We start from the raw sequence: 227,438 nt of genomic DNA, 5'->3' as shown, positions 1-227,438 counted from the left end.
CAGCAATATCGACCCATTCAGCCTGCTGCTGGCTCGCGAAGCCAACGTCGTCGCATGGGATGCGACCGTAGCCAACGAACTGCGCGCGGCCCTCGAAGACGCCATCGCCCATCACGCACGCCGCGTTCTGGCCGATGCGCACGCCGCGCGCCGCTGGTGGTGGCGCCTGGCAGATTGGTGCGCCTACCGGCTGGTGCGCCTTGGCGTCGTCATCAGCGGGCGCGCAGCACAGTATTAGCGGTACAAGACATCTGCAAAAACATAACAAGAGGGAGGAGACATGCAAGTCATCACAGCCGATGAGGCCGCCCGGTTGGTACAGCCGGAGTGGACGGTCGCATGCGCGGGGTTTGTCGGCGCGGGCCATGCAGAGGCCGTCACGCATGCGCTGGAGCGCCGCTTTCTGGCCACCGGCGAGCCGCATGATCTGACGCTGGTCTATTCCGCCGGCCAGGGCGATCGCGCCACGCGCGGCGTCAACCACTTCGGCAATCCCGGGATGACGCGCTGTGTGGTCGGCGGGCATTGGCGCTCCGCCACGCGGCTGGCGGACCTGGCGCTTGCCGAGCAATGCGATGCGTTCAACCTGCCCCAAGGCGTGCTCACGCATCTGTACCGCGCCATCGCGGGTGGCAAGCCGGGCGTGCTGACCAAGATGGGGCTGCACACGTTCGTCGACCCGCGCACGGAGCTTGACGCGCGTTACCACGGCGGCGCCATCAATGCCCGCGCCAAGGCGGCGCGCGCTGCAGGCACGGCCTCGTGGGTCGAGTACGAACGCTTTCGCGGCGAAGACTATCTCTTCTACCCCAGTTTTCCGCTGCACTGCGTCTTTCTGCGCGGCACGGCTGCCGACCCGCGCGGCAACATCAGCACGCACGAAGAAGCCTTTCATCACGAACTGCTGGCCATGGCACAGGCCGCCCGCAACTCGGGTGGCATCGTCATCGCGCAGGTGCGTCGGCTCGTCGATCGGCATGACAACCTGCAGGCAATCCACGTGCCGGGCATCCTCGTCGATTACGTAGTCATGGCTGACGATGAAACCGAACACCAGATGACCTTCGGCGAGGCGTTCAACCCGACCTATATCCGCCCATGGCAAGGCGAGGCGATCCAGCTCAAGCAAGACGTCATCGAATCGAGCGAGGCGCTGGAGGCGAATCAGCACGGAGCGCTCGACGCCCGCACGCTGGTGCAGCGCCGCGCCGTGCTGGAACTGATCGCGCAGCAGCCGCGGGTCGTGAACCTCGGCGTGGGCATGCCCGCGGCCGTCGGCGCCCTGGCTGAGCAAGAAGGCGCGCGCGGCTTCACTCTTACCGTGGAGGCAGGCCCGATTGGCGGCACGCCGGCAGATGGCCTGAGCTTTGGCGCGTCCGCCTATCCCGAAGCGGTCGTCGATCAACCCGCGCAGTTTGACTTCTACGAAGGTGGCGGCATCGATCTCGCCATCCTCGGCTTGGCAGAACTGGACGGCGCCGGCAACGTCAACGTCAGCCTGTTTGGCGAGGGTGGCGACACCGTCGTCGCGGGCGTCGGCGGCTTCATCAACATCACGCAGAGCGCACGCTCGGTCGTGTTCATGGGCACGCTCACCGCTGGCGGCCTGCAGGTCGAAGCCGAAGACGGCAAGCTGCGCATCGTGCGCGAAGGGCGGCTCAAGAAGATCGTGCCGGCCGTGTCCCATCTGACCTTCAACGGTGAGTATGCGGCGCAATCGGGCATTCCCGTGCGCTACGTGACCGAGCGCGCTGTCTTCGAAATGCGTGACGATGGCCACGGCGCACGGCGCCTCACGCTGACTGAAATCGCTCCTGGTATCGACCTGCAGCGCGATGTACTGGACCAGTGTGCCGCAGAGGTTGCCGTGGCAGCCGACCTGCGTGAAATGGACGCCCGCATCTTCCGCCGTGGTGCCATGTGCTCAGGCATCACGCCGGTCTGATTTACGGGCTGTTTATTTACTGATGGGTAGCACTAGAAAATCCATCCGCTATGCTGTGGCGCACCCGTTTTATAGGTGCGGCGCACACCCTGAAAAGCCTTTCATATAAAGGGTTTGTGGGATTCGCGCTGCACCGCGGAAGGTTGCAAATCGGGGCCGCCATTTAGACGCCGCTTTCTAATAAAACACTTGCCGCTCCAAGTGCCCCTGTAAATAATTGAACGACCGTTCGATTTTGGGCTAGAGTGTTCGCGCAGGCTGGTTTACAGTCCTGCCCGGCACGCGAAAGGCGCCCTGCAAGAAGCCAATTTTCTCGCGTGTCACGCCCCAGAAAAGAACGGAGAGAAATCATCATGCGTCACCCGACCGCTCGTCTCGAATCAAATCACGCAGCAGCCACGCCGATGCGCAAGGGCGAACTGACGCGTGCAGCGATTCTCGATGCCGCGCTGGAATTGGCTTCGCGCGACGGACTGGAAGGATTGACGATCGGTGTGCTCGCGGAGCGCATGCAGATGAGCAAGAGCGGGGTGTTCGCGCACTTCGGCTCGCGTGAGGATCTGCAGGTGGAAGTGGTTCGCGAGTATCACAAAAGGTTCGAGCAGGAAGTCTTCTACCCGAGCTTGACGGAACCGCGCGGTCTGCCGCGCCTGTGGAGCATGGTGCGACGCTGGATGGAGCGTCGCATTCAGGAAGTGACCACGGGCTGCATCTACATCAGCGGCGCGGTGGAGTACGACGATCGTGCCGAAAGCCCGGTGCGCGACGAACTCGTCAAGAGCGTGACGATCTGGCGTGCAGCCTTGGCTCGCGCGATCGCACAGGCAAAGGAAGAAGGCCACCTGCGTGCAGAAGCGGACCCGCAATTGATGCTCTTCGAGATGTACAGCCTGGAGCTGGGTCTGCATCACGATGCGCGTTTCCTGCGGTTGCCGAACAGTGCCGAACTGGCCATGGTGGCGCTTAACAAACTCATTCAGTCTTACCGAACCTGACGCGGCATCGCACACCTAGCGGTCGCGCAGTACACACCAAGGAGTTGCAAGATGGGTCAATACACCGCACCGCTGCGTGACATGCAGTTTGTTCTCCACGAGCTTCTCGGCGTGGAGGACCACCTGAAGCAAATGCCGCAGCACGCGGAGATCGATGCAGACACCATCAATCAGGTGATCGAGGAAGCCGGCAAGTTCTGCTCCGAAGTCATCTTCCCGCTTAATCAGTCCGGCGATCGCGAAGGCTGCACCTACCACGGCGACGGCGTGGTGACGGCTCCCAAGGGTTTCAAGGAAGCGTATCAGCAGTACGTTGAGGCTGGCTGGCCCTCACTCGGCTGCGATCCCGAGTACGGTGGCCAGGGTCTGCCCATCCTGATCAACAACGCGCTGTACGAGATGCTGAACTCGGCCAACCAGGCCTGGACGATGTATCCGGGCCTGTCGCACGGCGCGTACGAAGCCCTGCACGCACACGGCACCGACGAGCTCAAGCAGCGTTATCTACCGAAGCTGGTGTCGGGCGTGTGGACCGGCACGATGTGTCTGACCGAGCCGCATTGCGGCACCGACCTCGGCATCCTGCGCACCAAGGCTGAGCCGCTGGCCGATGGCTCGTACGCCATCACCGGCACGAAGATTTTCATCTCGGCGGGCGAGCACGACTTGGCCGAAAACATCATCCACCTTGTGCTGGCACGCCTGCCGGACGCGCCGGGCGGCACGAAGGGCATCTCGCTGTTCGTGGTGCCGAAGTTCATTCCCGATGCCAACGGCAACCCGGGCGAGCGCAACGGCGTGAAGTGCGGCTCCATCGAACACAAGATGGGCATCCACGGCAACGCCACCTGTGTGATCAATCTGGACGGCGCACGCGGTTGGATGGTCGGCGAGCCGAACAAGGGCCTGAACGCCATGTTCGTGATGATGAACGCCGCCCGCCTGGGTGTCGGCATGCAGAGCCTGGGCCTGACCGAAGTCGCTTACCAGAACTCCGCGGCCTACGCCAAGGAACGCCTGCAGATGCGCAGTCTGTCGGGCCCGAAGGCGCCGGACAAGCCGGCTGATCCGATCATCGTGCACCCGGATGTGCGCCGCATGTTGCTGACGCAGCGTGCCTTTGCCGAAGGCGGCCGCGCATTCAGCTACTGGATCGCACTGCAGATCGACCGCGAGCTGTCGCACGAAGACGAGTCCGTGCGCGAGGACGCGGCTGATCTGGTCGCGCTGCTGACGCCGATCGCCAAGGCCTTCCTGAGCGACAACGCATTCATCTCCACCAACGAAGGCATGCAGGTGTTCGGTGGCCATGGCTACATCGCCGAGTGGGGCATGGAGCAGTACGTGCGCGATGCCCGCATCAACATGATCTACGAAGGCACGAACACCGTGCAGTCGCTGGACCTGCTGGGCCGCAAGATCCTCGGCGACATGGGCGCCAAGATGAAGAAGTTCGGCAAGCTGGTCCAGGACTTTGTGGAAGCCGAAGGCACCAACGAAGCCATGCAGGAGTTCATCAATCCGCTGGCCGACATTGGTGACAAGGTTCAGAAGCTGACCATGGAAATCGGCATGAAGGCCATGGCCAACCCGGACGAAGTGGGCGCCGCCGCTGTGCCGTACCTGCGCGTGGTCGGTCACCTGGTGTTCTCGTACTTCTGGGCCCGCATGGCCAAGATCGCTCTGGAAAAGCAAGACAGCGGCGACACCTTCTACAAGGTCAAGCTGGCAACGGCGCGCTTCTACTTCGCCAAGCTGCTGCCCGAAACGGCTTCGCAGATCCGCATGGCACGTGCCGGCGGCGCGACGCTGATGGCACTCGAAGCGGATCTGTTCTAAACAGCCGCATTCTCTTGGGGCGACGTGTGCAAGCGTCGCCCCCTCGTCTCTTCCTCTCTCCCCGCGAGGACACCATGACCCGCACTGAACTCTCCACCAGCGCGCAGCCGCAGGCCGGCCAGCGCTCCAACTTCCTCGTCCGGCGTGTTGCTGTGCTGGGCGCCGGCGTGATGGGCGCGCAGATTGCCGCGCACCTGGTCAACGCCAAGGTTCCCGTCACGCTGTTCGATCTTCCGGCGAAGGAAGGCCCGAAGAACGGCATCGTGCTCAAGGCCATTGAAAACCTGAAGAAGCTGTCGCCGGCGCCGCTAGGCATCAAGGACGACGCGAACCTGATCCAGGCTGCCAACTACGAAGACGACATCGAGCGCCTGCGCGACTGCGACCTCGTCATCGAGGCCATTGCCGAACGCATGGACTGGAAGCATGACCTGTACAAGAAGGTCGCGCCGCACATTGCTCCGCACGCGATCTTCGCATCGAACACCTCGGGCCTGTCGATTACCGAACTGTCAGACGGCTTTGATGCCGAGCTGAAGTCGCGCTTCTGCGGCGTGCACTTCTTCAACCCGCCGCGGTACATGCATCTGGTCGAGCTGATCCCGACCGCGCACACGCGCGGCGACATCCTCGACAAGCTGGAAACGTTCCTGACCTCCGCGCTCGGCAAAGGCGTGGTGCGCGCGAAGGACACGCCCAACTTCATCGCCAACCGCGTCGGCATCTTCTCGATCCTGGCCGTGTTTGCGGAATCGGCCAAGTACGGCATTCCGTTTGACGTGGTGGACGACCTGACGGGCTCGAAGCTGGGCCGCGCCAAGTCGGCGACGTTCCGCACGGCCGACGTGGTGGGTCTGGACACCATGGCGCACGTCATCAAGACGATGCAGGACAACCTGAAGGACGATCCGTTCGCCCCGGTCTACGCCACGCCGCCCGTGCTGGCCAAGCTGGTGGAAGCGGGTGCCCTGGGCCAGAAGGCAGGCGCCGGTTTCTACAAGAAAGAAGGCAAGGAAATCAAGGTGCTGGACCCGCAAAGCGGCCAGTACGGCCCGAGTGGCAAGAAGGCGGATGACATCGTCGTGCGCATCCTGAAGAAGGAGCCCGCCGAGCGCCTGAAGCTGCTGCGCGAATCGACCAACCCGCAGGCGCAATTTCTGTGGGCCGTCTTCCGCGACGTGTTCCATTACATCGCTGTGTATCTGGAGCAGATTGCGGATTCCGCTGCGGAAGTTGATCTGGCGATCCGCTGGGGCTTCGGCTGGAACAGCGGCCCGTTTGAAGACTGGCAAGAGGCCGGCTGGAAGCAAGTCGCCGAGTGGGTGAAGGAAGATATCGAAGCCGGCAAGGCGTTGTCGAACGCGGTGCTGCCGCAGTGGGTGTTCTCCGGCCCGGTGGCGGACAACGGCGGTGTGCATTCGGCAGAGGGGTCGTGGTCGGCCAACCAGAGCACGTTCCTCTCGCGTAGCACGCTGCCGGTGTACGGCCGCCAGGTATTCCGTGCGCCGATCAAGGGTGCGACGACGGTCAACCCGCTCACGTATGGCAAGACCATCGAAGAGACGGACGCCGTGCGCATCTGGGTGGACGACGCAGCAGGGCAGGACGACGTGCTGATCGTCTCGTTCAAGAGCAAGATGAACACGATCGGACCGAGCGTCATCGATGGTCTGACGCGTGCAGTTGATCTGGCGGAAGCTGGCTACAAGGGCCTGGTGGTGTGGCAGCCGACGTCGCTCAAGCTGGGTGCGCCGGGTGGTCCGTTCTCCGCCGGCGCCAACCTGGAAGAAGCCATGCCGGCCTTCATGATGGGCGGCGCCAAGGGTATCGAGCCGTTCGTCAAGAAATTCCAGGACGGCATGATGCGCGTGAAGTACGCCGGCGTGCCGGTTGTGTCCGCTGCGTCGGGCATCGCACTGGGTGGCGGCTGCGAGCTGCTGCTGCACTCGGCCAAGCGTGTGGCTGCGCTGGAAACGTACATCGGTCTGGTGGAAGTGGGCGTGGGCCTCGTGCCGGCAGGTGGTGGCCTGAAGGAGGCGGCTCTGGCGGCAGCCAAGGCTGCACAGGCAGCAGGCAGCACCAACATCCTGCAGTTCCTGACCAACCGCTTCCAGGCGGCGGCCATGGCCAAGGTGTCGTCGTCTGCGCTGGACGCGCAGAAGATCGGCTACCTGCAGCCGACCGACACCATCGTCTTCAATGTGCATGAATTGCTGCACGTTGCACGCAACGAAGTGCGTGCGCTGTCCGATTCTGGCTACCGCGCACCGCTGCGTCCGGTGGGCATTCCGGTGGCGGGCCGTTCGGGCATCGCCACGATCAAGGCTTCGCTGGTGAACATGCGTGATGGCGGCTTTATCTCGCAGCACGACTTCACGATCGCCTCGCGCATCGCTGAAGCCGTGTGCGGCGGTGATGTCGAAGCCGGCGCGCTGGTGGACGAAGAATGGCTGCTGGCGCTGGAGCGCAAGGCCTTCGTGGATCTGCTGGGCAGCTCCAAGACCCAGGAACGCATCATGGGCATGCTGCAGACCGGCAAGCCGGTGCGTAACTAATTGCCGCGACGACAGAGAGACAGGAGTTTCATCATGACCAAGCAACTGCAAGACGCCTACATCGTCGCCGCGACGCGTTCCCCGATCGGCAAGGCGCCGAAGGGCACGCTCAAGAACCTGCGCCCGGACGACCTGCTGGCGACCATCCTCAAGAGCGCGGTCGCCCAGGTGCCGAACCTGGACCCCGCGCTGATCGAAGACGCCATCGTCGGCTGCGCGATCCCCGAAGCACAGCAGGGCCTGAACGTGGCGCGTATCGGCGCGCTGCTGGCCGGCCTGCCCAACACCGTGGGCGGCGTGACCGTCAACCGTTTCTGCGCCTCGGGACTGACCGCCGTGGCGATGGCTGCCGACCGCATCCGCGTGGGCGAATCCGACGTGATGATCGCCGCCGGTGTGGAATCGATGAGCATGGTGCCGATGATGGGCAACTCGCCGTCGATGTCGCCCGAGATCTTCACGCGTGACGAGAACGTCGGCATCGCCTATGGCATGGGCTTGACGGCCGAGAAGGTCGCCCAGCAGTGGAAGATTTCGCGCGAGGCGCAGGATGCCTTCTCACTGGCTTCGCACCAGAAGGCACTGGCCGCACAGCAAGCCGGCGAGTTCAAGGACGAGATCACCCCGATCGAGATCATCGAGAAGTTCCCGAACCTGGGCACGGGCGCGATCGACATCAAGACGCGCACGATGTCGCTGGATGAAGGCCCGCGTGCCGATACGTCGGTTGAAGGCCTGGGCAAGCTGCGCGCCGTGTTCGCCAACAAGGGCAGCGTGACCGCCGGCAACAGCTCGCAGACCTCGGACGGGTCGGGCGCGCTGATCCTCGTGTCGGAAAAGATCCTGAAGCAGTTCAACCTGGTGCCGCTGGCGCGCTTCGTATCGTTTGCAGTGCGCGGCGTCCCGCCGGAAATCATGGGTATCGGCCCGAAGGAAGCGATTCCTGCCGCGCTGAAGGCTGGCGGCCTGACGCAAGATCAGATCGACTGGATCGAACTGAACGAAGCGTTTGCTGCGCAGTCGCTGGCCGTGATCCAGGACCTGGGCCTGGATACCAGCAAAATCAACCCGCTGGGCGGCGCGATTGCGCTGGGCCACCCGCTTGGTGCGACCGGTGCCATTCGTGCGGCTACGGTGGTGCACGGCCTGCGCCGTCGCAACCAGAAGTACGGCATGGTGACGATGTGCGTCGGCACCGGCATGGGTGCTGCAGGCATTTTCGAACGCATGTGACCCCACGCAAGGGGGAAGGCTCAGGTAGCTTTTTAGGGCCTTCCCCTGCTTGCTAATCGCCCGTCTCACCACGCATAGTTGCGCAGGCGCGCAGTCGTTCCAGACAAACGCGCCGAAGAATGCGGCCGGCACCAAGCCGGTATCGCAATAGAAGCGGAGCCACGATTCCGCAACAGAGGAGACACACCACCGGGCCACCGGCGGTGCACCAAGAGGAGGGCGCGCGATGGGCAACGCTATCGGCGACACAATCGTATTGACCGACGCGGCATGCGACATGCCACGCTCGATGATCGATCAGCTGGGGTTGGGCGTGGTGCCGTTCCGCATTCGTGCGGGCGAATTGTTTGTGGAAGACCGCCGCGATGAGGCGGCCCTGCCGCAGCTCTATCGCAAGTACCTCGTCGACAAACAGGATCACTATGCCGAATCGATTCCGCTGCTTGAACGCGAGATCGAAGACTACCTGCTCAAGCACGTGGTCACGCAGCACGACCGCGCCTTGCTGCTGACGGTTGCCAGCTCGCGCAGCCATTTCTACAGCCACGCAACCGGCGCGGTGGTGGGCACAACTGCCAAGAGCTTCAAGCCACGCAAGGATGCCGGCCGCTCGGGCCTGTTCGAGTTGACGGTGGTGGACACCGGCGCCATTGGCCCCGGCCAGGCGCTGATGGTGCACGAAGCCGCGCGCATGCTGCGTGAAGGCGCGGAGGTGCGTGACGTCGTGCATGTGATCGAGAGCCGCCTGCGCGACGCTTCGCACGTCTACCTCGTCCCCGACGAGTTGCTGTACATGTACACGCGCGCCAAGCAGAAAGGCGAGAAGAGCATCACCTGGAGCCGCTACATGATGGGCACGGCGTTCAACGTGCGTCCGCTCATCCATATGCACCGGGGCGAGACAGAAGCCATCGCCAAGGTGCGCGGTTCCGATGAAGGCATCCGCCGTCTGATGGCGCATACCGAAACCATGATCGCCGAGGAGCGTCTGGCCACGCCCGTGGTGGCGATCACGTATTCCGGTTCGCTCGACACCGTGCGCCGCATGGAGCCGGTACAAGCGTTGATGCGAACCGCACAGGATCACGGCGTGGAAGTGCTGCTCGCGCCGATGAGCCTGACCGTGGCGTTGAACGTGGGGGCCAACGCGTTCTCCGTCGGTTATCTATCTGACTCTCCTGTGCCGATCTAGCAGCGCAGGTTTCACCTGGAGTTTTCATGTCGATTCGTACCGAGACCGCAGACGGCGTCCTGACGCTCACGTTTGACCGCCTAGACCGCAAGAACGCCATCACGGCCGCGATGTATCAAACGCTGGCCGATGCGCTGGTGGCCGCCGAAACCGATCCTGCCATACGCGTGATCGTGCTGGCCGGCCACGAGAGCGTGTTCACCGCGGGCAACGATCTCGAAGACTTCATGAAGAATCCGCCCAAGGACGAGAGCGCCCCCGTGCACCAGTTCCTGAAGGCGATCAGCACCGAGACCAAGCCGCTGATCGCCTCGGTGAGCGGCGCGGCTGTCGGCGTGGGCACGACGATGCTGCTGCACTGCGACTTGGTCTATGCATCCGAGACGGCCAAATTGTCGATGCCGTTCGCGCAACTGGGGCTCTGTCCGGAAGCCGCATCAAGCTTGCTGTTGCCGCAACTGGCCGGCTATCACCGCGCGGCGGACAAGCTGCTCTTCGGTGAGCCATTTGACGCGCACGAAGCGCGCGAACTGGGCCTGGTTAACCGCGTGCTGCCGGCCGGGGAGCTGGATGCCTTCGTGCGTACGCAGGCGCGTAAGCTGACGCTGCTGCCGCCCGCATCGCTGCGCGCCACCAAGCGTTTGATGAAGGAAGGTGCCACGCCGCAGATCGCCGAGCGCATGTCGATGGAGGGCAAGCAGTTTGGCGAGATGCTGCGTGCGCCGGAAGCGCGCGAGGCGTTCACGGCGTTCTTCGAAAAGCGCCGCCCAGACTTTTCTAAGTTCAACTGAGCGAGGCGTTCATACGCAAAAGAAAACCCGGCGCGAGGCCGGGTTTTTTGTTGAGCGTTGCCGGTTCAGAGCGGCGGCAGCACGCGCGGCTTGCGCGTCTCGTCGGTGGCCACGTAGGTGAGGGTGGCTTCCGTCACCTTGACGGTGGCGTGGCTGCCATTGGCGTGCATGCGCTGCGCGTAGACCTCCACGTCCACGGTAATCGACGTGCGCCCCGTCTTGACCACGTTGGCGTAGAAGCTCACCAGATCGCCCACGTACACGGGCTGCTTGAAGACGAAGGAGTTGACCGCGATTGTGGCCACGCGGCCGTTGGCGCGCACCACGGCGGGAATCGACCCGGCGATGTCCACCTGCGACATGATCCAGCCGCCAAACACATCGCCGTGGACGTTAGCGTCGGAGGGCATGGGCATCACGCGCACGGCGGGCTGCTTGTCGGCGGGCAGCGTGACGGTTTCAGTGGTGGCTTGGGTATTGGACATGATGATGCAGGGCAGCATTGAAGCGAAGGGAGGGCCCACCAGCGAGCCCAGGGCGCGCGCAGGTGATCGGTGGGAGAATACACAATCCGCCATTTTATTGCACCGCACATGCGCCGCTTTCCCGCCTCTTCCGAACCGCCTCCGCCGGGGGCTGCCCGCGGCGACTGGCGCACCATCAAGAGCCTGCTGCCGTATCTGATGGCCTACAGGTGGCGTGTGGCACTGGCGCTGTCGTTCCTGATCGCGGCCAAGGTGGCAAACCTTGGTGTGCCGATGGTCATGAAACGGCTGATCGATTCGATGAACGTGTCGCCGTCCGATCCACGCGCTCTGCTGGTGGTGCCGGTGGGCATCATCCTCGGCTACGGGCTGCTGCGGCTGTCGACGTCGCTGTTTTCGGAGCTGCGCGAAATCCTGTTTGCGAAGGTCACAGAGAGTTCGGTGCGCACGCTCGCCCTGCAGGTGTTCCGGCATCTGCATGCGCTGTCACTGCGCTTTCACCTTGAGCGCCAAACTGGCGGCATGAGCCGCGACATCGAGCGCGGCACGCGCGGCATCCAGTCGCTCATTTCGTATTCGCTGTACAGCATCCTGCCGACGCTGGTGGAAGTCGGCCTTGTCATCACGTATTTCTTCGTGAAGTACGACGTGTGGTTCGCGCTCATCACGTTCTGCGCGCTGGTCAGCTACATCGTCTTTACGGTGACGGTGACGAACTGGCGCACGCACTTCCGCCGCAAGATGAACGAGCTGGATTCGCGCGCTAACCAGAAGGCGATCGATTCGCTGCTCAACTTCGAGACGGTCAAGTACTTTGGCAACGAAGACTACGAAGCACGTCGCTACGACGAGAACCTGAAGCACTACCGCGCCGCGGCCATCCGCTCACAGAACTCGTTGTCGGTGCTGAACTTTGGTCAGCAGGTCATTGTTGCCACCGCGCTCATTCTGATTCTGTATCGCGCCACGCAAGGGGTGGCGGCGGGGCACATGACGCTTGGGGACCTTGTGCTCGTCAACACGCTGATGCTGCAGATCTACATTCCGCTCAACTTCCTGGGCGTGATCTATCGTGAGCTGAAGCAAGCCGTGACCGACATGGACCGCATGTTCCACCTGCTGCAGACCAATCGCGAGGTTGCCGACAAGCCCGACGCCAAACCGCTGGCGGTGCGCGCGGGCGAAGTCCGCTTCGCGCATGTCGACTTCAGCTACGAGGCCAAGCGCCAGATCCTGTTCGATGTGGACTTCACGATTCCCGCCGGCACGACCACGGCGGTCGTCGGGCAAAGCGGCTCGGGTAAATCGACGCTGGCGCGCTTGCTGTTCCGTTTCTATGACGTGAAGTCGGGCGCTATCCAGATCGACGGCCAGGACCTGCGTGATGTCACGCAATCCAGCGTGCGTGCCGCCATCGGCATCGTTCCGCAAGACACGGTGCTCTTCAACGACAGCATCTACTACAACATCGCCTACGGCCGCCCGGATGCCAGTCGTGAAGAGGTGATCGAAGCCGCGCGCGCGGCGCAGATCCACCACTTTGTCGAATCGCTGCCTGATGGCTACGAGACGCAAGTCGGCGAGCGCGGCCTGAAGCTCTCCGGCGGCGAGAAGCAGCGTGTGGCGATCGCACGTACCTTGCTCAAGCGCCCGCCAATCCTTGTGTTTGATGAAGCGACGTCGGCACTCGACTCGCGCACCGAGCACGCCATCCAAGAAGAGCTGATGCGGCTTGCGCAGAACCACACCACGCTGGTCGTTGCACATCGGTTGTCGACCATCGTGCGTGCGCACCAGATTCTGGTGATGGAACACGGCCGCATCATCGAGCGCGGCACGCATGAATCGTTGTTGCGTGCGGAAGGCCGTTACGCGCAGATGTGGCGCATGCAGGCACGCGAGCCCGAACGCGTCGCCGAAGAAACAGAAGACACCCGAGCAGGTTGAGGGAGAGACAACGCGATGGAACTCAAATGGCTGGAAGACTTCATCAGCCTGGCCGAGACGCGCAGCTTTTCGCGCTCGGCCGAATTAAGGCACGTGACGCAGCCGGCGTTTTCGCGACGCATTCAATCGCTTGAGGCGTGGCTCGGCAACGAGCTGATCGACCGATCAAGCTACCCCACACGCCTCACGCCCGCCGGCGAAGTGTTCTACGAACAGGCGTTGGCGATGCTCGCCCAAGTGAGCGAGACGCGCGCGCTGATGCGCGGCCAGCGCCCGGCCAGCGCGTCGACGATCGACTTTGCTGTGCCGCATACGCTCTCGCTGACGTTCTTCCCTGGCTGGCTCGCGCAGGTGGAAGAGAAGATCGGCAAGCTGCAATGTCGGCTGCGCGCGCTCAACGTGCACGATGCGGTGATGACGCTGGTGGAGGGCGGCTGCGATCTCGTGATGGTTTATCACCACGCGCGGCAGATGATCCAGCTTGACCCCACGCGCTACGACATGCTGGTGCTGGGCACCGAGCGGCTTTCGCCGTTTTCCAAGCCTGATGCAAGCGGGCGGCCGATTTATCGGCTCGTTCCCACGGCGCGCAAGCCGATCGCCTACCTTAGCTACACGCCCAATGCCTTTCTGGGCCGCATGGTGGATGTGCTGCTGGAAAACTCGCCCGTGGCACCGTTGCTCGACAAGTGCTACGAAACCGACATGGCCGAGGCGCTCAAGGTGATGGCGCTGGCTGGCCATGGCGTGGCCTTTCTGCCGGAGAGCGCGGTGCGGGAGGACGTGGCCGCCGGACGCCTCGTGCGCGCGGAAGGCAAGGGCGGCGGTACGTTGTCGATCGAGATGGAAATCCGGCTCTATCGTGAGCACCCACAAAGCGGCGCACACGACCGCCGGCACCCCCAGTCCAAGCGGAAACGCGAGCTGATCGACACGTTATGGAGCGCGTTGGCCGGCTGAACGGCGCCTCGGATTCTGGTAGGGGGTTATGCGTTCAATGCATAACCCGATGTAAAAACGGCATTGGATTTCGTTCTGGGCGGTCCCTAAGCTGGCGGGCATTTTGTGGGACTTGAAGGGCCTTACCAAGGCCCAAAAAAGGAAGACAGCCATGTCCAATGTCGCATCTCCGTCGACACTCCAGCACGCCATCCCGTCCTATCTGCCGGCCGACAATCTCGGCCCGTGGGGCATCTATCTGCAGCAGGTCGATCGGGTCACCCCCTATCTCGGCTCGCTCGCACGTTGGGTTGAAACGCTCAAGCGCCCCAAGCGCGCGCTGATCGTCGATGTGCCGATCCAGATGGACGACGGCCGCATCGCCCACTTCGAGGGCTACCGCGTGCAGCACAACACGTCGCGCGGCCCGGGCAAGGGCGGCGTGCGCTTCCACCAGGACGTGACGCTGTCGGAAGTGATGGCGCTGTCTGCATGGATGTCGGTGAAGAACGCGGCCGTGAACGTGCCGTACGGCGGTGCCAAGGGCGGTATCCGCGTCGACCCACGCAAGCTGTCTTCCGGTGAACTCGAACGCCTGACCCGCCGCTACACCAGCGAGATCGGCATCATCATCGGCCCGAACAAGGACATTCCGGCCCCGGACGTGAACACCAACGCGCAGATCATGGCGTGGATGATGGACACGTACTCCATGAATGAAGGCTCCACGGCCACCGGCGTGGTGACCGGCAAGCCGATCGCCCTGGGCGGCAGCCTGGGCCGTCGCGAAGCCACTGGCCGCGGCGTGTTCGTGGTCGGCAGCGAAGCCGCGCGCAACCTCGGTATCGACGTCAAGGGCGCGCGCGTGGTGGTGCAGGGCTTCGGCAATGTGGGCAGCGTGGCCGCCAAGCTGTTCCACGACGCCGGCGCCAAGGTCATTGCCGTGCAAGATCACAAGGGAATCGTGTTCAATGGCAACGGCCTGGACGTCGACGCGCTCATCAAGCACGTTGACCACAATGGCAGCGTGGCCGGCTTTGCTGCAGAGACCGTCTCGCAAGACGATTTCTGGGCTCTGGACTGCGAATTCCTGATTCCGGCTGCACTGGAAGGCCAGATCACTGCGAAGAACGCGCCCCATATCAAGGCAAAGATTGTCGTGGAAGGTGCAAATGGCCCCACGACGCCTGAGGCGGACGACATCCTGCGCGACCGCGGCATCCTGGTCTGCCCGGACGTGATTGCCAACGCCGGCGGCGTGACGGTCAGCTATTTCGAATGGGTGCAGGATTTCTCGAGCTTCTTCTGGACCGAAGACGAGATCAATCAGCGCCTGGTACGGATCATGCAAGACGCCTTCCGTGGCGTCTGGCAAGTGGCGCAGGACAACAAGGTTACTCTGCGTACGGCGGCGTTCATCATCGCCTGTACGCGGATTCTGCAGGCCCGCCAAGAGCGCGGTCTGTACCCCTGATCGGCAACGCGCTGGTCAATACCGGCGCGGTGCTCCAACAGGGCGCCGCTCTGGTCTATCGCGTTGCTGCCGATCAGGCGGCCATGCGCGACGGTTGAAGAAAGCCGGTGCTCATGGGACGAACCATAACGTTCCGCAGCGCCGCACCATGAGAAGGGCGATAGCATCATCGTCGTCCTTCCCATCCTCAAGTCGGGTTCGTTAAGCGACAGAGAGCGCACATCGGGCGGGCTTTATTTCCCCTTGTTTTCCTTAGCAATTGGCGGTCGTCCGCTCAAGCAATCTGGCATGCGTGCCGATGTTGCAAAGCGTTGCCGTATCTGGTGCTGCGTGTCTTTTCCGGATTTTCGGAAAAGCACAACGTAAGGTATCCGGTTGCTTGGAAAGCGCGGTTGCGGCAGGGTCCGCGCCAGAGGAAAAACTCCGTTGGATTCAACGATTTAGTGGCAACACCAATACTGTCGCCAAACGTTTTTTGGTACAGTCCCGTCTTTCTCTTTCATGGTCAAAAGGAGACTTTCATGAACCTCGCCAAGCTGGCAACCGTGGTTGCAGCCGTTGGTGTCGCCGTTGGTGCCTTCGGCAGCGTTGCCCACGCAGAAGAGCTGACTGGTACGCTCAAGAAGATCAAAGACACCGGCACCATCACGCTGGGCGTGCGCGATTCGTCGATTCCGTTCAGCTACAACGTCGGCGGTGTCCGCACGATCGGCTATTCGTATGACGTCGCCACCAAGATTGCTGAGGACGTGAAGAAGCAGCTCGGCCTGAAGGATCTGAAGATCAACGAGATTCCGGTCACTTCGCAAAACCGCATCACGCTGCTGCAGAACGGCACCATCGATCTGGAGTGCGGTTCGACCACGAACAACCTCGAGCGCCAGAAGCAAGCATCGTTCACGAACACCATCTTCATCATCGGCACGCGCATCATGGTGAAGAAGGATTCGGGCATTAGCGATTGGGCACAGCTCAAAGGCAAGAACGTTGTGACCACCGCTGGCACGACGTCGGAACGCCTGCTGCGCAAGATGAATGATGACAAGCAGATGGGCATGAACATCATCAGCACGAAGGACCACGGCCAGTCGTTCCTGACGCTGGAATCGGGCCGCGCTGTCGCGTTCATGATGGACGACGCCCTGCTGTACGGCGAGCGCGCCAAGGCCAAGAACCCGGCTGACTGGGTGGTCGTGGCCAAGCCGCAATCGCGCGAAGCCTACGGCTGTATGGTTCGCAAGGACGACAAGCCGTTCAAGACCCTGGCCGACAAGACCATCGCCGGCATGATGAAGGATGGCTCGATCGCAGCCGAGTACAAGAAGTGGTTCGAGCAGCCGGTTCCGCCCAAGGGCGTGAACATGGAGTTCCCGCTGTCGGACGACATGAAGGCGCTGATCAAGAACCCGAACGACAAGGCCCTTGACTGATCGGCTCCCTCAACGGGCCTGATACAAGCGTCACGAAACGGAAGGCAAAGGCCGGTTAACAGGTCTTCTCCCTTCCGTTTCTTTTTGAGGGAACCATCATGAATTACCACTGGAACTGGGGCGTCTTCTTTTCGGAAGCCGCCCAGAATCAGACCTATCTGGACTGGCTGCTGGCGGGGTTGAAGACCACCGTCGTGCTCGGCCTGTCTTCCTGGATCATCGCGCTCGTCATCGGCTCCGTGCTGGGCGTGCTCCGTACGGTGCCGAACAAGTGGCTGTCGGGCCTTGCCGCAGCGTACGTGGAGCTGTTCCGCAACATTCCGCTGATCGTGCAGCTCTTCATCTGGTACTTCGTCATGCCCGAGCTCGTGCCGGGCGGCGACTACATCAAGCAGATGAACCCCAATACGGCGATGTTCCTGTGCGCGATGCTGTGTCTCGGTACCTTTACCGCGGCGCGTGTCTGCGAGCAGGTGCGCTCGGGTATCAATTCGCTGCCGCGCGGGCAGCGCAACGCCGGACTGGCCATGGGCTTCACGCTGGCGCAGACGTACCGCTACGTGATGCTGCCGATGTCGTTCCGCATCATCGTTCCGCCGCTCACGTCGGAGTTCCTGAACATCTTCAAGAACTCGGCCGTGGCATCGACCATCGGTTTGCTGGAGCTTGCCGCACAGGGCCGCCAGCTGGTTGACTACACCGCGCAGCCGTACGAATCGTTCATCGCCGTGACGCTGATGTACATGCTGATCAACCTGACCGTAATGGGCTTGATGCGCTGGGTGGAAGCACGTTCCCGGTTGCCTGGCTTCATCGGTGGCAAGTAATCGGACGAGGACTCTTCATGGCTTATCAATTCGATTTCTCGTCCATCAATGTCGACAACATGCGCGTGCTCGGCGAGGGGATGGTTCTCTCGCTCGAGATCACGGGTACGGCCATCCTGGTCGGCATCGTCTGGGGCACGCTGCTCGCGATGATGCGCCTCTCTGGCATCAAGCCGCTGCAGTGGTTCGGGCAGGCGTACGTGAACCTCTTCCGGTCCATCCCGCTGGTGATGGTGCTGCTGTGGTTCTTCCTGATCGTGCCGCAGGTGCTGCAGCGGATCTTCGATCTGTCGCCGGCAACCGACATGCGCATGACGTCTGCGCTGGTCGCTTTCGCGCTGTTTGAAGCGGCGTATTACTCGGAAATCATCCGCGCCGGTATCCAGAGCGTGTCGCGCGGACAGATGTTCGCGGCCTACGCGATGGGCATGACGTATGGCCAGGCCATGCGTCTGGTGATCCTGCCGCAGGCATTCCGCAACATGATTCCGCTGCTGCTCACCCAGGCCATCGTCCTGTTCCAGGATACGTCGCTGGTGTATGTGAGCGCGCTGTCGGACTTCTTTACCCAGGCATACAACATCGGTGAGCGCGACGGCCGTATCGTCGAGCTGCTGCTGTTTGCCGGCTTGTGCTATTTCGTGATCTGCTTCGGCGCCTCCGTGCTGGTGAAGCGACTTCAGAAGAAGGTGACCCAATGATCGAGATCAAGAACGTTTCCAAGTGGTACGGCCAGTTCCAGGTGCTGACCGACTGCACCACCAGCGTGAAGAAGAGCGAGGTGGTGGTGGTGTGCGGCCCGTCGGGTTCGGGCAAGTCCACGCTCATCAAGACTGTCAATGCGCTGGAGCCGTTCCAGAAGGGCGACATCCTCGTCGACGGCACCTCGGTGGGCGCCAAGAGCACTAACCTGCCGAAGCTGCGTTCGCGCGTGGGCATGGTGTTCCAGAACTTCGAGTTGTTCCCGCACCTGTCGATTACCGAAAACCTGACGATCGCACAGCAAAAGGTGCTGGGCCGCTCGAAAGAAGAAGCCATGGCCAAGGGCCTGAAGTATCTGGACCGCGTGGGCCTGAAGGCGCACGCGGCCAAGTACCCGGGCCAACTGTCGGGCGGTCAGCAGCAGCGCGTGGCAATCGCACGCGCGCTGTCGATGGACCCGATCTGCATGCTGTTCGACGAGCCGACCTCCGCGCTGGACCCGGAAATGGTCAACGAAGTGCTCGACGTGATGGTGGAACTGGCCAAGGAAGGCATGACGATGATGTGCGTGACCCACGAAATGGGCTTCGCGCGGAAGGTTGCCAACCGCGTGATCTTCATGGACCAAGGCCGCATCGTTGAAGACTGCGAGAAGGAAGAGTTTTTCGGCAACATCGATGCTCGTTCCGACCGCGCCAAGCAGTTCCTGTCGAAGATCCTGTCGCATTGATCGACGGTTCCCGGCAACAAAAGCCGCTCTTTCGAGAGCGGCTTTTTTTTGGGTAATTCCTACCCAAACCGGACCAAAATGGGTTGGATTTCGAGGGTAGGAGTTGCCTGCAGAAGCTTGCGCAACAAGGGTTTCAGGTCCTCGTCGGGGTGGTTGAACCGATAGCAGGTTTCAGCCAAGTAAAGATGGAAGAATTTGCTGGGCACGCCACGGTACGGATAGAGCCAGTTTTTGGCGTAGCTCCAGAAGCCCTCGATACCGTTGATGTGGTCCCGGCCAACCGGTTTGCCCTTCTCCTTGCGCACCACCACGTGGCCACCCCGTAAGCGCAAGGTGGCATAGGCCTGCCAGGCATCGGTGTAGTACAGCGAGCCCTCGCGGGTATGGGCCTGGATCTGCTCCATGATGGCCGCCTGGTCGTGCCGAGCAATCGGTGCAGCCTTCACTTCGCCATTGCGTTTGACGATGCCGAAGACCACCACCTTGCCAGACGCACCCCAACCCCGCTTGCCGTGCCGAGCCCCGCCGAATGTGGTTTCGTCGCATTCCAGCGTGCCGGTGAACGGCTCACGCAACTGCTCTTGTTGCGCCATGCAGGCGCGGATCAACCGATAAAAACGTTCTCGCGATTTGGAGCTGACCGACGTATCGAAACGCTGCCGATACACCGGCACACCCAGCACGAACAACTCCAGCAAACGCGTCTTCTCGCGGCTGCTCAGACGCACAGAGTCCCACACCGAGGTCCAGCTAAATCGCTTGCCGCAGGCGCGACACTTGAGTCGTCCATCGGACAGTCTGTAGGGCCGGCTTGCGGAACATTCAGGACAGCATTTCATCGTCGGACCAGGGTAACTCTGGTCCGGTTTGGGTGGGAATTACCTTTTTTTGTGGGCGACGCGGCGTCAGGTGCAGGCGGTGTTGGCAGCGTTGGCGATTTGCACGGCTTCCGGAATCGGCACCTTGGTTGCCATCGTGGCCTGACCCGATTCGAACATCAGCAGTTCGCCCGGCACGAATTGCGTCCAGACTTCGTTGTCGGTGAGCGGCGCGGTGGCGATAACGGCGACGCGGTCGGCAGGCGTGGTGTACTTGGCAAAGTCGATCGTCATGTCGGCGTCGATCAAATGCGCCGTCGAGAACGGCCACTGCCGCACGATGTAATACAGCCGCGTCGAGCAATGCGCGAACTGCGCCTGCCCGTTACACAGCAGGAAATTGAACACGCCGTAGCGGGTAATTTCCTTGGTGATGTCAGACAGCGCGTAGAACAGCTCGTTGAGCGGCGGCTGCGAACCCGGAAAGCGCTTGCGCAGCGCCTGCATGATGAAACAGAAGGCGAGTTCGCTGTCGGTATCGCCCACGGGCTGGTAGACGCCGGAGAGGAACGGCGAGAAGTTCTTCAGGTCGCCGTTGTGGGCAAAGATCCAGTGCCTGCCCCACAGCTCGCGCATAAAGGGGTGGCAGTTTTCCAGCCGCACCGTGCCCTGCGTCGCCTTGCGAATGTGCGAGATGACGTTCTTGGACTTGATCGGGTAGCGCTTGACCAGTTCCGCTACCGGCGAGGTACCGGCAGACTGGTTGTCGATGAACAGGCGGCATGCCTTGTCTTCGAAGAAGGCGACGCCGAAGCCGTCGGCATGGTGGTCGGTCACGCCACCGCGCGCGGCGAACCCCGTGAACGAGAACGTCACATCGGTCGGTTCAGCGCAGTTCATGCCCAGCAGCTGGCACATGGTGGGGAAAAAGTCGGATGCAATAAAATAATCATTATCCTGCCGGCCGCCGGGGGTGCCAAGCGCCTTCGTCTTCACCGCGCCGCACCTGGGGGCGGGCGTTGCGCACATGCTGCACGCAACCGCCTTCAGACTGCCTTAACCGGAAGCCATTCCCATGAAGCTTGACCGCACCGCCGCCCGCGCCCTCCTGCTGGAGAGCTATGCCGCCGCCGTGGACGCGGCCGATCCGCTAAAAATCGTCGCAAACTTCCTCCCGCCGCCGCATGCCGGCGGCAAAACCCTGGTGGTTGGCGCCGGAAAGGCGGCCGCGTCGATGGCGCTGGCTGTCGAGCAGGCCTATGCTGGCCGCGCACAGATCGAGGGCGTGGTCGTCACGCGCTATGCGCATGGGCTGCCGACCGAGCATATCCGCGTCATCGAGGCTGGGCACCCGGTGCCGGACGAGGCGGGCGAACAAGCCGCGCGGGAGATCCTGGATCGCGTTTGCGCGCTTACTGAAAACGACCGCCTCATCGTGCTGGTCTCGGGCGGCGGCTCCAGTCTGCTGTCCCTGCCCGCCGAGGGCATCCCGATGGTCGACCTGAAAGCCGTGACGCGCGAGCTGCTGCGCTGCGGTGCGCCCATCACCGACATGAACATCGTGCGCAAGCACCTGTCGCGCATTCAAGGCGGGAGGCTTGCCGCCGCATCACGCGCGCAGGTCACAACGCTGATTGTTTCCGACGTGGCCGGCGACGACCCGAGCGCCATCGCGAGCGGCCCGACCGTGCCAGATGCGAGCACTTATGCCGATGCGCTTGCCATTTTGAAACGCTGGGGCGCCCAGATGCCAGATACCGTGCGCGCACACCTGGAATGTGGAGCACGTGGCGAGATTGCCGAAACGCCCAAGCCGGGCGACGCCTGCTTTGCACGCGTGACCAATCACGTCATCGCCACTGCGCAACAGAGCCTCCAGGCCGGTGCGCGGGTATTTGCGGCGCGCGGTATCCACACGGCCATCCTTGGCGACACGGTGACTGGCGAGGCGCGCGAAGTCGCCCAGGTATACGGTGCGCTGGCGCGGCAGGTTCGCCAGCATGGCGCCCCGTTTGTGGCGCCGGTAGCACTCATCTCCGGCGGCGAATGCACGGTGACGATTCCGCCGGGCCTGACCGGCGGCCGCGGCGGGCGCTGCGCGGAGTTCCTGCTCTCGCTCGGCATCTCGCTCGAAGACATGGGCGATGTGTATGCGCTCGCTGCCGATACAGACGGCATCGACGGATCGGAGGACAATGCGGGTGCGCTGCTTGACCCTGACTCCATCGCCCGCGCCGCCGCTAAGGGCATCGCCGCCCGCGCCGCGCTCGACGCCCACGACGCCTACGGTTTCTTTGCCGCTGCCGATGACCTGATCGTCACCGGCCCGACGCGCACCAACGTCAACGACTACCGCGTCATCCTCATTCTCTGATTCACGTTTTTGCTGACCGTTTCTGCACGCACCATGACCGATACTCTTACGATCGTCCGCCCCGATGACTGGCACCTGCACCTGCGCGACGGCGATGCTCTCGCCGATGTGGTGTGCGACACCGCGCGCCAGTTCGGCCGGGCGATCATCATGCCCAACCTCAAGCCGCCGGTGACCACCACTGCACAGGCGCGCGCCTACCGCGAGCGTATTCTCGCCGCGTTGCCAGCCGGCACGCAGTTCGAGCCGCTGATGACGCTGTACCTGACTGATAACACCTCGCCCGACGTCATTCGCGAGGCCAAAGCCAGCGGCTTCGTGCACGGTGTCAAGCTGTACCCCGCCGGCGCCACCACCAACAGCGATGCCGGCGTCACCGACCTGCGCCGCTGCGCCAAGACGCTGGAAGCCATGCAGGAAGTCGGTATGCCGCTGCTCGTGCACGGCGAAGTGACCGACCCGACCGTCGACATCTTCGACCGCGAGGCCGTCTTCATCGACACGGTGATGCTGCCGCTGCGCCGCGACTTCCCCGCGCTGAAGGTCGTGTTCGAGCACATCACCACCAAGCATGCCGCCGAATACGTGCGCGATGCGGAAGGCCCGGTCGGCGCGACCATCACCGCGCATCATCTGTTGTACAACCGCAATGCGCTGTTTGTCGGCGGCATCCGCCCGCATTACTACTGCCTGCCGGTGCTCAAGCGCGAAACGCACCGCCTGGCGCTGGTGGCCGCGGCTACCTCGGGCCACCCTCGCTTCTTCCTCGGTACCGACAGCGCGCCGCATGCCAAGGGTGTGAAGGAACACGCCTGCGGTTGCGCCGGCTGCTACACCGCGTTGCACGCCATGGAGCTGTACGCCGAGGCCTTTGAAGACGCCAACGCGCTCGACAAGCTCGAAGGCTTCGCGAGCCTGCACGGGCCGGACTTCTACGGCCTGCCACGCAACGCCGGCACGCTCACGCTCACGCGCTCGCAATGGCAGCTTCCCGCCGAAGTCCCGTTCGGCGAGCAGACGCTGGTGCCGTTGCGCGGCGGCGAGATGCTGCGCTGGAAGTCCGTCTGATTTGGCGGTGGAATGTTTGGGTGCGGTCGACTGGAGCCATCCAGCGTTCGCACCGCTGGCAGCGGTCGGCGCCCCAATTGCACGCGCGATTGAGGGCGGCGCCGATCTTCGAGACGCCCTGAACGCGCATCCGGCTGCGCAGGCAATTCGCACCTCCGGCGGCCATACGCTGCGCTTCATCCCGCAAGATGCGCTACCGGCCGGCACGGCCTATGAAGCACACGTCGCCGCCACCGGCCGGGTGCCGACGCGGGACAATCTCCACGATTTCTTCAACGCACTGATCTGGCTGCATTGGCCGCTTGCCAAGGCAGCGCTCAATGCGCGCCAGGCGCGGGCGATTACGCGGGACGGAATTGGCGCGGCACGCGGCACCGTTCGCGATGCCGCCACGCTGTTCGACGAGAACGCCCTCATCTTCCTGCACACCAAAGACGCACCCGAGCGAAGCCTGTCCGGGTTCGATTGGCGTGGCTTGTTCGTCGAGGGCAGGGCAGCGTGGGGCACAACCTGCGCCGTTCTGCCGTTCGGCCATGCGCTGCTGGAAAAGTTGGTTGCGCCGTACAAGGCGATCACTGCACATGCGTGGCCGCTGCACGTGGCTGCGTTACCAGCGGATCGTGCTTCGCTCGATGGTGCGCTGGCAGAGATGCTCTTGCACGTCGATCTGGCGCCCGGCAACTTCCGTCCGTTGCCTGTCATGGGCATTCCGGGGTGGTGCGATGCCAATGAGGACGCCGGCTTCTATCTGGATACGACCGTCTTTCGCCCCGGCCGGCGGCGATTTTTGCCGGAACAGTGCTAGACTCGCGCCTCGCGAAGCGGACCAGACAACCGCTGCTTCCGCCGCCTCGTGCGAGTGGAAGGGGAGGAAAGTCCGGACTCCATAGAGCAGGGTGATGGCTAACGACCATCCACGGTGACGTGCGGAATAGGGCCACAGAGACGAGTCTTCGCCCCGGCTTCGGTCAGGGCGAAGGGTGAAACGCGGTAACCTCCACCCGGAGCAATCCCAAGTAAGCAGGCGATGAAGCGGCTCGCTGAGCCTGCGGGTAGGGAGCTTGAGCCGGCTGGCAACAGCCGGTCTAGAGGAATGGTTGTCACGCCGCTGGTTTCGGCCACGCGGCGCACAGAATCCGGCTTATCGGTCCGCTTCGCTTCTTATTCCGATGCCGTCGGCTGCGTGGCCAAGTCCACCAGTTCCAACGAGTGCGTGATCTCGGCCGTCTTGGCCAGCATGATCGACGCTGAGCAGTACTTCTCGTGCGAAAGCTGCACGGCGCGTTCGACCGTTTCCCGCTTCAGCTTGCGCCCCGTCACCGTGAAGGTGAAGTGGATGCGCGTGAAGACCTTCGGATCGGTCTCGGCGCGGTCGGCATGCAGCTTGACGCTGCAACCTTGCACGTCCTGGCGGCCTCGCTTGAGAATCAGCACCACGTCATAGGCGGTGCAGCCACCGGTGCCTAGCAAGACCATTTCCATCGGGCGCGGTGCAAGGTTGCGGCCGCCGCCGTCGGGTGCGCCATCCATCGTGACGAGATGGCCGCTGCCGGTTTCCGCCAAAAAGGCCATCCCATCCGGGCCAGTCCAGCTCACTGTGCAATCCATGTCCAATCCTTGTGCAGAGGGTCGACGATCGCCGACGAAAAGCCACATTGTAGTCATCGGTCCTCGCGCGCGTTGACACCTTAGGGTCAACGCGGCTTGACAGTGACACCCGTCCGAAAAGGTGCAACCCGACTTTCTTGCACCGAAATCGCGCGGAAATTCGAGGAATATCTCTAGCGGAAAGCAAGCGGTTGAGTACGGGAGGTGCGTAAGTAATTGATTTGAAAATGGATATCGTGATTTTTCGGTCCTTGACTTTCTTTCCGCATTACGAAATGAGATTTCGTAGTGCAAATTTCCTTGCGTGTGCCCCAGAAATGGGTATAATTTGCACCATTGGATCGGCTGATGCGGTGCAACCCACCAAGTCAACGATCAGCAGGTGTCTCCTCCACCCTCCTCCTTTGGTGGATTCAAACCCAAGCTTGATGGCTTGGGTTTTTTTTCGCTTGTAAAGCCCGCTCGCGCCTTTTCCCTTGTGTCAAGGAGTCTGTGCGGGGTACAATCGAAATCTTTTCCGGATTGCCCGCGGAAAAGAAATCCAGAGAGCCCGCACCAACAAGCGGGAAGGCGGGCCGGCGATGACCTCGCATGGGGTTGCGCAGGCGTCCGCAAGACGATCCGTTCGTGATCAGTTTGAACGCAAGTTCTCAGCGCGATACGGGTCCACTCGGGCACTGACTCAATATTTGGAAAAATCATGAAGACCTTTTCCGCAAAGCCCCATGAGGTGAAGCGCGATTGGTACGTGATTGACGCGACGGACAAGGTCCTCGGGCGTGTCGCCAGCGAAGTGGCACACCGACTGCGCGGCAAGCACAAGCCCGAATTCACTCCGCACGTCGATACCGGCGATTTCATCATCGTTATCAACGCAGCCAAGCTGCGTGTGACGGGCGCCAAGACGACCGACAAGAAGTACTATCGCCACTCGGGTTACCCGGGCGGTATCTACGAAACGACGTTTGGCAAGATGCAGCAGCGTTTCCCGGGCCGCGCCCTGGAGAAGGCTGTGAAGGGCATGCTGCCGAAGGGTCCGCTGGGCTACGCGATGATCAAGAAGCTGAAGGTTTACGCCGAAGGCTCGCATCCGCACGAAGCTCAGCAGCCGAAAGCGCTGGAAATCTAAGGGGCCTAATCCATGATCGGAAACTGGAACTATGGCACCGGCCGCCGCAAGAGCGCTGTGGCACGTGTCTTCATCAAGTCCGGCAAGGGCGACATCATCGTCAACGGCAAGGCCATCAACGAGTACTTCGCTCGTGAAACCTCGCTGATGATCGTGCGTCAGCCGCTGGAACTGACCAACCACGCAGCTACGTTCGACATCAAGGTGAACGTGGTCGGCGGCGGTGAAACCGGCCAAGCCGGTGCGGTGCGTCACGGCATCACCCGTGCCCTGATCGATTACGATGCAACGCTCAAGCCCGCCCTGTCGAAGGCCGGTCTGGTGACGCGCGATGCACGTGAAGTCGAGCGTAAGAAGGTTGGTCTGCGCAAGGCCCGCCGCGCCAAGCAGTTCTCGAAGCGTTAATTCGTTTCCTGCTGCTTCAGCAAAAAGCCACACCCTTGGGTGTGGTTTTTTGTTTTGAGGGTTCGAACCAAACGATGTGATGTCTTCAGCGCCTCGCTTACCCTTTGCAACAGCTCCGACATGTCTGCGAGACTACAATTCACATTTCGTTAGCGTTCGGTCCGTATGATGCAATCCACTGTTTCTCCTAATCCGATTCTGATTCGCCACGCGGATCAGGAGGCGGGCGCATGAAGGCGCGTCGCTTGTTGCGTCGTGCTTCCCTGCTTGCCCCGAACGTCACCGTACGTTCGCGCCTGCCTTGGCCGGTCACGGTGTTGTTGATTGCGGTGGTATTTGGGCTTGCGGCAGCTGCCGCGCTGTGGGCGTTTGAAGAAGGGCGCCGTCTGACGGGCCCGCACGACGCCGATTTGCGTGCTATGAATCGTGAGTTGACTGCCAAGTTGGCCGCCGTACAGGCCGAGCGAGACAAGCTTTCCGCATCGGCCGGCACGGTGGATGCCCGTCTCGGGATTGCCGAAGGTGCACAGGCGCAGATGGCCGAGCAACTCAAGGCGCTGGAAACCGAGAACGCACAGCTGAAAGAGGACTTGGCCTTCTTTGACAGTTTGTTGCCCGCACCTACCAATTCCGCCGGTATCTACGTGCGCAGCTTCCGCATCGCACCGGACGAGGCACAGCCGACACGCATGCGGTTCCGTGTTCTGCTGATGCAAGGCGGCGGCAAAGCCTTTGCACCGGTCTCCGAATTCGAGGGGCAACTGGCGCTCACGCTGAACGTGGTGCAGGGTGGCAAAGCTGCTACGATCGATTTCCCGGGCACGGCGGCCAGCGGATCACCCGTTACCAGCGCCCGCGTCAAGCTCACGCACTACCAGCGCCTCGAGGGCTGGGTGGACGTGCCCCCCGGCACCACGGTGCAATCGGTGATGGTGAAAGTGATGCAGAACGGCAAGATCAAAGCGAGCCAGAGTTTTTCCATCTGACGGGCGTTGTCCTGTCGAGGATCCGTACACAGAGGAGTCGACGATGCTGTTTGGCAAGAAGAAAGGGCTGGCGATCGAAACGCTACTGGGCGCCCGCACCAAGCTGGAGGGGGATCTGCGCTTCTCAGGCGGTCTGCGGATCGACGGCGAGATTAAGGGCAACATTTACGGCGATCCCGACAAGCCCAGCATGCTGGTGATTACCGATAGCGCACGCGTCGAGGGCGAGGTGCATGTCGGGCATCTGATCCTGAACGGCACCGTGGTTGGCCCGGTGCATGTGGCGGAGCTGCTGGAGTTGCAGCCGAAGGCACGCATTGAGGGCAATGTGCAATATGCGGCGTTGGAAATGCACCAGGGCGCGGTCGTCATGGGCACGCTGACGCACGCGGCACCTGGCGATGTGAAGTTGCTGCCCAATCTGAAGCTGGCGTCCAATCAGGATTGATCACATCGCGCGCTGGCCGTTGCTGCCGCACCGCACAATGCCCACTTGAAACGCAAGGCTTCGGCACGATTTGCACCTTGCGCTTAAAATACAAGCAAGTTTCAGACGTTCCCACAGGAGATTTTCATGAACGCAGTCGCGCAGGCAGCCACGCCCGATGTGAACGAGGTTCCGGCTCCGCTGGTCTTTACCGACAGCGCTGCGGACAAGGTCAAGCAACTGATTGAAGAAGAAGGCAACCCGGAGTTGAAGCTGCGCGTGTTCGTGCAAGGCGGCGGGTGCTCGGGCTTCCAGTACGGCTTCACCTTTGACGAAGAGACCAACGAAGACGATACGACCATGACCAAGAATGGCGTGTCGCTCTTGATCGACTCGATGAGCTACCAATACCTGGTGGGCGCCGAGATCGACTATAAGGAAGACATCAACGGCGCGCAGTTCGTCATCAAGAACCCGAATGCTTCGACCACGTGTGGTTGCGGCTCGTCGTTCTCGGTCTGACGCCGCATCGATGTCAAAGAAAAAGCGCACTTCGGTGCGCTTTTTTGTTGCCTGCAAATTGTGCGCTCAAGCGGGGTAGATCGCGCCGAGGATGCGACCGCCCGATGCGCCGGTCGCGGTGTGCAGATTGCCGTGGGCACGGAGCACGCACTGGCGCGCGAGCCATGCGAAAGCGAGGGCCTCCACCTGATGCGCGGGCACGCCGAAGTCATCTGTCGGGGCGACTCGCACGGCCGGCAATTGCTGCGCGATACGTGCCATGAGTGCGCCATTGCGGGCACCGCCGCCGCAGACCAGCACTGACGCGGCCTGCGGCGCATGGGCACGTACGGCATCAGTGATGGTGTCAGCGGTGAGGGCGAGCAGCGTGGCTTGAACATCTTCGGGGCGAGCCGTGTTCAGCGCATCGCCGAGGGTTTGTTGCAGCCACGCAGGGTTGAACAGGTCGCGGCCGGTGCTCTTGGGCGGCGGCGCGGCAAAGAACGGCTCGGCCTTCAAACGAGCGAGTCGGGCTTCGTCGACGCGTCCAGTGCGAGCCCAGACGCCGTCGGCGTCGTAGCGGGTATCGCGGTGCGTGTGGACCCAGTAGTCCATCAACGCGTTGCCGGGGCCACAGTCGAAGCCGAGTACAGCGTCGCGCGCGTCGGAGGCCTGCGGCGGCAAGACGGTGAGGTTGGCGATGCCCCCGATGTTGCAGACCACACGCCATGCATCAGGCAGGCCGAACAGCGCGCGATGCAGCGCCGGGACGAGCGGCGCCCCTTGGCCTCCGGCGGCGATGTCGCGGCTGCGGAAATCGGCAATGACGTCGATGCCAGTGCGTTCAGCCAACACCGCCGGGTGCTGGGTTTGGCGCGTGTAACCGATGCCATCGTGCGTGCCGGGCTGATGGCGAATCGTCTGCCCATGGGCGCCGATGGCCTGCACGTCGCGCGCTGCCAGACCGGCGGCAGCAAGCAGCTGGGCAACGCAGTCGGCGTAGGCCATGGCCAGGGCATTGGCGGCCAGCGCCTCGCGATGGATCTCGTCGTGGCCGGCGTGTTGCAGGTCTAGAAAGCGCTGGCGCAGTTCGGGCGAGAAGGGCATGTAGGCGTCGGCGAGGACGGCCGGGTGTTCGCCGGAAAAGTCCGCCAGCACGCCATCGACGCCGTCCAGGCTGGTGCCCGACATCAAGCCGATGTAGCGGTCGCTGGGGAGTGCGGTGTGGTTGGGATAGCTCATGCGCGACAGCTTACCAGCGCAATGGCGGGCCAAATGGACACATCACGGTAAAATCCCCGGATTGCGCGGCCGGCACGGTTCAATCGATGTCGGTCATCGCGCACGCACCGTTTCCCTGATTGTTGATCCGTTCGCGCCGTTTTCCAATGTGCGGCGCGGTGACCTTTCTTTTTGCCATGACTGCACCTGACACTTCCGCCGCTTCCGATAACGCCACGCCGGCCAAACCCAAGTACCCGGTGACCCCGGAGGTGGCGCACGCGATGGAAGTGTCGCTGCGCGGCTGCGACGAACTGTTGATTGCTGCCGAGTGGGAGCAGAAGCTGGCCAAGAGCGCTGCGACCGGCGTGCCGCTGCGCATCAAGCTGGGCCTGGATCCGACGGCGCCTGATATCCACATCGGCCACACCGTGGTGCTCAATAAGATGCGTCAGTTGCAGGACCTGGGGCACCAAGTGATCTTCCTGATCGGCGATTTCACCTCGACGATCGGTGACCCGTCCGGCCGCAATGCCACGCGCCCGCCGCTCACGCGCGAGCAGATCGAGACCAACGCGCAGACTTATTACCGTCAGGCCAGCATGGTGCTGGATCCGAGCAAGACTGAAATTCGCTACAACAGCGAATGGTGCGACCCGCTGGGCGCGCGCGGCATCATCCAGCTTGCCGCCAAGTACACCGTCGCCCGCATGATGGAACGCGACGATTTCACCAAGCGCTACAAGGCCGGCGTGCCGATTTCGGTGCACGAATTCCTCTACCCGCTGATGCAGGGCTACGACTCGGTCGCGCTCAAATCCGACCTGGAGCTGGGCGGCACCGATCAGAAATTCAACCTGCTGGTCGGCCGCGAATTGCAGAAGGAATACGGCCAGGAGCCGCAGTGCATTTTGACGATGCCGTTGCTGGTTGGCCTGGACGGCGTGGAGAAGATGTCCAAGTCCAAGGGCAACTACGTTGGTATCAGCGAGGCGCCGAACGAGATGTTCGGCAAGCTGATGAGCATTTCCGACGACCTGATGTGGACGTACTACACGCTGCTGTCGTTCCGCCCGCTGGCCGAGATCGATTTGATGAAGCAAGAGATTGCGCTGGGCCGCAACCCGCGCGATTGCAAGGTGCTGCTGGCGCAGGAGATCGTTGCCCGCTTCCACAGTCAGGCCGATGCCGAACGCGCGCTCGAAGATTTCAACCACCGCGCGCGCGGTGGTGTGCCGGACGATATTCCGCAGATCGAGCTGGCAGGCGCGCCGCTGGGCATTGCGCAGCTGCTCAAGCAGGCTGGCCTTTGCCCGTCCACCTCAGATGCCAACCGCAATATCGAGCAGGGCGGTGTGAAGATCGACGGCACCGTCGTCAGCGACAAGGGCCTGAAGGTGGAAGCCGGCACCTTCGTGATGCAGGTCGGCAAGCGTCGCTTTGCGCGCGTGGTGTTGAAGTGATTGGACTGATCCAGCGTGTGTCTGAAGCGGCTGTCCGTGTGGACGGCCGCGTCGTCGGCGAGATTGGCCCCGGGCTGCTGGCGCTTGTCTGTGCCGAACGCGGTGACACCGCCGCCGAGGCCGATCGTCTGCTGGAGAAGCTGCTCAACTACCGCGTGTTCTCCGACGCGCAGGGCAAGATGAACCTGCCCGTGCGCAACATCGACGGCAACGGGCAGGCAGGTGGCTTGCTGGTGGTATCGCAGTTCACGCTGGCGGCTGACACCAAGTCTGGCACGCGGCCGAGCTTCACGCCCGCTGCTGCGCCGGAAGATGGCCGCCGCCTGTACGAACACTTCGTGGCGCGCGCCCGTGCACAGCACCCCATCGTGGCGACCGGCGAGTTTGGCGCCGACATGAAGGTGTCGCTAGTCAACGATGGCCCGGTCACATTCTGGCTTCAGGTGGCGCCGCAAGCCGCTGCGTCTGTTGCCAAGACTGCCACGCCGGAAGCGGCCAAATCTGTCTGATTCGATCGGGAACCCTGTGATGCCACGCGCCGCCGCCATCCCCCTGCCGATGCCGCAGATCACGCACATCGTGCTGATCCGCCACGGCGAGACCGACTGGAACCGTGAACGCCGCCTGCAAGGCCAGCTCGACGTACCGCTGAACATGCAAGGGCTCGAGCAAGCGGCGCAGTTGGGCAAGGCACTCGCGCGCGAGCAGTTCGATGCGGTCTATGCGAGCGATCTGTCGCGGGCCAAGCAGACGGCGCAGGCCCTGGCAGATGAAGTGGGTGTGACCGTGCGCGACGACGCCGGTTTGCGCGAGCGCTGCTACGGCGAGTTTGAAGGCCTGACCTACGCTGAAGTCGCCGCACAGCATCCAGCAGACTTTGATGCCTGGCAAAATCGTGTGCCCGAATTTGCCCCGCCCGGCGGCGAGACCCTCACTGAATTCCACGAACGTGCGGTCGAGACTGCGCTTCGCCTGATCCGTCGCCACCCCGGCGAGCGCATCGCGCTGGTCAGCCATGGCGGCGTACTCGATTGCCTGTATCGCCAGGCCAACGCCATGACGCTCACCGAGCCGCGCCAGCATGAGCTGCGCAACGCGAGCATCAACCGGCTCTCATCCGACGGCCATCAACTGACCGTACTGCAATGGGGGGATGTCGCGCACCTGGATTTGCTGGTGCTCGACGAGGTGGACCGCCGCGTCCCTTAAACCTTCAGCCGGAACGGCGTGAAGTTCGTATCGCGGTCGTAGTAATCCTCATTTTCGGTGCGCTTGAGGAAGGCGACGACGCGGTAGGTGAGCGGCGTTGCGACAATCTCCCAGCCGGTCTTGAGGATGTATTGCGCGATGGCCACGCGCAGCACCTGTTCGTGCGGCCAGATGCCGTAGAAGGCGATCACGTAGAACAGCGAAGAGTCGACCGCCTCGCCCACCACCGTGGACCCGACAATGCGCGTCCACAGCCATTTTCCTTCCGTAGCGATCTTCATCTTCGCCAACGTGTAGCTGTTGGCAAAGCTGCCACACCAGAACGCAATCAGTGACCCGGCGACGATGCGGGGTGTGTTGCCGAACACGTCGTTCAGGCTCTTCTGGTAGTCCGCCATGAATGGCGCTACCGGTAGCGCCAGCACGACCAGCGACATGAACGACGCGAAGATCAGTGCGGCAAAGCCCGCCCACACCACGCGCCGGTCGCGCCCGTAGCCGTACACCTCGGTAAGGATGTCGCCAAAGATGTACGAGATCGGGAAGAACAGCACACCAGCGCCAAACGTGACCGGCCCGATGATCGGCAGTGTGACCTGCGCCGCCTTGGCCGCGCCGATCAGGTTCGAGCACAGCAGCACCGTGACAAAGGCTGCCATGACGAAGTCGTAGTAGCGGAACGTGCGGTTCGGGTGGTGCGGGGCGGCGGACATGTCGGGGCGGGCGGCGCTGGTGGAAGCTTATTGATTGTCGTCCCAGAGCTCTCGCACCGGCCCGCTCTTGGGGGCACCCAGCCCGAAGTGCTGGTATGCCGAGGCTGTTGCCACGCGTCCGCGTGGCGTGCGCTGCAGGTAGCCTTGCTGGATCAGATAGGGCTCGAGCACGTCTTCAATCGTGTCGCGCTCCTCGCCGATGGCGGCCGCCAGGTTGTCGATACCGACCGGGCCGCCGTTGAACTTGTGCAGGATCGCTTCGAGCAGCTTGCGATCCATCAGGTCGAAGCCGACTGCATCCACATCGAGCATCGCCAGCGCGGCATCGGCGACTTCTCGTGTGATGATGCCGTCGGCCTTGACCTCGGCATAATCGCGCACGCGGCGCAGCAGGCGGTTGGCGATACGCGGGGTGCCGCGTGAGCGTTTGGCGATTTCCAGCGCGCCCTCGTCGACGATGTGGGCGTTTAGCAGGCCCGACGAGCGCATGACGATCTTCGCCAGCTCGGCGGGCGTATAAAACTCCAGCCGGGCAACGATACCGAAACGGTCGCGCAGCGGATTGGTCAGCATGCCGGCGCGGGTGGTGGCGCCCACCAGCGTGAACGGCTGCAGATCGAGCTTGACCGAGCGCGCCGCCGGGCCCTCGCCGATCATGATGTCGATCTGGTAGTCCTCCAGCGCCGGGTACAGGATTTCTTCCACCACGGGCGAGAGCCGGTGAATCTCGTCGATGAAGAGGACGTCGTTGGCTTCGAGGTTTGTGAGCAGCGCGGCCAGGTCGCCCGGGCGCTCCAGGACGGGGCCCGAGGTCTGGCGCAGGTTGACGCCCATCTCGCGCGCGATGATGTGCGCCAGCGTCGTCTTGCCGAGACCCGGCGGGCCGAACAGCAGCACGTGGTCCAGCGCTTCGCTGCGGTTCTTGGCCGCGGTCATGAAGATGTCGAGCTGGCCGCGCACCTTTTCCTGGCCGACGTATTCGTCGAGCAGCTTGGGGCGCAGTGCGCGCTCGAACGCCTCCTCGTTGGGGGAGGCGGGGGAGGCTGAGATGATGCGCTCAGCAGAGACAGCCTTGGCGGCGAGCTTGTCGGTTTCGATCATGACGGGCAGACGGCGCCGGGAAGGCGCGAGCAGGCCATTCTACCGTCTCGCCGCGCCCGGAGCGTCAGCCTTTGGACAGCGCCTTGAGCGCCAGCTTGATGCCTTCGGAGACACCCGTGCCGGCCGGCACTTGCTTGATGGCCAGTGCCGCTTCCTTGTCGGAATAGCCCAGGGCGAGCAGGGCATTGAGCACGTCGACCGCGTCGTCCGACACAGCTGGGCCGCCCGGCACTGCGCCCAGGTCGGCGCCAAGTTTGCCCTTGAGTTCAAGCAGCAGCCGCTCGGCCGTCTTCTTGCCAATGCCCGGAATGCGCGTCAGCCGCCCGGCTTCCTGCAGCGTCACGGCTTGCGCGAGTTCGGCCACCGACATGCCCGACAACACCGCCAGCGCGATGCGGGCGCCGATGCCCGAAATCTTGATGAGCTGGCGGAAGGTTTCGCGCTCGGCGGCGGTGCCGAAACCGTAGAGCAGGTGCGCATCCTCGCGCACGATCTGCTGCGTGAGCAGGACGACCTTTTCGCCGGTGGCGGGCAGGTTATAGAACGTGCTCATCGGCACGTCGATCTCATAGCCGACGCCGTGGCAATCGACCAGCAGGTGCGGCGGGTTCTTTTCGATCAGCGTCCCGGCGATGCGTCCGATCATGGGTGGGGTTCCTCCTCCAAAACGGGACGCAGTGTAGCCCAAACCTACTGCGCGGCCCGATCCAGGCTCGGCCGCTCGCTACGGTTGTGATGCGCGAAGACTAGCGTTTGAAGGTCGACACGGCTTGCCGCCCAACGGCAGGATCGTCGGTGAAGAAGCCGTCAACGCCCGCGCGCAAGAATGCCTGAATCTCCGTAATCGAGCCGTTGACGTTGCGTGTGTTGTCCGCACCGCTGCGCAGCGACGGCGGCAAAAAGGTGTTCTCTGGTCGGAACGTGTACGGATGGACGAGCAGCCCGGCGTTGTGCGCGTTGCGGATCAGGTCCGTCGGGTCGGTCAGCTTGCCGTTCGCGTCGAGGCCCATGATGCTGCCCTTGTCCGGGCCGACGCCATTGGCGTATGCGGCAATGTCGCGCATGCCCTGGCTCGTCATCATGTCGCCGAAGGTGCGGCTGTCTTTGGCGACCACAAAGTCGTAGGGCTGTCGTCCGGATGTGCCCATCAGCTGCACGAGCTTCCAGTTTGGCTGGCTGCTGCCGATCTTGTTGCGGATGGCCTTGAGGTTGGCGACTTCGAACGACTGGATGTAGACCGTCGTGCGGCTGGCCGTGAAGGCGTCGCGGCGCAGGCCGTCGATCAGCCTGTCTTCGAGCGGCAGACCGATCGACTGGAAGTACGTCGGATGTTTCGTCTCCGGATAGATGCCGATGTTGCGGCCGAGCCTGGCGGATTGGTCACGCGCCAGCGCGATGATCTCGTCGAGTGTGGGGATGTCGAACTGATCGTTGTAAGCGACGTTGTCGGGGCGGATGTTCGGGATGCGTTCGCGTGCGCGCAGCGTTTTCAATTCACCCAGCGTGAAGTCTTCGGTAAACCAGCCCGTGACGCTCTGGCCATCGATCGTCTTGGTGGTCTTGCGGCCGGCAAACGTGGCGACGTCGGCCACATTGGTCGTGCCAGAGATTTCGTTCTCGTGGCGCGCAACCAGCACGCCGTCTTTGGTGGAGACGAGATCCGGCTCGATGATGTCCGCGCCGTCGTCGATGGCCTTCTGGTACGAGGCCAGCGTGTGCTCAGGCCGCAACGCAGGCGCACCGCGGTGGCCGATCACCTGGACGGTGGCGATGGGTGTGGTGTTGCCACCGCCGTTGCCGCCACCGTGGTTGTATTCCAGCCGGCAGGCGGACAAGGCCAGCGAGGCAATCAAGACGAACGGGCTCAGCAGGACGAGACGGCGCAGCATCGGGGGCTCCTGAAGACGGGTACCCCGCATGGTAGTCGCCGCGTGTGGGTGCAGCTACCCGCCGTCTTTAAGAATCCTGTCAGCCGACGAGGCGCCCGCGCCGCACGCGCAAGCCCTTTTGCGCAAGCTGCGGCGCCAGCCCGGCCATGGCAGCCAGCGTCTCGCCGCCGTGCGCATGGCAGATCGCCACGCCCAGCGCGTCAGATGCATCCGCCCCGGGTTTGCCCTCGAGGTTGAGCAAGCGCACGACCATTTCCTGCACCTGATCCTTGTTGGCGCGGCCGTAGCCAACCACGGCCTGCTTCAATTGCAGCGCCGTGTATTCGAATACGGGCAGGTCGCCGCTCATCAGGCCGCAGATCACCGCGCCGCGGGCCTGGCCCAGCAGCAGGGTCGATTGAGGGTTGACGTTGACGAACACCTTTTCGATGGAAGCGCAGTCCGGCCGGTATGTGCTCACCAGTTCAGAGACGCCGTCGTACAGCGTCTTCAGGCGACTGGGCAGGTCGGCATTGCCGTTGCTCTTGATCGTGCCCGAGGCCACGTAGACGAGCTTGTGGCCGTGCCGTTCGAGCACGCCGAAACCCGTGGTGCGAAGGCCGGGGTCGATGCCGAGGATGCGCATGAAATGGAGCTGAGCAGAAAAGAAAAACGGGGCAGGCGCCAGTCTACGCCTTGCCCCGCTGATCGGTCGATCGACCGTGCCGTTTAGTGGCGGAAGTGGCGAGTGCCAGTGAAGATCATCGCCACGTTGCGCTCGTCCGCAGCGGCGATCACTTCATCGTCGCGCACCGAGCCGCCCGGCTGGATCACGCACGAGGCGCCCGCATCGACCACCACATCCAGACCGTCGCGGAACGGGAAGAACGCATCGGACGCCACGGCCGAACCGGCCAGCGTCAGGCCCGCGTTCTGCGCCTTGATGCTGGCGATGCGTGCGGAGTCCACACGACTCATCTGGCCGGCGCCCACGCCCAGCGTCATGCCGCCGCCGCAGAACACGATGGCGTTCGACTTGACGAACTTGGCCACGCGCCAGGCAAACATCAGGTCGTCCATTTCCTTCGGCGTCGGGTGGCGCTTGGTGACAACGCGCAGCTCGCTCGGCTGCACGTTCTTGGCATCCGGGCTCTGCACCAGAAGGCCGCCGCCAACGCGCTTGAAGTCGTACGCGTTCACGCCCTTTCCCAGCGGAATCTCCAGCACACGCACGTTCTGCTTGCCTGCGAACACGGCACGTGCGCCTTCCGAGAAGCCCGGGGCGATCAGCACTTCGACGAACTGCTTGGCGACGATGTGCGCCGCGGCTTCATCCAGCGGCACGTTGAAGGCGATGATGCCGCCGAAGGCCGAGGTCGAGTCGGTCTTGAAGGCCTTCTCATACGCCTCTTGCGCGGTGCCGCCGATGGCCACGCCGCACGGGTTGGCGTGCTTGATGATCACGCATGCCGCGCCCTTGGCCGGGTCGAACGACTTCACGCATTCCCACGCGGCGTCGGCGTCGGCGATGTTGTTGTACGACAGCTCCTTGCCCTGCAGCTGCTTGTAGGCTGCCAGCGCGCCGTCCGTGGCCTTGAGGTCGCGGTAGAAAGCGGCGGATTGGTGCGGGTTCTCGCCGTAGCGCATTTCCTGCACCTTCTCGAAGGCCAGGTTCAGCGTTTGCGGATAGGCGCTGCGCGTGCTGTGCGACTTGTCGGCGCCGAGGCTCGTCAGGTAGTTCGTGATGGCGCCGTCGTACTGCGCGGTGTGCGCGAACACCTTCTTCGCCAGCATGAAGTTGGTTTCGTAGCCGACCGTGTTGTTGTTGGCCTGCATTTCGGCCAGCACGGTGGCGTAGTCGGCCGGGTCAACGATGACCGTCACGTCGCGATGGTTCTTGGCCGCCGAGCGCAGCATGGTCGGGCCGCCGATGTCGATGTTCTCGATGGCGTCGGCCAGAGTGCATTCGTCCTTGGCGACCGTCTGCTGGAACGGGTACAGGTTCACCACCAGCAGGTCGATGGTGGGGATGCCGTGCTCGGACAGCGCGGCCATGTGCTCGGGCAGGTCGCGGCGGGCCAGGATGCCGCCGTGCACCTTCGGGTGCAGCGTCTTGACGCGGCCGTCGAGCATTTCCGGAAAGCCGGTGTAGTCCGCCACTTCCGTCACGGGCAGGCCGGACTCGGCGAGCAGCTTGGCGGTGCCGCCGGTGGAGAGGAGCTTGACGCCGCGCTCGTGCAGGGCACGGGCAAAGTCGACGATGCCGGTCTTGTCGGAAACGGAAAGCAGGGCTTGCTGGATCATGGTGGAAACGCCGGTGGGCGGGTGTGGCGCTGGGTTTGCCGAACTGGCAGGAGGCGCCGTCAGAAAGGAAATCGGTTCAAAGGCCGGCCTGCGACCTCAGATGAGGCCGTGCTGCTGCAACTTCTTGCGCAGCGTGTTTCGGTTGATGCCGAGGTAGTCGGCCGCCTGCGACTGGTTGTTGGAAGCCCATCCCATCACGGTTTCCAGGAGCGGCCGTTCAATGGCCTGCAGCACCATGTCGTAGACATTGGACGGGTTCTCGCCGTCCAGGTCACGGTAATACGCATCCAGGCTGTCGCGGATGCAACGTTCGATCGGGTTGCGGCTCATGCGGCAAGCAGTTCCTTGTTGTTGTCGTTGTTGCCCGTCGTGGGGTGGTCGCCACCGGTGGCCTGGTCTTCGTAGACCAGACGGTCGGACAGCGCACGCTGCTCGTCGAAGAACGCGTTGACGGCGGCCAGCTGGGCCGCGGTGTCCTCGATGGTGTTCATGCGGTGGCGGAACAGGTTGGCCCCCGCCAACCCGCGCGTGTACCAGGCGATGTGCTTGCGTGCGGTGCGCACGCCGGTGTATTCGCCATAGAACGCGTAGTGCTCTTCCAGATGCGCATTCATGATGCCGCGAATCTCTTCCACTTCCGGCGCCGGCAGCAGCGTGCCGGTCTGCAGGAAATGCTCGATCTCGCGGAACAGCCACGGGCGCCCCTGCGCCGCGCGGCCGATCATGATGGCGTCCGCTCCGGTCACGGCCAGCACGTGCTTGGCCTTGGCCGGCGTGGTGATATCGCCGTTGGCGACCACCGGAATGCGCACCGACGTCTTGACCGCGGCGATGGTGTCGTATTCAGCATCACCGTGATACAGATCGGCGCGCGTGCGGCCGTGCACGGTCAGCATGCTGATACCGGCATCCTCCGCAATGCGCGCCACGCTCAATGCGTTGCGGTGTTCGCGGTCCCACCCGGTGCGGATCTTCAGCGTCACAGGCACGCGATCGCCGACTGCGCCGACCACGGCCTCGACAATGCGCTGGACCAGCGGCTCGTTCTGCAGCAGGGCAGAACCGGCGGCCACGTTGCACACCTTCTTGGCCGGGCAGCCCATGTTGATATCGATGATCTGCGCGCCGCGATCGACGTTGTAGCGCGCGGCTTCGGCCATCATCATCGGCTCGGCGCCGGCAATCTGCACGGCGATCGGCTCGACCTCGCCCGTGTGGTTGGCGCGCCGCATCGTCTTCTCGCTTTTCCACAGCTGCGCGTTGGACGCGACCATTTCCGACACCGCATAGCCCGCGCCCAGCCGTTTGCACAGCTGACGGAACGGGCGGTCCGTCACGCCCGCCATGGGGGCGACGAACAGGTTGTTGCGGAGGATATGCGGTCCGATCTGCAAGGCTGGCGAGGAGAAGCGGCTGAAAGAAACGAAAAATCACCCCTTCCGCCCAGCGTCGGATGACGATCGGGCGGAGCGACGGGAGTGAAAAATGCGAGGACGAGATTTTACCGCCAAACCGCCGGATTGCCTAAATGTTGTGCACAAACTATGCGGCAGTGCGGTCGGCGGCCGGGTTCTTGCCGTGGCTGGCGCTAGCGGAACCGTTGCAGCCCGTAGGCGCGTGCGTCGATGAAGGGCCGGCGCTCGCTGACCAGATCGGCGATGAGTCGGGCGGTGCCCGGCGCGCCCGTCATGCCCAAATGGCCGTGCCCGAACGCGAAAAACACGTTGCGGTGGCGCTCCGAGCGGTCGATCACGGGCAGGCTGTCGGGTAGAGAGGGCCGATGGCCCATCCACTGGCTGTCATCCGAGAATCTGAGGCCCGGAAAGAGCTGCTGGCCCTGTTGCATAAGGATGCGCGCGCGGCGGTAATCGGGTGACGCGTCCAGTCCGCCGATTTCCACGGTGCCGGCAATGCGCAAGCCGCCTTCCATGGGTGTGGCGATGAACTTGCGCTCGCAATCCATGATCGGCCGCGAGGGCTGCACGCTGGGCGCGCGCAGCGTGGCGTGATAGCCGCGTTCGGTGTCGAGCGGAATGCGGATGCTGGTGAGCTTCGCGCCCAGCCGTATCGACCACGCGCCCGCGCACAGCACCAGTTTCGACACGGGCAGCGTGCCGCAATCGGTGTGCAGCCTCGTTGGGCCGCCGTAGCCACTTCTGCCGAACTCCACGTCCAGCACCTTGCGGCGCAGGAAGGTGCCGCCCGCCGCCATGAAGTTGGCTGCAAGCGTCTTGACCAGCCGTTCCGGGTTCACCGTGAAGCCGTTGTCGGGCAGCAGCAGACCGGATTGGATGTCGGCGGCCAGCACCGGCTCCAGTTCGCGCGCTTCACCAGCGCTCAGGGCTTGCGAGCGTACGCCGGTGGCATCGCGAATGGCTTGCGCCAGCACATCGCCCGACGAGCGCGCCAGTGTGCGCCACACATACAGATGGCCGCTCTGACGGATCAGGCCGTCATATTGCGCGGCGTCGAGCAGGTCGCGATAACCGGGGAAGGTCGCGCTGAAAAGACTCGCCAGCGGCTGCGCCGTCGCACGGGCCTGCGCCTCATTGCCTGCGAGCACCCATTGCAGCAGCCAGGGCAACGCGCGCGGCAGATAGGGCCAACGCACCGTCAGCGGACCCATCGGATCGGCCAGCCACTTGGGCACCTGCTTGAGCATGCCGGGCAGCGCCATCGGCACGACCGATGCCACGCTCAGGCAGCCGGCGTTGCCGAATGAGCAGCCTTCGCCAATGCCGGTCTGATCGAGCAGCGTGACCTGATGGCCTTCCCGTTGCAGTTGTAGCGCGCACGCCGTGCCGACAATGCCGGCGCCTACCACCGTGATCTGCTGGCGATTGCCAGCAGCGCTGACCTCGGGAGTTGCCACGCGTTAGCCCCGCTGCCCGAACATCATCTGCCTGGCCAGCCCGTGCTTGAGCGGCGGCAGACATTCCAGCAGCGTCAGCGCCGCGCCGCGCAGGTGGCCAAAGGGCCGGCCCGGCACGGCAAACGCGCGCGGCAGCAAATCGGTCAGGCCGATGGTGACGGCGCGGTCAAACGCGCGTTCGCGGGCGAAACGGGCGAGGGCGGCTGCCGTTGCCCCATCCCGAAGCGCGCGTGCCATTTCGAATGCATCGCGCAGGCCGAGGTTGAAGCCCTGGCCCGCCACGGGGTGGATCGTCTGCGCGGCGTTGCCGATCGCGGCGACACGGCGGTCGACCGGAATGCGGTGGGCATGCAGCCCGAGCGCGAACGTATGTCGCGGGCTGGCGTGCGTGAACCGGCCCATGCGCTCGCCAAAGGCAGCGCCCAGTTCAGCCAGGAAGGCGTCGTCGGGCAACGTTGCGCGTCGGCGTGCTTCGTCGGGCGCGCAGCACCAGACGAGCGCATAGCCGGGACCTTGCGCGTCATCCTGCGGTAGCAATGCGAGTGGGCCTTCGGGTGTGAAGCGCTCCCACGCCCAGCCTTCCAGCGGCGCGCTGCAGCCCACGTGCGCGACGATGGCGGTCTGGCCGTAATCGCGGCGCCGCGCGTGGCCGATACCGCCTTGCTGCTTGCGTGCGTCGTCGAACAAGCCGCCTTCGGCCTGGATGACAACTTCCGTTTCGATGGCCAGCGGATGACGCCCTTCGCGCAGCGCGCGCACGCGGGCCGGCGCGACGGTGCCGTCAGCACGTGGCAGTTGCTCGACGCGCTCCACGGGCGTGTGGTCGTAGCGGGTGAGGCGATTCGGGTAGCGCGCCATCTGCGTGGCAAGTGCGGCGTTGAGCGCGGCGCTCAGGTCGCCGTATTGCACGACGTGGCCGAGCGCGGGGACATCGTAGTCTTCACGGCAGATATGCGCCTGCCCGAAGTGACCGCGCTGCGAGACATGGATGTGCGTGATCGGCGTGGCGCGCGTGGGCCAGCCGCCAATCTCCTGCAGCAGCACGCGCGAGCCATGCGAGAGCGCCAGCGAGCGCGGGTCTCGCGCGGCGGCTTCAGCATCGCGCGCATCGAACAGGGCGATGCGCCAGTCGGTGTCGCGCAGCAGCCAGTTCGCCAGCGCCAGCCCGACAGGCCCCGCGCCGACGATGGCGACGTCGCAGTCCGGCGCCGCGCTGTTCGCTGTGATGCTGTCGGTCATGCCTGGCTCCGCATCACCAGTTCGATTTCGTCCGGGGCCACGGGCACGTCGCGCGTGATGATTTCGCAGCCTTCGGGCGTGACGATGGCGTCGTCTTCAATGCGGATACCGATGTGCCAATATTTTTCCGGCACGCCGGGCGCGGGGCGCACGTAGATGCCGGGTTCGACGGTCAGCACCATGCCGGCTTCCAGCGGGCGCCACGGGCGTTCGCCTTCGGCCGGTGCGGCGGTGCCGGGCGTGCGGTATTCGCCCACGTCGTGCACGTCCATGCCGAGCCAGTGGCCTGTGCGGTGCATATAGAACTGGCGGTATTGGCCGCCGGCGATCACGTCATCGAGGGTGCCGACCTTGTTGGCGTCGAGCAGGCCGGTGTCGAGCATGCCTTGCGCCAGCACACGTGTGGCAGCGTCGTGGGGCACGTTATACGGCACGCCAGGGCGCGTTTCGGCAAGGGCGGCTTCCTGCGCGGCCACCACAAGCGCATACAGTTCGCGTTGCGGGCCGGTAAAGCGGCCATTGACGGGAAACGTGCGGGTGATGTCCGACGCGTAGCCGTCCAGCTCGCAACCGGCATCGATCAGGCACAGATCGCCGTCGCGCAGTTCGGCGTTGCCGGCGCGGTAGTGCAACACGCACGCGTTGGGGCCAGTGGCAACGATGGAGTTGTAGGCGACGCTTTGCGCACCATGGCGGCGGAATTCGTACAGCAGCTCGGCTTCGAGATGGTATTCACGCAGGCCTGCACGTGACGCCTGCATGGCGCGCACATGCGCTTCCGCAGAGATTCGCCCGGCGCGGCGCATGATGTCGAGTTCGCTTGCGTCCTTGAACAGCCGCATCTCATCGAGGATTGCGCGCACGTCCAGCGCCTGGTGCGGCGCCGACACCCCGGCGCGGCCCTGCATGCGCACCGCGTCGAGCCAGCGGCGCATGCGGCGGTCGAACGTGCCGCTTTCAGCCAGCGGATATGCCACGGCGGCAGCGTTGGCGAGCAGCTTGGGCAGCGTCGCGTCGATTTCTTCCACCGAATGCGCCTCATCCAGGCCGAAAGCTTCCTTCGCGGCTTCGGGGCCGAAGCGGAAGCCGTCCCAGATTTCGTGCTCTTCATGCTTCGGGCGACAGAACAGCACGCTGCGCGCGGGCGCGCTGGCTGCGGGGACCACGATGGCGAGCACCGCTTCGGGCTCGGTAAAGCCGGTCAGGTAATAGAAGTAGCTGTCGTGCCGGTAGGGATAGTCGCTGTCGCGGTTGCGCATCGCTTCGGGCGCGGTCGGCACGATGGCGACCCCGCCCCCCGCCGCGCGCAGCCACTGCACGACGCGCTCGCGGCGCTGGCGATAGGTCTGGAGGAAAGCGAGTTCGGTGGCGGACATGGCGTGTTTTCCAGCGGCAGAAAGGATGCGTCGATTGTAACGCTGCGCCTGACGGGGATTCCGGGAGGGGCATGGCCACACCCAAAAGGAGACTTGTGCGGTGCGGACGGCCTCTCCTAAAGTCTCGGGCGGCCGCCGCCGTTAATACTGACCTGTTTTGTATCCCGGTTGCGACCTCCGCCTGCAGTGGATTGGCCGCATTGGATCGGCCTGCCCAGGAGAACCGATGCTCGCCAGCAGTTACAACCCTCTTCTCGTCCTGCTTTCCCTCTTCGTGGCCATCCTAGCGTCGTATACGGCGCTGGATATGGCGGGACGTGTCGTCACCGCACACGGCCGCGCGGCGTTGTCGTGGCTCATCGGCGGCGCCTCGGCCATGGGGCTGGGCATCTGGTCGATGCACTTTGTCGGCATGCTGGCGCTGAACCTGCCGATTCCGGTTGGATATGACGTCGGAATCACGCTCACCTCGCTCGCCATCGGTATTGGGGCGTCGATGTTTGCGTTGTGGCTGGTCAGCCGACGTGATTTGCCGTGGCAGCGCCTGGCGGGCGGCGCGCTGCTCATGGGCGCGGGCGTCGCGGGCATGCACTACACCGGCATGGCCGCGCTGCGCATGAACCCCGGCATCCAATATGACCCCGCGAGGTTTGCGCTGTCGATCGTGATTGCGGTGCTGGCCTCTGGCGTGGCGCTGTGGATCGCCTTTCGCCTGAGGCGGCAGTCGCGACGCGTTCGTGCACTGCGTGCCGGTTCGGCGGTGGTGATGGGCGTGGCCATCGTCGGCATGCATTACATGGGCATGTCGGCGGCATCGTTTCCATTCGGCAGTGTGTGCGGGGCTGCGCATACCGGTGCGAGTGCCGAATGGCTGGCGCTGGTCATCATCATCGTGACGCTGGCGGTGCTGGCCATCGCGCTGATCATCTCGGTGCTGGACTTGCGCATGGAAGCGCACACCGCCTTACTGGCGAACTCACTGGCCGCGGCCAACAAGGAGCTGGCCTACCTTGCGCTGCACGACAACCTGACCAAGCTTTCCAACCGCGTGCTGCTGGAAGACCGCCTGACCCAGGCGATCCGCACGGCTGAACGCGAGAAGCGCCGCTTCGCTCTCATGTTCATGGACCTGGATGGCTTCAAGGCCGTCAACGATGTCTATGGCCACCATGTGGGCGATCTGCTGCTGATCGACGTCGCACAGCGCATCGGTGCACGGGTGCGCCAGCAGGACACCGTGGCGCGTGTCGGCGGCGATGAATTTGTTGTGCTCGCCTACGTGGACGATCCGGAAGACGCTGGCACCCTGGCCGACGCGCTGCTGGAAGTGGTGCGCGAGCCCTTCATGGCTGGCGGTCACGAGTTGCGTGTTTCTACCAGCATCGGCATCGCGATCTACCCCGGCAACGGCGACAACCAACACGATCTGCTCACCAATGCCGATGCAGCGATGTATCACGCGAAGGGTTTGGGCCGGAACGCCTACAGTTTCTTCGAGCCCTCGATGAACGCCGACGTGCATCACCAGTTGCAGCTCGCGCAGGACTTGCGCCGCGCGGTCGAGCGCAACGAACTCGTGCTGCACTACCAGCCCAAGTTCAACGCGCCCAATGGGCCGATCATGGGCGTGGAGGCGCTGGTGCGCTGGCAGCATCCCCAGCGCGGTTTGGTGCCCGCCGACGAGTTCATCCCGCTGGCCGAAAAGACGGGTCTGATCGTGCCGCTGGGCGCGTGGGTGCTGGACGAAGCCTGTCGCCAGATGGCGCAATGGCACCGCGAGGGGCGCACTGGCTGGACCGTCGCCGTGAATCTCTCCGCGCTGCAGTTTGGTCATGCTGCACTCATCGACACCGTGCGCGACACGCTCGCGCGCCATGCGCTGGCCCCGCGCAGTCTGACGCTGGAGATTACGGAGTCGACCGCCATGCGCGATGTCGATGCGAGCCTGCAGATCCTGCAGCAGCTCGACGCGATGGGCGTGCGGATTTCAATCGACGATTTCGGCACCGGTTATTCGAGTCTGCTGTATCTCAAGCGTCTGCCTGCCAGCGAGCTGAAGATCGACCGCGGTTTCGTGCGCGACCTGGCGCACGACACGGAAGACGCAGCCATCGTCTCGGCCATCGTGGCGCTGGGCCAGACGCTGAACCTGCGCATCGTCGCAGAAGGTGTGGAGACGGCCGAGCAGCAGGCGTTCCTGACGCGGCTCGGTTGTCACTCGCTGCAGGGTTACCTGCTTGGCCGCCCGATGACGGCGGAATCATTGAGCGCGGCGATGGCGTAAGCGCTTAGCGCGCCGCGAGTTCTGCGTCGAGTGCGGCCAGCTGGGCGGCCGTGCCGACGTTTTCCCAGCGGCCGTCGAAGCGTTCACCGGTGGCGCGACCTTCGGCGATGGCTTGGTGGTAGAGCGGCGTCATCGCCAGTCGCGTGCCGGGCGTGATGCCGGCAAATAGGCGCGTGTCGTACAAGCCGATGTTGCCGAACGTGAGGCGCTCGGGGCCGTCCGCGTGGAGCACGCCTTCGTTATCCAGGGCGAAATCGCCGCGAAGGTGGTAGGGCGGGTTCGGCACCATCACCAGGTGCATGCTGGGCGCGGCCTGCGCAGCCATTGCGGGCGCTCGGTCGCGCAGTGCGGCGTAATCGTAATCGCAGAACACGTCGCCGCTGACGGCAATGAATACGCTGTGCCCATCGCCGGCATGCAGCAGCGGCATGGCCTGGGCGACACCGCCTGCCGTTTCCAACGCTTGCCCTTCCGGTGAATACGCGAGGCGCACGCCCCACGTGCTGCCATCCCCGAGCGTGGCTTCGATCTGCGTGCCGAGCCACGCGTGGTTGATGACAATGTCGCGCACGCCTGCCGCAGCCAGGCGCTCGATCTGCCAGACGATCAGCGGTTTGCCGCCCACGTTGAGCAGGGGCTTGGGCGTGTGGTCGGTCAGCGGGCGCATGCGGTCGCCGCGGCCCGCCGCAAAAATCATGGCACGCGTCGTGGAATTCAAGTCATTACCTTCATGAGAATCAACAGCACAGCCATGCCACCGACGATGGTCCACATCGCACTCTTCGTCACCCGTGCGATGACGATGGCGACGATGCCCGCAAGCAGGCGCGGGTTGTCGACCGACACCGCGAGCGCGCCGTCGCGCATCAGCAGGTCGGGCGCGATCAGCGCGGTCAGCATCGCGGCCGGCACGTAGGGCAGGGCGTTGCGGAACCACATCGGCAGGTTCATGCGCCCTTCCAGCGCGATGAACGATAGACGGATCAGGTAGGTCGCCGCGCCGGCAATCAGCAGCACGCCGAAGAGGATCAGGGCTTTCATGCAGCAGCCCCCTTGTTGGACGGCCGAGCCAGCAAGCGCTCAATCAGCGCGCCGACGGCAATGCCGACACACGCCGCGCTCATCAGCCCCAGCTTGTGCGGCCAGCCTGTCCACGCCACGGCCAGCGCGGCGCCGGCCAACGCTGCAGCCAGTTGTGCGCGCGTGCGCAGCGCCGGCACCACGATGGCGATGAACGTGAGCGGCAGGAAGAAATCGAGCGGCCACGAGGTCGGCACTTGGGCCCCCAGCACCACGCCAACGATCGTCGACGCCTGCCAGCTTGACCATAGCGCCACGCCAGCGCCAAGGAAATACCAATGGCGGTAGGCGGCTTCCTCGCTGCCGGGCTGCGCGGTGACGACCCGACGGTTCATGGCGGCGAAGGCTTCGTCGGTCAGCAGATAGGCGATCAGCCATTTCCAGCGGCGCGGCAGGTGCGCCAGCGCCGGCGCAATGCTGGCCGAATACAGCGCGTGCCGCAGATTCACCATCGAGACCGTCGCCGCAATCACCAGAGCCGGCGCGCCACCGGCCCACAACTGCACAAGAATCATCTGCGAGGCGCCACCGAAAACGATGGCGCTCATCGCGACGGCAAGCCACGCAGGCATGCCCGCGGATGTGGCCAGCACGCCGTAGATCATGCCGAACGGCACCACGCCCAGCAGCATGGGCGCAAGTGCCAGCATGCCGGCGCGAAACTCGACGGCGCGGGGGGAAGCCATCAGAACGTGTAGCCGATCTTCTGCGCGCGATCTTCGAGTTGATCGAGCAGGCGGGCCAATGGCGCCAGCGCGTTGTAGCGGCTGCACACCCGGCGCAAATAAGCGATGAAGCGCGGGGTGTCTTCCACGTAGCCGGTCTTGCCGTCGCGGTAGCACAGGCGCGCGAAGATGCCCGCCACCTTCAGATGGCGTTGCGCGCCCATCCATTCGAGGGCGCGGTAGAACTCGCCGAAGTCTTCATCGACGGGCAGCTTGGCGGCGCGGGCAGCTTCCCAGTAGCGCACGGCCCAATCCAGCTCCTGCTCTTCATCCCACGACAGGAAGGCGTCGCGCAGCAGCGAGGCGGCGTCGTAGGTGATCGGGCCGTAGACGGCGTCCTGGAAATCCAGCACGCCCGGCTGCGACGGGTCGGCCGCGTTGATCATCAGGTTGCGCGGCATGTAGTCACGATGGACGTACACGCGCGGCTGGGCCAGGGCGCTGTCGACCAGCAGCTTGAACACCTTGTCGAGCGATTCGCGCTGCGTGGCGTCCAACGGGCGTTGCAGGTGGCGGTCGACATACCAGTCCGGAAACAGCGACAGCTCGCGGCGCAGCAGCGCTTCGTCGTACGAAGGCAGCTCTCCCTCGCGCGACGCCAACTGCCAGCGCACCAGGGTATGGATGGCCGGGCGGAACAGCGTGTTGGCGTAGGCGAGGTCGAAATCGCGTTCGCGCAGCGATTGCAGATACGTTTGCGGGCCCAGATCGGTCAGCAGGAGGAAGCCCTGCGCGAGATCCTGCTCCAGCACCTGAGGTGCATGCACGCCGGCGCCATTCAGCAGGCCCGCCACATGGACGAACGGGCGGCAGTCTTCCTGCGGCGGCGGGGCGTCCATGACGACCAGCGTGCCGTGGGCGCTGTCCAGGCGGAAATAACGGCGGAAGCTGGCATCGGCCGAAGCGGGCTGCAGCGTGTCGATGCGCAGGCCGCGGGCGGCGGGCAATGTGCCGAGCCAGTCGCGCAGTTGACTGAGGCGTGCGTCGGTTGCGCCTGCTGCGGCGCCAGGGGTCGAAGCCATGCTGAGAGAATGCTGGAATGAGGCTGGAAGGAAGCCCCGTATAATACCCGACCGAGTTTCGCTGCGAGCGAGCGCCGGCCCTGTCCAGGCCGCGTCCGGCGGCGGGATTGACCGCAGTACTGACTGATTTTGTGCCTGTGCGTGCCGTTGCGCGCGCGGCCCTGTTCCCGATCTGCATGACCGAACCGAACCGAGCCAGGAAAAACCGGCAGCGCGCTGCTGTTGCCGCGCCCGATCAGCGGCCCGCCGACTTGGCCACCATCAGGCGTGGCACGCTGGCATTGCGCCCGCTGGTGTTCGCGGTGGCCGGTGTCTGGACGGCGACGTCCGCGGCGCAGAGCGCGGACACCACGCAAGCGACTGCGCCTGCTGTTACCCCGGCCTCGTCGGTGACAGCGCTGGCCACGTCCGGCCCGACCACGCCTGGCGGCAGTCCGCTGGTGCCCAAGATGGCCGAGCCCGTCCAGCGACCGGACAACACTGTCCCCACATTTACCGCGGCCGACAAGATGGACGGCCGCACCAACGAAGACATCCACCTGCGCGGCAATGGCGAATTGCGCCGCAACGGTTCGGTGCTCAAGGGCGACACCCTCGACTACAACCAGGACACCGACGTGGCCACGGCCACCGGCAACGTGCGCTTGTTCAAGGGCGGCACGCTCGTCACCGGCCCGGATGCCAAGCTCAAAGTCACCGCCAACGAAGGCACCATCAGCACGCCGACCTACGAGTTCCACTCGACCGGTGGCCGCGGCACCGCAGACCGCATCGACTTCATCGACAAGGACAACAGCCGCATCACGCGCGGTACGTACACCACGTGCTCGCCCGACAACGTCGACTGGTACTTCAGCGCGAGCCGCATCGACATCGACAGCGATCGCCAGGTCGGCACTGGCCGCAACGGCGTACTGCACTTCTTCGGCGTGCCGGTGTTTGCCGCGCCGATCATGGACTTCCCGCTCAATGACGATCGCCGCAGCGGTTTCCTGGCACCGGTCTTCGGCTACAACAGCCGCAGCGGGGCCGACGTCACACTGCCGTACTACTTCAACATCGCGCCGAATCGCGATCTGACGTTGTATCCGCGTCTGCTCAGTACGCGTGGCCTGCAGCTGGGCGCTGAATACCGCTATCTCGATACGTCGTACAGCGGCGTCCTGCGCGGCGAATTCCTGCCCGATGATCGTGAAGCAGGTCGCAACCGTTGGTCGATTTCGGCGGTGCACACGCAGCGCCTGGCGCCTGGGCTGACCGGCTACATCAACTACAACAAAGTTTCGGATAACACCTATCCGGATGACCTTGGCCGCAGCATCGTCACGGCAACGCAGCGCCAGTACATCCAGGAAGGCGGCGTCACGTACTCAATCGGCGACTGGGTTGCGCTGGCGCGTGTGCAGAAGTTCCAGACGCTGTCGACCGCCACTACGCCCCTGGCAGCGCCCTACGAGCGTTTGCCGCAGTTGAGCCTGACGTATAACCGGTACGATGTTGGTGGCTTTGACATCAATTTCCTGACCGACTACACGCGGTTCTCGATCCCCACGGCCAACACCGTCCAGGGCGAGCGTTTGTTCATGCAGCCGACGATCAGCTACCCGATCATCCGCCCCGGCTGGTACGTCACGCCGAAGTTCATCCTGAATACCACCGCATATCGCCTGGACCGCCCGGCGGGTGATACGCAGGATACGCAGATCAATCGCACGCTGCCCACGTTCTCGCTCGATTCGGGCATGACCTTTGAGCGCGATGCGCCACTGGTCACCAAACTGTTTGGCGTGAGTTACATCCAGACACTTGAGCCGCGCCTGTTCTACGTATACACGCCGTACCGCGATCAGTCGCAGATTCCGCTGTTCGATACGGCGCAGTCGGACTACAACCTCGGCCAGATCTTTACCGAAAATCCGTACACGGGTTATGACCGCATTGCCGACAACAATAAGCTGACAGCGGGCGTGACCACGCGCTTTATTGAAGCGGAATCGGGCATTGAACGCCTGCGTGCCACGATCGCCCAGCGTATCGATTTCGAAGGCCAGCGCGTGACGCTAGCGGGTGCGGCACCGACGTCGGTGCGCCGCTATTCCGACCTTCTGGGCGCGACCACGATCCAGATGTTCCGTGGCATCTTTTTCGATACGAACCTTCAGTACAATCAGGACATCGATCGCATCATGCGCTCGACCGTCGCATTCAGCTGGAAGCCGGAAGCCAACAAAGTGATCAACCTCGGCTACCGCTATTACCGGCAAGACGCGAATACCGGTCAGCTTCCGCTGGAACAGGCCGATATCTCAACGCAGTGGCCGATCACACGGCGCCTGTACGGCCTGGGCCGCATCGGTTATGACCTGGATGCGCGTAAGCCGTCGGATATGCTGCTTGGCCTGGAATATGTGGCGGACTGCTGGGTCGGCCGACTGGCGGTACAGCGCTACAGCAATGCGGTTTCGGGCTATACGACGCATATCTTTGCCCAGATCGAATTCAAGGGTTTGTCGAAGGTGGGGAACAATCCGATCGACGTGATTCGTCTGAACGTGCCCGGCTACCAGCCGGTGACCGCGCAGCCGATCACGCCGTCCGTGCTGGATCAATATGAATAACGACATCATGGCTTTCCAATCGACCGCTTTCGCCACGCGTGTGGCTCCTCTGGGCCGCTTGCGTGTCGCCACCAGCGTGCTGGTCGCGCTGATGGCGGGGACCACGCTGGCACCAGCCGTCCACGCGCAGCAGGCGCAATCGGCAAAAAAGAGCGCTCCTGTGCGTGGCATCTTCGCCAACCCGGGTTCGTCGCCGAGCCAGCCGTTGCTGCAAGGCACGTTGCCGGAGCCGACGGCACCGGGCGCACCGCGTAGCCAGCTCGTCGACGAGGTGGTGGCCGTGGTCAACACCGACGTCATCACACGCCGCGAACTGCTCAACCGCGCCGACTTGGTCGAACGCACGTTCCGTGCGCAGAACCGTCCGCTGCCACCGCGTGCGGATTTGCTCGGTGAAGTGCTTGAGCAGCTGATCCTGGAGCGCGTGCAGGCGCAGACCGCCAAGGAAAGCGGCATCCGCGTGTCCGACGCCGATGTGGATCGTGCGGTGGAAAGCGTGGCCCAGCGCAACAACCTGTCCGTCCCGCAGCTCAAGAGCAAGCTGAAGGACGCCGGCATGACGTACGACAAGTACCGCGACGACCTGCGTCAGGAAATCCTGCTGGCGCGCCTGCGCGAGCGCGAGGTCGACTCCAAGGTGCAGGTCTACGACGGCGAGATCGATAACTATCTGGCGCAGCAGGGTGGCGGCACGGCTCCGGCTGGCGAGCAGCAATACAACGTCGCGCAGATTCTCGTGCCGGTCGCCGAAAGCGCCACGGATGCCGAGAAGGCCGCAGCACGCAGCAAGGCCGAAGCCCTGCTCAAACAAGCACAGGGCGGTGCGGATTTCGCCAAGCTGGCGCGTGACAATTCGGGCGCCCAGGATGCCTCGCAAGGCGGCGAACTTGGGCTGCGTCCGATCGGTCGCTTGCCGGCTGTGTTTGCCAACGCCGTGGTCGACATGAAGGCCGGCCAGGTGGCGAGCCAAGTGGTCGAAAGCCCGGCTGGTTATCACGTGATCAAGCTGTTGGAGAAGCGCGCGCCGAGTACGGCGATTGCCGCCAAGGTGCAGCAGACGCAAGTGCGCCACATTCTGATCAAGACCGGTCCGACGATGTCGGCAGAAGACGCGCGCCGCCAGTTGGCGGGCCTGCGCGATCGGATCGTGCACGGCTATGACTTTGGCGACGCGGCTCGCCGGTATTCGCAGGACGGTTCGGCCGGTGCGGGCGGCGAGCTGGGCTGGGTGTCGCCGGGCCAGTTGGTGCCGGAATTCGAGCAGGCGATGAACCAGCTCAAGCCCGGTGATGTGTCGCAGCCGGTGCAGAGCCAGTTCGGCGTGCATCTGATCCAGGTGGAAGGTCGTCGTGAGGCAGAGGTGTCGGGAGACCGCCAGCGCGACTACGCACGTTCGGTGATCCGCGAGCAGAAGGTGCAGGCCGCCTATGAAGATTGGCTGCGTGAGCTGCGCGACTCGGCCCACGTGGAATACCGGGTGAACCGTCAGCAGTAAGCTACGGACATCCGCATCGCTCACGGCCGCCTGCGGGCGGCCGTGGCGTTTCTAGACCAACGGGAAACCATCGCAGGAAAGCGCTGCATGCTGAACATTGCCATCACCACTGGAGAACCTGCCGGTATCGGCCCCGATATCACCGTGGCTGCGTTGCTGCACCTGGCGCGTCAGGCGTCGCCGCATTACGCCGATGTGCAGTGGCACGTGATTGGCGATACGGCATTGCTGCAGGCGCGCGCTGACGCGATCGGGCAGGGCGATTTCTGGCGTGTTGCCTCCACGGCGCTGACTATTGTGGAGCGCCCCCTGGGTACGCCGGTGCGCGCTGGCGTGCTCGATGCCGCCAACGGCCGCTATGTGCTTGGCCTGCTCGACGCAGCCATCGATGGCTGCCAGATTGGCACGGCGGACGGCGTCCGTTACGACGCGATGGTCACAGCGCCGGTGCAGAAGAGCACGATCAACGACGCAGGCGTGCCGTTTACCGGCCATACCGAATACTTGGCAGAGCGCAGCCGCACGCCGCGCGTGGTGATGATGCTCGCTGGCTCGCAGCCGGCACACGACAACACCATGCTGCGCGTGGCGTTGGCCACGACGCATTTGCCGTTGCGCGAGGTGCCGGACGCTATCACACCCGCAGTGCTCGACGAAACGCTCGACATCGTGCAACGTGATTTGCGCACGCGCTTCGGCTTGACCGCACCGCGCATTCTCGTGACGGGGCTGAATCCACATGCGGGTGAATCAGGTCATCTCGGCCGCGAAGAGATCGAGGTGATCGAGCCGGCCATCGCGCGTGCGCGTGCGCGCGGAATCGATGCGCGCGGTCCGTATCCGGCCGACACGCTGTTCCAGCCGCGGCTTCTTGCCGAGGCCGATTGCGTGCTGGCGATGTACCACGACCAAGGTCTGGCGCCGCTCAAGTACGGCACCTTCGGGCATGGCGTGAACATCACGCTGGGCCTGCCGTTCGTGCGCACGTCGGTGGACCACGGTACGGCGCTGGACTTGGCGGGCACGGGTCGCGCCGAGTTCGGCAGCATGATCGAGGCGATCGATACCGCCATCGCCATGGCGCGGCACACGGCACGTTCCTGAGTTTCTTCACCTTTTCGATTTCGAGTTCGCAATGGCACGATCCACGACCGGCGTTCACCAGGGGCACCAAGCCCGCAAGCGCTTCGGCCAGAACTTTCTGGTCGATGACGGCGTGATCCACGCCATCGTTGCCGCCATTGATCCAAAGCCCGACGACGTGCTCGTCGAAATCGGCCCAGGCCTCGGCGCGCTCACCGTGCCGCTCATGGAGCGCGTGCGCACGCTGCAGGTGGTCGAGTTGGACCGTGACCTCGTCGCGCGCTTGCAGAAGCGTTTCGGCGATCGGCTGATCGTGCATGCAGGCGATGCGCTGGCGTTCGATTTCGGTTCGCTGGTGGAGGTTGGGCGGCCGCTGCGCATTGTTGGCAACCTGCCGTACAACATCTCCAGCCCGCTGCTGTTTCACCTCGCCACGTTCGCCGACCGCGTGCGCGATCAGCACTTCATGCTGCAGAAAGAGGTGGTCGACCGCATGGTGGCCGCGCCGGGCAGCAAGGCGTTCAGCCGGCTGTCGGTGATGCTGCAGGTGCGGTACTACATGGAGCTGGTGCTGGATGTGCCGCCGGGCTCGTTCAACCCGCCGCCCAAGGTGGATTCGGCGGTGGTGCGGATGATTCCTTGGCCGGCCGACAAGTCGCCGTATGCGCCGGTCGACATGCGCGCGCTCGGCACGGTGGTGACGATGGCGTTTTCGCAGCGGCGCAAGGTGCTGCGCAACACGCTGGGGGCGCTGCGCGACGTGATCGATTTCGAAGCGCTTGGCTTTGATCTGGGCCGCCGCGCAGAAGAAGTGCCGGTAGAAGATTTCGTGGCGGTGGCGAATGCGCTGCCGGCCAACCGCATCGCCGGCAGCGTTTCCGCCCTTAGCGAAGATTGACGAGCAGGATGCCCGACAGCACGAGCGTTGCCGCCAGCGCAAACCGCAGGCCCACCGGCTCGTGCAACAGCAGCACGCCAAACGCCACGCCAAACAGCGGCGTCAGGAACGAGAACACAGACAACCGCGACGCCAGGTAACGGCGCAGCAGCCAGAACCATGTCAGGTAACTGGCGAACGCAATCAGCACGGACTGGTAGGCGAGGCTGGCCAGCGCGGTCGGTGTGAGGTTCGCGGTAAAGGCCTGGCCAGTGCCCGCGGCCATCAACAGCAGTAGCACGGCCGAGACGGCCAGCTGATACAGCAGCGTCTTCGCCGCCGGTGCTTCGGAAAGCTTGCTTGCCCGCACGACGATGGTCGTCGCGCCCCACAGCGCGCCCGCCACCACGCCCAGCGCGTCACCCAACGAGGTCGACGGCCCGGCCGCCGGGTGCAGGACACCATCGGCGAACGCCAGCACGATCCCCGCAAATGCAATGCCGATTCCGGCCCACTGGCGCGGGCGCAGGTGCTCGCCCGGCACAAAGAAGTGCAGGCCGAGCGCCGTGAAGATCGGCGCGGTGTAGAGAAACACCGCCATGCGCGAGGCGGTCGTGTAGCCCAGCCCGATGAAGATGCACAGGAACTCGACGCCGAACAGCACGCCGGCCATCAGGCCACCAGTCAGCGTGCCGTCGCGCAACGACAGGCACGTGCCGCGCCAGAGCGCAAACGCGAACACCAGGACCGACGCGATGGCCGAGCGCACACCGGCCTGCATGACGGGGCCCACGTCGTGCGCGGCCACCTTGATGGCGACCTGCTGAAAGCCCCAGCACATGCACAGCACCACCATCAGGCCGATGGCGGTGCCGTCCAGCGGCCGGCGGATCGCGTCAGTGGCGGTTGCCATCGGGCATCGAGCGCGCCTGAATCAGCTCGATCTTGTAGCCGTCCGGATCTTCCACAAACGCGATGATGGTGCTGCCGCCCTTGACCGGGCCCGCCTCACGCGTGACCTTGCCGCCTGCGTTGCGGATCTGGTCGCAGGCCTGCGCGGCATTGTCGACCTCGATGGCCAGGTGCCCAAATGCCGTGCCGAGTTCGTACTCGCTCACGCCGTAGTTGTAGGTCAGTTCGATGACCGTGTTGCCGGCTTCCGGGCCGTAACCGACGAACGCCAGCGAGTACTTGTATTCAGGGTTGTCGCTGGTGCGCAGCAGCTGCATGCCGAGCACGTTGGTGTAGAAGTCGATCGAGCGCTGCAAGTCGCCGACGCGCAGCATGGTGTGGAGCATTCGCATGGGGGTTTCCTTCCTGGAGAACTGCGGGAAGGCAATATTGTAGGGGGGTGTGGCGGAGCCTGCAGGGCAAGCATGTTTTGCTGCCGACGCATCCGTGGCAGCGGCGTCGGCGGGCGAGTCAGAACGCCGGCAAGTATTCCGGCGGATGCGAGCGCAGCTGCTCCCGCGCCTCGCGAAACTCAGGAAAGATCGACTCCACGGTGTCCCAGAAGCGCGGGCTGTGGTTCATCTCCTTGAGATGCGCCAGCTCGTGCGCAACCACGTAGTCGATCAAGCTCAGCGGGAAATGCACGAGGCGCCAGTTCAGGCGGATCTTGCCGTCGGCCGTGCAGCTTCCCCAGCGCGTGGCGGCGGAGGACAGCGCATACGCGCTATGCCGCACGCCCAGGCGCTCGGCATACACCTCAAGGCGCTCGCCGAAGAGGCGTCGAGCCTGCGTCTGCAGCCAGCCTTGCACGCGGTCCTTGATCTGCTGCTCCGTGGTGGTGGGCGGCAGGCCCAGGTGGAGCACGCTGGTGTCGGCATCAAACATCAATGCGCCGATGGGCGATTCCAGCTTGAGCGTGATCGTCTTGCCGAGGAAGGGCAGCGCGGCGCCGTCCTGCCACTCCATGGGCGGCAGCATGCGGCGTGCGGCGCTCGTGCGCCACTCGGCCAGCTTGGCGAAGATCCACTTCTGCTTTTCGGCGATGGCGTGTTCGATCTCGGCGAGCGTCACCCAGCGCGGAGCCGTGATCGACAAGCCGCGGTCATCGATGACAAAGCCGATGGTGCGCCGCGACGAACGCTTGAGGTTATAGATCAGCGCGCGCTCGCCGAGCGTCAGCCGGCGCTGGTTGGGGCCGAGCGGTGCGGTGGAAAAATCGAGTGCGGGTGGGGCGAGGAGGGACGCGTCAGGCGGCTGCGAAGGCGACGGGCCCTCAGGCGCGAGCAGCGGCAACTCAAGCTGGACGCTGTCGGCGGGGGTGGGCGAAGTCGGTGGGCGCAGCAGTTTCATGCGTGCTCGCGGTAGCTATCGGCGTCGATTCTACGCATTTCTGTTTCGATCCACGCTTCGACTTCGCGGTTGAGCTCGTCGCTGGTCTTGCCAGCGCTCGGAATGGCCGGCCCGACCGACAGGGTGATCAAGCCCGGATGCTTCAGGAACGAATTGCGCGGCCACACGCGGCCGGAGTTGTGTGCGATGGGGATGACCCATGCGCCGGTATCCACGGCAAAGCGCGCGCCGCCGCTCTTGTAGCGCGGTTTCGGGTCGCCCGAGCGCGTGCGCGTGCCCTCCGGAAACATGATCACCCATGCGCCGTCTGCAAGGCGCTCTTTGCCCTGGCGCGCGACCGAGGTGAACGCATTGGCGCCGTCCTTGCGGTTGATGTGCACCATTTTGAGCATGCCGAGCGCCCATCCAAAGAACGGCACATACAGCAGTTCGCGCTTGAAGACGTAGCACAGCGGGCGCGGCATGGTCGCGACAAAGGCCATGGTTTCCCACGCTGACTGATGCTTGGAAAGCAGTACCACCTGCTTGTTGGTGGCGACGGCTTCCTCGATGTGCTCCCAGCCCTGGTATTGCCAGCGGATGCCGAGCAGCCAGCGCGCCATCCAGATTGCAGACTTCGTCCAGCCGGACACCATCCAGAAACGGCGGTGCGGGTTCATGAACGGAAAGACGATGAAGCAGGCCACCGCGTAAATCGGTGTCCAGACGATCAGGAAAACCAGGTACAGCAGCGAACGGATAAAAGTCATTGGGGGCGAATTCAAGGGGCGCGCGTGGGCGTGCCCTGGGGCGCAGGGGATAGCAGCGCACGCGCAAACGCACGCAAGTCCTGATGAATCTGGGTGCCTGGGGGCAGGTCACCGGCATCGCGGGTCTTGGCGCCCTTGCCGGTCAGTACGAGGTGAGGTACGGCACCAACTTCGACACCGGCTTGCAGGTCACGCAGTGAGTCACCCACGACCGGCACGCCCGTCAGGTCGATGTCGAAGCGGCGTGCTATCTCGCGGAGCATGCCGGACTTGGGCTTGCGGCACTCGCACGCATCGGCGGCGGTGTGCGGGCAGAAGAAGACGGCGTCGACGCGCCCACCATAGGTGGCCAGCGCCTTGTACATCTTCTCGTGCATGGCGTTGAGCGCGGCGGCCTCGAACAGGCCGCGTCCGATGCCCGACTGGTTAGTTGCCACCACCACCTGGTAGCCGGCCTGATTCAGCTCGGCAATGGCTTCCAGGCTGCCGTCGAGGGCGATCCACTCGTCAGGCGACTTGATGAACTGGTCGCTGTCGTGGTTGATGACGCCATCGCGGTCGAGAATCACCAGTTTGGGAACGTGGGGCATGGTGGGCTCCGAACGGTGCTTGGGGTGCCGATCAGGCGGCCAGCTTGGAGATGTCCGCCACGCGGTTCATCAGTCCGTGCAGTTCAGCCAGCAGCGCGAGGCGGTTGTCGCGCAGCGCGGTGTCGTCGGCCATCACCATCACGCCGTCGAAGAACGTGTCGACCGCTTCGCGCAGGCCGGCCAACGTCTTGAGCGCGGTGGTGAAATCGCCGCGTGCGAAGGCATCGTGCACCTGCGGCTCCGACAAGGCCACGGCCTGGTGCAGGGCACGCTCGGCGTCTTCCTTGAGCAGTTGCGGCTGCACGGCACCAATGGCCACGTCGGTTTTCTTCAGGATGTTGGTGATGCGCTTGTTGGCGGCGGCCAGCGCTTCTGCCTGCGGCAGGGCAGCAAAGGCGCGCACGGCTTCGAGGCGCGCGACGATGTCGTCCAGGCGCTGCGGCCGCTGGCTCACCACGGCTTCCACCTCGTTGGTGCTGTAGCCCTTGTCCTTCAGGTAGCCGCGCAGGCGGTCGTAGAGGAAGTCGGAGATGGCGCCCAGGTCCGGCTTGACTGCGGCGATGCCGTCGAAGCTGGTAGCGGCAATCTTCAGCGCATCGTCGATCGTGAGCGCGAGCGGCTTCTCGATCAGCATGCGCAGGATGCCCAGGGCGTGGCGGCGCAGCGCGAACGGGTCTTTCTCCCCCGTGGGTTGCAGGCCGATGCCCCAGATACCAACCAGCGTTTCCAGCTTGTCGGCCAATGCCACCGCCGTACCGGTGGCGGTGCTGGGCAGCGCGTCGCCGGCAAAGCGCGGTTGGTAGTGTTCGGAGCAGGCCAGCGCCACGTCGTCGGGTTCGCCGTCGTGGCGGGCGTAGTAGGTGCCCATCGTGCCCTGCAGCTCGGGGAACTCGCCCACCATGTCGGTCAGCAGATCGGCCTTGGCCAGCAACGCGCCGCGCGAGGCGTGTGTTACATCCGCACCGAGCTTCTCCGCGAGTTGGCCCGCGATGGCTTGCAGGCGCGACACGCGCTCAAGCTGCGTGCCGATCTTGTTGTGATAGACCACGCGCGAGAGCAGCGGCACGCGGTCTGCCAGCGGCTTTTTCTTGTCCTGTTCGAAGAAGAAGCGCGCGTCGGCCAGGCGTGGGCGGACCACACGTTCGTTGCCTTGAATGATGGCCTCGGGCGTACCCGTGGCGATGTTCGAGACGATCAGGAAGCGGTTGCGCAGGTGGCCTTGTGCATCGGTCAGCGCAAAGTACTTCTGGTTGGTCTGCATGGTCAGGATCAGGCACTCCTGCGGCACGGCGAGGAACGCTTCCTCGAAATGGCAGGGGTAGACCACGGGCCATTCGACCAGCGCGTTCACCTCGTCGAGCAGCGCTTCGGGCATGACCACCGTATCGGCGCCGGCGGTCTTGAGCAGCTCGGCGCGGATGGCTTCCTTGCGCTTGCCATAGCTGGCGATGACTTTGCCCTGCGACTCCAGCGTGCTCGCATACGACGTGGCATTTTGGATGACGATTTCGCCGGCCGACAGGAAACGGTGGCCCAGTGTCACGTTGCCCGATTGCAGGCCAAATGCGCTGACAGGGATGACTTCGCTGTCGAGCAGGGCGATCAGCTTGTGCGCCGGGCGCACGAACTGAACGTTCTCGCCGTTCGGGCGCTGATACGTCATCACCTTCGGGATCGGAAGGTTGGCGATGGTCTGCGACAGTGCCGTCTGCAGGCCGTCGGCCAGCACGGCGCCGCGCGCGGTATAGCGATAGAACAGCGCTTCGGTCTTGCCGTCAGGCGCGCGTTCGAGCGATTCAGGGGCGATGGCGTCCACGCCCACGGTCTTGGCCAGCGCGGCCAGCTTCTTGACGAGCGGCGCGGCGGGTTTGCCCTCGGCATCGAAGGCGATGGTCACGGGCAGCACCTTCTCGCGCAGTTCGCGATCGGGCGCGGTGCGGCGCACGCCGGTGATCGATGCGGCCAGGCGGCGCGGCGTGGCAAAACCTTCCACGGCGGCGCCCTCTTCGAGCAGGCCTTGTGCCGACAGACCGTCAAACAGGCCGCGCGCAAACGCCTCGCCCAGGCGGGCCAGTGCCTTGGGCGGCAGTTCTTCGGTCAGCAGTTCGATCAGGAGGGTGGACATAGCGTTTGAATCGGTGACGTCGTTGTTCTGCGCCGCTTGGTGTTCAGATCAGTTGCGGCGGTACGTTGTGTTGTTCGGTTCAGTGATCAGCAGGGCGAGCCGGGCACGGGCTCCACACCCGACAGCAGCCACACGCCGTTCTGCTGCTGGAACTGCAATTGCGTGCCGGCGCACTGGCCCGGCGGCGGAGGCGGTGCAATCGGCGCAGGGGTGGTGCCGGGCGCAGCCGCATCGCGGCGCAGGAAGCGGGCCGACAGCAAGCCGCGGCGCGCGTCGTAACGCACCTCTTGCAGCGTGCCGGATACGTTGAATTCCAGACGGCTCGGCAGTTGCCCCGCCGAGCGGAACACCCGCGCACGGCGCTGTGCCTTTGCGCCGGTGCCTTGCCACTCCACCCACGTGAGTGGGAAGCGCAGGGCCGTCGCATACGTGCGCAACGGCACGCGATGCCAGCCGAGGTCACGCGCGCCCGACAGGTCGCAGGCCATCGTGCGCACCAGGCTCGTCCATTGATCGATCGACGGCGGCGGTGGCGTCCACGCTGTGCTCAGCGCTTGCTGAAGCGGCTTGGAATCGGCCACGCAAAGCTGCGTCAGGGTGCTGGGCACGACAAAAACCTTCTCCGTCGATGCCGCCTTGGACGTGCGATGCCGCGCCGCTTGCGCGACGCTCGCCGGTAGCGCCAGCGCGGCGATGGACGCTGCCGTCAGCAGCGCCAGGCCACGCCGTGCTCGGTTGGCCGTCATGCGGCCTCCGTGGTCTTGGCGGCGGCAGCGGCCGTGCCGCACATCGGGAAGCCGAGGCGCTCGCGCGAGTCGTAGTAAGCCTGCGCGACCAGACGCGACAGGTTGCGGATGCGGCCGATGTAGGCGGCGCGCTCCGTTACTGAAATGGCGCCGCGCGCGTCCAGCAGATTGAAGGTGTGGCCGGCCTTGAGCACCTGCTCGTAGGCGGGCAGGGCCAGTTGCACGACAGGTGCGTCGCCCTCGGCAGCGGCATCACCTTCTGCGCGCACGCCCATCAGGCGCTTGGCTTCGGCTTCGTGCTCGGCAAAGCGGCGGAACAGCACGGTCGTGTCGGCCTGCTCGAAGTTGTACGTCGATTGCTCGACTTCGTTCTGGTGATAGACGTCGCCGTAGGTCAGGCGGCGCTTCACGGGACCATTCGGGCCCGGCTCTTCCCACTCCGTCCAGACCAGGTCGTAGATGTTCTCGACCTGCTGCAGGTACATCGCCAGACGTTCGATGCCGTAGGTGATCTCACCGGTCACAGGCTTGCAGTCGAGGCCGCCGACTTGCTGGAAGTACGTGAATTGCGTGACTTCCATGCCGTTGAGCCACACCTCCCAGCCCAGGCCCCAGGCGCCGAGCGTGGGGTTCTCCCAGTCGTCTTCCACAAAGCGGACGTCGTTCTGCTTCAGGTCCAGGCCCAGCGCTTCCAGCGAACCGAGGTACAGATCGAGGATGTTTTCCGGCGCCGGCTTGAGCACCACTTGGTACTGGTAGTAATGCTGCAGGCGGTTTGGGTTCTCGCCGTAGCGGCCGTCCTTGGGGCGGCGCGACGGTTGTACGTAGGCGGCACGCCACGGCTCCGGGCCGATCGCGCGCAGGAAGGTGTGCACGTGCGACGTGCCGGCGCCGACTTCGAGGTCGATCGGTTGCAGCAGGGCGCAGCCCTGGGCGTCCCAGTACGACTGCAGCTTGAGAATGAGTTGCTGGAAGGTAAGCATGGTGGTACCCGTTGGTCCGCGGCGGCACGGAACGTGCGTTGCGCCGCGCGACGGTGGAATGCAGCGGCGGGCACGAGAAGCGCCTGGCTCCGTGCCCGCCGTAAAACGTTGAATTTTAGCGTTTTTTGTCAGCGACTCCGGAAAGTGGCTCGAAAGCCCTCCGGACGCTGAACGATCAATCTGCCGAAGCCCGGCGGCGGCGCACGAATGCCACCAGCAGAACCAGCGCGCCCAGGCCCAGCGCGGGCGCGTTGCCGGTCCGCACGAATGGCGTCAGGCCTTGCGTGCCTTGCACGTCGGTCTGCAATGTGCCAAGCGTGAAGACGGGCAGACGGGCCTGTACGCTGCCGTCGGGCTGCACCACGGCGGTCGCCCCCGTGTTGGTGGCGCGCAGCATCGGACGGCCCGTTTCCAGTGCGCGCATGCGCGAGATCTGCAGGTGCTGGTCCAACGCGATCGTGTCGCCAAACCACGCAAGATTCGTCACGTTCGCGAGCATCGTGGCGGGCTGATCCGCATGCCGCAGCGAGGCGGCAATTTCCTCGCCAAACAAATCCTCGTAGCAGATGTTGGGCGCGACACGCTGGTCGGCCACCGCCATGGGCGGCTGCACGGGCAGGCCGCGCCGGAAGTCGCCCAGCGGCATGTTCATCATGTTGACGAACCAGTGGAAACCGAAGGGGATGAACTCGCCGAAGGGCACGAGGTGGTGCTTGTTGTAGCGGTAGACGCCTTGGAATTGCGGACCGACGCCGAACACGCTGTTGGTGTAGTCGACACGCGAGTCCTCGCTGGCGGCTCCAAAGAGCACGCTGGAGCCGGTGGTATCGACGTAGGTACGGATGGCCAGCGCGATCTCCTGCGGCATCTCCTGAATCATGATCGGGAAGGCCGTCTCGGGCGTGACCACGAGTTGCGCGGGCTTCGCGGTGACCATCTTGGTGTACAGCTCCAGCGAGCGCTCGATGCCGGTCTGCTGGAACTTCACGTCCTGCGGCACATTGCCCTGCAAGAGGCGTACGGAAATGGGTTTGCCCACGGGTTCTGTCCACGCAATGCCGTGCAGCGGCAAGCCCGCTACCAGCACAAGCGCACCCGCGATGCCTGCCAGCCAGTGCAGGCGGCGCTCGGCCGCGACACACAGCAGACCCGCCAGCACTGCGGCGATCAGCACGATGCCGTAGACGCCCACCAGCGGTGCATAACCGGCCAGTGGGCCATCGGTGTGCGCGTAGCCGCCGTTGATCCAGGGAAAGCCTGTCCAGACCGTGCCGCGCAGCCACTCCGTGACGGCCCATGCCGCGCCAAATACCAGCGCGGATGCGGTGCCGGACCACCGTCCGCGTCGTGTTAGCCACTGCCATGCCCACACCGCCAGCGCCGGATGCAGCGCCAGATAGCCAGCGAACAGCAGCACGGCCAGCGCGGCCATCCATGCCGGCATGTCGCCGTAGACGTGCATGCTGATATAGAGCCACCAGACGCCCGACAGGAACCAGCCGAGCCCGAACGCATAGCCAACCCATGCTGCATCACGCAAACGCGGGGCGCGCTGCACGAGCGCGGCCAGCCCCGTCAGCGAGAGGATCTGCAGCCACCACCAGTGGTTCGGCGCGAACGACAGCGTATGCATGACGCCAAGCAGCGCTGCCAGCGGCATCGCAAAACGCAGCCGCGCGAGCGGCACAGCTTGGGCGTCCTGCCGACGGGACGGTGCGGCAGGGGAAGAGAACTGAGCGGGCACGGAAGGATCAGGCGGGGTGAGAACCAGAGGTGTCGGCCGTGGCATTGCCGCCGGCTGGCGTGGTGAGGCGGCGCACGAGCAGCACCTGCACCTGGCGCGCATCGGCGCGCAGCACGTCGAACTGCAGCGTGCCCATGACGATCTTCTCGCCCCGGTGTGGCACGCGGCCCAGGTGGTTGGACAGCAGTCCGCCCACGGTATCGACGTCTTCGTCGGAGAAATGTGTGCCGAAGGCTTCGTTGAACTGGCTGATTTCGGTCAGTCCGCGCACGCGCATGTGGCCATCGGCGGTCGGCAGGATGTTGTCTTCTTCCTGGTCGAAGTCGTATTCGTCCTCGATGTCGCCGACGATCTGCTCGAGCACATCTTCGATGGTGATGAGGCCGGCCACGCCGCCATATTCGTCAACGACGATGGCGATGTGGTTGCGATTGACGCGGAAGTCGCGCAGCAGCACGTTCAGTCGCTTGGATTCGGGGATGAACACGGCCGGGCGCAGCATGTCGCGCACATCGAAGCCTTCGTCGGTGTAGAAGCGCAGCAGGTCCTTGGCGAGCAGGATGCCGATGATGTTGTCGCGGCTGCCCTCGTAGACGGGGAAGCGCGAATGCGCGGCTTCCTGCACGAACGGGATGAATTCTGACGGCGCGTCGGCGATGTTGAGCGCATCCATCTGCGCGCGCGGGATCATGATGTCGCGCGCGCACAGGTCTGAGACCTGGAAGACGCCTTCGATCATCGACAAGGAGTCGGCGTCGATCAGGTTGCGCGCATGGGCGTCTTGGAGGATTTCGAGCAGCTCGGCCCGCGATTCGGGCTCGGGCGAGATGAGGTCGGTCAGGCGTTCCAGCAGCGTACGGGGTTTGTCGGCTGGCTTCGGACTGGGATACGGATCATTCATGGCGCGGTCGCGCGTCGTTAAACATCGGCCCAGCATACACCAAAAGCCCTGCCGCCCCGATGACGCGGGGTGGCCGCCCAGCCTCCGGAAGTGCTTCTTGTTTCACATATGGAGGCCGGGTTCGGGCGCGTCAACGATGGGCGATCTGCCGAAGGGGTAGCGGTCAGTCGTGCCCGCCATCACCGCCGCGTTGCTGGCCGTTGTCGTGCGTATTGCTGCCTTCGCTGCCTTGATGATTGTCGTTCTGGCCGCGGTCTCCATCGTCCTGACCGTGATGCTGACCGTGCCCGCCTGAGTCGTCACCCTCGCCGCCGTGGTTGCCATCGCCGCCATGGTCGTGATGACCGCCGTGGTTGCCATCGCCGCCATGGTCGTGATCGCCACCGTGGCTGCCGTCGCCGCCATGATCGTGATCGCCACCGTGGTTGCCATCGCCGCCATGGCCGTGATCGCCGCCGTGATTGCCATCGCCGCCATGGTCGTGATCGCCGCCGTGATTGCCGTCGCCGCCATGGTCGTGGTCACCGCCGTGATTGCCATTTCCACCATGGTCGTGATCGCCACCGTGATGTCCGCCGTGGTCATGATCGTGGTCGTGATCATGGTGGTGCCCGTGATGGTGGCCGCCTCCGTGGCAGCTTCCGCACGGCGATGGGACCGGCGATGGGCTCGGCGTCGGCGTCGGGGCTGGTGTCGGTGTCGGTGTTGGGCTGGGAGTCGGACTCGGCGATGGCGTCGGCGACGGGCTTGGCCCGGGGCTCGGTGTTGGGGCCGGCGTGGGGCCGGGGCTGGGCGACGCGCCCGGTGCCGGGGCCGGTGTGGGGCTGGGCTTGGAGGGCGGCGGCGTGTTGTTGCCGTTGGGTGGCGGCGCCTCGTTGTTGCTCGTCGGCGTGGTTGCGGCAGGTGCCGGGTCTGCAGGACGCGAATTGCTGTGATACCGGCCCAGCGTGCTCGCGCCACCGTAGGCCGTCCAGCGTCCGGCGATTTCCATGTCAACGCCCGCGAGCCAATGGTCGCCCGTGGCGCCGACGCCCACCAGCGCCTTGCTGCTCGCAAAGTCGTAGCCGCCGCCAATGAGCGCCTGCACGCTCGTGCTGCCCACCACCGCCTGCACACGCGGCCGGATGGTGCCTTGCGCGACCATCAGGTTCACCTCGGCGCCGACCACGTTGTTGCTGTCGGAGATGTTGACCGTGCGGCAACCGACCACCGCGCCTGGATGCCACGCGCCGTCGAACACGACCACGATGCCCGCATAGCACGATTGCTTGTGATCAGCGTGTGCGATGCGCGGCGTGACCGCCAGCGCCGTGCCGACACCCACGCCAACCAACAGCGTGGCCCACGGAATGCTGTCCATGAAGCGTTGACGCATGATGACCTCCCCGCGGTGGCCTCGCCCGTCTGTGCCCGGGCTGGCCGATGGCGCTCGTTTGCGCCGAATTCGTGAAGCGCGCTCGAGCGGCGGCTTATGCGTGGAGGATAGAAATCGCTACGGCAAAACCCATGCGCCATACGGAGAGCGGCGAGGGTTCCGGATGGCCGACGGCCTGTGCGACGTGTATGCGCGATTCGAACGGCGCGAGCATGCGCCGAATGGCGGAGGAAAACCCGTAAACCGTTGTCGGAACTGGGTTTGCGTCAATGCGGGTTGATTCAGTGTTGAAACAGCACGCTACAAGAATGGAACATGCAAAAGCAAAACGCCGGCGCGAGGCCGGCGTTTGAACATCAAGCGCGTTGCGCTTTAACGAGCTGCGTACGGATCGGCAAAACCGAGGTCGCGAAGGATCTCCGTTTCGATGCCTTCCATTTCCTTTGCATCGGCCGCATCTTCGTGGTCGTAGCCCTGGGCGTGCAGCGCGCCGTGCACGATCAGATGCGCGTAGTGCGCGAGCAGCGGCTTCTTCTGTTCCTTCGCTTCCTTTTCGACCACCGCGCAGCAGAGCACGATGTCGGCGGAGACCGGGTCTTCCTCGCTCTCTGCGTACGAGAAGGTCAGCACGTTGGTCGCGTAGTCCTTGCCGCGGTAGGTGCGGTTGAGCGTGCGACCTTCTTCTTCGCCGACAAAGCGCACGTTGAGTTGCGCATCGGCAAACAGCGCGGGGGCGATCCACGCTTCGATGTCTTGCTCCTTGGGCAGCGCCTTGCGTGCGGCGGCCTTGAGTTCGTCGCCGTACTGCACCGTCAGGTCGAGCGTGAGCATCTCGGCGCCGGCAGTGTCGTCATCGAAGGCTTCTTCCTTGGAGTCGGCCAACTCAGCGGCCTGGGTTTCGATGCGCAACGTGATGCTGTCGTGGTGCTCGGGGCGCAGCGAGAGCATGGCGTGCATGTCGGCGTCGGCGTGCTCGGCAACCAGGGTGATTGGCCCGTCCACGGTATTCGGCAGACCGAGGATCAGGCTGCGACCATCGGCAAATGCGATGCGCAGCGCGCTGGCGTCGACCGTCTTGGGTTTGCCTTGGGCGTCGAATACGTCGACGCGTGGGCCGAATGACTCGGCCGCCGTGGGTTGGGTCTTCTTGGGTTTTGCTTTGGTATCGGTCTTTGCTTTAGCCACGTTCAGGTGTCCTTATGCATCTTTATGCTGGGCATGGAATTCGTCATAGGCCTCGACGATGCGGGCCACCAGCGGGTGCCGCACCACGTCAACGCTGGTAAAGCGCGTCATCGCTACGCCGCGCACGTCACGCAGCACATGCTGCGCTTCGATCAGGCCGCTCTTCTGGCCGCGCGGCAGATCGATCTGCGTTGTATCGCCGGTGATCACCGCCTTGGAGCCGAAGCCGATCCGCGTGAGGAACATCTTCATCTGTTCAGGCGTGGTGTTCTGGGCTTCGTCCAGGATGATGAAGGCGTGATTGAGCGTGCGCCCGCGCATGTACGCCAGCGGCGCGATCTCGATCATCTGGCGCTCGAACATCTTCTGCGTCTTGTCGAAGCCGAGCAGATCGTACAGCGCGTCGTACAGCGGGCGCAGGTACGGGTCCACCTTTTGTGCAAGATCGCCGGGCAGGAAGCCCAGGCGTTCGCCGGCTTCCACGGCGGGGCGTGTCAGCACGATGCGCTTGATGGCGTCGCGCTCCAGCGCGTCCACCGCACAGGCCACTGCCAGATACGTCTTGCCCGTACCCGCGGGGCCGATGCCGAACGACAGGTCGTGCGAGAGGATGCTACGCAGGTACTCGCGCTGCATCGGTGTGCGGCCATGCAGATCGGTGCGCCGCGTGTGCAGCACCGGCGACAGATCATTGCCATCCGGCACGTCGGCGCTCGATTCCGGCAGGTACGCCCCGTGTGCGGCCACCTGGCGGGTTTCCACCAGGCCGAGCTGGATGTCGTCCACCGACAGCGGCTCACGCGCGGCGTTGTAGAACGTCTCCAGCGCGTTGGCCGCACCTTGTGCATTGGCGCCACGCACGGTGAACTTGCTGCCGCGCCGGTTGATGGTCACGTCCAGCGCTTGCTCGATCTGGCGCAGGTTCTCGTCCAGCGGCCCGCACAGGTTCTGCAGGCGCGTGTTGTCGTTCTTCGGCGCTGTGAATTCTGCGGTGGTGGGTTTCATCAAGTCAGGTCGTGTTGACGATCAGTGAGTCGCGCTGGCCGTACGTTGTTCCGCCACTTCGCCACGCAGCGAATGCGGGAACGCATGCACGATGCGCACGTCGAGCATCTGGCCGATCAGCTGTTCGCGGCGCGCCTGCGGCAGATCGGGCAGCGCAAAGTTGACGACTCGGTTGTTCTCGGTGCGGCCGTGCAATTCCGTCGGATCCTTGCGCGACGGGCCTTCCACCAGAATGCGCTGCACGCTGCCGACCATGCCTTGGCTAATGCGTGCTACGTTTTCTTCGATGGTCGCCTGCAAATGTTTCAGGCGTTCGAGCTTGACGGCCTGCGGCGTGTCGTCGTGCAGGTTGGCGGCCGGCGTGCCGGGGCGCGGGCTGTAGATGAAGCTGAACGACGTGTCGTAGCCGATCTCGTGGATCAGGTCCATCGTCTTGGCGAAATCCACATCGGTCTCGCCCGGGAAACCGACGATGAAGTCGGTGGCGATCGAGATGTTCGGCCGGATCGCGCGCAGCTTGCGGATGCTGCTCTTGTATTCGAGCACCGTGTAGCCACGCTTCATCGCCATCAGGATGCGGTCGGAGCCATGCTGCACGGGCAGGTGCAGGTGGTCGACCAGCTTCGGGTTGGTGGCGTACGCCTCGATCAGGCGGGTGGAGAATTCCTTCGGGTGACTGGTCGTGTAGCGGATGCGCTCGATGCCCGGAATCTCGGCGACGTATTCCAGCAGCAGCGCGAAGTCCGCCCGCTCGCTGGTATCACCCATCTTGCCGATGTAGGCGTTGACGTTCTGGCCCAGCAGCGTGACTTCACGCACACCCTGCTCGGCCAAGCCAGCCACTTCGGCCAGCACGTCGTCGAACGGGCGCGAGACTTCTTCGCCGCGCGTGTACGGCACCACGCAGTAGCTGCAGTACTTCGAGCAGCCTTCCATGATCGACACGAAGGCGGTGGCGCCATCCACGCGCGCGGGCGGAAGGTGGTCGAACTTTTCGATTTCGGGGAAGGACACGTCGACCTGCGAGCGGCCCGTACGGCGGCGCGCCGCGATCAGGTCGGGCAGGCGGTGCAGCGTCTGCGGGCCGAACACCACGTCCACGTAAGGTGCGCGCGCCACGATGGACGCGCCTTCCTGACTGGCCACGCAGCCACCTACGCCGACCACGAGATCCGGCTTGAGCGCCTTGAGTGCCTTGACGCGGCCGAGCTCGGAAAACACCTTTTCCTGCGCCTTCTCGCGCACGGAGCATGTGTTGAAGAGGATCACGTCCGCATCTTCGGGCGTGTCGGTGGGGACGAGGCCTTCAGCCGCGTTGAGCACGTCGGACATCTTGTCCGAGTCGTACTCGTTCATCTGGCAGCCGTAGGTTTTGATGAAGACTTTTTTCATGTGCCGTTCACAGTGGTTGACCTGGGGGCACGTGCTTCGTGGAGGGCTCTGACTACTGGGACTGCGCTTGCGCCTGACTTTGTGCCGCCACCGCAGCCTTGTAATCGTCATCGCTGACAACCCAGGCTGTCAGCAACTGCTGATACAGATCGAGCTGATAGCGCACCTTGAACGTCTGGCCGACCACCGAACCCGGTGGAAGCAGCCGCCCATCCAGCGACAGGATCCGCACGCCCGGGGCGAAGCGGATATCGGCGCTGGTGCTCCCAAAGCCCAACAGCAGGATGCGGACGATCCCGGTGCTGCCGGTACTCAGCGTGCCGGAGTTGGCCGAATTGATGGTCAACTGGGCTGCCGGAGCCGCCGCCGGAATGTTACGCAGCACTTGCGCATGGGACAGCAGCGGCGCTGATGCCGCAGCAACGGCAGCAAAGGCGAGGGCGAGGACTTGGCGTCGGGTGCGCATGGCGTCGTCAGGAGAAAGCCACCGCCGGGTGAGCGACCCGGCACACGAAACACGAGACAACCCGATATTGTAGCGTTCCGGGGCGAAGTCTTATAGCGCTTCGGCAATCTTGGCGGCCAAGGCCACGCCGCTCAGGAACGCGGCTTCCACGCGCGGGCCTTCGCACCAATCACCGCAGGCACCCAGGCGGGCGGCGGCGTCCCAGTGGCAGGGCATGCCGGCGGACTGCTCCACCAGTGCGTGCGGCCACAGGTGCGCGGCCATCACATCAGGCTGGGGCATGCCCGGGAAGGCTTCGGCAAAGCGGGTGTGCATGGCGTGGAGCGCCTGTTCGGGCGTGTCCTGAGCATGTGCGGCCGACCAGCCCGGCGATGCATGCACCACCCAGGATTCATCGACCATGACGCGGCCCGGCTTGGTGTTGTCACGGGCGGCCCAGGCGAGCATGTCGTCGTCGATCCGGATGCCGTCATACGGCAGGTCCAGCGGTTGCACAAAACCCATCATCAGCGCCCAGCACGGGGCGTAGTGCACCGGGGCGATGGCTTCCTGCAGCGACGCCGGCGTGGCGCCATGAAACAACGCCGGTAGTTCGGGCGCAGGCAGGGCCAGCGCGATGATGTCGGCGTGCGCGGTCTCTGTGCCGTCGCGCTCGATCGTCCAGCGCCGGCCATCGTGCGCCACACGTGTAACGGCGTGGCCGAAACGCACATCCAGTGGCGTCGCCAGGCTGCGCACCAGCGCGCCCATGCCGGGCAGGCCGACGTAGCGGGCTTCGTCGCGTGAATCGGCTTCCAGCCCATCGGCCGTGCGATGGCCCCAGCGCGCAGGCCACGGCAGCACCGAGCCTTGACGGCCGGCGGCATCTACCGCGCGGCGGAACGCCTCGCTGCGCACGTTGAACGACTGCGCGCCGTGGTCGAACGCATACGCCGGTGCGGCTTCGGGCAGCACCGTGGTGGCTAACCGGCCCCCCACACCGCCCGCGCGCTCATAGACCGTGGTGGCAATGCCTTCTGCGGCAAGCGCGTTGGCACAGGCAACACCGGCAATGCCGGCTCCGACGATGGCGATGGAAGGCTGGCTCATGGATGAGAGATGGGTGTGGGGCGGGGGAATCCGGAAATCGGCGCGTCAATCAGCGCGTAATAGTCCGCCATGATATCGGGTCGCGCCCCAATGAAAAACGCCACCCGGAGGTGGCGTTTGCCATGGCGCAATTCTGCGGCTTAGAACTTGTAACCCACGGCCAGCCCGAACACGACCGGGTCGACCTTGATGTCGGTCTTATTGACCGCCAGCACCTGGCCTTGCTGGCTGCGGATCGTGATGGTGGAGGTCGTCTTCAGCGGCAGATACGACACCGTGCCGATGGCGGTCCAGTTCTTGGCGAACTCATACGACACGCCCACGTTGGCGACGGGCGTCCACGAGCTGGACGTTTCCGCCGTCACCTTGGCCGGGCCCGTCGGAACCTGGCCCATGCCGAGCTGCAGCACCTGCCCCAGATTTTGCAGGCCGTTGACGAAGTTTTGATTCAGCTTCAGGTTGGTAAAGAAGTTGTAGCTGACGCCTGCGCCGACAAACGGGCGCAGCTTGCTTTCCTTGGTGCCGAAGTAGTACTGCGCGACGATCGCCGGGCTCCATTCACGCACGGTGGCGACCGGGTTGTTTTGCGGCAGGCCCAGGTTGATCAGCGTCAGCGGTCCGACAACCGGCACCGGCGCGATCACATTGCCGCTGCCATACAGGTTGAACTTGGGAGGCACGCCACCCACGAACGTACCGGCGATGTTGTCGGTAAAGAAGTGCGTGAACGTGAGCGACAGCGTATTCGCGTTACTGACTTTCACGTCAGTTCCTGGCGACTGGTAGGTGCCCAGGCCCAGCGCGCTGGTGGTGGTGGTCAGCGGCGTGGCCGAATCCATCGGGCGAATGTAGAACCAGCCCAGTGCCATGACGTTACGGCCCCAGACGTAGTTGTCCATGAAACCGCTGAAGCCGCCACCGCTGCTAGTGCCACTGCCGCTACCGCTGCTGGCGCTTGCGGCCACATTGGCCTCTGCGGTGGATTGGGCGTGAGCCAGGGGGGCAGCAAGTGTGCTGGCGGCAGCGCAGGCAAGGGCTGCAGCAAGGCGGCGGGCGGTGCGGTTCATGTGGTTGTCTCTCTGGATTGGATTGTTATCACGCCTTGGTGTGGCGATTTGTGTTTCCGCAGCATAACGCAGCGCTTTTGTTCGGTTGCGCCGCGATGATCGAAGTTTTCCTCTAGCGTGTACGCACGCAACAAGGGGTTTCCCCTAGTCTCGTTTCATACTCTCCACCGGTCGGCGGAGCCTTGACCCACAACGGTCTCCGGGCGGCAGTCTAAAATTTGTACTCCGGATTTTTAGGGTTGAAAGTCTGGTCGTTCCAGGTCTTGCGCGTCACGCTCTCAATAACGATTTTCTCGAGCTGATTTCCTGATTCGTCCCACGCTTCTTCAATGCGCACCCACGGGTTTTTGAGGTCGAAATACAGGCGTACGCGCTTGGCGTAGAACGTGGGTGGTCCACTTGGCGCATCCCACGTCAGCCGCAGCATGCGCTCACCGTCTTCGGTCACCATCTTGGCTTCACTGAACTTGCCGCTGCCGCCGGCTGCCAAGTGGGCACGTCCGTCGCGTTCGAGCGTATCGACGATGAACTGCAGCCCCAGCTCGCGCGCCGTGTGGTTCGACTGCGATCTGGCCAGCGAGCCATCCAGCGCACTCCAGATCGCCACGAAACCGACGAGCCCGCCAAGGTGGCCGTACATCTCATCCTTGCGCACGGTTTCGTCGTAGATGATTTCCTGACCGGCGTGCGAACCGCCTTTGAGCCAACGCGCGTAGACCTGGCGCGGCGCATTGCGATAGCGGATCAGCATGAGCGCCGGTTGGCTTTGCCACTGGTCTTTGACGCGTTCCTGGCGGCGCATGCGGTATTCATATTCCGGCAGCTTGGCCACCTCAGCCTTGAGCCAGCGCACCAGCGTTTCGGGTTTCATGGCTTGCGCCATGGCGATGACGTCTTCGTCAGACCAGCCCGCAAACGCGTTAGCGTGGACCTGGCTGCCGAGCCAAGCCGTCTGTCTGGCGATGTCCATGGCGGCAAAGCTGGCGATGGCCGCCGATTGCGATGCGGCGGTCGGTGCGGCCGCGGCAGGCGCGGAAGCCTCCGGCGCTGCAGGCTGGGCCCAGGCGTGTGCGGCGCCGGCCAGCACCGTGGCCAGGGCGAGGGTACGCAACTGCATACAGGTCTCCGATGTTGGCGTTATTGCTGCACCTGCGCACGGGCGCGCTTGATGTCCGGATCGGCATCGCGCAACTCGCGGCGCAGGATCTTGCCCACAGTCGACTTGGGCAATTCCTCATGGCGGAACTCGACGATGCGCGGCATCTTGTAGCCGGTCAAATGGGCGCGGCAGTGTTCGAGCAGCGCGGGCTCGGTCAGGGCGCCCGTGCGCGGCACCACGATGATCTTCACGCGCTCGCCCGCTACCGGATCGGGCACGCCAATGGCCGCCACCTCCAGCACCTCAGGATGCAGTGCCACCACGTCTTCGATCTCGTTCGGGTACACGTTGAAACCCGAGACCAAGATCATGTCTTTCTTGCGGTCGATCAGGCGGATGTAGCCGTTGGCGTCCATCACACCAATGTCGCCGGTGGAGAACCAGCCCTCGGCATCGATGGATTTGGCAGTTTCATCGGGGCGCTGCCAGTAGCCGCGCATGACTTGCGGCCCACGCACCTGCAGTTCGCCCGGTTCGCCCAGCGGGGCGATCGTGCCGTCGTCGCGCTTGAAGCGTACTTCGGTGGACGGCGCGGGCAGCCCGATCGTGCCGCTGAATTCGGTTACGTGCGGCGGGTTCATCGACACGACTGGCGAGCATTCCGTCAGCCCGTAGCCTTCAACGATGGTATGGCCCGTCACCTCTTTCCAGCGCTGCGCGATCGCCCGCTGCACCGCCATGCCACCACCGATGGTGATCTTCATGGCCGAGAAATCGCGCTTGGCAAAGTCGGGATCTTCCAGCAGTGCATTGAACAACGTGTTCACGCCCGCAATGCCCGAGAAGCGCTCGTTGCGCAGGATGAAAATCACGCGCTTGGTGTCACGCGGATTGGCGATCAGGATATTGCGCCCACCCAGCGTCATGAACATCAGCAGGTTCACCGTGAGCGAGAAGATGTGATACAGCGGCAACAGCGTGACATTGGTTTCCACGCCGCCGTTGAGCATGCTCTTGGACCACTCTTCGGCCTGCAGCAGGTTGGCGATGATGTTGCGGTGAGTAAGCATCGCGCCCTTGGCCACACCCGTGGTGCCGCCGGTGTATTGCAGGAAGGCGATGTCTTCCGGCGCCAGTTGTACTGGTTGCATTGCGCGTGAGCTGCCCCCGGCCAACGCATCGCGCAGCCAGACCGGCGAAGGCAGTTTGTAGGGCGGCACTTGCTTCTGCACGTGGCGCATCACGAAGTTCAGCGCGCGGCCCTTGAGGTTGAGTGCACCGCCCATCAGGTCGCCAATGCCGGTAATGACGATGTTGCGGATCTCGCTGCCGGGCAGCGCCTGCTCCAGCGTGCGTGCGAAGTTCTCCAGCACGACGATCGTCTGCGCGCCGGAATCGCGCAGCTGGTGCGTCAGTTCCGGCACCGTGTACAGCGGGTTGACGTTGACGACGATGGCGCCGGCCAGCAGCGTGCCGAACAGGCACACGGGGTACTGCAGGCTGTTGGGCAACATGATCGCTACGCGGTCGCCCTTCTTCACGCCGCGCGATTGCAGCCACGCCGCAAACTGCTTGGCCTGGCGTTCGCATTCGTCGTAGGTCATCTCGGTGCCGACGCTCACGTAGGCGACGCGGGTGCGGTACTTCTCCACCGATTCGCGAAACACCTCGACCAGCGAGTGATAGCGATCGGGATTGATTTCGGCGGGTACGCCCTCGGGGTACGACTTCAGCCAGATGCGGTCGGTAAGGCTGTTGCGGTCGGCAACGGTGTTCATGGTGTCTCCGTCCATGAAAAACGCGGCGTGGTTTTGTTATGTGCCGCGCGGGTTCTCGGGTCGGGCCGTTCCCGTATTGGCCCGAAGGTTCAATGCGACATCGTTTCGGGGCGCTCCAGAATGGCGACGACACCTTGTCCGCCAGCGGCACAGATCGACACCAGCCCGCGCCCGCTGCCGCGCTGTGCCAGCATCTTGGCCAGCGTGGCGACAATGCGGCCGCCCGTGGCGGCAAACGGATGACCCGTGCCCAGCGAGCTGCCGTTCACGTTGAGCTTGCTGCGGTCGATGCTGCCCATGGGGCCGCTGCGGCCGAGCTTCTCGCGGCAGTATTCCGGCGACTCCCATGCCGCCAGTGTGCACAGCACTTGTGCGGCAAAGGCTTCGTGGATCTCGTAGTAGTCGAAATCCTGCAGCGTGAGCCCCGCGCGTTGCAGCATGCGCGACACGGCGTAGGCCGGCGCCATCAGCAGCCCCTCGTTTTGCTCGGGCGTGCCGCTGAAGAAATCGACGGCGGCCGTATCCGCGCAGGTCATGTAGGCGAGCACGGGCAGGTTGTGCGCGCGGGCCCAGTCCTCGCTCGCGAGCAGCACGCACGATGCGCCGTCGGTGAGCGGCGTGGAGTTGCCGGCGGTCATGGTGCCGGCCGCGCTGCGGTCGAATACCGGCTGCAGCTTCGCCAGTTGCTCGATGGTCAGGTTGCTGCGCAGGTTGTTGTCGCGATCGAGCCCGAGGTGGGCGGTCATCAAGTCGGTGAAGAAGCCGCGCTTGTAGGCGGCCGTGAGGTTGTGGTGGCTGCGCAGGGCCAGCGCGTCCTGATCTTCGCGGCGGATGCCCCAGCGCTTGGCCATCAACTCGCAGTGTTCGCCCATTGACAGGCCGGTGCGCGGTTCGCTGTTGCGCGGCAGCAAGGGGCGCACAAACATCGACGGCCGCAGCCCGGCCAGCGCCTTGACGCGCGCGCTGGTGGATTTGGCGCGGTTGGCCTCCAGCAGGATCTTGCGCATCTTCTCGTTGAGCCCAACGGGCGCATCGGACGTGGTATCCGTGCCGCCGGCAATGCCCACATCGATCTGCCCCAGCGCGATCTTGTTGGCGACGAGGATGGCGGCTTCCAGACCCGTGCCGCATGCCTGCTGGATGTCGTACGCGGGTGTCTGCTTGGCAAGCGTGGTTGAGAGCACCGTTTCGCGCGTGAGGTTGAAATCGCGCGCGTGCTTGATGACGGCGCCAGCCACGACTTCATCCAGGCGCTGGCCGTGCAGGTTGAAGCGGTCGATCAGGCCCTGCAGCGCGGCGGTCAGCATCTGCTGGTTCGACGCCGTGGCGTAGGCCGTGTTCGAGCGGGCAAACGGAATGCGGTTACCCCCGAGGATGGCGACGCGGCGTACCTGCGCGTTGACGAGCATGAATTCAGTCTCCCGTGTTTTCTTGTTGTGCCTGCGGCAACGTCAGCATGCCGCGCAGATAGGGTTTGTCGCCCGCGGCGTTGCGCACTTCAAATGCGCGGCCGGGCGCGGCCTCGTGGGCCTGCCACAGCGTCGCCGCCCCCGGCAGCGACAGCGGCGTCTTGAATTCGGCCACCACTTCGCCTTGCGTGAGCGGTGCGGCGGGCAGCAGCGCGGCCAGCGCACGGGCCTTCGTCCACATGCCGTGGGCGATGGGGTGCGCAAAGCCAAACAGCTTCGCGCCGATGCTGGATACGTGGATGGGGTTCCAGTCGCCCGACACGCCGGCGTAGCGTCGGCCGGTATCGGCGGGCACGTCCCAATGGCCGATGGGCGACAACTCCTGCGCATTTGGCAGCCCGATCAACGGTGCGCCCTGCGGAGAAGACACCCCCACGCGCAGGTAGGTGGAAAGCGATTCCCATATCACCGTACGGCCCCTGATGACGGCCGTCTCAATAGCGAACGCCTGCCCGCGTGCATGGTGGAACAACCGGCGCGGGCGTACTTCCACGCGCACCCGCTCACCTGCCTGCAGAGGCTGGTGCTGGCGGATCGTGTTGCACAGGTGCACCAGGCCGATCACCGGATAGGGAAACGCCGATTCCGTCATCAGCATGAGCTGCAGCGGAAAGCCCAGAAGATGCGGATACGTCATCGGCACGCCATGCGCGGAGGAGAAGCCGCACACCGCTGCGTACTGCGCGATGTGCTCCGCTTCGAGCGGCACTTCCTGCCGCACCAGGGTGTGGCGCGGCAACGGGCCACCGCGCCTGCCCTTGCGTTGCGACAGCAACGCGCGCCAGGCCAGTGCACCCGGCGACGGCGGCTCGGTCACCAGCGTCTGGGTTGCGATCATCGGGGAGTGCAGGGCTAGCGAGCGCATGGTTGCGTCAGGCTCCCAGCAGACTTTGTCCGCACACGCGCACGATGTTGCCTGTCACACCGTTCGACGCGGGGTTGGCGAACCACGCAATTGTCTCGGCCACGTCGACCGGCTGGCCGCCCTGGCTCATCGCGTTCATGCGGCGGCCGGCTTCGCGGATGGCAAACGGCACGGCCGCTGTCATCTGCGTTTCGATAAAGCCGGGCGCAACGGCGTTGATGGTGATGCCGCGTTCGGCCAGCAACGGTGCGCCGGCCTGCACGAGGCCAATTACGCCAGCCTTGGACGTTGCATAGTTGGTCTGCCCCAGGTTGCCCGCAATGCCGCTGATGGACGACACGCACACGATGGCCCCGCCCGCATGCAGCGCATTGGCCGCAAGCAGCGCGTCGTTGATGCGCAACTGCGCGGTGAGGTTGATATCCAGCACGCTGCGCCACGCGGGTTCGGTCATGCGGGCGATGGTCTTGTCGCGCGTGATGCCCGCGTTGTGCACCAGGATGTCGATGCCGCCCAATGCGGCAAGTTGCTGCGCGAGTAGCGCGGGCGTTTCGGGCGCAGCAATGTCGTACGCCATGGCTTCACCGCCGATTTCCTGCGCGACCGCGTTCAGCGCTTCCTGCGCGGCGGGCACATCCAGACAAAGTACGCGCGCACCGTCACGCGCCAGCACGTGCGCAATGGCCGCACCGATGCCGCGCGAGGCGCCTGTCACCAGCGCGGTGCGCCCGGCCAACGGCTTCTGCCAATCCACCGAGACCGCTGCGGCGCGATGCACGCGCACCACTTGCCCCGACACATACGCCGAGCGCGCCGACAGCAGAAAGCGCAGCGTCGATGCGGCTACGTTTTCCGCACCCTCCGCTACGTAGACGAGCTGCGCCGTGCAGCCGCGCCGGACTTCCTTGCCGAGCGATCGCGTCAGTCCTTCCAGCGCGCGCTGCGCGATCGCCGCCTCGGGCGTCTTGCAGCCCTCCGGTGGACGCCCGATCACCACTACGCGCCCACAACGGCCGATGGCCCGGACGCCATCGTGGAACACTTGATACAGCGCATCGAGGCCTTCGACCGTCGCAATGCCCGTGGCGTCGAAGACGATGCCGCCAATGCGATCGAACGCGTCGCCGTCCTTGCCCGTGGGCGCGACAAAGCGGCCCGTGATCTGCCCGTGCCGGTTGGCAGCGCCAAGCCATTCCGGATCGCTTTCATGAAAGCGCGTGGGTACGCCGGCCTCGGCAAACAGCGCGGCGAGCGTCTCGCGCATGGAGCCGCCCGGCGCTGCGCCCACCAGGAACGGCCCGACAAATTCCGGTTCGCCGGGCACATAACGGCGCAACGGCACCGGCTGCGGCAGGCCGAGGTTGGCCGACAGCCACTTGCCGAAACCGGAACCGACGAAATCGAGGTACTTGTCTTGCATCGTTGTTGTTGTCGTTGGTCAGGCCCGGACCCTCAGGCTGCGCGGCGCTCAGCGGCCTGCAGGGCATCGAGCGCATCCTTGCGGCGCTGCAGGTCGGCCATCAGGTTGAAGTCGGGCGGGAAGTCGTCCACGGCGACTGCGTGCTCACCGTAGCGCGCGTAGTCGCACAGCTGCTTGCGTTCGCTCTCGTCGATGAGGTTTTGTGCCACGGCTTGTGCGGTCCAGGCTTCGAAGTCGGGCAGGCTCTGCGGCACGGGCGGCAGCTTGCCTGCGCGGATGGCCGGTTTCAAGCGTTGCTCGATTGCGTCCACGGCCGGTTGGAGGCGGAAGGCCGCTTCGCCGTAGGCAATCGGGTCGACCTCGGGCGACGGGCAGTACGAGTCGGCCAGCAGGCGATCGCGCACGGCGCCCGGCGTTTGCATCAGCTCGGCAACCTGCGCAGCCAGCGCATCCGACGGCTTGCGATACGGCGTGCCGAACGGGAAGATCAGCGCACGCAGCAGCGCCGCGATGCCCGCGTTCGGGAAGTTGGCCAGCACGCCGTTGAGCGCATCGTGTGCCTTCACCAGCGCGTCCTGCACGGACCAATGCACGAGCGGCGCGTCTTCTGCAGGGCGGCCCTCATCTTCAAAGCGCTTGAGCGTGGAAGAGATCAGATACATCTGCGAGAGGATGTCGCCCAGCCGCCCGGTGATGCTTTCGCGGCGCTTGAGTGTGCCGCCCAGCGTGAACATCGACACATCGGACAGCAGCGCCAGCGCGGTCGAGAAGCGGTTCACGGCTTGGTAGTAGCGCTGCATTTCCGGTGCGGCATTGCCCGGTGCCGGCGCCACGCGGCCGCCGGAGAGCGCGTGCAGGAACGCACGCACCAGGTTGCCTGCGATGAACGCGCCGTGGCCGAACAGCGCCGTATCGAACGCCTGCAGCGTCTCGGGTGAATCGGCACCTTGCGCGGCCGTCATCTCACGCAGCACATACGGATGGCAGCGGATCACGCCCTGTCCGAAGATGATCAGGCAGCGCGTCATGATGTTCGCGCCTTCCACCGTGATGGCAATCGGCACTTGCTGATATGCACGCGCAAGGAAGTTGTTCGGCCCCATGCAGATGCCCTTGCCGCCGACGATGTCCATCGCATCGGTCACCACATCGCGCGCACGTTCGGTGACGTGGTATTTGGCAATGGCGGAGATGACCGAAGGTTTCTCGCCCAGGTCCACGGCCAGCGCAGACAAACGCCGCGCCGCATCCATCATGTACAGGTTGCCGCCCATGCGGCCGAGCGCTTCCTGGATCCCTTCGAACTTGCCGATGGGCGTACGGAACTGGCGTCGCACGGCGGCATAGGCGCCGGTGCTGCGCACGGCCAGCTTGGCCATGCCCACGTTGGACGAGGGCAGCGAAATCGCCCGCCCCGCTGCCAGGCATTCCATCAGCATGCGCCAGCCGCGGCCGACCTGCGCCTCGCCGCCGATGACCCAGTCGATGGGAATGAATACGTCTTTGCCCCAGTTGGGGCCGTTCTGGAACACCGCGTTGAGCGGCCAATGGCGGCGCCCGATGTTCACACCTGGATGCTTCGTCGGGATGAGCGCGCAGGTGATGCCGGGCTCCTTGTCGCTACCGAGCAAGCCATCCGGATCGACCGCGCGAAACGCCAGCCCCAGCACCGTTGCGATGGGGCCGAGGGTGATGTAGCGCTTGCTCCACGTCACGCGAAAGCCCAGCGTCTCACGGCCTTCATGCATGCCGTGGCAGACCACGCCCACGTCGGGAATGGCTGCTGCGTCAGAGCCGGCATACGCGTTGGTCAGCGCAAAACACGGGATTTCTTCGCCGCGTGCGAGGCGCGGCAGGTAGTGGTTCTTTTGCGCTTCGGTGCCGTAGTGCAAAAGCAGCTCGGCGGGCCCCAGCGAGTTCGGCACCATGACCGACACGGCTGCGGCGGAGCAGCGCGTCGACAGTTTCATGATGACCTGCGAATGCGCGTACGCCGAGAAGCCTTTGCCGCCGTATTCCTTCGGGATGATCATGCCCAGGAAGCCGGCGCGCTTCGCATAGGCCCACGCCTCGGGCGACAGGTCCTGCCAGATCTGTGTGCTTTCCCAATCGTTGGCCAGGTCGCAGAGCTTTTCGGTTTCCACATCGAGGAAAGATTGCTCTTCCGCCGACAGGCGCGGCGGCGGCGAGGAGAGCAGTCGCGACCAGTTGGGTCGGCCGGAGAACAGTTCCGCATCCCACCAGACGGTGCCCGCTTCAATGGCGTCGCGCTCCGTTTGCGACATCTCCGGCATGATCTTGCGGAACATCGCCAACACAGGGCGCGTGATGAGTGCCCGGCGCAACGGCTTGAGCGCGAGCACCAGCGCCGGCAGCACAAAGACGATGGCGAGTACCGTGGTCAGTACCGGGCCCACCAGGCCCAGCCAGACGCCGGCCACCAGCCACACGGCGGTCGCGACCAGCCAGGCGAATGCCGAGGCTTCCATGCTGGCGAGCCCGAGCACGCCGATGCAAAGCAGGACGATCCAGATCGTCGTCATGAGGGTCTCCATTCGATGCGTCTATGTGCCGGATGTCTCGAACAGGCGGCGGCACCTGTCGAATGCCCGAGCGACTCCCGTGCCAGCACACGGGAGATCGGCGCCGGGCCTGGGTTGTCAGGCGTTAGGGCTGCGCCAAGGGCGCATCGGGTTGGCCGGGAAGATCGCGCGAGCTGCATTGCTGCGGCGAATGGCCAATGCCCGGGTGCGCGCAGAGGGCGTGGGGCCGTCGCCATCGCTGTTGTCACCGTGATGATCATCGTGCTCATCGGCGCCGAGATCATCGTGATCGTCTGCGGCATCGTCAGCGCGGGCGCGTGCGGCGGGTGTGCGGCCGAACAGGTCGCCGGCGAAGGGCGAGGCGGCGGTGGGTGTCGAGCTGCGTTCGCTGCTGCGGCCATTGCCGTGCCCTGCGTGTCGACCGGAGCCGCTATTGCCGCTGTCGTTGCCGTTGGGGGCATCGTCTGCTTGCGCGACGGGCGTGGGCACCTGTGCTTCGGCCAGTTCGACCACCTGATCGAGCGCGCCGGCCTCACCTGGCAACGGGGCGTTGAGCGTAGCCACCACCAGCGCCGTGAGGCGTGCCAGCAGCGAGGCGTCGTTCATCGTCTTGCCCTGCGTGAAGAGCGGGAGCAGGTTGTTAAGGTCGTCGCCGGCCAGCACGCCGGCGAGTGCCTTGAGCGCAAAGTGCAGGCGCCAGCCCAGTTCTGCGCGCGGCAGGTGCGGCAGCGCACGCGAAAAGGCTTCAAAGAAGCGATCGAACACCAGCGCGTAGTGGCCGAGCAGATAGTTCTGCACGAACGGCGAGGTATCGGAATACACGCGTCCCATCAGCCGCAGGAACGCAGGGCCGCCGGTGTCGGGGTTGCGCGCCATCTGGAGCGCCGGCACAAACAGCGCGCCCAGCACGTGGTCGCAGGTCAACTGCTCCTTCGTCCAGCGTTCTTCGCACGCATCCAGCAGCGCCAGCCGGCGCGTGTTGAGCGGGTCGAGCCGGCGCCCAAGCACCGACTGCATCAACGCTTCCTTGCTGCCGAAGTGATAGTTGACCGCGGCCAGATTGACCTTGGCGCGCGCCGTGATCTGCCGCAACGACATCGCCTCGTAACCGAACTCGATGAACAGCAGTTCGGTGGCTTCCAGAATGCGGCCCTTGGTGTCTCCTGCTCCAGGACGTCCCATGTCTCCTACCTCGTTTTTTTAGGCCTGATATCGGGCTCGATTGCTGCAGTGCAGCGCTCGAACGTACGATTCAAACATGTGTATGGGGTTGCCCGGGCATGTTAGGAACAGACGTTTGAAAACGCCAAGCGTCCAATTCGAGCGGGCACTCTAGAGGAGGGAAGGTTGCCAAGCCAACGTATGAAACACGTGGCTTGGAAAGTAAGTGGGCGCAAACGTCAAAAAAGCTAAAGGGAGGTCAGCGCCCCGATTGGCGGGTCAGCCGGCCGGCTGATAGAGCGAGGTCAGGGCGCCCAAGAATGCGGCAGCGTTTTGTGCAAGGGCGGGGAGGTGATAGCCGCCTTCCTGGACGACCAGCGTCGGCAACCCGATCACGCCGCCGGCCTGGCCAAGCCGGTCGAAACCCTGCGTCGAGACATCCACCTGCGATTGCGGGTCTTCGCCATAGACGGAGCGGCGTCTGTCAGCAGCCGAAGGCGCATTCCTCGCGCATTTCCGGCGGTATTCGTTGGCGGAGCGGTTGGGGATGTGGTGAATGCGCCGTTGGCGGCATTGCGGGCGCCGGTGGGGTAAACACCATCACCTGTTAAACTAGCGCTCTTCTTGCAGTCCCCGGGGTCCAGTCGCCCCGTCACCTACCCAGGCTTTGTCCACGATTGGCGCACGAACGAATGCGCGGGACACGCCGGTCCAATCGCTTTTCCATGTCGTTTTCCGAACTCGGCTTGTCAGACAAGCTGGTACGTGCCGTGGCCGAACTCGGCTACGCAGAACCCACTCCGATTCAACGCCAGGCCATCCCCGCCATCCTCAAGGGCGGTGACCTGCTCGCCGGTGCACAGACCGGCACCGGCAAGACCGCCGGTTTCACGCTGCCGCTGCTGCATCGCCTGTCTGCATCGCAGCCCAACAAGGTGCAAACGCCGCAGGGCATGCGCTTTCCGATCCGTGCGCTGGTGCTGACGCCCACGCGCGAACTCGCCGCGCAGGTGGAAGAAAGCGTGCGCGCCTATGGCAAATACCTGCCGCTAAAGTCGATGGTGATGTTCGGCGGCGTCGGCATCAACCCGCAGATCGATGCGCTCAAGCGCGGTGTCGATATCGTCGTGGCAACGCCGGGCCGTCTGCTGGACCACGTCGGTCAGCGCACCATCGATCTGTCGCACATTGAACTGCTGGTGCTGGACGAAGCCGATCGCATGCTCGACATGGGCTTCATCCACGACATCCGCAAGATCCTCAACATCCTGCCGCCGAAGCGTCAGAACCTGCTGTTCTCGGCAACGTTCTCAGATGACATTCGCGAACTGGCCGACCGTCTGCTCGACAAGCCGGCGCTGATCGAAGTCGCGCGCCGCAACACGACGGCCGAGACGGTCGAACAACGCATCTATCCGGTCGATCGCGAGCGCAAGCGCGAACTGCTGGCCAAGCTCGTGCGCGACAACGACTGGCATCAGGTGCTGGTCTTCACGCGCACCAAGCACGGCGCGAACCGCCTGGCCGAGCAGCTCACGCGCGACGGCATTCCCGCGCTGGCCATCCACGGCAACAAGAGCCAATCGGCACGCACGCGCGCGCTGACGGAGTTCAAGGCCGGGACGCTGCGCGTGCTGGTTGCCACCGACATCGCCGCGCGCGGTATCGACATCGACCAACTGCCGCACGTGGTCAACTTCGATCTGCCGAACGTGCCGGAGGACTACGTGCACCGTATCGGCCGCACGGGCCGTGCGGGTGCGCAAGGCGAGGCGATCTCGCTGGTCTGCGTGGACGAGCACGGTTTGCTGCGTGACATTGAGCGCCTCATCAAGCGCGAACTGCCGCGTACCGTGCTGGAAGGTTTCGAGCCGGACCCGACCATCGTGGCAGAGCCGATTCCGAACGGGCGCAACTCGGCGGGCCGTGGCGGCAACGCGCGCGGCGGCCGCCCTGGCGGTGGCCGCAGCCAGCAGCCTCGTCAGGCCAGCGCCAACGCTGCGCCACGCGAGCCGCGGGCGCCGCGTGAACCTCGCGAACCGCGCCGTGAGTCGAGCGCTAACGGTAATAGTCAAGGTCAGGGTCAGAATCAGGGCCAAGGCCAGGGTCGCAATGGCGCCGGCAGCCGCCAACGTCAGGCGCAAGGTCAGCAGGGTCAACGTGACGGCCAAGCTGCGCCGAAACCGCGCAATGGCCAATCGCAAGCACGCGGCCAACGCCAAGGCAATGGCCAAAGTCAGGGTCAGGGCAATGGGCAAGGCGCGCAGGGCGGCCAACAACGTCGCGCATCCAACACGCAGGCCGCGCAGCCAGCCCACAAGGGGCAGCCGGCCAAGCAGCCGTTCAACGGCCTGTTCGCCAAGGCTGCAGCGCTGCTCGGCGGCCGTAAAGCCTGACGTTCATGCACGACGACGGTCAGCCCGCATCAGCTGAAGCGCCCTACGACGGCCTGACGCCCGACAGCATCCTCGATGCGCTGGCGCAGGTCGGGCTGATGCCGGACGGCCGCATGTTCGCGCTCAACAGTTACGAAAACCGCGTCTACCAGGCCGGCGTGGAAGACAGCGCGCCAGTGGTGGTCAAGTTCTACCGCCCGGACCGCTGGTCCGACACGCAGATCGTCGAAGAGCACAGCTTTACGGCCGAACTGGCAGCGGCGGAAATCCCCGTGATCGCGCCGCTGGAAATCGATGGCCGTACGCTGCACGCGTTCGAACGCTGGCACTTCGCGGTCTTCCCGCGTTGCGCCGGCCGCGTGCCAGCCATCGACCAGGACGACACGCTCGAATGGATGGGCCGCTTCCTTGGCCGCATCCACGCTGTCGGGGCGCAGCGACCGTTCATGGCCCGTCCGGCGCTCGACATCGACACCTTCGGCGTGCAATCGCGCGATTGGCTGCTTGAACACGATTTCATCCCGACCGATTTGTTGCCGGCGTGGCGCAGCGTGGCCGATGCCGCACTCGACGGCGTGCGCCGCTGCTACGACCGCGCGGGCGACGTCTCGCTGCTGCGCCTGCACGGCGATTGCCACGCCTCGAACGTGCTCTGGATCGAAGAGGCCGACGCCAAGCAAGACGATCCGCTGCGCAGCGCCGGCCCACATTTCGTCGACTTCGACGACAGCCGCACCGGCCCCGCCGTGCAGGATTTGTGGATGCTGCTCTCGGGCGATCGCGCATCGATGCAATCGCAGCTCGCCAGCCTGCTCGCCGGCTATGAAGACTTTTGCGAGTTCGACACGCGCGAGCTGTATCTGGTGGAAGCGTTACGCACGCTGCGCTTGCTGCATTACAGCGCATGGTTGGCGCGTCGCTGGAACGATCCGGCGTTTCCTGCAGCGTTTCCGTGGTTCAACACGCAACGCTACTGGCAGGACCGGGTGTTGGAATTGCGCGAGCAGATCGCGCTGTTGGACGAACCGCCGCTCTGGTGAAATCGAGCGGCGGTTTTTCTTTGCGACTGCTCAGACGCTTTACGCGAACTTGCCGGCTTGGAAGTCACGCACGGCCTGGAAGATTTCTTCCTGCGTGTTCATCACGAACGGGCCGTATTGCGCGATCGACTCGTTCAGCGGCTTGCCCGCCACCAGCAGCACGCGTGCCTCAGCGTTGCCTGCACGGATGACCACACCGTCGCTGCCTTCCGTGTTGGCGAGGATGGCCATCTGCTTGTCTTCCACGCGCTGCAGCCCAGCGTTGCCAGATGCGTCGGCGTCGCCCACCAGCGCGTTGCCACGGAACACGTAGACGAACGCGTTGTGCCCTGCCGGCAGCGGCTGCGCAAACGACGCACCCGCCGGCAGCGTGATGTCCAGATACAACGGCTGCGTCGCTTCACGCGTCATCGCACCTTGCACGCCTTGCGATTCTCCGGCGATCACGCGCACGGCCACGCCGTCTTCCGTCGTGAACTCGGGAATCTCGTTCGACGGGATGTCGCGGTACCACGGCGTCGTCATCTTGTCCCTGGCGGGCAGGTTCAGCCACAGCTGGAAGCCTTCCATCACGCCGTCTTCTTGTTCCGGCATTTCAGAGTGCACCACGCCGCTGCCGGCTGTCATCCACTGCACGCCGCCGTGTTGCAGCAGGCCTTCGTGGCCGGCGCTGTCGCGGTGGCGCATGCGGCCAGCGATCATGTACGTCACCGTTTCAAAGCCGCGGTGCGGGTGGTCGGGAAAGCCGGCCAGATAGTCGTTCGGGTCGTCACTACGAAAGGCGTCCAGCATCAGGAACGGGTCCAGCCGACGTTGCAGGTTGTTTGTCAGGACGCGCGTGAGCTTCACGCCCGCGCCGTCCGAAGTGGGGCGGCCCGTGATGATGCGCTCCACGCGGCGGCCACGCTGCACTTGCGGTTGCACGAGGGTTTCCATGTTGTTCTCCTGAAATCGGGCGTTTGTCATATGCCAAATGTAGGGTGGTTGCCCGGTTTGCACTAGTCGGTTATTGTGGGAAAAAATGTTGCTACCGGCGAGACAATCACAATCCCAGGCCGGCACGCATCACGATAAAAGGAGGAAAACCATGGATCTGAACCAATTGGCGCTGTTCGTGCGCGTGGTCGAGGCGGGGAGCTTCACGGCAGCGGCAACGCGGCTCGATCTGCCCAAATCGTCAGTCAGCCGGGGCATTGCGGCGCTTGAACAGGATTTGAACGTACGACTGTTACAGCGCACCACACGCACGCTGCATCTGACCGACGCGGGCCAGAGTCTCTATCAGGTGGCGTCGCATGCACTGGAAGACATCGAGCGCGCCACGACGTGCGCCGGCGAGCTGCAGGACCTGCCACGCGGCAAGGTGCGGATCACATCTTCCGAAGACGTCGGGCGCCTGCTGGTGGCACCGGTGGCCGCACGCTTCATGCAGCAGTATCCGGAGATCGACCTGGACGTGGTGCTGACGCCGCGCAATGTCGATCTGGTGCAGGAAGGATTTGACCTTGCTGTCCGCGTCGGACGCTTGGCCGACAGTTCTCTCGTGGCGCGATCGCTTGGCGTGTTGCGCATCGGCTTGTTCGCCTCACCCGATTACCTTCAGCGCCGCGGTGCTCCAGACACCGTGCAAGGGCTGGCCGACCATTGCTGCCTCGATTTTCGCGGCACCGGCCGCGGCGAAACGCAATGGCGCCTCGTTGGCCCCGATGGCCTGAAAACGGTGGCCGTGCGCGCCCGCCTGAACTCCGACAGCCTTATTTATCTGGAAACGTTGATCGCGTCGGGCGCTGGCATCGGCCCGCTGCCGCTGTACGCGAGTGCCGTAGCGCGCGCCAACGCTCCGCTGCCTCGCCTCGTGCGCGTGCTGCCCGATTATGCGACCAGCGGAGAGCCGATCAACCTCGTCACGCCATCCGCCCGGTTCGTTCCCAAACGCGTTCGATTGCTGATCGACATGCTGACCGAGTCGATTCGGCAAGAGCTGGAAAACGCGGATCCCACCTGAGGCGTGGCGGCCCAGAAGCGGGCGCGTCAAATGTTGTCACGACTGCTCCGACAGCGCGTATCGCACGGCATCATGCGCTTCGCGTGTGCCGACCAGTACGTCTGACCCTTCTTGACGTTATCCCCCGTAAGCGTTGCAGTGTGTCCCCCGGTGCACAGCGACGCAGTCTGGCACATGCGACCCTTGGGTGTTTCCGATCCCGTCACATTGTGGGAAATACCGCCGCCCGGACCTCGTTGTCCGGGCTTTTTTTTGTCCAGATTTCGTGGAATGGATGCGGCACCGGATGATTCAAGGCGCTTCACAAATTAGGACTCTTCTCATGGTTCGTAGCAAACCTCGCCACGAAAATTGCAAACACGTAACACATGCAACGGATCGCGCTGAACGCGACGGTTCGGGCGCGATCAACGCTCGCTCCATCCGGCACGCATGTGCGCAATTTTCATGGAGTCGAACATGCGTATCGCCTTGCTTGAAGACGATCCCTTCCAAAGCGAAGTCATCGTCCAGATCCTGTCCCAGTCTGGCCACGACGTGACGCCCTACAGCGATGGAGCGACGTTGCTGCGCATGCTGGGCCGCTCGTCGTACGACATGCTGATCCTCGACTGGCACACGCCGGGCATGCTCGGTATCGATGTGCTGAGCGTGGTGCGCAGCCGTCACAGGGACGTGCTTCCCATCCTGTTCGTCACAGCCGAAGAAGGTGAAAAGAGCATCGTGCGCGCACTGACCCAAGGCGCCGATGACTACATCGCGAAGCCGTTCCGCATTGCCGAGCTTCGTGCCCGCGTCGATGCGTTGCTGCGCCGTGCGTATCCGATCCCGTATGGCCGCCTGCCGTTCTCGGTAGGTCCGTACCACTTCAACCCACAACGCCAGCAGATCACACTGCACGGCGAGCCCGTTACGCTGACGGGCATCGAATTTCAGCTGGCGCTGCTGCTGTTCTCGAACGTGGGCCGCACGCTGTCGCGCGACCATATTTTCGGACAGGTGTGGGGCCGCAACTCATCGGAGTACACGCGCACAATCGATAGCCACGTGTCGCGCATCCGCATGAAGCTGAACATCGAACCGGTGAACGAAGTGCGCTTGGTGGCGGTGTACAAACACGGTTACCGCGTGGACCACCTGAGGCCTGCGGATGACATGAATGCGCTGTCCGAGATGGACCTCGCATCCTACGACGCTTAAGCGCGCGCCGACTGCCACGTAGTAAGGGCGCCCAGCAGCAATGCGGGCGCCCTTTCTTGTTATCCATCGGCTGGTATGCTCGGCGCTTCCTTTTCCTTGGGCGAGGTCGGCGTGCCGTTTTTCAATCTCAATGCAGAGGCCGATGCGTTGCCGCGCGCATGGTCGTCTCGCGTGCTGGAGCGCTTTGGCGGCGGCAACTTCAAGGTGCTGCGCATGGACCGCACGCCGTATCCCGACGAAGTGCACGACTATGCCGAAGGCCTGCTGGTGATCGATGGCGAGTTGCGCCTGCGCATCGACGGCGAGGCGGTCACGGTGTCGCGCGGCGAGTTGTATGTCGTGCCCGCCGGCGTGCCGCACAGCGTGGATGCCGGCAGCACGGGCACGTTGGTTATTCTGGACGTGGAAGCGGGGCGTCGTGTGCCTCCGCCGCTTGCTTGATCCGGTGCAGCATCATCCGCCGGATCAGCCCGCTTGGTATGCGGATCAGCACCCAGTAAGGCGTGAAGTGGCGGCGCGCCGCTGTGCCCGAGCAATGCACGCACGTGCGAGTAGTCAGCAGCGTACCGGTGCCGTCGGATTCGGCAACGAACGTCATGACCAGCTTGGCGATATAGGGTTCGGAGAACGTGCGAAACGCGCTGGCTTCAACGTGGACGAGGCCGCCGTCGGATTCCCAGAAGCGGCCGACGAGGCCGAGCGCGAATTCGCGATCTCCATCGCGGCCGAGTACCGTGAAATCGTGCACGCCGAATCCGGCATCGATACGTCGCGCACTGGGCTTGCCCATCGCGGCGGCGATGCGCGCCGGGATGGCGCGCAAGTGCAGGAACAGCCTGGCCAGCGGGAAATCACTGACGTCCAGTTGCGAAACCACGTCGAGCACGCGCCCGGGTGCGGCATTGACGCGTATGTGGTGCTGCTCGCTGAACTGATGCTCGGGAAGGAAGGTGTGCAACAGGCTCATGCTGATGGATGGCGTGGTGTCATGCTTGGGGCTTTTCGCTCGTAGACGTGGAAGCCGCAGCTGGAGCGAATGCGGCATCGCGCGCGGGCGGCTCTGCCAGGCTGCGTTTCATCAGCCATGCGACACCGGGTACGCGCAAGCCGGTGGCAAACACTACGTCTCGCATCCAACCGCCGTATTGCGCCTGGAAGCATGGCGTGAGCGCACGGCTCAGCGTCTGGTAGGCCTGCACGGTGCGCAGACGACGGGCGTGGTAGGCGAGCGCGCCATGGGTGGGGCCATGCACTTGCACGCACGCGGCAAGTGCCAAGGCATCTTGCGCGGCCAGCGTGGTCCCCAAACCGAGCTGTGGGCTCATGGCATGCGCGGCATCGCCGATGACGCAGTAAGGTGGTTTGGCCAGCGCGCGCGGCCATGTGTGCCGATAGACGGCAAAAGGCATATCGTCGTGCGAGCCGATCTGCTCGACCATGGGCGCGGCTTGCGGCCACAGGCTGAGCACATGCGCCTTCCACTGTGTGATGTCGGTCTGGCGCCAGGCGTCGACGGCATCGCCGGGCAGGCTCCAGAACATCGACAGGCGAGTGCGGATGCCATCCACTTCGGTGGGCAGCAAGCCCATCATCTCGCGCGTGCCGCGAAAGCGCTGCTGCAGCACGCGCGGGTTCCAGCCATCCACCCACCCTTGGAACCAAAGCGTGCCCCATCGGTAGGTGCTCGACGGGCCGGCCAGGCCTGCGGGCTCACGCAGCGCAGAGGCCGCGCCATCGGCAATCACAAACAGATCGAAGATTGATTCGCCCTGCGTGTGCGCGACCTGCGCGCGCGGTCCATCAACAAGCAATTGCTGGATCGCGCAGCCAAAGTGGAATGCTGCGCCCGCGTGCAAGGCGGCGTCGTACAGCATGGACGACAGCGCATGCCGCGTGACGGCGCGGCCGGGCGTCTCGGCGTAGTCGATGTCGAGCAGACGCCAGCCGCGATGGCTCAGGCCGATCAGCCGATCGATCGCCGCGCCGATGCCTTCCAGCTCGCGGCCCACGCCGAGTGCCTCCAGTGCGCGGATACCCTGCGGCTGGATCAGCAGGCCCGCGCCCATGGCGGTCAGCTGCGGATGCTTTTCGAAGACGTGCACGTTGTGCCCCTGGCGGGCAAACGCGATGGCAGCGGCAAGTCCGGCGTTACCGGCGCCGGCAATGCCGATGGACAGCGGGCGGGGTGCGGTCATGAAACGTAGCGGGTCGTTTGCTCAAGATGATAACGATACGGCACGCACGTTAAGCCCGTTCGTGCAGGCTGCGGAGATAATGCGCAGACCACACGCTCACCATCGCACCCGGACGCGCCATGCAGATCAAATGGCTGGAAGACTTCAAGGAACTCGCCAAGACGCGCAGCTTCAGCCGCGCCGCCGAGAACCGCAACGTCACGCACCCCGCATTCGGCCGGCGGATCAAGGCGCTCGAAGAGTGGGTGGGCACCGCACTGGTCGAACGCAGCGAGCATCCCGTCACGCTCACGGCGGCGGGGCGCTTGTTTCTGGATGCCGCGGCCAATGCCGTCGACGGCCTGAACGATGCGCGCTTGCTGCTGCGCGAGGCGCAACTGCCGGTGGCGCTCAAGATCGGCACAGGGCGCACGCTGGCGCGCACCTTTGTCCCGGGCTGGTATGAAACGCTGGCGCGCCGGCGCGGCGTGTTTCCGCTCAGCGTGACGACGGGCGGCACGCAGGAAGGCGTCCTGGCACTTGCCGATGGCACCGTCGATCTGCTGATCGCCTACGCCAGCCCGCAGGCCGATGCTCTACTCGATCCGCGTAAGTACGACCATTGCCTGCTGTGCAGCGAGACGCTGGTGCCGGTGAGTGTGCCTGACAAGCGCGGCCGCGCACGCTTCACGCTGCCGGGCTCGGCCGCCGCACCGCTACCGTGGCTGGCCTTTGCGCGCGGCCTGACGTTGCGGCAGATGCTCGACAGCCACCTTGCCGCCGCCGATCGCAAGGCGCATCTGCAGCCCGTGTTCCAGGCGGATTTCTACGAGGCGGTAGAAGAGATGGCCCTACGGGGATTCGGCATGGCGTGGTTGCCATATCGCCTGGCCAAGCCGCACCTGAACGCGGGCGAACTGCGCCCGGCCGGCGATGACGCCTGGCACATCCACGTCAATATCCGCATGATGCGGGTGCGCAGCAACCAGAGCGCACTGCTTGACGAGGTATGGCAACTGGCCGTTGATAGCGCCAGCGGCAACTCTCGCCCCGATCTCGCCTGAGGTGCATCGCAAAAAGCCCAACCTTGTGCCGAAACGGCACAAGCCGCGTGGGCACGGCACCTAGACTCCTCCGCAACCTTCGCCCGCCAGCGCTATTCAGCAAAACCGGCGGATCGGCACAGACCACGGGGAGACAACCATGCCAGCCCACACCCTCAATGCGAGCGGCCCATCCGCACGCGCCACCGACACCCATCGACATCCCTCGCCCTGGCGTGCCGTACTGGCGGCCAGCGTCGGCAACGCGCTCGAATACTACGATCTGCTGATCTACGGCTATTTCGCCATCACCATCGGCAAGCTGTTCTTCCCCACGGGCGATGCGTGGAGTTCGCTGATGCTCTCTGTCGGCACGTTTGGCGTGTCGTTCATCATGCGGCCGCTGGGCTCGATGGTGCTGGGCAGCTATGCAGACCGCGTCGGGCGCAAGGCTGCGCTGACGTGGTCGATCCTGCTGATGATGCTGGGCACCGCGATGATCGCGTTTGCACCGACGTATGCGTCGATCGGGCTGTGGTCGCCGGCCATCGTGATCGTGGCGCGCCTGTTGCAGGGCTTTTCGGCCGGCGGAGAATTCGGTTCAGCCACGGCGTTCATGATCGAGCACGCCAACGGCAAGCGCATGGGATACAACGCGAGCTGGCAGGCCGCCACGCAGGGTCTTGCCACATTGTTGGCCGCGGGCTTGAGCGCATGGCTGACTTACGCGCTGACCACCGAGCAAGTGGAGTCATGGGGCTGGCGCGTGGCGTTCCTGTTCGGCTTGCTGATCGGCCCCATTGGTGTCTACATCCGCCGCCACACGCCTGAAACGCCGGAGTTTGTGGCCATGCAGGCGGAAGCGCCGGCCGCGCTGCAAGCGCGCTCGCCGCTGCGCGATACGCTCACGCAGGGTTTGCCCGGATTACTGCTGGGGGCGGGCGTGGTCGTGGCCGTCACCGCATTCAACTATGTGCAGAAGGTCTACATGCCGACCTATGCCATCAACCAACTCCACATCGCAACCAGCGCCTCGCTGGTCTGCACGATGATCACCGGCGCGATGCTGATGGTGATGGCGCCCGCGTTCGGCTTGCTGGCAGATCGCTTCGGCAGCATCCGCGTGGTGTCGATTGCAATGGTGGTGATTGCGCTGTCGACGTATCCGATGTTTGCCACGCTGGTCGCGCAACCGACGTTCTGGACGCTGCTGGTGATGCAGGCGATTGTGGGCGTGCTTTTGGCCGCCATCCTCGCGCCACTGCCCGCGCTCCTGGCCGACATCTTCCCAACGCGTACGCGCGGCACGGGCCTGGCGCTGAGCTACAACCTGTCGGTAACGATCTTCGGTGGGTTCTCGCCGCTGATCGTCACGTGGCTGATTGGCGTGACGCACATCAAGACGTCGCCGAGCTTCTATGTGTTTGCGACCACACTGATCAGCCTGGCCTCGCTGTGGATGCTGCGCGGACGTGCGCGTGCGCACTGAACCTGAACAGAACTTCTCGTAACACCGAAGGATTTCGCATGATGACCTTGGAGGCGCTGCGCGCCACGCTGCCGGTGTACCCAATTGAGTTGCAGAAGCCCGATATCCGCCGCTGGAAGACGGGCACGCACGGCATTGATTACGTCCATACGTTCGATAGCGGCATGCCTGGGCCGCATGTCATGATCAACGCGCTCACGCATGGCAATGAGCTGTGCGGCGCGATTGCGGTGGATGCGCTGCTGGCTGCCGGCGTGCGCCCCACACATGGTCGGCTCACGTTGTCATTTGCAAACATCGAGGCGTACGAGCGCTTTGACATCAACGACCCGGATGCCACGCGCTTTATCGACGAAGACTTGAACCGCGTGTGGTCTGCCGACAAGCTTGACGGCCCGGGGAACACGCTGGAACTGCGCCGCGCGCGTGAGCTGCGCCCGGTGATCGATACGGTTGATTACCTGCTCGATATTCACTCGATGCATGAAAAGGCCGAACCGTTGATGCTGACGGGTCCGCATGCGAAAGGCGTCGAGCTGGGCCGGCAGGTCGGCGCGCCTTCGCATCTGATGATTGATGCCGGCCACGCTGCTGGCCGCCGCTTGCGCGACTACGGCGGCTTTGGCGATGCCGCGAGCCCGAAGAATGCGCTGCTCATCGAATGCGGTCAGCACTTCGAGCGCGTGAGCCGCGACGTGGCGCTGGATGCGTGCGCGCGTTTCCTGGTGGCGCTTGGCACCGTGGACGCATCGGCGGTATCGGAATGGCTGGGGATTGCGCCCGCGCTGGAGGTGCGTTGCATTCGGGTGACCGATCCGGTCGTCGCTAAATCCACCACGTTCCGCTTCGTGGACGACTATCGCGGTATGGAGACCATCGCACGAGCTGGCACCATCATCGCCACCGATGGAGACCTGCAGATCGTCACGCCGTACGACAACTGCGTGCTGCTGCAGCCGTCGTTACGGCATCTGGCGCAGGGTGTGACCGTGGTCCGGCTGGGCAAGCCGGAAGGCACGGCCTAAGTGCTCAGCATGGTGCGCAATGTGCCGAGCACGACCTGCCGACAGTTGCGCACCATCTTTTCTTCGGGATCTCGATAGCCGGTCAGCAGCCACGCTGCACCGACGTTTGTCAGGGCACCGACGAGCGCAAGACCGATGATGCGTTGATCGGCGCGCAGCTCGGCATCGTCGTCATTGTGGGCGCCTGGCAGTTGGGCATTCGCCATGACCTGCTTGCCGAACTCCAGTAGGTTGCGCTGGTAGGTCGCGTCCGTTTCCGGGCTCACGCCCATCACTTCGAGTAGCAGCACGCGCGCCGCGCATGGGTCTCGCAAGAACGCGAAAAACGCGTGGAGACCGGCATCGACACGTGCCTCCAGCGTGTTGCCGACGGCGGCGGTGGCGTCCGACACCCGTGTGCGCAAGTCTTCGGCATGTTGCTGGTAGGTCGCACGCAGCAAGGCTTCGGTGCTGTCGAACGCGGCGTAAAAGTACCGATCATTGAGCTTCGCTTCCTGGCAGATCGCCCGCACGGTGGCCTTCCGAAAGCCCACCGTGCCGAAGACGCGCGTGCCGGCGCGGATCAGCGCATCGCGGCGTTCTGCTGCGCGTGCCTCCGGCGCCACGCCGCCATACGGGCGGCCTTTCTTGGCGGGCGCGTTGGCTGTTTCAAATGTTTTCTCCATTTCGTTATTTGACGTCAGGACGTCCAAAAATTAAAGTGGTGACGAATCACACCACATTTAGTGCGAAATTTGCCACGCCTACCCCCAAGGCTGCAAACAGGAGACCGCATGGATACGATGATGGAGCGAAGCGCCAGCCCGGGTGCGCCCCGCAATCGGGCAACCGCACCGGATACAGACCTCGACGTACTCATCGTCGGCGCGGGGCTTTCGGGTATTGGCGCGGCGTATCACCTGCGCGAGCGTTGCCCGTCGGCGCGCTTTGCCATCCTGGAAGGGCGCGAAACCATCGGCGGCACGTGGGACCTGTTCCGCTATCCCGGCATCCGTTCCGACTCCGACATGTTCACGCTCGGCTACAGCTTCCGGCCGTGGCATAGCAGCAAAGCCATTTCGGACGGCCAGACGATCCTCGATTACATCCGCGACACCGCACGCGTGTTCGGCATCGACAAGTCGATCCGCTTCCGTCACAAGGTGACGGGCGCGAGCTGGGATTCCGCCACGGCACGCTGGACCGTGCAAGCGTTGCGCAGCGATGGCGCGCGCGAGGAACCGGTGCAATTCACCTGCAAGTTCCTCTACATGTGCAGCGGCTACTACGACTATGAAGAAGGCCATGCGCCAACGTGGCCCGACATGGATCAGTTCCGGGGGCGCATCGTCCATCCGCAGCATTGGCCGAACGATCTCTCATACGCTGGCAAGCGCGTGGTGGTGATCGGCAGCGGAGCTACGGCCGTCACGCTGGTGCCTGCGATGGCCGGCACCGCGCAGCACGTGACGATGCTGCAGCGCTCGCCCACGTACATCGTCTCGCGGCCGGAGCAGGATGCCGTGGCCAACACGTTGCGTCGCTGGTTGCCGTCGGGCCTTGCTCACCGGCTGGTGCGCACGAAGAACGTGTTGCTGACGATGTACTTCTACAGCCTCGCGCGTCGCAAGCCCAAGGCATTCAAAGATTTCATCATCCGCATGGCGGGCAAGCAGATCGGCCCAGGGTTCGACGTGCGCAAACACCTCACGCCGCGCTACAACCCGTGGGACCAGCGCCTGTGCCTCGTGCCGGACGGCGATCTGTTCAAGACGATCCGCGCGGGCAAGGCCTCGATTGCGACCGACGAGATTGCACGCTTCACGCCAACCGGCCTGCAGCTCAAGAGCGGCGAGCATCTAGATGCCGACGTGATCGTCACAGCCACAGGGCTCAAGTTGAAGGTGCTGGGCGGGGCGGCCATCGCCGTCGACGGGCGTGCCGTGAATCTGGCCGAGACGGTGTCGTACAAGGGCATGATGTACAGCGGCGTGCCGAACCTCGCGTCGTCGTTCGGCTATACGAATGCGTCGTGGACGCTGAAGGCCGAGTTGATCGCGCAGTACGTCTGCCGGCTACTCAACCACATGCAGTCCAACGGCTTCGATACCTGCGTGCCGCGTCTCGATGACGAAGCCATGAGCCGCGAGCCCGCCGTTGATCTGACATCCGGCTACATCCAACGCGCGGCGGCCATCCTGCCCAAACAGGGCGACAAGCAGCCGTGGAAGTCGTATCAGAACTACGCGCGTGATCTGATGATGCTGAAGTTCGGCACATTGGCCGACAGCGCCATGCAGTTCGAACGTCGCGCGCAGCCGATCGGCGCGGCACAGCCCGCTTAACTGCCTCCCGTATCGTGGACACTATGACCAGCACCATTCTTGGCGTCATCGCGCTTGCCATCCTCGCGCCCGTTGCGTTCACCTTCTTCATCGCACGCCGCGTCACAAAAGGATTCCCGCCCGAAGGCAAGTTCCTCGATGTCGGGGCCGACCGCGTGCATTACACCGATCGCGGCACGGGTCCCGCCATCGTGTTCGTGCATGGCCTGTGCGGCAACCTGCGCAACTTCGCGTATCTGGATATGAATCGGCTTGCGCGCTCGCATCGCGTGATCGTGATCGACCGGCCGGGCGCAGGCAGGTCCGTGCGGGGCGCGGATTCGCCGGCCAACATCTATGCGCAGGCGCGCATGGTCGCGCAGTGCATCGAGAAGCTCGGGCTCGACAAGCCCGTGCTGGTGGGGCATTCGCTTGGCGGAGCGATTTCACTGGCGGTGGGGCTGAATCATCCGCAAGTCATTCGCCGGCTCGCGTTGATCGCGCCGCTCACGCATGCAGAGAGCGCGCCGCCCGGTGCGTTCGGGGGCTTGGTGTTGCCGTCGCCGCTGGTGCGCAGGCTGGTGTCATGGACGCTCGCGATTCCCCTGTCGATCATCAATTCTCGGAAGGCCATCGCGGCGGTGTTCGCGCCCGAGACCATGCCGAAGGATTTCCCGTTCAAGGGCGGCGGTCTGCTGGGGCTGCGTCCGCACGTGTTCTATGCGGCATCGTCGGATCTGGTCGCTGCGCCGGAAGATCTGCCTGACATGGAACGCCGCTATGCCTCGATGACGGTGCCGGTCGACGTGCTGTACGGCCGCGGTGACCGCATCTTGAACGTCAAGCGCCAGGGCGAAGCGCTCAAGCAGAAGCTCGACCGTGTGAATCTGCGCATCATCGACGGCGGCCATATGCTGCCCGTGACGCAATCGGCGTTGACGACGGATTGGGTGTTGGCGGTTGCCGCCGGGGTGCCTGTGCAAGCCGAGGCGCTTGCGTAATGTGATTGCCCTGGCGGTCGCCAGGGATGTAGCAGAAAAGCAAAAAGCCCTGCCGAAGCAGGGCTTTTTGGTATTTGGTGGCGAATCAGGGACTCGAACCCCGGACCTGCGGATTATGATTCCGTCGCTCTAACCGACTGAGCTAATTCGCCGAAGAAGCGGGATTCTACCGTCTTCGGCGAATATGTCAACCCCCTGCCTCAATCATTGCGATAGATATCCACATCCTTGGTTTCGCGTACGAACAGCACACCAATCACGAAGGTGATGGCCGCGATCCAGATCGGGTACCACAAACCGTGATAGATATTGCCGTTCTGGGCCACCAGGGCGAACGAGATGGTCGGCAGCAGGCCCCCAAACCAGCCGTTGCCGATGTGATACGGCAGCGACATCGACGAGTAGCGGATGCGTGTCGGGAACATCTCGACCAGCATCGCCGCGATCGGGCCGTAGACCATGGTGACGTAGATCACCAGAATCACCAGGATCACCAGCACCATGATCGTGTTCATCTGGGCCGGATCGGCCTTGGCCGGGTAGTTGGCCGCCTTGAGCGACTCGCTCACCTGCTTCTTGAAGTCGGCGATTTTGGCCTTGCTGTCCGCGTCGAAGTTCTGGCCGTCCGCCGTGCGGGTGGCGTTGAGCGAGGTGATCTGCTTGCCCGCAATCGACACCGTCGCGACCGTGCCGGCCGGGCCGTCAACCGTCTCGTAGCTGGCCGACGATTGCGCCAGCGTGCGCTTGGCGATGTCACACGAAGAGCGGAAGTCCACTTCGCGGGCGATCGGGCTGCCCTGGAACGAGCACTCCTTCGGATCGACCGTGATCGTGATCTGCGCGGTCTGCTGGGCGCGCTCCAGCGCCGGGTTGGCGTAGTGCGTGAGCGCCTTGAACAGCGGGAAGTACGTCAGCACCGCCAGCAGGCAGCCGGCCATGATGATCTTCTTGCGACCGATGCGGTCAGACAGCGACCCGAAGAACACGAAGAACGGCGTGCCGATGGCAAGCGCCACCGCAATCAGCACGTTGGCCGTGAAGGCGTCGACCTTCAGCACCTGCGTGAGGAAGAACAGCGCGTAGAACTGGCCCGTGTACCACACCACAGCCTGGCCGGCGGTCAGGCCGAGCAGCGCCAGGATCACGATCTTCAGGTTGCGCCATTGGCCGAAAGCTTCCGTCAGCGGGGCCTTGGAGGTCTTCCCCTCAGCCTTCATCTTCTGGAATGCCGGCGATTCGCTCATCGACAGACGGATGTACACCGACGTTGCCAGCAGCAGGATCGACACCAGGAACGGGATGCGCCAGCCCCAGTCGTCGAATGCCTTGCCGGTCAGTTCGCGCACGGCCAGGATGACGACCAGCGAGAGGAACAGGCCCAGCGTGGCCGTCGTCTGGATCCACGACGTGTAGGCACCGCGGCGGCCGTGCGGGGCATGCTCGGCGACATACGTGGCGGCGCCACCATATTCACCGCCCAGCGCCAGACCTTGCAGCATGCGCAGCGCGATCAGAATGATCGGCGCGGCTACGCCAATCGTGCCGTACGACGGAAGCAGACCGACGATGAACGTTGACGTACCCATGATGACGATGGTCACCAGGAACGTGTATTTGCGGCCAATCATGTCGCCCAGACGGCCGAAGACCAGCGCGCCGAACGGGCGCACCAGGAAGCCGGCAGCAAACGCCAGCAGTGCAAAGATGAAGCCCGCCGTGGGGTCCAGGCCCGAGAAGAACTGCTTGGCGATGATGGCCGCCAACGAGCCGTAGAGATAAAAGTCGTACCACTCGAACACCGTTCCCAGCGACGAGGCGAAGATGACTTTCTTCTCCTCCTTCGTCATGGGCGCGGGCTGCACGCGCCCGACGGGCGCGTTCGGTGCACTTTGCACGGTTGCCATGTTGTCTCCTGTTTTTTTTCGTAGGTCGTCCCGCTGGGCATGGACATGACAACGCAAACGCTTTTCGCCCGCGGAAGTGTCAACGATTGTGGGAGCCGAAACTTACGGCGTTCTGACAAGCATGTGCCTTTCAATGCATGCGATCGATGGCCGGGATTTCAAGAAAATCAAGCACTTGGGCGCGCTCGGGTCGAGTGGCGGTGCATCGGTCGAGCCCTTGCGGCGATGCGTGCGCTGCATCATCCAACCCCTGCTTTGAGCCGGCAGTGCCAGACGGTATATGCACCTCTTGCGAATGTGCATGCGCACAATATGCCCGCGCTTGCCAGCGTCAATTTGGGCGAGGGAAGCCGTTCAGCGGCTCATTTGCGGCCGGATGTCTTGCAGTGTTTCTTATGTTGTTCTGCAGCGCTAGGGAAAACCACTATCGCAGTAAACCGCCACAGACGGCGTGAGTAAGAGTTCAGTCAGTTTCGCTATCCAGAATCGCCGCACACATTCCAAGAGCAAACCAGGAGACAGGCGATGCAGGATGGATTGGTAGGAAAAATCGAGGCGCATCCGAAATATGCGCAGCTCAAACAGCGACGCAACAAGCTCGGACTCGTTCTGACAGTGCTGATGCTGGCCGTGTACTACGGCTACATCGCGCTGATCGCGTTCGATAAGGCGTTTCTCGCCAAGCCGGTGGGTACAGGCGTGATGAGCGTGGGCGTGCCCGTCGGTATGGCGGTCATCATCTTCACCGTCGTCATTACCGGCATCTACGTGCGCCGGGCCAACAGCGAATACGACCAACTGACGCAGGACATCCTGAAGGACGTCGCCAAATGAAGAAGATGCTTTCGATCCTGCTGGTGGCGCTATTGGCCGCTGGCGCCTGCGGAGCAGCTCTGGCTGCCGGCGGCGATGTCGGACAGACCGCCAAGCAGGAAACCAACACCACGGCCATCGTGCTGTTTGCGCTGTTTGTGGCCGGCACGCTGTGGATTACGAAGTGGGCAGCCAAGCGTACGCGCTCCGCGGCAGATTTTTATACGGCGGGCGGCGGCATCACCGGTTTCCAGAATGGCCTGGCCATCTCGGGCGACTACATGTCGGCAGCGTCCTTCCTGGGCATTTCGGCGGCCGTGATGACCTCCGGCTACGACGGTCTGATCTACTCCATCGGCTTTCTGGTCGGCTGGCCGATCATCACGTTCCTGATGGCCGAGCGGTTGCGCAACCTCGGCAAGTTCACCTTTGCGGACGTGGCGGGCTACCGGTTTGAGCAAGGGCCCATCCGCAGCTTTGCCGCCGTTGGCACGCTGGTGGTGGTGGCGTTCTATCTGATCGCTCAGATGGTCGGCGCAGGGCAGCTCATCAAGCTCCTGTTCGGGCTGGATTACTGGATCGCGGTGGTCATCGTCGGCGCGTTGATGATGGTCTACGTGCTCTTTGGCGGCATGACCGCAACCACCTGGGTGCAGATCATCAAGGCGTGCCTGCTGCTGGCCGGCGTGACGTTCATGGCCATCATGGTGCTGGCGCAATACGGTTTCAGCCTGGAGGCGCTGTTCGCCAAGGCAGTGCAAGTCAAGACGGCCATTGCGGTCAATGCTGGCAAATCGCCCGATGAGGCCGCCAAGATCGGTCTGTCTGTGATGGCGCCGGGCGGCTTCATCAAGGATCCGATCTCGGCCATCTCGTTCGGCATGGCGCTGATGTTCGGTACCGCTGGTCTGCCGCACATCCTGATGCGTTTCTTCACGGTGCCCGACGCCAAGGAGGCACGCAAATCGGTCTTCTGGGCAACCACCTGGATCGGCTACTTCTACATCCTGATCTTCATCATCGGCTTTGGTGCGATCACGCTGGTCTTGACGAACCCCGAACTGTCCGACGTGGCCAAGGGTGTCATCAAGGGCGGCGCGGGCACGGCCAACATGGCAGCCGTGCTGGTGGCCAAGACGGTCGGCGGCGATGTGTTTTACGGTTTCATTTCGGCCGTGGCATTCGCAACGATCCTTGCGGTGGTGGCCGGTCTCACGCTGTCGGGCGCGTCGGCGGTGTCGCATGATCTCTACGCCACGGTCTTCAAGAACGGCAAGGCCAACAGCGCAGATGAGCTGCGGGTGTCGCGCATCACCACGCTGGTGCTCGGTGTGATCGCCGTGTTGCTCGGCATCGCTTTCGAGAAGCAGAACATCGCGTTCATGGTGTCGCTGGCGTTTGCGGTGGCGGCGTCTGCCAACTTCCCGGTGTTGTTCCTCTCGATGCTGTGGAAGGGCTGCACCACGCGCGGCGCGGTCATTGGCGGGTTCCTGGGGCTGATCTCGTCGGTGGGTCTGACGATCGTTTCGCCGTCGGTGTGGGAAGCCACGCTCGGTTATCCGAAGGGCTCGGCGTGGTTCCCATACACGTCGCCCGCACTGTTCTCGATGACGATCGGCTTCGTGGGCGTGTGGCTGTTCTCGGTGCTGGACAGCAGTGTTCGCGCCAAAAACGAGAAGGCGTCGTTTGCCGCGCAGCAGGTTCGTTCGGAAACGGGCCTCGGTGCGGCTGGCGCATCGGGCCACTGATCGGCTATTCGCCACGCTGATGGGAGGCGGGTGACGCGATTGCATCGCTCGCCTTCAAGGCAACCATGCCCAGCGCTTTCAACTTCGCGGTCTGGCCGTTCGATTGCCTCAATCAGGACGAGCAGCGCCTGGTGCGCGATGCCGTCGACATCGGCTACTACCCGGAAGGGCAGACCATCCTCGATACGGGTGCTGCACCGCTGCACCTGTTCCTGATCATCAAAGGGCACGTCGCCCAGTACGACGGCGACGAGCTGATTGCCACCTATGGCCCCGACGATTGCTTTGACGGCCGAGCGCTGGTGGCCGGCAAGGCAAGCAGCCGCTTCGTCGCGGCTGAAGAAGTGGTGGTCTATCAGGTGGCACGTCAGGCGGTGCGTGACCTCATTGCCGCCAACGCCACCTTCGGTGCGCTGCTTTTTTCCGACCTCGGCAGCAAGCTCAGCGCTATTGCACAGCGGCAGAGCATGGAGACGATGCAGTCGCTGGCCGTCTCTCGCGTGAGCGATGCCTTCATCCGGCCCGCCCATTTTGTGGATGCCGACACGGACGTGGTGTCCGTGGTCAAGCTGTTCCAGACACATAACACTTCGAACGTGCTCGTGCGTGATGGCACCAGCAGCCCGCCGCGCGTGGGCATCTTCACACGCAGTTCCTTGCAGCGCGCCGTCCTGCAGGGCACATCGCTGGATCGTCTGGCGGTAGGGCAGATGAGCCAGTTCTCGCTCATCACCGTGCCGGCCTCCGCGCAGATCGGCGACGCCCTGACGCTGATGTTGCGCCATCGCGTGCACCGATTGGTCGTCACGCACGGAGATGAGATTCTCGGTTTGCTGGAATCACTGGATGTGTTCAGCTTCCTGGCCAACCATTCGTATCTGCTGACGGTGCAGATCACCCTGGCTCAGGACTTGGACGCCCTCGCGCAGGTGGCCGCGCAGATCACGCGGATGGTCGCGTTGCTTACACGTGGCGGTTCGCGCATTGATCACGTCGCCAGCCTCGTGCGCGAAATCAACGCACGCCTGTTTGAACGGGCCTGGCAGATGATCGCGCCGCCCGAGCTCGTGGAGAACAGTTGCCTGTTTGTCATGGGCAGTGAGGGGCGTGGCGAGCAGTTGCTCAAGACCGATCAGGACAATGCGCTGGTGCTGCGCGATGGTTACGTGCCACCTGCGGACCTGCAGCGCATCGTCACGCGCTTCTCCGATGCATTGGCCGCGTTCGGCTACCCGCCGTGCCCCGGCGGCATCATGCTCAGCCGGCCCGAGTGGTGCATGACCGCGAGCGACTTTGCGCGGCGCATCCGCGAATGGCTCATCCTGCCCAGCCCCGAGGGCTTGATGCATCTGGCAATCTTTTTTGATGCGCATGCGGTGTGCGGCGATGCCGCCTTACTCAAACAACTGCGGCGGACGTTGCTGGAGCTGACCATCGACAATGACGCCGTACTTGGCCGCTTTGCCGCTGCTATTGAGGCTTTCAGTGCCGCGCCGGGTTGGCGCGATCGCATCCTCGGGTTTGGCGATCCCGATCCCGTGCTCGACGTGAAGAAGGAGGGCATCTTCCCAATCGTCCACGGGGTGCGTAGCCTTGCGCTGTCCTACCGCATACTCGACGAGACTGGCACTGTGCCGCGCCTGGATGCACTGGTGCGCGCCGAGGCCCTCGACGCGCACATGGCCGCCGAGTTGAGCGAGAGCCTGCACTTCCTGATGACCCTGCGGCTCAAGGCCGGGCTGGCGGAGATCGATGCGCATCAGCTGGTATCGTGCGACGTGCATCTGGCGCGCCTGTCATCGTTGGAGCGTGATCTGCTCAAGGATGCGTTGAGCGCCGTCAAACGATTCAAGGCGCTCCTGCGGCAGCGCTGGCGGACCGAGTGGATGTGAATATGAGCGAGCAGTCATGAACGGACGGCTCTCCGACTGGCTGCAGGCACTGCAAAGGCGGCGCCAGTTGCGCAAGTTGCGCGATCCGGCGTTTCGCTTCCTGTTCGAGGCCCCGCCCCCAGATGAGTGGGTCGCGCTCGATTGCGAGACCACCGGCTTGAACGTGCGCACCGACGAGATCGTCTCCATCGGTGCTGTCCGCATCGTCGGCAATCGCATTTTGACCAGCCAGCGCCTGGACTTGCTCATCAGGCCGCGAGGGGAAATGCGCGCAGAAAGCATTTGCGTGCATCGTCTGCGCAATCGTGATCTGGACAGCGGTATATCGATCGAGCAAGCCGTCCATGCACTGCTGCACTTTATCGGCAGCAGGCCATTGGTGGGTTACTACCTTGAGTTCGACGTGGCGATGCTCAATCGGGTGGCGGTGCCCCTGCTCGGCATCGGCTTGCCGCAGCCCAAGATTGAAGTCTCCGCCCTGTACTACGACTACCAGTTCCGACAACTGCCGCCGTATCGGCAGCAGGGCGACCCCGATCTGGATCTGCGCTTCGCCACTGTCATGAAGGGATTGGACTTGCCGACCTGGGACGCGCACGACGCGCTTAACGACGCGGTGATGGCGGCGTTGGCCTTCGTGAAGCTGCGTCATCTGGGTGCCGCGTAACGTGCCAGTGTCAGATGGAGGGCGGAGGAGATGACTCCGGCGCATCGTGCTGCGCCGTTTCGTCGTGTTGCGCGGCCGCATCCGCAGCGCGGTTGGTGCGCCACGCATAGAGCACGGTAATCAGCACATAAACGATGGGCGCACCCTGGGCACCGACCCAATAGGCGAACGTCCAGTCCGAGTTGAAAAAGTGCGTCGACAGGTCACGCGCAAAGAACGCGATCACGAATGTCACCACAAACCACACCGCGAGCAGCGCCGCGATCCAACGCATGTTGGCGATCCAGCGGCGGCGTGCAGGGGTTCCGGGCGTGATGCTCATGCGTTGGCTTCCTCGCCGAGGGAGGCGCGATGCAGCGTGATGCGAAAGCGCGCCCCCGCCAGCCGCGGAGATGCCTGATACACGTTGTCGAGCACCTCGATGTCGCCGCCGTGCTGCTGCACGATTTCGCGCACGATGGCCAGGCCCAACCCGCTGCCCTCGGCCTGTGTGCCAAGAATGCGGTAGAAGCGCTGCATCACGCGTTCGCGCTCGGCCACGGGGATACCGGGACCGGTGTCATCCACGTCGATGAAGACGAACGGTTCAAACGGTGCGGTGGTCACGCGCACGGTGACATGTCCGCCGTCGGGCGTGTAGCGGATCGCGTTGTCCAGCAGATTGTTGAGCATCTCGGCGAGCATCGTCGCATTGCCCGAAATCGTGACCGGCGGCCCAGGCTCCTCAAAACCGAGGTCGATCTGCTTGGCCCAAGCCTTTGGCAGCCACTCTGCCACCACCTGGCGTGACAGCGCGCAGATATCCAGCGGCACCAGACCGTCAGTGGCGCCCATGTTTTCCATGCGCGCCAGAGAAAGCAACTGCTTGACGAGGTGCGCGGTGCGATCCGAGCTGTCGGCGATATGCGCGAGCGTGCGACGCAGCTCGTCGGGCGATTGTTCGCGCTGTGCCAACTCCGCTTGCATGCGCAGACCCGCCAGCGGCGTCTTCATCTGATGCGCGGCATCTGCGATGAAGCGCTTCTGCGTATGCACCGATTGCTCCAGCCGCCCCAGCAGATCATTGAACGACGCCACGAGCGGCGTCAGCTCCTGCGGCGCGGCGCCTTCGTCGATGGGGCTGGTGTCGCCGGGGTTGCGCGCGCGGATGCGCTCCTGAATCGCATTGAGCGGCGCCAGCCCACGCGTCAGCCCGAACCACACCAGGATTACCGCCAACGGCAGGATCACGAACTGCGGCAGGATCACGCCCTTGATGATTTCGTTCGCGAGTTGCGCCCGCTTGTCGAGCGTCTCCGCCACTTGCACCAGTGCGGGCTTGTCGCCAGAGCCCGGCCGCTGCACGAACGTGTACGCAACACGAATCTCAGCGCCGTGGATGTGGTCGTCGCGCAGTTGTACAAGGCCACCGGCGTTGGCGTCTTCTTCGGGCGGCAGCGGGAGGTCGCGGTCCCCGGAGACAAACTCGCCGTTGGTCCCGAGCACCTGGTAGTAAATGTTGTCGGTTTCGTCGGCACGCAAAATCTCGCGCGCCGAGATCGGCAGCTGCAGCGTCACGCGGCCATTCACCTCGCGCAGTTGCTGGCTGAGCACGATCGCGCTCGATTCCAGCGCGCGGTCATATGGCGCGTTCGCAATCGACTTGGCCACCAGATACGTCACCGCAATGCTCATCGGCCACAGCAAGAGCAGCGGCGCGAGCATCCAGTCGAGAATTTCGCCGAAGAGGGATCGGGCGACGGGCCGCGTGGCGTCGTCTTCGAGGTGGGGGAGGGTGTCGGTGAGGTCGCCGCCGTCATCGCGGCCATCAGTCCCGGGAGTCGTGTCGTCACGGTCGCGCAGCGACGCGCGATGCCGACGCCATGGCCAGGCCAACCGATCACCCATGGGCAGCCGTCGCGGTTGTCGTCGGGGTGGCCATGCGTTCCAGGCAATAGCCCAGCCCGCGCACGGTGGCGATGCGGATGCCTTCCACCTCGATCTTCTTGCGCAGCCGGTGGATATACACTTCGATGGCGTTGTTGCTGACTTCTTCGCCCCAGCCGCACAGGTGGTCAACCAGCTGCTCTTTCGACACCAGGCGGCCGACGCGCGCCAGCAGAATCTCCAGCAGCCCGATCTCGCGTGCCGACAGTTCCACCACCTGATCATGGATATAGGCGATGCGCCCGACCTGATCGAACGCCAGCGGCCCATGGCGGACAAGCGTGGCGCCACCGCCCGTACCGCGCCGCACCAGCGCGCGCACGCGCGCTTCCAGCTCGGACAGCGCGAAGGGTTTGGCCATGTAGTCGTCCGCGCCAAGATCCAGGCCCTTGACGCGTTCTTCCACACTGTCTGCGGCGGTCAGGATCAACACCGGCAGCATGGCCCCGCGCGAGCGCAGGCGCTTTAGGACCTCCAGCCCAGACATGCGCGGCAGGCCCACGTCGAGAATCAGCAGGTCATAGGTTTGGGCCGTTTGCGCGGACAGCGCCGCGTCGGCAGTCGCCCCATCGGAGGCTTGGTCGACGGCATAACCTGCTTGGCGTAGCGAGCGTGTGAGCCCGTCAGCCAGCGTGGCGTCGTCTTCGGCAATCAGAATGCGCATGCGTGTCTCCCCGCGATGCCGGGCAAGATGTCTTGCCCATCCCGCCCGCTACATTGTTTTCGCGCGATATGTGTTCTGGAGACTTGTCAAAACCACTGGTTTTTTATACAGTACTCCGAATTCGCGGTGCTGTAGTCTTGGCGGCGCTAAAGTCATGAAATGGGTCGTGTCGGGGGCAATCACGCTGCGGCCCGTTATTGCAGGCAACCGCTGGAATCGCAAGCCCTTGCGGCCCATTTATACACCAATTTGCACGAAGGACGACCATGGAAGACGGTAAGAAGGCAGCCGCAATGAGCGCAGAAAAGCAGAAGGCGCTGGCTGCCGCGCTCGCGCAGATCGAAAAGCAGTTCGGCAAAGGCTCCATCATGAAGATGGGCGACGCCGAGGTCGAGCCGGTCCAAGTCGTGTCGACAGGTTCGTTGGGGTTGGACGTGGCGCTGGGCGTTGGCGGCTTGCCGCGTGGCCGCGTGGTGGAAATTTACGGTCCGGAATCGTCGGGTAAAACCACCCTGACACTGCAGGTGGTTGCCGAGATGCAGAAGCTGGGCGGCACTTGCGCCTTCATCGATGCGGAACATGCGCTTGACGTCACTTATGCCGACAAGATTGGCGTTAGCGTGCCGGACCTGCTGATTTCCCAGCCGGACACGGGTGAACAAGCTCTAGAAATTGCTGATGCGTTGGTGCGCTCGGGCTCGGTTGACCTGATCGTCATCGATTCGGTGGCTGCCCTGGTGCCAAAGGCTGAAATTGAAGGCGAAATGGGCGACGCGTTGCCCGGCCTGCAGGCCCGTCTGATGAGCCAGGCACTGCGCAAACTGACCGGCACCATCAAGAAGACCAATTGCATGGTCATCTTCATCAACCAGATCCGCATGAAGATCGGCGTGATGTTTGGCTCGCCGGAAACGACCACGGGTGGTAACGCACTCAAGTTCTACGCTTCGGTGCGTCTGGACATCCGCCGCATTGGCTCGATCAAGAAGGGCGACGACGTGGTCGGCAACGAGACCAAGGTCAAGGTCGTCAAGAACAAGGTGGCGCCGCCGTTCCGCGAAGCCATCTTCGACATCCTTTACGGCCAGGGCGTGTCGCGCGAAGGCGAAATCATCGACCTCGGTGTGGAAGCCAAGATCGTCGAAAAGTCGGGCGCCTGGTACAGCTACGGCGGCGAGCGCATCGGCCAAGGCCGCGACAACTGCCGTGAATACCTGCGCGAGAACCCCGACCTCGCCCGCGACATCGAGAACAAGGTCCGCGAAGCACTGGGCGTGACGCCGATGGGCGCCATCGCCGTGGCCGAGGAAGTCGGAGAAGAGTAATTGGGTTGGCCGTCGGCGCAGATCGACGGCTCTATCGAGCTTCATACGCCTGCCGTCCCCCAACGGTGGGCGTTTTCTTTTTGAGCCTGAAACCGTATGCCGTTGCCGCGCCCACCGTTATCGCTGAAGGCACGTGCGCTGGGCTATCTGTCTCGACGCGAGCACAGCCGGGTCGAATTGCGCCGTAAGTTGGTGCCGCACGCCGAATCCGTCGAAGAGGTCGATACGCTGCTGGATTGGCTGGAAGGCGAAAACTGGCTCTCCAATACGCGCTTTGCCGAGAGCATGGTGCACCGCCGCGCGGGCCGTTACGGTACGGCTCGCCTGATGCAGGAGTTGAAAACACATCAGCTTGGCGCAGAGACGCTGGGCGAGGTCAAGGCGCAACTGCAAAGCACGGAAGCAGCGCGCGCCAAGGCTCTGTGGGAAAAGCGCTTCGGCCGCCCACCAGCCGATCTAGCCGAACGGGCCAAGCAGGTGCGATACATGATGGCGCGCGGATTCTCCCGGTCGGTGGTGTCGCGCGTCATCGCGGGGGCCGATGAACTGCTCGAAGATGGCGACGAGTCGGACTGAACGCCGTCGATCTAGCAACAATTCGGCCGGACAATCCTCTTGTGTGCGGATCGCGGCCGTTGCGCCTCACCCGGGTGTTGCAACCGCTTTCACACTGCGTTGCAGCACGCGACCTGTCTGGTCGTGACGACGTGTTAAAATTCAAGTCTTTGGTACCGTCCTTCATCTCAATTGCCGGACGGTAGTGTTCGTGTGTGGCGGCTGATGCGCTGCTGCATATGTCCCGTGGGCGATGCGCGAGATCCGCGTGCGCCGCCTCCATCGGTCCTATCAGTCTGTCTGGTCCATGCCTCTGTCTGCTCCCGTCCCGCGCGTCATGCGCCACCGCCGTGCCATCACGGTGGAGGCCTATTTGCGGGAAGACGGCCTGTGGGACATCGAAGCTCGCCTGACCGACACCAAACCACGTGACATCCCCCTGGCCAGCGGCGGCGTGCGCCCCGAAGGCCAGCCGCTGCATGACCTGTGGCTGCGCGTGACAATCGATACCCGCATGAATGTTGTGGATGCCGAAGCGTGTTCCGACTGGGTGCCGTACCCCACACATTGCGACACGATCGGCCCGGCCTACCGCAAGCTCATCGGCCTGAATCTGATGAAGGGTTTTCGAAAGGCCTCCCGTGAGAGACTCGGCGGCGTGGCGGGCTGTACGCATCTGACCGAGCTGTGTGGCGTGCTGCCGACCGCCGCCATCCAGGCCTTCGCCGGCGACGTCTTTCCGGTGCGCGATAACTCCAACGATCTGCGTCCGATCGAGCCCGGCGAGAAGCCGCCGTACCAACTCCATGGCTGCCATGCCCTGCATCTTGAGGGCGAGGTGGTTCGCAAGCATTACCCACGCTGGTTTGCATATCAGCCCGAAGCCAAGATCCAACCGCCACCCACCGAACTGTCGCCTGAGCCCTCGTCCTGAAGGGCACCGCGCTGTTCGCGTTTTCAATACTCATCACACTCACTCTGCCTAGCAAAGGAAACACGCATGAATATCCATGAGTACCAAGGCAAGGAAATCCTGCGCAAATACAATGTGCCGGTTCCGCGCGGCATTCCGGCCTTCTCGGTCGACGAGGCTATCAAGGCCGCAGAAACCCTGGGCGGCCCGGTGTGGGTCGTGAAGGCACAGATTCATGCGGGTGGCCGTGGCAAGGGCGGCGGCGTGAAGGTTGCCAAGAGCATGGAGCAGGTCAAGGAATACGCCAGCAGCATCCTGGGCATGACGCTGGTGACGCACCAGACCGGTCCGGAAGGCAAGCTGGTCAAGCGCCTGCTGATCGAAGAAGGCGCGGACATCAAGAAGGAACTGTACGTGTCGCTGGTGGTGGACCGTGTCTCGCAGCAGGTCGCGCTGATGGCCTCGAGCGAAGGCGGCATGGACATCGAAGAAGTCGCCGAATCGCATCCGGAAAAGATCCACACGCTGCTGATCGATCCGCAAGCCGGTCTGCAAGACGCCCAGGCTGACGACATCGCCCGCAAGATCGGCGTGCCCGACGCGAGCGTGCCGCAAGCCCGCCAAGCCCTGCAGGGCCTGTACAAGGCATTCTGGGAAACCGACGCTTCGCAAGCTGAAATCAACCCGCTGATCCTGACCGGCGACGGCAAGGTCATCGCGCTGGACGCCAAGTTCAACTTCGACTCGAACGCGCTGTTCCGTCACCCGGAAATCGTGGCGTACCGCGATCTGGATGAAGAAGACCCGGCCGAAATCGAAGCCTCGAAGTTCGACCTGGCCTACATCTCGCTCGACGGCAACATCGGCTGCCTGGTGAACGGCGCCGGTCTGGCCATGGCCACGATGGACACCATCAAGCTGTTCGGCGGCGAGCCGGCCAACTTCCTCGACGTGGGCGGCGGTGCCACCACCGAGAAGGTGACCGAAGCCTTCAAGCTGATGCTGAAGAACCCGGACGTGAAGGCCATCCTGGTCAACATCTTCGGCGGCATCATGCGTTGCGACGTGATCGCCGAAGGCGTGATCGCGGCGGCGAAGGCTGTGTCGCTGTCGGTGCCGCTGGTCGTGCGCATGAAGGGCACCAACGAAGACCTCGGCAAGAAGATGCTGGCCGACTCGGGCCTGCCCATCATCGCCGCAGACACGATGGCAGAGGCCGCCGAGAAGGTCGTGGCCGCAGCCGCCGGCAAGTAAGCCGCCCGCTGACCCAACCATACGCGAACGCGAGTTGCGCCCGCTGCTGAGTACGTCGGCGCGGCTCGCTGCATAAAAGGATTACAGCATGTCGATTCTGATCAACAAAGATACCAAGGTCATCACCCAGGGGATCACCGGTAAGACCGGCCAGTTCCACACCCGCGGCTGCCGCGACTACGCTAACGGCAAGAACTGCTTCGTCGCCGGCGTGAACCCGAAGAAGGCCGGCGAAGACTTCGAAGGCATTCCCATCTACGCAACCGTCAAGGACGCCAAGGCCCAGACCGGCGCGACCGTGTCGGTGATCTACGTGCCGCCCGCAGGCGCAGCTGATGCCATCTGGGAAGCGGTCGAAGCCGAACTGGACCTGGTGGTTTGCATCACCGAAGGCATCCCCGTGCGCGACATGATGATGGTCAAGGACAAGATGCGTAAGGCCGGCAGCAAGACGCTGCTGCTGGGCCCGAACTGCCCGGGCCTGATCACGCCGGACGAAATCAAGATCGGCATCATGCCGGGCCACATCCACCGCAAGGGCCGCATCGGCGTGGTGTCGCGCTCGGGCACGCTGACGTACGAAGCCGTGGGCCAATTGACTGCGCTGGGCCTGGGCCAATCGTCGGCTGTCGGTATCGGCGGCGACCCGATCAACGGTCTGAAGCACATCGACGTGATGAAGATGTTCAACGACGATCCGGAAACGGACGCCGTGGTCATGATCGGTGAGATCGGCGGTCCGGACGAAGCCAACGCGGCTTACTGGATCAAGGACAACATGAAGAAGCCGGTGGTTGGCTTCATCGCTGGCGTGACCGCGCCTCCGGGCAAGCGCATGGGCCACGCCGGCGCGCTGATCTCGGGCGGTGCCGACACCGCGCAAGCCAAGCTCGACATCATGGAAGAGTGCGGCATCAAGACCACCAAGAACCCGTCGGAAATGGCACGTCTGCTGAAGGCGATGCTGTAATCGGCAAGGTTTGAGGTTGTGCGAGAACGGGAGGCCAGGCCTCCCGTTTTTGTTTGGTCGCGTTGCAGCATGCGATCCAGGCACGACATGTGTATAAGCAGACAAGATGCTGCAAACCGGCTCACTGCAAGCCAACCCCAGGGACATCTTCGAGAACACTATGGCGCTCACCTCAAGCGCATTCTGGTTCGCACTTGGCTCCATCATCCTGACCAACATCGTGCTGTCGGGCGACAACGCGGTGGTCATCGCGCTGGCCGCGCGCAATCTGCCCAAGCACCAGCAGAAGCAGGCCATTTTCTGGGGCAGCGCCTGCGCCATTGTGCTGCGCGTGGTGTTGACCGTGCTGGCCGTCAAGCTGCTTGCGCTGCCGTATCTGAAAACGATTGGCGCGCTGCTGTTGCTCTATATCGGCGTGAAGCTGCTGACTGAAGCTGAAAACGAAGCTTCCGGAGACCACCGCCAGCGAGTTGGCCTATGGCCTGCCATCCAGACCATCCTCATCGCCGACTTTGTGATGTCGCTTGATAACGTCGTCGCCGTGGCCGCCGCGGCGGAGAAGGGCCCGCCAGGCACGACGTTTCTGCTGCTGGTGCTGGGGCTTGGTTTGTCGGTGCCGTTGATCGTGTTCGGCAGCACGCTGCTGGTGGGGGTCATGGCGCGCTTTCCGGTGATCATCACGCTGGGGGCGGCGCTGCTTGGATACCTTGCCGGCGATATGCTCGTCACTGATCCGATTGACGCGGCGTGGTTTGAGCGTGCCGTGCCGTATGCGGATGTGATGGTGGGGTGCGTGGGGGCGCTGCTGGTTGTGGGCGTAGGCCGGTGGCTCAGCCGGCGAACGTTGCGCCAGGCCTAGTTCGAACGATTCCCCACGAAAGTAGGTGATGACGGGTTCTGTCCGAAATTCTGTCAAGAACGGTCAGATTTGCGCCTGAATTCCCACCAAAGTGCGCCAGTTTTTGCCCAGATACACAATGTGTGCCTTGGCATAGTCCCTGCACGGTGGCCTCCCAACAACAAAATGCTTTTTGGGGAGAGGTCATGGTTTTCAAGCACAGCAAGGGAACAAGGCGTCGGGCGGGTGGCTTTACGCTGATCGAACTGATGATCGTAGTGGCGATCGTTGGGATTCTGGCGGCGTTGGCGATTCCGGCGTATCAGGACTATACGATTCGGTCGCGGGTGACGGAGGGGTTGGCGCTGGCGGCGCAGGCTAAGGCGCTGGTGGTGGAGAATGCCGCAAATGCGCAGAGTAGTTTGGCGCTCGGTGCGGCGTCGCTACCTGCCAGCAAGAACGTCAGCGCATTGAACATCAATGCGGCAACAGGCGAAATAACGGTACTGTTTGCCCCAGCTGTTGCAGCTTCCGGCGCCAACGCGCTAGTGCTAACCCCGTACTCTGGCACGTCATCCGCCGCAATTGCGAACCTTCAAGCCGGCTCTGCACCGCCCGCTATGGTGGGATGGGTCTGCGCGGCGGTAGGCAAGCAGATGCCTGCTGCTACCGTTACGCAGCAAACGGCGCCCACTTTATTGCCGCAATATGCTCCGTCTGAATGCCGATGACGGTGCGGACGTTGCGGTGATTTATGAGGAACGAGGGCGCCTGCGGGCGCTCTTTTCCTTTGGCGCGACAGGTGACCAGCCACGCAATGTGATCCCAGGCCCTCTAAATTGACGCTATATGTCACGTTGCGTCAAAAATTGTCACGCCGTGTCAAGGCCGTAGCCCGAATAGCGTCAGGTTTGATACCCAAATGCGAGGAATTGACCTGGCATAGTCTCTGCTCTAATAGCCCCGCATCATCCTTAACCAAATTTTTCCGGGGGAAAATTCAATGAAATCGATGCGTCATCTGAACAAGCGTGTCCAGAAGGGTTTCACGCTGATCGAACTGATGATCGTGGTCGCCATCGTCGGTATTCTGGCCGCCATCGCCATTCCGGCGTACCAGGATTACACGATCCGTGCACGCGTAACGGAAGGTCTGTCGCTGGCTGCACAAGCTAAGGCATTGGTGGCTGAAAATGCTGCGAACGCTCAGACCGATTTGTCGGTCGGTTCCTCCGTTTTTACCGCTACGAAAAACGTTTCTAACATGGCCATCGCTTCAGGCAACGGTGAGATTCAACTCACCTACACGCAGGCCGCTGGGAACGGCACCCTGGTCTTGAAGCCGGCAGCAAGCGGTGTTGCGCTGGCAGCGGGGACTGTCCCCGGTACCAACATTCAATGGGGTTGCTTCGCTGCTGGTAAAGCTGCGACTTCGCAAGTGCCGGCTCCGACGACATACACGTACACGTTGCTGGCAAAGTACGCACCGGCAGAGTGCCGTTAAGCTAAAGTAGCTGCTGTTCAGAGAGCGCCTTCGGGCGCTCTTTTTGTTTCGCCGTTTTCCGTTCCATTGCCGATGCTTAGATTCCGAGCCCCGCACCTGCCAGTCTGGTTGGCACTGGCTACTTCCTTGTCAGTCCCGTTTCTCGTCGCGCTTCATACGTATCCCATTCCAACGTTCTACAGCGAATTTGCAACGGCCCTCTGCTGGATCGCTGCTGCAGTGGGTGTGCTTGCTTTGACATGGCGTGGTGAGCGGGTCGTGCCAGTGGTCGTATTGGCGCCGTTTGGTCTGGTCGTGGTTCTGCTTATCCAATTGGCAGTCCAACCACCACTGAACCCGTTCTTCTCCTTCGCCGGCAGCATCTACTTGTTGGCCGCCGCCGCAGTATGTGGCTTAGGGGCTCGCTGCAGAAGCGTGCCGGGGACGCTGGAAGCCATCGCGATAGCCGTCATTACTGGCGGTCTTGCCACTTTTGCAGTTGAGATTCTCCAGCTGCTTCGCGTACCGGGCCTGCCAGATCTGCTCATTTCAATGGCGCCACAAGGCGCCGGGCGCCGCATGTGGGGCAATCTGAACCAGCCTAACCACGTGGGTTCATATCTGGCGTTTGGTTTGGCGGCAACGCTTTTTTTGGCGCAGACACGGCGCCGATGGTGCATCCCGCTGATCGTTATGGCGCTTGCGTTGCTGGCGGGTATGGCACTGACTGTATCCAGGACGTCTTGGTTGTTGGTGATTGTCGTCGGTCTGTTGGCGGGCTGGGTGCGAGCATCAGGTCGATACGGAGCGCGGAAGTGGATAGAAGCCTGCGTGCCACTTGTCCTGCTCGTCTTGGCTTACCAAATGTGCGATTCGCTGGTGGCTTACGGCAACCTGCGCTGGCATTGGGATTTGCCTGTATCGCTGGCGGGGCGGGTACAGGAAGGGGTTGGACTACGTCCTTTGCTATGGCGACATGCCTGGCACATGTTTTTGACTCACCCATTGCTTGGCGGCGGATGGGGAGATTACGCCTGGAATCAGTATGTGCAAACGGATGTTTTGGGTCACGTCGAGATGTCGATGAATGCCCATAACATCATCTTGGATTTACTGGCCAAGGCGGGGCTAGTTGGCCTATTGGCTGTGAGCCTTCCATTACTCGGATTCATCCGATTGATGTGGCGACGTCGCATTACGCCTGAGCTAGCATTTGTCTATGCGATTGTGCTGGTTCTTGCGGTGCACTCGATGTTGGAGTATCCGCTGCATTACCTTTACTTTTTGCTTCCTTTTGCCTTTGCGATCGGATACGCGGACGAGCGCAACTTGCGGATGCCGTCTAACAGCATGTCTTGGGTGTTGACTGGTGTTGTGACGGTTTGCAGCGCAGTTCTCGCAGTGCGCATGTGGGGCGACTACAAGTCGGTCGAACGCTTGTATTACCCACAAGAAAGCCCGAGAGCGGAGTTGCAGCGCTATCAAGCTAGTGGGCAGTTGCTACTGGTCCCTTATGGCAATCTAACAATCGCAAACAATGCCGCCATCAACTATGAGACGGCGCCCGTCATGGCTGCGGTTGAGCATCAAGCAGTTCAGTTCTACCCTAGCTCCGGTCCCGTTCAGCGCTATGCGGTTGCACTCGCATTCCAGGGGAAAACTGATGAGGCTATTGTTCAAGTTCGTCGTTTGCATAGTCAGTATTGGATGGAGTATGCCAATCAGTCACAGCTACTGACGAATGTGTGTGCCAAGGAATCGGTGATTCTCAGGACATTTTGTGCTCGCCTGCGATCGGAAAATCTACTTGCCGGAGCGGGTTGAGCGAGAAACTTGGTTGTGATGCCGTAGATAAGCGCCTCTCATGAGGCGCTTTTTTATCGACAAAAAATATTAAAATTGGTTGGGTTGGATGGTTTTTCTGGGTGGGTCGTTTAATATCCTTCTCCTCATTTGCCAATAAATTGGCTCTTGATATTTATAATAAAGGAGAAGATTGTGTATTTTGTATGTCGCTTAAAAAAATATCAGTCAGGTTTTACTTTGATTGAGCTAATGATAGTTGTTGCAATCATTGGGGTCCTAGCGTCCCTCGCCGTGCCGGCATATCAGGACTACACCATCCGTGCAAAGGTTACAGAAGGGTTAACATTCGCCGCACAAACCAAGACTCGAGTTGCGGAGAATGCCATTGCCGGGCAGAGCGACTTATCCAGGGGGATGTCTACATTCTTGGCAACCAAAAACGTTTCAGATTTAGCGGTCGACAAAGAGACCGGTGAAATTGTTGTGACCTACGATTCCAGAATGGTGCCGACCGACAAGAGCAAGCTTGTTCTGACGCCGTACTCAGGCGGTACAAACTTGCAGGCTGGGAGTGTTCCTGCCGCCGCAATTCAATGGGTCTGTGCTGCAAGTGGAAAGGCGCCTGACGACGCTAGTGTTACGCAAAATACTGAACCGACTCTGGAAGCCAAATACGCTCCAGCAGAGTGCCGCTAATCCAGTTGGATAAGAAAAGAGCGTCTTAAGGACGCTCTTTCAGTCGAATTAGGCGCTTGTTACGCGGCCACCCAATCCCCCGACTTCCCCCCATGCTTCTCCAATAGCCGCACATCCCCAATCACCATCCCCCGATCCACAGCCTTGCACATGTCATAGATGGTAAGCAGTCCCACCTGCACCGCAGTCAGCGCTTCCATTTCGACGCCGGTCTGTCCACGTGTCTCAGCACGAACCGTACAGCGGACGGTGTATGAAGCCTCATCCAGATCAAACTCCACCCCCACCTTCGTCAACGCCAACGGATGACACAACGGAATTAAATCCGACGTCCGCTTGGATCCTTGGATGGCTGCAACGCGCGCAATCCCCAGCACATCGCCTTTCTTGGCGTTGCCATCGCGTACCAGCGCAAACGTCTCGGGCAGCATGCGGATCGTACCGGTGGCGACAGCCACGCGGTGGGTGACAGCCTTGTCGCCGACGTCGACCATATGGGCTTGTCCGGCGGAATCGAAGTGGGTGAGTTGCGACATGAGTGACAGCGCGTTTTGCGGGGCAGGGTGCGAAGCGTTTTATGATAGCAAGCACCCGGCTTGCGGCGATGTGGCCGCGCTGATTCCGCTCACCGTGCTTTTCGTATGACGCTTTCCCTTTTTCGGCCGCGCGTCCGCAAGCTGACGGCCGCTGTGTTGTTATCGACGTGGCTTGCGCCATTGCCGCTGCCCGTGCTGGCGCAGGCGGTGGCGTCCGCGCCGGCGGCCTCGGTCAACCCGGGGTTGGGTTCCCCCGCGGCGGCCGATCAGGTGCAGAGCAACCTGAATCGCAGCGTGCAGATCGGACGGCAGTCGCCGTACTTGCCGAAGGAGCCGACTGTCATTGATGCGCCGACGTACGAGTTGCCCGATATGGGCGATCCGTCGACGGCCTCGTTGTCGCCCGAGATGGAGCGCCGCCTGGGCGACCGCGTGATGCGTCAGATCCGCCGCGATCCGGATTTCGTCCCCGATCCGCTGATCACCGACTACCTCAATACCATCGGCTACAAGCTGATCGACGCGGCGCGCCGTCAGCACGTGGCGGGCAGCACGTCGGCGTCGAGCTTTGAGCTGTTCGCGGTGCGTGATCCCGGCATCAACGCGTTTGCGCTGCCCGGCGGCTACGTCGGCGTGAACACGGGTACGTTGGTCGCGACCGAGAGTGAATCTGAGCTGGCCTCGGTGCTCGGCCACGAAATCGGACACGTGCTGCAGCGGCATATCGCACGCGGCATCGATAAATCCGGCGAGTCGATGTGGATTGCACTGGCGTCGATTCTGCTGGCCGGTCTGGCGGCTACCAAGAGCGGTGACGCCGCGCAGGCGCTGGCGATGGGCGGGCAGGCGGCGGCAGTGTCGAACCAGCTCGCCTTCTCGCGCGGCGCGGAGCGCGAGGCAGATCGCGTCGGTTTCACGCTGCTCACGGGCGCGGGCTACAACCCAGACGGCATGCCGGACTTCTTCCGTCGTCTGCAGCGCGTGACGAACATTGCCGATACCGGCGTGATTCCCGGCTATGCGCGCACCCACCCGTTGACCGGGGAGCGCATCGCCGACATGGAAGACCGTGCGCGCGGCTTGCCGCATCCACGCCAGCCGCGCCGGCCAGAATTCGGTTTTGCGAAGGCGCGTGCGCGCGTGCTGCAGGAAACGTCGACAAGCGCCTATATCGACGTGCGCAATGCGATGCGGTCGCAATTGTCGTCGGCGCCGGATGCGCCTGTCGAGAAGCGCGCGGCGCTCTGGTACGGCGTGGCCGTCGCCAACCAGATGGCGGGGCGGCTGGATGACGCCGAGCAGGCGCTGCAGGAGGCGCGACGCCTGTACGGCAACATTCCCGGCATGACGTCGGGCAGCGTCGAGCTGGACGTGACAGCCATCGAGCTGGCGCGCGCGCGTGCCCGTGGTTCCGAGGCATTGACATTGGCACGCGCTGCGCTTACTGCGTACCCGCTGTCACGCGCGGTCGGCATCACTTATGCGCAAACACTGCTGACGGCCGGCCGGCCCGACGATGCGATTCCGTATCTGAAAGACAAGACCCGCGAAGACACCACTCAGCCAATCTGGTGGGACATGCTCGCGCGGGCCTACGCCGACAAGGGCAAGCGCGTTGAGCAGCATCGCGCGCTGGCGGAGAAATACGCGCGGGATGGGGCGTGGGGATCGGCCGTGGAGCAACTGAAGCTCGCCCGCGATGCGGGGGATGCGGATTTCTACACGCTATCCGAAGTCGATGCGCGCTTGCACCAGATGGAGCGGCAATACCGGGAAGAGAAGGCGGAAGACAAGGCGCTGCCGAAGTAGGGCGCGCAGTCGATGCTATTCCGCTGGCTGGGTCACAAAGCCATAGCGCTTTGCTACTTCCGCGCGCGCAATCGGTTCAATGTCGAATGTCCGATCACCCAGCGTCAACGTACCCAGCGCGGCTTCACACGCGTCTCCGTGCCATTTGGCTAACGAGGAGAAGGGCTCCAGATCATGATCATGCAGCAGGGCAATGATCTCTTCTGCTTCGCATCCGCCCACGCGGCCCGAGAGCAGCACGTTGCCTTGTTCATCGACAAAACAGCCGCTTGGCGAGAATGTGGCGCCGGTGGTTGTCGTGAATGCGGGCGGCGCGCCGTCGGCTGACAGCCGCGCCACCCACGGCGTGTAATCGAGTTCGACAAACACCCGCTGCGGCCCATTCTGGAAGAACCAGCGCCCTGCATCGTCATGCGCGTAGTTGCGCACGATGAAGTCGACGAGCGCCGCGTGGCGGATCGGCTCACCGGATAGATTATTGGCCTGCGCATATTCGTTGCGCATGCGCCATTGGCCACGCCGATCCAGCGCCAGCCAGCCAAAGCAATTCGGCACGTTCGGCCACTTGGCCATGGCCTGGCGGACGATGTCATCCATGGGCGTCTTCCGTCTTGGCTTGGCGGCCCAGCACGTCATCGAAAAAGCGTAGGACGCGTGCAGGCATCCAATCGACGCGGCCCGTCTTGCCATGGCGCAGCAGGAAGCCGACATGGCCGCCGTGCAGCGGTTGGTCCAGCGTGATGTCGGGTGACACTTCGGCCGAGCCGGGCAGGTGCTGTCCGGGCAAGAACGGATCGTTGCGCGCGTTCAGCACCAGCGCGGGTACGCGCACCTCGCGCAGCACGGGTTTGGACGAAGCGCGTGTCCAGTAGTCGAGCACGTCGCGAAAACCGTGCAGCGGCGCGGTGACAAGATTGTCGAACTGCCCCAGCGTGCGCGTGGCCATCATGGCGGCGCGGTCGTACAGACCTGGGTGCTGATCGAGCTTGGCGTTGGCTTTGTCTTTGAGCGTACGCAGGAACATGCGCGTGTAGACCATGTTGAAGCCCTTTGACAACGCTGCGCCGCCCGCTCGCATGTCCAGCGGTGCAGACACCGTTGCAGCCGCGCTCACGTAGCGCGCATCGGTACCGTGTTCGCCCAGGTAGCGCAGCAGCGCATTGCCGCCCAGCGAGATGCCGACGACCAGCAGCTTGCGGCCCTGCGGCTGGCAAACCGTCCGATAAAGGCGTTCGAGGATCCACGCGATCTCGGCGCCGTCGCCGCAGTGGTACATGCGCGGCGCGAGGTTCATCTCGCCCGAGCAACCGCGAAAGTGCGGAATGACCCCCAGCCAGCGGCGCCCGCGCAGCGCGTCCATCAGCAGCCGCGCGTAATGGCTGCGCGAATCGCCTTCCAGACCATGAAACATGACGACGAGCGGCGCGTGCTCATCCGTTTCATGCGTGGTCCAGTCGAGGTCGATGAAGTCGTGGTCGGGCGTGTCCCAGCGTTCGCGCCGATACGCAATGCGCGGAAAGCGCCACAGGCGCGCGGGCACGATCGTCTGCGCATTGCCGCCGACCAGCCACCACGGCGAACGGAACGCATGCGGCTCGAACGGCCCTGCAAGCAGGGCGCCCAGATTCAGTTCAAGGGAGGTGGCGTGGCGAGACGGATGGGTCATCGAAAGAGACGGCGGCCACGCCCGGCGCGGCAGCTTAGTGCAGAGAGTGCGTGACGCTGGCGATGGACGCGGCCACGCGTTCTTCGGCGGCCTGGCTGGAATGCACGTGGGCGATACGCCAGCCTTCGTGGTTCTGCATCAGTACGTACGTCGTATGCACGTACAGGTCGGCCTCGGTGGCGGTGGCCGAGAAGCGCAGCGCTTCCGTGGCTTCGAAGATCGATACGCCCAGCGACGAATGCACCTGCTGCGAGAGGCATTCGATCCAGACCGGGTTCTTCTCGACCAGCGCATCAAGGCAGCCGCGCAGTTGCTCGTGGCCGTTCAGGCGTTGGCCGTCGGGCAGGATGAAGCTCACCGAGTCCTCATCGAGCCACAGCTTGAGCGCGCCATCGGCGTCGCGGCGCTTGAGCGCATCGCGATAGGCTTCGAGGATGTCCTCGGCGGCTTCGAACAGGCGGGCAAATCGTGGCATGGCGATGAAAGTTGAGGAGAGCGTGTTACTGCGGCTGCAGCAGCCGGCGCAATTCATGAAACACCATCTCGGGGCCGATGTCGCGCAGGCAGCGCAAGTGGCCCAGCGGGCATTCGCGTGCAAAGCACGGGCTGCACTCCAGATGGAGCCACATGATACTCGCAGCGGGCGACAGCGGCGGCGTGTGGCGGGGGTCGCTGGAGCCGAATACGGCCACCTGCGGGCGCCCTAGGGCAGCGGTCACGTGCATCAGGCCGGAATCGTTGCAGATGGCGGCTTCGGCGCGGGCAAGCAGTTCGATGGCCTCGTCCAGCGAGGTCTCCCCGCACAGGTTGCGCACGAACGGCGCACGCTCGACGATGGCGTTGGCCATGTCGCGGTCTTTGCCCGAACCCAGCGCAACGATCTGCGCATACGGGAACGAGCGGCGCAGCATCTGCGCCAGCTCTGCGAAGTGCTCGGCGGGCCAGCGCTTTGCCGGGCCGTATTCCGCGCCGGGACAGAAGGCAATCAGCCGCGCGTTGCCCGGAATGCCGAACTTGGCGGACGTGGCGGCCACGCGCTGTACATCAACGTCCAGCTTCGGATCAGGCAGCGTGTCGGGCAGCTTGGCGTGCGGTTTGAAAGCCAGCGCCGCGTAGTGCTGCACCATCGGCGGACGCGCGTTCTTGGGCGGATTCGGGTAGCGCACGTTCAGCACGCCCAGGCGCGACTCGCCCTTGTAGCCGATACGCAGCGGAATGCCGGCCAGCCACGGGATCAGCGCGCTCTTGAACGAATTCGGCAGCACGTACGCTGCATCGAAGGTTTCGGCCTTGAGCTGCTGGGCGAACATCGTGCGGCTACCGAGCTGCAGCTTGCCGTGGGCGAGTTCGGTCGGCAGCACGCGCGCGATCTCGGGCATGCGCGCGAGCACGGGCGCGACCCATTTTGGGGCGATGGCGTGGATTTGCGCGCGCGGGTGCCGCGCCTTGAGTTGCGCGAACAGCGGCTGCGCCATCAGCGCATCACCGATCCAGTTGGGGGCGACGACGAGAATCTTGCGCATCATCGAATCGCCAAGCGAGTGCGGCGACCGGTGTACTGCAGGTGAATCGGGCTCAATGGTGGCCCTTCAGTTCAACGCCGGCGGCCAGCTTGTACACGGTGCCGCAGTAGGGGCACTTGGCTTCGCCGGTGTCAGCGATGTCGAGGAATACGCGCGGGTGGTAGTTCCAGGCCGGCGTTTTGGCGGTCGGGCAATGCAGCGGCAGGTCGTCTGCGCCGATTTCGATCGTGGGTGCGGTTTGCGTGGTCATGGTCAGTGAGGAATGCCGGCGCGGTCTGAGCAGGTCAGCCACGCCGTGATATGGGCCGCAGGTTCAAGAACCGACAAAGGCGAAATTGTAAGGGGTGGGCGCAGGCGCGCCAACGCCGATTGTTGCAGTGCGTGGCGCCCGGCATAAATCGTTCGATCGGTGGGAGGCGCGCGCTTTGCCGTTAAGCGGATGCTTAACATCAAAAGTATAATCGTGTGTTTCCTACGAGCCACCCATGTCGCCCCCGACGTTCCTGCGCGCCCGCGCTGCCGGCTGCCCCTGCCCGGCTCATCAAAACGAGTCTGATTCGCCACTTTTGGGGGCGCCATGGCGCTAGTCCGCTGGGCGGCGGCGTTGCAGCGCCGCTGGGAGGCCATCGATCCGGCTGAACGGGCGGGCTTCTTTGCCGGCGTGCGAGCCTATATGCCGTCGATGCCGCCGGTGCTCGCCTGGGGGCTGGTGACCGGCGTGGCGATGAGCAAATCGGTGCTGACCATCCCGCAAGCCATCGGCATGACGATCTTCGTGTATGCGGGGTCGTCGCAGTTGGCGGTGCTGCCGCTGCTGGCGGCGGGCTTGCCGATCTGGACGGCGCTGCTGACGGCGTTCATCGTCAACGTTCGCTTCATCATCTTCAGCGCCGGGCTGATGCAGCATTTCGGGCACTTGCCGTTCATGCGACGCGTGGTCCTGGGTGTGTTCAACGGCGATCTGCCGTTCGTGCTGTTCACTCAGCAGTACCCCTCGGCCGCGCCGCAGGCGGGCAAGGAGGGCTATTACTGGGGCATGGTCCTGCTGAGCTTCGTGGGCTGGCAGGTGTCTTCCATCGTAGGCATCGTCGCGGCGAGCCTGTTTCCTGACGCGTGGGGCTTGGCGCTGGCCGGGACGCTTGCGCTCATTCCTGTCATGGTGTCGACCATTCGTAGCCGTGCCACGCTCATGGCGGTGGCTGTGGCGGCGGTGCTGGCGCTGGTTGCCTTCAAGCTGCCGTATCGATTGAGCCTCGTGATTGCCGTCACTGGCGCGATGGCTGCCGGCCTGGCCGCCGACGAAGCTGCCGCACGTCTGCAGTGGCAGCGCCGCCGTGCTGCGCAGGCGGCAGCTGACGAGGACGATGCATGACAGCGCTCGAAATCTGGCTGGTGATTGCCGGGATGACCGTGGTGACGATCGTCACGCGTTCGTTGTTCCTGATCGTGGGCAACCGCATGACTCTGCCCACCCGCGTGCAGCACGCGCTGCGCTTTGCGCCCGCTGCCGCGCTCGTCGCCATCGTCTTGCCCGACCTGCTCTGGAACCAGGGGCACTTTGACGCAAGCTGGACCAACCCGCGCCTGATGGCTGGCATTGCCGCCACCGCGTTCTATGTAGCGACGCGGCGCATGCTCGGCATGATCTTCGTCGGCATGGGCGTCTTTACCGTGCTGCGTCTCTGGGGATGAACATGCCGGGCTCCAATCGCAACGGCGCGATCTTCGCGTTTCTGGCCTACACGATGTGGGGCCTGTTTCCGCTGTACTTCAAGCTGCTCAAGGCGGTGTCGCCGGTGGAGATTCTCTCGCACCGGGTGATCTGGTCGTTGGCGGTGATGGTGGTGATTCTGCTCGTGAAGCGGCACTGGGCGTGGCTTTGGGCGCTGCGCACGCAGCCGCGTGTGGTGGGGCGCTACGCGGCCAGCACGAGCCTGTTGGCCGCCAACTGGCTGACCTACATCTGGGCCGTCAACCACGACCACGTGATCGACGCCAGCTTGGGCTACTTCATCAACCCCCTGGTGGTTGTAATGCTGGCGCTGCTGGTGCTCGGCGAGCGGCTGCGGCCGGTGCAGTGGGTGTCGGTAGCCCTGGCGGCAGCAGGCGTGGCATGGCTGACCTGGCAGGCCGGCACGCTGCCGTGGATTGCTCTGGCGCTGGCGTTTTCGTTTGGGTTCTACGGCTTGCTGCGCAAGACTTCGCCGCTGGGCGCGCTTGAAGGGCTGACGCTGGAGACGCTACTGCTGTTTCCGCTGGCGCTGGCCTATCTCGGCTGGCTGGCTTCGCAGCATCAGAATGCCTTCCTGGCCGCATCGCCGGGCACGCAGTTGCTGCTGGCGCTGGCCGGCCCGCTGACCGCTCTGCCGCTGCTGCTGTTTGGCGCCGGCGCCCGGCGCATTCCGCTCTCGCTGCTGGGTTTGCTGCAATACGTGAGCCCGACGCTGCAACTGCTGCTGGGCGTTTGGCTTTACAACGAGCCGTTTGCAGGCCCCAAGGTGGCGGGCTATGTGCTGATCTGGGCAGGTCTTGCCGTGTATTCGGCCGAAGGCTGGATGCGGCTGCGCCGTCGCACGCCGCTGCCGGCATAGTCCCCGCCAATCGGTCTCGGCAAGACGGTCGAGCCCGGAAGGTTCGGCCGAGAAACGCACGTTTTGACCAGGCGCATCGGGTAAAATCGTCGTTTTCCGCGATTTCTTCCGAAGCTGCCATGCCTCACGTCCTGCGTCTGTCCGATCTCATCTCCGAAGGAAAGCTTGCCGGTAAGCGCGTGTTCATCCGCGCCGACCTCAACGTGCCGCAAGACGATGCCGGCAACATCACTGAAGACACGCGCATCCGCGCATCCGTGCCCGCCGTCAAGGCCGCGCTGGACGCGGGTGCCGCCGTCATGGTCACTTCGCACCTGGGCCGCCCGACCGAGGGCGAATTCAAGCCTGAAGATTCGCTCGCGCCGGTTGCCAAGCGCCTGTCCGAACTGCTGGGCCGTGACGTGAAGCTCGTCCAGAACTGGGTTGACGGCGTGGATGTCGCGCCCGGCCAGGTCGTGCTGCTGGAAAACTGCCGCGTGAACAAGGGCGAGAAGAAGAACAGCGACGAACTGGCCCAGAAGATGGCCAAGCTGTGCGACGTCTACGTCAACGACGCCTTCGGCACTGCCCACCGCGCGGAAGCCACCACCCACGGTATCGCCAAGTTTGCACCGGTCGCCTGCGCCGGCCCGCTGCTGGCCGCCGAGCTGGATGCGCTGGGCAAGGCGCTGGGTCAGCCGGCACGCCCGCTGGTCGCCATCGTGGCCGGCTCGAAGGTGTCGACCAAGCTGACCATCCTGAAGTCGCTGGCCGACAAGGTGGACAACCTGATCGTCGGTGGCGGCATTGCCAACACGTTCATGCTGGCTGCCGGCCTGAAGATCGGCAAATCGCTGGCGGAAGCTGACTTGGTGGGCGATGCAAAGGCCATCATTGAGATGCTGGCAGCACGTGGCGCGTCGGTGCCCATTCCCGTCGATGTCGTGTGCGCCAAGGAATTCAGCGCCACCGCGGCCGCCACCGTCAAGGATGTGGCGGATGTGGCGGACGACGACATGATCCTCGATATCGGCCCGAAGACGGCCGCCCAACTGGCCGAACAACTGAAGACTGCCGGCACCATCGTCTGGAACGGCCCGGTCGGCGTGTTCGAGTTCGACCAGTTCGGCAATGGCACCAAGGTGCTGGCCGAGGCGATTGCTGCCTCGTCGGGTTTCTCGATTGCGGGCGGCGGCGACACGCTGGCTGCTATCGCCAAGTACAACATTGCCGACAAGGTGGGCTATATCTCCACCGGCGGCGGTGCGTTCCTCGAATTCCTGGAAGGCAAGACGCTGCCGGCCGTCGAAATCCTGGAACAACGCGCTGCCTGAGCGTAAGCGCCGCGAATACCCCCACCACAACAACGAGACACCGCCGCCCATGACCCGTGCTACCAAGATCGTCGCAACGCTCGGCCCCGCGTCCAGCACGCAGGAAGTCCTGACCCGCATGATCGCCGCGGGGGTGGACGTGGTGCGACTGAACTTCTCGCACGGCGCGGCGCAAGATCACATCGATCGCGCGCAGCTCGTGCGCGAAGTGGCGCGTTCGGTGGGTCGCGAGGTGGCCATCATGGCCGACCTGCAGGGTCCGAAGATCCGCGTCGGCAAGTTCGAGAACGGCAAGATCACGCTCGAACCGGGTGATCGCTTCACGCTCGACGCCCGCTGCGAACTTGGTAACCAGGAGCGCGTCGGCCTCGACTACAAGGAACTGCCGCGCGACGTGGGCCCCGGCGATCTGCTGCTGCTCAACGACGGCTTGATCGTGCTGCAAGTCGAGCGCGTGGTGGGTGAAGAGATCGAGACCATCGTCAAGATCGGCGGCGATCTGTCCAACAACAAGGGTATCAACCGCCAGGGCGGCGGGCTGTCGGCGCCGGCGCTGACCGCCAAGGACATGGAAGACATCAAGACCGCGATGGCGCTCGGGGCTGATTATGTCGCGGTCAGCTTCCCCAAGAACGCGACCGACATGGAAATGGCGCGCCAACTGGCCGCCGTGGCCGGTGCGCCGCACAACCACAAGACGCGCATGATCGCCAAGATCGAGCGCGCCGAGGCCATCCGCCCGGGCGTGCTCGAAGAGATCCTGGCGGCGTCCGACGGCATCATGGTTGCGCGCGGCGATCTGGCCGTGGAAGTGGGCAACGCGGCCGTGCCGGCGCTGCAGAAGCGCATGATCAAGCTGGCCCGCGAAAACAATAAGCTGGCCATCACCGCCACGCAGATGATGGAATCGATGATCGTCAACCCGGTGCCGACCCGCGCCGAGGTGTCGGACGTCGCCAACGCCGTGCTCGACGGCACTGATGCGGTGATGCTGTCGGCGGAAACCGCCGCCGGCCGCTATCCGGTCGAGACCATCGAAGCCATGGCTGCCATCTGCGTGGAAGCCGAGAAGTCGCAAACCGTGCATCTGGATGCAGACTTTCTTGACCAGACCTTCAGCCGTATCGACCAGTCGATCGCCATGGGGGCGCTGTTCACGGCACACCATCTGCAGGTCAAGGCAATTGCCGCGCTCACCGATTCCGGCGCCACGGCGCTGTGGATGAGCCGCCACGGCATCAATATTCCCATTTATGCGATGACGCCCAATGTGGCCTCGCAGCGCAAGATGGCCCTGTACCGCAACGTGCAGTCGCTGCCACTGGCCAACAGCGCCGACCGCGACGAAGCGTTGCAGCAGGCCGAAGAACTGCTGGTCGCGCGTGGCGTCGTGCAGCGCGGCGACTTCATTGTCCTGACCGTCGGCGAGCCGATGGGCCAGGCCGGCGGCACCAACACGCTCAAGATTGTTCGCGTCGGCATGCACTGACGCCCACGACGGAACGCCGTTTGCTACGTCTACCAGACGCCCACGCGTTCCTGAGACCGAATACAGATCGATCCATAGGAGAAAACCATGCCACTCGTCTCGATGCGCCAACTGCTGGACCACGCCGCTGAAAACGGCTACGGCCTGCCGGCATTCAACGTGAACAACCTGGAGCAAGTCCAGGCCGTGATGGAAGCCGCCAAGGAAGCCGGCGCACCGGTCATCCTGCAGGCCAGCGCAGGCGCCCGAAAATACGCCGGCGAATCGTTTATCAAGCACCTGATCCAGGCCGCGGTCGAGGCTTATCCGGAGATTCCGCTGGTCATGCACCAGGATCACGGTCAAAGCCCGGCAATCTGCCAGGGCGCCATCGACCTGGGCTTCGGCTCGGTCATGATGGACGGCTCGCTGCGCGAAGACGGCAAGACCCCGGCCGATTTCGATTACAACGTCGACGTGACGCGCCGCGTGGTCGAGATGGCGCACAAGGTTGGTGTGACCGTGGAAGGCGAACTCGGCTGCCTGGGCTCGCTCGAGACCGGTATGGCCGGCGAGGAAGATGGCCACGGTGCGGAAGGGAAGCTCGATCACTCGTCCCTGCTGACCGACCCCGAAGAGGCTGCCCAGTTCGTCAAGGCGACCCAACTGGACGCGCTGGCCATTGCCATCGGCACCAGCCACGGCGCCTACAAGTTCACGCGCAAGCCTACCGGCGACATCCTGGCGATCAGCCGCGTGAAGGAAATCCACGCCCGCATCCCGAACACCCACCTGGTGATGCACGGCTCGTCGAGCGTGCCGCAAGAGCTGCTGGCCATCATCAATCAGTACGGCGGCAAGATGAAGGAAACCTACGGCGTGCCCGTCGAGGAAATCCAGGAAGCCATCAAGTACGGCGTGCGCAAGATCAACATCGACACCGACATTCGTCTGGCAATGACGGGCGCGGTGCGCAAGTTCCTGGCCGAAAACCCGGACAAGTTCGACGCCCGCGAATGGCTCAAGCCCGCCCGCGAGGCCGCCAAGCAAATCTGCAAGGCGCGCTATATCGAGTTCGGCTGCGAAGGTCAGGCTGGCAAGATCAAGCCGATCGGCCTGTCGGTGATGGCGCAGAAGTACCAAAGCGGCGATCTGGCGCAAGTGGTGCAATAAGCATTTCGCGTCACATCTAACAAACGGCTGGCATTGCGCCAGCCGTTTTGCATTGCATGGGCCACCTTATGGGCCACCCCATGGGCCACGTATAATGCGGGCCTTCCACGTTTTCTTATTTCCTCTCGGGTTCCGCCGTGTCCGCCACCCCTGCATCCTCCGCCCTTTACGAATCGTCGATCACCAGCCTGCCGTTGCTCGGCCGTGGCAAGGTGCGCGAGAACTACGCTGTCGGCGACGACAAGCTGCTGATGGTCACCACCGACCGCCTCTCGGCGTTTGACGTGATTCTCGGCCAGCCGATTCCGGACAAGGGCCGTGTGCTCGCGCAAATGTCGGATTTCTGGTTCAACAGGCTGCGCCACATCGTGCCGACGCACGAGACGGGCATCGCCCCGGAAACCGTGGTGGCCCCGAACGAAGTCGACCAGGTGCGCGGCCGCGCCATCGTGGTCAAGCGCCTGAAGCCGATCCTGGTGGAAGCCGTGGTGCGCGGCTACCTGGCCGGCAGCGGCTGGAAGGATTACCAGGCCACCGGTGCCGTCTGCGGCGTGCATCTGGCCCCCGGCCTGCAGAACGCGCAGAAGCTGCCCGAGCCGATCTTCACCCCCGCCGCCAAGGCAGAGATGGGCGAGCACGACGAGAACATCTCCTTCGATGAAGTCGAGCGCCGCATCGGTCCGGACCTCGCCGCGCAGATCCGCGACGTGAGCATCCGCCTGTACAAGGAAGCCTCCGACTTTGCCGCCACGCGCGGCATCATCATCGCCGACACCAAGTTCGAGTTCGGTCTGGATGAGAACGGCACGCTCACGCTGATGGACGAGGCGCTCACCGCCGATTCGTCGCGCTTCTGGCCGGCTGATTCGTACCAGGTCGGCACGAACCCGCCGTCGTTCGACAAGCAGTTCGTGCGCGATTGGCTCGAAGCGGTGCGCATTGACGGCAAGCCGTGGCCAAAGACAGCGCCGGCGCCGCAACTGCCTGCCGACGTGATCGAAAAAACCGCTGACAAATACCGCGAAGCGCTGACCCGCCTGACCGGTGAGTCCCTGCGTTAAACCGGAGCGATGACGATGACCGCACAGCAATCCGCTCCGCTCGTTGGCGTGGTGATGGGCTCCAGCTCCGACTGGGAAGTGATGCGCCACGCCGTCGACATGCTCACGCAGTTCGGCATTCCGTTCGAGGCGCAGGTTGTCTCGGCGCACCGCATGCCGGACGACATGTTCCGCTACGCCGAAACCGCACGCAGCCGTGGTTTGCGCGCCATCATTGCTGGCGCGGGCGGCGCAGCGCACCTGCCGGGCATGATCGCCGCCAAGACGATCGTGCCGGTGTTCGGCGTGCCGGTGCCGTCCAAATACCTGCGCGGCGAAGACTCGCTGCTCTCCATCGTGCAGATGCCCAAGGGCATTCCGGTGTCGACGTTCGCCATTGGCGAGGCCGGTGCGGCCAACGCTGCGCTTGCTGCCATCGCGACGATCGCCACCACCGACTCGGCCCTTGCCGACAAGCTCGAAGCCTTCCGCGCGCAGCAGACAGAAGTCGCGCGCGGCATGACGCTCCCTGTGCACGGCGCTTAAGTAACCTACGACCCGATTCATGGCCGACGACCTGAACCCGCGCCTGGCGCAAGCCCACACCGCGGAATCCCGCGCGCTGAACGTTCCCAACGCGATCCTGCCCGATGCCTGGCTTGGCATGCTCGGCGGCGGCCAGCTCGGCCGCATGTTCACGCACGCCGCGCAGGCGATGGGTTACAAGGTCTGCGTGCTCGACCCGGACCCGAACAGCCCGGCCGGCACCATTGCCGAGCGCCATCTGTGCGCGGGCTATACCGATGAAGCCGCACTGGCCGAGATGGCCGCGCTGTGCCCGGCCGTCACTACCGAGTTCGAGAACGTGCCGGCCGTGGCGCTCGATCGCCTGGAGCAACTCGGCGCGTTCGTTGCGCCGCGTGCCAACTGCGTGTCGATCGCGCAGAACCGCATCGCCGAGAAAAAATTCTTCGCGCTGTGTGCCGCACGCACCGGCATCCACCCCGCACCGAGCTGGGTGATCGAGCACGAAGCCGATATCGAACAACTGCCCGCCGACCTGCTGCCCGGCATCCTGAAGATTGCCCGCATGGGCTACGACGGCAAGGGCCAGGCACGTGTCTCGACGGTTGAAGAGCTGCGCGCCGCCTGGGGCGCCATGCAGCACGTGCCGTGCGTGCTGGAGAAGATGCTGCCGCTGGCGTACGAAGTGTCGGTGTTGGCCGCGCGCGGCGCTGATGGCACGACCGCCACTTGGCCGCTCGCCGAGAACGAACACCGTGACGGCATTCTGTTTTCAACGACCATGCCCTCGCGCAGCGTGTCGGACGACATTGCCACGCGCACTCGCGCCGCCGCTGCGATGATCGCCGAAGAAATGGGCTACGTCGGCGTGCTGTGTATCGAGTTCTTCGTGCTGCAGGACGGCTCTCTGGTCGCCAATGAAATGGCGCCGCGTCCGCACAATTCTGGCCACATCACCATGGACGTGTGCGAGACCAGCCAGTTCGAGCAGCAGGTGCGCGCCATGGCTCGCCTGCCGCTGGGCAGCACGCGCCAGCATTCACCGGGGCGCATGCTGAATGTGCTGGGCGACGTGTGGTTCGAATACGGTTTGGAACGCACGCCCGCGTGGCACGAAGTGATGGGCCACAGCGGTGCGAAGGTGCATCTGTATGGCAAGGCCGACGCCCGCCCAGGCCGCAAGATGGGCCACGTAAATTGTGTCGGCACCTCGCCGGAAGTGGTGGACGAAGCGTTCCGCCATGCCGCGCACGTGCTGGGCCTGCAGCCCGCCTAAAGACGAGTCGCCCATGCCGCATCGGACCAAAACGCCCTACACCATGCCTTCCGCCGAACGCCTTGATGAGGCTGCGCGCAGGCTGGAGGCGGGCGAGCTGGTCGCCTTCCCGACCGAGACCGTGTACGGACTGGGCGCCGATGCCGAAAACCCGCAGGCCATCGCCAAGATCTACGCGGCCAAGGGCCGGCCGTCCAATCACCCCGTGATCGTGCATGTGGTGGATGGCGCCGATATTTCCTACTGGTCCGACGATGTGCCCGGCATTGCACTGCAACTTATCGAAGCTTTCTGGCCCGGGCCGCTCACGCTGATCCTGAAGCGTGCGCCGCACATTCCTGCGGCCGTGGCGGGCGGGCAGGACAGCATCGGCCTGCGTTGCCCGTCGCACCCGGTGGCGCAGGCGTTGCTGTCGCGCTTCAAGCGTGGGCGCGGCGGTATTGCGGCGCCGTCGGCCAACAAGTTCGGCCAGGTCAGCCCGACCACCGCGCAGCACGTGCGCGATGAATTTGGCGATGCCGTGTTCGTGCTCGAAGGTGACGGCGTGGACGTGGGCATCGAATCGACCATCATCGATCTTTCGCGGCTGGATCAGGGCATTGGCCCCGTGCTGCTGCGCCCGGGCGCCATCACGCCCCAAGACATTGAACGCGTGACCGGCGAAGTGCCTGCCCTGCCGGACGCCACGGCGCCGCGTGCTTCCGGCACGTTGAAGGCGCATTACGCGCCGCGCACGCCGTTGTATCTGCTGTCGGTCGCCGATGTGCCTGCGCGCCTGGCTGCGCTGCCTGCGGACAAGCGCATCGTGTGGCTCGGTGCCCCCGTGGCAGTGCGTGACGGCTGCGATCAGCGCGTCGCTCCGGCCACACCCGCCGCCTACGCCAATGCGCTCTACGCGCTATTGCGCGAACTCGACCGCGGCGGTTACGACGCCATCTGGGTGGAAACCCTAGCCGACACGCCCGCCTGGGCGGCCGTCAACGATCGCCTGCGTCGCGCGGCCGCCGCGTTCGAGACGGACCTCTAATTCTTACGGGGCGCGCGTTCTCCGTGCGCCCGGCAACCTCGCTACACTTGGGCGTTGTGTCGTTCCGCGTGCTTCAAACGCGCACGGCGAGGTTACGCACCGCGGCACCACAGACCAAAAAAATTCCACACGGGAGACAGACATCATGAAGTTGCGTCAATGGATGGGCGTCGTCGCATCGGCGACCCTGGCCTTGAGCCTGGCCGCTTGCGGCGGCGGTGAAAGCGATCAGAGCGGCAACCCCAACGTCGCCAAGGTGCAGCGCATGGTGGTATTCGGCGACAGCCTGAGCGATGCCGGTACCTACACGCCGGCAGCCGCTGCCGTGGGCGGCGGCAAGTTCACCACCAACCCCGGCCCGATCTGGGCGGAAACCGTGGCTGCGCAACTCGGTGTGACGCTCACGCCAGCCGTGATGGGTTACGCGACCTCGGTGCAGAACTGCCCGAAACCGGGTTGCTTCGACTACGCGCAAGGCGGCTCGCGCGTGACCGACCCGAACGGCATCGGCCACAACGGTGGTGCTGGCGCGCTCACGTATCCGGTCAAACAGCAACTCGCCAACTTCTACACGGCCAGCAACAACACGTTCAACGGCGACAACGACGTGGTGTTCGTGTTCGGTGGCAACAACGACATCTTCTACTGGGCTGCCGCTGTGGCGACACCCAACTCGGGTGTGACGCCTGCCATCGCCACCGCGCAGGTGCAACAGGCGGCGACCGATCTGGTCGGTTACGTCAAGGACATGATCAGCAAGAACGCGACGCAGCTCTACGTGTTCAACCTGCCCGACAGCAGCCTGACGCCGCAGGGCGTGGCGGGTGGCGCGGCAGGCCAGGCGCTGCTGCATGCGCTGGTGGGCGCGTTCAACGCTACGCTGCAAGCCGGTCTGGCTGGTACCAACGCTCGCGTGATCGACTTCAACTCGCAGTTGACGGCTGTGATCCAGAACGGCGCGACGTTCGGCTTCAGCAATACCAGCGTGCCGGCGTGCGATGCAACCAAAATCAACGCACTCGTGCCGGGAGCGGGCGGCAGCTCGCTGTTCTGCTCCGCCAACACGTTGGTGACGGCAGGTGCCGACACGTCGTACCTGTTTGCTGACGGCGTGCACCCCACCACGGGTGGTCATCGCCTGATCTCGAGCAACGTGCTGCAACGCCTGCTGGCTGACGGCGTGACGCACTGATCGAGCACCACTGAGCAAAACGCCCGCGTGAAGCGGGCGTTTTCGTTTGTGGCGATGTTTTCCTACTTGGCGTCGGCGGTCGGCAATGTCACGGCCAGGCGGGCCAGCGTAGCCTTGAGCACATCGTTCTGCGGCGACATGGCGAGGCCCTGCTTGAAGCAATCGTGCGCTTCGTCGGCGCGGCCCAGCTTCCACAGCACTTCGCCCTTGTGTGCAAGGCCTTCCGCGCGTGCTTCGCGTACCGCTTCGTCGTCTGCGTCGTAGTCGCCGTCGGGTTGCGTGAAGACGGCGATGGAGCGGTCGAACCACGTCAGCGCTTCGTCGTTGCGGCCGAGCCGGTATAGCGCCCAGCCCTTGCTGTCGAGGGCGAATGGGTCGTCCGGGTGCTTGGCCAGATAGGCATCGATCATCGACAAGCCGCGCTCCATGCGCAGGCCCGCGTCAACAAGCTCGTAGCCGTAGCTGTTGAGGCGGTCTTCCGGCACCGGCTGCAGATCGAGGGCGAGGTCGATGCGGGCCTCATCGCGTGCGGCAATTGCCAGTGACATCAACTTGCGCGCGATGCGGCTCTGCAGGTCATCGCTGAGTGTCGCTGCGTTGGCCGTGAGCGTGCCGAGATACTGCGAATAGAGATCGGGTGCGCCCTGCGAGTTGCTGCTATCGGCGATCGCACGGCCTTCGCCGGCGCACCAGGCATCGTCGGCCGGCGTGAGGATCACCGTATTTTCAAGGTGCACGGTGCGGGACTCGCGCGACTGCACGTAGGCGGTATAACCGCCGGCGCTGGAGCGCCCGCAGACCAGGTATTCGCCCACCACATCGATCAGATAGGGGTGGCCCGCGATCGGTGCGCCGCCGAGCGAATCGACCAAGCGGAACGATTCGCCGAGGTCGCCATTGCCGACGACGGGATTGAGCACCCAGCGTGCCGCCGCATAATGTTTTGGCAACCGGATTTTGGCCGTATGCCCGGCGCCGTCGGTGGTGCCAAAGATCACGCTGTCGGTTTCGCCTACCTGCGGCGGCCTGCCGACGATGGTGTGGCCGGGCAGGAACAGGCGGTAGCGCGCGTTGGGCATCGGGCGCCCGGTCGCAGAATCGATGAGCACGAATTGGTGAATCTGCGCACCGCGCCCGAGGGTGGTGTTCGGGGCGACCCAATCACGTGCAGCGGCTGGCAGGGCCGAGCAAAAAAATGCCGCGCCAAGCAGCGCGGCCGATAGACGGGAAAGCATGTTGTTAGGAGGGGGGCTGGCAGAAAACTGGACGGCCCCATCATAGCCAAGCTGCTTCGCCCGGATGTTAAGAGTGCTTCATATGGATGCGTTGGCCAGTTGCCGCACGGCAAACCGGTACACCGCATCGACGTCGTTCAAATCCAGCACAGTCAGGCCTTCCGGGGTTTGCACGGCGTCAGGTGAGTCGGTGGCCACCGCTACCACGCCACCAATTTCTGGCCAAAGCGGCGGCCGTCCCAGCGACGGCCGGAAGACTTCGATCTTCGGGAAGGTGCTGCGCTTATAGCCTTCTACGATGACGAGGTCGGTGGCGGGCGAGAGCAACGCCAGCACGTCATCAAGTTCGGGTTCCAAAGCGTTGGCGTATTCGCGCATCAGCACGAGGCGTTCACCGCCCACCAGCACGACTTCGGCGCTGCCGGCTTCGCGCATACGGTATGAATCCTTGCCCGGCGAATCGAGATCAAAGCCGTGATGCGTGTGCTTGATGGCCGCCACGCGCCGTCCGTCGCGCACGAAACGGGCGATGAGCTGCTCGACGAGCGTGGTTTTTCCGCTGCCCGACGTGCCGGTAATGCCCAGTAATGCCTTGCGTGAAGTCATCGCGGCGCGCCCTGGTAAATCCATTGCAGCAGCGCGTCGTGCGCGGCCTGGCCGCCGCTGGCGTTCGGGTGGTTGATCATGCTGACCACCACGAAGCGCTGGCCGTCTTCGCCTTCCACGTACCCGGCAATGGCGCGCACATCGTTGAGCGTGCCGGTCTTGATCTCGGCGTTGCCGGCCACCCCGGCACGTGTCAGACGGTTGCGCATGGTGCCGTCCACGCCGACGACGGGCAGCGCATCGCGCAGCACGCCGCCGTTCGGGTTGGCGTCGGCCTGTTGCAGCAGGCGTCCCATGTTGCGTGCGCTGATGCGCTCGATGCGTGACAGGCCCGAGCCGTTCTCCAGCACCAATTCCGGCATCGTCAGGTTCTGTTTAGCGAGCCAGCGGTTGATGACCTCGGTCGATTGGCGCACCGATGCCGGCTTGCGGCCGATTTCCGCGCCGATGGTCAGGAAGAGCTGGCGTGCCATCACATTGTTCGAATACTTGTCGATGTCATGCACAACCTCCGACAGCGGCGGGCCGTAGTGCGTGGCCAGCAGAATGGCCTGGCGCGGCACCTTGCCCTCGCGCAGGCCCGGCGTGAAGCGCGTCGTGCCGCCGGCTTGCTGCCACAGCGCCAGGAAGCCGCCCCAGATGAAATCGGCATGCGTAAGTGCGGCGATATTGAAGACGCGTTCGCCGCACGCGGCGGCATAGCGGCCGTCAAAGCTGGCAAGCACATGGCCGTCGGTTTGCGTGGAGATGTTGGCGCCGGAGGTTGTCTTCCAGTCGCCGCAGCCGCCGCGCGTGGTGCGCAACTGGTTGTCGATCTGCAATTGGGCCAGCGGCGGCGATACATCAATGTTGACCGCGCCGTTACCGGCATCCGGCGACAGCGTGAACGTAAGCGTCTTGAATGAATACAGCAGGGCGTCGGGCGCGACGTTGTAGGCGCGCGCGCTGTCGCCGTCCAGAGGCGGGGCTTCTGACAGGCCGCCTTCGAAGTAGGTGCGATCGAGCACGATGTTGCCGGCCAGTTCATCCACGCCGGCGCGGCGCACATCGGTCACCAGCTTGACGAGTTCTTCTGGAATCAGCTTCGGATCGCCCTGGCCGCGCAGGTACAGGTTGCCGTTGAGCGTGCCGTTGACGGGCTGGCTGTCGGCATAGGCTGTCGTCTTCCAGCGAAAGTCCGGGCCGAGCATGTCCAGCCCTGCGAAGGTGGTCAGCAGCTTCATGGTCGACGCCGGGTTCATTCCGGCGTCTGCATTCCATTGCAGGATGGGTGTGGCGGTGCCGGTGCGGATCACGAATACGCTCACCGCATCCAGCGGGATATGCGCGCGCGCAAAGGCCAGCGCCACGTTGGCGGGCAATCCGGCGGGGTTGTGCGCGGCCTGGCGAGCTTGCACGGCGGTGGCGTGCGGTGCGGCGTGGGCCTTGGCCTTCTTGGCGTGGGCCAGCGGCGAGGCCGCAATGGTCAAAAGCGCGGCGCAGGCAAGCGCACTGCGCGACAGATTCAGCAAACGGGTCGGACGAATTCGGGCCATCGGTGGGGCAGAGTGGGGCGCACACGCGTGCGCCAAGTGCAGACGCAGGCATGTTAACGCAGCGACCCCACACTTCGGCCGACAAGCAATGGGGCGTTCACCGCCCAATTCTTTGGGAATCCCGCAGGTGTGACGGTTCAGTCATTGGCGCCGATGCGCTTGCGCATGTCGGCCGTCACCGATTGGCGCGTGCCGGCATAGTCGGCCCACGGGTCGCCCTTGAGCTTGGCGAGCCGATCTGGCAGCGTACGCAGCGTCCACTGGGCAGACGACTGCAGCCCTTCGAGTTCGTCATGGCGGATCGGCACCGACACCGGCAATCCCTTCCGCGCACGCACCGAATAGGCGGCCACCGTGCTCGCGCCGCGGTTGTTGCGCAGATAGTCGATGAAGATTCTCCCCACGCGGTTCTGCGGGCCCATCTTGGCGACAAAGCGGTCGGGGAAGGTCGCGGCCATGTGCTGCACCACGGCTTGCGCGAAGGCTTTGAGCGTGTCCCAGCCGGAGGTTTCGCGGCGCGTAAGCGGCACCACCACGTGCATGCCGTGGCCGCCGCTGGTTTTCAGGAACGCTTTCAGGCCAAGTTCATCGAGCATGGCCAGCATGAGTTGCGTGGCCTCGATCACGCGCGCAAAAGGCAGCGCCGGGTCCGGGTCGATATCGAAGACGATGCGGTCGGGCTGTTCGATGCGGTCGGCCAGCGCATTCCACGTGTGAAACTCCACCGTGCCCATCTGCACTGCGCCGACCAGCGCCTCGGCCGAGTTGATCGCCAGCAGCGACGGATGCCCCGGGTCAAGCGACGGGTCCAGCTGCGTGATGCCCTGCAGCTTGAGCGCCGCGGAATGCTTCTGGAAGAAGCGCTCGCCGTCGATGCCGTCGGGCGCGCGCACTAGCGACGTCGGCCGGTTGCGCAGATGCGGCAGCATCCATTCGGCCACGCCTGCGTAATAGCGCGCCAGGTCGGCCTTGGTGGTGCCGCTGGCTTTCTCGATTACGCGATCCGGATGCGTGACATCCACACCCGCGATGCGCTCCGCACCGGGGCGCACCTTGCGTTCAGGGGCATTCACGGCGCGGGTCTCCTTACGGGTGGCGGCACTGGGCGGTTTGGCTTGTTCACGCACGATGTTGCGCGCTGGTTTGTCGTCGCGCAAACCTTGAAACACCGCCTGCCGCACGATGCTTTCGCGCGTCCATTCGGCAAAGGCGATTTCCGCCACGCGCTCGGGTTTCACCCATTGCACGTCACGCGCATCGCTGCCGGTGGGCGGGTCGGCGAAGGGCGGCGTGTCGACGGCCAGACCGGTCAGCTCGTGATGCAAAGCGTGCAGACTCGTCTCGTTGAACCCGGTGCCGACGCGGCCCGCATAGCGCAGCGTGCCCGCGTCGTCATACACACCGAGCAGCAGGGCGCCAAAGCCGCTGCGGCTGCCCTTGGGGGCGCTGTAACCGCCGATCACGAATTCCTGCCGCTGCCCACATTTGAGCTTGATCCATGCTGGGCTTCGGCCGGCGCGGTACGGCGCATCGGCGCGCTTGCCGATCACACCTTCGAGCGACATGCTGCACGCCGAAGACAGTAAGTCTTCGGGCGCCGCGTTGAACGTGCCTGAGAACAGCACCGCATCGCGGTCGAGATCGCCCGGGGCGGCCTCGAAAATGCGTTGCAGCAGCGCCCGCCGCTCGCGCAACGGCACACCGCGCAAGTCCATGCCGTTGCAGAACGGGATGTCGAACAGGTAGTAGGCAATGTGTTCGGCATGTGCGGTTTCGAAGGCGTTCTGCAGCGCCTGGAAGTCGGGCACGCCACGCTCGCCCATCACTACGACTTCGCCGTCGAGCCACGCCTCACGCAGGCCCAGCGCCGGCAGCGTGCGAGCCTGACGGGGCAGCTTCGCCGTCCAGTCGCGGCCGTTGCGGCTGAACAGACGCACGGTGTTGCCGTCGATGCGCGCGAGGATGCGGTAGCCGTCGAACTTCACTTCGTAGTCCCACTCGCCTTGCGTGGGCGGCCCATCGACGAGCGTGGCGAGTTGGGGCTCCAGCGTTCTGGGCAACGTGGCGGGCACGGCGCCGGCGGGCGGTTGGACTTGCGCCGGTTTGGAGCGCTCGGCCTTGCCTCCATCGGCTTTGGCCCTTCCTTTGGCCTTGGGTTTCGCGCCGACGTTCTCTCCGGTGATCACGCTCGCGGGCAAGGCCTGCGTCACGTCGTAGTCGCTGGATGGCCGGACTTGATCGTCGCGCTCCTTGATCAGCAGCCACTGTTCTTTCGGATGTCTGCCGGTGCCGTGCAGGTGCGTGCGCACCAGCGCCCACGCGCCGTGCAGCTTTTCGCCGTCGAGATCGAATTTGAGCTTGCCGTCTCGGTACGCCTTGCGCGGATCGCCATGCGGATGCCACGTACCGCGGTCCCACACGATCACATCGCCACCGCCGTATTGGCCTTCCGGGATGTGGCCTTCGAAATCGGCGTAGTCCAGCGGGTGGTCTTCAACATGCACGGCGAGGCGCTTGTCGGCGGGGTCCAGGCTCGGGCCTTTGGGGACAGCCCAGCTCTTGAGCGTACCGTCGAGTTCGAGCCGGAAGTCGTAATGCAGCCGCGTGGCGTCGTGCTTCTGGATCACGAAGTGCAGGGCGTCGTTGTCACGCCGCTCATCGGCTTTGCGGCGCGCGCCGGCCGGTTCCTGGGTCTGGGTGAAATCGCGCTTGCGGCGGTAGTCGGCGAGATGGCGTGGCATGGCGTCGGCTCCGTCGTGCTATGCGCGCTTGCGTGTGGCGGTCTTGCGCGCCGTCTTGGCGGCGGCCTTGCGCGGTGCACGCTTGCGCGGGGCAGGTTCGTCTTCCGCTTCGTCGTTTGACGCGGCTTTACCCTTGCCGCGCTTGGCAAGGCTCTGGCGCAGCAGGTCGGTCAGGTCGATCACGTTGCCGGAGCGCGGTGCGGCGGTTTCGGCTTCCATCGGCTCGACGGATTCCGTGCGGCCTTCGCGCACCTTGCGATCGACCAGCGTGAGAATGTCGTCGCGGAAGGTGTCGTGATACTCGGCAGGGTCCCACTTGCCGCTCATGTCGTCGATCAGCTTTTCGGCCATGTCGATTTCCTTGGCCGTGAGCTTGGCCGCCTTGGCTCCTTCTTCCGGCAAGTCGAGTTCGGACCAGTCGCGCACTTCGTTGGACCAGCGCAGCGTATGCAGCACAAGCACGGGCCCCATCGGAATCAATGCCGCCAGATGCTGCTTGGTGTGCAGCACCACGTTGGCGACGCCGATCTTTTGCGAGCGCGTCAACGCTTCGCGCAGCAGTGCATAGACTTTTTCACCCCGCCGGTCCGGCGCGAGAAAGTAGGGCGTATCGAGATAAAGAAACGGAATCTCCGCCGCATCGACGAACGCCAGCAGATCCACCGTTTGCGTCGAAACCGGGTTGGCCGCGCGGATGTCCTCGTCGGTCAGGATCACGTAGCGGTCTTTCTCGTAGGCGTAGCCGCGCACGATCTGCTCGCGCGGCACCTCTTTGCCGGTGGTTTTGTTGATGCGCTTGTAGCCGACGCGGTCCATCGTGCGACGGTCGAGCCAGTCGAAATCAAGATCGTCGCTGCGGGTGGCCGGATACAGCGCAACGGGAATGTGAACGAGGCCGAAGCTCACGGCGCCCTTCCAGATCACGCGGGGCATGGCAGGTCTCCCGATGCGGTGGATTCGAGCGTGGTGACGCAAGCCGCATACCTGCCTGGTGCGGGGCGGCGTCATACGCTTATCAGCCCGGCGCGGTAGCATGGTGCCTTTGCGGCGCAGCACGTTTGCACCGCGCGTTTTTCCCAGCTGTCCTTCATGTCTTCCGAATACGTCCAATCTGCCGGCGCGCTGCGGCCCCGCCGGCTTCCCCTGTCGGCCCGCGCGGCGACGATGGCTCTCTTTTTCGCCAACGGTGCAACGTTTGCGACGTGGGGCATTCACATTCCGACGGTGAAGGCGCGCTTCGGGCTGTCCGAGGCGTCGCTGTCGTTGGCGATGTTCATGGTGGCGGCCGGCGCCATCGTCGCGATGAAGTTCGCGGGTCAGTGGGCGGCGCGCGTCGGCACGCGCCGCGCGAGCGTGCAGGGCGGCGTGGCATTTGGCGTGATGACCGCGCTCATCATGCTGATGCCGACCTACCCGGCACTGCTGGCGGTACTGCTGCTGTTCGGCATCACCAACGCCGGCTTCGATGTCGCCATGAATGCGCAAGCGGCCACGGTCGAGGCCAATCATCACAAGCCGATCATTTCCTCGCTGCACGGCATGTTCAGCCTGGGCGGCATGGTGGGTGCGGCCGTCGGTGGCGTGCTGCTCGAACTGGGCGTGCCGCCGGCCGTGCATTGCGGCGGCATGGCGCTCGTCACCATGGCGGCAGCGCTGTGTGCCGGGCCGTTCATGCTGCCGGACCACGTGCATGCGGAAGGCGAATCCGCACATCCGACCACGGGCCGCACACTGTTGGTGCTCGGCGTGCTGGCGTTCTTCGGGCTGGTCGGCGAAGGCGCGATGTACGACTGGACGACCGTGTACATGCGCGAGATCGCGCAATCGCCCGAAGCCGTTGCCAGCGCGGGATACGCAGCGTTTTCGGGCGGGATGGCGTTGGCGCGTTTCGGCGGCGACTTTGCACGCGGGCGCTGGGGCAACATGCGTGTGCTCGGCGCCAGTGGCGTGCTGGCCACGGGCGGGATCCTGCTTGCGCTGTTGTGGCCCGCGCCGATGGCTGTCCTGACAGGCTTCGCGCTGATGGGCGTGGGCGCTGCCAACATGGTGCCGATCTTCTTCATCACCGCGTCGCGTCTGCCCGGTGTGCCGGCCGCCGAAGGCATTGCCGCGGTGGCGCGCTTTGCCTACGTGGGCTTGCTGATCGGTCCGGTCATCATCGGATTGATCGCGCATCGCTCAGACCTGCGCTGGGGCCTGTCGGTGGTGGCGTTCACCATGGCGTTGATTGCGGTGGCGGGGCCCCGGGCGATCCGCCCGCCGGAACGTCGCTGATTGCCCCGCGCTGCAGCACGAATCTGCCCAAAAAATATGCAGTTCCTGTGCGTTGACTTTCCTGTGCGCTTGCCATAGCGTACGACGAGGAGAGGGGGTTTCCCGGCGCCAACGTGCCAGTTGCGCACGGCATCGGGATGCGTTCAAAACGAGGCTGTGCTGTCAGCCAGCCCAAACGACCCATAGGAAAGGAGCTTCAGATGCCGTACAAACGTCTTACCCTCGTGGCAGCGGTCGCTGTCGTAGCCGCTGTCGGCACCGCGGCCCACGCGCAGACCGACCAAAAGAAGTTCGACCCCTATAGCCAAGGCGCAAAAGTCGGCGACAAGTTTGATCCGTACCAACAGGGTGCGAAGGCCGGCGACAAGTTCGATCCGTATTCGCAAGGCGCCAACAAGAACGACAGCACTGCCAGCGCGCTCAACCCCGGCGCCCAGCCTGCCAATGTGGAGAAGGGCAAGTACGACACGTACACCCAGGGCGCCAAGGCCGGCGAGAAGTTCGATCCGTATAGCCAGGGTGCCAAGGCTGGCGGCAAGTTCGACCCGTACAGCGAGGGCGCCAACAAGAAGGACGCGCCCAAGCAGTAAGCCCGTGCAGATCGGGTTCATGAAGACGCTGATGCATCGCCGGATGCATCGGCGTTTTTCTTTGTGGAACGCCGCCGCTGTGGCGGCGTTTGCGCTGGCCCTACCCGCGCATGCGGCGGGGCTGTGCTCCGCGCCGTGGGTGCATGACGGCAGCCGCGTGCGCCTGGACGGCAACGGCAAGACGCCGATGATCGTCGAGTTCACGCTGCACGATGTCAATCGCGACATGCAGGACGGCTGCGAAATCGGCCTGCATATCTATGCCAAATCGGGCCTCGTGGCGCTGGGCGGCCGGCCCATCGAGACGGTCCAGGAGCACCAACTGCTGGTGGACGAAGCCGGCGTGGTCACGCGCATTGTCAGCATCAATGGCCGCGTATTTGCGCAAAGCGAACATGCCGATCTGGTCGGCACCGTCAGCACCGCCATCTCGGGCATGTTCCTGTACGGCGCGGGGCTGGCGCCCGAAGCGCAGATGCTGCCGGGCGATACGTACGAATCCAGTTTCGATTTCGATGTGGTGTCGCCGCGGCTTGGGATTTCGGTCGGGCGGATGCGGGCCGAGCGCGCCAAGGTGGAGGTGTCGGAGCGCGAGGTCGGGCCCCCGCAGCCGATGAACACCGTGGTTGGACAGTTGCAGTGCCGGCCGATCCGCTACACGCGCACGGCCCGCCTCGGGGTGCTGCGGCTGGGCAATGAAACGCTCGAGCCCGATCCCACCGTGGCGCACATCACCGACTGGTATTGCCCCGAAGCGGCGGTCGTGATGCGCCAGGAGGTTGAGCAGCACGGCCAGACGCAGGTGATCGACGTGGTCGAACTCAAGCGCTAGGTGTGCCCTGCGCAGCGCCGAAGTCTTCCGTGCTGCCGTCAAACCGGTACACACGCGCCACGTTGAACGGCGCTTCCGGCGCAGCCTGCGAGAACAACGCAATGTGGTCGACCGGCATGGTGGCGGGCAGCACCACGCGCGCGTTCTCCAGCGCCCGATAGCAGGCAAGCTGCTCGGCCGGGTCGAGTCGGCCCGTCAGCGTGATGTGGAACGTGAACGTGCCAAACACATACGGATAGCCCCAGCGCTGCAGGTGACGCTCCTGCGCATCCGACAAGCCGACGCGACGGCGCCGCGCGAGTTCTGCGGGCGGTGGCGGTGCGCGGAAGCCGTCGAATTCGCTGACGCACGCATCGGCGAATGCGTGGAGCATGTCGCGGGCCGGATCCCCATGACGTAGCCGCCAGGCCAGGAAGCCGCGCAGCGTCTGCAGGGCCGGCTCGATGGTGAAGCCCTGCTGCTGCAGTGCAAAACGGCGCAGCGCGGCGTCCAGTTCATCGACCGTGCGATCGCTCGCCAGGCGGAACGGCGGTTTGAACGTAGCGTGCAGGCCGTACCGGCGCGGCGCTTCAGTCCAGCGGTCAAGCGTGGCGAGGTCGATGCCGGCTTCGCGCACAAATGCCTCGCGCTGATCCGCTGAGATGGAGGTGTTGGTGCGCGCGCAGCGGCCGAGCCAGCGTGTGCCGAGCCCGTACCAGGGCTCGGGCGGCAGCAGGTAGAGCGCGTATCGCCAGGCGGGCGGTGTAGACGACGATAAGGGTGCCGGCGCCTGCTCCATGGCGTGGCTCAGCCGATCAGCGGCAACTGTCCGGCGGCATGGCGTAGCCGGCCGCCGACCACGGCCGCCACCACACGCGGCAGGCCCGGGCGGCGATCATCCACCACGATGGCGTCGGCGCGCAGGCCGGTCGCGAGCGAGCCACGGTCCGCCAGGCCCGCGGCCTCGGCGGGATTGGCTGCGACTAGCGCCCAGGCCTCGTGCAGCGGCACCACGCCGCGCTCGGCCAGCTTGAACGGCGCGGCCAGCAGCGCCGGGTAGTAATAGTCCGAAGCCAGCACGGTACCCAGACCCGCCGCCACCATGGCCGCCGCATTGGGTGCGCCGTTGTGGCTGCCGCCGCGCACCACGTTGGGCGCGCCGAAGACGGTATGTCCGCCATGCGCGCGCGCTGCCCGCGCAACCTCCTCGGTCAACGGAAATTCGCTGACGGTGCAGCCGTGCGCGTGGAAGGTGTTGCGCGTGGCGATGTCGGGTTCATCGTGTGAAGCCATGCAGATGCCGCGTTGCTGCGCCGCACGCGCGAGCGTGCCCGTCACCTCGGCGAGCCGCGTCGTGTTGGCCGCGGCCGCATTCAAACGTGCGAGGAATGTGTCGATGTCGCACTCGGCGCGATCGGCGTACTGTGCGAGCTTGCGCGCGTCGCCCAGCTTGTTGCGCATCCCCGGCAGGTGATCGTTGAACGACAGGAAGTGCACGCGGCCGGCGTCCATCCAGGCCAGCGCATCGGCAACGCCGTCGGCGTGGTGCAGTTCGAAGCGCAGGTGCATCAGGTGCTGCGCGCCGAGGTGCGGACGCATCGCATCAAGGGTGTCCAGCATGCGCAGCGCATAGGCGCGGCCGCGCAGGCCGCCTTCCCACGAATACGTCACGCCGTGGAACTCGGTGGTGATGCCGTTGGCAAGCAATTGGCCGTCAACATCGGCCAGGGCGGTCTCGTAGGGAAAGGCCACACCGGGGCGCGGCATGACGGCGCGTTCGAAGGCGTCGCCGTGCAGGTCGACGATGCCGGGCAGGACGAGCAGGTCTCCGCAGTCGATCATGCTGGGCGTCGGGTTGGCGTCACACGCGTCGATATGCCCGTCGCGAAATTGCACGGCGGCTTCCGCCAGCCCATCGGCCAGAAGGGTACGTCGCGAAAACAGGCCAGCCACGTGGCCGACGGAAGACGAAAACGATTGCATAAGGCAAAGGTGCGAACAGTTGCGCAAGAACGCCGTGCGGGCATTGTGCCGCAACTGGCGTGCCGCTTATCCGCACATCGGCCATTTGCCCCACCCTGAAGTGGGGAAAGGCAGCCAAACGCCTTAACTTTCCCGACACGTTGGTCGATATCTTGAAAAACAACCCAGATATGGACGCCACCTCTGCCGAGCGGCCTGACCGTCCCGAACCGGAAGTAATCGACCAGGACAGCCCCAGGCCGTTGCCGCTCGCTGATGACCGTTACGAGGCACTTGTCCGGCAAATGCCGGACGCGCTGTACATCGTGGCGGACGACATTATCGTTTTCGTCAACGAGGCCGGCGTTCGGCTGTTTGGGGCGCAGTCCGCGCGCGATATCGTCGGCCACGAGCTGGACGAGTTCGTGCACGACAACTCGATGCACCTCGCGCGGCAGCGCCGCGAGTGGATGGTCGCGCACGGGGCCGGTTTGCCGCCTGTCGAGCAGACCTTGCTGCGTTGCGATGGCACGCCCGTGGAAGTCGAGGTGCTTTCCGCCCCGGTGCAGCTTGGCTGGCGCACCGCCATCCAGGTGGTGGCACGCGACATCACCCAGCGCAAGCAGGCCGAACAGGCGCTGCGCGAATCCGAAGCCAATTACCGCGCCCTGGCCGCCGAAACCGCACGCGCCAAGGAATTGCTGCGCTGCGAAAAGACCGTGCTCGAACTCAGTTCGCGCAACGTCCCGCTGCCGGACTTGCTGGCCGAGGTCTGCCGGCTCGTCGAGGCACTGCTCGACGACGGCGCCATGTGCTCGGTCCTGCTGAGCAGCGATGGCGAACACATTACGCAGGCCGTGGCGCCGTCGCTGCCCTTCATGCTCTCGCAGGTGCTGGTGGGAATCGCGATCGGCCCTGCGGTCGGTTCGTGCGGCACGGCCATGTTCCTGAACAAGACCGTGGTGGTGGAAGACATCGACGCCGACCCGCTCTGGGACGGCTACCGCGACATCGTCGCGCCGCTGGGCCTGCGCGCGTGCTGGTCGACGCCCATCCGTGGCGACAACGCGCAGATGATCGGCGCGATGGGCATCTACTACGACACCCCGCGTGCGCCCACGCGCGACGCCATGGGGCTGCTCGACGGCATTACCGACATCATCGGCGTGGCGGTGCAGAAGGCCCATATCGCGCGCGATCTCCAGGAGAGCGAAGAACGCTATCGCCTGGCCGTCGATAACCTGACCGAAGGCATCGTCGTGCAGGCCGCCGACGGCACCATCCTCGCGTGCAACCCGAGCGCGCGGCGCATTCTCCGCGCCGGCAACCTGTCGCCCGTGGGCACCAGCCACCTGGCGCTGATGCGGCGCTCGTTGCGCGAAGACGGCAGCGAGATCCCGCTCAACGAGCGCCCCACGCGCGTGGTGTTGACGACCGGCCGTCCGCTGCTTGGCTTGACCGTCGGCCTGGAACTGGTGGACGGCGACATTGTGTGGGTGCACGAAAACGTGCTGCCCATCGTGCGCCCCGGCGACGATGCCCCCTCGGCCGTGCTCATCTCGTTCAACGATATCGGGCCCGCGCGCGCGGCCCAGCAGCAGCTCACTTTCCTCGCGCAGCGTGATGCGCTCACCGGCTTGTACAACCGCGCCTATTTCTCTCAGCGCATGCAGGCAGTGATGGAGCGGGCCGCCAGCGAGCCCAGCGAGGCACGCCAGGTCGCCGTGCTGTTCCTCGATCTGGATGGCTTCAAGAAGGTGAACGACACAGCCGGCCACGAAGCCGGTGACCACCTGCTGCGCATCGTCGCGCAACGCCTGTCGGCCTGCGTGCGCCAGAGCGATACGCTGGCGCGCCTGGGCGGAGACGAGTTTGTCGTGCTGCTCGACAACGTGCGCTCGTTGGGTGAGGCGGAGCGCTTGGCCAAGCGCATCGTCCATTCAATCGCGCAGCCGTTCTCGACGAGTGGCACGGAGTATTACCTGGGCGCGTCGATCGGCATCGCGGTGTACCCAGAGCATGGCAACGATGCCGCCACACTGCTGCGTTGCGCGGATGCCGCCATGTACAACGCCAAGCAGAACGGCCGCAACCAGCATCGCGTGTACACCGCGCGCCTGTCGCAGCGCGCGCAACGGCGCTTCCAGTTGGAATACCACCTGCGCCGCGCACTGTCAGCGGGCGAGCTGTCGCTGCGCTTCCAGCCCATCGTCGATGCCACGTCGATGGACATCGTCGGCGCTGAAGTGCTGCTGCGCTGGCACAGCACCGAGCTGGGCGAAGTGTCGCCCGCCGAATTCATTCCGGTGGCTGAAGACTCCGGGCTCATCGGCGACATCGGCGAATGGGTGCTGGCGCAGGCGTGCCGCCAGGCGGCGCATTGGCGTGCCACGTGCATGCCGGAGTTCTTTGTCGCCGTGAACCTGTCGCCGCGCCAGTTTGGCGAGGGGCTCGTGCCGACCATCTCGCGCTGCCTGACCGAAACGGGTTTGCCCGCGAGCGCGCTGGAGATGGAGATTACCGAAGGCCTGCTCATGCGCGACACCGCCGCGGTGATGCCGATGCTCGACGCACTCACGGCGCTGGGTATTCGCATCTCGATCGACGATTTCGGCACGGGGTATTCGTCGCTGTCGTATCTGCAGCGTTTCCCGATCGACAACCTGAAAGTGGACCGCTCGTTCGTCTCGGGCATTCCGCGCCATCGCGATTCGGTGGTGATCTCGCGCGCCGTGGTCGCGATGGCCGCGTCGCTGGACATGACCGTCACGGCAGAGGGTGTCGAGACGCTGGAGCAGGCCGAGTTCCTGCAAGCCGCGGGGTGCGACAAGTTGCAGGGCTTCCTGTTCGGCCCCCCAATGACGGCCGCCGCCTACGAGGCCCGGCTGCGTCGCGACCGTTCCGCCCAGGCGTAGTGCTGCGTAAGGCGCATGTAATGCCCGCGTAAGCCGGGGCGGGTAGCGTGGCTCAAGCGCGGACCGCCCGCGCCGATACTCCCCACAGAGGGTTGCTTCGCCATCAGCGCGAGCGCACACACAACAACGACATCTGGAGACCACCGCACGTGAAGCCATTTGCCTGGGGCCGCGGCCCGAAAGCCCCTCCCGAACTTGTCGCCCGTATTGCGGAAGAGGCCGGCCGCGTGGGCATGGGCATCTGCGAAGTGTCCGGCAATGTGGAAGACGTGGCCGTGCGGCTGCGCCGGCAGGCCGATGTGTTCGATCAGTTGCGCAATGCTGCCGACGTCACCATGCGCGGCAACCACGACATCGCCGTGGCGGCGCGGCATGCGCGCGAAGTCGCCTCGCATGCCAGTGAGGAGGTGAGCGGCTCGCGTGCAACGGTCGATGCATCGCTGCGCGACATTCGCGAGCTTGCCGTTGGCGTGGCGAGCATGGAGCAACAGATTGCTGCGCTGCGTGAAGCGCTGGTCCAGGTGGCGCAGGCATCCGAGCAGATTTCGCAGATTGCCAGGCAAACGAATCTGCTGGCGATCAATGCTGCGATTGAAGCTGCACGTGCGGGCGAATCGGGCCGCAGCTTTGCAGTGGTGGCCGGTGCGGTGAAGCAGCTCGCGGGGCAGACCGCCGAAGCGACGCAGCGGATCGAAACCACCTTGGCGGATTTGTCCGGCCAGACCGACAAGCTGATCGGTGACAGCAGCGCGAACGTGGCACGCGCCCAGCGTGTGGATACCGGCACGCAGGCGATTGGCGCGGTGATTGGCGTGGCGGGCGAGGCCATCGCGCGCTTTGACGTTGAGGCGACGAGCATTGCGGAATCCACCGCCGCCATTGAAGGCGAATGCGCATCGCTTGCGCGTGAGGTGGATGCGATGGCCGAGGGTGTGAAGCAATCGAGCCACAACATCGACAACGCGCAACGGCAGCTTTCGGGCTTGCTTGGGGCGTCGGAAACGTTGATCCGGTTGACGGCTTCAACGGGCGTGCAGAGCGCCGATACGCCGTTTATCGAAGCGGTGCAGGGCGCGGCCGGCAAGATCAGTGCGTTGTTTGAATCGGCCCTGGCGCGGGGTGATATCAGCGAAGGCGATTTGTTCGACCGCGCTTATGCGCCGGTGCCGAATACCGATCCGCCGCAGCATATGACGCGGTTTACGGCGTTCACTGATCGTGTATTGCCTGCTGTGCAGGAGCCTTTGCTCCAGTTGGATCCTCGCGTGGTGTTTTGTGCGGCGGTCGACACCAATGGCTATCTGCCGACGCACAACCTGAAGTTCTCGCAGCCGCAGGGCAGCGATCCGGCCTGGAACGCTGCCAACAGCCGCAACCGCCGGCTGTTCACTGATCGTACGGGGCTGGGGGCGGCGCGCAATACCGAGGCGTTCCTGTTGCAGACGTATCGTCGCGATATGGGGAACGGGACGTTTGCGATGATGAAGGATGTGTCGGCGCCGATTTACGTCAGGGGCCGCCACTGGGGTGGGTTCCGGATGGGTTACAAGGTGGCCGGTTAAGGTCCGTAATGGCGGGGGTGGGGTTTGGGACCTTGCTGGCGGGGTTTTTTTGTTGATGGTGCATCCCTTGTTTCGTCCCCTGCCGGGGCCGACTTACTTTCTTTGTCTTGCCAAAGAAAGGTAAGCAAAGAAAGGCGCGCCCGAGATGGCGACCCCCTCCTTGAATTTCTGTCGCAGGGAGGGGAAGGAGGCAAACTCGCTGCGCTCAGACAGGCCTCCTTCCTTTTTCCTCCCTGCAACAGAAATTCAAGGCGCCATCTAGGGCAGGGTACGGCCAAACCATCGCGGCGCTACGGTGTGCGCTGCGATGGCGTCTTTCATGGATTTGCTTAGTGTCTACGCGTGCCTAGGATGACTAGGACGGCGGCGCCCAGCTCCAACGCGGCCACGAAGTAGAGGCCGGCGGAGAGGTGGCCTGTGCTCGTCTTCAGCCAGCCGATCATGTACGGCGCGACGAAGCCGGCCAGGTTGCCGATGGAGTTGATGAGGGCGATGCCGCCTGCGGCTGCAGTGCCGGCCAGGAAGACAGCTGGGATCGACCAGAACACCGGGAACGCGGCGAGGATGCCGATGGCGGCGACGGTGAGCGAGATCAGCGCGAGCGCCGGCGAGCCGAGCAGTGCGCCTGTTGCGACCAGGCCGGCGGCTGCGATGACGGCGGCGATGGCGCAGTGCATGCGGCGCTCGCCCGTGCGATCGGAATGCGCGCCGTTCCAGACCATCGCAATCGTGCCGGCGATGAACGGAATGGCCGAGATCAGGCCGATGCGGAAATTGCCCTGTACGCCCAGCTCCTTGATGATCGACGGCGTCCAGAAAGCAATGGTGGCGTTGCCGCTGACCACGCAGAAGTAGATGGCTGCGCAGATCCACACGCGGGCGTTGGCCAGTGCGGCACCAAACGAGGCGTGCTTGGCGGGGTCGCGGTTCTCCACTTCAACGGCGCGCACCACGGCATCTTGTTCTGCAGCGGAAAGCCATTTGGCCTGACGAGGCGTTTCGGGCAGCCACGCAAGCACGGCAAAGCCGGCGAGCACCGACGGAATGCCCTCGAGCAGGAACAGCCATTGCCAGTTGGCGAGGTGGCCCACGCCTTCCATGCGGCTCATGATGAAACCGGCAATCGGGCCGCCCACCACGCCCGCAATCGCAAACGAGGTCATGAACAGGCCGTTGATGCGCGCACGGTGTGCGGAGGGAAACCAGTACGTCAGGTACAGCACCACGCCCGGGAAGAAGCCGGCTTCAAAGATGCCCAGCAGAAAGCGCATCACGTAGAACGAGGTCGGCGTCTTCACGTAGATCATCGCCATCGACGCCAGGCCCCACAGGATGGTGATGCGCGCCAACGTCTTGCGTGCACCGATCTTTTCCAGCAGCAGGTTGCTCGGCACTTCAAACAGGAAGTAGCCGATGAAGAAGATGCCGGCGCCCAGGCCGTACACCGCTTCGCTGAACTGCAGGTCCTGCAGCATCGACAACTTGGCGAAGCCGACGTTGACGCGGTCGATCCACGCGAGAATGAACAGCACCACCAGGAACGGCACCAGGCGATACGCAATGCGGCGGTAGGTGGCATCCAGCTCGGTGCTGGGAAGCGGACGACTGGCCGGGTCGGTCGGGTTGGCCGGCAAGGCTTGGGTTTGCGACATGGTTTCCTCCAATAGCGTGTGAGGGCGCCGGCGCTTCGTGTGCTGCTGTGTTGCACGAAACGCAGGCATGAGTTGGGCCCGGCGCGTCTGCAGCGCACCTTTTGACTTGGCTTGGGATACCGCCTGCGCGGCCCGGGCGCAGGCGGGGAATGTTCTGGCTAGTCGATCAACGCCGCAGGGCAGCCTCCACCGCCCGGCCAACGCGCAGGATGCGCGCGTCGTCGTTGGCGAGACCGCAGAGCGACAGGCCGACCGGCAGTTCGCCGGCGGCGTGTACCGGCAGCGTCAGCGCGCAGCCATCCAGGAAATTGATCACGCTCGGATTGCGCAGCGTGAGTGCGTTGACACGGAAGAACGCAGCGTCGTCGTCTTCGAGCGGTGCGACTTCGGGCGGCACGATGGCAACCGTCGGCATCAGCCATGCATCGAGGTTGCCCAGACGCTTGCGTGCGGCGGCGATCATGCGGGCGCGTGCGTTGATCACGTCGATGTATGCGGCCGCACTCATTTGTTCGCCACGGCGGATACGCGTGGCGACGCGCGGGTCGTACTGGGCTTCTGCACGTGCGAGCAGCGAGCGATGCCATGCCCACGACTCCGCCGCCGAGAATCCGCCGCCGCCGTTGATCTCGGGCAATTGCAGCAGCTCGGGAAATTCAAAACGCACGATGTGTGCGCCGGCACGTTCGAGCTGTTCAACAGCGCGGTTGAATGCAACGGCGACCGTGTTGTCGAGGTCTGCGCCGACAAAGTCCTGTGTGATGCCAAAACGCAACCCAGCCAGTGGTACAGCTGAGGTGTCGAATGCGTCGTTGCCCGACTCGCCGCTCAGCACGGCATCGACGATGGCGCAGCAGTCGACCGAATTGGCGAGCGGGCCGCCCGAATCGAGCGACGTGGACAGCGGCACGGCGCCTGTCATCGGCACGCGGCGCGCGGTCGGCTTGAAGCCCGTCAGGCTGCAGAATGCGGACGGAATGCGGATCGAGCCGCCGGTGTCCGTACCCAGTGCCGCCACAGCCATGCCACCCGCAACGGAGACGGCACCGCCCGATGTGGAGCCGCCCGCCGCGCGCGCGCCATCGGCCGGTGTGCGCGGTGTGCCGTAATGCGGGTTCAGGCCCAGGCCCGAGAACGCAAATTCGCTCATGTTGGTGCGGCCGAGCAGCACGGCGCCGGCTGCACGCAGGCGCGCCACCGCGGCTGCATCGGCAGTGGCGCACGGCTGGCCAGCCAGGGCGCGCGAACCGGCTGCCGTCACCTGGCCGGCCACGTCAAACAGATCCTTGATCGACACCGGCAACCCCGCCAGCAGCGAGGGCACGTTGCCTGCCGCACGCGCGGCATCGGCGGCGCGCGCCATGGCCAGTGCGGCTTGCACGTCGATGCTCACATAGGCGGCACCGCCAGCGGCGCGGTGCGATTCGGCGCGCTCCAGTGCGGCTTCGGTCAGCGCGACGCTGGTGGTGCGGCCGGCGGCCAGGTCAGCGGCCAGTGCGCGGATCATGTTCGGGCGGGGCGTCATCATGCGGTGATCTCCGTTGGGTGGTGCGCTTCAGCCTTCAACAGGCAGCGTGTCAACAGCATAGCGATGGCGCAGCTCGGTGCCCGACACCGGGTCGATCAGGGCCATGTCGAATGCCTCGCCAAAACCGAGTTCGCCGATGATGGGCTGCGTGCCGCAGAACATGGCGGTACCCACCGGCAGCGTGTCGTTGCCGGTGTAGCGGCGGATAAGGTCGCGCGGGTCGAGCATGCGCGTCACGCCGCCTTCCTGGTACAGCGCGGTGTGGCCGTTGCGGGTGCGCCAGGTCTTCATCTGCAGGCTGTCCCAATGGTCGGCTAGCGCCTCAAAGCGCCACACATCGCGGCTGATGGGCTTGGCGCACATCTGCTTGGAGACCGTCACGCCATAGGCTTCGACCTTGCGGTCGGTGTGGTCCGAGCCGATGCCGACCAGCAGGCCCATCGGCGTGGAATACAGCACGAACTCCGCTTCGCCGGAGGAGTCGGCGCCGGGAATCTCCACGGTGGCATCGGTGGTCAGCAGCGAGGCCGACACGCGGTAGAAGCACGGCACGCGCGCCGGACGCGCCACGCCGATCGCTTCAAGCTCAGCGATGTGGTGTTCAACGGCTTCGGCATCGCGGCCGGTCCAGCCGGCAATGACAAGGTGGTCCACGGTCACGTCGATGGGGCCGTGGCCAATCAGGTTCAGGTGCAGCGTGGTCATGCGGAATCCGGAAGAGGCGGAAAAAACAAACGGGGGAAATCGGGGTCAGAGCGTGCGGATGATCGTGCGGCGGAACTCGTCGATGTGCTCGCGAATGGCTTCACGCGCTGCGGGCACGTCGCGGCGCTCCAGCGCATCGAGCACGGCGAGGTGCTCGTCGTACACGTTCTGCAGGTGTTGCGGCTCAGACAGCGAGAGGAACCAGAAGCGCGCCTGCTTCTCGTGCAGGCCGCGCAGCAGTTCGGCCAGCACGCGGTTGCGCGAGGCAGCGGAAATGGCGAGGTGGAACTTGAGGTCCAGCGCGGCCAGCGCGGCAATGTCACGGTGCTCGATCAGCGCGGGCGATGCATCGACGATGGCGCGCATGGCCTCGAAATCTGCGGGGTGGGCGCGTTCGGCGGCCAGCGTTACGCACAGGATCTCGTTGGTGGCGCGCACCTCGATCATGTCGAGCACATCGTTGAGCGACAGCGGCGTCACCAGCACGCCCTTGCGCGGCAGGATCTGCACCAGCCCCTCCACCTCCAGACGATGCAGCGCCTGGTGAATCGGCGTGCGGCCCAGACCCAGAATCGTGCCGAGCTGCGCTTCGTTGAGCGGCTCGCCGGGGCGGAATTCGCACGCCATGATGCGGCGCTTGATCTCGTTGTAGGCGAGTTCACGCATGGCGGCGCCCTTGGGCGCATGCGCGTCGGGTTCAACGGCAAACGGTGCAGATGCAGACGCGGGTTTGGCAGAACCGGAAACCAGTTTGATCGGACGCGACATCGCGGCGGCCTCGAATTTCGTAAAAGTCGAGTGATGGTATTGTGATATCTCACAGAGCGTCAAGCTAACAACGCGCCGCATTCAGCTGCGTTCCTCTAGGTATTTGCCCTGATATGTCGCTGGCAGGAGGCCGTTGAGATTCGTTATAGACTGCAACAAATTTCAGGGAGACAGCCATGAAGATCGCCATCATCGGGGCGGGCATTGGTGGCCTGACGCTCGCGTTGATGGCGGAGCGGCAAGGTTTCGAGGTGGAGGTGTGGGAGGCCGTACAGACGCTGCGGCCCCTGGGCGTTGGCATCAACCTGCTGCCGCACGCCGCGCGCCAGCTGTGCGAACTGGGGCTGGAAGACACGCTGAGTGCGCTGGCGATTCGTACCTCCGCACTGGCTTATTACAACCGGTTCGGCCAGCCGATCTGGCACGAGCCGCGCGGGCTAGCCGCAGGCTACGACTGGCCGCAGTTCTCCATTCATCGTGGCGAATTCCAGATGGCGCTGGCCGATGCCGTGACCGAGCGGCTCGGCGCGGGGTGCATCCGCCTCGGGCACAGCTTCGAGGCGGTTCAATCGATGGGCGAGAAGGGCGGCCCCGTGCGCTTCACGCTGCGTGATCGCGCCAACGACACCGTTGTCGAATCCTCGGCCGACGTGCTGGTCGGCGCAGATGGCATCCACTCTGCCGTGCGCCGGCACTTTTACCCGAGCGGCGATGCGCCGCGTTTTGCGGGCCGCATGCTGTGGCGTGCAGTGACTGAAGCCGAGCCGTATCTGGATGGCCGCACCATGTTCATGGCGGGCCACCAAGACCAGAAGTTCGTCGCCTATCCGATCTCCGAACCGCTGCGCCAGCAGGGCCGCTCACGCATCAACTGGATTGCCGAGCTGCGCGTGCCCGACGAGGCACCGCCGCGCAGCGACTGGAACCGAGAGGTCGACCGCGCGATCTTCCGCAGCGCCTTCGCCGACTGGAAATGGAGCTGGATCGACATCCCGGCTTTGATCGACGGCGCGCAGGCCGTGTACGAATTCCCGCTCGTCGATAAAGACCCGCTGCCACGCTGGACCTTCGGCCGCGCTACGCTGCTGGGCGACGCGGCACACCCGATGTATCCGATCGGCTCGAATGGCAGCGCGCAGGCGATTCTCGATGCGCGCGCGTTGGTCGATTGCCTGCTTGCCACGCGCGACACCGGCGTGGCTCTGCGCGAGTACGAGGCCGATCGTCTGCCGCGCACGGCTGGCGTCGTGCTGCGCAATCGCCTCAATGGGCCGGAGCAGGTCATGCAACTCGCGCATGAGCGCGCGCCCCAAGGCTTCGCGCGCATCGATGACGTGATCCCGCGCGCCGAGCTGGAAGGGATTGCGATGCGCTACAAAAAGCTGGCCGGCTTCGATCCGCAATCGCTGCGCGATCAGCCGCCCATGCCGCGCCGCGCCTGAAACACCGAGCCGTTCAAACGCCAGAAAAAATGAGGGGACCCATGACCATCCGCCGCACCATCTGCGCCGCTGCTGCGCTGTTGCTCGCCACCGCTGCCCATGCCGAAATCGTCGTTGGCGTGAGCCTGTCGACGACAGGGCCGTCGGCATCGCTCGGCATCACGCAGAAGAATTCGCTGGCGTTCTATCCGGATACCATCGGCGGCGAAAAGCTGCGCCTCGTGGTCGTGGATGACGCCTCAGACCCAAGCACCGGCACGCGCCTGGCGCGCAAGCTCGTGACGGAAGAGCACGTCGACATCATCGTGGGCTCGTCGGCGGTGGCACCGTCGATTGCGATTGCCGAAGTCGCCACCGAATCGCACACGCCGCAACTGGCGTTGGCGCCGGTCGAGCTGAAGCCGGGCAAGGGCGATTGGACCTACCGGCTTGCGCAGCCCATCTCGCTGATGGCCGAGGCGATTGCCACGCGCATGGCGGCGTCCGGCATCAAGAACGTCGGCTTCATCGGCTTTGCCGATGCGTACGGCGAGAGCTGGCTGAAGGACTTCACTGCCGCCGCCACGCCGCGCGGCATCAAGATCGTTGACGTAGAACGCTATGCCCGCGCAGACACCAGCGTGACAGGGCAGGTCGCCAAGCTGGTCAGCGTCAAGCCCGATGCGATCCTCGTGGCCGGCGCGGGCACCGGCGCAGCGCTGCCGCACACCGCGTTGCGCGACCGCGGTTATGCGGGGCCGATCTATCAGACCCACGGCGCGGCCACGAAAGACCTGATCCGCATCGGCGGCAAGACGGTCGACGGGGCCATCCTGCCGGCGGGCCCCGTGATCGTGGCCGAGCAATTGCCCGACAGCCACCCGAGCAAGAAGACCGCCGTCGAATACGTGACGCGCTATGAAAAGGCCAACGGCCCCGACACGCGCACGCAGTTCGGTGCCCACACGTGGGATGCGCTGCAGGTGCTCCAGCGCATCGTGCCGGTGGCCCTGAAGAAGGCCAAGCCGGGCACGCCGGAGTTTCGCCAGGCGCTGAAGAGCGCGCTGGAATCGGAGCACGACATTGTTGTTTCGCATGGCGTGCTCAATTACACGGCCACGGATCATTTCGGCTTTGACGCGCGCGGCCGCGTGCTGTTGACCATCGACCACGGCAAATGGAAATTGTTGAACTGAAACGCGCGCGCGTGCGTGGCCGACGGGCGCATCGCCGACGATAATCGATGGGTCTTTCCCCATCGACACCGCCATGCCGCGCACCCCCAAAGCAGACGACCTGTATCCCGCCGTGGCCCCTTCGGGGCACTTCAACCCGCATCTGGCGGACGTGGAGTATGGCGCGCTCGACGGGCTGGTCGGCTATGCCGTGCGCCGCGCCCAGCTGCACATCTACGAAGATTTCGTGCGCTCGCTGCACGCATGGAACATCACGCCGCCGCGCTTCTCGGCCATGACCGTGATCGCGCATAACCCGAACCTCAAGCTGACGGAGCTGGCCAACATCCTGGGCGTGGCGCGCTCCGGCGCGGTGCTGCTGGTCGACACGCTGGAAGACATGGGCATGGTTGAGCGCCAGCCCTCGCCCAAGGACAAGCGCGCGTTCCGGCTCGTGTTGACCGCCAAGGGGGCGACCACTCTTGACGAAATCACCCGCGCCGTTACCGCACACGACGCCCGCGTGACGGCGCATCTTTCTAAGGATGAGCGGCACACGCTGCTGGCGCTGCTCAACAAGCTGGCATCGGGGCCGGATTCCGCTTCCTGATCTGCAGCCTGCCCGTGCAAATGACAAGCGGCCCGAATGTGGGCCGCTTTGCTTTGGTGGAGGTGCCGGCGCGTCAGCGCTTGTTGGCGTCGATGGCCTTCTGCCAGAGGTCCTTGTCCGGCGGATACAGCGAGTCGAAGTACTCGCGCAGCGTGCAGATTTCCTGGACGATCTCGAACGGAAATCCCTGGCGGCCGCCACGGTCGTCGATCTGCAGACTGTTCAGGTAGCGGCGGCAGCCGATGAAATCCGCCCACTTGGCGGCGATGGTGTTGATGATGCGCGGAAACTTCCGGCCGAGTTCGATCGGCCGCACCTCGTCGGGCAGGGACGCGAGCCACCGGATGGCGTCGCGGTTGAGCGCGAAGTCATCGGCGTTCTGCTGCTTGCGTTGAGAGGTGGGATCTTGAGTCATGTCGGATGCGCATCCTTGAAGTCTAGTGTACCCCTCCCGCGTCGGCCTGCCAGCCCGACAGGCGAGGGTCTTGACGCATCACCTGTTTGATTCGACCGCCGCCACAGCCGGTGTTGCAGCGTTTGCTTGCCAAGGCTGCGGTATGCCACGCGCCGCCCAATCCACATTCGCCTCAAGTTTTGCTCAGGCTTGCCGATAAGCCAAGCGCGGTTTGGCGCGCTGAAGGACCAGAGCATCCACCAGCTTAAAACGCCTAGACTGCGAAACACGAGCCAGTGTCGGCTGGCACGCCGCTCCCCTAATTCAATCAAAAAACCGGACTTCGAGCCGAGGTAGGCAGGGTATGAAGCGAATCGATGCGAGCCAATTGCGTGTCGGCATGTTTGTGATGAAGCTGGGCGGTTCCTGGCTCAAGCATCCGTTCTGGCGTGCGCAATTCCAGTTGTCGCACCAGGGCCAGATTGACGACATCCGCAAGGCGGGTATCACCGAGATCTGGATCGACCCCGAGCGCGGCGAAGACGTCATGTCAGAGACGCTGATGCCTGCACCGGCCCCGGCGCCCGCGCCCGAGCCGCTCACGCGGGAGACCGTGGCCGCGCGGCCGCCGATCACGCCCACGTCGCTCAAGGAAGAGTGGAAGCACGCCCAGCAGCTGATGCAGAACGGCAAGGCGACGCTTGGCCACATGTTTTCCGAAGCCCGCATGGGCCGGGCGCTGGAAACCGAAAAGGCGCTGCTGCTGGTGGATGACGTGTCGAACTCGCTGGCACGCAATTCGTATGCGCTGATTGCGCTGGCGCGGCTGAAGAACAAGGACGACTACACCTATCTGCATTCGTTTGCCGTTTGCGCGCTGATGGTTGCGCTGGCCAAGACGCTGGGCTTGCCTGAAGACGAGATCCGCGAATGCGGGCTGGGCGGGCTGGTGCACGACATCGGCAAATCGGCCATGCCGCGCACGCTGCTCGATAAGAGCACCGCGCTGACCAAGGACGAACTGGCGCTGCTGCAGACCCACGCCGTGGGCGGCCATCACCTGCTGCAGGGTACCGGCCAGTTCAGCGAGATTGCCCGCGAAATCTGCCTGCACCATCACGAGCGCATTGACGGCAGTGGTTACCCTGACGCTCAGAAGGCCGAGGCTATTAGCCTGTGGGCCAAGATGGGCGCCATCTGCGACGTGTACGACACGCTCACGTCGAGCAGTCCGTACCACCATGCATGGTCGCCCGCGCAGGCGCTGAAATACATGATGGCACGCACCGACACGCAGTTCGATCGCACCGTGTTTCAGGCCTTCACGCGCAGCGTAGGCATCTACCCTGTCGGCACGCTGGTCAAACTGCGCACCAACCGATTGGGCGTCGTGGTTCACCAGAACGAGGCGTCTGCGCTCAAGCCGGACGTGGTCGTTTTCTATTCGGGCAACACCAAGACACGCGTGCGCCCGGAGCGCATCAGCCTGGGCAAGTCCGACGATTCCATCGTCACCGTGGAAGACGCCACCACCTGGGGTTTGTCGGACGAGGAAGTCTCCGACATGTGCCTGGTCTGAGGTGCAGGCCCTCGGGCTCACACGTTTTCGACGGGCGGCTCATTCTGCTCGGCTGGATTCGGGCGGGTATCGCGTGGCACCAGCGGGTCGCCGGGCTTGCGCTTGGCAGGCTCGGGCTGGGCTTTCGGACTGGCGGGCTGTGTCGTATCGGTTTCTGAACGGCCTGGCTGGGTGGGCATTGCGGTCTCCTGATCTGCGGATGCCCCTCTTCCAGCATGTCGCGCGCCCGACAAGTCCCCACGTTTCATGTGTATTTTTCTTAACACGGACTTCAACAAACTTCATGGCACACCCCTCTAAAGTGGGGTACGTTTGAGTCGTTGGTTTTTACATTGCTGAACAATCGCCACACATTCAGAGCGACGTCGGCAATCCGCAAACAAACGATTCAGTCTTCCGGGGGGTGACATGAACGTTTCCAATCTGCTGCATGCAGCGTCGAACTGGGTCGTCCAGTCGCGCGCTTTCAATGTCACGCAATCGGTGGCACACCATCGCACGCCTAGCGATGCGTTGTCGCACTGGAAACTCGATATCTGGCACAAGAGCGTGCCGTTCCTGTTCGAGGGTGGCCTTGCCGAACCCGCGCACCAACTGTTTCCCAAGCATCTGGCGCATGCTGAATGGGTGGACGAGTTGCACCACCATCTGGGTCAGCTTGTGGGCGTGCGCCGGGAGCATTGCAAGATCGACATTCGCGCGGTGACGGGGCTGGCGCAGTCGCCGTGCTCGGTGCATTCCTTTCCGAGCATGCTGGTGTTTGCGCATCAGCATTGCCGCCGCATTCCGCACAGCACGGACGCCGACTTTGCCGCCAACCGGCGCCACGTATTCCGCTACGCGGATCAGGCCAATGTGTTCCGCGCCTACGACTTTGCCGGCGGCGAGCTGTTCTACATGAACGAGTGGGGCGCGCACCATTTTGCTGCGCTGGCGTTGCAGGCGCGTACGCAGAACCGTGAGCTGCTGGTCGATGCCGAAGTGCGTCATGCACGTTCTGCGCTGGGGCTGCGGCGGTTGCTTGACGGCTTCTACGTGATCGGCGCGCGACGGCAAGGGCAGCAGCGCTACGGCACGCGTTTGTCGGAAGCGCTGGCCAGCCACCAGGTGCCACACCGCTGGATGCATGGCCGCCGCGAGGCCGAAGGCTTTGAGCTGTGCTTCCTGCCCAAGTCGGATCGCTTTGCCAATTGTGTGGGCGAACAGCTTGTGCGCGACGGCTGGTTCGACTACGGTGCCTGGCTGGCCAGCCTGCACGATGCCACCGAGGTGGGTGCCCCCGCGCAGCGCGCCGAGGCCGCCCGCAAGACGCGCCCGAACTGGAAGCGCGTGCAGGTGCCGAGCCTGGGCGTGCCGACGGGTCTCATGCCGGGTTTTGCGCACACGCGCTTGTAATACAAGGGCGCTACGCTCGCAGGCTGTTCTGCCCTCCACCTGACGGATTGCTGAATCAGGCGGCTGGTGTCAGAATTCGCAACTTAGTTGCATTGGGGCGCGCAATGTCGGGTGACATTGTGCGCCAGCACCTGCGTCCGACTTTGCGTTCCTTCCGCTCCTCCTTCTTCCATCTACGTTGGCTGGCTTGCCTGCTGACCGTGTTCCTGCTGTTTGGTCAGCAGGGCGCGCTGCGGCATGCGCTGTCGCATTGGAGCGAACTGAGCGAAGGGACTGCGGCCGTATTCAACACTGCCGCCACGGCCAAGCCTGCCGGCGCCGAGCGCAGCCAGCCCGCGCAGGAGCACGCCGCGTGCTTGCAGTGCGCTGCCTATGCCGCGCTGGCGGCTGCCTTGCCGATGTTGGTGGCGCTGCGCCTGGCGCATACGCGACGCTGGCACTTTCCGCGAATCGGCTTTCATGCTGGTGCCCCGGTCTTTCCGGTGGCCGTCTGCTCGCGCGATCCTCCATTCCGCCTTTGATCCTGCATTGCCCGTCTGCTCGCGCGTTGTGTTGACGCATGCGCGAGCCGCTGCTTAACGCATCCGCTCGATTCAAAGGTCTTTCATGATTCCGTTCCAGCCCCGCAAGCTGGTGACGGCGCTTGCCGCCGTCTTGCCATCTATCGCCTCGGTATCCGCTCTGGCTCAGGAAGCCGCGACGCCGGCCTCCCCACCCGCCACGCCCACCACGATGGCGCCCGCTGCACAGCCCAAGCCGGCCGCCACCAACGTGCGCGACCTCAGCGAAACGCGCGTCACGGCCAAGCGGCTAGACGCTGCACGCAATGCGCTGTCGCCGGACACCGGCAGTTCGGTCTACAAGTTCGATACCGATGACATCGCCCGCCTGCCGCTGGGCGATGCTACGCCGCTCAACCAGGTGCTGCTGCAGGCGCCGGGCGTGGTGCAGGATTCGTATGGGCAATTGCACGTGCGCGGGGACCACTCGAACCTCCAGTACCGCATCAATGGCGTGGTCGTCCCTGAGCCGATCAGCGGTTTCGGGCAGATGCTCGATACGCGCTTCGCCAACCAGATCAATGTGCTGACCGGCGCGTTGCCGGCGCAGTACGGTTACCGCACGGCCGGCATCGTCGATATCACGACCAAGGGTGCCTCCACCGACGAGGACGGCGAGCCCAAGGCATTTGGCGGCGAGATCGGCACCGTGCTGGGCAGCAATGCCACGCATGAGGTCAACGCGCAGATCCAGGGCACGAAAGACCGCTTCAGCTATTACCTCTCGGGCGTGTTTGCCGAGAACAACCTCGGCATTGAAAACCCCACGGGCAACCGCAACGCCACGCACGATCACACTACGCAGAACAAGTCGTTCGGCATGCTGTCGTACCTGCTTGATAACGATAGCCGCGTGAGCTTCATGTTCGGCACGTCGAACGGCCGTTTCCAGATCCCGACGCGCCCCGGCCTGACGCCGCAATTCACGCTCGACGGCGCAGCGCCGCCTGCCTCTGAAGCGCTTAACGCCAATCAACGTGAGAAGACCGACTTCCAGATCCTGACGTATCAGCAGAAGGTGTCACCCAAGCTGGACTACCAGGTGTCGGTGTTCCGCCGTGCAAGCCGTATCGACTACATGCCCGATCCGATTGGCGATCTGGTCTACAACGGCGTGGCGGCCGACATCACGCGCCGCAACGAGGCCTACGGGGTGCAGGGCGACGCAAGCTACAAGCTCACCGACAAGCACACGCTGCGTGCCGGCGTATTCGTGCAGCGCGAGCGCTACGTGGCCGACAACACCGCCAGCGTGTTTGCCGCCGATAGCTCCGGCGCGCAGACCAGCACCACGCCGTTCACCATTGTCGACAACCACAGCGGCAACGGGACGACCCTGGGCGTCTACCTGCAGGACGAGTGGAAGCCTACCGACAAGCTCACTGTCAACTACGGCGCGCGCTACGACCGCGTCAACACCATCGTCAGCGAGCAGCAACTGAGCCCGCGCCTGGGCGTGACGTATGACCTGACGCCGCGCACCCGTGTGCATGCCGGCTACGCGCGCTACTTCACGCCGCCGCCCACGGAGAAGTTCGATACCACGTCGGTGCAGGCCTTTGCCGGTACGACCAATGCGCTGCCGTCCGACGCCAACACGGCCGTCAAGTCGGAGCGTTCGAACTACTTTGACCTGGGGGTTTCGCACCAGCTCACGCCGCATCTGACGCTGGGTCTGGATGCGTATTACCGCGACGTGCGCCATCTGCAGGACGAAGGGCAGTTCGGCAATGCGCTGCTGTATTCGGCGTTCAACTACGAGCGTGGCCGGATCTACGGGCTGGAAGGCAGCGCGAACTATCGCAACGGCAACTTCGGGGCGTACCTGAACCTGGCCGTGTCGCGCGCGCAGGGCAAGGGCATCGAGACCGGCCAGTTCAACTTTGGTGCCGACGAGCTGGCCTACATCAACAACCATTGGGTCAACCTTGATCACGACCAGCGCCTGACTGCGTCGGCCGGCGTGTCGTATCGGTATTCCGGCACCACCTATACGAGCGATGTGCTGTTCGGTACGGGCTTGCGCAACGGCTTCGCCAATACCGAGCACCTGCCGGCCTACTGGCAGATGAACGTGGGCGCCGCACGCGACTTCAACCTGCCGACCCTGGGCAAGTTCAAGACGCGTCTGACCGTGCTGAATATCTTCGACCGGAGCTACCAGTTGCGCGACGGCACGGGCATCGGCGTAGGCGCACCGCAGTTTGCGCCGCGCCGCACGTTCCTCTTGTCGGTCAGCAAGCCGTTCTAAGCAAATCGGGCCAGCGCATGAGGCTGGCCCGATTCTTCTTCCGTCACATCGTCATCACATCGGCGGGACCATGCCGTCCTTGCCGACCAGCACGCGCTGCGCGACCAGCGTGCCTTGCGCATCGGCGCGCACGAACATGACAACGTGCGCGCCGGCCTTCAGGTCATCGCGCCGACCCGGCTCGAAGGTGACGATCGGTACTTGCGGCGGCACCACGATGCGCTGCTCGCCATCCTTGTATTTGACCGACAGCGTGCGGCCCTGAGCCCCGGTAACGGCGCCTGCCTGTTCGACGGTGCCGTTGGTCATGCTGCTGTTTGGGCCCATGTCGTAGGAGCGGTGGCCGTCGCCGGTGCCGCGCATGGCTTCCGGAAACACGTGGACTTCGAGCGCACGCAATGTGCCGTCCGGCTGCTTGACTGCCGCCGTGCCGATATAGCTGCCGGCGCGAATGGCCGACGGTTCAATCGGCGCGACCTGGGTGACGTTGAGGTCCACCGGCAGCGTCACAGTGGCCTTGTTGCCGGAGGCATCGGTCACATCGACAGCCGTGCTGTGGACGGCATTGATGGTGGCGCGCACCCGCGTGGGCGCAGCGGCACTTTGCGCGGACGCGGCCAGCGGGAAGAGCGCTGTCACGACGGTGACAACTGCAGCGGTACGGGCTGAGAGACGTAGTCGGGTCATTGGGTAGGGGACGTGAAGTTCGCTCAAGGTGAGCCGGACGGCCGGCGCAACTCACATGGGCTGCGAGGGCGGTTCACCAGTCTAGACCGGACCGCGCTGGCGTGCAGGCGCGGTCCGTTCATCCGATGCGGCTTAGCCGCGATGCTGGCCCGGCACGCGCTTGCCCTTGTACGTCGGGCGGCTGCGGCGCATGTTGTCAGACCAATCCGTGCCGCCACCGGTGGGCGAGTGCACCGGTACATCGCGGCTGCCGGGCTCCGGGTCGATTGGCGCTTCGTCCAGGTCGACCGCATCCGGAGCATCAGCGTCGTCGTTTTCACCGGCGAGGCCCGTGGCGTGTTCAAAATCCTCGTCGTCGATGGGTGTGTCGACTTCGGGATGGTTTATGTCGTGTATGGCGTCAGGCATCAGGTCGCTGCCTTCGCGTATGACGGGTTCGTGCCCGGCCGCGCGACGCTCGCCGGTCCCGGTGGAATCGGTGTCGCTGTCGAGGTTCACATCTCCCAGGTCTGCGCCGGCCGTGCGGTTGGCTGCATTGCCGTGCGGGTGCACGGCGGGATCCTCGTCAAATCGATCTTCAACGTCGCTGCCCAGGCCCGGGCCGCCGACCACGTCGCTGCCCGAGTCCGAACTGTCGGAGGGGCCGAGTGCGTCGGTTCCGTGACCTTTGCCGGTCTGTGCAGGGGCTTCACCGGTGCGATACAGGTTGCTGGTTGCCATGTGGTTTCTCCATGCGTGCTTGTGCGCCAACGCGCGACACTGCACGTGCAGCAAGGTGGATACCTGCGCCGGGCGCCGCAGGCGTACGCCTGCGCACTGGTGCGGCGGCACGCAGGTTGCGACGCAATTCGCACGGGCGATTCGTCCGTAAACCGAACCAGGAGGCTGACGATGAAGCAACACGCACAGCAACCGCACAAGCCCGCCGCCCACGCGGCGGAAAAAGCGGGGGAACGAAAGAGCGAAGGCAAGAAGGGTGAGCGCAGCGACCAAGCCCGGCAAGAACGGGGTGCCGCCAAGGACCGCGCTGAATCCGACCGTGCCGAGCGCACATCAATGCAGCACGGCCCGGACCAGTCGGCGAAACGTCCGATGCAGGCGCCTGCCGAGGATGGCCGCGCCGCCGCACAGGAAGGGCAATTGCCGCAGAACCAGCAGCGTCTGGGGCAGCATCAGAACAGTCGGAAGCAGCCATGACCGCCACCCAGAAGCCTCGTGGCGATGACAAAGCCAGAGCGCCTGCGGGCGACACCGCTCGGCCCGTGGCGCCGGCCATCCCAAGTGAAAGCGGCGTAGGCGAGGAAGACCCGGGTGATTTCGAAAACGCGTCTATCCGGTCGGACGACGGGAAACGCCCCGACGTGCCTCGGGACAAGCCAGACGCGCGGCGGTAACACGTCACATCGTCATTTCAGCCGCGAGAGGTCTGGCGCGGCTGAATGACGTTCGCAAGCCAACGCCATATCGCCGGCCGTGCCGGGCGTCGTGTGCCAGCGGCCGCAGCCACGATGTGCACATGCGCGCCGTTGTGCCTGTCGGCATGCAGGTGCCACCACCCGGACGTTTCCACAACATGCGCGTGGCCGGTGCCAAGGGTGTGCCGCGCTGTTGCAATTGAGCGCGATGGAGGTGTCAGGTGCAAGCTGCCCTCCAGTGCTACCAGTGTGGCTCCAGCGGGGAGCCAGTGCAGGCCGGCTTGTCCGGGGCGAAGCGTCAGCCTTTCTGGTTCGGATGCGGGTGTCGTTGCAGTCATGTCGATCTCCTGAACATGGCTCCAGCGTAGGCACACGACCCTACTCTCAATAGAGACAGAACCGGCAAAGTGCGGGGCAACAGCCGTGCCTTGTGACAATCTGTTGCGGTACAGTTTGACGTCGTCTGTATCTGTTGCGGTGGCGGTCTTGCCGGCATGATGTGCTGGACCCTCCTTGCCGCCTGTCGCCGCCCCCTCGCCGCCATGTCCGTCACCGAGTTGACTTCCCCGCCCGCGCAGCCGCTATACCGGACGCTTGCCGATCATTACCTTGGCGCGATCCGCAGCGGAGTGCTGGCACCGGGTGAGCGCATGCCGTCGGTGCGCATGCTGATGCGCACGCACGCGGTGAGTCTCTCGACTGCGCTGCAGGTGTGCCGGCATCTGGAGACGGAAGGCTGGCTCGAGGCGCGCGAACGCTCGGGCTACTTCGTGCGCCAGCCGCGCCGCGCCTTGCTCGCACCGGTCAAGGAGCCCGAAGTCTCCACGCCCGATCCTGCCGCCTACGTGGGCGTGCATGCGCGCGTGTCGGCCATCGTGGCGCGTGGGCAGCAGGCCGCGGTGCACGTCGATCTGTCGGGGGCAAGCGGGGCGGCCGCGCTGTACCCGGCGGCGGCGCTCAACCGGATTGCCTCGCAGGTGCTGCGGCGGTATCCGCTGCTGCTGACGCAGTCGGTCATTCCAAACGGCCATCCCGAATTGCAGACGGCCGTGGCGCGCCGTGCGCTCGATATGGGCGTGCGGGTTGCCCCAGACGACGTGATCGTCACCCACGGCTGTATCGAGGCGGTGAACCTGGCCCTGCGCGCGGTGGCGCAGCCAGGCGATACGGTGGCAGTGGAATCGCCCACCTACTACGGGCTGCTGCAGGTGCTGGAAAGCCTGGGCATGCGCGCGGTGGAAATTCCTACCAGCCCTCGCACCGGCATGTCGCTCGAAGCGCTGGAGATGGCGGTGCAGGCCTATGGAAATATCCGCGCCGTAGTGGTGGTGCCCAACCTGCAGAATCCGCTCGGCAGCATCATGCCGGACTCGGCCAAGCGCCGGATGGCGGCTTTTTGCGACGCTAATCGCATCGCCCTCATTGAAGACGATACCTACAGCGCACTGGGCGACAGTCCCACGCCGCTCAAGGCCCTCAAGGCGTGGGACCGCACAGGCAACGTCATCTATTGCGCGTCATTGAGCAAGGTGCTGGCACCCGGCCTGCGCCTGGGCTGGATGGCGGCCGGCCGCTGGCAGGGCCGCGTGCAGATGCTGAAGTTTGCGCAGTCGCGGCCTAACGATTCGTGGTCGCAGGTGCTGGCGGGGCGCTTTATCGCGTCGGGGGCGTATGACCGGCACCTGCGCACGCTGCGCCAGACGTTGCGCGAGCAGCGCGAACGCATGGCCGAATCGATTGCGGGATGCTTTCCCGCCGGCACGCGGTTGTCGGTGCCCTCGGGCGGGCTGGCGATGTGGGTGGAACTGCCCGCCAACGTGTCGTCGGTGGAACTGTTCGATGCGGCGCTGGCGCAGGGCATCCGGATTGCACCGGGGACAATGTTCTCGAACCTGAACCGCTTCGATCATTACTTCCGCATCTGCTTCGGGCTGCCGCCTTCGGCCAACCTTGAAGCGGCGCTTGCCACGCTCGGCCGGCTCACGCAGGAACTGGCCGAGCGCTGATCGATCGACCTACCGGCACCACGCCGGCACAGCGGAAGGCGATTCAAGACCCTGCACGCTCTGCGCAATCTGTTGCGACCACTGCTGCACGAGGCGTTGCGTGGAGGACACCACCGCATTGACGCCTGCATTCGCATCCGTACCGGCAGGTTGCGCATTCACGGGCATGGCCAGCGTCGTCTGGCAGGTGAGCGCGACGGGGCTCGCGCCTTGGGTGGCCGCATCGCGCGATACGCGCCACGTCACCAGTGCCGTCACGCCCTGGCCGGGCCGCGCGTCATAGCTGCGCATTTCGGCGCCGATGCGGAAGAGCGGCACGCCTGCCGGCGCGGCGGCACTTCCCACGTCAACCGCAGACAGCGTCGTCGCCAGGTTCGCAGACAGCGCATCGCGCAGTTCCGAACCGAACGGCGCGGCCCAGCGTTGCTGCTCAAGCGCCACCACTTCGCTGTCGGACGTACGCAGCACGATCTGCGGCTTGTCCAGGCGATCGGGTACCCGCACACCCGAGAGGCGGAAGGCGCGCTGGAAACGGCCGGTATCCGTTGTTTCGGGGCGCACTGACAGCGTATGCAACGTCGGCTCGGGCGAAGCGCACGCGCCAACCAGCAGCGCCACGGCAGCGGCGCCGGCCAGGCGAAGAGAAGAAGACAGCATCGTCGTTTGCATCGGCATCATTGCGCGTCCTTTGCCTTGCCGCGGATCAGCGCTTCCGGGTGGCGGTCCAGATAATCGGTCAGCACGCGCACGGACGCGGCGGCCTTGGCCACTTGTTCCAGCGTGTCGCGCGCGTTGCGTTGCAGCGGGGCATCGTCGGAGAAGACCTGGCGCGCAGAATCGAGCGTGCGGCGCGCCTCGGCCAGCGTTTCCTTCATCTGCGGGGCGAGGTCGCTGTTGACCGTCTTGGCCAGTTGCTCGGTCTGCTTGAGCGTGGCGTCGAGCGTCGTCAGCGTGCGGTGGACATCCTGTCCGATCTGCTCGAACGGTACCTTGTTGAGCTTCTTGACGATGCCGGCGATCTGCGCCTCGATGTCGTCGGTGGGATTGTCTGCGGTCGGGAACACATACGCGCCGTCACGATCGCGCATGCCGAAGCGCGGCGGGGTCTTGTCGCGTTCGGCCGCGTCGATGAAGTCGAGATTCACGAACTGCTGGCCCGTCAGCAGGCTCGCGCTCTTCAACTGTGCGCGCATGCCATTCTTCACCAGCACGTCGAACTGCGTGCGGACGTCTTCGGAGGCGTGCTGCGGGTTGTCGTCGCGGATGTCCATGCCGAAGCGCGTGGGGTACAGCGTGGCCGTCACGGGCAGCACGAACTCGTGGCGCTTCTTGCTGTAGTGGATGCCGATCGACTTGATCTCGCCCACGTTGATGCCCTTGAACTCCACCGGTGCGCCCACGTTGAGGCCCCGCAGCGAGCGGTGGAAGTACATCACCACGGTCTGCGAGAGGTGTTCCGGGTCCTTCAGCGCCGCGGTTTCGTTGCGCACGAGCTGGAACTCGGCGTCGGAGGCGGCCGGCTGGTGATCGGCTTCTTCGGGCGTCTGGAACGCGATGCCGCCAAGCGCCACGGTCAGCAGCGATTGCGTATCGACCTTCAACCCGCTGGCGTCGAGCTTCAGGTCGATGCCGCTGGCATTCCAGAACCGCGTGCCGCGTGCCACAAACTTGTCGAACGGCGCGTTGACGAAGATGTGCAACGTCACGCCCTTGCCGTCGGTGTCGATGTCATACGCGGTGACCTGGCCCACGCGCACGCGGCGGAAATACACCGGCGCACCGATATCGAGCGAGCCCAGGTCGGGCGCGTGCAGGGTGAACTGCTTGCCGGGTGCATCAGCGGAGATGGCCGGCGGTGTGTCGAGGCCTTTGAAGCTGGATTTCTTCTCCTGCGAGCGGCCGCCATCCACGCCGATGTACGCCCCGGAGAGCAGCGTGCCGAGCCCCGAGATGCTGCCGGCTGCAACGCGCGGGCGCACCACCCAGAAGCGCGTATCCGATGCGGCGAACGCCTTGCCGTCATGGGTGAGTTCGATCAGTACCACGGCACCCGACCGGTCGTCGGTGAGGCCCACTGCCTTGACCACGCCAATATCGACACTCTTGAACTTCACGCGCGTCTTGCCTGCTTCGATGCCCTCGGCCGAGCTGAATGTGACGGTCACTTGCGCGCCGCGCGCCAGGATCACGCGCGCCATGAGCGTGGCGCCCACCATCAGCGCCACGATCGGCACCAGCCAGATCAGTGAGGGCAGCCAGCGTTTGCGCTTCGTGCGGCGCGGCGCGGGAATGTTTTCGTTATCGACGGGGTCGGTCATACATCGGTCTCTTCGGGATCGGGCTCGTCGATGACGTCCCAGATCAGGCGGGGATCAAAACAGCGGGCGGCGAACATGGTCAGCACCACCACGGCGGCAAAAGGGCCGACACCAGGGCCGGGTTTGATGATGGCCAGCGTCGACAGATGCACAAGCCCTGCGAGCAGCGTCACCACAAACACATCGAGCATCGACCACCGGCCGATGATCTCGACCAGCGCATACAGGCGCGTGCGCAGTCGCGGATTCCAGCGCCAGCGTTGCTGCACCGAGAGGCACAGCACCGCCAGGATGCCGAGCTTGGCCAACGGCACCAGAAAGCTTGCGATGAACACGATGATGGCCAGGTGCCACGAGCCTGACGTCCAGAGATAGACGATCCCGCTCATGATGGTGTCCTGCTGCGTGCCGAGCAGGGTGTCGGTAATCATCACGGGCAGCAGGTTGGCGGGCAGGTACATGGCGGCAGCCGCAAGCAGGAGTGCCCAGCAGCGCGCCAGGCTGTCGGGCTTGCGCACGTGCATGGGCGACATGCAGCGCGGGCAGACCGGCGCTGCGATGGTCTCGTCAGGTGCGTCTTCGTGCGTGAGCACCGCTTGGGTGGCGGCCGACGCGTGGGGCATGCGCGCCAGCAGGCCGCAGCGCTCGCATGTCACCAGGCCTTGTGCGGCGGCCCGCAGCGGGCGAGCCTCTTGAGCCGGCTGGGCCGGTGCAGGGGTGGTGACGCTGTTCATGGGCGGTCCTCGCCGGGGCGGGCGGCGGCGTCCATGCCGGTGGGGGCGTCGACTTGCGAACCCGGTGGCAGCGTCAACCCAATCTCGCGCCAGAACGGTCGCAGGTCGATCGACAACGCCACAGTCAGGAACACGGTGAGCGCGGCAAACGCCCACAAGCCCGCATCGGCTTCAAGCGACACCATGCGCGCCACTTTGATGAGCGCCACCACTACGCCCAGCATGAAGATCTCGACCATCGCCCACGGGCGGATCAGCGCTGCGGTGCGCAGCACCAGCGCCGCGGCCGGATGCTGCCGCCCACGCAATCGCGCAATGAGCAGCGGCGCCAGCACTGACATGTACATCAGCGGGAAGAAGACCGTGGTGAGTGCCACCAGTACGGCAGCGAAGAGCATGTCGTAGTCGTACAGCGCCACGATGGCGCCCCACAGCGTGGTGGCGTGCCGGTTGCCGCCGCCGTTCATCTCGGCAATCGGGAAGATGTTGGCGACGATGTAGACGATGAGGCCCGTCAGCACCAGCGGCAGCAGTACCGAGAGCCGCTCGCTCTGGTTGCGGTACAGCTTGACGCCGCAGCGCGTGCAATGCGCTTCTTCATCCAATGCAATGACTTCGTGGCGATGCAGGGTGTCGCAGTGCTCGCATGCGATCCAGGCATCTGGATCGCCAGGAAGGGGCTGCGCGACCGGGGCGGCCTTGGCGTCGGGGGTGTCGCCCGCTGCACGCCATGACGGGGGCAGCGGGAAGGGGAGTTTCACGGTTTACAGCTCCATCGTCGGGCTGAAGGTGGGCCGGCAGCGTTGCAGACGCATGCGGCGGCGCACCGACAGTGGGGCAGGCGATTATACATACACCGTTGAATGTATAGCTGAGTGCGGGCTTCCTCATTTTGACGCACGGTCACAAGCAAATATCCCGCCAATCGGCACACTCGATATTGCATGGCGTGACGGCGGAACGGGCCTTGCTGAGGTGGAAGGGCACATTCCCAATCTCAAAGGAGCATTTCATGACGTATCTCCGTGCATCTTCTCTAGTCATCGCGTTGGCGTTGGCGGGCGGTACCGCAGCGGCGTATGCCCAAACGGGGGCAGCCCAATCCAACAGCACGGCTGGCAGCAGCATGTCTCCGGCGGGTGGTACCGACACCGGCACAACTGCAACGGGCACGGGGGGTACCGCTGTCAACGGCAGTTCGGCCAACGGCGGTCGGGATGCCACCCGCAACCGCAACGCCACCGGCAAGCAAGGGCGGGCCGGCAATATGCGCTCGGGTTCGAGCGGTGGATATGGCGGCAGTGCCAACGATTCAACCGGCAGTGCAACCGGCGGCGGCTCGGGTGGAGTGGGTGTAGGCGCACCAGGCACGGGCGGGTCGATGGGCGCGCCGGGCGGCGGTAGTGGCGGTGGTGCTGCGGGTTCAGGGGGCGCTGGTGCCGGTACCGGAGGCGCCGGTGGGGCGGCGGGCGGCAGTGCCGGTGGCGGCAGCCGCTAGCCTGGCCCCGCATTTACCTGCTGCTAACGCAGTTGTGCTGCGTGATGCAGCAGGTGGTCTTCGATGAAGGTCTCGATGAAGTAGTAGCCGTGGTCGTAGCCCGGGTGGCGACGTAGTTGCAGCGGCTGCCCGGCTGCAGCGCACGCGGCGGCAAAGTCATCCGGGTACAGCTGCTCTGCCAGAAATTTGTCGGCCTCGCCCTGATCGACCAGGATGCCGCCCGGGAACGGGCAAGACGCCTGCCGCATCAACTCCGTGGCGTCGTGCGCTGCCCAGGCGGTGCGATCGTCCCCGAGATACCCGGTGAACGCCTTGATGCCCCACGGGCACACCGACGGATGCGCGATGGGCGCAAACGCGGAGACCGAAGCAAAGCGTTCCCGATGACGCAAGGCCAGCGTCAACGCGCCGTGGCCGCCCATCGAATGCCCGAAGATGCCGATGCGCCCCGGCGCCACCGGAAAAGCCACGCGGGCGATGTGGTGCAGCTCGTCGGCAATGTAGCTTTCCATGCGGTAGTGCTCGCGCCACGGCGCCTGCGTGGCGTCTAGGTAGAAGCCGGCGGCGATGCCGAAATCCCAACTGTCGGTTTCACCGGGGATGTTCGCGTCGCGAGGGCTGGTGTCGGGCGCGATGAGGATGAGGCCTTCGCGTGCTGCCACACGTTGCGCACCGGCCTTGATGGCAAACGTCTCTTCCGTGCACGTCAGACCCGCCAGATAGAACAGCGCGGGGCAGCGCGTGCCTTCCAACGCCTGCGGCGGCAGGTAGACCGAGAAGCGCATCGGCAGCCCGATCGCCGTCGAGGCATGCCGATAGAAACGCTGCACGCCACCAAAGCAGGCATGCTCGGAAAGCAGTTCAAGTGCCGGTACCGGGATCGTCATTGCGTGGCTCCATCCTCGAGATTCAATACAGCACGACCGAACGGATCGACTCACCGCGCTTCATCAGCTCGAAGCCCTCGTTGATGCGCTCCAGCGGCAGCGTGTGCGTGATGAGGTCGTCGATGTTGAGCTTGCCTTCCATATACCAGTCGACGATCTTCGGCACGTCCGTGCGGCCACGTGCGCCACCGAAGGCGGAACCCTTCCACTCACGACCCGTCACGAGTTGGAACGGGCGCGTGCTGATCTCCGCGCCCGCCTCGGCCACGCCGATGATGATCGATTGGCCCCAGCCCTTGTGGCAGCACTCCAGCGCCTGACGCATGACCTTCGTGTTGCCGATGCATTCGAACGAGTAATCCGCGCCGCCGTCGGTGAGCTGGATGATGTGGTCGACCACGTTGTCCACATCATTCGGGTTGATGAAGTGCGTCATGCCGAATTTGCGTGCCATGGCTTCACGTGCGGGGTTCAGATCCACGCCGATGATCTTGTCTGCACCCACCATCTTCGCGCCCTGGATCACGTTCAGCCCGATGCCGCCCAGACCGAACACGACCACGTTGGCGCCGGCTTCCACTTTGGCCGTGTAGACCACTGCGCCCACGCCCGTGGTAACGCCGCAGCCGATGTAGCAGACCTTGTCGAACGGCGCATCGGGGCGGATCTTTGCCAGTGCAATCTCCGGCACCACGATGTGATTCGCAAACGTTGACGTGCCCATGTAGTGGAACAGCGGCTTGCCGTCGAGCGAGAAACGCGACGTGCCGTCCGGCATCAGGCCCTTGCCCTGGGTGGCGCGAATGGCCTGGCACAGGTTCGTCTTGCGCGACAGGCAGAACTTGCACTGGCGGCATTCCGGCGTGTAAAGCGGGATCACGTGGTCGCCGGCCTTCAACGATGTGACACCTGCGCCCACCTCCAGCACGACGCCCGCGCCTTCATGGCCGAGGATCGCCGGGAAGATGCCTTCCGGGTCGGCGCCCGAGAGCGTGTAGTAATCGGTATGGCAAATGCCGGTCGCCTTGATCTCGACGAGCACCTCACCGGCGCGCGGGCCTTGCAGGTCGACTTCTTCCACGGTGAGCGGAGCACCGGCTTTCCAGGCGATGGCGGCTTTGGTTTTCATGGCGCATTCCTTTTCTTGAAGTGCAGCTCGCCCGACTTGGGCAGCGTAGGAAGGGCGATTGTAGAACGTTGCCTGCTGAGGCAACGTGACAGCGAAGTCATGTCATGCACATCAGACTTCAGATTTCCTTACGACGGCCGTTTCATGTGCGACGGCAGGCCGACAGGGCCGTGTGCCGCATGCCTTACATGGTGGAATCCCTGCCATGGGCCTCGTAGTAGGAAACCATACCGTGCTTGCATCCATCCGTACTCGCATTTTGCTGACCTGCGTTGCCATCGTGGTCGGCGCATTGACCTTCGCTGGCGGTCTCAACTATCTCGTAACGCGCTCGTACAACGACGAGTCCATCCGCCAGAACCTGCAGTCCGTCGCGCGCGGCCACATCGCCGGCATCGACGACTGGGTGGCGTCCAAGACGCAGATGGTGGTGTCGTTGCAAGAAGTGGCGGTGTCTGCCGATCCGATTCCGGTCTTCAAGGCCGTGCACAAGGCTGGCGGCTTCATCAACGTCTATGTCGGCTACCCCGACAAGTCGTACAAGTTCTCGAACCCCGAAGGCATTCCGCCGACGTATGACCCGACTGCACGCCCCTGGTACAAGCAGGCGGTGGAGGCCGGCAAGCCCGTGGTGACGCCGCCGTACGTGAGCGCGAGCACCGGCCAGCTCGTCGTGACCTTCGCCGTGCCCATCCTGGAAGGCGGCACGCTCAAAGGCGTGATCGGCGGCGACGTGGCGATGGACAGCGTGATCGCCAACGTGAAGGCCATTCATCCGACACCGGCCAGCTTCGGCTTCCTCGTCAACGCGGCCGGCAAGATCGTCGCGCACCCGAATGACAAGCTCACGCTCAAGCCGGCGACCGATCTGTCGGCAGGCCTGAACGAAGCCACGCTGGCATCGCTGGCGCAGGCGGAGAAGCCGGTGGAAGTGTCGGTGGATGGCGCATCCAAACTGCTCTACCGCCAGGGCGTAAAGGGCACCGACTGGGGCCTGGTGGTGGCGCTGGACAAGTCCGACGCCACGGCCGGCATGCGTTCGCTGGTGATGACGTCGATTGGCGCGCTGGTGGGTGTGGCGATTGTTGCTGCGTTGATCGTCGGTGCGATGACTTCGCGTGCGTTCCGCCGCCTGTCGATGATCCGCGATGCGATGGACGACATCGGCTCGGGCAGCGGTGACCTCACCAAGCGTCTGCCCTCAGATGGCGAAGACGAAGTCGCGCAGATCGCCCGCTCGTTCAACACGTTTGCCGACAAGCTGACGGCGGTGATGCAGCAGATTCGCCTGGGCAGCGACTCGGTGCGCTCGGCCGCGCAGGAAATTGCTGCCGGCAATGCAGATCTCTCGCAGCGCACGGAAGAACAGGCCAGCTCGCTGGAAGAAACGGCGTCGAGCATGGAAGAGCTCACGAGCATCGTGAAGCAGAACGCCGACAACGCGCGTCAGGCCAGCCAGCTTGCCGTGACGGCGTCGGACGTTGCCACGCGCGGCGGCAACGTGGTCGGCCAGGTCGTGCAGACCATGGGCGGCATCAACGAAAGCAGCAAGAAGATTGCCGACATCATCGGCGTGATCGAAAGCATTGCATTCCAGACCAACATCCTGGCGCTGAACGCTGCGGTGGAAGCCGCGCGTGCCGGCGAACAAGGCCGCGGCTTTGCGGTGGTGGCCAGCGAAGTGCGCAGCCTGGCGCAGCGCTCGGCGGGCGCGGCGAAGGAAATCAAGGCGCTGATTCACGACTCGGTGGATCGTGTGAGCAACGGCACGGCGCTGGTGGATCAGGCCGGCGTGACGATGGCGGAGATCGTCGATGCGGTGAAGCGCGTGACCGACATCATGGGCGAGATTTCGTCGGCGTCGGAAGAGCAGAGCAGCGGCATCGAGCAGGTCAACCAGGCCGTCAATCAGATGGACCAGGTGACGCAGCAGAACGCAGCGCTGGTGGAGCAGGCGGCGGCCGCTGCGGAGTCGCTGGAAGAGCAGGCCCACAACCTGAACGAGGCCGTGGGGCAGTTCCGCCTGTCGCACTGAACCGGGCTCAGGCCTGGGGAGCGGCCGCGCTGGCGGCCGCCTTGGCCTTGTCCTGTTCTTCCGCCAGCGCGAGGTCTGCTGCCCGTGCGCGCTGGACCGCAGGCCGTGCCAGGATGCGGTCGATATACGCGCGCACCACGGGCGTCTCGGGCATCAGCTTGAACATCGTGATCCAGTCCAGTGCGGCGCCCCAGAGCACGTCTGCCGCCGTGAAGCGCTCGCCGAGGAAGTAGGGCCCTTTGGCCAGCTGTGCGTTGATCGCGGCAATGACGGTGTCGAAATCGCCATAAGGCGAGGTCGAATACGCGGCTGGCGCGCGGCCCATTGAATGGTCGACGACGGCTGGCTCGAAGCACGAACCGTAGAACGCCATCCATCGCAGATACGCGCCGCGCAGCGGGTCGCCCACCGCCGGCGACAGCCCGGCCTCCGGATACAGCTCGGCCGCATACAGATACACCGCGACTTGCTCGGTGATGACCGCATCGCCATGGCGCAGTGTCGGCACTTTTCCCAGCGGATTGATTGCGAGGAACGCTGGCGTCTTGTGTTGGCCCGTGGTCAGGTCGAAGGCATGCACCTCGTAGTCGGCGCCGAGTTCTTCGAGCAGCATGCGCGCGCCCCGCGAGCGGCTGCGCGGCGAGTGGTAAAGGATCAGGTGGCGGTCTTGGGGCATCGTCGGCTCCGTGTTCGATGGAAACGGATGAGGAAAGAGCGCCACTGTAGGCGCAAGGCTTGCCTCCGTCTTGGAAAAATCCGCTGCGGCGGTGCATCATCGCGGCATTGTTTTCGCGGACGCCGCTTCCATGACCGATCTACGTGACGTTGCCTCCAAGCCAAAGGGCGTGGTCGATCCGTTGGCATTTCGCCAGCGTTTCCGCCTGAACCGTTACGAGCCGTGTGCCGCGCTGGCCGGCGTGCTCGATCATCACTGGATAGTCGAATGGGACTTGCGCGGCCAGCCGCCCTATACGCAGCGCACGCTGCCGTATCCGTGCGTGAACGCCGTCTTCGATCGTCGGCAGACCGCTGTCTTTGGCGTGGTGTCGGGCACGTTCGCAACCACATTGGCCGAGACGGGCCGCGTGATCGGCATGCGTTTTCGGCCTGGTGCCTTTCGCGCGTTCTTCGGCAAGCCGGTGCGTTTGCTGACCGACAAGACCATGCCGGTTTCCGAAGTGCTTGGTATTGATGATGCGCAGGCAGAAGAGATCGTGCTCAGCGCGTGTGACGACGCCGGCATGGTGTCTGCCGCAGAAATGCTGCTGCTGCGCGTGTTGCCGCCACCCGATCCGCAGGTTGAGCGCATCCACAGCATCTTGCAGTCGCTTCACCAGGACGCGGGCCTGACCCAGGTGCGCGACCTGGCCGAGCGTGCCGGCATGAGCGAACGCACGCTCCAGCAATTGTTCTCTGAGTATGTGGGTGTGACACCCAAGTGGGTGATCCGCCGATACCGCTTGCATGAAGCCGCGGACCAGCTTGCCAACGGCGCGGAAGTCGATCTGGCTGAACTTGCGCAGCGGCTTGGCTACTTTGACCAGGCCCATTTCACGCGTGACTTCCGCCGCCTTGTCGGCAAGGCGCCCGCGGAGTATCGGCGCGCCAATCAGGCCTAGCGCGCCCGGCGCATCAATCCGCCGCAACCGCTACGTCTGGCGACGCAGGCGGGCGGTCTGTCATCACGCAGTTGCGTCCCGCCAGCTTGGCGGCATAGAGCAGATGGTCTGCCCGTCGCAGCAGCGGCTCCAGTTCAGGGCCATCTGATGCGGCCGCTGCCGCCACGCCAAAGCTGGCCGTCATGCGGCATGGCAGATCGGTGCCGGTGGGCACCGTCACCTCGGCAATGCGATGGCGCAGATGATCCGCCACCGCGCGCGCCTGCGCCAGGTTATCCGCCCACACCATCACCGCGAATTCTTCGCCGCCGATGCGCGCCACCATGTCGGCGGATGGGCCCGCGGCGCGGCACAGGCTTGCAACGGTGCGCAGCGCTTCATCTCCGACGGCATGGCCGTACGTATCGTTGATGCGCTTGAAGTGGTCGATGTCGAACATGATGAGCGCAACGAGCCGCGCTTTCGGCTGCGGCGATTTGCACATCGCGCTGGCCCGGTCTTCAAAGGCGCGGCGGTTGAGCAGCTGGGTGAGCGGGTCGGTCTCGGCCATGCGTGCGAGTTCCTGCATCAGGTGCGCGCGTTCCAGCTCCAGCCGGCGGCGCTCGATGCTATTGATGCGCAGCACCCGGATCGCCTCGAACATCGCGCGGATCTCGCGCCGTGCAAAGCCGGTCGGGATATGCACGCTCAAGTTGCCGCGCGCAATCCCGTCGATCAGCCGCGTGGCGTTGACAAACGGCCCCACCACGTTGCGGCGGAACGAAACCGTCATCCATGCCAGTGCGCCGAGTACCGACACCACCGCGCCTGCCGAGCCGATGAGCACCAGCAGCATCGCGCGCCGATGTTCGCGGATGTCGTCATCCGCCAGGCGCAGCACGATGTCGCGGAAATCCGTGATGGCGCGCATGGTGGGTACATAGCGCTCGGCGAATGCGGCGGGGGGGATATCGACGCCACCGGGCTGGCTGGCTTTGGCGCGCACGGCGGCCACATAGCGCAGCCCGTCGCCGAAGTACTGTGCGCCGAGCGTGGTGACGGCGTGCTGGTTCAATGCTGATTGCGCACCCACGCGGGTCTCGATCATGCTGCGCAGTTGGTCGATGCGGCCTTGGGTGCGTTCGATGGCAAGCTGCTCTTCAAACGTGAGCGTGCGGTGCATGGCCAGCGCACCGGTAAAGCGCGAACCGAGCTGGCCCGCGTATTCACGCAGATCGGCCGAGAGCCGCGCAAGCGTCAGGCAATTGAGCACGTCGGGATCGCCCCGCGTGATGTTGGCCGTGCGCGCGTTGACGATGGGCAGGAAGTCGGGGATCACCGCGATCATGCGGTTCACGCCGTCGGCCAGGTCGTTGCTGCTGCGCGAGCGCAGCGGCAGTGCGGTCAGCCGGTCGATGTTGGCGCGCGCAGCGGCCAGATGCGTTTGGGCGTGGCGCGCGGCGGTGATGTCGGCTTCACAGCCTGGGCAATGTTCGGGGCTCAGGGCGTCGAGCAATTGGGCGACGTGTTCATCGCTGGCGGCGCGCATGCGTTGCAGGGCCGCCTTGCGCTCGGCGGGCAGCGGCAAGTCTTCGCCCAGCACGCCGTTGGTCGGGCCGCGTTCGGCTGAAACCTTCTCCATGGCCAACAACGTCATGCGCAGCGCCTGGACGCTGCGGGCGGCATCGTCGGCGCGGCCGTATGCCAGCCACGCGTAGCCCAGCAGCCAGCACGATAGCGACAACACCGGAACGAGGACGATGGCGACGCTGGCGCCAAAGCGCCTGTCCATCGACGTTTCAGAAGACATGACGAAGTGGTAGAGCGTCTTGGCGGGCGGTTTGGCAGAGCCGGGAGGCAGTTGCAGATGGGTTGCACAGGTGCCCGCGCTTGTTGCTGCGCATGCAGTGCACATCTGTGGCTAACGGCAGCATCGGGGGCTTCTTTACCGTGCCATTGGACCCGCGCCGCGTGGGGGCACTGCAAACAAATGCAAAAGGATTCTTGCGGGATGTTCAGGCCGGAGCACTGAAAAGGTGCCGAGGCGGTCAGGTCGTTGCCTCGGTATGGCACGAGAGGCGGGCGTCCGGGCCGCGCCGCACGCATCTCGTGCCCTAGGGAATTGAATGACGCTGGTGGGCCGCTCAGGGCCGACTGGGGCTGATTGGGGCCGATTATTTCACCGCAACCTTGGAGTGCACGACCTCCGGCGCCTTCGCGAAAAATGGCCCCACCAGCTTGCGCCATTCCTGGAAGTCGGCGGATTCGCGAAAATCGACCATATGGTCTTCTACGGTGTTCCAGCGCACGAGCAGTACGTAGCTGGTGTCGCGCTCGACGATGTGGTGCAACTCGGCGCCGTGGCAGCCCTTGGCGCGAGCAAACAGCGGCAAGGCTTGCTGGACGGCGGCTTCAAACTCGCGTTGCTTGCCGACGAGAATATCGATGTGAGCCATTTCGAATACCACGTTGTGCTCCGTTCGGTTGATGGGGTGAGAGGACTATAGCCGGCAATCCTCGTCGCCGTAGCCCGCCCGGCATCGGGGTTGTTCGGCTGTGCGGGCGCTGGTTTTCGGCTGGCTTCGCAAGCCTATCTGCCCGGCCGGTCGCCCCTATGACAACCGCGGTTGCGCGGGCATACTCGGATTTCATTGCCTTGGCCCAGATCCTGCTCGGGCCCTTCAGACGTCACCTTCAAGCGAAAGCAATCCATGGATAGCGGAAACGGCCACCAGAAATTCTTCTCCCTCCTGCTGTTTGTCGTCACGCTCGGGCTGTGCTGGATCCTCTCGCCGTTCTTTGGCGCGGTGTTCTGGGGCGTCATCCTGGCCATCCTGTTCCAGCCCGTGCAGCGCGCGCTGGTCGCCCGGATGGACAAGCGGCGCAATCTCGCCGCGCTCACCACGCTCACCCTGATCATCCTGATCGTGATCCTGCCCGTCATCTTTGTGACGGCGACCATCGTGCAGGAAATCGGGGTTGCCTATCAGGAAATCCAGAGCGCCCAGCCGAATTACTCGCGCTACCTTTCGGAAGCGGTTCATGCGCTGCCCACATGGGTGCAGCAACTGCTTGCAAAAGCCGGGCTGACCAACATTGCCGGCATCCAGAGGAAGCTCGCCGACGGGGCTGCGCAGATCAGCCAGTTTGCCGCCGCGCAGGCGCTGAGCATCGGGCAGAACACGTTCCAGTTCGTGGTCGGTTTTGGCGTGATGCTGTACATGGTGTTCTTCCTGCTGCGCGATGGCGCCGAGATCGGCCGCCGCGTGCGCCGCGCGCTGCCGATGGACGAAGAGCACAAGCGTCTGCTGCTGACCAAGTTCACGACCGTCGTGCGGGCCACCGTGAAAGGCAACATTGCCGTCGCGCTGGTGCAGGGCGCGCTCGGCGGGCTCATCTTCTGGTTCCTCGGCATTGACGGCGTGGTGCTGTGGGGCGCACTGATGGCTTTCCTGTCACTGCTGCCCGCGATTGGCGCCAGCCTTGTGTGGATTCCGGTCGCGCTCTACTTCCTGATGGTGGGCGCGATCTGGAAATGCGTGATCCTGGTCGCCTTTTGCGGTGGCGTCATCGGCCTGGTCGACAACCTGCTGCGCCCGTTGCTGGTCGGCAAGGACACCAAGATGCCCGACTGGGTCGTGCTGATCTCGACGCTCGGCGGTATGGAGTTGTTCGGCATCACCGGTTTTGTGATCGGGCCGCTGGTCGCTGCGCTCTTCATGGCCAGCTGGGACATCTTTGCGCGCGGGCAGAACGAATGAAGCTTCGGCCCGGCGGGCGGCCCATCGCGCTTATATCCGCTCGAACCGCAGACCTGCGTGGCGGGTCAGGCGCTCGATGAATCGGTCATCAAACATCGTGGCCGGTGTCCAGAAACCGCCCGGGCGCCCGGTCTTGGTGCCGTCGTCTTTCACGTGGTCCAGCGCGAGGCTGGCGGCAGCCTGGCCCAGCATCTTGCCGGTCGAGCCATAGCCGGGGTCGCGATCCCCTGTCACCTTCACCCGCAAGGTGTTTCCTTGATCGGTGCGGCCAAAGAGCCGCAGGTCATAGCGGCCTGCCAGTTGCGCCGCAGGCGTAGGGCCTTCGCCGGGTTTGGGCAACAGAAAACGCTGCATCGCCATGCGAGCGGGCTTGATGACAATGCCGAGCATGAAGGCACCCAGACCGGCCACCATCGTCACGGCTTTCAAACGACCGCTCAGGCCCGCCCCGGTGATCACCGCTTCGTCGTAGGTGAATGGGTTGCCATACGCGTTGCCGGACAAGGCGTTGGAGCGGTGCACCACGCGCTCGTTGATGGCCGCCATGACAAAGGGCGCAATCCACACGTCGAAATCGGCGTCGAATGCCGCGCCCTTGATCGAGCGCTGGCGTGCCGTGAAGCCGTGGCCCGGGGGGCAGAGGGCGTAAGGATCGGCCAGTTCCCGGCGCAAGGCGGGGTCGGCAGCGGCTTCTTGCACGACGTTGATCAGGCTGGCCACAGTGCCGCCAGATGCACTGCCCTTGAGCGTTTTGACGCGCAACTTCACCTGCGTGGCGGGCGTACCCCATTGCCGCATGGCTTGTTGCTGGAGGAAGTAGACACCCATGTCCGACGGCACCGAGTCGAAGCCGCAGCAATGCACGATGCGTGCCCCAGACTGCTGCGCTGTCGCCTCATACTTGTTGATCATGCGCTTGATCCACTGGGTCTCGCCGGTGAGGTCGCAGTAGTCTGTCCCGCTTTCGGCGCAGACCTTGATCAAGGGCTCGCCGTACAGCGCGTAGGGGCCAACCGTGGAGACCACCACGCGAGTCTGCGCGCACAGTGCCCGTAACTGAGCTTCATTCGCAGCGTCCGCCACGAGGATCGGGAGGGACTCAGCCGCCGCGCCTAGCGAACGCTTGACGTCCAGCAACTTCGCTTCCGATCGGCCGGCAATGGCCCAGCGCAGCGTTTCTCCATCGCCCGAAAAGTGTTCGGCCAGGTAGCGGGTCAGGATCTGGCCGACAAAGCTGGTGGCGCCAAACACGACAACGTCATAGGCCGGAGCGGGCATAGAGTCTTCCTTTTTGATGGGCGGATGAAGGTGCCGGGACGGCCGCCTTCTGTCGTTCAGCGGCAAACAATAGTGAAGGCGCCAAGCCAGCCAGGCAACTGGCATCGTTGGTATCGCTCGGCCCAGGCAAACACGCGTTTCCTCCCCTGCGCGCCCTCCGCACTTACAGCCCCCGGCACCTGAAAGTCCATTTCACATTACGGAATTTGCGCGGAATTTCTCTGGCATCGCCTTCCCGTTTGCTGAAAACACGTTCCGCATCGCAAAATTTGTTGTCTATCTCTTTGAAAAATAAAGAAAAACTAACTCTTATGTCTTATATAAGACCTTGCTGCGACGCGTCAAAGCCGACCTACAATAAATCCACGCTGCTCGCTTCGAACTCCGGAGCTGCACACGCAACCGATTCTTCTCAAACGCGCTTTATTTCCAGGAAATTGACATGGCCCAGTATCAAGACGACATCAAGGCAGTTGCCGGTTTGAAAGAAACCTACGGCAGCGCATGGAACGCGATCAACCCCGAGTACGCGGCCCGCATGCGCGCGCAGAACAAGTTCAAGACGGGTCTGGACATCGCCAAGTACACCGCCAAGATCATGCGCGCGGACATGGCCGCCTACGACGCCGATCCGTCGAAGTACACGCAGTCGCTCGGTTGCTGGCACGGCTTCATCGGCCAGCAGAAGATGATTTCCATCAAGAAGCACTTCAAGAGCACCGAACGCCGCTACCTGTACCTGTCGGGCTGGATGGTCGCTGCGCTGCGCTCGGAGTTCGGCCCGCTGCCGGATCAATCGATGCACGAGAAGACTTCTGTCAGCGCGCTGATCCGCGAGCTGTACACGTTCCTGCGCCAGGCCGACGCCCGTGAACTGGGGGGCCTGTTCCGCGAACTGGACGCTGCCAAAGACGCCGCTGCCAAGGCCGCCATCCAGGAAAAGATCGACAACCACGTGACCCACGTGGTGCCCATCATTGCCGACATCGACGCTGGTTTCGGCAACGCAGAAGCCACGTACCTGCTGGCCAAGCAGTTCATCGAAGCGGGCGCCTGCTGCATCCAGATCGAAAACCAGGTGTCAGATGAGAAGCAGTGCGGCCACCAAGATGGCAAGGTCACCGTGCCGCATGAGGACTTCCTGGCGAAGATCCGCGCGATCCGCTATGCGTTCCTGGAACTGGGCGTGGACGACGGCATCATCGTCGCCCGTACCGATTCGCTGGGCGCCGGCCTGACCAAGCAGATCGCCGTGACGAACACGCCGGGCGACCTGGGCGACCAGTACAACGCGTTCCTCGATTGCGAAGAACTGTCGGCCGACCAACTGGGCAACGGTGATGTCGTCATCAAGCGCGATGGCAAGCTGCTGCGTCCGAAGCGCCTGCCGAGCAACCTGTTCCAGTTCCGTGCCGGCACGGGCGAAGCGCGTTGCGTGCTGGATTGCATCACCTCGCTGCAAAACGGCGCAGACCTGCTGTGGATCGAAACCGAAAAACCGCACATCGCCCAGATTGGCGGCATGGTGAGCGAAATCCGCAAGGTCATCCCGAACGCCAAGCTGGTGTACAACAACAGCCCGTCGTTCAACTGGACGCTGAACTTCCGTCAGCAGGTGTATGACGCGATGAAGGAAGCCGGCAAGGATGTGTCGGCCTACGAGCGCGGCCAACTGATGAGCACGGAATACGACGACAGCGAACTGGCGAAGCTCGCCGACGAGAAGATCCGCACGTTCCAGGCCGATGCGTCGCGCGAAGCCGGCATCTTCCACCACCTGATCACGCTGCCGACGTATCACACCGCCGCGCTGTCGACCGACAACCTGGCCAAGGAATACTTCGGCGACCAGGGCATGCTCGGTTACGTGGCTGGCGTGCAGCGCAAGGAAATCCGCCAAGGCATCGCCTGCGTCAAGCACCAGAACATGTCGGGCTCGGACATCGGCGACGACCACAAGGAATACTTCAGCGGCGAAGCAGCGCTGAAGGCTGCGGGTAAGGACAACACGATGAACCAGTTCCACTGATTCATTGATCGACTGATTCGGTCATACCCCAAGCAAAACGCCAACCCATCGCGGGTTGGCGTTTTTTTTTGGCCGTGAGACGGCCTGGTCAGTGAGCACCGTCCTTCGGCCAGACCACATCGGCTTTCCACGATTCCGACGCAATGAATTGCTTGAGCCTGTCTTGCAGCATGGCGGTCCAGGCAGCGGCAAAGCGGGAAGGGGGATTCTCGCGCAAGGTCGTGATCGCCACGCTCGAACGGATGCCGGGGCGGCCGATGCGATGCGCCACGAGTTCACCACGCGCGATCTCCTCCTTGATCGCGATGTAGGTGAGGATCGAATAGCCGGCGCCGGATTTCACCAATTGCTTCGTCAGCGACACGCTGTCGACCTCCAGGGCGATGCGCAGGCGCACACCGTGCTGGATCGCCGCCTGTTCGACCAGGCGCCGGTTGCTGTGCGGCAGGCCGGGCAAGATCAGCGGAAGGGTCGCCAAGTCGCGGATCTGGTATTCGCGCTTGTCAGCCTCTGAGCCGGGCGGTCCCACGAGGATCATGGGCTCGCTGAACAACGGGCGTACGTGGAACGCATCCAGCGGCGGCTGGTTGTAGACGACGGCAAGGTCAACACGCCGGTCCAGCACCCACTCCTGCAGCGAGCTGCTCAGGCCTTCTCGCACGTGCAGTGACACCCGCGGCCACTGCGCCCGAAAGTCCTGGACGAGATCGGCGCCGATCAGCGCGCCCATGGTCGGCGGCAGGCCAACGGCCAGATGCCCGCGCTCCTCGTCGGCGCTGGCACGTACGTCTTCGCTGGTTTCGCTGAGCAGGTGCGTGATCATTTCAGCGCGCTCCAGCAGACGCGAGCCCGCCGAGGTGAGCCGGACGCCCCGGCCATGCCGAACCAGCAGCGGCACGCCAATCTCGGTCTCCAGTTTTGCAATCTGCCGGCTCAGCGCCGGTTGCGCGATGTACAGCTCGGCGGCTGCACGGCTGAAACTGCCGGCACGCGCCACGCGAATGAAGCTCTTGAGTTCTCGGATGTCCATGCTTGCGTTGAGATATGCCGTGTCAGCATAGGTTTGTATGTTCACATGGTCTTTGTCAAGAAAAGACCGTCAATCTATGCTTTCTACAAATAACAAATCACCCAACTCGTACAGGAGACGGCTCGCCCCTCAGGCCAACGGCCAGCGGCGTTCACGCCCCCAGTGACGACCGCCTTTCAAGCAAGACAAGTCCAGCACGCTGGTGCCGCCTGGTAGCGGCAGAGCGGTGAATGACTGGACGCAGGAGACACCATGAAACATCTGAAGAAGCTGCACGTGCAGGTCTTGATCGGCCTGGCGTGTGCGGTCGTCCTCGGCATCGCTGCACCGCAGTGGGCCGTTGCCATGAAACCCATCGGGCAGGCGTTCATCGCGCTGCTGAAGATGATGCTGGCCCCGATCATCTTCTGCACGCTCGTGCAGGGACTGGCGCATGTGCGCGACCTGCGCATGCTGGGCCGCATGGGCGTGAAGTCGCTGGTGTACTTCGAGGTAGTCAGTACGGTGGCCATGGTGCTGGGCTTTGTGCTCGTCAACGTGTTCGAGCCCGGTGTGGGGCTGCATGCCACCAACCTTGCAGAAAGCGCTGATGCGGTGAAAGCCACAAGCGGCGCCGGCGGCATCTCGGCCGTCAACTATCTGCTCAGCCTGATTCCACACACGCTGGTCGATGCCTTTGCCAAGGGCGACATCGTGCAGGTGCTGATCATCTCGATCCTGGCAGGCTTGGCGCTGAACCTCTCGGTGGGGCCGGACTCGGTTCTGTTGCGTGGCATGGACGAAGCGCAGAAGGTGCTGTTCCGCATGCTCGGCTTCATCATGAAGCTGGCACCGCTCGGCGCGTTTGGCGCCATGGCTGCAGCCGTGGGCAGCTATGGCGGCGTGACGCTGCTCTATCTGCTCAAGGTCATCGTGCTGTATTACGCCGCGTCGCTGCTGTTTGTGTTCGGCGTGCTCAGCTCGATTACGTGGATGATCGGTCTGCCGTATTTCAGCGTCCTCAAGCTGATTCGCGACGAGATGCTGTTGATCTTCGGCACGGCATCAAGCGAGGTGGCCTTCCCGCGCCTGGTGGAGAAGCTGCAACGCGCAGGTTGTGATGAGGCCGTAGTCGGTTTCGTACTGCCCGCCGGCTACAGCTTCAACCTCGACGGCACCTCCATCTACATGGCCATCGCCGTGGGTTTCATTGCGCAGGCGACGGACACGCCGTTCTCGCTGTGGCAGCAACTCGGGCTGCTCGCCATCCTGAGCCTCACTTCCAAGGGCGGGACCACGGTCGCCGGCGGGGCGTTCGTCAAGCTGGCGGCCACGCTGCAATCGGTGCGCTCGCTGCCCGTGGCCGGCCTCGGTTTGCTGTTCGGTATCGACCGCGTGATGGCGATTGCCACTGCGCTCGTCAACGTGGTGGGCAACACCGTGGCGGTGTTCGCCATCGCCCGCTGGGAAGGTGCGTTCGACGCCGAAGCTTTCCAGCGCGAGACCGGCGGGCAGGCCCGTTCTTCTCTCCTCAAGCTGCAGAAGCCCGCCGCACAGGCTGCGGTGGCGCAGGACGCGCTGACTCACTAAGCCACTGAACAACATCAACATGCAACGCATTCCCGCCCTCGATCCTGATGCGCTGGACGCAGACCAGCGCGCCGTCTACGACGCCATTGCCAACGGCCCCCGCAAGGGTGTGCGCGGCCCGTTGGCCGTCTGGCTGCATCGCCCGCTGCTGGCCGACCGCGCACAGGCACTCGGACGCTACTGCCGCTACGACAGCAGCCTGCCGCCGCGCCTGTCCGAGCTGGCCATCCTGTTCATGGGCCGCTACTGGCTGGCGGAATACGAATGGGCCGCGCACAAGCCGTTCGCGCTGGAAGCCGGTGTGTCGCCGGTGGTGATCGACGCCATTCGTGATGGCATGAACCCGGCGTTCGCGCAGCGCGACGAGGCGCTCGTCTTCGCCTTCCTGACGCAACTGCATGCCAAGCGCGAAGTGGACGACGGCCTGTACGCCGAGCTGGTTGGCGCCATCGGGCAAGACGGCGTGGTCGATCTGGTGGGCATTGCGGGCTACTACACGCTCATCTCCATGACCATCAAGGCATTCAACGTGCCCGCGCCGGCCGGTGCGACGCCGGAACTGCCGACGCAACTGCCGATGTAACGGCAATAAGCAACGAGGAATTCACTGTGCAAGCAACGACCGAATTTGAACAAGCCACGGCTGCGGGCCGTTTGGCAGGCAAGGTGGCCATCGTGACCGGCGCGGGCTGCGTCGGGCCGGGCTGGGGCAACGGCCGCGCTGTGGCCGTGCTGTTTGCGATGGCTGGAGCGCGCGTATTCGCCGTCGACAAGAGCTTCGATGCCATGGAAGAAACGCTGCGCCGCGTGCGCGAGGCGGGTGGTGAGGTCACACCGTACACCTGCGACGTGACCGACACCACGGCCGTCAAAGGCATGGTCGATGCCTGCGTGGAGCAATACGGCCGCGTCGATATCCTGGTGAACAACGTTGGTGGCTCCGCTGCCGGCGGCCCTGTGGCGTTGTCGGAAGACAAGTGGGATGCCCAGGTCGCGTTCAACCTCAAGAGTGTTTACCTCACCTGCAAGCACGTGCTGCCCGTGATGGAAGCACAGGGCAGTGGCGCCATCGTCAATACGGCGTCGACATCCGGGATCCGCTGGACGGGCTCGGCGCAAGTGGCTTACGCCGCGTGCAAGGCCGGCGTGATCCAGCTCTCCAAGGTGGTGGCGGTCGAGTATGCGAAGAAGGGCATTCGCGTGAACACCGTGGTGCCGGGGCAATTGCATACGCCTATGGTGGAAGTGCGCCTGGCTGGCCAGCGCTCCGGCGGCGATGTCGACAAGCTGCTGGAAAGCCGCCTTGCCCGCATTCCGCTTGGCTTCATGGGCGACGGGCGTGATACCGCGCATGCCGCGCTGTTCCTGGCTTCTGACGAGGCGCGTTTTGTCACAGGTACCGAAGTCGTGGTCGACGGCGGCATGACGGCTCGGTGCGACTGACCATGCAAGGCGAACTGAACGGCGGCGTGTGGGATTGCCATACGCACATCTACGGGCCCTGGGACGCGTTCCCGCTGCCGGCCGACGCGTCGTATCGACCGGCAGAAGCCCCGATGACGCAACTGCTTGCGCTGCATGAGCAACTAGGCGTTACGCACGGTGTGCTGGTGCAGGCGGCGTGCTACCAGTCGGATCACCGTGCGCTGCTGTCAGCGCTGGCGATGACGAAAGGGCGCTATCGCGGCGTCGCGCTGGTCGACCACACCACGAGTGACGACGCCCTGCGTGAACTGCATGAAGGCGGCGTGCGTGGCATCCGCTTCAACTTCATGGGTCACCTGCCGGGCGATCGTGATCTGGGCCGCTTGCGCGAACTCGCCGAGCGTGTCGGGCCGATGGGTTGGCACGTGCTGCTCCATGGGCAACTGGATCAGCTTCTGCTGGTGCTTAACGCGTGGGAAGACCTCGACGTGCCGCTGGTGATCGACCACATGGCCCGGCAGGATGCGACCCGACCGCTGGACGAAGCTGCCATGCGGGAGCTGGAGCGTCATCTGCGTCAAGACAATCGGTGGATCAAGTTGTCGGGAGTCGACCGCCTGATGCAAGGCGCAGCGCCGCCCTGGACTGCAGCGCTGCCCCTGGTCAGGCGGCTGGTGCAAGCGGCGCCCGAGCGGGCCATCTGGGGCACGGACTGGCCGCATCCCAACATCAAAGGCGACGTGCCCGACGACAGCAGCCTGCTCGCGTTCGTGCAGGAAGCCTGCGGCGCCGAAGCAGCTGAAGCTGTGTTGGTCCATAACCCGCAGCGGCTCTATTTCTGAGGCATCGCCATGCAAGCCACGTTGATCGATGCCACCCAGGCAGAGCACTCTGCTGAGCAGAGCGCCTGCCGCAAGGCTGCCTGGCGCCTGGTTCCGCTGCTGGCGCTAGCTTACTTTGTCAACTATCTCGATCGGACCAACGTCGGCTTTGCCGCGCTGACCATGAACCGCGATCTGGGTTTGAGTGCGGCCCAGTTCGGCCTGGCTGCCGGCATCTTCTATGTTGGCTATTGCCTGTTCGAGGTGCCGAGCAACCTGGCGCTGTATCGCTATGGCGCGCGCCGCTGGCTGGCGCGGATCATGATCACATGGGGCCTGTTTGCCGCCGCCACGAGCCTGGCTGTCGGCCCCAATAGCTATGCGGCGATCCGCTTGCTCGCTGGTATTGGCGAGGCGGGCTTCTTCCCCGGCGTCATCTTCTATCTGACGCTGTGGTTTCCGTCGCGCTATCGCACACGCATGATGGGCTGGTTCCTAGCCGCGATTCCGTTGTCGTCGGTGTTCAGTGGGCCGTTGTCGGTATCGATGCTGGAGCTGGACGGTTGGCTCGGGCTGCACGGCTGGCAATGGCTCTTCATCCTGCAGGGGTTGCCGGCCTGCGTGCTGGGCGTGCTGTGCCTGCGCATGCTGACCGATCGCCCGGATAACGCAACATGGCTGACAGCGGAGGAGCGCGCCGCCCTGGCGGCTGCCATCGAGCGGGAGCGCAGCACAGCGGTTGAGCATCGCCTCGGGCCCGCCCTCAAAGACGCGCGTGTCTGGCTGCTGACGGGAATCTTGTTCAGCTACATCATCGGCATTCTCGGCATTGGCGTGTGGATGCCGACCATCTTGAAGACGCATCACCTCTCGAACACGCAGGTGGGCTTTGCTACCGCACTGCCCTACGTCGTCGGCGCCTTGGTGATGCTGGGCTGGGCACGTGTGGTGGCCCGCACGCAGCGCTACGTTCGTCATCTGGTTATCACCTGTGCGGTGGCGGCGCTGGGCTTCTTTGCGTCGGTGGCGTCCGATGCGCTGGTGCCGGCCATGCTCGGATTGACGGTGGCGGTGGTCGGGCTGTCGTCCGTGCGCACCTGCTTCTACAGCATTCCAGCCACGTTCCTCGATAAGCAGGCCGCTGCGGGCGGGCTGGCATTCATCAACTCGGTGGGCAGTCTTGGCGGGTTGTTTGGCCCGTACATGGTGGGCTGGCTCAAAGATGCGACGGGCTCGTTCAAGGCGGGGCTGATTGGCATGGGTGCCATGTTGGTGCTGGCAACGCTGCTTTCTCTGGTGCTGCTGACACGCGTCAAGGAGGGCCAGCGATGAGTAACGATGGATGGCAACCGAGCCTGCGTACACCCGACCCCGCGGTGCGCATCCTGGACCCGAGATTCGAGCACTACCGTTTGCCGCACGCAAAGGTCGAACGGCTCTGGACGGGCTGCCGCTGGGCAGAAGGCCCCGTGTGGTTTGGCGATGCAGGGGCGCTCTATTGGACCGACTTGCCGAACGATCGCATCTTGCGTTGGGATGAGGCGTCCGGCGCAGTGGCGACATACCGCGCGCCCTCAGACAAAGCCAACGGTCTGACGCGCGACAGGCAGGGCAGGTTGATTGCCTGCGAGCATGGTCAGCGCCGCGTCACGCGCACGGAATACGACGGCAGCATCACCGTGTTGGCCAGCGAGTTCGATGGCAAGCCGCTCAATTCTCCGAACGATGTGGTCGTTGCCAGTGACGGCGCGGTGTGGTTTACCGATCCGCCGTTCGGCCTAGTGAGTGACTACATGGGCCAGATTGCCGAGCCGCAGTTGCCGGCCAGCATCTACCGGATCGACCCATGCGGACGATTGGACTGTGTTGCCGACGATGTGCTCGGCCCCAACGGATTGGCGTTCTCGCCGGATGAACGCACGCTTTACGTGGTGGCATCGCGTGCGCGGCCGCGCGAGATCCTCGCCTTCGATGTGGTCGACGGCAAAGCGCTGGGCGATCGCCGTGTGCTGATCGATGCTGCGGACGGTGCGCCGGACGGCTTCCGTGTCGATGTGCACGGCAACCTGTGGTGCGGCTGGGGCACGGGCACGGCGGAGCTTGATGGCGTGCGCGTGTTCGCCCCCGACGGCACCGCGATCGGTCACATCGCACTGCCGGAGCGTTGCGCGAACCTATGCTTCGGCGGCCGACACCTCAATCGCCTGTTCATGGCGTCCACCACATCGCTCTATGCCCTGTACGTGAATACACGCGGGGCGGTCTAGCCCTGTACCCCACACCAATAACGAACGAGGAGACAAGACATGCCAATCCAATCCACCATGCGCCGCTTTGCGGTGCGCAGCCTCTGTGCAATTCCCCTCATTGCCGCCACTAGTGCCGCGTGGGCCGCCGATGTCCACGTGCTGGCGACCGGCGCGTTGCACGCCGCCTTCGAGAAGGTCATACCGGCGTATGAGCAGCAGTCGGGCAACCATCTGGTCATCGCGTGGGGACCGTCCTATGGCACCTCGCCCGACGCCTTGCCGATGCGAATCAAGAACGGCGAGCCGATGGATGTGTGCTTCATGATCGGCGCCGCCTTGACGGACCAAGTGAAGCAAGGGCGCTTCATTCCTGAGTCGCGCGTTGACCTGGTGGCGTCAGGTGTGGGCGTGGCGGTGCGCAAGGGCTTGCCCAAGCCGAATATCCAGACCGTTGACGATCTGCGGCAAACCTTGTTGGCGGCCAAGTCGGTGGCATTTTCCGAAGGGGCGAGCGGTACCTACATCACCGGCACGCTGTTCGAGCGTCTTGGGATTGCCGAGCAGATGAAAGCCAAGAGCGTGCTGATCCGGGGCAAGGAGCTGGTCGGCTCGGCGCTTGAGCGCGGCGAGGCGGATCTGGGCCTGCAGCAGATCAGTGAGCTGCGGGCATTCGACGGCATCCAATATGTGGGGCCACTGCCTGCTGAAGTGCAGAAGACGAGCGTGATTGCCGTTGCAGTGGCAAAGGATGCCAAGGAGCGCCAGGCCGCCGAAGGTCTCATCACGTATCTGCGTTCTCCGGAAGTCGCCGCCAAGCTGATCCAGACGGGGCTCGATCCGATTTCCACCAAATAGAAATAGCCCGATCCGTTGCGGTTGTCCGGTGCATCGCGGTGGGTTTCCAGCCGCGAGGGGCAACTGCTGCCCGAAACAAACAACAACCGGGCCAGATCCCGGAACAAGGAGACTCCATGACGTTGCAGAAGTGCCTTCTGGGCGCCGCATTAATTCTGACGATGTCCGCCTGCGCCACGTCGACACAAACCAGTCCAGACGTGCAGCGAAAGCTCGTCCGCCACGGCGATGTGCAGATCGAAACCCTGAGCCAGGGAAGTGGGCCGACCGTTGTCATCCTGCCGTCGCTGGGGCGCGGCGCTGAAGACTACGACGAGGTGGCCCGCCTGCTTGCTGCGGATGGGCTGCGTGTCCTGCGTCCGCAACCGCGCGGCATTGGCCAAAGCAAGGGCCCGATGGCCAATCTCGACATGCATGCGTTTGCGGCCGACGTTGCCGCCGTGCTCGATCAGGAAAAGACGGGGCCCGTTGTCGTGGTGGGGCATGCCTGGGGCAGCCAGCCGGCGCGCATGCTGGCGGTGGATCGGCCGGACTTGGTACGCGGCCTTGTCATGGCTGCAGCCTCTGCCGGCAAGCTGCCGCCCGGCTCCAACGAAAAGCCCTATGGCCGGTTGCGCGAAGCGATTGATGGCTCCGGCAACCTCGCGCTGCCTGAGGCAAAGCGTCTGGACTATCTGCGTCAGGCGTTCTTCGCTCCGGGTCACGACCCGAAGCCGTGGCTGGGCGGTTGGTATCCCGATACCCACCATGCACAGGCCCACGCCCGCAACGTCACACCTGTGGATGCGTACTTTGCCGGCGGCACGGTGCCCATGCTCGATCTCCAGGCGCAGTACGACGCGGTGGTCGTACCCAACGTGTTCAAGCCCATGCTGGGCAACCGCGTGACCGTCGAGGTGATTTCCAACGCCGGGCACGCCATGGCGCCTGAGCAACCCGCAGCGATGAGCCGCGCCATCGCGCGCTTCGCCCGACGTGTCTATGCGGGCGCGTCCTGATTCCGTCTACACAACAACACGCGCGCCGGCGCATCCGCGCGGCATGCCTATCCACACCAAGGAGAACATCATGAAACTGATCAAGTACGGCTGTACCGCATTGGCCGCGGCCATGCTTTCCTTCTCTGCGCTGGCGGCAACGGATGCCGGCCAGATCGATCGTGAACTGGTCAAGTACAGCAACGTGCAGATCGAGGTGATGCGGCAGGGCAAAGGCCCATTGATCGTCATCCTGCCGTCGCTGGGCCGTTCGGGGCGCGATTACGACCAGGTTGCAGACAGGCTCGTCGCCGATGGCTTTCGCGTGTTGCGCCCCGAGCCGCGTGGCATTGGCCAGAGCAAGGGTCCGATGGCGAATCTGGACATGCACGCCTTCGCCGCCGATGTGGCTGCGGTGATCGAGCACGAGAAGCAAGGGCCGGCCGTGGTGGTCGGCCACGCCTGGGGCAACTTCCCGGCGCGCATGGTGGCGGTGGATCGCCCCGAGCTGGTGCGTGGCGTGGTTCTGGTGGCAGCTTCCGCCGGCAAGGTACCGCCGGGCTCGACCGAGAAACCCATCAACGCAGAGATGCGCAAGGCTATCGACGGCGCAGGTGACATGCATCTGTCGGAAGAGCAGCGGCTGGAATACCTGCGGAAAGCCTTCTTTGCACCGGGCAACGACCCGCGCGTCTGGCTCGGTGGCTGGCATGAAGAGACGCATGAGGCCGAGTCCCATGCCCGCAACGTGACGCCGGTCGATGCGTACTTTGCGGCCGGGAACGCGCCAATCCTGGACTTGCAGGCAGAACACGACGCAGTGGCACCGCGACGCTTCTCGCAGGTGCTGAAATCGATGCTGGGTGATCGTGTGACGGTGGTTGTGGTGCCGAATGCAGGCCACGCATTTGCACCCGAACAGCCCAAGGCGATGGCGGATGCGATCGCGACGTTCGCCAAGCGCGTGTACGCTGAACCCGCCAAGCAGTAAGCGAGCGTGCTTGTCATGTGGAGGCGAGTTTCGTGACTCGCCTCCGCGGCAACCCCTCATGAGGAGCGGTACGAGGATTGATAACCTGAGCACATCAATCCTTCCGAAAATTGCACTTCTCGTTTCTCGGTCTCCCGGTGAATATTGCCAAAACGACAAAACGCCGTTCGACGGCGTATTCTTTTTTTGGCTTCCAGGAGACACCTCGATGCACCCCCAGTCCAGCCTTTCGACCGGGCAATCAAAGGCCGCCGCGGTCTTCCGCGTCACCGCCGGGAATTTCCTGGAGCAGTTCGACTTCTTCCTGTTTGGCTTCTACGCCACGCAGATCGCCAACGTCTTCTTTCCCGCCCAGAGTGAGTTCGCCTCGCTGATGATGACCTTCGCCGTTTTTGGCGCCGGGTTCCTCATGCGGCCGCTGGGCGCCGTCGTGCTGGGTGCGTACATTGACGATGTCGGCCGCCGAAAGGGCTTGATCGTCACACTGTCCATCATGGCAAGCGGGACCGTGCTGATCGCGTTTGTTCCCGGCTACGCCACGATCGGCCTTCTGGCGCCTGCACTCGTGTTGCTCGGGCGTCTCCTGCAGGGCTTCTCGGCGGGTGCCGAGTTGGGTGGTGTATCGGTGTATCTGGCCGAGATGGCCACGCCCGGCCGCAAGGGCTTCTTCACGAGTTGGCAGTCCGCCAGCCAGCAGGTGGCCATCGTCGTGGCAGCGGGCCTGGGGTTTGCGCTCAACCAATGGCTGAGTGCACCGGCCATCGCCGCATGGGGCTGGCGCGTGCCGTTCTTCGTCGGTTGCATGATCGTGCCGTTCATCTTCGCGCTGCGCCGCAATCTTGAGGAAACGCAGGAGTTCAAGGCCCGCAAGCATCGTCCGAGCATGAAGGACGTATTCAGCACGCTGGTGCAAAACTGGGGCGTCGTTATCGCCGGCATGATGCTCGTGGCGATGACCACCACGAGCTTCTACCTCATCACCGTCTATGCGCCGACGTTCGGTAAAACGGTCCTGCACCTGAGCACGGCAGACAGCCTGCTCGTCACGCTCTGCGTAGGGGTGTCGAACTTCGTCTGGCTGCCGATTGGTGGTGTGCTTTCCGACAGGATCGGCCGCCGGCCGCTGCTGATCGGCATGACGATGCTAACCATTGCCACCGCGTACCCGGCGCTGTCGTTCCTTGCTCACGCGCCGAGCTTCATGAACATGCTGCTCGTGCTGTTGTGGCTGTCGTTCATGTACGGCATCTACAACGGTGCGATGGTTGTCGCGCTCACAGAAGTGATGCCAGTGCAGGTGCGCGTTGCAGGGTTCTCGCTCGCTTATAGCCTTGCGACGGCAGTGTTTGGCGGCTTTACCCCCGCTATCTCGACGGCCGCCATCCACATGACGGGCGACAAGGCCGCCCCCGGCTACTGGATGAGTTTTGCCGCCGTGTGCGCGCTCCTGGCGACGTTGACGCTGTATCGTCGCCGTGCGGTGGTGCTGGCACCGGCGCACTGACGCACAGCGCGTTCCGCATATTCACAAACACGTACGACCTGGCATGACCCTCACCATGAAGACTCTGTTTCTGAAGCTGTGCGCAGCCGCGCTTGTCGCCACCTCGGCTATTGCGGTCAACGTTCAGGCTGCCGAGCTGCACGTCATGAGCTCCGGTGGCTTCACCGCCGCCTACAAGGTGCTCGGGCCGAAATTTGCAGCGCAGACGGGCAACACGCTCAACACCGCGCTTGGACCCTCGATGGGCAAATCGCCCGAAGCGATTCCGAATCGGCTCGCGCGCGGTGAGCCTGCCGACGCCGTCATCATGGTCGGCTACGCACTCGACGATCTGATCAAGCAAGGCAAGGTCATTCCAGACTCACGCGTGGAACTGGCCGACTCGCGCATCGGCGTGGTTGTGCGCGAAGGCGCGGCCAAGCCCGACATCAGCTCGCCAGAGGCGCTCAAGCAGGTGCTGCTGCATGCCAAGTCGATTGCCTACTCGGATAGCGCGAGTGGCGTTTATATCGAGCGCGAGCTGTTCAAGAAGCTCGGCATTGAAGAGCAGGTCAAGGCGAAGGCGAAGATGATCCCGCGCATTCCGGTGGCCTCGGTGGTGGCCACCGGCGATTACGAAATCGGCTTTCAGCAAGTGAGCGAGCTCCTGCCGGTGCAGGGTGCCGCCTTCGTGGGAAAGATCCCGGAGTCGTTGCAGTCGGTTACGCGTTTTGCTGCGGGCATCCCCGTTGGGGCACAGCATCCGAAGGAAGCGAAGGCGCTACTTGACTACCTTGCTTCGCCCGGCGTGCAGGCAGACGTGAAATCGACCGGGCTCGATTCGGTGACTGCACATTGAATTGAAACGGGGCGACGGGGCGATGGGCCAAGCGGCCCATGCTATGCATCGCTCGCCATCCTGCCGCGCTTCGCTTCAATGATCATCCGGTGAAATTCCTCGGCGGCTGGTGTCAGCGCACGGCCGCGCCGCTTCACTATGCCTACGCGCCGGTTCACCACCGGCTCCACCAGCGGCACGCTCGTGAGAATCGGGTGGTCATGCCCCGGCATGGCCATCGACGGCACCGCAGCAACGCCAAGGCCCGCTTCAACCAACCCCAGCATGGTGGTGACGTGCCGCGTCTCACAAACGCTTGGCGCACGCGGCGCCACGGCTGACAGCGCCTGATCGAGCAGCAGCCGGTTGCCGGAGGTCTTGTCCACTGACACGTATTCGTGTGCGTACAGCTCGTTCCACGTCACGCGCTTCTTGCGGGCGAGCGGATGATCGCGCCGGCACGCTGCAACAAACCGCTCCTGCAGCAGCATCTTGAATTCGATCTCGGGCTCCTGGCTGCCCATAAAGCTCACGCCAAAATCTGCCTCTCCGTTGATGACGGCACTGAGCACTTCGTTCGCGCTTGCATCCAGCAGCTTCACCCGAATGCGTGGAAAGCGCCGGTGATACGTCGCAATGAGGTTCGGCAGAAAGTAATAGGCCACCGACGGCACGCATGCGATGGTCACGTGCCCGAGGCGGCTCGATGAAACGTCGCGGATGCCGAGCAGGGCGACGTCCAGGTCGTCGAGCAATTGTTCAGCACTGCGCGCAAACACGCGCCCGACGGTGGTGAGCGTGACGCTGCGTGTGGTGCGTTCGAACAGGGGCACGCCCAGCGCGCTCTCGAGCTTATCGATCCGACGGCTCAGTGCGGGCTGGGAAATGCTGATCGCCTCGGCGGCCTTTCGGAAGTTACCCAACTCCACCACCGCGCGAAATGCCTGCAAGTCCGTCAAGTCGAAGTTGATGCCCACCGCCTGCCTCCACATCTCAGATGCGCAGCATTTTGCGCGATTTATCACGCGGTGACACGGGGCGGAGAAGGGCGAAAACGATGCTGCTGTCACGGTGATACGCCCATTTGCGCAAGCAACCATGCCGGAAAGCACATCCCCGCTTTATCAAAAAAGCTCATCAAACCTGCCAATGCATTGAACTGTGCTGACGCTTCGTGTCACATGTCGCACCAAGCCGCGTCACCCCTCTTTCGTAGGGGGTGTGGCACGGTTCGTGCAGCCTTGCGCACGGTTTGACGACAACAAAAAAAGTTGGGAGGGTGTATGAGCAACAAGCAGGTGCCAGGGGAGCCGCTGTTGGAAGCGGTTTGCCAGCCGTGCAGCATCACGAAAATTTCGCGCCGACACTTCGTGATGGGGCTGGGAGCCTCGCTGGTGGCCGGTTGCGGGGGCGGGGGCGATGATGCCGACGCTGCGAGCGTCGCCCCTGCGACAACGACAGGCGGGAGCACCACCGCGCCGGGCGCCCCGATCAACAAGACGCCCGTTGCGCCGCCCAGCGGGGCCGTGCAGATCCAGAGCTTCACGCATCCAGGCCTGCTGCATACAGAAGCCGATTTCGCGCGCATGCGCACCAAAGTGGGGGCCCACGCGTCCCCTTGGATCGATAGCTGGAACGTGCTGGTTGCGAATGGCCATACTCGCCTGACGAACAAGCCGAATCCGCAAGCCGCCATCTACCGGGGCAATGACCCGACGCATGGCCAGAACTACGGCACGCTCTACCACGACATCGCGGCTGCCTATGGCGACGCGCTGCGCTGGAAAGTGTCGAACGACAAGCAATACGCCGACAAAGCCATCGAGTATCTGGACCAGTGGGCCTCGACGCTGACAACGCTGGGCGGCAGCGACGTGGCGTTGGCCGCCGGCATCTATGGCTACGAGTTCGCCAACGCGGCCGAAATCATGCGCAGCTACAGCGGCTGGAGCCCGGCCGGCCTGGCCGCGTTCCAGGCGATGATGCGCAAGGTCTTCTACCCCGTCAGCCACGCTTTTCTGACGCGTATCGACACGGCCATGGATACGCACTACTGGGCCAACTGGGGCTTGGCCAACATCGCGTGCATTCTGGCCATTGGAGTGCTGTGTGACGATGCCGATCTCGTCAACGAGGCCATCACCCATTTCAAGACCGGTGGCAGCAACGGCTGTATCCGGCAGGCCGTGTATTACATGCACCCCGGCAACCTCGGGCAATGGCAGGAAGCCGGCCGCGATCAGGGCCACAGCACGCTCGGCATTGCATTGACCGGTGCCATTTGCGAGATGGCGTGGAATCAGGGCATTGACCTGTACGGCTATGACAACAACCGCTTCCTGGCGGGCGCCGAATACGTCGCCAAAGCCAACCTGACGCAGCCGGACGGCACGTTCTATACCGTGCCCTTTGTCACGTACCAGAACAGCGCCGGCGTCATCCAGACGCAGTTTTCAACCGGAGGGCAGGGCGCTGCCCTGGGCCGCCCGTGCTGGGCGCTGGTGGCCAACCATTACATCAACCGGAAAGGTCTTGCGGCGCCTTACACCAAGCGCGCGGCTGACCTCGTGGTGCCGGAAGGCGGTGGCGGCAACTACGGCCCGAACAGTGGCGGCTTCGATCAGCTCGGCTATGGCACGCTCACGTGCACGCTCGACCCAGGAACACCCGCAGCGGCGCCGAGTGGCCTCACGGGCTATGCCAGCGCGGGCAAGGTTGTGTTGTCGTGGTGGGGCACCAGCAACGCCACCAGCTACAACGTCAAGCGCGCCACGATTGCCGGCGGTCCGTACACCACCATCCGCAGCGGCGTCACCGATCTGCTGACCTACACCGATACGCCGCCCGCTGCAGGCACGTATTTTTATGTCGTGACAGCGCAAACGATTAGCGGTGAATCCACTGTCTCCAACGAGGTGAAAGCAATCACGGCGGTGCAGCTGCTTGCGCATCTCGCCTTTGATGAGGGCAGCGGCACCACCGCAGCCGATAGCTCCGGTAACGGGCGCAACGGCTCGCTCAACGGTGCGGCATGGGGTGCCGGACGCAGCAGCAACGCGGTCTCGCTTAACGGCTCGGGCGCCTACGTGGCGTTGCCCAACGACCTCCTGGTCGATGTGTCGGACTTCACCATCGCGGCGTGGGTGTTCTGGGATGGCTCACAAACTTGGGCCCGCCTGTTCGACTTCGGAACGGGCTTTCACCGTTACATGATGTTGACGCCCCGCGGGCAGTTGCGCAGCGGCTGGGCCGGCATGCGCTTTGCCATGACGGCCAATGGCCCCGGCGATGGCCCTCCGGAACAGATCATCGACGCCCCCACCGAGCTGCCCAGCAAGCGATGGGTGCATGTTGCCGTGACGCTCTCGGGCTCCACCGGCACGCTGTACGTGGACGGTGCCGCCGTAAGCACCAACACAGCCATGTTCCAGGCACCGTTCCGCCTGGAGAGCACCACACAGAACTGGCTGGGCAAATCGCAATACAGCACAGACCCGACCTTCAGTGGCCGGATCGACGATTTCCGCCTCTATCGCGGTGCGCTCAGCGCTGCGCAGATTGCGTCGCTCATGGCGAGTTGATTGCCACGGGCCCGATGGAGGCCCCGGCAACCAGATACACCTTTTCTTTCAAGGATATTTTTTCGATGACCGTGTTTTCTCAACGATGGATTGCCGCTGCCGCGATTGCATTCGCGCTATTTGGCTGTGGCGGCGGGGCCGATAGCACGCAGGGCAGTAGCACGACAGGCAGTGGCACTGGAACACAAGGCGGTACCAACGGAGGCACCACTGGCGGTACCACAGGTGGCCAGACCGGCGGAACTGGAGGTGGAACTACCGGCGGCAGTACATCCACCCAGTCGGCCAGCGCCGCACTCGTCGCCAAGTTGGGCAAACCTTCGCGCGTGCTCGTCGGCCTGGGTTCAGGCCAGTCGATTTCGGACATGCAAAGCCAGGGCATTCGGCCGGACATCATCGACGTCTACCTCGTAGGCGCGGGACCTGGCTCGTGGCCCTACTGGAACAGCCCTGACGGTGCCTACATCACGTACAGCGCGCAGGCCGCTCAGGCCTATGGCGCAACGCCGATGTTCACCTTCTATCAGATGGCCCAGAACGGTGACGGCAACCTCAGCGGCATCACTGACACAACGTTCATGAACACGTATTGGAGCCAGGCGCGATTGATGTATCAACGCATTGCCGCCCTGAACGCGCCTGTACTGGTCAACCTGGAGCCCGACTTCTGGGGCTACGTGTGGGCGCAGGCCCCGAACCATGATCCGACGCAGATGGCCGCGGTGGTGAGCAGCCAGCCCGAATGCAGCAGCCTGCCCAACACAGCCGCCGGCATCGGGCAGTGTCTGGTGCAGATGGCGCGCCAGATCGCACCCAAGGCGCTGATTGGCTTCCCGCCGGCGTTCTGGTCGGGATCGCCAACTGCGGTTGGGGTGGGAATGCGTGCTGCGGGCGCGCACCAAGCCGACTTTATCGTCGCCCAGACCAGCGACCGTGACGCCGGCTGCCTCGAAGTTGCCGCGGTGTCGGAATGCACGGGCCGCAGTGGCACCTTCTACTGGGACGAGGCCAACGTCAACACGCCCAATTTCCATCAGTCGCAAAGCAGCTACCTGGACTACCGAACCGCATTGGGCAATGGGCTGCCCATTCTGTGGTGGCAGACGCCGCTGGGTGTGCCGTCCAGCACGCCGGGCGGCACGAACCAGCACTATCGCGATAACCGCGTCGACTACATGCTGCGCAACACACAGGAATACGGCGACGGCCATACCTTCGCGGTCGTCTTCGGCTCGGGCGGCACGTACCAGACGACGATCAACACCGACGGTGGCCAGTTTGCGCGCCTGCTGGGTCTGTATCTCGGCGGGGGAGGGGCCACGCTGCAATAACCCGCGCGTGGCGCTTATGCGGGGGCTGCTCGCGGGCGATAGCCGCGAGCAGCCCTGCCTGAGAGGCTACGGAGTTGTCGCGTAGTCAACGCGGTTTCTCCCTTTGCGCTTGGCCTCGTAGAGCGCATCGTCCGCGGCCTTGGTCACTGCATCCAGAGACGGGAAGCTCGAGCGGCGCGCCGTAGCGCAACCGACGCTCACTGTGAAGGGAGCCAAGCCTGGGCTGCCTTCTGCAGTGCGGTTTCCTTCGACTTCGGCACGTATCGCTTCAGCGATTTGCCTGGCGCCGGCTTCGCCCGTATCGGGCAACAACACCACGAACTCTTCACCGCCGTATCGGGCTGCAAGGTCGCCGCGTCGACGCGCATGCTTGGAAATGCAGTGGGCGAGGTACTGGAGCGCGGAGTCGCCCTGGGCATGCCCGTGCGCGTCGTTGTAGCGTTTGAAGTGATCGGCATCGACAAACAGCACGGATAGGCGACTGTCATTCCGTTGCAGGCGATCCCACTCGTTCTCCAGTGCGACATCCAGCGCGCGCCTGTTCTTCAGGCCGGTCAGCGGGTCGGTTTGCGTAAGCTCGCGCAGGTGGCTTTCGGCCATCACGCGCCCGCGCAGCGCAAAAGCCAGCAGCCATACGCCTGCGCAGAACGCCAGGCTCACCGACAGCGACGACAACCCCACGATCCACGACAGCCGCTGCCACGGCGCAAGCGCATCGCTCATTGCCGGGGCCACCACGGCGATGAAGGGTGTACCCGGCACACGTTGAAACGTATAGAGGCGCAGCACGCCGTCGCTGGTCGACGGTGCTACGTAGAAGCCGGACTCTTGGTTCACCATGCGTGGGAACGTCAACGATTTGCTGAGATTGAGCGCGCGGGCTGCGCCGGGCGGCGGATTTCTCGCCACCAGCGTTCCGTCGGTGCGGACAATGGCCGTGATGCCACGCGGCCCGACATCGAGCTTCTCAAGAAGCTGCTTGAAGTAATCCAGATCGATTGCGACCAGTGCGATGCCCGCGAACGTCCCGTCGGCGCGGTTCATCCTTCGGCTCAGCGCAATGGCCTCCACGCCTGCGCGTGAGCGCGCCTTATAGACGGCGGACGTGTAGAGGCCAACGTTTGCGTTGTCGCGATGGACGATGAAGTAATCGCGGTCGCTGAAATCCCAGTGGTGCGTCACAGAACAGCAACCGTCGATGAGCCGGCCCTTGTCGTCGGTAACACCCATGCCCGTGACATACCGGGCAGAGGTTGTCGGGCTGAACAGCAGGTCGTGCTGTACCTCAGGATCGAGGTGTCGGATGCTGGGTTTGTCGAGTGCGGCGATCAGCGTCTGCAGCGACTGATCTGCCGATTCAACAGTGCGCGAGATGTGGCTTGCCAGAACGGCAGCGACGTTCCTTGAGGTTTCGTTAGCGTGCTCGATGGCCGTTTCGCGGTTGGCCCACAGTGTGAGTGCACTGATTGCCAGGACAATCAATGTCAGCAGCGTCCCCAGCGCACCAACGATAAAGGGATGGTGGCCTGCCGATGTGGCCAGCCGTCGGGCGAGGGGGCGAAGGGGCATGTCGTTGTCTTGAGCACAACGACAGACCGCATGTCTGCCTGTTTGACGAGGCAGAGATGCGGTCTGTCTGGGGCGATGTTGATGCGTGCGTGGCACGCCATCACCGCTGGTAATCGGCACAAGACCGGAAAACTGCAGTCCAACAAGCGGCTTTTCATGCCGGGCTTTCCGGTTGGACCGAGCCCCACGCTGGCCGGCTCAGCCGGCGAGCGCGGCAGCGAAATCGCGATACGAGCGCAGCGGTCGGCCCAGGATGCGGGTCAGACGCTCGACATCGCCAGCCTGCGGAACCATGCCATCGCTGACATAACGCTCCGCCATCAGGCGCATCTCATAGGCCATCCATTTGGGCAGGAAGCTTGCCGCGTTGTTCTCGAAGCCGGTTGGATCGTCGCCGCCGTAGACGACCGGGCGGCCAAGGGTTTGTGACCAGATGGAGGCCAGTTCAGCGCCAGTCAGCGTGTCGGGGCCCACCAGGTTGATGGTCTCGATCGGCAGCTTGCCCGGTGCCGTGTCCCGACGGATCAGTTCGATGGCCGCGACTTCTGCGATGTCGCGCGTGTCGACCATGGCGATGCCCTTGCTGCCGATCGGCATGGGGTAGACGCCATGGTTGACGATGACGTCCTTGGCCATGTGCTCGTTGTCCATGAAATAAGCCGGACGCAGGATGGTGGCGCTGAAGCCCATCTGCTCGATCATGCGTTCTGCGCCGGACTTCACCGCAAAGTGCGGCACGTTCACGAAGCGCTCGGCGTGCATGACCGACAGATAGACGACGCGCTCAACGCCGGATTCGCGGGCAACGTTCAGCGCAATAAGCGCCTGGGTGAATTCGTCCCCTGCGACAGCGTTGAGCAGGAACAGCGTCCGGACACCGACGAAGGCACGCCGAAGCGATTCGAGATCCAGCATGTCGCCTTGCACGACATTCACGCTGGCCGGGAAGTCGGCTTTTGACGGGTCGCGAACCAGTGCGCGCACGTCTGCACCGCGGTTGACGAGCTGATTGACGACTTGGCGGCCGACGCGGCCGGTAGCACCAGTAACGAGGATGGTCATGATGTTCACTCCTTGAGTGGGTTGGGTTCCCAGCTAAGGTAGGTGATCCATCTGTGGTCCGGAAGATGCTATAAATAGACTGGGTATCTCACTGGTGGAACACATGGATTTGCTTGCGCTTGCCGATTTCAACTTGGTTGCCCGGCATGGAAGCTTTGGCGAGGCCGCGCGCGCGAGCGGGCGTCCGAAGGCGACGCTGTCTCGCAGGGTGTCTGAACTGGAGACCAGTCTTAAGCTTCGGCTGTTTGAGCGCGGGCCTCGCGGGCTCAAGCTCACACAGGAAGGGCATGCGCTGTACGAGCGTACCGGCGCGCTGCTCACCGAGATTGCAGAGAGCGCCGCGGCAATTGCATCAGGAAGCGATCGGCCACGCGGGCGTCTGCGCATCAGCGCGCCAATGCTCTTTTCCCAGATCGCCATGGGCAAGCTGGTTGCCACGTTCGCGCTGAAATATCCCGAGGTGCAGTTGGAGGTGACGACCGAAGACCGTGGCGTCGACATGATCGAGGAAGGGTATGACCTCGTGATTCGGGTCAATCCGGACCCGGACGAAAGCCTGATCGGACGCGTCTTCTTGCGTGATCGCCTCGTCGTCGTGGCAACGCCGGAACTGGCGCGGCCATCAGGCAAGACCGTTGCGCCGGCCGTCCTTCGCGGCCCCGGCTCTGGAAGCGCCGCCTGGGATGTCACAGGGCCCCGGGGAAAGTCGCGCATAGCGATCCGGCCCGTCGCACACTTGTCGTCGCTGATCATGGTGCGCGACACGGTCCGTCTTGGCGTGGGCGCCGCCTGCCTGCCGGTGTCGCTCGTGGCCCACGATCTGGAGGCCGGCACGTTGGTGCATTGGGGCGATGTAGACGGCCCCGATATCGCACTATGGGCGCTTTATCCTTCCAGGCGGTTGCTCAGCGCCCGCGTTTCCGCTTTTCTCGAGCACCTCAAAGACGCATTCCCGACGGGCGAGCCCGAAGAGCTGGCGGCTTATCTTCATTCCGCGGCATAGGGATGCAGGAAGGGCGAAGCGGCCTTGGCGGTCTCGATGGCCTTCGGCCCTCACACGAAATTGCTGACAGGCTCGCCTGCATCGGACCTGCCCCGTCCAAAGGCAACCGTCGGCCTGAAACTGCCGATGACGGGCCTTTGAGGCTCGAACGTCGACCTCCAACAGTCGGGCTTGAACGTCTGCGGGCGGAGCGCGAGTGTCAAACACTCACCGTCCACTGTCTGAGCTCGAAAATTTCGACCTCTGACAGCCGGCTACGAGCCTCGGACGGTGGACCGTCAGCCTCAACGGGCCAACGTCGAGTGTTTGAGGGCCAAGCTTGGGTCTCGGAGGTCCGATGTGTCGGATGTTTTTGGGCCGTGTTCGGGCCTCTGCGGGCCATGCACCACTGTCTGACGGTGACGTGTCGCCCTCAGACTGCCGAGATCGAATGTTTGAGGTCGACACACGGACCTAAAACCGCGGCGCTCGGCCGTCTGCAGGAAGACAGCGGCGAGTAGAAGGGCGGATGTGCTCCGGCCAGGGCCGACCGCCGCACACATTGGACCGAATTGCGCAGTGCGCGCGCGGTCTTTGGAGCCCAGCGGCCGGAGACACAGAATCGGAAGTTGGACGGAGCCCCCATCGCTATAATCCATCCCGCTGCCGCACCAACGGCAGCCGGGTTTGGCGACCTGCACTGGTGGCTCTGGAGAGACGATGCTTCGCGCATCGCCTCCGCACACCCACGCACGCACTACGGCGGGCCGGGTGGGGAGACCGCAAGGTCTGCCGGTGCTCCAGAGAGCCGGTTCGCCAGCCCCGCCGTCAGGCCCGCCACCTCGTCTGGCGATGAGTTGCCGGGCCTTCAACCACCTCTGGAGGCTCTATGCCAAATGGTCCAAGCGGGCACCGCCCCGCGTCCTACCCATCTCCACCCGCATCACCCAGCCCACCGCCCACGTCGTCCGACACAGGCAGGCTCACCAAAAACCGCACCTACCTGAACGGCGCAATCGCAGCGCAGGCGTATCTCAAGCGCACACGCACCGCCATGTGCACACACGGCCAATGCCGCCCGGGCATGCTGCGCGAACAGCTTCAGCAGTTTTCCGCACACGCCTTCCCGCCGGCATTCATCAAAGGCTTTGTGGATGCGATTGACGCGTACGTATCGATGTCGCTCGGGGGACGCGATGTCGATCCGCAAACGTGGGACGTGTTAGCCGCCATAGAGCGGCGGGGCTACAGCCAATAAAAATAGATTGATGCATTCCCGTGACGGGCGGGAATGCCGAGGCAAGCAGGGAGGAATGACCGCGCAGGCGCTCTCCTGATTGACTCTAGTATCGGTAGCCGCTCAGGGCGCAACGTGCAGGGCGGCCTGCGATAGCGGATTGCCTGCGTCTGTCGTTACCGGCAGCGGTCGCCTTGCCTCAGACCAGCACGTGACGCACCTCAAGAAAGAAGCGCTGAATCTTTTGTTCAATTTTAGGATCGATCATTTCGTCCGGCCGCCTTCCGTGCGGGCAGGGAAGCCTTGGAGTCGTACCAAACAAGCGACAAATCAACGGGCGCTCCAAATACACGCTGCATCCCTTGGTATCCAGATGAGGGCAACTTAGGTTTGCCAGCGCAGTGTCGCGCTCGGCATCGCTCTTAACGGGAAGCCTCGACATCTCCTCCGTTGAGGTTGTCACGGGTCCACAACAATCGTGACATCCCGGAGTGCACTCGAATGTGGGAATTCGTGAGCGAAGAAATCTGATTTTTTGGCTATGCATCGGTGTAGCTAGGCGTAGCTGAGCACAAGGTTGTCGTCCATCGTGGACACGATCCCCGGCATATGCGAATGGGCGTGGTCACTTCCGTGGCAAGGGCTTTCAGCTCTGGTCGATTTGGCGTCCGCCGCCGACCCGCCTGCTCGCCTGCTCTTGCCAGAATTCGAGGTCCGACGCGAGGCGTTTGCTTTGCTTCAGGCGGCGCGCAGCCAAGCGCAAGTTCAGAGCGTGCTCCATCTCCAGCGTGCGCGCACGCGTGAGCAGCGTGTCCAGCGCCGGAAGTTTCCACGACCCCTTCCAAGCGAACAACGTGTAGTTGCAGCTGTCCTCGGACGTCGAAACGGAGAACGACTCGCCGAAAACCGAGTGCAACTCCTCAAGGTAGAACGGGATATCGCGATCACTCTCGAGGAAGTTGGCAACCAGTAAGCCATCGTCGGCAAGGCGCGCGTAACAGGCAGCGTAAAAGTCTGCAGTCCCCAGTTGCGCCGCCATGCCATGCGCCAGAAATCCGTCGACCAGAATCACATCGGGTCGTGCATCCTGTCCTTTGACATACTCGGCGCCGTCCGCGCAGATCACTTCGAAGCGGTCGTCGTCGCGGGGAATGTGGAACGTATCGCGCAAAGCGATTACAGCAGGGTCGATCTCGATTGCCACCACCTTGGTATCGGGAAGATGGTGGTAACAGTACTTGGCCAACGAGCCGCCGCCCAAGCCGATCATGGAGATTCGGGCAGGCGCCGGTTGCAGGAGCAGAAAGCCCATCATTGTTCGGGTATAGCCGAGCACCAACTTGTTTGGGTCGCGCCTTGACATGAGGCTCTGTACCCCATGCACGTCAAAATGGAGCGACAGTTCGTGCGCAGTTTCCAGCAGCGTTGGCGTCCCGTCGTTAGGGGCTTCGGCGAGAAACTTCAGATAGGCGTCAAGGGAGCCGTAGGACATATCAATTGCCGATCTTGATCAAGCGTTCGTATGGATGAGTCAGACGCTTAGCAGCGCTGCAATGACTTTCACTGCGGCGGCGTCATCCCGACCAACGGCCTGGATCATGACCTTGGCGCCCGCGCGGGCGGGGAGCCGCATGACCTCCATGACATTCTTGGCGTTCGCCGTGCGCTCGTTGCAGACGAGCAGGATGTCGCAATCGAACTGGCTGGCGGCATGTACCAGCCGCGCAGATCCACTGCCTTGCAGACCAACGAGGCAGGTCATCTCGATCGTCGCTTCTACCACTGCATCCTCAAAAAAACGGTGAATTCCAAACAGGCTCGCGGTCGCCTGGCTGCAGGCCGCGGCGCTTCCCGCGAACTGGGGGCGGAGCACCTGACGCGCGTCTCAGGCTGTGCTTTGGCGCATGGTTGTATATAATGATAATGACATTATCATGCAATGATACTCCACATGGAATCCAAGACTGCGCGTCTCACCGTGTTGATCGATCCGGTGAAGAAGAAGTCCTTCGAGAAGTTGTGCGCGGCGCAAGATCAGACGCCGTCGCAAGTGGTGCGACAGTTGATTCGCGACTACCTGGAGCAGCACGGCGTCAGCTATGCGACCCGCCCCAAAGTCGGGACGGCCACCCTGACTCAAAAACGCAATCCGTAGTCTCTGAGCCCCTCACGGCGGATCGCCTCGAATTGCACTGACGCGTTGCCTGTGTCCTGGGAGGGCGGATACGTTGACGCCAGCGCGACGGCAGACCATGCGGCCACGGCCTCGGCGCACGCCTGCGCTCCCCAAGCGCTCTGTTCGAACGGGTTTAAGGGAACGGGGCTGTTTCCAGCTTGTGGCTGAGAACAACCCCAATTCATATAGCGTCTCGATGGTGTCGACGCTGAAATGCAGGGGTATCTTTTGCGGCACGCCACTGGCACGGGGCGGGCCAAATTGATTTCCTAAGGACTCACGCTTGTTATCGGCATCAAAGGGAATTTGTCCGGACAGCAGCAAGGCGTGGCCTCTTCACGGCCACAGATTTGAAAATGCCCGGTTCGCGGGCTTATGCCTCGAAGGGGTTCGACACGCGGGGCCAATAGTTGAGATCGCGACGCCGATAGTTCAGATCGGCGAAGCTCGGTGTGACAGCCCCGGGCGCTGCGATATGGAAGATCGCCTTGGCGCGCGGCGCGAATTCGGCTTGAAAGTGCTGGGTTGATTTCACGACAACCAGGCGCTTGCTTTCAAAATCGATCCCCAGACCCGTGAACGCGTCGACGCCAACCACTTGGTTGCGTACCGAGGCCAGAACAATATCGACACCATTGGCGGCCTCGAGCCAAACGGCTCGCCCAAACGGAATGGTCAATCCCGAAATGCTCTGCGTATGTTGGTCGGACAGCGCACGCACGGTCACGCGCAGGTCCAACGGGTCTGCCGAGGCCACGCCGCATTTGCCACCCAAGCGCAAATCGAAGGTTGCGCCCACGCCGGCGTCGTGACAGATCTGGATCGCACCGAGATCCCAGAAACACCCGATGGCGACGTTTGCGATCTGTCGCTCGATGATCCGGCGCAGGATGACCGTGTTGTCTCCTGGCGCCCCGCCCCCTGGATTGTCAGCAACGTCGCCGATCACGACGGGGCCGCTGCCAACCTCCAGGGCGCGGTCCAGCCCAATATCGACGTCGAGCCACGCAGGCCGCGTGGCTTCGCGCAGGGCCCAGAATTCGTGGCCAAGCTGCGTGGCCAGCGCCGTCGCATCGGCGAGGTTGTTGTCGGTCACCACCCAAAACTTTGCGCCGGCCTCCGGAACATCGCCCCATGGGAACCCATGCCCGAGGGACACGGACAACACGCCGTCCCGTCCTTCCAGCGATTTCATGCGTTGAACGAACGTAGCCATTGGCTCACTGGTGGTGTGCCAGGCCCCAACCATGCGGCAGTCGTACACACCTGTGGTGGGGCGGATCTTGCCTGCCGCGGTGTCGAGCAGCAGTTGATACGCCTCACGCAAACGATCGATGGGATCGGTGTGCGGATACTCCTTGTAGGCGATCAGGATGTCTGCCGAGCGCCGCATGCGTTCCGTGAAATGGCAGTGCGGATCGAGTGTGGCGGCAATCGGCACTTCGGGGCCGACAATGGCTCGCACCCGAGATAGCAGATCGCCCTCACAGTCGTCGTATCCCTCGGCCACCATCGCGCCGTGCAGTACCAGGAGCACGCCGCCAAGCGGCTGCGCTGCTTCGATCTTGCCTAGGATCTCGTCCCGCAGCGATTCATAGACCGCGCGAATCGTGGGGCCCGATGGTTGCGCCTCTGCGCAAATGCCCTCGACGATCTCATGCCCGTCGCGTTCCGCAAGTCGCCGCACTTCGGCAAGGGCGAACCCCATGCCTTGCGGGGCTCGCAGGCTTGCGTCGCCATGGAAGATGCCCGATTCCTCAAAGCCGCCCCAGCCAGTGGGGCAGGGCGCGAACGTATTCGTTTCGGTCGCAAGCTGAGCAGTGAATAGTTTCATCGTGAATCCTACGAGAGGGCGTGGAGATCGAAACCTCACTGTAGGCACAGGCTGTTGCTAGTTTGTGAGCACTCTGTATCGCGTTCGACACGAGAGTGCGGCCGCAGGCAACACGGCGGCTGCGCGGGCTACCGGCGCGGCAGTCTCACCGTCGCTACCAGTCCGCCGGCCGGATCGTTGCGCAGCTCAAGCGATCCGTTGTGCCGCTTGACGATGTCGTTCGCGATGGCCAGTCCGAGGCCCGTGCCGCCAGTGTCCTTGTTGCGCGAGCTCTCAAGCCGGTAGAACGGTTCAAGCACGCGTGACAACTGCGCCTCGGGGATACCCGGGCCACGATCGGCGACATCAATGCAGATGAACGAGGGTCCGTCAGTCAGATGAATATGCGCCTCCTCTCCGTATCGGATGGCGTTGGCCACCAGGTTCGTCAGGCATCGCTTCAAACCAAGCGGTTGCGCCATCACCGCGCGTATCTCGCCGCTGACGGTGACACGCTGCCCGCGTTCGGCGGCGTCTTCCGCAATCGCATCCACCAGCGCGTTGATATCAACCGGGCTGAAGGCTTCAACGACTTCCGCGTTCCGCAAGAACGACAACGTGGCGTCCAACAACTGCGTCATCTCGTCGATGTCGCTTTGGAGCCGGTCATTCAACTCCCGGTCTTCAAGCGTGCGAAGGCGTAGCCGCATGCGCGTCAATGGGGTGCGTAGATCATGCGAGACGGCGGCTAGGAATTGATTTCGCTCACTCATCTGGCGCCGTATGGCCGCTTGCATCGAGTTGAAAACCTGTGCCGCCTGCCGCGCTTCGATCGGGCCGGCTTCCTGGATGGGCGAAGCGTCGATGTGGTTCGCCAATTCGGCAGCCCCTTGGGCCAGTGAACGAAACGGTGCCGCGAGCATGCGCGCGCCGATCCAGGACGAGATCAATAGCGGCACCAGTTGGATCAGCACGGCCAGAAATAGCTGTAGCGGAACGCTCATGCCCGGAGGCGCCTTGAACGCTGCGGCGCTGTAGAACCACCACAAGACGAGAGCTGCGCAGGCCTGTGTCATCAGGACCATGGCCAGCATCACGAATAGCAAACGATAGAACGCGGAATCAAATGATGGCTTGGGCATATGCGTCCTAGGTACGTCGAATACGAATAGAAATCAGCATAGTGGGATTATCGCGCGCGACTGTATCGACTTTGTTTGTATTCCATTTCAACGTTGAAACAATGAACGACGGGGACGATGTTGCACCTCTGCCTGTTTCAAGACCGATACAAAGTACACACGAAACAGAAATGCCATGCACTTACCGTTGGCGACGAGTTGCGAAGTGAAACGGTGCTTTGAACACCGCAATCAGAAAGCGGAAAACTCGGAGGAGACGACAGTGAAAATGAACAATCGAAGGACGCGTAGAGTGGATGCGACCGCGTCTCAGTTTCGCCAGGGTGGGCGATATATGACGTGGTTTGCCGGCCCGGTACTTGGCTTGGCTTCCCTGTACGCGCATGCACAAACGGTGAAGCCTTCACAAGACATGGTGCAGATTGCGGCGCCTGATGCAGCGTCGGATACGGCAACTGGAGCGAGGCCTGAAAGCGGGGCGGCCCCGGCTGAGAAGAGGGCGCAGGGGGCAGAGACATCCGTGTCGCAGGGCAAGGAAGGCGCCACCCTCAACACGGTGGTGGTGACCGCAACGCGCCGCCGGGAGCCCGCACGTGAAGTGCCGATGCAGATCAACGTGGTTTCGGCTGAAGAGTTGCAGAAAGGCGGCGCAAAGACTATGTCCGACTTCCTGTCGTCGGAACCCGGTGTTGACCTGAACACGGCGGGTGGCAGCGGCTCTGGGCAAATCAGCATGCGCGGCGTGACGACAGGTGAGCAGACCGGGCCGACCGTCGGCGTGTACGTCGACGACGTGGCATTTGGCGGCAGCACCGTGTTCTCCCAGGGTGCAACGTTCGCGCTCGACATGAGCCTGCTGGACCTCAATCACATCGAAATTCTGCGGGGTCCTCAAGGAACGCTGTACGGTGCGGGTGCGATGGGCGGATTGCTCAAGTACGTCACCAACGAGCCGGATTCCGGCGAATTTTCGGGCCGCGCGTCTGCAGGCCTTTCCGTCACCAAGCATGGCGGCGTGAATAACTCCGCCAACGCCGTGTTGAATCTTCCGTTGAAGACCGATGTGGCGGCGGCACGGATTTCGATGTTCAGCCAACACGATGCGGGCTATGTCGATGCCGTGGGGCCACAGGCCGGTTCACGTATTGACCGCGGCGATACCTATGGCGCGCGCGCGTCGTTTCTTCTGACGCCCACGAATCAGTTGACGCTGCGCCTGACCGCATTGACGCAGAACATCAACCGCAATGCACCGAACTACGTTGCCTATGGCAAAAATGGGCAACCCGTGGACGGCGATCTGACAACGCGGCTCTTTACGACGGAGCCCTTTCATCAGAACGTCCAACTCTATTCCGCCGGGGTTGAGTACGAGTTCGGCTGGGCACGCGCGAATTCGATCACGTCATACCAGTCGATGCGATCTGATGCGCCGCAAGACTTGTCGGTGGTGTACGTTCCGCTGCTCAACGGCATCGGGCTAAACGTGAGTTCCGTTGCCGCAAAGAACGTGGCGACGACGAACAAGTTCACGCAGGAATTTCGTCTGACCTCGCCGGGCAACCGGACGCTGGAATGGCTTGCGGGTGTGTTCTACACGCGCGAGCGCAGTGACGCGAGCCAAGGGCTCATTACAACGCTGCCCAACGGAACCGTCGGCCCCAATTTGTCCGCGCTTGAGGCACCGAGCACCTACAGCGAGTACGCGGCCTACGGGGATCTGACCTATCACCTGACCCCGCGCCTGTCGTTGACCGGCGGCCTCCGTGTGGCACGCAACACGCAGGAGTACCAGCAGACCACGTTTGGCGCGCTCGCAGGGCCCACGCAGACCATTACCGCCCCCTCGTCGGATACCAGCAAGACGTACATGCTTACGGCGAACTATGCGCTGACGAAAGACAGCAACGTCTACCTGCGCGCTGCCAGCGGGTATCGCCCTGGTGGACCGAATGCGCTGCTGGTTGATCCAGTCACGGGGCTGCCTTCGTCTGGGAATCCCACCTTCCGCCCCGACACGCTGTGGACCTACGAGGCCGGCTACAAGGCCGATCTTCTGGACAAGCGCATGTCGGTTGCGATGACGGTGTACGACATCGAGTGGAAGAACATCCAGCAGTTCGGCGCGGTCAATGGCGTCAATCAAGTGCTCAATGCCGGTGATGCAAGGATTCGAGGGTTGGAGCTCTCCAGCGCGTTCCGTCCGAATCGCCACTGGAATCTTGGTCTGAGCGTGTCCCTCATCGACGCGAAGCTGACCACGGGCAATGTCAACACGGGCACCAATGCGGGCGATCCGCTTCCAAACTCGGCACGGGTTGCCGCCACGCTATCGGCCAGCTACGTCTTCGCGGTGAACGGATATCCAGCCTACGCAGGTGTGAGTCAACGGTTTGTCGGCAGTCGCCATGCTGGCTTTGGAAGCAATACAGGCCGCCCAGACTATCCCCTGCCGGGCTATGCCATGACGGATCTGCAGGCAGGACTCGACTTCAAGAAGTTCAGCCTCGCTTTCTACGTTCGCAACCTGTTCGACCGCCGTGCGTTGCTTGCGGCAGGTACGTCCCTGGTTCCGATGGGTGGCCCTGCGCTGGTCAGCGTGGCACAGCCTCGCACGATCGGTGCAACGCTGACGGTCCCCTTCTAACGCACATCAATCGACATGACACACGATCCAATGGATATCAGGAAGCAACTCGACGCGTTGCTGGAGCCGTACAACAAGGCGGACCAGCCGGGCCTCGTGGTCGGCGTCGCGTTGCGAGGGGATGCGCTTTACCGGCGCGGCTTCGGGCTGGCCAGCATTGAGCACGGCACCATCAACACGCCCGCAACGCGCATGCGGATCGGCTCGACGAGCAAGCACTTCACGTGTCTCGCGGCGCTGCTGCTGGCAGAAGAGGGCAAGCTGGATGTCGACGCGGGCATCCGCACGTATATCCCGGAGTTGCCGGTGCTCGCGGGCGATCCCACGTTACGCCAGTTGATGACGCACACCGGCGGCTACCGCTGTTACCTCGACCTGTGGGTGTTGACGCAGGGCGTGGTGACCATGCCTCGGGGCGCGGCGTTGGCGACGGAGGTCCGCCAACGCGACGTCAATTTCCGCCCTGGGGAGCGGATGATTTACTGCAACGGCGGCTACCACCTGCTGTCGCTTGTCATTGAGCGCGTCAGCGGCGTGCCGTTCGAGAGCTTCCTGTCGGAGCGCATCTTCCGTGTGATGGGCATGGTCGATACCGAGGCCGTTGCCGACGACATGCAGATTCGGCCGCGCATGGCCACCCAGCACGTGCCGGACGGAACGGGTGGCTTTATTCGCGGCTTGTTCCCTTCGTGGGAAGTGCGGGGTGAAGGCGGCATCGTGTCCACCATCGATGACATGCTCCGCTGGACGGCCCATCTGCGCGCGCCCGACAAGCTCGGCACCCAGGACGTGTGGCGGCAGATGCTGACCAAACCGCGCTATTCCAGTGGTGCCGAAGGTGTGTACGCGCTTGGGTTGATGCGCACACCGCATCGCAATGTTGAGTTGCTCCACCATGCCGGCGGCGTGTTCGGTGGGTCATGCCAGATGTTGACCGTGGCGGCGCATGCGCTCGATGTGGTGATTCTTACCAACGGCGCGCCGGTGGACCCGATTGCACTCGCAACGCAGATTGTCGACGTTGTGCTGGGCGACGAGGTACTCGGCGCCCCGCGCCCCGAGCCACTGACCATCAACGGTCATGAAGCGCTGCTGGGCCGATACTTCTCGCGCGCCGATCGAGCGTACTGTGAGGTTGTCGATCGGGGTGGGCACCTTGCTGCCGTCATACATAACCAGAAGCACCTGGCGCTACCGTTAATTGAGACGTCGGACGGTTTGCGCATCGAGGACGGTACTGGTGGCGCGTTGATGATTCGGCCCGGCGCAACGTCGGCCGGCCGCGTGACGGCCATCGAGTTCATCGACTGCGGCCATGCATCGCTACTGGAACGGCTGCCAGATGAGGCGCCACCTGTCTCCGATGCCTTCGCCGGCATGGAGGGCGCTTACTTCAGCGGTGATGCAGCAGGGCATGCCGGACTGACGCTCTCGGACGGCGCCGTATCGATGCGGCTGGAGGGCCCCATGGGTGGCGTCAACTACCGGCTTGTCCCCGTTGGCGAAGACGTCTTCACGTTTGAACCGGCGGATGCGCAAGGTTTCTCCGCCGGTGTGCTGACCGTCGATCGTATGAACGGGCGTGCTTCCCGTTTCTGGCTGGATACCTCGCGAACACGTGGCCTCGCTTTCTCGCGCGAGATATGAGAACAGGCGGAGCGGCAACGGTGCCGCTCCGCCTTTTTTTCCCTCAACCGTTGTGTCTCAGAGGCAGGGTTCCGGGTATCGTGTCCAGTTGCCAACTGCCCGCGTGAATGTGACACCTCGACTCCGTTGGGTATCAATGCGGAAGCTGGGCGTCGGCGGCTGGGATGGGTCTTGCGATAGCGTAACGATGCCATCGATGAAAGCCAGTGGGGCGATGGGAGCCATGCCAAAGACGTGATCAGCGATGGGCGTCAGTCGGTAATCACACCCTCCAGCTGCGCCTTGCATACGGAGTATCAAAGTACTGTGGTCGGCCGGATCGTGTTCGATGACGGCGCGGGCGTTGGCATCGTGGCTCTCGTAGATGCCACACATCTCAGCGGCGATCTCGGCCGTCATCGGGGGCACTTCAGCAACGCGTTCGAATGTCTCGGCATGTCCGCAATGGGCGATCCGGAGATGGTCGATGTCATCGGGCGCGTTGTGCATTCCCCAGTGCACGGAGAAGGATCCGTCAGCGCCGGCTTCAATGGCGACATCATTGGTGGGGCTTCCTTCGATGGGGTAAAGCGGCAGGGGTTTCCCCGCGCAGAGCCAACCACCCAGCGCCAATGCGCCGTCGTGGTCCTCCAGTGCATACACCGCATTGCTCTCCAATGAGCGATAACAGCCAAGCCGCGCAGCATGTGCCGACGCACGCACTGGAATCGGCGGCCCGTCGCCGCTCAGGACAGTGGCGAGCACGATATCGACGATGCGATGGGCAAGATCGATTGGGGTGTCGACCGCGCCGTTGCTGAGGAGCACCACATCCAGCCCGTGTGTGGCGGAGAACAGCATATGGCTGGTGCCCCCGATGACACCGCCCGAATGATGGGTGAGCTGGATGCCGCGATAGATGGTTTGCTTGAGGCCCAGGGCGTAGTTGCTGCCCTGTCCGCTGGAAAACACGGGCATCTCCAACATCTGTGCCCAAGTCGCATCCGTGCCGACGATCTTTTCACCATGCATGTGCGCAGTCCATCGCAGCATGTCATCGACCGTCGAAACGATGCCGCCTTCACCCAGGATCTCTCTTGAGGGAAAGATGCCGCGCAGATACCCGCCTTCGCCATCCGGCACATGAAAGCTGGCGATGCCCGGCACCACGGCCATGTCGTTGTCGATGGAGGCCGTCTCGTGCATGCCCATCGGAGTAAAGATCCTCGCATCCAGGAATGCATCAAACGGCATGCCGCTGGCGCGCTCAATGGCGAGCGACAACAAGTGATAGCCGCCGTTCGAATACATCATGCGTTCGCCTGGATGGAAATTCTCGTCGCGCTGGCGGATCTGTGCGGCGAGCGTTGCGCCACGCGGCGGGATGGCCAAGCCTTGCGTCAGCAAGGCCAGATCGAGCGCGCATCGTTGCCCGCCGCGGTGCGACATCAACTGACGCAGTGTCGGCGCACCGCCGGCACGCGAGAGCTCAGGAATATAGGTTCCGATGCCGGCGTCCGCATCGAGAAGGCCCTCCTCGCATAGCAGCAGTGCAGCCAGGCAGGCGAAGTGCTTGCTGACTGAGCCGATGCGCAGGCGCGTGGCGGTCGTCAGCGCGCGCGCGTGCTCAAGACTCGCCATGCCGAATGCCTTGCGGTAGAACAGTTCACCATGCTGAGCGATGCCGACAACCACGCCCGGACCATCGCTGCGCGCGTAGGGGCGAAACAGCGCCGATAGCGCCTCGTACATGCATTCTCTCGATGGGCTTGTCATGGGGTTGTATCGTCGTCAATGCGAGTGAACAGCAAATTGCGCGTGCGCCAGGTGTCGAGCCGGAAACACGAGATGGTCCAGCCGCTGTCGCGTGAGAGGCGCATTGCGCCATACGCCATGCTGCTAGTAGCCCGCGCTCCCAGCCGTCCGTGGCGTCCCGTACATGCAGTGTCGCCATGCCGGGCAGAATCTGCATATCGTCGGGCGCCGCAATGGTGTCGATCGTGCCCATCGGGCCAAAGAGGTGTTCCGCCAGAAACGCCTCGAACGACATGCCAAAGCCACGGCGATAGCGCAACGCGTCACCGTGCGTAATGCCCACGACCAGCCCCGGTCTGTCACTACGCTGATACGGTGCAAAGAGGGCGTCGAGTCTCGCGGCGAGTGAAGAATCCATTGGCTGCGCGGTGGACGTTACGGGAGCATGGCATTGGTAACGGCGGACCCCCAGGCATCGTCCGGGCACAACAAGAGGCCGTCCGAGTACTGGGCGCCAACCGCACGATCCCTGGTGAGAAACAACGGGCCATCGAGGTCGATGCGATCGCACAACTGCCCGAGGACGAAAGCGGGTGCGATGGCCAATGACGTCCCCGGCATGCATCCAACCATGATGGAGAGGCCTGCAGACCGTGCGGTGGCGGCGAGTTCAAGCGCGCGCGTGAGTCCCCCGCACTTGTCGAGCTTGATGTTGACGATGTCGTATCGACGAACGACGTTGGGCAGGTCCTTAACATCCTGGAACGATTCATCGGCGGCCAGGGGAATCGGATAGTCCAGCGTATCGAGGCAGGCGTCAGCACCGATGGCGAATGGCTGCTCCAGCATGTCGACGCCGACTTGCTGCAACACCGGAAGCATCGTATCGAGGTGAGCGCGCGACCAGCCTTGGTTGGCATCGACCGAGAGCGACACTTCAGGTCGCGCCTCACGAATCGATAACAGGCGGCTGGCATCGCGCACACTGCCATCGAGTTTGATCTTGAGCGCACGGGCTTGGCGCAGGCTACGCGCCTTGCTCGCCATTGCCTGCGGGGTATCGACGCCGATAGTCATCGTGGTCAGCAGGGGGCGCGGTGGCGGAAGCTGCGCGACGCGCCAGACCGGCAACGCTTCACGTTTCGATTCCAATGCCCAAAGCGCTGCGTCTACCGCATTGCGTGCGCCGCCCGACGGCAGCAGCGTCAGCAACTGCGCGCGGGTGATGCCTCGTTCGATGGAAAGCCGTACCGCTTCGATCTGCGCCGCGATCGATTCGGGCGTCTCGCCAAGATAGAAGACGCCGGCCGCTTCACCGACACCTTCATGGTGCGCGTCAGCGATTGTCACGACGACCACACGTGCAGTATCGACGAGATAACCGGTAATTCTGAAAGGCGCGGCCAGCGGCCAGCACTCGATTCGAATCGAGAGAGAACAGCGTTCCATGGTGTTCGTTTGGCGATGGGAGGGTGTTATGCGTAGCACTCAATCGCTTCGCGTACGCCTTTACCGGCGGCGCGCATCAGTACGCAAGCTGAAGAGAAGCCAACCAGGGCGACGCCAATGATCGCCAGGAGGAGACCGTGGTTGACCGCCTGCAAGCGATCCGACATCACCCCGATGAAGACCGGGCTACCGGCTTGAACGACGATGGTGGTCAGCACGCCGATGGCGGCCACGCGCGAGCGCAGGTGCGCGGGGCAAATGCTTTGCATGATTGCGGGAAACAGCACCATGCCGGCAACAATGCAAGCGAACTGCAGTCCAAAGAGGCTGTAGACGAATGTCACCGAAGTGGCCGTCAGGTAGCCGACGGAAGTGAGCGCCGCGGCAAGCGCGCCCCACTCGCACACACGCAGCGGGGCCAATACTCCGAAGCGAGGGCTGAGGCGGCGAGCGATCAGCCAGCCCAGAACGCAGCCAATGACGCTGCCGATTGTGGCCGCGGCCCCCAACCCACCACCAGCCGCAGCCGGCGCCGCGCCAAAACTCCGCACGGCAACGATGGGCATCCAGGTGGTGATGCCGGTGAAAGCCATGTTGACCAACGCGATTGCACCGAAGAATTTCGCCATCATGGCCCGTTCGCGCGTGAAGTAGGCGCGTGCGGTCAAGGGTGATGTGGCGACATGCTCGGCGGCGCGTATGTTCGTGCTGCGGTCGCCGTGCTTAGGGCGGATCATGGCGACCAGAATGACCAGAAGCGGCGCGGGGATGGCAACGGCAAAGAAGGCCAGGCGCCATGGCGAGAAGCCGGCCAACGCACCGGGTAGCGTGCCGTGCATCGTCGTGACGCCTTGCAATAGCGCGCCTCCCAGGGCCATGCCCGCGCCGGCGCCGAGCAGATTGACCAGCGCGAACACCGAGTTGGCGAGCACGCGCTGTCGTGCGGGAAACAGGTCGGGAATCATGCCGTAGATGATGGGCATCAATCCGGCCTCTCCGATGCCCAATCCGATCGAGGCGATGAAGAGTTGCCAGAAGCCGGTGGTGAGCCCGCAGGTAGCAGTTGCTGCACTCCAGACCAGGATGCACACCGCCAGCACGAGGCGACGGTCGACGCGGTCTGCGATCCATCCGATGGGTAGCGCCGCCGCGCCCGCAAAGAGCGCGAGGCCGGCGCCTTGCAGCAGGCCGATCTGCAAGTCCGAGAGACCGAAGTCCTGCCGGATCGGTTCTGTAAGGAGAACAAGTATCTGCCGGTCGATATTGGCAAAGAACGCGACGATCACGAGTACCGCAAGGCCGAACCAGGCAAGCGCACCAGCGGACGCTTCCCTTGGGGCGGAGATCCCCATGGCGGGGGAAGGTAAGTCGAGTTTCGAGTCGAACATGGTAGATCCGACAATTGAGGAGGAGGCGAGAGAGTGACCGAACGAACGGGCGGCCGCGCGGGGCCGCTTACGGCATGAACTGCTCGTTGCCGACCAGCCCGATGCGCTTCACACCCAGCCGCTGGGCGGAAGCCATGACCATGGCAACGGCCCGATACGGCGCCGCCTTGTCAGGACGCAGGTGCAGCTCAGTTGGCGCGGGGTCTGCGCTGACTGCCTCAAGCCGGGTTTCCAGCTGTGCACGGGAGGCCACCGGTTCGCCATTCCAGGCGAGCGAGCCGTCGGGTGCAACGTCAATCTGCACGATGGCCGGCGTTGTCTGCTGGGGCTGCGCTGGCGCGTCGGTTGGCATGTCCAGCTTTACCGCATGCGTTTGGATGGGGATTGTGAGTATGAGCATGATGAGCAGCACGAGCATCACGTCGATCAACGGGGTGGTGTTGATCTCGACCATGACCTCGGCCTCATCGCCGTTGCCGTCATGCATCGTCATTGCCATGACGGGCCTCCTTTTGATGTGAATGGGTTATTGGTGCGGCGGTGCTTCGGTAATGAAATCCACTTTCGCGATACCGGCGCGTTGACAGGCGAGGACGACACGCCCGATGGCGGCGTAACGTGCATCCAGGTCGCCACGGATGTGCACTTCCGGCTGCGGCTTTTGCACGGCCACCGTCTTGAGCCTGTCGACCAGCGTGTGGGTGTCCGGCACGTGACCTTCGTTCCAGAACACGTCGCCGTCCTTCGTGACCGCGAGGATCACGTTCTGGGGAGTGGTTTGAAGCGGATGGACGGCTTCTTTGGGAAGCGTGACCGGCACGGTGTGCGAGACCACCGGAATGGTGATCAGGAAGATGATCAGCAGCACCAGCATCACGTCCACCAATGGCGTCGTGTTGATGGTGGACATCACCTCATCGTGCTCGTCACTGCTGCCAGTTCCGACGGACATGGCCATGGCTCACCCCACGCGAGCAATCGCCATGGACCGCGTTGCGGCGGCAGCGGCAGCGGTGGTCTTGCCTGTGAAGAGAACGGTATGCAGCTCGGCGGAGAAGCCGCGCACACGCTCCATCACCGCCTTGTTGCGCCGTACCAGCCAGTTGTAGCCGAGCACAGCCGGCACGGCCACGGCAAGGCCGATAGCGGTCATGATCAATGCTTCGCCCACGGGGCCGGCAACTTTGTCGATGGATGCCTGGCCGGCAATGCCGATGGCCGTCAGCGCGTGATAGATGCCCCACACCGTTCCGAACAGCCCCACGAATGGCGCAGTTGACCCGACGGTACCCAGGAAAGAGAGGCCGTCTTGCAGGCGATTGGAAACGGTGTTGGTCGCGCGCTCAACAGCGGTGGTGACCCACGTGTCCAGGCTGATCTGCTCCAGCATCGCGCCATCGTGGTGGTCCCATGCTGACAGCCCGGCCTGTGCAATGAAGCGGAAGGGGCAGTCCTCGTTGAGCGCGCGTGCGCCTTCTGCGAGCGTGGGTGCAGTCCAGAAGACCTCTTCGGCAGTTTTTGCCCGGCGGAGCACACGGGCCTGTTCAAGCAGCTTCGCAACGATGATGTACCAGCTGCCCATCGACATCACGATGAGGATTAGCAGTGTGCCGCGGGCAATCAGATCGCCGCCTTTCCAAAGCGCCTCGAGGCCGTATGGATTCGTTACCGCATCGTTGGCGGCATGCGCAGCGCTGGTTGCCAGCGTCAGAGCGACGGCGGCGGCAGCCGGGTAAAAGCGTTTGGACATATTTGTCTCCTGGAGCGTGTTGAAACAACGTGATGGCATTGGCTGTCGCTTGCAGCCTCAATCGAGCTTGAAAGAGAAGGGCACCTGCACCCGCACCTCCTGGCCTTGCGCGGTGCAGTGGAATTGGCGCACGGCGTTCTCGGCCGCGCGATCCAACACAGGTGCGGCGGACGTGGTGACACGCAGGTCTTTCACGTTGCCGTCGGTGCCCACCGTGAACGCCACGACGACATCGCCCGTGAGGCCGTCTTTGATCGCTTCACGTGGATAGCGGATGCCCGCACGCACCTGCGTCGAGTTCGGGCACACAACGCCCACACTTGCGGCAACTGGCGCAGGTGCCGGCGCCGGTGCTGGAGGCGCGACCGGTGCAGACGGCGTTGGTGTGGCCGACTGGGCGGTAATGGTGTTTTGTGACGGCGGTGTGGCGGTATGCACTTCCGGCGGCGGCACAAACGGGGGTGGCGCAACGTGCTTCGGCCGCGGCGGGGGCTCTGCCAGCTTCTTGGGAGGCGGTGGGGGCGGGGGCTTGATCTCTTCAAGCAGACGCGTCTCGATCGGCGTCGTGATGATCTTCACCACGTTGGTTGCGATACCGCTCAGCAGCGCGTACAGGATCACCACATGCAATGCGATCACGAATGCGATGCCAGCCATTCGACGAGCGTGCGGTTTGGGTTGGGCGTAGTTCATATGCCACGTGTCTCCTGCCTTGATAGGTCTTGTTGAGGAGCACGTTAAAGCCTGGGCATTTCCACTTCATCTCGACTTTGTATCGAGGTTGATACGAAGCGGAATGCGCGGGAAGCAGCTGCAGAGCGTGGCGCGATGGCGCGTGTAAAGCGCACATCTCGTTGCGCTACCGGCGTGCCCTGAATGTTGCGGGACGCGTGGCCGTTGATGTATGCGCAACGGCACCCACGTGGATTATTTCAAGATTGAAATAATCCGTACAAAAAAGCCCTTATATTGGCGTCTCATAATTCCGTGGGAGCGAGCGCGGCACGCTGCCGCTACGACACCGGAGAGGGGAGACACCGTGACCAAATCTATTCATGTTCTCGCTGTCGACGACGACGCGCAGATCAGGGGCTTGCTGTGTGATTGCCTAGCCGATTTCGGCATGGTCACCACGCAAGCCGCCAACGGTGCCGATATGCATCGTGCGCTTGCTAATGGCACAGCCGATATTGTCGTGCTGGATCTGATGTTGCCTGATGGCGATGGACTCGATCTATGTCGCGAGATTCGTGCGAAGTCGGATATCCCGATCATCATCTTGACGGCACGCGGCGAGATGACGGACAGGATCGTAGGGCTCGAGCTGGGCGCGGACGACTACGTCGTCAAGCCGTTTGAGCCTCGTGAGCTGGTGGCGCGTATCCAGACCATCCTGCGCCGCACGCGCGCCCAACTGCATGCGCATGCCGATACCCAGGAAGAGTGCCGGTTCGCAAACTGGCGTCTGAACCTCATTGGCCGCCATTTGATCGCTGCCGACAATACGGTCATCCCACTCTCGAACGCCGAGTTCCGCCTCCTCAATGCATTTCTTGCAGCCCCAGGGCGCGTACTAAGTCGCGAATACTTGATGGATGCCGCACGCGGCAAGTCAACCGATGCATTTGACCGCAGCATCGACGTGCAGATATCGCGCTTGCGTCACAAGTTGCGAGAGGACATCAGGGAACCCAAGCTCATTCGCACGATTCGAGGAGAAGGCTACATGCTTGATACCAAGCAGCATTGAGCGTGGGTAAGCAGGGCGCCGATATGCCACCAAGTTCGGTGGCCGAATATAGGAATCACGGCAACAGGGTACGAAGGGATGCTGCGACAGATCGCATCAAGGCGAAGAAAAGCGACGTTGTACGTCGCCGCCTTCCTCTCTCATTCGTATCAAGATGTGGTCAGTACGGTAGACGGGCTTATTCGTGTGGAATGATGGCGGGAACCGATCTGACACCAGACGAGATGGAGGCGGAACGGGGTGAAAGGCTCAGGACGTTTCGCTTGTTCAGGAATCTCGCGCAGAAGACGCTGGCTGCACTGGCCGGCGTAAGCGTTCGGGCATTGCGGGACCTCGAGAGCGGCCGCGGCTCGAGGGTCAAAACCCTAGTCTGCGTGCTCTGTGCTTTGGGACTGCAGGATTGGATCAACACCATTGCGCCACCTGACACGATTAGTCCGTCGGCACGCACTCGTGAGAAGTCCCGGCAGCGTGCCTCGCATTCGCGTCTCCGTCGTGCTACTTGAGCCGGCTGCAGCGGCGTCTACACCAGGGCTTTTGGCTCGATCGGTACCCAGGTGGGATGGCCAACTGCGCCCGGCAGGATCGCGCAGCGCTCCTCACGCGTCGGGCTCACACGCGGTGTGGGTTGCCCCACCCGTTGCCGCCAGCAAAGATATTCTCCCTGGCCGGGGTTGAAGCGCGTATGCTCGGCGCGGCCACTTGGCGAGCAACGTAACCGGAGTATCACGATGGCCAAGTCTCAATTGCGCGGCAACCGCGAAGTCAAGAAGCCGAAACAGCCGAAGAAGGTGGCAGTGCCTGCAGCACCGTTTGGCTCGGTGCAATCGCGGGTCACGAACGAGGGCGCTGAGAAAAAGAAGAAATGAACGGCGTGTGCACCGGCTGCGTCCCCGCGGCATGTTTGCCGCGGGTCCAGCCGAATGTGATGGCGCGATGACATGCAGGGTGCGCGAAGCGTGGCAGCTTTCCACCCACCCCCGATAGTTCGATGGTGCGCAGGGAAAGCGCGTACAGTGGGACTTC

The 227,438-nt window shown here is 63.9% G+C and carries 206 protein-coding genes, 1 tRNA gene, 1 other RNA gene and 1 pseudogene (1 of these 209 cut by a window edge); 108 read left to right on the top strand and 101 right to left on the bottom strand.

Annotated elements, in window-relative coordinates:
* The 8 genes from clsB to ACEN9T_RS22390 all read left to right on the top strand — a co-directional run.
* Positions 1-238 carry the end of a cardiolipin synthase ClsB gene (gene clsB, locus ACEN9T_RS22425; protein WP_092973298.1) on the top strand. It extends 1,031 nt beyond the left edge of the window, so the window shows 238 of its 1,269 coding nt (coding positions 1,032-1,269); its start codon lies beyond the left edge, outside the window; its stop codon occupies positions 236-238.
* 42 nt (positions 239-280) lie between these two features.
* Positions 281-1,945, top strand: coding sequence for an acyl CoA:acetate/3-ketoacid CoA transferase (locus ACEN9T_RS22420; RefSeq protein WP_413707095.1), 1,665 nt, complete (start codon positions 281-283; stop codon positions 1,943-1,945).
* 404 nt (positions 1,946-2,349) lie between these two features.
* A complete protein-coding gene (locus ACEN9T_RS22415) occupies positions 2,350-2,940 on the top strand; it encodes a TetR/AcrR family transcriptional regulator (RefSeq protein WP_021196492.1) in 591 nt (196 codons plus the stop codon).
* Between the two features lie 51 nt (positions 2,941-2,991).
* The gene (locus ACEN9T_RS22410; protein WP_413707094.1) at positions 2,992-4,779 is read left to right on the top strand and encodes an acyl-CoA dehydrogenase C-terminal domain-containing protein; all 1,788 of its coding nucleotides are present in this window, start codon (positions 2,992-2,994) and stop codon (positions 4,777-4,779) included.
* A 74-nt stretch (positions 4,780-4,853) separates the two neighbouring features.
* Positions 4,854-7,334, top strand: a complete 2,481-nt coding sequence (locus tag ACEN9T_RS22405; protein WP_413707093.1) for a 3-hydroxyacyl-CoA dehydrogenase/enoyl-CoA hydratase family protein — start codon at positions 4,854-4,856, stop codon at positions 7,332-7,334.
* 33 nt (positions 7,335-7,367) lie between these two features.
* Positions 7,368-8,567 (top strand): acetyl-CoA C-acyltransferase, encoded by a 1,200-nt coding sequence (locus ACEN9T_RS22400; protein WP_092973292.1) that lies wholly within the window; start codon positions 7,368-7,370, stop codon positions 8,565-8,567.
* Between the two features lie 226 nt (positions 8,568-8,793).
* The gene (locus ACEN9T_RS22395; RefSeq protein ID WP_413707092.1) at positions 8,794-9,759 is read left to right on the top strand and encodes a DegV family protein; all 966 of its coding nucleotides are present in this window, start codon (positions 8,794-8,796) and stop codon (positions 9,757-9,759) included.
* A gap of 26 nt (positions 9,760-9,785) precedes the next feature.
* Complete coding sequence (locus tag ACEN9T_RS22390) at positions 9,786-10,550, top strand: enoyl-CoA hydratase (protein ID WP_413707091.1); 765 nt, start codon at positions 9,786-9,788, stop codon at positions 10,548-10,550.
* A 65-nt stretch (positions 10,551-10,615) separates the two neighbouring features.
* On the opposite strand, the gene ACEN9T_RS22385 is transcribed toward ACEN9T_RS22390, so the two are convergent.
* The gene (locus ACEN9T_RS22385) at positions 10,616-11,053 is read right to left on the bottom strand and encodes an acyl-CoA thioesterase (protein ID WP_413707090.1); all 438 of its coding nucleotides are present in this window, start codon (positions 11,051-11,053) and stop codon (positions 10,616-10,618) included.
* Positions 11,054-11,143: 90 nt separating this feature from the next.
* Here ACEN9T_RS22385 and ACEN9T_RS22380 point away from each other — a divergent pair, with 90 nt between their 5' ends.
* The 7 genes from ACEN9T_RS22380 (at position 11,144) to ACEN9T_RS22350 (ending at position 19,084) form a co-directional block, all read left to right on the top strand.
* Positions 11,144-12,982, top strand: a complete 1,839-nt coding sequence (locus ACEN9T_RS22380) for an ABCB family ABC transporter ATP-binding protein/permease (protein ID WP_413707089.1) — start codon at positions 11,144-11,146, stop codon at positions 12,980-12,982.
* Between the two features lie 15 nt (positions 12,983-12,997).
* Positions 12,998-13,942 (top strand): LysR substrate-binding domain-containing protein, encoded by a 945-nt coding sequence (locus ACEN9T_RS22375; protein WP_004633215.1) that lies wholly within the window; start codon positions 12,998-13,000, stop codon positions 13,940-13,942.
* 151 nt (positions 13,943-14,093) lie between these two features.
* Positions 14,094-15,395: a Glu/Leu/Phe/Val family dehydrogenase gene (locus ACEN9T_RS22370; protein WP_092973282.1), complete on the top strand. Its 1,302-nt coding sequence runs from the start codon at positions 14,094-14,096 to the stop codon at positions 15,393-15,395.
* Positions 15,396-15,916: 521 nt separating this feature from the next.
* Positions 15,917-16,825 (top strand): glutamate/aspartate ABC transporter substrate-binding protein, encoded by a 909-nt coding sequence (locus tag ACEN9T_RS22365; RefSeq protein WP_092973280.1) that lies wholly within the window; start codon positions 15,917-15,919, stop codon positions 16,823-16,825.
* A 98-nt stretch (positions 16,826-16,923) separates the two neighbouring features.
* The gene (locus tag ACEN9T_RS22360) at positions 16,924-17,652 is read left to right on the top strand and encodes an amino acid ABC transporter permease (protein ID WP_092973278.1); all 729 of its coding nucleotides are present in this window, start codon (positions 16,924-16,926) and stop codon (positions 17,650-17,652) included.
* 17 nt (positions 17,653-17,669) lie between these two features.
* Positions 17,670-18,353 (top strand): glutamate/aspartate ABC transporter permease GltK, encoded by a 684-nt coding sequence (gene gltK, locus ACEN9T_RS22355; protein ID WP_092973276.1) that lies wholly within the window; start codon positions 17,670-17,672, stop codon positions 18,351-18,353.
* A complete protein-coding gene (locus ACEN9T_RS22350) occupies positions 18,350-19,084 on the top strand; it encodes an amino acid ABC transporter ATP-binding protein (RefSeq protein ID WP_092973274.1) in 735 nt (244 codons plus the stop codon). Before gltK ends, ACEN9T_RS22350 begins: the two co-directional genes overlap by 4 nt.
* Positions 19,085-19,143: 59 nt before the next feature.
* On the opposite strand, the gene ACEN9T_RS22345 is transcribed toward ACEN9T_RS22350, so the two are convergent.
* Both ACEN9T_RS22345 and ACEN9T_RS22340 read right to left on the bottom strand, forming a co-directional pair.
* Positions 19,144-19,767 (bottom strand): IS1595 family transposase, encoded by a 624-nt coding sequence (locus ACEN9T_RS22345; protein WP_413707088.1) that lies wholly within the window; start codon positions 19,765-19,767, stop codon positions 19,144-19,146.
* A gap of 222 nt (positions 19,768-19,989) precedes the next feature.
* Complete coding sequence (locus ACEN9T_RS22340) at positions 19,990-20,820, bottom strand: class II glutamine amidotransferase (RefSeq protein WP_024976643.1); 831 nt, start codon at positions 20,818-20,820, stop codon at positions 19,990-19,992.
* 157 nt (positions 20,821-20,977) lie between these two features.
* Here ACEN9T_RS22340 and ACEN9T_RS22335 point away from each other — a divergent pair, with 157 nt between their 5' ends.
* The 4 genes from ACEN9T_RS22335 (at position 20,978) to rnpB (ending at position 24,504) form a co-directional block, all read left to right on the top strand.
* A complete protein-coding gene (locus ACEN9T_RS22335) occupies positions 20,978-22,276 on the top strand; it encodes a glycerate kinase (protein ID WP_413707087.1) in 1,299 nt (432 codons plus the stop codon).
* A gap of 33 nt (positions 22,277-22,309) precedes the next feature.
* Positions 22,310-23,344, top strand: coding sequence for a dihydroorotase (gene pyrC / locus ACEN9T_RS22330; RefSeq protein ID WP_092973271.1), 1,035 nt, complete (start codon positions 22,310-22,312; stop codon positions 23,342-23,344).
* A gap of 7 nt (positions 23,345-23,351) precedes the next feature.
* Positions 23,352-24,149, top strand: coding sequence for a DUF3025 domain-containing protein (locus tag ACEN9T_RS22325; protein WP_413707086.1), 798 nt, complete (start codon positions 23,352-23,354; stop codon positions 24,147-24,149).
* A gap of 13 nt (positions 24,150-24,162) precedes the next feature.
* An RNA gene (gene rnpB / locus ACEN9T_RS22320) (RNase P RNA component class A) lies at positions 24,163-24,504 on the top strand.
* A gap of 1 nt (position 24,505) precedes the next feature.
* Here the strand turns inward: rnpB and ACEN9T_RS22315 are convergent.
* Complete coding sequence (locus ACEN9T_RS22315) at positions 24,506-24,952, bottom strand: OsmC family protein (RefSeq protein ID WP_092973268.1); 447 nt, start codon at positions 24,950-24,952, stop codon at positions 24,506-24,508.
* A 700-nt stretch (positions 24,953-25,652) separates the two neighbouring features.
* Here ACEN9T_RS22315 and rplM point away from each other — a divergent pair.
* From rplM to erpA, 5 genes are all read left to right on the top strand, one after another.
* Entirely contained in the window at positions 25,653-26,081 is a 429-nt protein-coding gene (gene rplM, locus ACEN9T_RS22310; protein WP_009239122.1) for a 50S ribosomal protein L13, read from the top strand.
* 12 nt (positions 26,082-26,093) lie between these two features.
* Entirely contained in the window at positions 26,094-26,486 is a 393-nt protein-coding gene (rpsI, locus tag ACEN9T_RS22305) for a 30S ribosomal protein S9 (RefSeq protein WP_004633190.1), read from the top strand.
* Between the two features lie 230 nt (positions 26,487-26,716).
* Positions 26,717-27,472: a DUF6776 family protein gene (locus tag ACEN9T_RS22300; RefSeq protein ID WP_413707085.1), complete on the top strand. Its 756-nt coding sequence runs from the start codon at positions 26,717-26,719 to the stop codon at positions 27,470-27,472.
* 43 nt (positions 27,473-27,515) lie between these two features.
* Entirely contained in the window at positions 27,516-27,920 is a 405-nt protein-coding gene (locus ACEN9T_RS22295; protein ID WP_012761179.1) for a bactofilin family protein, read from the top strand.
* A gap of 126 nt (positions 27,921-28,046) precedes the next feature.
* Positions 28,047-28,421, top strand: a complete 375-nt coding sequence (erpA, locus tag ACEN9T_RS22290) for an iron-sulfur cluster insertion protein ErpA (RefSeq protein WP_004633183.1) — start codon at positions 28,047-28,049, stop codon at positions 28,419-28,421.
* A 66-nt stretch (positions 28,422-28,487) separates the two neighbouring features.
* Here the strand turns inward: erpA and ACEN9T_RS22285 are convergent, their stop codons facing one another.
* Positions 28,488-29,642 (bottom strand): anhydro-N-acetylmuramic acid kinase, encoded by a 1,155-nt coding sequence (locus ACEN9T_RS22285; RefSeq protein WP_413707084.1) that lies wholly within the window; start codon positions 29,640-29,642, stop codon positions 28,488-28,490.
* Here ACEN9T_RS22285 and ACEN9T_RS22280 point away from each other — a divergent pair.
* The 4 genes from ACEN9T_RS22280 to ACEN9T_RS22265 are packed head-to-tail and all read left to right on the top strand — an operon-like array spanning position 29,641 to position 32,293.
* Entirely contained in the window at positions 29,641-29,832 is a 192-nt protein-coding gene (locus ACEN9T_RS22280; protein ID WP_175537156.1) for a hypothetical protein, read from the top strand. The two genes, ACEN9T_RS22285 and ACEN9T_RS22280, sit on opposite strands and share 2 nt — an antisense overlap.
* The gene (gene tyrS / locus ACEN9T_RS22275) at positions 29,819-31,084 is read left to right on the top strand and encodes a tyrosine--tRNA ligase (RefSeq protein ID WP_092973758.1); all 1,266 of its coding nucleotides are present in this window, start codon (positions 29,819-29,821) and stop codon (positions 31,082-31,084) included. Before ACEN9T_RS22280 ends, tyrS begins: the two co-directional genes overlap by 14 nt.
* Positions 31,081-31,593, top strand: coding sequence for a D-aminoacyl-tRNA deacylase (gene dtd, locus ACEN9T_RS22270; RefSeq protein WP_092973260.1), 513 nt, complete (start codon positions 31,081-31,083; stop codon positions 31,591-31,593). Before tyrS ends, dtd begins: the two co-directional genes overlap by 4 nt.
* Before the next feature lie 19 nt (positions 31,594-31,612).
* Positions 31,613-32,293 carry a histidine phosphatase family protein gene (locus ACEN9T_RS22265; RefSeq protein ID WP_092973258.1) on the top strand — a complete coding sequence of 227 codons (681 nt, stop codon included), beginning with the start codon at positions 31,613-31,615 and terminating at the stop codon, positions 32,291-32,293.
* Here the strand turns inward: ACEN9T_RS22265 and ACEN9T_RS22260 are convergent.
* The 11 genes from ACEN9T_RS22260 to ACEN9T_RS22210 form a co-directional block, all read right to left on the bottom strand.
* The gene (locus tag ACEN9T_RS22260) at positions 32,290-33,006 is read right to left on the bottom strand and encodes a queuosine precursor transporter (RefSeq protein ID WP_092973256.1); all 717 of its coding nucleotides are present in this window, start codon (positions 33,004-33,006) and stop codon (positions 32,290-32,292) included. The two genes, ACEN9T_RS22265 and ACEN9T_RS22260, sit on opposite strands and share 4 nt — an antisense overlap.
* Positions 33,007-33,033: 27 nt before the next feature.
* A complete protein-coding gene (ruvB, locus tag ACEN9T_RS22255; protein ID WP_092973254.1) occupies positions 33,034-34,107 on the bottom strand; it encodes a Holliday junction branch migration DNA helicase RuvB in 1,074 nt (357 codons plus the stop codon).
* A 64-nt stretch (positions 34,108-34,171) separates the two neighbouring features.
* On the bottom strand, positions 34,172-34,753 hold the full coding sequence (gene ruvA / locus ACEN9T_RS22250) for a Holliday junction branch migration protein RuvA (RefSeq protein WP_012761185.1): 582 nt from the start codon (positions 34,751-34,753) through the stop codon (positions 34,172-34,174).
* Positions 34,754-34,853: 100 nt separating this feature from the next.
* Complete coding sequence (locus tag ACEN9T_RS22245) at positions 34,854-35,996, bottom strand: glycerophosphodiester phosphodiesterase (RefSeq protein WP_413707083.1); 1,143 nt, start codon at positions 35,994-35,996, stop codon at positions 34,854-34,856.
* Positions 35,997-36,075: 79 nt separating this feature from the next.
* Positions 36,076-36,621: a crossover junction endodeoxyribonuclease RuvC gene (gene ruvC, locus ACEN9T_RS22240; protein ID WP_092973250.1), complete on the bottom strand. Its 546-nt coding sequence runs from the start codon at positions 36,619-36,621 to the stop codon at positions 36,076-36,078.
* Positions 36,622-36,704: 83 nt separating this feature from the next.
* Positions 36,705-38,279 carry a bifunctional phosphoribosylaminoimidazolecarboxamide formyltransferase/IMP cyclohydrolase gene (gene purH / locus ACEN9T_RS22235; protein ID WP_413707082.1) on the bottom strand — a complete coding sequence of 525 codons (1,575 nt, stop codon included), beginning with the start codon at positions 38,277-38,279 and terminating at the stop codon, positions 36,705-36,707.
* Positions 38,280-38,375: 96 nt separating this feature from the next.
* A complete protein-coding gene (locus ACEN9T_RS22230; RefSeq protein ID WP_024976627.1) occupies positions 38,376-38,609 on the bottom strand; it encodes a Fis family transcriptional regulator in 234 nt (77 codons plus the stop codon).
* Entirely contained in the window at positions 38,606-39,673 is a 1,068-nt protein-coding gene (gene dusB / locus ACEN9T_RS22225) for a tRNA dihydrouridine synthase DusB (protein WP_413707081.1), read from the bottom strand. Before dusB ends, ACEN9T_RS22230 begins: the two co-directional genes overlap by 4 nt.
* 194 nt (positions 39,674-39,867) lie before the next feature.
* A complete protein-coding gene (locus ACEN9T_RS22220) occupies positions 39,868-41,151 on the bottom strand; it encodes an NAD(P)/FAD-dependent oxidoreductase (RefSeq protein WP_413707080.1) in 1,284 nt (427 codons plus the stop codon).
* Between the two features lie 3 nt (positions 41,152-41,154).
* Positions 41,155-42,390 (bottom strand): UbiH/UbiF/VisC/COQ6 family ubiquinone biosynthesis hydroxylase, encoded by a 1,236-nt coding sequence (locus tag ACEN9T_RS22215; RefSeq protein WP_413707079.1) that lies wholly within the window; start codon positions 42,388-42,390, stop codon positions 41,155-41,157.
* Complete coding sequence (locus ACEN9T_RS22210) at positions 42,387-43,766, bottom strand: aminopeptidase P N-terminal domain-containing protein (RefSeq protein WP_413707078.1); 1,380 nt, start codon at positions 43,764-43,766, stop codon at positions 42,387-42,389. Before ACEN9T_RS22210 ends, ACEN9T_RS22215 begins: the two co-directional genes overlap by 4 nt.
* A 226-nt stretch (positions 43,767-43,992) precedes the next feature.
* Here ACEN9T_RS22210 and ACEN9T_RS22205 point away from each other — a divergent pair, with 226 nt between their 5' ends.
* Positions 43,993-46,050 (top strand): putative bifunctional diguanylate cyclase/phosphodiesterase, encoded by a 2,058-nt coding sequence (locus ACEN9T_RS22205; RefSeq protein WP_413707077.1) that lies wholly within the window; start codon positions 43,993-43,995, stop codon positions 46,048-46,050.
* Positions 46,051-46,054: 4 nt separating this feature from the next.
* Here the strand turns inward: ACEN9T_RS22205 and murU are convergent, their stop codons facing one another.
* Genes murU through ACEN9T_RS22185 form a run of 4 tightly spaced genes read right to left on the bottom strand, consistent with a single transcriptional unit; the run spans position 46,055 to position 48,877 of the window.
* Positions 46,055-46,747 carry an N-acetylmuramate alpha-1-phosphate uridylyltransferase MurU gene (gene murU, locus ACEN9T_RS22200; RefSeq protein ID WP_413708500.1) on the bottom strand — a complete coding sequence of 231 codons (693 nt, stop codon included), beginning with the start codon at positions 46,745-46,747 and terminating at the stop codon, positions 46,055-46,057.
* Positions 46,748-46,764: 17 nt separating this feature from the next.
* Entirely contained in the window at positions 46,765-47,091 is a 327-nt protein-coding gene (locus tag ACEN9T_RS22195; RefSeq protein WP_092973233.1) for an AzlD domain-containing protein, read from the bottom strand.
* Positions 47,088-47,816, bottom strand: coding sequence for an AzlC family ABC transporter permease (locus ACEN9T_RS22190; protein ID WP_413707076.1), 729 nt, complete (start codon positions 47,814-47,816; stop codon positions 47,088-47,090). The genes ACEN9T_RS22195 and ACEN9T_RS22190 overlap by 4 nt, the downstream gene beginning before the upstream one ends.
* Positions 47,816-48,877 (bottom strand): aminoglycoside phosphotransferase family protein, encoded by a 1,062-nt coding sequence (locus ACEN9T_RS22185; protein WP_413707075.1) that lies wholly within the window; start codon positions 48,875-48,877, stop codon positions 47,816-47,818. Before ACEN9T_RS22185 ends, ACEN9T_RS22190 begins: the two co-directional genes overlap by 1 nt.
* 176 nt (positions 48,878-49,053) lie before the next feature.
* Between ACEN9T_RS22185 and lptD the strand changes: the two genes are divergently transcribed.
* The 4 genes from lptD (at position 49,054) to rsmA (ending at position 54,971) form a co-directional block, all read left to right on the top strand.
* Positions 49,054-51,495 carry an LPS assembly protein LptD gene (gene lptD, locus ACEN9T_RS22180; protein WP_413707074.1) on the top strand — a complete coding sequence of 814 codons (2,442 nt, stop codon included), beginning with the start codon at positions 49,054-49,056 and terminating at the stop codon, positions 51,493-51,495.
* Entirely contained in the window at positions 51,488-52,990 is a 1,503-nt protein-coding gene (locus ACEN9T_RS22175) for a peptidylprolyl isomerase (protein ID WP_092973227.1), read from the top strand. The genes lptD and ACEN9T_RS22175 overlap by 8 nt, the downstream gene beginning before the upstream one ends.
* Positions 52,991-53,077: 87 nt before the next feature.
* Positions 53,078-54,094: a 4-hydroxythreonine-4-phosphate dehydrogenase PdxA gene (gene pdxA / locus ACEN9T_RS22170; RefSeq protein WP_092973225.1), complete on the top strand. Its 1,017-nt coding sequence runs from the start codon at positions 53,078-53,080 to the stop codon at positions 54,092-54,094.
* A 31-nt stretch (positions 54,095-54,125) separates the two neighbouring features.
* Complete coding sequence (gene rsmA / locus ACEN9T_RS22165) at positions 54,126-54,971, top strand: 16S rRNA (adenine(1518)-N(6)/adenine(1519)-N(6))-dimethyltransferase RsmA (protein ID WP_092973223.1); 846 nt, start codon at positions 54,126-54,128, stop codon at positions 54,969-54,971.
* Here the strand turns inward: rsmA and ACEN9T_RS22160 are convergent.
* From ACEN9T_RS22160 to ACEN9T_RS22040, 25 genes and pseudogenes are all read right to left on the bottom strand, one after another.
* Positions 54,958-55,863: a DMT family transporter gene (locus ACEN9T_RS22160; protein ID WP_102064531.1), complete on the bottom strand. Its 906-nt coding sequence runs from the start codon at positions 55,861-55,863 to the stop codon at positions 54,958-54,960. The genes rsmA and ACEN9T_RS22160 overlap by 14 nt on opposite strands.
* Positions 55,847-56,254, bottom strand: coding sequence for a lactoylglutathione lyase (gene gloA / locus ACEN9T_RS22155; RefSeq protein ID WP_027678185.1), 408 nt, complete (start codon positions 56,252-56,254; stop codon positions 55,847-55,849). The genes ACEN9T_RS22160 and gloA overlap by 17 nt, the downstream gene beginning before the upstream one ends.
* A gap of 118 nt (positions 56,255-56,372) precedes the next feature.
* Positions 56,373-57,251, bottom strand: coding sequence for a M48 family metallopeptidase (locus ACEN9T_RS22150; RefSeq protein WP_413707073.1), 879 nt, complete (start codon positions 57,249-57,251; stop codon positions 56,373-56,375).
* Complete coding sequence (locus tag ACEN9T_RS22145; RefSeq protein WP_092973217.1) at positions 57,248-58,000, bottom strand: lysophospholipid acyltransferase family protein; 753 nt, start codon at positions 57,998-58,000, stop codon at positions 57,248-57,250. Before ACEN9T_RS22145 ends, ACEN9T_RS22150 begins: the two co-directional genes overlap by 4 nt.
* Before the next feature lie 11 nt (positions 58,001-58,011).
* A complete protein-coding gene (gene gmhB, locus ACEN9T_RS22140; RefSeq protein ID WP_413707072.1) occupies positions 58,012-58,590 on the bottom strand; it encodes a D-glycero-beta-D-manno-heptose 1,7-bisphosphate 7-phosphatase in 579 nt (192 codons plus the stop codon).
* 31 nt (positions 58,591-58,621) lie between these two features.
* A complete protein-coding gene (gene glyS, locus ACEN9T_RS22135) occupies positions 58,622-60,715 on the bottom strand; it encodes a glycine--tRNA ligase subunit beta (RefSeq protein ID WP_413707071.1) in 2,094 nt (697 codons plus the stop codon).
* An 86-nt stretch (positions 60,716-60,801) separates the two neighbouring features.
* Positions 60,802-61,461: a hypothetical protein gene (locus tag ACEN9T_RS22130; RefSeq protein WP_092973211.1), complete on the bottom strand. Its 660-nt coding sequence runs from the start codon at positions 61,459-61,461 to the stop codon at positions 60,802-60,804.
* Positions 61,458-62,444, bottom strand: a complete 987-nt coding sequence (glyQ, locus tag ACEN9T_RS22125) for a glycine--tRNA ligase subunit alpha (RefSeq protein WP_024976606.1) — start codon at positions 62,442-62,444, stop codon at positions 61,458-61,460. The genes ACEN9T_RS22130 and glyQ overlap by 4 nt, the downstream gene beginning before the upstream one ends.
* A gap of 175 nt (positions 62,445-62,619) precedes the next feature.
* Positions 62,620-64,131, bottom strand: a complete 1,512-nt coding sequence (gene lnt, locus ACEN9T_RS22120; protein ID WP_413708499.1) for an apolipoprotein N-acyltransferase — start codon at positions 64,129-64,131, stop codon at positions 62,620-62,622.
* 64 nt (positions 64,132-64,195) lie between these two features.
* Positions 64,196-65,089: an HlyC/CorC family transporter gene (locus ACEN9T_RS22115; RefSeq protein ID WP_092973207.1), complete on the bottom strand. Its 894-nt coding sequence runs from the start codon at positions 65,087-65,089 to the stop codon at positions 64,196-64,198.
* 163 nt (positions 65,090-65,252) lie between these two features.
* On the bottom strand, positions 65,253-66,464 hold the full coding sequence (locus tag ACEN9T_RS22110; protein ID WP_413707070.1) for a hypothetical protein: 1,212 nt from the start codon (positions 66,462-66,464) through the stop codon (positions 65,253-65,255).
* A gap of 372 nt (positions 66,465-66,836) precedes the next feature.
* Entirely contained in the window at positions 66,837-67,649 is an 813-nt protein-coding gene (ybeY, locus tag ACEN9T_RS22105; RefSeq protein ID WP_413707069.1) for an rRNA maturation RNase YbeY, read from the bottom strand.
* Between the two features lie 12 nt (positions 67,650-67,661).
* On the bottom strand, positions 67,662-68,654 hold the full coding sequence (locus tag ACEN9T_RS22100; protein WP_092973202.1) for a PhoH family protein: 993 nt from the start codon (positions 68,652-68,654) through the stop codon (positions 67,662-67,664).
* Positions 68,655-68,675: 21 nt separating this feature from the next.
* Positions 68,676-70,046 carry a tRNA (N6-isopentenyl adenosine(37)-C2)-methylthiotransferase MiaB gene (gene miaB, locus ACEN9T_RS22095; RefSeq protein WP_413707068.1) on the bottom strand — a complete coding sequence of 457 codons (1,371 nt, stop codon included), beginning with the start codon at positions 70,044-70,046 and terminating at the stop codon, positions 68,676-68,678.
* A gap of 52 nt (positions 70,047-70,098) precedes the next feature.
* Entirely contained in the window at positions 70,099-70,512 is a 414-nt protein-coding gene (locus ACEN9T_RS22090) for a hypothetical protein (RefSeq protein ID WP_092973201.1), read from the bottom strand.
* 90 nt (positions 70,513-70,602) lie between these two features.
* The gene (locus ACEN9T_RS22085; protein ID WP_413707067.1) at positions 70,603-71,601 is read right to left on the bottom strand and encodes an NAD(P)/FAD-dependent oxidoreductase; all 999 of its coding nucleotides are present in this window, start codon (positions 71,599-71,601) and stop codon (positions 70,603-70,605) included.
* 140 nt (positions 71,602-71,741) lie between these two features.
* Positions 71,742-72,668 (bottom strand): OmpW/AlkL family protein, encoded by a 927-nt coding sequence (locus tag ACEN9T_RS22080; protein WP_092973197.1) that lies wholly within the window; start codon positions 72,666-72,668, stop codon positions 71,742-71,744.
* Positions 72,669-72,879: 211 nt separating this feature from the next.
* Complete coding sequence (locus tag ACEN9T_RS22075) at positions 72,880-73,785, bottom strand: DUF1571 domain-containing protein (protein WP_413707066.1); 906 nt, start codon at positions 73,783-73,785, stop codon at positions 72,880-72,882.
* 20 nt (positions 73,786-73,805) lie between these two features.
* Positions 73,806-75,545, bottom strand: coding sequence for an AMP-binding protein (locus ACEN9T_RS22070; RefSeq protein WP_092973193.1), 1,740 nt, complete (start codon positions 75,543-75,545; stop codon positions 73,806-73,808).
* 89 nt (positions 75,546-75,634) lie between these two features.
* Positions 75,635-76,954: an acetyl-CoA C-acetyltransferase gene (locus tag ACEN9T_RS22065; protein ID WP_413707065.1), complete on the bottom strand. Its 1,320-nt coding sequence runs from the start codon at positions 76,952-76,954 to the stop codon at positions 75,635-75,637.
* A gap of 4 nt (positions 76,955-76,958) precedes the next feature.
* On the bottom strand, positions 76,959-77,852 hold the full coding sequence (locus ACEN9T_RS22060; protein WP_413707064.1) for a MaoC/PaaZ C-terminal domain-containing protein: 894 nt from the start codon (positions 77,850-77,852) through the stop codon (positions 76,959-76,961).
* 34 nt (positions 77,853-77,886) lie between these two features.
* The gene (locus tag ACEN9T_RS22055; RefSeq protein WP_413707063.1) at positions 77,887-79,299 is read right to left on the bottom strand and encodes a 3-oxoacyl-ACP reductase; all 1,413 of its coding nucleotides are present in this window, start codon (positions 79,297-79,299) and stop codon (positions 77,887-77,889) included.
* A gap of 32 nt (positions 79,300-79,331) precedes the next feature.
* Positions 79,332-81,842: an acyl-CoA dehydrogenase gene (locus tag ACEN9T_RS22050; protein WP_413707062.1), complete on the bottom strand. Its 2,511-nt coding sequence runs from the start codon at positions 81,840-81,842 to the stop codon at positions 79,332-79,334.
* A 117-nt stretch (positions 81,843-81,959) separates the two neighbouring features.
* On the bottom strand, positions 81,960-83,024 hold the full coding sequence (locus tag ACEN9T_RS22045; RefSeq protein WP_413707061.1) for a TetR/AcrR family transcriptional regulator: 1,065 nt from the start codon (positions 83,022-83,024) through the stop codon (positions 81,960-81,962).
* Between the two features lie 258 nt (positions 83,025-83,282).
* Positions 83,283-83,474, bottom strand: a pseudogene (locus ACEN9T_RS22040) (histone deacetylase family protein); the annotation flags it as partial.
* A 254-nt stretch (positions 83,475-83,728) separates the two neighbouring features.
* On the opposite strand from ACEN9T_RS22040, the gene ACEN9T_RS22035 reads away from it, so the two are divergent.
* Together ACEN9T_RS22035 and ACEN9T_RS22030 are read left to right on the top strand one after the other, a co-directional pair.
* Positions 83,729-85,399 carry a DEAD/DEAH box helicase gene (locus tag ACEN9T_RS22035; RefSeq protein ID WP_092973752.1) on the top strand — a complete coding sequence of 557 codons (1,671 nt, stop codon included), beginning with the start codon at positions 83,729-83,731 and terminating at the stop codon, positions 85,397-85,399.
* A 5-nt stretch (positions 85,400-85,404) separates the two neighbouring features.
* Positions 85,405-86,439 (top strand): serine/threonine protein kinase, encoded by a 1,035-nt coding sequence (locus ACEN9T_RS22030; protein WP_413707060.1) that lies wholly within the window; start codon positions 85,405-85,407, stop codon positions 86,437-86,439.
* A gap of 39 nt (positions 86,440-86,478) precedes the next feature.
* Here the strand turns inward: ACEN9T_RS22030 and ACEN9T_RS22025 are convergent, their stop codons facing one another.
* A complete protein-coding gene (locus ACEN9T_RS22025) occupies positions 86,479-87,375 on the bottom strand; it encodes a pirin family protein (protein WP_092973179.1) in 897 nt (298 codons plus the stop codon).
* Between the two features lie 151 nt (positions 87,376-87,526).
* On the opposite strand from ACEN9T_RS22025, the gene ACEN9T_RS22020 reads away from it, so the two are divergent.
* The 3 genes from ACEN9T_RS22020 (at position 87,527) to ACEN9T_RS22010 (ending at position 90,085) form a co-directional block, all read left to right on the top strand.
* The gene (locus tag ACEN9T_RS22020; protein ID WP_092973177.1) at positions 87,527-88,444 is read left to right on the top strand and encodes a LysR family transcriptional regulator; all 918 of its coding nucleotides are present in this window, start codon (positions 87,527-87,529) and stop codon (positions 88,442-88,444) included.
* Positions 88,445-88,903: 459 nt separating this feature from the next.
* Entirely contained in the window at positions 88,904-89,644 is a 741-nt protein-coding gene (locus tag ACEN9T_RS22015) for a response regulator transcription factor (RefSeq protein ID WP_092973749.1), read from the top strand.
* Positions 89,645-89,719: 75 nt separating this feature from the next.
* Complete coding sequence (locus ACEN9T_RS22010; RefSeq protein WP_413707059.1) at positions 89,720-90,085, top strand: cupin domain-containing protein; 366 nt, start codon at positions 89,720-89,722, stop codon at positions 90,083-90,085.
* Here the strand turns inward: ACEN9T_RS22010 and ACEN9T_RS22005 are convergent.
* Together ACEN9T_RS22005 and ACEN9T_RS22000 are read right to left on the bottom strand one after the other, a co-directional pair.
* Positions 90,036-90,611 carry a hypothetical protein gene (locus tag ACEN9T_RS22005; RefSeq protein ID WP_413707058.1) on the bottom strand — a complete coding sequence of 192 codons (576 nt, stop codon included), beginning with the start codon at positions 90,609-90,611 and terminating at the stop codon, positions 90,036-90,038. The two genes, ACEN9T_RS22010 and ACEN9T_RS22005, sit on opposite strands and share 50 nt — an antisense overlap.
* A 19-nt stretch (positions 90,612-90,630) precedes the next feature.
* Complete coding sequence (locus ACEN9T_RS22000; RefSeq protein WP_413707057.1) at positions 90,631-91,839, bottom strand: FAD-dependent oxidoreductase; 1,209 nt, start codon at positions 91,837-91,839, stop codon at positions 90,631-90,633.
* Positions 91,840-91,958: 119 nt separating this feature from the next.
* Here ACEN9T_RS22000 and ACEN9T_RS21995 point away from each other — a divergent pair, with 119 nt between their 5' ends.
* From ACEN9T_RS21995 to ACEN9T_RS21985, 3 genes are all read left to right on the top strand, one after another.
* Positions 91,959-92,882: a LysR family transcriptional regulator gene (locus ACEN9T_RS21995; RefSeq protein ID WP_413707056.1), complete on the top strand. Its 924-nt coding sequence runs from the start codon at positions 91,959-91,961 to the stop codon at positions 92,880-92,882.
* Positions 92,883-93,021: 139 nt separating this feature from the next.
* The gene (locus ACEN9T_RS21990) at positions 93,022-94,350 is read left to right on the top strand and encodes an MFS transporter (protein WP_413707055.1); all 1,329 of its coding nucleotides are present in this window, start codon (positions 93,022-93,024) and stop codon (positions 94,348-94,350) included.
* A gap of 38 nt (positions 94,351-94,388) precedes the next feature.
* Entirely contained in the window at positions 94,389-95,375 is a 987-nt protein-coding gene (locus ACEN9T_RS21985) for a M14 family metallopeptidase (protein WP_413707054.1), read from the top strand.
* Here the strand turns inward: ACEN9T_RS21985 and ACEN9T_RS21980 are convergent.
* Entirely contained in the window at positions 95,372-96,040 is a 669-nt protein-coding gene (locus ACEN9T_RS21980) for a TetR/AcrR family transcriptional regulator (RefSeq protein WP_413707053.1), read from the bottom strand. The genes ACEN9T_RS21985 and ACEN9T_RS21980 overlap by 4 nt on opposite strands.
* A gap of 117 nt (positions 96,041-96,157) precedes the next feature.
* Here ACEN9T_RS21980 and ACEN9T_RS21975 point away from each other — a divergent pair, with 117 nt between their 5' ends.
* Complete coding sequence (locus ACEN9T_RS21975; RefSeq protein ID WP_413708498.1) at positions 96,158-97,699, top strand: flavin-containing monooxygenase; 1,542 nt, start codon at positions 96,158-96,160, stop codon at positions 97,697-97,699.
* Positions 97,700-97,722: 23 nt separating this feature from the next.
* On the top strand, positions 97,723-98,679 hold the full coding sequence (locus ACEN9T_RS21970; protein WP_413707052.1) for an alpha/beta fold hydrolase: 957 nt from the start codon (positions 97,723-97,725) through the stop codon (positions 98,677-98,679).
* Positions 98,680-98,754: 75 nt separating this feature from the next.
* On the opposite strand, the gene ACEN9T_RS21965 is transcribed toward ACEN9T_RS21970, so the two are convergent.
* Positions 98,755-98,831 (bottom strand) — tRNA-Met (locus ACEN9T_RS21965).
* 48 nt (positions 98,832-98,879) lie between these two features.
* Positions 98,880-100,583, bottom strand: coding sequence for an MFS transporter (locus tag ACEN9T_RS21960; RefSeq protein WP_092973158.1), 1,704 nt, complete (start codon positions 100,581-100,583; stop codon positions 98,880-98,882).
* A gap of 525 nt (positions 100,584-101,108) precedes the next feature.
* Here ACEN9T_RS21960 and ACEN9T_RS21955 point away from each other — a divergent pair.
* The 4 genes from ACEN9T_RS21955 (at position 101,109) to ACEN9T_RS21940 (ending at position 105,703) form a co-directional block, all read left to right on the top strand.
* Positions 101,109-101,417 carry a DUF485 domain-containing protein gene (locus tag ACEN9T_RS21955; RefSeq protein WP_092973156.1) on the top strand — a complete coding sequence of 103 codons (309 nt, stop codon included), beginning with the start codon at positions 101,109-101,111 and terminating at the stop codon, positions 101,415-101,417.
* Positions 101,414-103,144: a cation acetate symporter gene (locus ACEN9T_RS21950; RefSeq protein WP_092973154.1), complete on the top strand. Its 1,731-nt coding sequence runs from the start codon at positions 101,414-101,416 to the stop codon at positions 103,142-103,144. Before ACEN9T_RS21955 ends, ACEN9T_RS21950 begins: the two co-directional genes overlap by 4 nt.
* Positions 103,145-103,209: 65 nt before the next feature.
* Positions 103,210-105,036, top strand: a complete 1,827-nt coding sequence (locus ACEN9T_RS21945; protein ID WP_413707051.1) for a DUF294 nucleotidyltransferase-like domain-containing protein — start codon at positions 103,210-103,212, stop codon at positions 105,034-105,036.
* Between the two features lie 16 nt (positions 105,037-105,052).
* On the top strand, positions 105,053-105,703 hold the full coding sequence (locus tag ACEN9T_RS21940; protein WP_413707050.1) for a 3'-5' exonuclease: 651 nt from the start codon (positions 105,053-105,055) through the stop codon (positions 105,701-105,703).
* Positions 105,704-105,713: 10 nt separating this feature from the next.
* On the opposite strand, the gene ACEN9T_RS21935 is transcribed toward ACEN9T_RS21940, so the two are convergent.
* Genes ACEN9T_RS21935 through ACEN9T_RS21925 form a run of 3 tightly spaced genes read right to left on the bottom strand, consistent with a single transcriptional unit; the run spans position 105,714 to position 108,293 of the window.
* Positions 105,714-106,025, bottom strand: coding sequence for a DUF4212 domain-containing protein (locus ACEN9T_RS21935; protein ID WP_252691681.1), 312 nt, complete (start codon positions 106,023-106,025; stop codon positions 105,714-105,716).
* Positions 106,022-107,590 (bottom strand): sensor histidine kinase, encoded by a 1,569-nt coding sequence (locus ACEN9T_RS21930; RefSeq protein ID WP_092973146.1) that lies wholly within the window; start codon positions 107,588-107,590, stop codon positions 106,022-106,024. Before ACEN9T_RS21930 ends, ACEN9T_RS21935 begins: the two co-directional genes overlap by 4 nt.
* Complete coding sequence (locus ACEN9T_RS21925) at positions 107,583-108,293, bottom strand: response regulator transcription factor (protein WP_024976564.1); 711 nt, start codon at positions 108,291-108,293, stop codon at positions 107,583-107,585. The genes ACEN9T_RS21930 and ACEN9T_RS21925 overlap by 8 nt, the downstream gene beginning before the upstream one ends.
* A gap of 266 nt (positions 108,294-108,559) precedes the next feature.
* On the opposite strand from ACEN9T_RS21925, the gene recA reads away from it, so the two are divergent.
* The 10 genes from recA (at position 108,560) to ACEN9T_RS21875 (ending at position 118,133) form a co-directional block, all read left to right on the top strand.
* Positions 108,560-109,618: a recombinase RecA gene (recA, locus tag ACEN9T_RS21920; RefSeq protein WP_092973144.1), complete on the top strand. Its 1,059-nt coding sequence runs from the start codon at positions 108,560-108,562 to the stop codon at positions 109,616-109,618.
* A gap of 96 nt (positions 109,619-109,714) precedes the next feature.
* Entirely contained in the window at positions 109,715-110,194 is a 480-nt protein-coding gene (recX, locus tag ACEN9T_RS21915) for a recombination regulator RecX (protein ID WP_092973142.1), read from the top strand.
* A gap of 286 nt (positions 110,195-110,480) precedes the next feature.
* Entirely contained in the window at positions 110,481-111,107 is a 627-nt protein-coding gene (locus ACEN9T_RS21910) for a DUF2889 domain-containing protein (protein WP_169341807.1), read from the top strand.
* A 66-nt stretch (positions 111,108-111,173) separates the two neighbouring features.
* Positions 111,174-112,340 (top strand): ADP-forming succinate--CoA ligase subunit beta, encoded by a 1,167-nt coding sequence (gene sucC / locus ACEN9T_RS21905; RefSeq protein ID WP_092973140.1) that lies wholly within the window; start codon positions 111,174-111,176, stop codon positions 112,338-112,340.
* Between the two features lie 88 nt (positions 112,341-112,428).
* The gene (gene sucD / locus ACEN9T_RS21900) at positions 112,429-113,310 is read left to right on the top strand and encodes a succinate--CoA ligase subunit alpha (RefSeq protein WP_009239052.1); all 882 of its coding nucleotides are present in this window, start codon (positions 112,429-112,431) and stop codon (positions 113,308-113,310) included.
* Positions 113,311-113,470: 160 nt separating this feature from the next.
* The gene (locus ACEN9T_RS21895; RefSeq protein ID WP_413708497.1) at positions 113,471-114,169 is read left to right on the top strand and encodes a TerC family protein; all 699 of its coding nucleotides are present in this window, start codon (positions 113,471-113,473) and stop codon (positions 114,167-114,169) included.
* Between the two features lie 185 nt (positions 114,170-114,354).
* Entirely contained in the window at positions 114,355-114,879 is a 525-nt protein-coding gene (locus ACEN9T_RS21890) for a pilin (RefSeq protein ID WP_413707049.1), read from the top strand.
* Positions 114,880-115,151: 272 nt separating this feature from the next.
* A complete protein-coding gene (locus ACEN9T_RS21885) occupies positions 115,152-115,652 on the top strand; it encodes a pilin (RefSeq protein WP_413707048.1) in 501 nt (166 codons plus the stop codon).
* Positions 115,653-115,724: 72 nt separating this feature from the next.
* A complete protein-coding gene (locus tag ACEN9T_RS21880) occupies positions 115,725-117,455 on the top strand; it encodes a Wzy polymerase domain-containing protein (protein ID WP_413707047.1) in 1,731 nt (576 codons plus the stop codon).
* 231 nt (positions 117,456-117,686) lie between these two features.
* Positions 117,687-118,133 carry a pilin gene (locus tag ACEN9T_RS21875; RefSeq protein WP_413708496.1) on the top strand — a complete coding sequence of 149 codons (447 nt, stop codon included), beginning with the start codon at positions 117,687-117,689 and terminating at the stop codon, positions 118,131-118,133.
* Between the two features lie 59 nt (positions 118,134-118,192).
* Here ACEN9T_RS21875 and moaC read toward each other — a convergent pair whose 3' ends face one another.
* Complete coding sequence (gene moaC / locus ACEN9T_RS21870) at positions 118,193-118,669, bottom strand: cyclic pyranopterin monophosphate synthase MoaC (protein ID WP_413707046.1); 477 nt, start codon at positions 118,667-118,669, stop codon at positions 118,193-118,195.
* Positions 118,670-118,774: 105 nt separating this feature from the next.
* Here moaC and ACEN9T_RS21865 point away from each other — a divergent pair, with 105 nt between their 5' ends.
* Positions 118,775-120,478 carry a M48 family metalloprotease gene (locus ACEN9T_RS21865; RefSeq protein WP_413707045.1) on the top strand — a complete coding sequence of 568 codons (1,704 nt, stop codon included), beginning with the start codon at positions 118,775-118,777 and terminating at the stop codon, positions 120,476-120,478.
* A gap of 15 nt (positions 120,479-120,493) precedes the next feature.
* Here ACEN9T_RS21865 and ACEN9T_RS21860 read toward each other — a convergent pair whose 3' ends face one another.
* The 5 genes from ACEN9T_RS21860 to ACEN9T_RS21840 are packed head-to-tail and all read right to left on the bottom strand — an operon-like array spanning position 120,494 to position 123,917.
* Positions 120,494-121,075 (bottom strand): DUF2946 family protein, encoded by a 582-nt coding sequence (locus ACEN9T_RS21860; protein ID WP_413707044.1) that lies wholly within the window; start codon positions 121,073-121,075, stop codon positions 120,494-120,496.
* Positions 121,068-122,144, bottom strand: coding sequence for a YheT family hydrolase (locus ACEN9T_RS21855; protein ID WP_413707043.1), 1,077 nt, complete (start codon positions 122,142-122,144; stop codon positions 121,068-121,070). Before ACEN9T_RS21855 ends, ACEN9T_RS21860 begins: the two co-directional genes overlap by 8 nt.
* A 34-nt stretch (positions 122,145-122,178) precedes the next feature.
* Positions 122,179-122,619 (bottom strand): YybH family protein, encoded by a 441-nt coding sequence (locus ACEN9T_RS21850; protein WP_024976550.1) that lies wholly within the window; start codon positions 122,617-122,619, stop codon positions 122,179-122,181.
* Positions 122,620-122,644: 25 nt separating this feature from the next.
* Positions 122,645-123,670, bottom strand: a complete 1,026-nt coding sequence (gene waaF, locus ACEN9T_RS21845) for a lipopolysaccharide heptosyltransferase II (protein ID WP_413707042.1) — start codon at positions 123,668-123,670, stop codon at positions 122,645-122,647.
* 49 nt (positions 123,671-123,719) lie between these two features.
* Entirely contained in the window at positions 123,720-123,917 is a 198-nt protein-coding gene (locus ACEN9T_RS21840; protein ID WP_206272738.1) for a zinc-finger domain-containing protein, read from the bottom strand.
* Between the two features lie 327 nt (positions 123,918-124,244).
* On the opposite strand from ACEN9T_RS21840, the gene ACEN9T_RS21835 reads away from it, so the two are divergent.
* The 11 genes from ACEN9T_RS21835 to ACEN9T_RS21785 all read left to right on the top strand — a co-directional run bounded on the left by ACEN9T_RS21835 (position 124,245) and on the right by ACEN9T_RS21785 (position 135,272).
* The gene (locus tag ACEN9T_RS21835) at positions 124,245-125,039 is read left to right on the top strand and encodes an AzlC family ABC transporter permease (protein ID WP_092973121.1); all 795 of its coding nucleotides are present in this window, start codon (positions 124,245-124,247) and stop codon (positions 125,037-125,039) included.
* Positions 125,036-125,359 carry an AzlD domain-containing protein gene (locus ACEN9T_RS21830; RefSeq protein ID WP_092973119.1) on the top strand — a complete coding sequence of 108 codons (324 nt, stop codon included), beginning with the start codon at positions 125,036-125,038 and terminating at the stop codon, positions 125,357-125,359. Before ACEN9T_RS21835 ends, ACEN9T_RS21830 begins: the two co-directional genes overlap by 4 nt.
* Positions 125,360-125,361: 2 nt before the next feature.
* The gene (gene rarD, locus ACEN9T_RS21825; RefSeq protein ID WP_045203825.1) at positions 125,362-126,258 is read left to right on the top strand and encodes an EamA family transporter RarD; all 897 of its coding nucleotides are present in this window, start codon (positions 125,362-125,364) and stop codon (positions 126,256-126,258) included.
* A gap of 119 nt (positions 126,259-126,377) precedes the next feature.
* Positions 126,378-127,571 (top strand): phosphoglycerate kinase, encoded by a 1,194-nt coding sequence (locus tag ACEN9T_RS21820; protein ID WP_092973117.1) that lies wholly within the window; start codon positions 126,378-126,380, stop codon positions 127,569-127,571.
* Between the two features lie 49 nt (positions 127,572-127,620).
* On the top strand, positions 127,621-129,060 hold the full coding sequence (gene pyk, locus ACEN9T_RS21815; protein ID WP_092973115.1) for a pyruvate kinase: 1,440 nt from the start codon (positions 127,621-127,623) through the stop codon (positions 129,058-129,060).
* 87 nt (positions 129,061-129,147) lie between these two features.
* Positions 129,148-130,212 carry a class II fructose-bisphosphate aldolase gene (fba, locus tag ACEN9T_RS21810; protein ID WP_092973113.1) on the top strand — a complete coding sequence of 355 codons (1,065 nt, stop codon included), beginning with the start codon at positions 129,148-129,150 and terminating at the stop codon, positions 130,210-130,212.
* A gap of 137 nt (positions 130,213-130,349) precedes the next feature.
* Entirely contained in the window at positions 130,350-131,273 is a 924-nt protein-coding gene (locus ACEN9T_RS21805) for a phosphoribosylaminoimidazolesuccinocarboxamide synthase (RefSeq protein ID WP_413707041.1), read from the top strand.
* A 15-nt stretch (positions 131,274-131,288) separates the two neighbouring features.
* Positions 131,289-131,798 (top strand): 5-(carboxyamino)imidazole ribonucleotide mutase, encoded by a 510-nt coding sequence (gene purE, locus ACEN9T_RS21800; protein ID WP_092973737.1) that lies wholly within the window; start codon positions 131,289-131,291, stop codon positions 131,796-131,798.
* A gap of 19 nt (positions 131,799-131,817) precedes the next feature.
* On the top strand, positions 131,818-133,053 hold the full coding sequence (locus tag ACEN9T_RS21795) for a 5-(carboxyamino)imidazole ribonucleotide synthase (protein ID WP_413707040.1): 1,236 nt from the start codon (positions 131,818-131,820) through the stop codon (positions 133,051-133,053).
* A 13-nt stretch (positions 133,054-133,066) separates the two neighbouring features.
* Positions 133,067-134,080, top strand: a complete 1,014-nt coding sequence (locus ACEN9T_RS21790; protein WP_413707039.1) for an L-threonylcarbamoyladenylate synthase — start codon at positions 133,067-133,069, stop codon at positions 134,078-134,080.
* 145 nt (positions 134,081-134,225) lie between these two features.
* The gene (locus ACEN9T_RS21785; RefSeq protein WP_092973107.1) at positions 134,226-135,272 is read left to right on the top strand and encodes an SGNH/GDSL hydrolase family protein; all 1,047 of its coding nucleotides are present in this window, start codon (positions 134,226-134,228) and stop codon (positions 135,270-135,272) included.
* A 62-nt stretch (positions 135,273-135,334) separates the two neighbouring features.
* Here ACEN9T_RS21785 and ACEN9T_RS21780 read toward each other — a convergent pair whose 3' ends face one another.
* From ACEN9T_RS21780 to ACEN9T_RS21760, 5 genes are all read right to left on the bottom strand, one after another.
* Complete coding sequence (locus ACEN9T_RS21780; RefSeq protein WP_413707038.1) at positions 135,335-136,507, bottom strand: tetratricopeptide repeat protein; 1,173 nt, start codon at positions 136,505-136,507, stop codon at positions 135,335-135,337.
* Between the two features lie 78 nt (positions 136,508-136,585).
* Positions 136,586-137,113, bottom strand: coding sequence for a molybdopterin-guanine dinucleotide biosynthesis protein B (gene mobB, locus ACEN9T_RS21775; RefSeq protein ID WP_092973103.1), 528 nt, complete (start codon positions 137,111-137,113; stop codon positions 136,586-136,588).
* Positions 137,110-138,648: a D-alanyl-D-alanine carboxypeptidase/D-alanyl-D-alanine-endopeptidase gene (gene dacB, locus ACEN9T_RS21770; protein WP_413707037.1), complete on the bottom strand. Its 1,539-nt coding sequence runs from the start codon at positions 138,646-138,648 to the stop codon at positions 137,110-137,112. Before dacB ends, mobB begins: the two co-directional genes overlap by 4 nt.
* 137 nt (positions 138,649-138,785) lie before the next feature.
* Positions 138,786-141,389 carry a DNA ligase D gene (gene ligD, locus ACEN9T_RS21765; protein WP_413707036.1) on the bottom strand — a complete coding sequence of 868 codons (2,604 nt, stop codon included), beginning with the start codon at positions 141,387-141,389 and terminating at the stop codon, positions 138,786-138,788.
* A gap of 18 nt (positions 141,390-141,407) precedes the next feature.
* Positions 141,408-142,322: a Ku protein gene (locus ACEN9T_RS21760; protein ID WP_413707035.1), complete on the bottom strand. Its 915-nt coding sequence runs from the start codon at positions 142,320-142,322 to the stop codon at positions 141,408-141,410.
* Positions 142,323-142,478: 156 nt separating this feature from the next.
* Here ACEN9T_RS21760 and ACEN9T_RS21755 point away from each other — a divergent pair, with 156 nt between their 5' ends.
* The 3 genes from ACEN9T_RS21755 (at position 142,479) to ACEN9T_RS21745 (ending at position 145,085) form a co-directional block, all read left to right on the top strand.
* Positions 142,479-143,663: an MFS transporter gene (locus tag ACEN9T_RS21755; RefSeq protein WP_413707034.1), complete on the top strand. Its 1,185-nt coding sequence runs from the start codon at positions 142,479-142,481 to the stop codon at positions 143,661-143,663.
* A gap of 200 nt (positions 143,664-143,863) precedes the next feature.
* Positions 143,864-144,253 (top strand): hypothetical protein, encoded by a 390-nt coding sequence (locus ACEN9T_RS21750; RefSeq protein WP_027678109.1) that lies wholly within the window; start codon positions 143,864-143,866, stop codon positions 144,251-144,253.
* Between the two features lie 19 nt (positions 144,254-144,272).
* Positions 144,273-145,085: a hypothetical protein gene (locus ACEN9T_RS21745; RefSeq protein ID WP_413707033.1), complete on the top strand. Its 813-nt coding sequence runs from the start codon at positions 144,273-144,275 to the stop codon at positions 145,083-145,085.
* On the opposite strand, the gene ACEN9T_RS21740 is transcribed toward ACEN9T_RS21745, so the two are convergent.
* Together ACEN9T_RS21740 and ACEN9T_RS21735 are read right to left on the bottom strand one after the other, a co-directional pair.
* On the bottom strand, positions 145,075-145,863 hold the full coding sequence (locus tag ACEN9T_RS21740) for a DUF1045 domain-containing protein (RefSeq protein WP_413707032.1): 789 nt from the start codon (positions 145,861-145,863) through the stop codon (positions 145,075-145,077). The two genes, ACEN9T_RS21745 and ACEN9T_RS21740, sit on opposite strands and share 11 nt — an antisense overlap.
* Positions 145,864-145,871: 8 nt before the next feature.
* Entirely contained in the window at positions 145,872-147,047 is a 1,176-nt protein-coding gene (locus ACEN9T_RS21735; RefSeq protein ID WP_413707031.1) for an alpha-D-ribose 1-methylphosphonate 5-triphosphate diphosphatase, read from the bottom strand.
* 170 nt (positions 147,048-147,217) lie between these two features.
* Between ACEN9T_RS21735 and ACEN9T_RS21730 the strand changes: the two genes are divergently transcribed.
* Together ACEN9T_RS21730 and ACEN9T_RS21725 are read left to right on the top strand one after the other, a co-directional pair.
* Positions 147,218-149,941, top strand: a complete 2,724-nt coding sequence (locus tag ACEN9T_RS21730; RefSeq protein WP_413707030.1) for an EAL domain-containing protein — start codon at positions 147,218-147,220, stop codon at positions 149,939-149,941.
* Positions 149,942-150,090: 149 nt separating this feature from the next.
* A complete protein-coding gene (locus tag ACEN9T_RS21725) occupies positions 150,091-151,503 on the top strand; it encodes a methyl-accepting chemotaxis protein (RefSeq protein ID WP_413707029.1) in 1,413 nt (470 codons plus the stop codon).
* Between the two features lie 329 nt (positions 151,504-151,832).
* Here the strand turns inward: ACEN9T_RS21725 and ACEN9T_RS21720 are convergent, their stop codons facing one another.
* The 4 genes from ACEN9T_RS21720 to ACEN9T_RS21705 all read right to left on the bottom strand — a co-directional run bounded on the left by ACEN9T_RS21720 (position 151,833) and on the right by ACEN9T_RS21705 (position 156,156).
* The gene (locus tag ACEN9T_RS21720; protein ID WP_413707028.1) at positions 151,833-153,155 is read right to left on the bottom strand and encodes an MFS transporter; all 1,323 of its coding nucleotides are present in this window, start codon (positions 153,153-153,155) and stop codon (positions 151,833-151,835) included.
* A gap of 166 nt (positions 153,156-153,321) precedes the next feature.
* Entirely contained in the window at positions 153,322-154,683 is a 1,362-nt protein-coding gene (locus ACEN9T_RS21715; protein WP_413707027.1) for an amidase, read from the bottom strand.
* Positions 154,684-154,710: 27 nt separating this feature from the next.
* A complete protein-coding gene (locus tag ACEN9T_RS21710) occupies positions 154,711-155,388 on the bottom strand; it encodes a DUF2848 domain-containing protein (protein ID WP_413707026.1) in 678 nt (225 codons plus the stop codon).
* A 45-nt stretch (positions 155,389-155,433) separates the two neighbouring features.
* A complete protein-coding gene (locus ACEN9T_RS21705) occupies positions 155,434-156,156 on the bottom strand; it encodes a GntR family transcriptional regulator (RefSeq protein WP_024976522.1) in 723 nt (240 codons plus the stop codon).
* 176 nt (positions 156,157-156,332) lie between these two features.
* Between ACEN9T_RS21705 and ACEN9T_RS21700 the strand changes: the two genes are divergently transcribed.
* The 3 genes from ACEN9T_RS21700 to ACEN9T_RS21690 all read left to right on the top strand — a co-directional run bounded on the left by ACEN9T_RS21700 (position 156,333) and on the right by ACEN9T_RS21690 (position 159,362).
* Complete coding sequence (locus ACEN9T_RS21700; RefSeq protein ID WP_413707025.1) at positions 156,333-157,598, top strand: flavin-dependent oxidoreductase; 1,266 nt, start codon at positions 156,333-156,335, stop codon at positions 157,596-157,598.
* Between the two features lie 41 nt (positions 157,599-157,639).
* The gene (locus ACEN9T_RS21695; RefSeq protein WP_413707024.1) at positions 157,640-158,773 is read left to right on the top strand and encodes an ABC transporter substrate-binding protein; all 1,134 of its coding nucleotides are present in this window, start codon (positions 157,640-157,642) and stop codon (positions 158,771-158,773) included.
* A gap of 73 nt (positions 158,774-158,846) precedes the next feature.
* Positions 158,847-159,362: a MarR family winged helix-turn-helix transcriptional regulator gene (locus ACEN9T_RS21690; protein ID WP_092973072.1), complete on the top strand. Its 516-nt coding sequence runs from the start codon at positions 158,847-158,849 to the stop codon at positions 159,360-159,362.
* A 73-nt stretch (positions 159,363-159,435) separates the two neighbouring features.
* Here ACEN9T_RS21690 and ACEN9T_RS21685 read toward each other — a convergent pair whose 3' ends face one another.
* Positions 159,436-159,777 (bottom strand): hypothetical protein, encoded by a 342-nt coding sequence (locus ACEN9T_RS21685; protein WP_027678096.1) that lies wholly within the window; start codon positions 159,775-159,777, stop codon positions 159,436-159,438.
* Positions 159,778-160,120: 343 nt separating this feature from the next.
* On the opposite strand from ACEN9T_RS21685, the gene ACEN9T_RS21680 reads away from it, so the two are divergent.
* Positions 160,121-161,335, top strand: coding sequence for an HD-GYP domain-containing protein (locus ACEN9T_RS21680; RefSeq protein ID WP_092973070.1), 1,215 nt, complete (start codon positions 160,121-160,123; stop codon positions 161,333-161,335).
* A gap of 17 nt (positions 161,336-161,352) precedes the next feature.
* Here the strand turns inward: ACEN9T_RS21680 and ACEN9T_RS21675 are convergent, their stop codons facing one another.
* Positions 161,353-161,514, bottom strand: coding sequence for a hypothetical protein (locus tag ACEN9T_RS21675; protein ID WP_175537153.1), 162 nt, complete (start codon positions 161,512-161,514; stop codon positions 161,353-161,355).
* A gap of 229 nt (positions 161,515-161,743) precedes the next feature.
* Between ACEN9T_RS21675 and ACEN9T_RS21670 the strand changes: the two genes are divergently transcribed.
* From ACEN9T_RS21670 to ACEN9T_RS21660, 3 genes are all read left to right on the top strand, one after another.
* Positions 161,744-162,730 carry a DUF6685 family protein gene (locus ACEN9T_RS21670; RefSeq protein ID WP_413707023.1) on the top strand — a complete coding sequence of 329 codons (987 nt, stop codon included), beginning with the start codon at positions 161,744-161,746 and terminating at the stop codon, positions 162,728-162,730.
* Between the two features lie 104 nt (positions 162,731-162,834).
* On the top strand, positions 162,835-163,251 hold the full coding sequence (locus tag ACEN9T_RS21665; RefSeq protein WP_413707022.1) for a hypothetical protein: 417 nt from the start codon (positions 162,835-162,837) through the stop codon (positions 163,249-163,251).
* An 85-nt stretch (positions 163,252-163,336) separates the two neighbouring features.
* Complete coding sequence (locus ACEN9T_RS21660) at positions 163,337-165,541, top strand: TonB-dependent receptor (protein WP_413707021.1); 2,205 nt, start codon at positions 163,337-163,339, stop codon at positions 165,539-165,541.
* A gap of 54 nt (positions 165,542-165,595) precedes the next feature.
* Here the strand turns inward: ACEN9T_RS21660 and ACEN9T_RS21655 are convergent, their stop codons facing one another.
* Together ACEN9T_RS21655 and ACEN9T_RS21650 are read right to left on the bottom strand one after the other, a co-directional pair.
* Positions 165,596-166,228: a hypothetical protein gene (locus ACEN9T_RS21655; protein ID WP_413707020.1), complete on the bottom strand. Its 633-nt coding sequence runs from the start codon at positions 166,226-166,228 to the stop codon at positions 165,596-165,598.
* Between the two features lie 132 nt (positions 166,229-166,360).
* The gene (locus tag ACEN9T_RS21650) at positions 166,361-166,948 is read right to left on the bottom strand and encodes a hypothetical protein (protein ID WP_092973059.1); all 588 of its coding nucleotides are present in this window, start codon (positions 166,946-166,948) and stop codon (positions 166,361-166,363) included.
* Positions 166,949-167,119: 171 nt separating this feature from the next.
* Between ACEN9T_RS21650 and ACEN9T_RS21645 the strand changes: the two genes are divergently transcribed.
* Together ACEN9T_RS21645 and ACEN9T_RS21640 are read left to right on the top strand one after the other, a co-directional pair.
* Positions 167,120-167,425 carry a hypothetical protein gene (locus ACEN9T_RS21645; protein ID WP_413707019.1) on the top strand — a complete coding sequence of 102 codons (306 nt, stop codon included), beginning with the start codon at positions 167,120-167,122 and terminating at the stop codon, positions 167,423-167,425.
* A gap of 760 nt (positions 167,426-168,185) precedes the next feature.
* Positions 168,186-169,649, top strand: a complete 1,464-nt coding sequence (locus tag ACEN9T_RS21640) for a PLP-dependent aminotransferase family protein (protein WP_092973051.1) — start codon at positions 168,186-168,188, stop codon at positions 169,647-169,649.
* Between the two features lie 9 nt (positions 169,650-169,658).
* Here ACEN9T_RS21640 and ACEN9T_RS21635 read toward each other — a convergent pair whose 3' ends face one another.
* From ACEN9T_RS21635 to ACEN9T_RS21620, 4 genes are read right to left on the bottom strand one after another with little or no spacing between them, the layout of a single operon-like run.
* Positions 169,659-170,327 carry a membrane integrity-associated transporter subunit PqiC gene (locus ACEN9T_RS21635; protein WP_092973049.1) on the bottom strand — a complete coding sequence of 223 codons (669 nt, stop codon included), beginning with the start codon at positions 170,325-170,327 and terminating at the stop codon, positions 169,659-169,661.
* Positions 170,324-171,967 carry an intermembrane transport protein PqiB gene (locus ACEN9T_RS21630; RefSeq protein ID WP_413707018.1) on the bottom strand — a complete coding sequence of 548 codons (1,644 nt, stop codon included), beginning with the start codon at positions 171,965-171,967 and terminating at the stop codon, positions 170,324-170,326. The genes ACEN9T_RS21635 and ACEN9T_RS21630 overlap by 4 nt, the downstream gene beginning before the upstream one ends.
* The gene (locus ACEN9T_RS21625) at positions 171,964-172,701 is read right to left on the bottom strand and encodes a paraquat-inducible protein A (RefSeq protein WP_092973045.1); all 738 of its coding nucleotides are present in this window, start codon (positions 172,699-172,701) and stop codon (positions 171,964-171,966) included. Before ACEN9T_RS21625 ends, ACEN9T_RS21630 begins: the two co-directional genes overlap by 4 nt.
* Positions 172,698-173,462, bottom strand: coding sequence for a paraquat-inducible protein A (locus ACEN9T_RS21620; RefSeq protein ID WP_413707017.1), 765 nt, complete (start codon positions 173,460-173,462; stop codon positions 172,698-172,700). The genes ACEN9T_RS21625 and ACEN9T_RS21620 overlap by 4 nt, the downstream gene beginning before the upstream one ends.
* A gap of 251 nt (positions 173,463-173,713) precedes the next feature.
* On the opposite strand from ACEN9T_RS21620, the gene ACEN9T_RS21615 reads away from it, so the two are divergent.
* Entirely contained in the window at positions 173,714-174,199 is a 486-nt protein-coding gene (locus ACEN9T_RS21615; protein ID WP_092973043.1) for a hypothetical protein, read from the top strand.
* 23 nt (positions 174,200-174,222) lie between these two features.
* On the opposite strand, the gene fghA is transcribed toward ACEN9T_RS21615, so the two are convergent.
* Together fghA and ACEN9T_RS21605 are read right to left on the bottom strand one after the other, a co-directional pair.
* Positions 174,223-175,086 (bottom strand): S-formylglutathione hydrolase, encoded by an 864-nt coding sequence (gene fghA, locus ACEN9T_RS21610; protein ID WP_413707016.1) that lies wholly within the window; start codon positions 175,084-175,086, stop codon positions 174,223-174,225.
* Between the two features lie 22 nt (positions 175,087-175,108).
* On the bottom strand, positions 175,109-176,215 hold the full coding sequence (locus tag ACEN9T_RS21605) for an S-(hydroxymethyl)glutathione dehydrogenase/class III alcohol dehydrogenase (RefSeq protein WP_260780148.1): 1,107 nt from the start codon (positions 176,213-176,215) through the stop codon (positions 175,109-175,111).
* Positions 176,216-176,447: 232 nt separating this feature from the next.
* Here ACEN9T_RS21605 and ACEN9T_RS21600 point away from each other — a divergent pair, with 232 nt between their 5' ends.
* Positions 176,448-178,250 carry a methyl-accepting chemotaxis protein gene (locus tag ACEN9T_RS21600; RefSeq protein WP_413707015.1) on the top strand — a complete coding sequence of 601 codons (1,803 nt, stop codon included), beginning with the start codon at positions 176,448-176,450 and terminating at the stop codon, positions 178,248-178,250.
* A 7-nt stretch (positions 178,251-178,257) separates the two neighbouring features.
* On the opposite strand, the gene ACEN9T_RS21595 is transcribed toward ACEN9T_RS21600, so the two are convergent.
* A complete protein-coding gene (locus tag ACEN9T_RS21595; protein ID WP_413707014.1) occupies positions 178,258-178,926 on the bottom strand; it encodes a glutathione S-transferase family protein in 669 nt (222 codons plus the stop codon).
* Positions 178,927-179,056: 130 nt separating this feature from the next.
* On the opposite strand from ACEN9T_RS21595, the gene ACEN9T_RS21590 reads away from it, so the two are divergent.
* Entirely contained in the window at positions 179,057-179,869 is an 813-nt protein-coding gene (locus ACEN9T_RS21590) for a DUF6597 domain-containing transcriptional factor (RefSeq protein ID WP_413707013.1), read from the top strand.
* Positions 179,870-179,882: 13 nt separating this feature from the next.
* Here the strand turns inward: ACEN9T_RS21590 and ACEN9T_RS21585 are convergent, their stop codons facing one another.
* Positions 179,883-181,640 carry a GGDEF domain-containing protein gene (locus ACEN9T_RS21585; protein WP_413708495.1) on the bottom strand — a complete coding sequence of 586 codons (1,758 nt, stop codon included), beginning with the start codon at positions 181,638-181,640 and terminating at the stop codon, positions 179,883-179,885.
* A gap of 382 nt (positions 181,641-182,022) precedes the next feature.
* Positions 182,023-182,304 carry an antibiotic biosynthesis monooxygenase family protein gene (locus ACEN9T_RS21580; protein ID WP_413707012.1) on the bottom strand — a complete coding sequence of 94 codons (282 nt, stop codon included), beginning with the start codon at positions 182,302-182,304 and terminating at the stop codon, positions 182,023-182,025.
* 255 nt (positions 182,305-182,559) lie between these two features.
* Here ACEN9T_RS21580 and ACEN9T_RS21575 point away from each other — a divergent pair, with 255 nt between their 5' ends.
* Positions 182,560-183,609, top strand: coding sequence for an AI-2E family transporter (locus tag ACEN9T_RS21575; protein WP_092977176.1), 1,050 nt, complete (start codon positions 182,560-182,562; stop codon positions 183,607-183,609).
* 30 nt (positions 183,610-183,639) lie between these two features.
* Here ACEN9T_RS21575 and ACEN9T_RS21570 read toward each other — a convergent pair whose 3' ends face one another.
* Positions 183,640-184,887 carry a saccharopine dehydrogenase family protein gene (locus ACEN9T_RS21570; protein WP_413707011.1) on the bottom strand — a complete coding sequence of 416 codons (1,248 nt, stop codon included), beginning with the start codon at positions 184,885-184,887 and terminating at the stop codon, positions 183,640-183,642.
* A gap of 442 nt (positions 184,888-185,329) precedes the next feature.
* Between ACEN9T_RS21570 and ACEN9T_RS21565 the strand changes: the two genes are divergently transcribed.
* Positions 185,330-186,916, top strand: coding sequence for an isocitrate lyase (locus ACEN9T_RS21565; RefSeq protein ID WP_316853201.1), 1,587 nt, complete (start codon positions 185,330-185,332; stop codon positions 186,914-186,916).
* Positions 186,917-187,004: 88 nt separating this feature from the next.
* Here the strand turns inward: ACEN9T_RS21565 and ACEN9T_RS21560 are convergent, their stop codons facing one another.
* On the bottom strand, positions 187,005-187,946 hold the full coding sequence (locus tag ACEN9T_RS21560; protein ID WP_413707010.1) for a LysR family transcriptional regulator: 942 nt from the start codon (positions 187,944-187,946) through the stop codon (positions 187,005-187,007).
* 252 nt (positions 187,947-188,198) lie between these two features.
* Between ACEN9T_RS21560 and ACEN9T_RS21555 the strand changes: the two genes are divergently transcribed.
* The 11 genes from ACEN9T_RS21555 (at position 188,199) to ACEN9T_RS21505 (ending at position 199,175) form a co-directional block, all read left to right on the top strand.
* Entirely contained in the window at positions 188,199-189,515 is a 1,317-nt protein-coding gene (locus ACEN9T_RS21555; protein ID WP_092977064.1) for a cation:dicarboxylate symporter family transporter, read from the top strand.
* A 19-nt stretch (positions 189,516-189,534) separates the two neighbouring features.
* Positions 189,535-190,098 carry a carboxymuconolactone decarboxylase family protein gene (locus tag ACEN9T_RS21550; protein WP_092977061.1) on the top strand — a complete coding sequence of 188 codons (564 nt, stop codon included), beginning with the start codon at positions 189,535-189,537 and terminating at the stop codon, positions 190,096-190,098.
* A 26-nt stretch (positions 190,099-190,124) separates the two neighbouring features.
* Complete coding sequence (locus ACEN9T_RS21545; RefSeq protein ID WP_092977058.1) at positions 190,125-190,958, top strand: SDR family NAD(P)-dependent oxidoreductase; 834 nt, start codon at positions 190,125-190,127, stop codon at positions 190,956-190,958.
* Between the two features lie 2 nt (positions 190,959-190,960).
* Complete coding sequence (locus ACEN9T_RS21540) at positions 190,961-191,782, top strand: amidohydrolase family protein (RefSeq protein ID WP_092977055.1); 822 nt, start codon at positions 190,961-190,963, stop codon at positions 191,780-191,782.
* A 9-nt stretch (positions 191,783-191,791) separates the two neighbouring features.
* Positions 191,792-193,093, top strand: a complete 1,302-nt coding sequence (locus ACEN9T_RS21535) for an MFS transporter (protein WP_092977052.1) — start codon at positions 191,792-191,794, stop codon at positions 193,091-193,093.
* Positions 193,090-194,028, top strand: coding sequence for an SMP-30/gluconolactonase/LRE family protein (locus ACEN9T_RS21530; protein ID WP_413707009.1), 939 nt, complete (start codon positions 193,090-193,092; stop codon positions 194,026-194,028). The genes ACEN9T_RS21535 and ACEN9T_RS21530 overlap by 4 nt, the downstream gene beginning before the upstream one ends.
* Before the next feature lie 39 nt (positions 194,029-194,067).
* Positions 194,068-194,865, top strand: a complete 798-nt coding sequence (locus tag ACEN9T_RS21525; RefSeq protein ID WP_413707008.1) for a substrate-binding domain-containing protein — start codon at positions 194,068-194,070, stop codon at positions 194,863-194,865.
* 116 nt (positions 194,866-194,981) lie between these two features.
* Complete coding sequence (locus tag ACEN9T_RS21520) at positions 194,982-195,863, top strand: alpha/beta fold hydrolase (protein WP_254775752.1); 882 nt, start codon at positions 194,982-194,984, stop codon at positions 195,861-195,863.
* 70 nt (positions 195,864-195,933) lie between these two features.
* Entirely contained in the window at positions 195,934-196,833 is a 900-nt protein-coding gene (locus ACEN9T_RS21515) for an alpha/beta fold hydrolase (RefSeq protein WP_092977076.1), read from the top strand.
* A gap of 208 nt (positions 196,834-197,041) precedes the next feature.
* A complete protein-coding gene (locus tag ACEN9T_RS21510) occupies positions 197,042-198,337 on the top strand; it encodes an MFS transporter (protein WP_092977043.1) in 1,296 nt (431 codons plus the stop codon).
* 55 nt (positions 198,338-198,392) lie between these two features.
* Complete coding sequence (locus ACEN9T_RS21505) at positions 198,393-199,175, top strand: substrate-binding domain-containing protein (protein ID WP_092977073.1); 783 nt, start codon at positions 198,393-198,395, stop codon at positions 199,173-199,175.
* A 41-nt stretch (positions 199,176-199,216) separates the two neighbouring features.
* On the opposite strand, the gene ACEN9T_RS21500 is transcribed toward ACEN9T_RS21505, so the two are convergent.
* Complete coding sequence (locus tag ACEN9T_RS21500) at positions 199,217-200,131, bottom strand: LysR family transcriptional regulator (protein WP_413707007.1); 915 nt, start codon at positions 200,129-200,131, stop codon at positions 199,217-199,219.
* Positions 200,132-200,437: 306 nt separating this feature from the next.
* Between ACEN9T_RS21500 and ACEN9T_RS21495 the strand changes: the two genes are divergently transcribed.
* Positions 200,438-202,735 (top strand): LamG-like jellyroll fold domain-containing protein, encoded by a 2,298-nt coding sequence (locus tag ACEN9T_RS21495; RefSeq protein WP_413707006.1) that lies wholly within the window; start codon positions 200,438-200,440, stop codon positions 202,733-202,735.
* 65 nt (positions 202,736-202,800) lie between these two features.
* Positions 202,801-204,066 carry a hypothetical protein gene (locus ACEN9T_RS21490; RefSeq protein WP_092977040.1) on the top strand — a complete coding sequence of 422 codons (1,266 nt, stop codon included), beginning with the start codon at positions 202,801-202,803 and terminating at the stop codon, positions 204,064-204,066.
* A gap of 66 nt (positions 204,067-204,132) precedes the next feature.
* Here ACEN9T_RS21490 and ACEN9T_RS21485 read toward each other — a convergent pair whose 3' ends face one another.
* Together ACEN9T_RS21485 and ACEN9T_RS21480 are read right to left on the bottom strand one after the other, a co-directional pair.
* A complete protein-coding gene (locus ACEN9T_RS21485) occupies positions 204,133-205,635 on the bottom strand; it encodes a diguanylate cyclase (RefSeq protein ID WP_413707005.1) in 1,503 nt (500 codons plus the stop codon).
* A 198-nt stretch (positions 205,636-205,833) separates the two neighbouring features.
* Positions 205,834-206,697: an SDR family oxidoreductase gene (locus ACEN9T_RS21480; protein WP_413707004.1), complete on the bottom strand. Its 864-nt coding sequence runs from the start codon at positions 206,695-206,697 to the stop codon at positions 205,834-205,836.
* Positions 206,698-206,800: 103 nt separating this feature from the next.
* Between ACEN9T_RS21480 and ACEN9T_RS21475 the strand changes: the two genes are divergently transcribed.
* Positions 206,801-207,700: a LysR family transcriptional regulator gene (locus ACEN9T_RS21475; protein ID WP_413707003.1), complete on the top strand. Its 900-nt coding sequence runs from the start codon at positions 206,801-206,803 to the stop codon at positions 207,698-207,700.
* Between the two features lie 868 nt (positions 207,701-208,568).
* Positions 208,569-208,937: a hypothetical protein gene (locus ACEN9T_RS21470; protein ID WP_413707002.1), complete on the top strand. Its 369-nt coding sequence runs from the start codon at positions 208,569-208,571 to the stop codon at positions 208,935-208,937.
* Between the two features lie 178 nt (positions 208,938-209,115).
* On the opposite strand, the gene ACEN9T_RS21465 is transcribed toward ACEN9T_RS21470, so the two are convergent.
* The 3 genes from ACEN9T_RS21465 to ACEN9T_RS21455 form a co-directional block, all read right to left on the bottom strand.
* Complete coding sequence (locus tag ACEN9T_RS21465; RefSeq protein WP_413707001.1) at positions 209,116-209,463, bottom strand: YkgJ family cysteine cluster protein; 348 nt, start codon at positions 209,461-209,463, stop codon at positions 209,116-209,118.
* Between the two features lie 99 nt (positions 209,464-209,562).
* The gene (locus ACEN9T_RS21460) at positions 209,563-210,408 is read right to left on the bottom strand and encodes a fused MFS/spermidine synthase (RefSeq protein WP_413707000.1); all 846 of its coding nucleotides are present in this window, start codon (positions 210,406-210,408) and stop codon (positions 209,563-209,565) included.
* Between the two features lie 39 nt (positions 210,409-210,447).
* Positions 210,448-210,789 (bottom strand): HPr family phosphocarrier protein, encoded by a 342-nt coding sequence (locus ACEN9T_RS21455; RefSeq protein ID WP_254775658.1) that lies wholly within the window; start codon positions 210,787-210,789, stop codon positions 210,448-210,450.
* Positions 210,790-210,867: 78 nt separating this feature from the next.
* Here ACEN9T_RS21455 and ACEN9T_RS21450 point away from each other — a divergent pair, with 78 nt between their 5' ends.
* On the top strand, positions 210,868-211,071 hold the full coding sequence (locus ACEN9T_RS21450; protein WP_024976466.1) for a ribbon-helix-helix protein, CopG family: 204 nt from the start codon (positions 210,868-210,870) through the stop codon (positions 211,069-211,071).
* 394 nt (positions 211,072-211,465) lie between these two features.
* Here ACEN9T_RS21450 and ACEN9T_RS21445 read toward each other — a convergent pair whose 3' ends face one another.
* Together ACEN9T_RS21445 and ACEN9T_RS21440 are read right to left on the bottom strand one after the other, a co-directional pair.
* The gene (locus tag ACEN9T_RS21445; protein WP_413706999.1) at positions 211,466-212,926 is read right to left on the bottom strand and encodes a M81 family metallopeptidase; all 1,461 of its coding nucleotides are present in this window, start codon (positions 212,924-212,926) and stop codon (positions 211,466-211,468) included.
* A gap of 128 nt (positions 212,927-213,054) precedes the next feature.
* Positions 213,055-213,999 (bottom strand): ATP-binding protein, encoded by a 945-nt coding sequence (locus ACEN9T_RS21440; protein ID WP_413706998.1) that lies wholly within the window; start codon positions 213,997-213,999, stop codon positions 213,055-213,057.
* 568 nt (positions 214,000-214,567) lie between these two features.
* On the opposite strand from ACEN9T_RS21440, the gene ACEN9T_RS21435 reads away from it, so the two are divergent.
* Complete coding sequence (locus ACEN9T_RS21435; protein ID WP_413706997.1) at positions 214,568-216,694, top strand: TonB-dependent receptor; 2,127 nt, start codon at positions 214,568-214,570, stop codon at positions 216,692-216,694.
* Between the two features lie 15 nt (positions 216,695-216,709).
* Positions 216,710-218,341, top strand: coding sequence for a serine hydrolase domain-containing protein (locus tag ACEN9T_RS21430; RefSeq protein WP_413706996.1), 1,632 nt, complete (start codon positions 216,710-216,712; stop codon positions 218,339-218,341).
* A gap of 57 nt (positions 218,342-218,398) precedes the next feature.
* Here the strand turns inward: ACEN9T_RS21430 and ACEN9T_RS21425 are convergent, their stop codons facing one another.
* The 7 genes from ACEN9T_RS21425 to ACEN9T_RS21395 form a co-directional block, all read right to left on the bottom strand.
* Complete coding sequence (locus ACEN9T_RS21425) at positions 218,399-220,072, bottom strand: serine hydrolase domain-containing protein (protein ID WP_413706995.1); 1,674 nt, start codon at positions 220,070-220,072, stop codon at positions 218,399-218,401.
* A gap of 438 nt (positions 220,073-220,510) precedes the next feature.
* Complete coding sequence (locus tag ACEN9T_RS21420; protein ID WP_413706994.1) at positions 220,511-221,524, bottom strand: dipeptide epimerase; 1,014 nt, start codon at positions 221,522-221,524, stop codon at positions 220,511-220,513.
* A gap of 26 nt (positions 221,525-221,550) precedes the next feature.
* Positions 221,551-222,912, bottom strand: a complete 1,362-nt coding sequence (locus tag ACEN9T_RS21415; RefSeq protein ID WP_413706993.1) for an MFS transporter — start codon at positions 222,910-222,912, stop codon at positions 221,551-221,553.
* Positions 222,913-222,979: 67 nt separating this feature from the next.
* Positions 222,980-223,411: an ExbD/TolR family protein gene (locus ACEN9T_RS21410; protein WP_413706992.1), complete on the bottom strand. Its 432-nt coding sequence runs from the start codon at positions 223,409-223,411 to the stop codon at positions 222,980-222,982.
* A gap of 27 nt (positions 223,412-223,438) precedes the next feature.
* Positions 223,439-223,870, bottom strand: coding sequence for an ExbD/TolR family protein (locus ACEN9T_RS21405; protein ID WP_413706991.1), 432 nt, complete (start codon positions 223,868-223,870; stop codon positions 223,439-223,441).
* A gap of 3 nt (positions 223,871-223,873) precedes the next feature.
* Positions 223,874-224,662, bottom strand: coding sequence for a MotA/TolQ/ExbB proton channel family protein (locus ACEN9T_RS21400; protein ID WP_413706990.1), 789 nt, complete (start codon positions 224,660-224,662; stop codon positions 223,874-223,876).
* A 57-nt stretch (positions 224,663-224,719) separates the two neighbouring features.
* A complete protein-coding gene (locus ACEN9T_RS21395) occupies positions 224,720-225,355 on the bottom strand; it encodes an energy transducer TonB (RefSeq protein WP_413706989.1) in 636 nt (211 codons plus the stop codon).
* A 346-nt stretch (positions 225,356-225,701) separates the two neighbouring features.
* On the opposite strand from ACEN9T_RS21395, the gene ACEN9T_RS21390 reads away from it, so the two are divergent.
* Positions 225,702-226,412 (top strand): response regulator, encoded by a 711-nt coding sequence (locus ACEN9T_RS21390; RefSeq protein ID WP_254775654.1) that lies wholly within the window; start codon positions 225,702-225,704, stop codon positions 226,410-226,412.
* 731 nt (positions 226,413-227,143) lie between these two features.
* Positions 227,144-227,281: a hypothetical protein gene (locus tag ACEN9T_RS21385; protein WP_009238943.1), complete on the top strand. Its 138-nt coding sequence runs from the start codon at positions 227,144-227,146 to the stop codon at positions 227,279-227,281.
* Positions 227,282-227,438 lie beyond the last annotated feature (157 nt).

Source organism: Ralstonia sp. Ralssp110 (assembly GCF_047325135.1).
Lineage (GTDB): Bacteria > Pseudomonadota > Gammaproteobacteria > Burkholderiales > Burkholderiaceae > Ralstonia > Ralstonia mojiangensis.
Note: the sequence above shows the minus strand (reverse complement) of the source record. Positions and strands in the feature narration are given on the sequence as shown.

Coding starts and splice junctions, on each gene's coding strand:
- ACEN9T_RS22420 (WP_413707095.1), top strand. CDS start 281: ATGCAAGTCATCACAGCCGATGAGGCCGCCCGGTTGGTACAGCCGGAG.
- ACEN9T_RS22415 (WP_021196492.1), top strand. CDS start 2,350: ATGCGCAAGGGCGAACTGACGCGTGCAGCGATTCTCGATGCCGCGCTG.
- ACEN9T_RS22410 (WP_413707094.1), top strand. CDS start 2,992: ATGGGTCAATACACCGCACCGCTGCGTGACATGCAGTTTGTTCTCCAC.
- ACEN9T_RS22405 (WP_413707093.1), top strand. CDS start 4,854: ATGACCCGCACTGAACTCTCCACCAGCGCGCAGCCGCAGGCCGGCCAG.
- ACEN9T_RS22400 (WP_092973292.1), top strand. CDS start 7,368: ATGACCAAGCAACTGCAAGACGCCTACATCGTCGCCGCGACGCGTTCC.
- ACEN9T_RS22395 (WP_413707092.1), top strand. CDS start 8,794: ATGGGCAACGCTATCGGCGACACAATCGTATTGACCGACGCGGCATGC.
- ACEN9T_RS22390 (WP_413707091.1), top strand. CDS start 9,786: ATGTCGATTCGTACCGAGACCGCAGACGGCGTCCTGACGCTCACGTTT.
- ACEN9T_RS22385 (WP_413707090.1), bottom strand. CDS start 11,053: ATGCTGCCCTGCATCATCATGTCCAATACCCAAGCCACCACTGAAACC.
- ACEN9T_RS22380 (WP_413707089.1), top strand. CDS start 11,144: ATGCGCCGCTTTCCCGCCTCTTCCGAACCGCCTCCGCCGGGGGCTGCC.
- ACEN9T_RS22375 (WP_004633215.1), top strand. CDS start 12,998: ATGGAACTCAAATGGCTGGAAGACTTCATCAGCCTGGCCGAGACGCGC.
- ACEN9T_RS22370 (WP_092973282.1), top strand. CDS start 14,094: ATGTCCAATGTCGCATCTCCGTCGACACTCCAGCACGCCATCCCGTCC.
- ACEN9T_RS22365 (WP_092973280.1), top strand. CDS start 15,917: ATGAACCTCGCCAAGCTGGCAACCGTGGTTGCAGCCGTTGGTGTCGCC.
- ACEN9T_RS22360 (WP_092973278.1), top strand. CDS start 16,924: ATGAATTACCACTGGAACTGGGGCGTCTTCTTTTCGGAAGCCGCCCAG.
- gltK (WP_092973276.1), top strand. CDS start 17,670: ATGGCTTATCAATTCGATTTCTCGTCCATCAATGTCGACAACATGCGC.
- ACEN9T_RS22350 (WP_092973274.1), top strand. CDS start 18,350: ATGATCGAGATCAAGAACGTTTCCAAGTGGTACGGCCAGTTCCAGGTG.
- ACEN9T_RS22340 (WP_024976643.1), bottom strand. CDS start 20,820: ATGTGCCAGCTGCTGGGCATGAACTGCGCTGAACCGACCGATGTGACG.
- ACEN9T_RS22335 (WP_413707087.1), top strand. CDS start 20,978: ATGAAGCTTGACCGCACCGCCGCCCGCGCCCTCCTGCTGGAGAGCTAT.
- pyrC (WP_092973271.1), top strand. CDS start 22,310: ATGACCGATACTCTTACGATCGTCCGCCCCGATGACTGGCACCTGCAC.
- ACEN9T_RS22315 (WP_092973268.1), bottom strand. CDS start 24,952: ATGGATTGCACAGTGAGCTGGACTGGCCCGGATGGGATGGCCTTTTTG.
- rplM (WP_009239122.1), top strand. CDS start 25,653: ATGAAGACCTTTTCCGCAAAGCCCCATGAGGTGAAGCGCGATTGGTAC.
- rpsI (WP_004633190.1), top strand. CDS start 26,094: ATGATCGGAAACTGGAACTATGGCACCGGCCGCCGCAAGAGCGCTGTG.
- ACEN9T_RS22300 (WP_413707085.1), top strand. CDS start 26,717: ATGAAGGCGCGTCGCTTGTTGCGTCGTGCTTCCCTGCTTGCCCCGAAC.
- ACEN9T_RS22295 (WP_012761179.1), top strand. CDS start 27,516: ATGCTGTTTGGCAAGAAGAAAGGGCTGGCGATCGAAACGCTACTGGGC.
- erpA (WP_004633183.1), top strand. CDS start 28,047: ATGAACGCAGTCGCGCAGGCAGCCACGCCCGATGTGAACGAGGTTCCG.
- ACEN9T_RS22280 (WP_175537156.1), top strand. CDS start 29,641: ATGCGCGACAGCTTACCAGCGCAATGGCGGGCCAAATGGACACATCAC.
- ACEN9T_RS22285 (WP_413707084.1), bottom strand. CDS start 29,642: ATGAGCTATCCCAACCACACCGCACTCCCCAGCGACCGCTACATCGGC.
- tyrS (WP_092973758.1), top strand. CDS start 29,819: ATGACTGCACCTGACACTTCCGCCGCTTCCGATAACGCCACGCCGGCC.
- ACEN9T_RS22265 (WP_092973258.1), top strand. CDS start 31,613: ATGCCACGCGCCGCCGCCATCCCCCTGCCGATGCCGCAGATCACGCAC.
- ACEN9T_RS22260 (WP_092973256.1), bottom strand. CDS start 33,006: ATGTCCGCCGCCCCGCACCACCCGAACCGCACGTTCCGCTACTACGAC.
- ruvB (WP_092973254.1), bottom strand. CDS start 34,107: ATGATCGAAACCGACAAGCTCGCCGCCAAGGCTGTCTCTGCTGAGCGC.
- ruvA (WP_012761185.1), bottom strand. CDS start 34,753: ATGATCGGACGCATCGCCGGGACGCTGATCGAAAAGAACCCGCCGCAC.
- ACEN9T_RS22245 (WP_413707083.1), bottom strand. CDS start 35,996: ATGCTGCGCCGTCTCGTCCTGCTGAGCCCGTTCGTCTTGATTGCCTCG.
- ruvC (WP_092973250.1), bottom strand. CDS start 36,621: ATGCGCATCCTCGGCATCGACCCCGGCCTTCGCACCACGGGTTTCGGC.
- purH (WP_413707082.1), bottom strand. CDS start 38,279: ATGATCCAGCAAGCCCTGCTTTCCGTTTCCGACAAGACCGGCATCGTC.
- ACEN9T_RS22230 (WP_024976627.1), bottom strand. CDS start 38,609: ATGAGCCGCAACCCGATCGAACGTTGCATCCGCGACAGCCTGGATGCG.
- ACEN9T_RS22215 (WP_413707079.1), bottom strand. CDS start 42,390: ATGACCGACAGCATCACAGCGAACAGCGCGGCGCCGGACTGCGACGTC.
- ACEN9T_RS22210 (WP_413707078.1), bottom strand. CDS start 43,766: ATGTCCGCCACCGAACTCGCTTTCCTCCAGACCTATCGCCAGCGCCGC.
- ACEN9T_RS22205 (WP_413707077.1), top strand. CDS start 43,993: ATGCTCGCCAGCAGTTACAACCCTCTTCTCGTCCTGCTTTCCCTCTTC.
- murU (WP_413708500.1), bottom strand. CDS start 46,747: ATGATTTTTGCGGCGGGCCGCGGCGACCGCATGCGCCCGCTGACCGAC.
- ACEN9T_RS22195 (WP_092973233.1), bottom strand. CDS start 47,091: ATGAAAGCCCTGATCCTCTTCGGCGTGCTGCTGATTGCCGGCGCGGCG.
- ACEN9T_RS22190 (WP_413707076.1), bottom strand. CDS start 47,816: ATGGCTTCCCCCCGCGCCGTCGAGTTTCGCGCCGGCATGCTGGCACTT.
- ACEN9T_RS22185 (WP_413707075.1), bottom strand. CDS start 48,877: ATGGCTTCGACCCCTGGCGCCGCAGCAGGCGCAACCGACGCACGCCTC.
- lptD (WP_413707074.1), top strand. CDS start 49,054: ATGACCGAACCGAACCGAGCCAGGAAAAACCGGCAGCGCGCTGCTGTT.
- ACEN9T_RS22175 (WP_092973227.1), top strand. CDS start 51,488: ATGAATAACGACATCATGGCTTTCCAATCGACCGCTTTCGCCACGCGT.
- pdxA (WP_092973225.1), top strand. CDS start 53,078: ATGCTGAACATTGCCATCACCACTGGAGAACCTGCCGGTATCGGCCCC.
- rsmA (WP_092973223.1), top strand. CDS start 54,126: ATGGCACGATCCACGACCGGCGTTCACCAGGGGCACCAAGCCCGCAAG.
- ACEN9T_RS22160 (WP_102064531.1), bottom strand. CDS start 55,863: ATGGCAACCGCCACTGACGCGATCCGCCGGCCGCTGGACGGCACCGCC.
- gloA (WP_027678185.1), bottom strand. CDS start 56,254: ATGCGAATGCTCCACACCATGCTGCGCGTCGGCGACTTGCAGCGCTCG.
- ACEN9T_RS22150 (WP_413707073.1), bottom strand. CDS start 57,251: ATGAAACTGCTGCGCCCACCGACTTCGCCCACCCCCGCCGACAGCGTC.
- ACEN9T_RS22145 (WP_092973217.1), bottom strand. CDS start 58,000: ATGACTTTTATCCGTTCGCTGCTGTACCTGGTTTTCCTGATCGTCTGG.
- gmhB (WP_413707072.1), bottom strand. CDS start 58,590: ATGCCCCACGTTCCCAAACTGGTGATTCTCGACCGCGATGGCGTCATC.
- glyS (WP_413707071.1), bottom strand. CDS start 60,715: ATGTCCACCCTCCTGATCGAACTGCTGACCGAAGAACTGCCGCCCAAG.
- ACEN9T_RS22130 (WP_092973211.1), bottom strand. CDS start 61,461: ATGACGGCCAACCGAGCACGGCGTGGCCTGGCGCTGCTGACGGCAGCG.
- glyQ (WP_024976606.1), bottom strand. CDS start 62,444: ATGCTTACCTTCCAGCAACTCATTCTCAAGCTGCAGTCGTACTGGGAC.
- ACEN9T_RS22115 (WP_092973207.1), bottom strand. CDS start 65,089: ATGAATGATCCGTATCCCAGTCCGAAGCCAGCCGACAAACCCCGTACG.
- ACEN9T_RS22110 (WP_413707070.1), bottom strand. CDS start 66,464: ATGCGTCAACGCTTCATGGACAGCATTCCGTGGGCCACGCTGTTGGTT.
- ACEN9T_RS22100 (WP_092973202.1), bottom strand. CDS start 68,654: ATGAAACCCACCACCGCAGAATTCACAGCGCCGAAGAACGACAACACG.
- miaB (WP_413707068.1), bottom strand. CDS start 70,046: ATGAAAAAAGTCTTCATCAAAACCTACGGCTGCCAGATGAACGAGTAC.
- ACEN9T_RS22090 (WP_092973201.1), bottom strand. CDS start 70,512: ATGCGCACCCGACGCCAAGTCCTCGCCCTCGCCTTTGCTGCCGTTGCT.
- ACEN9T_RS22085 (WP_413707067.1), bottom strand. CDS start 71,601: ATGAGCCAGCCTTCCATCGCCATCGTCGGAGCCGGCATTGCCGGTGTT.
- ACEN9T_RS22080 (WP_092973197.1), bottom strand. CDS start 72,668: ATGAACCGCACCGCCCGCCGCCTTGCTGCAGCCCTTGCCTGCGCTGCC.
- ACEN9T_RS22075 (WP_413707066.1), bottom strand. CDS start 73,785: ATGCAGTTGCGTACCCTCGCCCTGGCCACGGTGCTGGCCGGCGCCGCA.
- ACEN9T_RS22070 (WP_092973193.1), bottom strand. CDS start 75,545: ATGAACACCGTTGCCGACCGCAACAGCCTTACCGACCGCATCTGGCTG.
- ACEN9T_RS22065 (WP_413707065.1), bottom strand. CDS start 76,954: ATGCTCGTCAACGCGCAGGTACGCCGCGTCGCCATCCTCGGGGGTAAC.
- ACEN9T_RS22060 (WP_413707064.1), bottom strand. CDS start 77,852: ATGATCGCAACCCAGACGCTGGTGACCGAGCCGCCGTCGCCGGGTGCA.
- ACEN9T_RS22055 (WP_413707063.1), bottom strand. CDS start 79,299: ATGCAAGACAAGTACCTCGATTTCGTCGGTTCCGGTTTCGGCAAGTGG.
- ACEN9T_RS22050 (WP_413707062.1), bottom strand. CDS start 81,842: ATGACGACGATCTGGATCGTCCTGCTTTGCATCGGCGTGCTCGGGCTC.
- ACEN9T_RS22045 (WP_413707061.1), bottom strand. CDS start 83,024: ATGGGACGTCCTGGAGCAGGAGACACCAAGGGCCGCATTCTGGAAGCC.
- ACEN9T_RS22035 (WP_092973752.1), top strand. CDS start 83,729: ATGTCGTTTTCCGAACTCGGCTTGTCAGACAAGCTGGTACGTGCCGTG.
- ACEN9T_RS22030 (WP_413707060.1), top strand. CDS start 85,405: ATGCACGACGACGGTCAGCCCGCATCAGCTGAAGCGCCCTACGACGGC.
- ACEN9T_RS22025 (WP_092973179.1), bottom strand. CDS start 87,375: ATGGAAACCCTCGTGCAACCGCAAGTGCAGCGTGGCCGCCGCGTGGAG.
- ACEN9T_RS22020 (WP_092973177.1), top strand. CDS start 87,527: ATGGATCTGAACCAATTGGCGCTGTTCGTGCGCGTGGTCGAGGCGGGG.
- ACEN9T_RS22015 (WP_092973749.1), top strand. CDS start 88,904: ATGCGTATCGCCTTGCTTGAAGACGATCCCTTCCAAAGCGAAGTCATC.
- ACEN9T_RS22010 (WP_413707059.1), top strand. CDS start 89,720: ATGCTCGGCGCTTCCTTTTCCTTGGGCGAGGTCGGCGTGCCGTTTTTC.
- ACEN9T_RS22005 (WP_413707058.1), bottom strand. CDS start 90,611: ATGAGCCTGTTGCACACCTTCCTTCCCGAGCATCAGTTCAGCGAGCAG.
- ACEN9T_RS22000 (WP_413707057.1), bottom strand. CDS start 91,839: ATGACCGCACCCCGCCCGCTGTCCATCGGCATTGCCGGCGCCGGTAAC.
- ACEN9T_RS21995 (WP_413707056.1), top strand. CDS start 91,959: ATGCAGATCAAATGGCTGGAAGACTTCAAGGAACTCGCCAAGACGCGC.
- ACEN9T_RS21990 (WP_413707055.1), top strand. CDS start 93,022: ATGCCAGCCCACACCCTCAATGCGAGCGGCCCATCCGCACGCGCCACC.
- ACEN9T_RS21985 (WP_413707054.1), top strand. CDS start 94,389: ATGATGACCTTGGAGGCGCTGCGCGCCACGCTGCCGGTGTACCCAATT.
- ACEN9T_RS21980 (WP_413707053.1), bottom strand. CDS start 96,040: ATGGAGAAAACATTTGAAACAGCCAACGCGCCCGCCAAGAAAGGCCGC.
- ACEN9T_RS21975 (WP_413708498.1), top strand. CDS start 96,158: ATGATGGAGCGAAGCGCCAGCCCGGGTGCGCCCCGCAATCGGGCAACC.
- ACEN9T_RS21970 (WP_413707052.1), top strand. CDS start 97,723: ATGACCAGCACCATTCTTGGCGTCATCGCGCTTGCCATCCTCGCGCCC.
- ACEN9T_RS21960 (WP_092973158.1), bottom strand. CDS start 100,583: ATGGCAACCGTGCAAAGTGCACCGAACGCGCCCGTCGGGCGCGTGCAG.
- ACEN9T_RS21955 (WP_092973156.1), top strand. CDS start 101,109: ATGCAGGATGGATTGGTAGGAAAAATCGAGGCGCATCCGAAATATGCG.
- ACEN9T_RS21950 (WP_092973154.1), top strand. CDS start 101,414: ATGAAGAAGATGCTTTCGATCCTGCTGGTGGCGCTATTGGCCGCTGGC.
- ACEN9T_RS21945 (WP_413707051.1), top strand. CDS start 103,210: ATGCCCAGCGCTTTCAACTTCGCGGTCTGGCCGTTCGATTGCCTCAAT.
- ACEN9T_RS21940 (WP_413707050.1), top strand. CDS start 105,053: ATGAACGGACGGCTCTCCGACTGGCTGCAGGCACTGCAAAGGCGGCGC.
- ACEN9T_RS21935 (WP_252691681.1), bottom strand. CDS start 106,025: ATGAGCATCACGCCCGGAACCCCTGCACGCCGCCGCTGGATCGCCAAC.
- ACEN9T_RS21930 (WP_092973146.1), bottom strand. CDS start 107,590: ATGGGTGATCGGTTGGCCTGGCCATGGCGTCGGCATCGCGCGTCGCTG.
- ACEN9T_RS21925 (WP_024976564.1), bottom strand. CDS start 108,293: ATGCGCATTCTGATTGCCGAAGACGACGCCACGCTGGCTGACGGGCTC.
- recA (WP_092973144.1), top strand. CDS start 108,560: ATGGAAGACGGTAAGAAGGCAGCCGCAATGAGCGCAGAAAAGCAGAAG.
- recX (WP_092973142.1), top strand. CDS start 109,715: ATGCCGTTGCCGCGCCCACCGTTATCGCTGAAGGCACGTGCGCTGGGC.
- ACEN9T_RS21910 (WP_169341807.1), top strand. CDS start 110,481: ATGCCTCTGTCTGCTCCCGTCCCGCGCGTCATGCGCCACCGCCGTGCC.
- sucC (WP_092973140.1), top strand. CDS start 111,174: ATGAATATCCATGAGTACCAAGGCAAGGAAATCCTGCGCAAATACAAT.
- sucD (WP_009239052.1), top strand. CDS start 112,429: ATGTCGATTCTGATCAACAAAGATACCAAGGTCATCACCCAGGGGATC.
- ACEN9T_RS21895 (WP_413708497.1), top strand. CDS start 113,471: ATGGCGCTCACCTCAAGCGCATTCTGGTTCGCACTTGGCTCCATCATC.
- ACEN9T_RS21890 (WP_413707049.1), top strand. CDS start 114,355: ATGGTTTTCAAGCACAGCAAGGGAACAAGGCGTCGGGCGGGTGGCTTT.
- ACEN9T_RS21885 (WP_413707048.1), top strand. CDS start 115,152: ATGAAATCGATGCGTCATCTGAACAAGCGTGTCCAGAAGGGTTTCACG.
- ACEN9T_RS21880 (WP_413707047.1), top strand. CDS start 115,725: ATGCTTAGATTCCGAGCCCCGCACCTGCCAGTCTGGTTGGCACTGGCT.
- ACEN9T_RS21875 (WP_413708496.1), top strand. CDS start 117,687: ATGATAGTTGTTGCAATCATTGGGGTCCTAGCGTCCCTCGCCGTGCCG.
- moaC (WP_413707046.1), bottom strand. CDS start 118,669: ATGTCGCAACTCACCCACTTCGATTCCGCCGGACAAGCCCATATGGTC.
- ACEN9T_RS21865 (WP_413707045.1), top strand. CDS start 118,775: ATGACGCTTTCCCTTTTTCGGCCGCGCGTCCGCAAGCTGACGGCCGCT.
- ACEN9T_RS21860 (WP_413707044.1), bottom strand. CDS start 121,075: ATGGATGACATCGTCCGCCAGGCCATGGCCAAGTGGCCGAACGTGCCG.
- ACEN9T_RS21855 (WP_413707043.1), bottom strand. CDS start 122,144: ATGACCCATCCGTCTCGCCACGCCACCTCCCTTGAACTGAATCTGGGC.
- ACEN9T_RS21850 (WP_024976550.1), bottom strand. CDS start 122,619: ATGCCACGATTTGCCCGCCTGTTCGAAGCCGCCGAGGACATCCTCGAA.
- waaF (WP_413707042.1), bottom strand. CDS start 123,670: ATGATGCGCAAGATTCTCGTCGTCGCCCCCAACTGGATCGGTGATGCG.
- ACEN9T_RS21840 (WP_206272738.1), bottom strand. CDS start 123,917: ATGACCACGCAAACCGCACCCACGATCGAAATCGGCGCAGACGACCTG.
- ACEN9T_RS21835 (WP_092973121.1), top strand. CDS start 124,245: ATGGCGCTAGTCCGCTGGGCGGCGGCGTTGCAGCGCCGCTGGGAGGCC.
- ACEN9T_RS21830 (WP_092973119.1), top strand. CDS start 125,036: ATGACAGCGCTCGAAATCTGGCTGGTGATTGCCGGGATGACCGTGGTG.
- rarD (WP_045203825.1), top strand. CDS start 125,362: ATGCCGGGCTCCAATCGCAACGGCGCGATCTTCGCGTTTCTGGCCTAC.
- ACEN9T_RS21820 (WP_092973117.1), top strand. CDS start 126,378: ATGCCTCACGTCCTGCGTCTGTCCGATCTCATCTCCGAAGGAAAGCTT.
- pyk (WP_092973115.1), top strand. CDS start 127,621: ATGACCCGTGCTACCAAGATCGTCGCAACGCTCGGCCCCGCGTCCAGC.
- fba (WP_092973113.1), top strand. CDS start 129,148: ATGCCACTCGTCTCGATGCGCCAACTGCTGGACCACGCCGCTGAAAAC.
- purE (WP_092973737.1), top strand. CDS start 131,289: ATGACCGCACAGCAATCCGCTCCGCTCGTTGGCGTGGTGATGGGCTCC.
- ACEN9T_RS21795 (WP_413707040.1), top strand. CDS start 131,818: ATGGCCGACGACCTGAACCCGCGCCTGGCGCAAGCCCACACCGCGGAA.
- ACEN9T_RS21790 (WP_413707039.1), top strand. CDS start 133,067: ATGCCGCATCGGACCAAAACGCCCTACACCATGCCTTCCGCCGAACGC.
- ACEN9T_RS21785 (WP_092973107.1), top strand. CDS start 134,226: ATGAAGTTGCGTCAATGGATGGGCGTCGTCGCATCGGCGACCCTGGCC.
- ACEN9T_RS21780 (WP_413707038.1), bottom strand. CDS start 136,507: ATGCTTTCCCGTCTATCGGCCGCGCTGCTTGGCGCGGCATTTTTTTGC.
- mobB (WP_092973103.1), bottom strand. CDS start 137,113: ATGACTTCACGCAAGGCATTACTGGGCATTACCGGCACGTCGGGCAGC.
- dacB (WP_413707037.1), bottom strand. CDS start 138,648: ATGGCCCGAATTCGTCCGACCCGTTTGCTGAATCTGTCGCGCAGTGCG.
- ligD (WP_413707036.1), bottom strand. CDS start 141,389: ATGCCACGCCATCTCGCCGACTACCGCCGCAAGCGCGATTTCACCCAG.
- ACEN9T_RS21760 (WP_413707035.1), bottom strand. CDS start 142,322: ATGCCCCGCGTGATCTGGAAGGGCGCCGTGAGCTTCGGCCTCGTTCAC.
- ACEN9T_RS21755 (WP_413707034.1), top strand. CDS start 142,479: ATGTCTTCCGAATACGTCCAATCTGCCGGCGCGCTGCGGCCCCGCCGG.
- ACEN9T_RS21750 (WP_027678109.1), top strand. CDS start 143,864: ATGCCGTACAAACGTCTTACCCTCGTGGCAGCGGTCGCTGTCGTAGCC.
- ACEN9T_RS21745 (WP_413707033.1), top strand. CDS start 144,273: ATGAAGACGCTGATGCATCGCCGGATGCATCGGCGTTTTTCTTTGTGG.
- ACEN9T_RS21740 (WP_413707032.1), bottom strand. CDS start 145,863: ATGGAGCAGGCGCCGGCACCCTTATCGTCGTCTACACCGCCCGCCTGG.
- ACEN9T_RS21735 (WP_413707031.1), bottom strand. CDS start 147,047: ATGCAATCGTTTTCGTCTTCCGTCGGCCACGTGGCTGGCCTGTTTTCG.
- ACEN9T_RS21730 (WP_413707030.1), top strand. CDS start 147,218: ATGGACGCCACCTCTGCCGAGCGGCCTGACCGTCCCGAACCGGAAGTA.
- ACEN9T_RS21720 (WP_413707028.1), bottom strand. CDS start 153,155: ATGTCGCAAACCCAAGCCTTGCCGGCCAACCCGACCGACCCGGCCAGT.
- ACEN9T_RS21715 (WP_413707027.1), bottom strand. CDS start 154,683: ATGATGACGCCCCGCCCGAACATGATCCGCGCACTGGCCGCTGACCTG.
- ACEN9T_RS21710 (WP_413707026.1), bottom strand. CDS start 155,388: ATGACCACGCTGCACCTGAACCTGATTGGCCACGGCCCCATCGACGTG.
- ACEN9T_RS21705 (WP_024976522.1), bottom strand. CDS start 156,156: ATGTCGCGTCCGATCAAACTGGTTTCCGGTTCTGCCAAACCCGCGTCT.
- ACEN9T_RS21700 (WP_413707025.1), top strand. CDS start 156,333: ATGAAGATCGCCATCATCGGGGCGGGCATTGGTGGCCTGACGCTCGCG.
- ACEN9T_RS21695 (WP_413707024.1), top strand. CDS start 157,640: ATGACCATCCGCCGCACCATCTGCGCCGCTGCTGCGCTGTTGCTCGCC.
- ACEN9T_RS21690 (WP_092973072.1), top strand. CDS start 158,847: ATGCCGCGCACCCCCAAAGCAGACGACCTGTATCCCGCCGTGGCCCCT.
- ACEN9T_RS21685 (WP_027678096.1), bottom strand. CDS start 159,777: ATGACTCAAGATCCCACCTCTCAACGCAAGCAGCAGAACGCCGATGAC.
- ACEN9T_RS21680 (WP_092973070.1), top strand. CDS start 160,121: ATGAAGCGAATCGATGCGAGCCAATTGCGTGTCGGCATGTTTGTGATG.
- ACEN9T_RS21675 (WP_175537153.1), bottom strand. CDS start 161,514: ATGCCCACCCAGCCAGGCCGTTCAGAAACCGATACGACACAGCCCGCC.
- ACEN9T_RS21670 (WP_413707023.1), top strand. CDS start 161,744: ATGAACGTTTCCAATCTGCTGCATGCAGCGTCGAACTGGGTCGTCCAG.
- ACEN9T_RS21665 (WP_413707022.1), top strand. CDS start 162,835: ATGTCGGGTGACATTGTGCGCCAGCACCTGCGTCCGACTTTGCGTTCC.
- ACEN9T_RS21660 (WP_413707021.1), top strand. CDS start 163,337: ATGATTCCGTTCCAGCCCCGCAAGCTGGTGACGGCGCTTGCCGCCGTC.
- ACEN9T_RS21655 (WP_413707020.1), bottom strand. CDS start 166,228: ATGACCCGACTACGTCTCTCAGCCCGTACCGCTGCAGTTGTCACCGTC.
- ACEN9T_RS21650 (WP_092973059.1), bottom strand. CDS start 166,948: ATGGCAACCAGCAACCTGTATCGCACCGGTGAAGCCCCTGCACAGACC.
- ACEN9T_RS21645 (WP_413707019.1), top strand. CDS start 167,120: ATGAAGCAACACGCACAGCAACCGCACAAGCCCGCCGCCCACGCGGCG.
- ACEN9T_RS21640 (WP_092973051.1), top strand. CDS start 168,186: ATGTCCGTCACCGAGTTGACTTCCCCGCCCGCGCAGCCGCTATACCGG.
- ACEN9T_RS21635 (WP_092973049.1), bottom strand. CDS start 170,327: ATGATGCCGATGCAAACGACGATGCTGTCTTCTTCTCTTCGCCTGGCC.
- ACEN9T_RS21630 (WP_413707018.1), bottom strand. CDS start 171,967: ATGACCGACCCCGTCGATAACGAAAACATTCCCGCGCCGCGCCGCACG.
- ACEN9T_RS21625 (WP_092973045.1), bottom strand. CDS start 172,701: ATGAACAGCGTCACCACCCCTGCACCGGCCCAGCCGGCTCAAGAGGCT.
- ACEN9T_RS21615 (WP_092973043.1), top strand. CDS start 173,714: ATGACGTATCTCCGTGCATCTTCTCTAGTCATCGCGTTGGCGTTGGCG.
- fghA (WP_413707016.1), bottom strand. CDS start 175,086: ATGACGATCCCGGTACCGGCACTTGAACTGCTTTCCGAGCATGCCTGC.
- ACEN9T_RS21605 (WP_260780148.1), bottom strand. CDS start 176,215: ATGAAAACCAAAGCCGCCATCGCCTGGAAAGCCGGTGCTCCGCTCACC.
- ACEN9T_RS21595 (WP_413707014.1), bottom strand. CDS start 178,926: ATGCCCCAAGACCGCCACCTGATCCTTTACCACTCGCCGCGCAGCCGC.
- ACEN9T_RS21590 (WP_413707013.1), top strand. CDS start 179,057: ATGACCGATCTACGTGACGTTGCCTCCAAGCCAAAGGGCGTGGTCGAT.
- ACEN9T_RS21585 (WP_413708495.1), bottom strand. CDS start 181,640: ATGGACAGGCGCTTTGGCGCCAGCGTCGCCATCGTCCTCGTTCCGGTG.
- ACEN9T_RS21580 (WP_413707012.1), bottom strand. CDS start 182,304: ATGGCTCACATCGATATTCTCGTCGGCAAGCAACGCGAGTTTGAAGCC.
- ACEN9T_RS21575 (WP_092977176.1), top strand. CDS start 182,560: ATGGATAGCGGAAACGGCCACCAGAAATTCTTCTCCCTCCTGCTGTTT.
- ACEN9T_RS21570 (WP_413707011.1), bottom strand. CDS start 184,887: ATGCCCGCTCCGGCCTATGACGTTGTCGTGTTTGGCGCCACCAGCTTT.
- ACEN9T_RS21565 (WP_316853201.1), top strand. CDS start 185,330: ATGGCCCAGTATCAAGACGACATCAAGGCAGTTGCCGGTTTGAAAGAA.
- ACEN9T_RS21560 (WP_413707010.1), bottom strand. CDS start 187,946: ATGGACATCCGAGAACTCAAGAGCTTCATTCGCGTGGCGCGTGCCGGC.
- ACEN9T_RS21555 (WP_092977064.1), top strand. CDS start 188,199: ATGAAACATCTGAAGAAGCTGCACGTGCAGGTCTTGATCGGCCTGGCG.
- ACEN9T_RS21550 (WP_092977061.1), top strand. CDS start 189,535: ATGCAACGCATTCCCGCCCTCGATCCTGATGCGCTGGACGCAGACCAG.
- ACEN9T_RS21540 (WP_092977055.1), top strand. CDS start 190,961: ATGCAAGGCGAACTGAACGGCGGCGTGTGGGATTGCCATACGCACATC.
- ACEN9T_RS21535 (WP_092977052.1), top strand. CDS start 191,792: ATGCAAGCCACGTTGATCGATGCCACCCAGGCAGAGCACTCTGCTGAG.
- ACEN9T_RS21530 (WP_413707009.1), top strand. CDS start 193,090: ATGAGTAACGATGGATGGCAACCGAGCCTGCGTACACCCGACCCCGCG.
- ACEN9T_RS21525 (WP_413707008.1), top strand. CDS start 194,068: ATGCCAATCCAATCCACCATGCGCCGCTTTGCGGTGCGCAGCCTCTGT.
- ACEN9T_RS21520 (WP_254775752.1), top strand. CDS start 194,982: ATGACGTTGCAGAAGTGCCTTCTGGGCGCCGCATTAATTCTGACGATG.
- ACEN9T_RS21515 (WP_092977076.1), top strand. CDS start 195,934: ATGAAACTGATCAAGTACGGCTGTACCGCATTGGCCGCGGCCATGCTT.
- ACEN9T_RS21510 (WP_092977043.1), top strand. CDS start 197,042: ATGCACCCCCAGTCCAGCCTTTCGACCGGGCAATCAAAGGCCGCCGCG.
- ACEN9T_RS21505 (WP_092977073.1), top strand. CDS start 198,393: ATGAAGACTCTGTTTCTGAAGCTGTGCGCAGCCGCGCTTGTCGCCACC.
- ACEN9T_RS21495 (WP_413707006.1), top strand. CDS start 200,438: ATGAGCAACAAGCAGGTGCCAGGGGAGCCGCTGTTGGAAGCGGTTTGC.
- ACEN9T_RS21490 (WP_092977040.1), top strand. CDS start 202,801: ATGACCGTGTTTTCTCAACGATGGATTGCCGCTGCCGCGATTGCATTC.
- ACEN9T_RS21485 (WP_413707005.1), bottom strand. CDS start 205,635: ATGCCCCTTCGCCCCCTCGCCCGACGGCTGGCCACATCGGCAGGCCAC.
- ACEN9T_RS21480 (WP_413707004.1), bottom strand. CDS start 206,697: ATGACCATCCTCGTTACTGGTGCTACCGGCCGCGTCGGCCGCCAAGTC.
- ACEN9T_RS21475 (WP_413707003.1), top strand. CDS start 206,801: ATGGATTTGCTTGCGCTTGCCGATTTCAACTTGGTTGCCCGGCATGGA.
- ACEN9T_RS21470 (WP_413707002.1), top strand. CDS start 208,569: ATGCCAAATGGTCCAAGCGGGCACCGCCCCGCGTCCTACCCATCTCCA.
- ACEN9T_RS21465 (WP_413707001.1), bottom strand. CDS start 209,463: ATGCATAGCCAAAAAATCAGATTTCTTCGCTCACGAATTCCCACATTC.
- ACEN9T_RS21460 (WP_413707000.1), bottom strand. CDS start 210,408: ATGTCCTACGGCTCCCTTGACGCCTATCTGAAGTTTCTCGCCGAAGCC.
- ACEN9T_RS21450 (WP_024976466.1), top strand. CDS start 210,868: ATGGAATCCAAGACTGCGCGTCTCACCGTGTTGATCGATCCGGTGAAG.
- ACEN9T_RS21445 (WP_413706999.1), bottom strand. CDS start 212,926: ATGAAACTATTCACTGCTCAGCTTGCGACCGAAACGAATACGTTCGCG.
- ACEN9T_RS21440 (WP_413706998.1), bottom strand. CDS start 213,999: ATGCTGGCCATGGTCCTGATGACACAGGCCTGCGCAGCTCTCGTCTTG.
- ACEN9T_RS21430 (WP_413706996.1), top strand. CDS start 216,710: ATGACACACGATCCAATGGATATCAGGAAGCAACTCGACGCGTTGCTG.
- ACEN9T_RS21425 (WP_413706995.1), bottom strand. CDS start 220,072: ATGTACGAGGCGCTATCGGCGCTGTTTCGCCCCTACGCGCGCAGCGAT.
- ACEN9T_RS21420 (WP_413706994.1), bottom strand. CDS start 221,524: ATGGAACGCTGTTCTCTCTCGATTCGAATCGAGTGCTGGCCGCTGGCC.
- ACEN9T_RS21415 (WP_413706993.1), bottom strand. CDS start 222,912: ATGTTCGACTCGAAACTCGACTTACCTTCCCCCGCCATGGGGATCTCC.
- ACEN9T_RS21410 (WP_413706992.1), bottom strand. CDS start 223,411: ATGGCAATGACGATGCATGACGGCAACGGCGATGAGGCCGAGGTCATG.
- ACEN9T_RS21405 (WP_413706991.1), bottom strand. CDS start 223,870: ATGGCCATGTCCGTCGGAACTGGCAGCAGTGACGAGCACGATGAGGTG.
- ACEN9T_RS21400 (WP_413706990.1), bottom strand. CDS start 224,662: ATGTCCAAACGCTTTTACCCGGCTGCCGCCGCCGTCGCTCTGACGCTG.
- ACEN9T_RS21395 (WP_413706989.1), bottom strand. CDS start 225,355: ATGAACTACGCCCAACCCAAACCGCACGCTCGTCGAATGGCTGGCATC.
- ACEN9T_RS21385 (WP_009238943.1), top strand. CDS start 227,144: ATGGCCAAGTCTCAATTGCGCGGCAACCGCGAAGTCAAGAAGCCGAAA.